Origin of the sequence: Paracoccus sp. KR1-242, from assembly GCF_049446195.1 — a bacterium.
Classification (GTDB): Bacteria; Pseudomonadota; Alphaproteobacteria; order Rhodobacterales; family Rhodobacteraceae; genus Paracoccus; species Paracoccus broussonetiae.
The window spans coordinates 1-222,384 of record NZ_JBMSED010000008.1 but is presented as its reverse complement, the minus strand read 5'-3'; the positions used below and the strand labels follow the sequence as shown (position 1 = coordinate 222,384).

Genomic DNA, 222,384 nt, shown 5'->3' with positions numbered 1-222,384 from the left:
TCCCGACCCAGATGGTCGGTTCCCAGCCAATGCGCGGCCGAGGGCGGTTGCAGCTTGGCGGCGACGTCCAGTTGCAGCACATCGCCCGGCGTCCACAGGAAGGAAAGACCCGCCATCAGGACCGCCAGCCCCGCCAGTAACGCGCCCAGGATCAGGGACAATCTCATTTGCGGCGCAACCTTGGATCCACGGCGGCATAGGCCAGGTCGACCAGGAAGGTGACAAGAATGACCGCCGCGACCAGCACCAGCACCGCGCCCTGCACGACGATCAGGTCGCGCTGGGTGATCGCCTGAAAGATCAGCCGCCCCAGGCCGGGCAGATAGAACACGTTCTCGATGATGATGGCCCCGGCCAAAAGGAACGAGAATTGCATTCCCAGGATCGTCAGCACCGGGATCAACGCGTTGCGCAGCGCGTGGCGGCGCAGCGCCTGTCCCCGGCTCAGCCCCTTGGCGCGGGCGGTGCGGATGTAATCCTGCCCCATCGTCTCGACCAGGGCCGAGCGCAGGACGCGCGCCAGGATCGCCGCCTGCGGCAGGGCCAGCGCGATCGATGGCAGGATCAGCGCCTTCAGCGCCGCCACGGGATGTCCCCAGCCCGGAAAGCCGCCCGCGGGCAGCAGCCGCAGCCGGACTGCGAACAGCAGGACCAGCAGCATCGCGAACCAGAAATTCGGCAGCGAGATGCCGATCTGCGTGATCCCCATCGTCACGCCGTCCCCGGCGCGACCCTGGCGCGACGCTGCGAACAGCCCGACGGGCAGCGCAATTACGACTGACAGCGCCAGTGCGATCAGTGCAAGCGGCAGCGAGACCTGCAACCGATCCAGAATCATCCCGGCCACCGGCGTCTTGTAGGTGAAGCTGTGGCCCAGATCGCCGGTCAGCACGCCGCCCAGCCAATGGGCATAGCGCAGTGCCCAGGGCAGGTCCAAACCCAGCTGGTCACGCAAGGCGGCCACGGTTTCGGGCTGCGCGCCGGTTCCCAGCATGAAGCTGGCGGGATCGCCCGGCACCAGTTCGACCACCCCGAAAATCGCCGCCGAGGCCACAGCAAGGCTGAGGCACAGGACGATCATGCGGCGAAGGACAAAGCGGTGCATGCCGCGAAACTAAACGGCGTCCGGGATTCGGTAAAGCCTTCCGCTGCAACGGCTTCCTTGGCTATTGAGGCAATTCCAGCTTGCCGATCAGGGGCAGGTCGTCGCTGGCGTCCACGCTGTGCCGTTCGATCATGCGGTGCACCACGGGCGGGGCATCGCCGCGATGCATCTTGTGCAGCGCCTCATAGCTTTCGAAATCGGCCTTGGTGCGGCGCAGGTTGTGGCGGACATATTCGTCCCAGGTCGCGATGTGATAGCTTTCCGACCATTGCTCGGGATGTTCCAGATCGCGCAGCAGCGCCCAATTTCGCGCCCCGTCCCGGCGCCGGATGTCGCGTCGCCGCGCCATCAGCTTCAGGAAGTCGGGCACGTCCTTCTGGTCGATTTGATAGTCGATCAGAACCATGATCGGCCCCGACCGACCGCGCAGGTCCAGCTTCAGCTTCGGCTCTCGGAAGCTGTTCACGGGGTCCAGGTCGAGCGTGCCGAATTCCGGCTGACGGAACCAGTAGCCCACGACGGCCCCGAACAGCAGGGGGATCGCCGCGCAGGCCAGCGCGACATTGATACCTTGATTGGATGCGATCTCGCCCCAGACCCAGCTGCCAAGCGCCATGCCGCCGAAGGTCGCCGTCTGGTAAAGCGCCAATGCGCGGGCCACGACCCAGCGTGGCGTGGAAAGTTGGACCGAGACGTTGAAAAGCGAAAGGGCAAGCACCCAGCTTGCCCCTGCGGGCAGCATGGCCAGCGCATGCAGCCAGACGGGCTGCGTCAATGCCAGCACCAGCGCCGCGATGGCGAAACCGACAAAGGCGAGGCGGACTATGCTTTCATTGCTGAAACGGTCGCGGATGCGCGGGTTGAGAACCGCGCCGATGATCGCACCCAGCCCGTAGCAGCCCAGAAGCAGGCCGAAAAGCAGCGATCCGCCCTCGGGGTGCTGCTTCGCCACAAGGGGTAGCAGGGCAAGGATCGCGATGGCCGCGAAGCCGAACAGCGCCCCACGCGACAGCACCCGCATGAGGTTTGGCGACAGCGCGACATAGCGCAATCCGGCGCCGACCGCCGAGAGGAAGGGTTCGCGCGAGATCAGCCGCTCGGGCGTCCGGGGGTGCCATCTGAGAAGCGCGCCCAGAAGCGGGATATAGCTTGCGGCGTTCACGGCAAAGGCGGCCGCCGCGCCAAAGGCCGCGGTGATGATGCCGCCCACGGCAGGTCCCACGCTGCGCATCATGTTGAACCCGACCGAGTTCAACGTCACCGCCGCGGGCAGATCCTCGCGCGGGACAAGATCGCCCATGCTGGCCTGCCAGGGGGGGTTGTACAGCGCCTGTCCGACACCGATCAGGAAGGTCAGCGAAAGCAGAAGAAGCGGCGTCATCAGGCCCTGCCAGGTCAGCACCGCGAGCACCAACGAGACGCTGGCCATGAACAGCTGCGCCCCCAGCAGCAGGGTCCGGCGGTCGAAATTGTCCGCAAGCGCGCCCGAGGCGAGCGCGAACAGCATGATCGGCAGTGTGTTCGAGGCCTGTACCAGCGCGATCAGCGTTGGCGAATCGGTCAGTTGGGTCATCATCCAGGCGGCGCCGACGGATTGCACCAGGCCCCCGAAGTTCGAGATCAGCGTCGCTGACCAAAGAAGGCGGAAATCGCCGTGGCGGAAGGGTGCAAATGCGCTTTTTTGGGTCTGTGCGGGCATGGGCCGGTGTTACCTGTGCTTCGCGCCACAGCTTAGGCAGGGTGCCGGGGGGCGGCAACTCCCGCCGGGCGATCATCGGCGAGTTTCCCCCATGCCATTCTGGGCATATCATCCGCCTATTTGAAGAATAGGCGCAGATTTAACCTGGAACGTGCAAAAATTTCGAAGGATTATGCGCGAATCTGGTATGGAACGGCCAAGATCGGGATTTCATTTCCGGGCGCTGCGCTAGTCTTTGGGCAATCTCTTCTCAAAGGCGCACGAAGATGAAGGTCATTGTTCTTGGAGCAGGCGTAATCGGGGTCACCTCGGCTTGGTATCTGGCCAAGGCGGGTCATGAGGTAACGGTCATCGACCGCCAGCCCGGTCCCGCGCTGGAAACCAGCTTCGCCAATGCGGGTGAGATTTCGCCCGGCTATTCCTCGCCTTGGGCGGCGCCGGGAATTCCGCTCAAGGCGCTGAAATGGATGTTTCAGCGCCACGCGCCGCTGGTCCTGCAGCCGCGGCTGGACATGCAGCGGCTGGGCTGGATGGCGAAGATGCTGGCGAACTGCACCAGCGCCGCCTATGCCGTGAACAAAAGCCGCATGGTCCGCATCGCCGAATACAGCCGCGATTGCCTGGACGACCTGCGCGCCGAAACCGGCATCCGTTTCGACGAGCGCAGTCAGGGCACGCTGCAGGTCTTTCGCAAGCAGGAGCAGATGGATGGCGCTGGCAAGGATATCGAGGTCCTGAAGGCCGACGGCGTCCCGTTCGAGGTTCTGGACCGCGCTGGCTGCGTCGCGGCGGAACCGGGGCTTGCCTCCTCGGCCGACCGGATCGTGGGCGGGCTGCGCCTGCCGGGCGACCAGACTGGCGACTGCTTCAAGTTCACCAACAACCTGACCCGCATGGCCGAGGCGCTGGGCGTGACCTTCCGTTGGGGCGTCTCGATCGACGCGCTTGAGGCCGAGGGTGGCCGGATCACGGGCGTCCGCACCGACAAGGGTCGCCTGACTGCGGACCGTTATGTGCTGGCGCTTGGGCCGCACTCGCCGCAGCTTGTCCGGCACCTGGGGCTGAAGCTGCCGATCTATCCGCTCAAGGGGTATTCGCTGACCATCCCGATCGAGGATGAGGGCCGCGCCCCGGTTTCGACCGTCATGGACGAAACCTACAAGGTTGCGATCACCCGTCTTGGCGACCGCATCCGTGTGGGCGGCCTGGCCGAGATCGCGGGCTATGACCTCAGCCTGAACGATCGGCGCCGCGCGACCCTGACGAAGTCGGTAACCGAGCTGTTCGGCGGCGCGGGAGATCCGGCCAAGGCCGAGTTCTGGACCGGTCTGCGGCCGATGACGCCGGATGGCACGCCCATCGTGGGTGCGACGCCGATCCCGAACCTTTACCTGAACACCGGTCACGGCACCTTGGGCTGGACCATGTCGGCAGGGTCGGGCCGGGTGCTGGCGGACCTGATTTCAGGCCGTGGCCCCGAGATCGAGGCGGACGACCTGGGCTATGCCCGCTACGTCAAGGGCACGAAAAGCCGGGAATCGGGCAAGCTCAGCCCCGCCAACGCCTGAAACGGGGTCACGGGACGGTCAACGATTGTCCGGCCCGGTGCGTGCCGCATGCAGGCAACATGTGCAGGCCGATCGCGATCATGAAACATGGCGATCGGCTGAAGGATGCGACGCAATCGGTCAAGCTTGGAGTGGCGCCTCGACGCCATTTGCGGTGATGTAACCCGCTGCAATGGACATTGCCCCTCCGGGCCGGGCATCGGAGGGGCGCTGTTCGTCGGCCTCCTCCCGAGGGAGGAGGCCTGGCGCCCTCAAGCGCGTCTGATCAGTCGCAGGATCACCAGCAGGATCACCGCGCCGATGGTGGCGAAGATGATCGAGCCGAGGATCGGACTGGCTATGCTCATTCCAAGGCCAAGCGCGGGGAACAGGAAGCTGGCGATGATCGCGCCGACGATGCCGACGACGATATTGGTCAGCAGGTCTTGTCCATGCCCCTTGACGATCAGCCCTGCGAGCCAGCCGGCGATTGCGCCGATCAGCAACGTGATGATTAAGGCCGTGACAGTCATCTTTGGGTCCCTTGTCGTTCCGACCGGCGATTTTGCGTCGCGCGGTTGGCGTAACAACGGGCTTACCCGCGCATGGTTCCATCGGAATTCAGGAAAGGGCCGTAACACCGTCTTTTCCAAGCCATTCGGCAACAGTTCCGGTTTGATTCCCCTGATCACAAAGGCTTGCCCTTGACGCATTACGCCCGCAGAGGATTTTTGTAGTTAGCGCGAGTCGCAGCCGCCTCTGCTCGGTGGCTTCCGCGATTTGACGACTTGAATGCTGCCTTGGCTGCGAGCCTGTACGCAGCCGCGTTACAAAGGGAAACTCAGATGCGACTAGCCTCGCTGATGCTGGCGATGGGGCTTGGCCTTGCTGCCTGTGCGCCCACGACCCCGACCGGCACTACCTCCTCCGTGGGTTCCGGCGTTTATGGTGCCCGCACCGATAGCGGCCCGGGGGGAGAACCGATCGAGATCCACGCCGTCCGCAATGCCTATCTGACCGAGCGTAACACGCGCCAGCGCGTTGCCTATAACGGACCCGAAGCGCCCGGGACCATCGTGGTCGATCCCTATGCACGCTTCCTGTATCACGTGATCGCGCCGGGCGAGGCGATGCGCTATGGCGTGGCCGTGGGCCAGGCGGGCAAGAACTTCGCCGGCAATGCCACCATCAACCGCAAGCAGGCATGGCCCAGCTGGACGCCGACGTCGAACATGGTCCGCACCATGCCCGACCTTTACGGCCCGCTGCGCAACGGCCTGCCGGGCGGTATCGACAACCCGCTGGGGTCGCGCGCCTTCTATCTCTACAAGGGTGGACGCGACACGCTGTACCGCATCCACGGCACGATGGATCCGTCGTCGATCGGAAAGGCGACTTCGGCTGGCTGCATCCGCATGTTCAACCAGGATGTCATGGACCTGTTCGGCGAAATCCCGACCGGAACCCATGTGAAAGTTCGTTCGCGGGGCGAAAGCGAACAGCTTGAAGGGCCGCTGGTCCAAATGCCGAACGGCTATCTTGAACCCGCGACGCCGACCGTGACCACCGCATCCGCGACGGCCGACACGGCCAAGCCGTAACGGTCCCGGCCGATCGGCAGCTTTGCACCCCGCCCCGAAAGGGCGGGGTATTTTTTGTGGCGAAGCCCCGAAGGTCATGGCAGTTTGCGGCAGGCAGGAACGACAGGAAGGAGCCTGGAATGGCCCGGAATCCCGAAGACAGCGTGACCCATTCCCGCGATCTGGACGAGATGGTCGAACAGACCCAGCCCGCCGCCCTGCGCGCGCTTGAGAACCGGGCGCTTGCTGCGCTGCTGCGCGACCTGCGCATGATGAAGGCGCAGGAAACCGATGTCGGGATGCAAAAGGCCCTGGCCCAGGCGATCCGTCGCGCCGCGGCGGAAAAGCGCGAAAGAAGCGTTGAGCAGGAAGACACGGCGCCCGCGGCCGAGGCGCCACCCGTCGAGGCCAAGCCCGGCAAGGCCGAGCGCGCCGAAGCCAAGCTCCGCAAGGAGGCAGAGCGGGCCGAGAAGAAGCGCGTGAAGGCCGCTGAACGGGAAGAACGCAAGACCGCGAAGGCCCTTGAACGCGCGCAGATCAAGGCCGAGAAACTGGCTTTGAAGGAACAGAGCCTGCCCCCCGGCAAAAAGGCCAAGCTGAAGAAAGAGGCTCGCAAGGACGGCAAGCCCGGCAAGGGGGCCAAGGCGGACAAGGCCGCAAAGACACAGTGACGCCATCCTTTGCAGCGTCGATGGCCCAAGACCCGTTTCCAGCGGGTCGGGGAATTGCTATTGCCCAAACGCAGCGTTCTTGCGAGTAGACCGCCTATGCGTCGTCTGGTTCTTGGGTTCCTGGCCGTTCTGGCCCTGTCCCCCGCGTCCGCCTATGAGGCGGTTGATGCGGTTCATGGTGAGCGCGCCCCGCGCAGCGTCTCGCCGAAATCGCGCTGCACCGATGACGGGCGCTATTGCATCTCGGTCGCGAATTACATTCCCGATGTCTGCACGGTGATCGAACGTGCGGCCGGGCAGAACGGGCTGGACCCGCATTTTTTCGCCCGTCTCCTGTGGAAGGAAAGCCTGTTCGAGCCAGGCGCCGTCAGTCCGGTGGGCGCGATGGGGATCGCGCAGTTCATGCCCGGCACCGCCGAGATGGTCGGGCTGGACGATCCCTTCAACCCGGCCAAGGCGATCGCGGCCTCGGCCCGTTACCTGCGGTCGCTGACGGACGGGTTTGGCAATGTCGGGCTGGCCGCGGTGGCCTATAACGGCGGCGAGAACCGCGCGGCGCGCTTTATCTCGGAAGGCGGTGGCCTGCCGTGGGAGACGCAGGATTACGTCCAGGCGATTACCGGCCTGACCGCCGTCAGCTGGCGCGACAGCCCCGCACAGAAGACGGACCTGCGGTTGGACAAGGAACGTCCCTTTCTGGCCGCCTGTGTCGATCTGGCCGCAAGCCGCAAGCTGCGTGAGTTCCGCACGCCCGAACATCCCTGGCCCTGGGGCGTGATCGTGGCCACCCATGTCAGCCAGTCGGGCGTCACGAACCAGGTTTCGCGCCTGAACAAGACGCTGCGCCCGATCCTGGGGGGCAAGCGCGTCAGCTATGTGCGGCGCAAGGTCTCGGGCGGGCCGCGCAAGGTCTATACGGCCCAGATCGGCTACTCCTCGAAGACCGAGGCATTTGCCTTCTGCACCCGCCTGCGCACCTTCGGGGGGCGCTGCATCGTCCTGAAGAACTGAAACGGCGCCGCCCGGGGGCAGCGCCGCATGGGTATTTGAAAAACGGTGAAGATGCGGTGGGCGCGACCTATTCGCCCCAGCGCACCTGGCTCAGGTCGTTCGCGGGCATGGGGGCGTTTTCCCACAGACCCTGGATTTCGGCCTTGGCGACGCCGATCTTCGGCAACTGGAAGATAAAGGCATTGGCATAATCCCGGGCGATGATCTCTTGCGCCTGCTTGAGCAGGGCAGAGCGCTGGGCCGGATCGGTCGCGGCATCAAGCTGGGTCATCACGTCGTTGAAGGCGGGGTTGCTGTAGTTGAAGTAATACCCCTTGCGCCCATAGATGCCGATATCCATCGGCTCGACATGGCTGATGATGGTCAGGTCGTAATCGGCGTTCTTGAACACCTGTTCGAGCCATTGGGCCCATTCCATGTTGGTGATCTGGGTCTGGATGCCCACTGCACGCAGCTCTGCCGCGACAATTTCTCCACCGCGGCGCGCATAGGGGGGGGGGGGGAGCGCCAGCCGCAGGGTCAGATCCTTGACGCCTGCCTCGGCAAGAAGCGCGCGAGAGCGTTCGTGATCGAACTGCGAAAGCTCGGTCAGGTCCGTGTAATCGGGGTTATGCGGCGCGAAATGGGTGCCGATCGGCGTGCCATAGCCGAACATGGCACCGTCGATGATCTCTTTCCGATTCAGGGCATGGGCGATCGCCTCGCGCACTTTGACATCGGCCAGCGCGGGGTTCTTGTGGTTCATGGCCAGGATCGTCTCGCCCTCGGTGGTGCCGACCAGGACCTTGAAGCGGGGATCGGCCTGAAGCTGGGCCAGCGTCTCAGGCGCGGGATAGATCGGGAAGGCGTCGAGATCACCGGCCATCATCGCCGCGAAGGCGGCCGAGGGATCGGGGATGAAGCGGAAGGTGGCCGAGGTCAGCGCGGGTTTTTCGCCCCAATAGGCATCGTTCGCGACCAGCGTGATGTGGTCGCCCTGTGCCCATTCGCCAAAGCGGAACGGGCCGGTGCCGACGGGGTGCGTGGCGATGTCGGCGATGCTGTCCTGATCGACCATGACCGCATCGCCCCAGGCCATCTTGTAGGGGAAGCCGCCGTCCGGGGCCTTCAGCGTCAAGCGGACGGTTTGCGGATCCACCGCCTCGACCTTGTCGATGCCTTCGAACAGGGTCTTTTGCGCATTGGTGCTGTCGGGCGCCCGCGCGCGGTCCAGCGAAAAGATCACGTCCTGCGCGTCGAACGCGGTGCCGTCATGGAAGGTGACGCCGGGCCGCAGATGGAACAGATAAGCTTTGCCGCCATCCTCGGCGTCCCAGCCCGAGGCGAGGCCCGGGATGACGCTGCCATCCGGCGCGATGCGGGTCAGACCCTCGAAGATATTGGCATAGACGACCTCGTCGATGGCAGCCGCCGCGCCCCCGGTCGGGTCGAGATTTGGCGGCTCGAGCACCATGCCCAGCGTGATCGCGTCCTGCGCGGCCAGCGCGGGCGTCGCGGTCAATGCGGCCAAAGCCGCGGCCTGCAAGAATTTCCTGGGCATGTTTCCTCCGGTCCCGGCTCGCGTCGGGGCCAGCTTTTCAGCCAAAATCGGAAAGGATCAAGCCCGCTTCTCGGTCAGTTGCTGCAGGAAGCCCGCGCCGGTCAGCCAGATCGAGGTCACAAGCAGGCCCCAGCGCGCAAAGCTTTCCGAGTGGAAGTCGACCAGCACCGCCCAGACCGCGAAGGCGACCCATGCCGCCGTCACCGGCAGCGAGATCGCGCGCCAACGCCTGGTCCGCACCGGGTGGATGAACTTGACGTTCGTGAACATCGTGAAGGTCAGCGCGACCACGACGAACAGGATCACCCAGAAATTCGGCTTCAGCGCGAACAGCACCAGCACGACCATGTTCCAGCAGGCCGGAAAGCCGGCAAAGGAATAGTCCTTGGTCTTCATCCGCGTGTCCGCGAAATAGATCACGCTGCCATAGGTGATGGCGATGATGGCGATCCAGCCGGTCCAGCCCGGCAGCAGGCCAGACATGAACAGCGCATAGGCCGGGATGAACACATAGGTCAGATAGTCGATGATGAGGTCCATCAGGACCCCGTCATAGGTCGGCCAGTTGACCTTGACGTTGTAGCGTCGCGCCAGCGGGCCATCGACGCCATCGACGATCAGGGCGATGACCAGCCAGAAGAACATCTGCGACCATTCGGCGCTGACGGCAGCCAGCAGCGCCAGCATCGACAGCACGGCGCCGGTGGCGGTCAGCAGGTGGACGGACAGGGCTTTGAAGCGGAGTTTCATGTCTTGCTTCTGTCACCGATGCGCCAAGTTCGCAAGTTCGTGAAGGCGGAAGGCATGCCGAATATGCCCGGATGACGCCGGGGAAGCGCGGCTGCCTAGGCCACGAACTCTTCGATCGCATAGCCCTGCAGATACAGCAGCGCGGTCAGGTCGGCGTGGTTGATGCGCAGGTCGACCTGGGCCGCGACGACGGGCTTGGCGTGCAGTGCGACCCCCGTTCCGGCACGTTTCAGCATGCCGAGGTCATTCGCCCCGTCTCCGACGGCAATGGCATCCGTCGGGGTCAGCCCGCGGAAGGCGGTGATTTCCTCAAGTGCCTCGACCTTGGCCTCGCGGCCAAGGACGGGCAGGGCGACGGTGCCCAGAAGCACGCCCTGATCGGCCAAAAGCTCATTCGCGCGATGTTCGTCAAAGCCGAGCGCCGCGGCAACCGGGCCGGTAAAGACCGTGAATCCGCCCGAGACCAGCGCCGTATAGGCACCCTGCGCCCGCATCGTCGCGACCAGTTCCTTGCCGCCGGGGGCAAGGGTGATGCGGCTGTCCAGCACCTCGCCAATCGCCGATTCGGAAAGTCCGGACAGCAGGCCGACGCGGGCGATCAGCGCCTCGTGAAAGTTCAGTTCGCCATTCATGGCGCGGGCGGTGATCGCGGCGACGCGTTCGCCCACCCCCGCGAAATCGGCCAGCTCGTCAATGCATTCCTGCTGGATCATGGTCGAATCCATGTCGGCCAGCAGCACCGACTTGCGCCGCCCCGCGGTGGGCTGGATGGCAAGGTCGAAGCCTTTTTCCTGAAGGTTTTCCCAAACCTGCCAAAAATCCGCGGGCGGGGTCTCGACCGGAAATTCCGCAGCGATTCCGTGGTTCAGCCAGATCGTGTGTCCGCCCTGCCAGTCGCGGCGCAGCTGGTCGAGCAGCTCGGGGCGAAGGTCGGCTCGTTTCGGGGCGGCAAGGACGGTGACGGTGAACATCGGTGGGCTCCGGGGCGCGCGCTGGGGTCGCGGGCAGCACTAGCCAAAGCCGCCCCGCGCTTCAATCGCCCCGAGCAAGGAAATTCCAGATGGGCACCCGCGAAATAATTCTTGCCTGAATCAGGGCCGGGATATATGGCCGTCCGTGGGACACGCCGCCCCAACGCGGCGCTAAATAGCTGGAAGGCTACACATATGAGCATCACTGCTCCGGCCGCGCGGCCGGCCAATCCGCGCTTTTCGTCGGGCCCTTGCGCCAAGATCCCCAATTTTTCGCTGGACATGCTTGCTGACGCGCCTCTTGGCCGCTCGCACCGTGCCGCGATTGGCAAATCCAAGCTTGCCGAAGCCATCGACCTGACCCGCGAGGTCCTTGGCGTTCCTGCAGATTATCGCATCGGCATCGTTCCCGCCTCGGATACCGGGGCCGTCGAGATGGCGCTGTGGTCGCTTCTGGGCGCACGCGGCGTCGAGATGCTGGCCTGGGAAAGCTTTGGCGAAGGCTGGGTCACCGACGTGGTGAAGCAGCTGAAGCTGGACGCCACCGTCCGCAAGGCACCCTATGGACAGATCGTCGACTTCGCCGAGGTGGATTTCGACAAGGATGTCGTCTTTACCTGGAACGGCACCACCTCGGGCGTGCGCGTCCCGAATGGCGACAAGATCCCGGCGGACCGCGCTGGCCTGACCATCTGCGACGCGACCTCGGCCGCGTTCGCGATGGATCTGCCCTTCGATAAGCTGGATGTCGTGACCTTCAGCTGGCAGAAGGTTCTGGGGGGCGAAGGCGGGCACGGCGTCCTGATCCTGTCGCCCCGCGCCGTCGAGCGTCTGGAAAGCCATGTTCCGGCATGGCCCCTGCCCAAGATCTTCCGCATGACCAAGGGCGGCAAGCTGATCGAGGGCATCTTCAAGGGCGAGACGATCAATACCCCGTCGATGCTGTGTGTCGAGGATTACCTGGTCGCGCTGAAATGGGCGCAATCGCTGGGCGGTCGCAAGGCGCTGGAAGACCGCGCGAATGCAAATGCCGCCGCGATCCGCGATTTCATCGCTGACAAGGACTGGATCTCCGACCTGGCCGAGGTTCCGGCCACGGCCTCGACCACTTCGGTCTGCCTGAAGTTCACCGATCCGCGCATCCAGGACGGCGCCGCCTTTGCCAAGGCCGTCGCCAAGCGCCTGGAGAAAGAGGGCGTGGCGCTGGATGCGGGCGCATATCGCGACGCGCCGGCCGGGCTGCGCATCTGGTGCGGCTCGACCGTCGAGACCGCCGACGTGGCCGCGCTGATGCCCTGGATCGAATACGCCTTCGAGGCGGAGATCGCGGCGCAGGCGGTCGAGGCCTGATCCCAGAACGGGGGGCGCTGCCCCCCGCACCCCTCGGGGTATTTGTGAAACGATGAAAGGCATGGGCGGGGCCGAAGAGGCACCCGCACGGCCCCTGCATATCCAGAGGATATAGAGATGCCCAAGGTTCTTGTTTCGGACAAGCTTTCGGAAACCGCCGTCCAGATCTTCCGCGATCGCGGCGTCGACGTGGACTATCTGCCGGATGTCGGCAAGGACAAGGAAAAGCTGGCCGAGATCATCGGCCAGTATGACGGCCTTGCCATCCGTTCGGCCACCAAGGTGACGGCGAAGCTGCTTGAGAGCGCGACCAACCTGAAGGTCATCGGCCGCGCCGGGATCGGCGTCGACAACGTGGAAATTCCGGCCGCCTCGAAAAAAGGCGTGATCGTCATGAACACGCCCTTCGGCAACAGCGTCACCACCGCCGAGCACGCCATCGCGCTGATGTTCGCCGTGGCGCGGCAATTGCCCGAGGCCAGCGCTTCGACCCATGCCGGGAAGTGGGAGAAGAACCGCTTCATGGGCGTCGAGGTCTTCAACAAGACGCTGGGCATCATCGGCGCGGGGAATATCGGCTCGATCGTGATCGACCGGGCGCTTGGCCTGCGCATGAAGGTGCTGGCCTATGACCCCTTCCTGTCGGAAGAGCGCGCGCTGGAACTGGGCGTGAAGAAGGTCGAGCTGGACGAGTTGCTGGCCAAGGCCGATTTCATCACTCTGCACGTTCCCCTGACCGACAAGACCCGCAATATCTTGTCGCGCGAGAATCTGGCCAAAACCAAGAAGGGTGTGCGTATCGTCAATGCCGCGCGCGGCGGGTTGATCGACGAGGAGGCGCTGGCCGAACTGCTGAAATCGGGCCACGTCGCGGGCGCCGCACTGGACGTCTTCGCGACCGAACCGGCGACCGACAGCCCGCTGTTCAACCTTCCCAATGTCGTCGTGACGCCGCATCTGGGTGCATCGACCAACGAGGCGCAGGAGAATGTCGCCCTGCAGGTCGCCGAGCAGATGGCGGATTACCTGCTGACCGGCGCGGTCCAGAACGCGCTGAACATGCCGTCGGTCACCGCCGAGGAGGCCGCGGTCATGGGGCCGTGGATCAAGCTGGCCGGGCATCTGGGTGCCTTTATCGGTCAGATGACGGATGAGCCGATCAAGGCGATCAACGTGCTGTATGATGGCGTCGCCGCCGAGATGAACCTGAAGGCGCTGAACGCGGCGGTGATCTCGGGCGTGATGAAGGCCACGAACCCGGACGTGAACATGGTCTCGGCCCCGGTCATGGCAGCCGAGCGCGGCGTGCAGGTCGCGACGACGACGCAGGGCAAGGGCGGCATCTTCGACGGCTATATCAAGGTCACCGTTGTCACCGAGTCGCGAGAGCGTTCGATCGCGGGTACCGTCTTCAGCGACGGCAAGCCGCGCTTCATCCAGATCCGTGGGATCAATGTCGATGCCGAGATCGGCCAGCACATGCTGTATACCCGCAACAAGGACGTTCCGGGCGTGATCGGCGCGCTGGGGATGACGCTGGGCGATCTGGGCGTCAACATCGCGAACTTTACCCTGGGCCGCACCAAGGCCGGCGATGACGCGATCGCGATCCTGTATCTTGACGAAGAGCTGAAGCCCGAGGCGATCGAGGCCCTGCGCGCTACCGGCAAGTTCCTGCAGGTCCGCCCGATCAACTTCGAGATCTGATCGGACTTGCACCCGACCGCCCCCGGGATAGTTTCCGGGGGCGTCATCATTTTCGGAGGCTCCATGCGCAGCTATGTCATCGGCGACATCCACGGCCAGCTTGGCCTGCTGAAGGCCGCGCATGACCGGATCGCGCATGATGATGCGGTGCATGGCGGCGGAGGGCAGGTCATCCATGTCGGTGACCTGATCGACCGGGGACCGGATTCGCGCGGCGTCGTCGACTATCTGATGCGGGGCCAGCAGGACGGGCAGCCCTGGACGATCCTCAAGGGCAATCACGACCGTTTCCTGCCGCGTTTCGTTGCCGATCCGGAATGGATCGATCCGGGGCTGGCCTCGGGGCGGCACTGGCTGGATCACGACAATCTTGGCGCGGCGGCGACGCTGGCCTCGTATGGGATCGCGCGGGACGGGCGCAGCCATGCCGAAATCTTGGCCGATGTCCTGCGCGAGGTTCCGGCAGAGCATCTGCGCTGGCTGGACGCCCTGCCACTGTGGCAGGTGTTGCCAGGCGCGCTGATCGTCCATGCCGGGATCCGGCCCGGTGTACCGCTGGAACAGCAGAGCGAGCATGACCTTGTCTGGATCCGCAACGGGTTCCTGGACGACACCACCGATCACGGCACCCTTGTCGTGCATGGCCATACCGTCGTCGAGCAGGTCACCCATTACGGGAACCGCCTGGCGATCGACACCGGCGCAGCCTATGGCGGCCCGCTGAGCGTGGTTGTGCTTGATGGCGGACAGCCTGAGCTGCTGATCGACTCGGGTCGCGTGCCGGTCCATCGCGAAACCCTGTTGGCCTGATCGCGGCCAGAGCCGCGCCGGACGCGGGGAACCAGGTTTGTGACAGTTTGGCCGCGGAGGGTTTCCACGATCGGGGCAGGTCTCTGCCGGGGCGTTGCGCGCCAAATCATTGAAACTGCTTGCGGGCCGGAAAAAGAGCAAAGCGTTTGCCATTCCCGCGCAAAGCGGGGCGGCCTTCTCTTCCACGGGCGCGGGGCGGGCTTAGGTGGACACAGGCGGTCCATCGCGCTATGAGCGCGGCGAAACGGGAATATGACGATGCGGATTCCGGCCAAGACGGCGAAATACAGCTTGGGGCAGATCGTGCGCCACCGGGAACATCCGTTCCGCGGTGTGGTGTTCGATGTCGACCCCGAATTCGCCAATACCGAGGAATGGTATGAATCCATCCCCGAGGATTCCCGCCCGTCGCGCAACCAGCCCTTCTATCATCTGTATGCCGAAACCGAGGCGACCTATTACGTCGCTTATGTCTCGGAACAGAACCTGATGCCTGACGTGTCGGGCGAACCGCTGGAGCATCCCGAGGTCGACGAGATGTTCGGGGAGTTCGAGGATGGCCGCTATCCTCTGCAATTCGGCCTGAACTGAGGCCGGTACCGCGTCACTGCACGGGCCGATCGGCTGCGGGTTCCGCATCCGGCGTCAGGGCGTCCGGCAAGGGCACGATGAAGGCCAGGAAGTTGCGCTCGCCCTCGCGGGAATAGCGCAGCGAGGCCGTCAGCTCGTGAACGAGAAACCAGCCGAAACCGCCCTCGGGCAAGGTGCTGCCGATACCGGCGGGCAGGCACCGCGGTCCAAGACAGTCCGGGGGCAGCGGCACGCCGTCGTCGCTGACCGCGCAGGCGATGCCGCCGCCGTGGCCTACGATGCAAAGCTGCACCAGCGGAGAGCGTGGGCGCGCGCCGCGCGATCCGATCTTTTGCAGCGCGCCATGCTGACAGATGTTGTTCAGGATCTCGGCCAAGGCCAGTTCCAGACGGCCGATGACCTCGTCCCCGACGCTGCCATCGAACCTTTCACGCAGGAGAAGCAGCGCCTTTCGCACCGTCGCCGGATCGGCGCGGAAGCTGCGATGCAAAACGGGGGCGTGTCCGGCGGGGCCATGGCGGGTCGGAAAAAGACAGGGCCGCGGGCAGGACATCATCATGCAGGATCGGTGCCGCAGGACGGAACCGCGGAGGAGACCGCTGGCGCGGCGGGAATGATCGTCATCACCTTGTCCATCCGGGTCAGGCGGAATACGCGTTCGACATTCGGCGACAGTCCCGACAGCACCAGACTGCGCCCCGACGGCATCGCCTTGAAGATGGCGATGACCGCCCCAAGACCTGAGCTGTCCATGAACTCGACCGGCGTCAGGTCCAGCGTGACCTGCGTGCCGCCATGTGTGGCAAGCGTGCGCACCTTGTCCTTGAACGCCGTCGCAATCGCGGCATCCAGGCGCTTTTCATCGACACGGATCGTCAACCCGTCATCCCGCGGCATCAGGCTTAGCTGCATCTTGGTCCCCTTGGCGCTTTCGTCCTGCAAGGTCATAGGGGGAAATACTTAGCGCAGGCTTAGCGGCGGGGTCGCAGCGGGACGCGCGCCCCGGCTTTCCGCGCGGCATTTTCCATAAATGCCACCGATCCGACGCGATCCGGGGTTGCGGAGGAATTGCCGCTTTTTTGGTCATCCATGCTGTCCAGCGCGCCAGCCGGGAACTCGACAGGGGCAATTCCTGTTGCCCAGATGGACACCGACCGCCCGATTGCGAAGATCGTGGGCAGTGGTGAGGGAAGCCGGGGTGGGCATGTATTACAACGAGATGATGGAAAGCGGGCAGGTGCGCGCCCCCTATGCCATGCTGTCGGACTGGGTCGACTCGATGCCCGCCGAGATCCGCCAGATGAAGCAGGCCGAGGCCGAGGCCCTGTTCCGCCGGATCGGCATCACCTTCGCCGTCTATGGCGAGGGCGGCGATCCCGACCGGCTGATCCCGTTCGACATGATGCCGCGCGTCTTCATGCAAAGCGAATGGCGCCGGTTGGAACGCGGGATCAAGCAGCGGGCGCGGGCGCTGAACGCCTTTCTGCGCGACGTCTATTCCCGTGCCGAGATCGTGCGCGCGGGCCGGATTCCGGCACAACTGGTGTTCCAGAACGCGGCCTATGAGAAATCCGTGGTCGGCTTCGTGCCGCCGCGCGGCGTCTTTTCCCATATCGTGGGTATCGACATCGTGCGCACCGGGCGCGACGAATTCTTCGTGCTCGAGGACAATTGCCGCACGCCTTCGGGGGTCAGCTACATGCTGGAAAACCGCGAGATCATGATGCGCATGTTCCCGGCGCTGTTCCGCAACAACCGGATCGAACCGGTGGACCGCTATCCCGAACTGCTGCGCCGGACGCTTGCCTCGGTCGCGCCGGCGAAATGCGAAGGGACGCCGACGGTCGTGATCCTGACACCGGGCCATTTCAACAGCGCCTATTACGAGCACAGCTTCCTTGCGAACCTGATGGGGGTCGAGCTGGTCGAAGGCAGCGACCTGTTCGTCGATGGCGGCTTTGTCTACATGCGCACGACGCAGGGGCCGAAACGGGTCGATGTCATCTATCGCCGCATCGACGATCCGTTTCTGGATCCCCTGTGCTTTCGCAAGGATTCGATGCTGGGTGTGCCGGGGCTGATGGATGTCTATCGCTCGGGCGGGGTGGCGATTGCCTCGGCACCGGGGGCGGGCGTCGCCGATGACAAGGCAGTCTATACCTTCGTCCCCGAAATGATCCGCTTCTATCTGGGCGAGGAGCCGCTTTTGCAGAACGTCCAGACCTGGACGCTGTGGAAGGATGACGATTACCGCTATGTCATGGAGAACCTCAAGGATCTGGTGGTCAAGGAGGTGCATGGTTCGGGCGGGTACGGGATGCTGATCGGCCCGAAGGCGACTGCCGCCGAGATCGAGGCCTTTGCCGCCCTGATCCGCGCCAATCCCGGCAATTACATCGCCCAGCCGACGCTGGCCTTGTCCACAAGCCCGACTTTTGTCGATCAGGGCATCGCACCCCGGCATGTCGATCTGAGGCCGTTCTGCCTGTGCGGGGACCGGGTCGAGCTGGTGCCGGGCGGGCTGACGCGCGTGGCATTGCGCGAAGGCTCGCTTGTCGTGAACTCGTCGCAGGGCGGCGGGGTCAAGGACACCTGGGTTCTGACGGAATAAGGAAAGGTCGCACATGCTCAGCCGCACCGCCGCCAACCTGTTCTGGATGGGCCGCCACCTGGAACGCGCCGAAACCGCCGCCCGCCTGCTGGACGTGGGGGCGCGCATCACCTTGTTGCCGAATACCGAGGAAGGCTATCGCAACGAATGGGAGTCGCTGCTGCGCGCCTCGGGCGCAAGGCTGACCTTTGCCGAACGCTATGGCAGCGCCATCAATCAGGAGAACGTCGAATCCTGGCTGTTCTTCGACAGCGAGAATCCCGCCTCGGTCGCCTCGTGCATCGAACGGGCGCGGGAAGGTGGCCGGATCGTGCGCACCGCGTTGACGAACCAGGTCTGGGACGCGCTGAACACCGCCTTTCAGGAGTTGCGCCAGTTGAAGGGGCGCCCGCGGGGCGAGTTGGATACCGCCATGCTGACCGATTTCACCACCCGTCACGGGGCGACGGTCAGGGGCGCGATCAATGCCAGCCAGTTGCGCAATGACGGCTGGCATTTCATCAATCTGGGCTATTCGCTGGAACGCGCCGACGCGACCTCTCGCCTGCTCGACGTGAAATATTACGTGTTGCTGCCGCGGGTCGAGTTCATCGGCTCGGGTTTGGACAATTACCAGTGGCAGGTGATCCTGCGCGCGCTGTCGGCCCATCGCGCCTTTCACTGGGCCTATGGCGGAGAGATCACGGCAAACAAGGTTGCGGATTTCCTGATCCTCAACGGCGAAAGCCCACGGTCGCTGCTGACCTCGCTTTACGAGGCGGTCTGGAACCTGGATGGCCTGACCCGCCGCTATGGCGAAGGCGTGCCGGCCACCGCCTCGGCCCGCGCGCGGGTGACGCTGGACGCGCTGATGTCCCGCGATATCGACGCCATCTTCGACGAGGGGCTGCACGAATTCCTGACATGGTTCATCGCCGAGATCGGCAGCATCTCGGATGCCGTCCATGACGATTACCTGAGCGGCCGCATGTAAGGGGGACCGCATGAAACTGAAGATCATCCACGAGACCAGCTACAGCTATGACACGCCGGTCGAGGCTTTGGTCCAAAGCCTGCGCCTGACGCCTTCGGTCCATGAAGGGCAGCGCGTCGGCGAATGGCGCATCGGCGTGACCAACGGCCAGCGGGGTGCGGGCTTCCGCGACGGCGCGGGCGACTGGATCGAGGCCTGGACCGTGCGCGGCCCGATCGAATCGGTCACGGTTTCGATCGACGGGCTGGTCGAGACGCGGGACACGGCGGGCGTTCTGCGCGGCCATCGCGAGACGGTCAGCCCCCTTGTCTATCTGCGCGAAACGCCGGGGACGCGCCCCGACGAGGCGCTGCGCGGCCTTGCCGCCTCGGTCAGCGGTGAGGACAGGCTTGACCTGGCCCACCGACTTGCCGCCGCTGTCCATGGTGCAATGGCATTTACCCCCGGTGCGACCGTCGCCTCGACCACCGCCAGTGAGGCGCTGGGCCGTGGGCAGGGGGTGTGTCAGGATTTCTCGCATATCCTGATCGCTTGCGCGCGTGTGGCGGGGCTGCCCGCGCGATATGTTTCTGGCTATCTGCACTCGACCGTCGACGGGACGCCCCATGATGCCGCCCATGCCTGGGCCGAGCTTCACGTCGGTGCGCTGGGCTGGGTCGGCTTCGACGCCGCGAATGCCTGCTGTCCGGATGACCGCTATGTGCGGCTTGGTTCGGGCTATGACGCGCAGGACGCCGCGCCGGTGCGCGGCATGGCCTTCGGGATTGCCATCGAAAGCCTGGATGTCCGCGTCCATGTCGAGGAGGTTCAGCAATAGTCCGCGGGCCTGTTGCCTTGAAGACGGCGGGATCGTAACGCATCCTTCACGAAGGTGACGAGAGAGGGCGACATGACCTATTGCGTCGGTCTGATACTGGATGCGGGGCTGGTGCTGCTGTCGGATTCGCGGACCAATGCCGGGCTGGACAACATCTCGACCTATCGCAAGATGTTCTTCTTCGAGGAACCGGGCGAGCGGGTCATCGCCATCCTGACCGCAGGCAGCCTGTCCGTCACGCAGACGACGCTGGGCCGGCTGCAGGAGGCGATCGAGGATCCGGATGCGGATGAGACGACTTCGATCATGAAGGCCGCTTCGATGCTGCAGGTCGCGACGATCATCGGCGACACCTTGAACCGCACCCGCTGCGAGATCGCCGAACAGACCCGCGAACTGTCCCAGCAGGCCAGCGCCAGCATGATCGTCGCGGGCCAGCGTCGCGGGGGCGAGATGCGCCTTTTCCTGATCTATCCGCAGGGCAACTTCATCATGGCGACCGAGGACACGCCTTTCCTGCAGATTGGCGAGCATAAGTACGGCAAGCCCATCCTTGACCGCGTGGTGACGCCTGCGACCAGCCTGGCCGATGCGCAAAAGGCGGTGCTGCTGTCGATGGATTCCACCCTGCGTTCGAACCTGTCGGTCGGCATGCCGCTGGACCTTGCGGTGATCGAAAAGGACGCGCTGCGCGTCAGCCATCGCCGCCGCATCCTTGAAGGCGATCCGGGTTTCATGGCGATGTCCGCAGCATGGTCGGCGGCACTTCGCGAAAGCTTCGGCAAGGTCGAGATCTGACGCCGCTCAGCCCGCCTGGTCCACCATCATCCCGCGCAGTTCATAGACCAGATCCAGCGCCTCGCGCGCGGTGATCGCGTCGGGGTTCACGTCCCTGAGCCGCGCCTCGACCTCGGATGCCTGTGCCTTTGCGGGCCGGGGCGGAGGCGGTGGGGCGGCGCGAAACAGCGGCAGGTCGTCCAGCAGGGCGGTGGGCTTGCCCGCGCCTTCGCGTTCGCCGCTTTCCAGCTGGTGCAGGATTTCCTTTGCCCGCTCCACGACCGAGGGTGGCAGCCCGGCCAGCCGCGCGACCTGCACACCATAGCTGCGATCGGCCGCGCCCTTGCGGACCTCGTGCAGGAAGATCACCTCGCCTTCCCATTCGCGAACCGCGACGGTGGCATTCTCGACCCCCGGCAGGCGGGCGGAAAGCGAGGTCATCTCGTGGTAATGCGTTGCGAAAAGCGCGCGGCAGCGGTTGCTGGCATGCAGATGCTCCATCACCGCCCAGGCGATGCTGAGACCGTCCCAGGTCGCGGTGCCGCGCCCGATCTCGTCCAGGATGACGAGCGCATGATCGTCCGCCTGGTTCAGGATCGCCGCCGTCTCGACCATCTCGACCATGAAGGTCGATCGCCCGCGCGCCAGGTCGTCGGCCGCGCCGACGCGGCTGAAAAGCTGGCTGACCATGCCGATATGGGCCTTGCGGGCAGGCACAAAGGCTCCTGCCTGCGCAAGGATCGCGATCAGCGCATTCTGCCGCAGGAAGGTCGATTTGCCGGCCATGTTGGGGCCGGTCAGCAGCCAGATCGCCGGAGTTTCGCCCGCGGTCAGGGCGCAGTCATTGGCGACGAAGGCTTCGCCCTTGCGCTTCAGGGCGCGTTCGACGACCGGATGGCGGCCGCCCTCGATCAGAAAGGCCCGGCTGGCATCGACATGGGGCCGCACCCAGCCTTCACCGCTGGCAAGATCGGCAAAGCCCCCGGTCAGGTCGATTTCCGCCAGGGCGCGTGCGGCCTGTCCGATCCGGCCCGCCGCCTCCAGCACGGCGCGACACAGCCGGGCAAAGATCTCGCGCTCGATCTCCAGCGCGCGGTCGCGGGCGTTCAGGATCCGGGTTTCCAGTTCGGACAGTTCGACCGTGGTGAAGCGGATCTGGTTGGCGGTGGTCTGGCGGTGGATGAAGCGCGCGTTCAGCGGCGGGGCCAGCATCCGCTCGGCATGGGTCGAGGTCGTCTCGATGAAATAGCCCAGCACGTTGTTGTGCTTGATCTTCAGGCTGGTGACGCCGGTTTCGGCAATATAGTCCGCCTGCATCCGCGCGATGACGCCGCGCCCTTCGTCGCGCAGCCGGCGCGTCTCGTCCAGATCGGCGTCGTAACCGGCGGCGACGAAGCCCCCGTCGCGTGCCAGAAGCGGCGGCTCGGCAATCAGGGCATCGTCCAGCAGGTCGACGATCTCGTCATGGCCGGTCAGGTCGCGCGCGGCCTCGGCCAGAACGGCGGGTGCGTCCTCGGCCAGCATGTTGGCGATGGCGGCGCCCTGCGTCAGCCCGCTGCGGATTGCGGCAAGATCGCGCGGACCGCCGCGCTCCAGCGCCAGTCGCGACAGGGCGCGGTCCATGTCCGGGCTGCGCGACAGGGCCTCGCGCAGGTCGGCAGTCAGGCGGGGATCGCTGCCCAGATGGGCGACAGCGGACTGGCGGGTATGGATCAGCTCCAACTCGCGCGACGGCGCGCTGATGCGACGTTCCAGAAGGCGGGCGCCGCCCGCGGTCATCGTCCGGTCGATCGCTGCCAGAAGCGAGCCTTCGCGCCCACCCGACAGGGCCTGCGTCAGTTCCAGATTGCGGCGGGTCGCCGCGTCGATCTGCATCGCCCCGCCCGACGCTTCGCGCACGGGCGGGCGCAGCAGCGGCATCCGGCCCTTCTGGGTCAGCTCAAGATAGTCGACGATCGCGCCCATCGCGGCCAGTTCGGCGCGGCCGAAATTGCCAAAGCCCTCAAGCGTTTCCACGTGGAACAGCGCGCAAAGCCTGCGGGTCGCGGCACCACTGTCGAAGCTGCCGGGCGGCAGCTCGGTCAGGGCGGAACCTGCTTCGGCCGCGATCTCGTCCAGACCCGAGCGTTCGACCGCCAGCAATTCGCGCGGGGCATGGCGGGCCAGTTCGGGCGCCAGGCGGGGGGCGGGGCAGGGCATGACCCGGAATTCGCCGGTCGAGATATCGACCCAGGCCAGCGCGCAATCGTCCCGGACATTGGCGAAGCTTGCCAGGAAATTGTGCCGCCGCGCCTCCAGCAGAGATTCCTCGGTCAGGGTGCCGGGGGTGACAAGGCGCACGACGTCGCGGGCGACGACCGACTTCGCGCCGCGTTTCCTGGCCTCGGCGGGATCCTCCATCTGCTCGGCGATGGCGACGCGGAAACCCTTGCGGATCAGGGTCAGAAGATAGCTTTCGGCGGCATGGACCGGCACGCCGCACATCGGGATCGGCTCGCCCAGATGCGTTCCGCGCTTGGTCAGCGCGATATCCAGCGCGGCCGAGGCGGCAAGCGCGTCCTGAAAGAACATCTCGTAGAAATCGCCCATGCGATAGAACAGCAGCGACCCCGGATTGGCCTCGCGGATCGCGAGATACTGGGCCATCATCGGGGTCGGTTGGTCGATCATCTGCTGCCCTGTCCTGCTGGGGTAAGTCCTTCTATGGGATGGCGGGCGGGATGCAAACCTTGTCGCCTGAAAAGATGCGGATTCTGCGGTGACACAGCGATTTCCTTGGTGCATCGTGGCGGCAAAACCGGTGGTTCGAGGGCCGCATGAAAGCAGTGATCTGGGCCGCGGCACTTGGCTGCGGCCTGTCGGCGGCAGAAGCCGCATGTCCGGACGCGTCGCTGATGCAGAATGCTGCACGCGGCTGGATCGCCGGTCAGCGCCTGCCGGACCCGCTGGTCATGAACATGGACGACGCGCGCTGCGCCTATGCCTCGTTCCGTGCCGTACTGGAATCCGAACTTGGCCCGCCTGTCGGGGTGAAAGTGGGCTTCACCTCGCCCGAGGTGCAGCGGCGCTTTGCCATCGACCAGCCGGTCGCCGGACTGTTCTTTGCGCCGATGCTGCAAGCCGACGGGTCGACCCTCAGCCTGACGGGCAGTCGCAACCCGTATTACGAGGCCGACCTGGTGGTCGTGGTCAAGGACAGCGCGATCATGCGGGCCCAGACGCGCGAGGAAGTCGCGGCCTCGCTGTCCGAGGTGCGCCCCTTCATCGAATTTCCCGACATCGCCCTGGCGCGGAACTCGGTTCCGACCGGGCCGCTGATGGCGGCCTATGGCGTGACGCCCTGGCGCGGCGTGATGGGCAAGGGCATCCCGCTTGCCGAATTTGCCGACCCGGCTGCCGCGCTGGCGGGCATGACCGTCGCGCTGAAGCTGAACGGCACCACATTGGCCGTGTCGCGGGGCGATCACCTGATGGGACATCCGCTGGATGTGGTGCTGTGGCTGATCCGCGAGGGCGGGTATGAGATGAAGCCCGGCTCGATCATTTCGCTGGGATCCTTTGCCAGTTTCAGCCCTCTCGCTCCGGGGCAAAGGGTCGAGGTCGAATACAACCTGCTCGGGCGCGGGATGAAGGTCTCGGCCACGATTGTTCCTTGAGCGCCTGGATTTTTAGGCAAGCAGATCGAATTAGCTTTGCGTTGCAGTGGCTTGTGTCGCATCACTGTCATTGGGCGTCGCTAGGTGGCACGGGGTGCCGCCGATTGCGGCTCGTTTGCGAACGGAGTTTGCGACATGAACTGTAAATCGACCGCGACCGGGCTTGTCGCGATGATCGCATTGACCTCGACCGGGGTTGCCTCGGCCCAGGATCTGGCGGCACTGGAACAGGCGGCAAAGGCCGAAGGCATGCTGACCACCATCGCGCTGCCGCATGACTGGTGCGGCTATGGCGCCGTGATCGAGGGGTTCAAGGCGAAATACCCCGGCATCCAGGTGAACGAACTGAACCCCGACGCGGGTTCGGCCGACGAGCTTGAGGCGATCCGCGCCAACAAGGACAACAAGGGCCCGCAGGCGCCCGACGTGATCGATGTGGGCCTGTCCTTCGGTCCGCAGGCCAAGACCGAAGGGCTGATCCAGCCCTACAAGGTCGCCACCTGGGACAGCATCCCGGACGATGCGAAGGATGCCGAGGGTTACTGGTACGGAGACTATTACGGCGTCATGGCCTTTGGCGTGAACTCCGACCTGGTCGATACCGTCCCGACAAGCTGGAAAGACCTGACCAAGCCCGAATACGCGAATGCCTTCGCGCTGGCCGGCGATCCGCGCGCCTCGGCGCAGGCGATCATCTCGGTCATGGCGGCGGGCATCGCCAATGGCGGCGAACCTGGCGAGGCGTCGGGCCAGAAGGGCATGGAGCTGATGGCCCAGGTCAACAAGGCCGGGAACTTCGTCCCGGTCATCGGCAAGTCGGCGACCATCGCGCAGGGCGCGACCCCGATCGTCACCGCCTGGGATTACAACCTGCTCAGCTGGCGCGACGGCCTGAACGGCAACCCCCCGGTCGAAGTCGTGATCCCCGAGGATGGGGTGGTCGCGGGCGTCTATGTGCAGGCGATCTCGGCCTTTGCGCCGCATCCGAACGCGGCGAAGCTGTGGATGGAATACCTGTATTCGGATGAGGGTCAGCTTGGTTGGCTCAAGGGCTATTGCCACCCGATCCGCTTCAACGACCTGGTGAAGAACGGCAAGGTTCCGCAGGAAATGCTGGACGCGCTGCCCCCGGCGGCGGCTTATGAAAAGGCGATTTTCCCCTCGCTGGAACAGCAAGAGGCCAACAAGAAGGTCGTGACCGAGGGCTGGGACAGCGTCGTGGGCGCCGCAGTCAAGGAATGATGCGAATGGCCCCGCCCGTCCAGGGCGGGGCCTGCCGGAAGGGACGGGGATGAGAACAGGCTGGAACTGGCTGGGCGTCGTGCCCTTCTTCGCTTTCGCGGCGCTGTTTCTGGTGCTGCCGACGATGAATATCGTCATCGGCGCATTCCAGAACCCGCAGGGCGAATTCACGCTGGCCAATCTGGCCGGCCTGTCCTCGCCCCGGATCGTCGACAGCTTCACGATCTCGATCCAGATCTCGCTGGCTTCGGCGGCGCTGGGTTGCCTGATCGGATTTGCGATGGCGGCTGCGGTGGTGATGGGCAGGCTGCCGGGCTGGATCAAGGCGCCGCTGATGACCTTTTCGGGCGTCGCCTCGAACTTTGCGGGCGTGCCGCTGGCCTTTGCCTTCATCTCGACGCTGGGCCGGGTGGGTCTGGTCACCATGCTGCTGCGGCAATGGTTCGGCATCAACATCTATGCGATGGGCTTCAACCTGCTGTCGTTCTGGGGCCTGACGCTGACCTATCTGTTCTTCCAGATTCCTCTGATGATCCTGATCATCACCCCCGCGCTTGAAGGGTTGAAGCGCGAATGGCGCGAGGCGGCCGAGGTGCTGGGCGCCTCGACGGGGCAATATTGGCGCATGGTCGCGCTGCCGATCCTGTTCCCGTCGCTTCTGGGCACCTTCGCGCTGCTGTTCGCCAACAGCTTCGGGGCGGTGGCCACGGCCTATGCGCTGACAGGATCGTCGCTGTCGATCGTGCCGATCATGCTGTTCGCGCAGATCAGGGGCGACGTGCTGCAGGATCCGCATCTGGGTTATGCGATGGCCTTTGGCATGATCGTGGTCACGGGGCTTGCGAACCTGGCCTATGTCATCATGCGCAGCCGCGCCGAAAGGTGGATGCGATGAAGCGGGTCTGGTCCTGGGGCGCGATCATCCTTGGCAGCATCTATTTCCTGCTGCCGCTGATTGGGACGCTGGAATTCTCGCTGCGGATGCGGCGGGGGGAATACACGCTGGACGCCTATCGCTCGGTCCTGGCGGATCCGAAATTCCGGGAAACCTTCGGCTATTCGGTCGGCATGGCGCTGGCAACGATCGTGCTGGGGGTGTTGCTGGTGGTGCCCACGGCCTATTGGGTGCGGCTGCGCCTGCCGCGACTGCGCCCGGTGATCGAGTTCGTGACCCTGCTGCCACTGGTGATCCCAGCCATCGTGGTCGTCTTCGGCTATGTCCGGCTTTACAACACCTCGTCGATCCTGCCGCTGACCGGCTCGGCCCAGGGCACCAACCTGCTGCTGCTGTGCGGCTATGCCACGCTGGCGCTGCCCTATATGTACCGCGCGGTCGATACCGGGCTTTCGACCCTGGACGTGCGCAGCCTGACCGAGGCGGCGCAGTCCCTGGGCGCGGGCTGGGCGCGGATCATCGGCAGCCTGATCCTGCCCAATGTGCTGGGCGCGGTGATGTCGGGGGCTTTCCTGTCATTTGCGATCGTCATCGGTGAATTCACGATGGCGGCACTGCTGAACCGCCCGGCCTTTGGACCCTATATGCAGCTTCTGGGCGCGAACCGCGCCTATGAACCCGCCGCGCTGGCCGTCATCGCCTTTGCCGCCACCTGGGGCTGCATGGGTCTCATGCAACTGATCTCCCGCCTGGCGGGCGTGCGAAAGACCGCGAAATGAGCTTTCTGACCCTCGACCACCTGCAGAAATCCTTTGGCGCGACCAGGGTCGTGCAGGATTTCAACCTGTCTGTCGAGAAGGGAGAGTTCGTGTCCTTCCTTGGCCCCTCGGGCTGCGGCAAGACCACGGTCCTGCGCATGGTCGCGGGCTTCGAGGACCCGACCGAGGGGCGGATCAGGATTGATGGGCAGGACGTGACCCGGCTGCGCCCCAACCAGCGCCAGATTGGAATGGTGTTTCAGGCCTATGCGCTGTTCCCGAACCTGACGGTCGCCGACAATGTGGGTTTCGGCCTGAAAGTCGCGGGCGTGCCGCGATCCGAACGCGCCAGCCGCGTGGCCGAGATGCTGGACCTGATCGGGCTGCCCGATCTGGGCGGGCGTTATCCCTGGCAGCTTTCAGGCGGGCAGCAGCAACGCGTGGCGCTGGCCCGCGCGCTCGCCCCGCGCCCGCGTGTCCTTTTGCTGGACGAACCGCTTTCGGCGCTGGACGCAAAGATCCGCGTCAGCCTGCGCAACCAGATCCGCGAAATCCAGCAGCGGCTGGGCATCACCACCATCTTCGTGACCCATGACCAGGAAGAGGCGCTGTCGATTTCGGACCGGATCGTGGTCATGCACAAGGGCATCGCCGACCAGACCGGCACCCCGCGCGAGATCTATGACCACCCGGCCACCGATTTCGTCGCAGGCTTTGTCGGCACGCTGAACCGCTTTGATGCCGAGGTTCTGGATCCCACCACCGGCCGTCTGCGCGTCGCAGGGACCGAGGTTGCGCTGAACCGGCCGCTGCCCGCCGCGGGCATCACCCTTGCTGCCCGCCCTGAGGGGTTGGCGCTGGGCGATGCCGGCATCGCGGCGGTGGTGACGGGGGTCGAATTCCTGGGCTCGGTCCAGCGGCTCCGGGCGCGGGTGGGTCAGCGCGATATCGTTCTGGACCGCTTCAACGCGCCCGCAACCGCGCTGCCGCAGGCGGGCGATACGGTCCATATCTCGCCTCAGGGCTCGAACTGGCTGGTTCTCAGCCCCGGCGCGTAACGGGGCCGGGGGCGCTCAGCCCTGGGGGCGTGCGCCGCGCTGCCTGATCGCGGCAAGCGCATGGCCGGGCAGAATCGCGAAGCCCTTGGCATAGCGCAGCGCCAGGCGGCGCGGGTTCGACAGCATCCGCCACAGCCATTCCATCTTGGCATGACGCACCAGCGCGGGGGCGCGGCGCTGCTGCCCCGACAGGAAATCCAGCCCCGCCCCGATCGAGGCGAAGCCCACATTTCCCAGCGCATCGCGGGCGCGGATCGCGAAAAGCTCTTGCCGGGGCGCGCCAAGCGCAAGGAAGCACAGCCGCGCGCCCGATGCGCGCAGGCTGTCGATGATGCCCAGGGCTTCGGCCCCGTCGGGGTCGAAGGGAAAACCCGGCGCATGGGTCAGCGCCACCCGCAGCCCCGGAACGCGGGCCTGCATCGCGCGGGCGGCCAGCGCCAGCGACTCGTTGTTGCTGCCTACCAGAGCGATCGGCAGGTCCAGCGCCGCCGCCTCGGCCGCAAGGGGCAGCACTAGATCCGAGCCGGGGGTCAGCCTGACCGGATGGCCGGCCAGCCGCGACAGCCAGACGATGGGGTTGCCATCGGCGCAGACAAGGTCATGGGCGGCATAGGCGCTGCGGAAGTGCCCATCCTCGGACAGGCGCTGAAGATGGTCGACATTGATCGTTGCCAGCGCGAATCCATAACCCTCGGCCAGGCGTTCGCGCACCTTGGCCAGCAGCGTCGGTGAATCTGGACAATTGATCCGAACGGCATTGCCGTCGGGGTAGCTGAACTGCATGATAAGACCCATCCGGCCCCGGTCCTGGGCAGGATGGGTCGGGGTCGGAGCGAATGCAACGACATTCGGATCCCCGACGGACGGGTCCAACCGGCAGGGGGAGAGGTTGCCGCCAGTCGCCTTGATGATGCTGCTGCTTTGGCCGGTGGTGGCCGGAGTGTTGTTTTCGCGGATGGACCGGCAAAGGGCCGTGGTCTGGACGCTGCTTGCAGGGTATCTGCTGCTGCCGACCGGAGTCGCGATCGACTTGCCGGCTGTGCCGGGCATCACCAAGCACATGATCCCGGCGATGTGCGCCGCGCTGTTCCTGTTCCTGCAGCGTGACAAGTTCAAGGACGCGCCGATGCCGCCCCATTGGGGCAAGTTCGTCACCTTCCTGCTGATCCTGAACTTCACCAGCCCGATGCTGACCACCGTGACCAATTCCGACCCTCTGCCCGGCGGGGTCCAGTATCGTCCCGCGCTGTCGATCAGCCAGGGCATTTCGGAAACCATGCTGGTCTATATCCAGCTTCTGCCGTTCTTTCTGGGCTATCGCGTGCTTTGGGACCGGCAGGGGGCCGAGATCCTGGTCCGCGCGCTGGTGCTGGGCATCCTGGCCTATAGCGTCCTGATGCTGTTCGAGGTTCGGTTCAGCCCGCAGCTGAACATCATGCTTTACGGCTATTTCCAGCACGATTTCGGGCAGACGATCCGCTATGGCGGGTTCCGCCCCATCGTCTTTCTGGAACATCCGCTTTGGGTGGCGGTGCTGACCATGTGCGCCTTTGTCTCGGCGATCGTGGTGGCGCGGAACGACCGGACGCGTCGGAACCTGCTGATTGCCTGCTATCTGGCCTTCATCCTGCTGATCTGCCGGTCGGCGGGGGCACTGCTGCAGGCGATGATGGCCGCGCCGCTGGTCGCGCTGGGACGGCCGCGCACGATGGTCGTCGCCGCAGCGGTCGTGGCCAGCCTTGCCTTTGCCTATCCGGTGCTGCGCACCTCGTCCCTGGTGCCGCTGAACGGCATCGTCGACGCCGCCATGTCGCTTTCGCCCGAGCGAGGGCGTTCGCTGGAGTTCCGCCTGTCCAACGAAGAGAAGCTGGTCGAACGCGCGTTGGAACGACCGCTGTTCGGCTGGGGGGGCTGGGGACGTTCCCTGTTCCTTGATCCGTTCAACGGCAGGTTGACGGCAATTCCCGATGGGCTTTGGGTGATCTGGATGGGGGCCAAAGGGGTCTATGGCTATCTTGCGCAGTTCCTGATGCTGATCCTGCCGATCTGGACCATGCTGCGCGCCGTGCCCCGGCGGATCGGGGCGGGAGCGCAGGCGGAATACCGGCTTCTGGGCTGTCTTGCGCTGATCCTGGCCATGAATTGCCTTGATCTGATCCCCAATGCGACGTTGACGCCGGTGACATGGCTGATGGCCGGCACACTGATGGGGAATGCCCGGCGCCTGCTGGCCGGTGTCCACGAACCGGCCGATGGACCGGTCGCAAGTCAGATTCTACCGAAAAAGGCAGGCCTCCAAACGGTTTTATAGGTTGGTGGCGGGGTCAGGATTCGCTATTCCGAATACGCGCATCAGTTGTTTAGTGTCGGTCGCAGGAAATCTGCGGACCGTAGTTTTTTGAAGGATGCATGGCCTTGGATCAAAGCCAGGTGTTGGATAACGATATTGCCATCGTCGGGATGGCCGCGCAGTTGCCAGGGGCGGCCAATGTCGCCGAATACTGGGACAACCTTTGTCGGGGCGTGGAATCGATCCAGCGCGTGTCCCAGGCCGACCTGATCTCGCGCGGAGAGGCGAGGAGCAGGCTTTCCGATCCGAACTATGTTCCTGCTGCCGCCATCCTGGACCAGTTCGACGAATTCGATGCCGAGTTCTTCGGGCTTTCGCCCAAGGAAGCGGCGATCATGGACCCCCAGCACCGCAAGTTCCTTGAGACCTGCTGGCACGCGCTTGAGGACGCGGCCCATGTCCCCGAGGAATTCCGCCGCCCGATCGGCGTCTGGGCGGGCTGCGGCATGGGCAGCTATTTCTACTGGAACGTCTGCTCGAACCGCGATCTGGTCGATGGGGTCGGGCATTTCCTGCTGCGCCATACCGGCAATGACAAGGACTTCCTGTCGACCCGCGCAAGCCATGTCCTTGACCTGACGGGACCCAGCGTCAACGTGCAGACGGCCTGCTCGACCTCGCTGGTCGCGATCCACATGGCCTGCCAGTCCCTGCAAAGCGGGGAATGCGACATGGCGCTGGCGGGCGGCGTCACGATCGAGATGCCGCATGGCCTGGGCTATCTCTACAAGGAGAACGAGATCCTGTCGCCGGACGGGCATTGCCACGCCTTTGACCACCGCGCTCAGGGCACCGTCTTTGGCAGCGGTGCGGCGGTCGTGGTTCTGCGCCGGCTGAAGGACGCGATTGCCGATGGCGATCATGTCTGGGCGGTCATCAAGGGATCGGCGATCAACAACGACGGCGCGGCCAAGGCGGGCTATCTGGCCCCCAGCGTCGAAGGGCAGGCCCAGGCCATTGCCGAGGCGCTGGTCATGTCGGGCGTCGCCTCGGACGGGATCGGCTATGTCGAGTGCCACGGCACCGGCACGGCGCTTGGCGACCCGATCGAGGTTGCGGCGCTGAATCAGGCCTATGCACGGGTCTCGGACGGGACGCGCCAGGGGCCTTGCCACATCGGCTCGGTCAAGACGAATATCGGGCATCTCGATACGGCGGCGGGCAGCGCGGGGCTGATCAAGACCGCGTTGGCCCTGCATCACGGCCGGATTCCCGCCAGCCTTGGATATGAAAGCGCGAACCCCGCTATCGATTTTGCCGGTGGGCCGTTCCGGGTCAATGACCGCCTGGGCGACTGGCCCTTGCCGGGTCTGCGCCGCGCTGGCGTCAACTCGCTGGGCGTGGGCGGGACCAATGCCCATGTGGTGCTGCAGGAACCACCCGCCCTGTCCGCGGCGGCGGAATCCGACTGGCCCTTCCACATCATCGCCGTTTCCGGGCGCAGCAAGGCGGCGCTGGATGCGAACGCGGCGGCGCTGGCGCAATGGCTGCGCGCCAATCCGGGCGTGGACATGGCCGACCTGTCCTTTACCCTGACGCAGGGCCGCCGCCAGTTCGACCGTCGCCGGGTGCTGGTCGCCCATGATGCGGCCGAGGCGGCCGGCCTGCTGGAGGGGCTGGACCCCCGTCTGGTCTTTGACCACCAGCCCGTGGCCGCGGGGGCATCGGCGGTCTTCATGCTGCCGGGCGGCGGTGCGCAATACGCGGGCATGGCGCGAGGCCTTTACGAAACCGAACCGGTCTTCCGCGAATGGATGGACCGGGGGCTGGACCACATGGCCAGCGCGCATGGAACCGACCTGCGCGCGCTGTGGCTGCCCGAGCCCGGGGCCGAGGCCGAGGCGGACCGCCGCCTGCTTCAGCCCTCGCTGCAATTGCCGCTGCTGATGATCACCGAATATGCGCTGGCGCAGCTTTGGATCGGCTGGGGCGTCCATCCCTCGGCCCTGATCGGCCATTCCATGGGCGAGAATACCGCCGCCTGCATCGCGGGCGTGATGTCCTTTGAAGATTGCATCGGGCTTGTTCGCCTGCGCGGCCTGCTGTTCGACCGTGTCCCGGCGGGCGGAATGCTGAGCGTGCCGCTGCCGCCCGAAGAATTCGCCGAGGAACTGGGCCAACTGGACCTTGCCGCGGTGAACGGGCCGGGGCTGTCCGTTGTGTCCGGACCGGATGCGGCGCTTGACGCCTTTGCCGCCCGCATGAGCGCACGAGAGATCGAATGCCAGCGCATCGCCATCTCGATCGCCGCGCATTCGCGGATGCTTGATGGCATCCTGGATGAATTCCGCGCCTATCTGGCCTCGATCCGGCTAAGCGCACCGCAGATCCCGATCATTTCGAACCGCAGCGGCCAGCCCCTGACGGATGCCGAGGCGACCAGCCCCGATTATTGGGTCGCGCACTTGCGCGGGACTGTCCGCTTTGCCGACGGGATCTCGCATCTGGCGCAGGACCCCGACCGGATCTTCCTTGAGGTCGGGCCGGGTCGCGCGATGCAGGCCATGACCAAGGCCCATCCGGCCGTCAACGCGAACCAGGTGATCTCGGCTCTGCGCCACCGCGACCACCAGACGGGCGACGACACGTTCTTCATGGCGGCGCTGGCGCGGGTCTGGGCCTGTGGCGGCGCGATCGACTGGGACCAGATCTGGGGGGACGCGCAGCGCAGGCGGCTTTCGCTGCCGGGCTATGCCTTCCAACGCAAACGCTATTTCATCGAGCGTTCGGCCCATGCCGCGACCGAGGCCGAGGCTGAACTGGCGCGTCTGGACGAGCCTGCGGAATGGGGCTGGCGCCCGGCGTGGAAGCTGGCCTCGCCAGCGCTGGAGATCGGCCCCGACGGACCGGTGGTCAGCGGCACCCGCAACTGGCTGCTTCTGTCGGACGAACTGGGTATCGGTGACCGGCTGGCCGCGCTGCTGCGGGGCAGGGGCCAGCGCGTCGCGACGGTCCAGATCGCGGATACCTTTGCCGACAAGGGCGATGCTCGCTTCACCCTGCCGCTGGAATCGGACCGCGAAGATTACGAGATGCTGCTGTCGGCGCTGGCGGCGCAGGACATGCGGCCCGACCGCATCCTGCACCTGTGGTCGCTGACGCAAGGCGCACAGTTCCGCGCCGGTTCGAACCTGCTGAACAGCCGGCTTGAACGTGGTTACTTCAGCCTGCTTCATCTGGCGCAGGCGATCGGCGCGGAAATGCCCGATGCGCGGCTGGACCTGATCGCGATCTGCAACGACGCCCTGCGCGTGGCGGCCGAGGCTGCGCCCGCACCCGAAAAGGCGACCGCCGCCGGTCCCGTCCGCGTGCTGCCGCATGAGATGCCGGGGGTGTCGGCACGGCTGGTCGATATCCGCCTGCCCGAGCGTCCCAACCCCGACGCAGTCGCCGCCACGCTGCTGGAGGAGGCCCTGGCCCCGGCCGGTGCGCCAATCGCCGCATGGCGCGATGGCAGACGCTTCGTCCAGTCGCTGGAGCCGGTGCTGCTGCCTGATGACGGTTTGCAGGGTATCCCCTCGGGTTCGGTCTGCCTGATCACCGGCGGCTTCGGCGGGATCGGCCAGGCCATCGCGCGCGAACTTGCGGGCCGTGGCGGGGCAAGGCTGGCGCTGACGACCCGCGGCAGCCTTGAGGCAGGGCCGGTCATCGCCGCGATCCGCAAGCTTGAGGCGATGGGGGCCGAGGTGATCGCGCTTCGCGCCGATGTCACCAGCCCCGAGGACATGGCCCGCGCCATTGCGGGCACCCGCGATCGTTTCGGTGCGCTGGACGTGGTCCTTCATGCGGCGGGCGTTGTCCGTGACAGCCTGATCGCGGCGAAGACCGACGATGAAAGCTGGGATGTGCTGGCGCCGAAACTGCTGGGCACGCGCGCGCTGGTCGAGGCATTGGCTGCCGATCCGGTTCGGCTGACGGTGCTGTTCGCATCGACATCTTCCGTCATCGCCCCGGCGGGTCAGGCCGATTATGTCGCGGCGAACGAATATCTGAACGCGGTCGCGCGCGCCGCCCCTGCGGGGTTGGGTCGCGTGGTTGCCGTGAACTGGGGCGTCTGGGCCGATACCGGCATGGCCGCCCGCGCGCTCGGGATCGAGGATGCGGTCGCCGCCGGACCCCCGGTCGACCGGCCGCTTGTCGATCAGACCATGCCCATGCCCGGCGGGCGCGAGTTCCGCACGGCCCTGTCGATGGACCACTGGATCATTGGCGGCCACAAGACCGCCGCGGGCCAGGCCCTGATGCCCGGCACCGGCTGGATCGAACTGATCGCCGAAGCCGCGCTGGAATCCGGCATGAGCCTGCCGCTGGAAATCCGCGATCTGGAGTTCCAGCGCCCGGTGCTGGTCGCCGATACCGCGTTGGTGACGACGCGACTGGACCCGCGCGGCGATGCCTTCGGGGTCGAGATCCTTGACGATCCGCAGGGCAGCGCGAATGTCCGCGCCCAGGTCGCCCCGCTGGACGACCCAGCAGAGCCGGCGCGGCTGGTGGTCTCGGGCCCCTGGGACGTGGACGGGCAGGGGCAGGCGCTGCCTTCGGCACAAGAGGGGCAGATGGATTTCGGCCCGCGCTGGAAGGTGCTGCGCCGCTATCGCATCGCCGCGGACGAAGGCGTGGCCGAGCTGTCGCTTTCCCCCGAATTCGCGGCCGAGGCCGGGCAGGGCTGGTTGGTCCATCCCGCGCTTCTGGACATCGCGACCGGTTGGGCGATGGCGCTGATCCGGGGCTGGTCGCCCGATCACCTGTGGGTGCCGATGGGTTATGGCGCGATCCGCATACATCGCCCGCTTCCGGCTCAGGTCGTCAGCCGCATCCGCAACGCCGCCGAAAACAGCGATGCGCTGGGAATGGCGCAGTTCGACATCACCCTGGCCGCGCCCGACGGCACGGTCGCGGTCGAGATCCGGGGCTTTGCCCTGCGCAAGCTGACCGCCGCGCTTTCGGCGACGCCACGCACGCGCGTCCAGCCCACGCGCAGCATGTCCCCGGCCGAGCGTCGCTTGCACCACAATATCAGCCAGGGCATTCCCGGCGCGATCGGCCCGGCGATGCTGTCCCGCGCGATCTCGACGGGACTGGCACAGGTCTATGTCTCGTCGCTGGATCTTCCGGCGCTGATCGCCGAGGCGGGGGTGACGCAGGATGCAGCCCCTTCCGAAGGCGGCTTCGAGCGGCCGGATCTGGACAGCGATTTCGTGGAACCGACGCCGGGCGTGCAGGCCGAGCTTGCCGCGATCTGGTCCGAGCTTCTGGGCATCGCGCAGGTCGGGGCGGCGGACAGCTTCTTCGATCTGGGCGGGCATTCCCTGATCGCGGTCCGCATGTTCGGTCAGGTTCGCAAGGGCTTCGGGGTGGACCTGCCGATTTCGACCTTGTTCAAGGCGCCGACCATTGCCGAACTGGCCGCGCTGATCGAGCAACGCACCGGCCCGCGCGAGATCGCGGCCGCCGACAATGTCCGTGCGCTGCCCACGGCCGAGCGGCCGTCCCGCCGCTTTCTGGTCGACATGGGCGGACGCGGCGAAGGCGCGCCCTTCTTCATGGTCGCGGGCATGTTCGGCAACGTCATGAACCTGCGGCAGCTTGCGCAGCGGCTGGGTGCGGACCGGCGCTTCTATGGCCTGCAGGCTCGCGGGCTTTTGGGCGAGGATGAACCCCATCCCGGCTTTGCCGAGGCCGCCCGCGACTACATCGCCGAGATTCGTGAAGTGCAGCCACAAGGACCCTATCTGCTTGGCGGATTCTCGGGCGGCGGGCTGACGGCCTATGAAATGGCCCGCCAATTGCGCGCCGAGGGCGAGGAGGTCGCGATGCTCGTGATGCTCGACACGCCCTTGCCCCTGCGCGAGCCGCTGTCGCGCAAGGACCGGCTGATGATCCGCCTGGGCGAGATGCGCGAAGGCGGTGCGGGCTTTGTGCGCCAATGGATCGGCGACCGCATCCGCTATGAGATCGGCAAGCGGCGCCGATCGCAGGCGCTGGATGCCGGGGCGGTGGCCGATCAGGGCAGCTTCCACGATCTTGCGATCGAGGCGGCCTTCCTGTCCTGGCTGCCGGGGATGACGGTCACGTCCTATGACGGGCCTGTTGCCATGTTCCGCCCGCCGCTGGATCCGCGCTGGAAGGTCTCGGCCGGACGGTTCGTGACTGCTGCCCGGACCTATATGCTGGACGACAACGGCTGGAGCCCCTGGATGCCGCGCCTGCGCGTCGTCGAGGTGCCGGGAGATCACGACTCGATGGTGCTTGAGCCCAATGTGCGCCGCATGGCCAGCGTCCTGCGCGACATCCTGCTTGAAGCCGATGCGGACGCACCGGCGCGGGCGCGGGCGGCGGAATAGGGGGGACTGGTAATGGCGATCAATCCCTCGGTGCAGGTCGTCGTGCTGAACTGGCGCACCCCGGACATGTCGCTGGTCGCAGCCGAAGCCGCCCTGCGCGAGATCGAAGGGCTGGATGGCGGCGTCACCATCGTCGACAATGGTTCGGACGACGGCTCGTTCGAAAAGATGCAGACCGAGGCCGAGGCGCGGGGCTGGCTTGCCGATGGCCGTGTCGCGGTGCTGCAATCGGGCTGGAACGGTGGCTTCGGGGCCGGGAACAACCACGGCATCCGCCAGGGATTGCCGGACGGGCGCCGCCCCGACCTGGTCTATCTGCTGAATTCGGACGCGATCCCGCAGCCCGGCGCGATCCGCGTGCTGCGCGATTATCTGGTCGCTCATCCCGCAGTCGGGCTTGCCTGTTCGCGATTGCGCGGCACCGATGGCGCGCCGCACCTGACCGCCTTCCGCTTTCCCTCGGCTGCGGGAGAGTTCGAGGCGGCCAGCCGCTCGGGTCCGGTGACGCGGCTTTTGCGGGACAAGGTCGTGGCCATGCCGCAGCCCCCGATCTCGGGGCGGGTGGACTGGTCGGCGGGGGCCTCGATGATGATCCGCAGCGAGGTGCTGGATCGCATCGGCCTGTTCGACGAGGGGTTCTTTCTTTACTTCGAGGAAACGGACTTGTGCCGTCGCGCCGCGATGGCGGGCTGGGAAACCCATTACGTCGTGGAAAGCGAGGTCGAGCACATCGGCTCGGCCAGCACGGGGATGAAGACCTGGAAGCGCGCACCGGATTATTGGTACGATTCCCGTCGGCGCTATTTCGAAAAGCATCATGGCCGCGGCGGCGCGCTTTGGGCCACCGCGGCGGTTTTGGGCGGCTCGGCATTGTGGGGTCTGCGCTGCCTGCTGCAGCGGCGGCGGACCGAGCTGCCGCCCGGACATTTGTCGCATTTGACGCGGCACGCGCTGCGCCGCCAACCATTGCCTGTTCATGTCGATAAGGGTCAACCATGACGCAGTTTTCCGCGATTCTGGTCGGTAACGAACTTCTCATGCGCCACGCGGCCGAGACGCTGTTGGGGCGCGGTCACCGCGTCGTCGCGGTGGTGACGCGCAATCCCGAATTGCAGGCCTGGGCGCAGGGTGCGGGCCTGCCGGTCGAGGATCAGGACGCGCCCCTTGCCGAAGGGGCGCCGGTGGCGGACTGGCTTTTCAGCGTCGCGAACCTTTCGATTCTCAGCCGCGCGATGCTGGCGCGGGGCCAGCGCGGCGCGATCAACTTTCACGACGGTCCGCTGCCGCGGCTGGCCGGGCTGAACGCGCCGGTCTGGGCGATCCACGCGGGCGCTTCGCAACATGGCGTGACCTGGCACATGATCGAAGGTGGCGTCGACGAAGGCGATATCCTTGCGCAGCGCCTGTTCGACCTGCGCGAGGATGACACTGCCCTGACGCTGAACGCCCGCTGCTTTGCCCGCGGGGCGGAAAGCTTTGCGGATGTGGTCGACCAGCTTGAGGGCGCGGGCCCGCAGCGCCAGCGACAGGATCTGTCCCAACGCAGCTACATGGCGCGCGACAAGCGCCCCGATGCGGCGGGGGTCATCGATTTCGCGCGTCCGGCGGCGCAGATTGGTGCGCTGGTCCGGGCGCTTGACCACGGCGGATACTGGAACCCGCTGACCGAAGCGAAAATCCGGCTGGCGGATGGATCCTTGCGTCCGGTGGTGGGCTTCGCAGGCATTGGTGCCGCATCCGCCGCACCGGGAACGGTGCTGGCCCTTGACGGCGACACCGTGACCATTGCCGCCGCGGATGGTGCGGTCAGCCTGCATGTGCGGGGCGAATTGCCGCCTTTGGGCACGGTGCTGCCCGCCTTGACGGCTGAAGATGGCGCAAACCTTGCTGCGCTGGCCGATGCCGCGGCCCCGCATGACGGCTGGTGGCGCAGGCGGCTTGCCGCGATGAACCCGGCCGTCCTGCCGGGCGAAGGGTCGGGTCAGGTGGCGCGCATCGACTTGATCCCTGGTGCCGGTCCTGATCGCGTGGCGTTGGCGGCCGCCTTGCTGGCGCGGCTTGTCGCCCAGTCGCAATTCGACCTGGCGCTGCGTCCGGTCGGCTTGCCGCAGGATGCGATCGTCGCGGGCTGGCAGCCGCTGGCGATCGACGCGCAGGCGGGAATGACGCTGGCAGAGCTTGCCGCCGGGATCGAGGCTCAGCTGGCCGAAGCTGCGGCGCATCGCCACTTCATGTCGGATCTTGTCCATCGCGCACCCGAATTGCGCGATGCCGCCCGGCCCGATCTGGCGATCAACCTGTCCGAAATCGCCCCGGTTGGGGAAGCGGGCCTGACGGTGGCGCTGACCCCTTCGGGCGCGGCGCTGCTGCATGATCCGGCGCGGGTCAGTGCCGCGCAGGCGCAGCGGGTCGCGCGCGCGCTGGATGCGGGTCTTGCCATGTCGGGCAGCACAAGCCTGTCCGAACTGTCGCTGCTGGACCCGGCGGAGCGCGATGACCTGCTGATCGCCCGCAATGACACCGCCGTCCCGCTTGATCCGGCCTGCATCCATGAGCTGATCGCGCAATTGGCCACGCAGGATCCCGATGCCATCGCGCTGGCCTTCGAGGATCGGACGCTGACGCGCGCCGAACTTGACCGTGCCGCGACCGCTTTGGCAGGGCAGCTGGCCGGCATGGGCGTGGGCCCGGACCAGCCGGTCGGTCTGTTCGCCCGCCGCTCGCCCGAGCTGGTGATCGGGGCGCTGGCGATCTGGAAGGCGGGCGGGGCCTATGTGCCGCTTGACCCCGACTATCCGGCGGACCGGATCGCGCTTTACCTGCAGGACAGCGGCGCGCAGGTCGTTCTGGTGCAGGAGGGGCTGGGCGACCGTTTGCCCCCGCATGGGGCGCGCGCGGTTCCCATCGCCTCGGAGGTGCCGGCTGTCGCGGCGCAGCCGCCCACATCACCAGTGACGCCCGCGAACCTTGCCTATCTGATCTATACCTCCGGTTCGACCGGGCGGCCCAAGGGGGTCATGGTCGAGCATCGCAACGTCGCCAATTTCTTCGTGGGCATGGATGCGGTCATTCCCCATCGTCCCGGCGACACCTGGCTGGCGGTGACCAGCCTGTCCTTTGACATCTCGGTGCTGGAAATCTTCTGGTCGCTCGCCCGCGGGCTGCGGCTGGTCATCGCGGGCGAAGAGTCGCGGCTGGCCGTGTCGGGCAATGCGCCTGCCATGACGCGGCGCGATGTGACCGGGGGGATGGAATTCAGCCTGTTCTATTGGGGCAATGACGACGGGCCGGGGCCGCAAAAATACCAGCTTCTGCTGGACGGTGCACGCTTTGCCGACCAGAACGGCTTTGTCGCGCTGTGGACTCCCGAACGCCATTTCCACGCCTTTGGCGGCCCCTATCCGAACCCCGCAGTGTCCGGCGCGGCGGTCGCGGCGGTGACAAAGAACATCGCCGTACGCGCCGGAAGCTGCGTTCTGCCGTTGCACCACCCGGCCCGCGTGGCCGAGGAATGGGCGGTCATCGACAACCTGACCGGCGGTCGCGCGGGACTGGCCATCGCCTCGGGCTGGCAGCCGGACGATTTCGTGCTGCGCCCGGAAAACGCGCCTCCGAACAACAAGACGGCGATGATTGCGGGCATCGACCAGTTGCGCCGCCTGTGGCGGGGCGAGACGGTCGAGTTTCCGCGCGCGGGAGGCGGCAGCTTCGGCGTCGTGACGCAGCCGCGCCCGGTGCAGCGCGAATTGCCGCTGTGGATGACCGTCGCCGGCAACCCCGACACCTGGATCGAGGCGGGTCGGCTTGGCATGAACGTCCTGACCCATCTGCTGGGCCAAAGCATCGACACGGTTGCCGCGCGGATCGCCGATTATCACGCCGCCCTGCGAGAGGCGGGGCATGACCCGGCGGATTTCACCGTCACGCTGATGCTGCATACCTGTCTGGCCGCCGACCGCGAAACCGCGCGGGAAATCGCGCGCGAGCCGATGAAGAACTATCTGCGCAGCGCGGCGGCGCTGGTCAAGCAATACGCCTGGGACTTCCCGGCCTTCCGCCGCCCCGCCGGCATGACCAACCCGATGGCGATCGATCTTGGCAGCCTGTCCGAGGAAGAGCTGGACGGCATCCTTGAATTCGCCTTCCTGCGCTATTTCGAGGATTCCGGCCTGTTCGGCTCGGTCCAGGACGGGGTTGAACGGATCGAGCATTTGAAGGCGATCGGCGTGGGCGAAGTGGCCTGCCTGATCGATTTCGGCATCGCGCCCGACCAGGTCACCGCCTTCTTCCCGCTGCTGGCAGAGTTGCGTGCTGCCGTGAACCCTCAGGTCGCCGAACCGGATGCGGGCGATTTCTCGATCGCCGCGCAGATCCGGCGCTGGCGGGTGACGCATCTGCAATGCACCCCAAGCATGGGACGGATTTTGGTTTCGGATCCCGAGGTCGCCTCGGCGCTGGCGGGGCTGACCTGCGTGATGCTGGGGGGCGAGGCGCTGCCGCCCGCCTTGCTGGCGGATCTGCGCAGGGCAACACGCGCCCGGATTCTGAACATGTATGGCCCGACCGAAACCACGATCTGGTCGACGGTCGCCGACGTGACCGACGCGGCCGAGATCACGCTGGGCCGTCCCATCGCGAATACCCAACTTTACGTCCTGGACGCCGAAGGGGCGCCGGTTCCACCGGGCGCGCAGGGCGAGTTGTGGATCGGCGGTCACGGCGTCGCCCGCGGCTATTGGCAGCGCGAGGATCTGACCGGCGCGGCTTTCCGCCCGGACCCCTTCGTTCCGACCGGGCGCGCCGCGCCCTGGGGCGGGCGGATGTATCGCACCGGCGACCTTGTGCGCTGGCGTGACGATGGCGGGCTGGATTACATCGGTCGCGCCGACCATCAGGTCAAGCTGCGCGGCTTCCGCATCGAACTGGGCGAGATCGAGGCCGCATTGGGCCAGCAGCCCGGCGTGCGCGAGGTCGTGGCGCTGGTGCGCGAGGATGCGCCCGGCGACAAGCGGCTGGTCGCCTATGTCACCGGTCCGGTCGAGTTTTCGGAAGCAGGGCTGCGCGAGGCGCTGGTCACCCATCTGCCTGCGCATATGGTTCCGGGGCGGATCCTGCGGCTTGACCGGATGCCCCTGACCCCGAACCGCAAGATCGACCGCAAGCAATTGCCCCCGCCTGGGGCGGTGGCCGCGCCCGTGCCCCATGCGACGCCCGCGCCCGCGCCGGTGACGCCCGCTGCCGCGGGGGTCGATCGCTCGCCCGAGGTTCAGGCGATCTGGGCCGAGGTTCTGGGCGTGGCCCAGATCGCGCCGCGCGACAACTTCTTCGCACTTGGTGGCCATTCGCTGCTGGCGATCCAGTTGCACCGCACGCTGCGCGACCGGCTGGCCCTGCCACGGCTGGGGGTGACGGATATCTTCCGCTTCCCGGTGCTGGCGGATTTCCTGCGGCACGTGGCAGGCCTTGCGCCATCTGCCGCGGTTCCGGGTCCTGCGACAGTCCCGAATCCGCCCGAGGCCGCGTCGGCAGCCGCCGCCCCGGTCGATCCGGCCGCGGCACCCGCCAGCGATGCGATGGCCCGGCGGCGGGCGCTGCGGGCCGAATTGCGCGGCGGTCGATGATCCAGCCGCAGGCGCTGGAGGATCTGGCGCGCAGCCTGATGCCACCCGGCTATGGCTGCGCGGTTCTGCCCTTGACCGCGGTTCCCCAGCCTTTGGCCCCCGCCGAGGAGCAGGCGGTCCTGCGTGCCGTCCCGAAGCGCCGGCGCGAATTTGCGCTGGGGCGCATGGTCCTGCGACAGGCAATCGCCCAGGCGGGGCATGTCCTGTCCCACCAGCAGCCGATTGCCATGCGCCCGGATCGACGTCCGGACCTGCCGCCCGGCATCCGCGCCAGCTTGTCCCATGGCGGGGAATATTGCGTGGCCATCGCCGCTCCACCCGGTGGTCCTTGGGTCGGTGTCGACGTCGAGACGATGCACCGCACGCCGCCCCCCGGACTGGCCGAGGTCGTTGCGCCCTTTCGCAGCGATTGCGGTGATCCACTGCTGGCCTTTTGCGTGAAAGAGGCGATGTTCAAGGCCCAGTTCCCATTGACGGGGCGTCTGCTTGATTTCAGCGAGGTTCCTGCCGTGATCCGGCGGGGCAGGGTGCGCGCCTGCCTGGGCGACCGGCTGATCGGAGCGCGCTGGGGGCGCACCGCCGGTCATTATCTGGCCGTCAGCTTGTGGCCTGGGTGAACAATTCGATCAACTGCCGCGCCGAATCGCGGATGTCATGTCGCGCCGCGACGCGCGCGCGTGCGGATTGCCCCATCCGTTCCAGCGTTTCGGGAGAGGCCGCTGCAGCATCCAGCATCGCATCAGCCAGCGCCGAAGCATCGCCCGCAGGAACAAGCCACCCCTCCTGTCCGGACCGGACCAGTTCGGGGATGCCCGCGATATAGGTCGAGATGATGGGACGTGCGCGGGCCATCGCCTCCATGATGACCACGGGCAGTCCTTCGGCAAAGCTGGGGGTGACCAGCGCATGGGCGGAATCGACCGCTGCCCGGACACCCGCCTGATCCTGCCAGCCGAGCAGGCGGACGGAATTGCCCATCCCGTGCTGGGCGATGGCGCTTTCGATCATGCCGCGCAACTCTCCGTCGCCGACAAGTGACAGGCGAATCTGGGGATTGGCGTCCAATGCCTGAGCAAAGGCGCGGATCAGCAGGCCGAACCCCTTCTGCTCGGCAAAGCGGCCCACCGCGACCAGGTGCAGGGGGCCCTCAGGCAAGGGGGGCGGATCATCGGAACGATCCAGATCCAGACCACAATGGACGACGTGAAGCTTGTCGAGGTCCTGGGGCGCCGCCCAACGCAGCATCTGCGCCCGGCCAAAGCTGCTGACGGTGGCGCAAAATCGCGACATGGCCAGCTTGCCGCCAAGATCCAGCGCGGCGGCGTTGTCGAATTCCTCGGGCCCGTGGATGGTAAGGCTGAATCCCGGCCCGCCCAGAAGATGGGCATAGGTCGCCACCCGCGCCGAGTTTGTGGCGAAATGGACATGGATGTGGTCAAGTTCCAGCTCTCGCGCACGGCGGGCGATCCGTGCCCCTTCGGCCAGATAGATGAGTTGCCGGGCAAGGCTGGATTCCCCGGCCGCCACACGGCTGCGGACCAAGGCAAGCACGCGCCCGGCCTTGCGCCAATCCGCCGCCATTCCCGCGATCATGCCGGTCAGCAGCCGCGATCCGCCGATTTCCAGGACACGCTCGGTCCGCTCATGTTCGGCACGGTCCTTTGCGTCTGCAAGGGCATCCGGGTCGCCCCGCATGGCGAAACGGTGGATATGAAGACCCTCGGCCTCCAGCGCCGCAATCTCGCGCCGGATGAAGCTGTGCGAGGGGCGGGGATAGGTGTTGACGAGATAACCGATTCGCAGCGTCTTGGCCTTTTTCAAACTCAGTTCCGCAAGCTGGATGGTGCCATGTTACCTTTTGGGCCGGATTGCGCCTATCATTACGCTTAGTTGAGCGAAATTGATCCTTTCATCCGCTGCGGTGGAATAAAAGCTTGGCGATTCTCCGATCAATTGGGAGTATTGGTATTGTAGAGCCCAGAGCAAGTGGAGGTTGAGCTGAGCGGAGTGCTAGCCATTGGAGTTGCAATTGCCGCGATCTGCACGATCGGCGGGACTGTTGTCCTTGGCCTGTCGTTCTGGTCGGCGCTGCTGCTTTATTCCCTCAGCGGCACCGCGGCGACCCTGTTCGTGGCATGGCGCAGATTTCGCTGCGCAGAATTGAACGAAAAGCGCGTGAGCCACGGCTGACGCGCTTTTCTGTTGGTGCCGGTCAGTAGCCGGTGCAGCGCAGAACCACCCCGACCGTTTTCGTGATGATCGACAGATCGCCCCGCAGGCTCAACCCGGCGGCGTAATGCGCATCGAAAGTCGCCCGGGCGGCAAAGGTGCTGTCGTTGCGATCCGAGATTTGCCAGAGCCCGGTGACCCCCGGACGCAGGTAGTAGTAATCCGCGCCGGGATACAGCGGGGCCTGGTCCAGCATCATCGGACGCGGGCCGACGACGCTCATGTCGCCAAGCAGGACGTTCCACAGCTGCGGCAGTTCGTCCAGCGAGCTTTTGCGAAGGAAACGGCCAAAGCTGGTGATGCGCGGATCCTTCTTCAGCTTCTGGGTCGAGTCCCATTCCGCCTTGGCCTCCGCATCGGTGGCCAGATATTCGGCCAGACGCGCATCGGCATTCGGGACCATCGTGCGCAGTTTCCACAAGCGGAAGCTGCGGCCGGACTGGCCGACGCGCATCTGGGTATAGAAGGGCTTCCCGCCCTGGATCAGGATGACAAGGGCAAGGATGGTGACCACGGGAATGACGATCGGGGATGAAACCAGGATCGCCAGAAGGTCGAGCGGACGTTTTACGAAACGGGCGTAAAACGAGCGGGTTCCGATAGGTTCAACCGAGGTGCCTTGCAGATTCTGCAGCACCGATGAACAGGAATTCAAATCAGATGAAGAAAAGTCGACGGTGCGCTGCATTCGTTAACCTACTGTAATCGGTACAAGGGCACATTAAACGGGACACTGGCAGTATAGCCTTGCCTTTTAATAAAACTAGATCGAAACGCCGTCCTGCCCAAAAGGATAGGTTTATTGGAATCCAATGACTTGCGGCGCAATTTCGGACGCGGAAGCCGCTATCGGCTGCACAATGGCCCTTGGTTCGTGATTGCAGCCGGAAGTTGATGTGAACGCCGCGTGACGCCGCCGTAATTCCCAAGCCAAGTGATTCTTTGCGCTAACGTCCGCGCGCCCATTCCTGGTTGTTACGCCCCAGCCGCACCGCAAGGGCAACTGCCGCATAGGTTGCAAAACCGAATGGATCAGAAATGGCAAGGCGGGCGATTTCGGATCGGCCGGGGCGGGTATGACCCGCATGGGCCAGAAGTTCGGGATAGCGCTCAGCGATCTCGGCCACGCCCTTGTCCTGGCGGCGGCGGACGCGGACCAGCGGGCCGAAACCTTCGACGATGGGCCAATCGTAAGAGGCATCGACAAGGATACGTTCGGCTTCGTCGAATTGCAGCCGCACGAAAGTGTCGTCCGAAATGACCTGCGGAAACTCGCTCCAGCGGGCCCGGCCGGCGGGATTGACGGCAAACAGGCCCGCACCCGTGACGCCCTGCGCGACGAAGGGCAGCTTTTGCCAGAAGCGGGCATAGCGGCGCGAGACTGCGCTGCGCGCCGGGGCGACGACCAGCCGTCCGCCGGCATAGCGCGGCTGGGGAACGTCCAGCGCCCGGACCAGCCCCGATACCAGCCCGGGGGACAGGCGGATGTCGGCGTCAAGATAGATGCGGATTCCGGGCGCGGCGCAGGCGTCTCCGTGGTTCAGCGCGCCGATCTTGCCACCTTGGGCCAGTTCCTCGACTTGCAGGACCCAGCCCCGGGCGGCGAAATCGGGGATGCGGGTGCGCGCGCGGTCGGCGGTGTCGTCGCGGCATCCGTTCGCGATGACGATCACCTGCAGCGGGCCGGCATGGTCCTGCGACAGAAGGCCGGCAAGGCAGGCATCGATATAACCCGCCTCGTCATGCGCCGGGATCAGGACAGAGCACGCGTTCATTTGTATTCGATCAGCCCGGAACGCCGACCGACCAGTCGGCGGAGGTGGAATTCAATCACGCCCCGCGCCTCGGGGAACTTGGCGAGCAGGGTATATGCGGCGCGTGCCCAGCGGTCCCGTGGCAGCGGGTCGCGCAGCGCCATCCGCGCGATCTGCAACGGATAGGCCAGCAGCAAAAGCCAGGCCCAGGGTGTGAGCAAGGCGCAGGCCAGGATGATCAGCGGCAGGGCGACGCCCCAGAACAGCGGGCGCCGGGTCTCGCGCTTCCAGAAGCCCTCGGGCCCGGCGCGATGGCGCCACGAGACCTCGGCGAAAGCATGCCCCGACCGGCGCGCTCGCCGCGCCCATTGTGCGTGCCGCGTCATCGCGGCGTCATGGATGGTCATCGGCGCATCCAGCCGGCGGATGCCCCATCCGGCGCGCGCCAGGCGCAGGCACATCTCGGGCTCTTCCCCGGCGATCAGGCCGGGATCGAAGCCGCCGACTTCGCGGATCGCCGCGCCGCGCGCCAGCATGTCCCCACCGACCGCGCGTGCCGGACCGATGGGCGTGTTCCATTCCACGTCGCAGATGCGGTTATAGATCGACGCCTCGGGGTGCAGTTCGCGCCGCCGACCGGCAACGACGCCCAGTCGCGGTTCGGCCAGAAGCGCGGCAAGGCCATGCGCAATCCAGCCCGTCTCGACCTCGCAATCGCCATCGACGAATTGCAGGAAGGCGGCGTCCGGCGCGCGCGCCGCCCCGGCATTGCGGGCGCGGGCGGCGGTGAAGGGCATCGCCATGTCCAGTTGCACGACTTCGGCCCCCAGTTCGGCGGCGTGCAGGGCGCTGCCATCGGTCGACCCCGAATCGACATAGATGACGCGGTCAACCTGAGGCAGAAGCGAGCGCAGGCAGCGCATCAGCCGCTCGCCCTCGTTCCGGCCAATGGCGATGGCGACGACTTGCTGTGGCAGAACAGCCGCGCCGTTCTGGTTGTAATAGCCACCGGGGGGCGTGATTTCAGTTGTCGGGTTCATGAGCGGGACGTTAGCATGGCGCTGACGCCTTAGTCATCGGCCTCAGGGCAGGGTCTGGCGGGGATGATTTACCAGCGGCAGAGGGGCCACAGTTTGCAGGCCGAGACAGGAAAGACGCAGGACAGCCCGCAGACGCGGGCCATAGTCGCCCGCCCGCCCGGCCAGCACGTGTCCAGCAAGTTCATACGGCGCGAGGCTGCCCGCACCGCCGACGACGAAAAGCACGCCAAGGCCGAAGCCGCGCGCTTTAACCTGCTGCGCACCCGCGTCCTGCGCGAGATGCGCAAGCACCAGTGGCGGCGTCTGGCGGTGGTGCCGCTGACGCCCGGCGCAGGCGGCACCTTCGTCGCGGTGAACCTGGCAGTCGCCATGGCGCGCCAGAAGCATACCCAGGTGATGCTGATCGACCTTGACCTGGCCGATCCGCAGGTCTCGCGCCGGCTGGGGATCCCGGGCGCCGACAGCATGTCCGAGATGCTGCGCCAGAAGCGGTCCTTCGGGGACCTGCTCTCGATCGTGGATGAGGCGCCGAACCTGTCCGTCGTCGCGCCGGAATCCCCCGAGGCGGATGCGGCCGAGATTTTGCAGGATGCCGATTTCGCGGTGGCATTGAAAAGCTTCGCCGCCCATGCGCCGCAGGCGATCGAGATCATGGATGTCGCCGCGCTTCTGGGCGGGGACAGCGCGCTTGCGGCGCTGCCGCTGGCAGATGCGGTCCTGCTGATCGCGGATGGCCGCAAGGGAACCGCCGCGGACATGGCCGAGGCGACCCGACTCTTGCAGGACATGCCCCCGATCATGGGTGTCGTCCTGAACAAATCCGACGACTAGACGAGACAGGGATACCAGCTTTGGGACCAATTCAATCCTTGCCGGACCTCGTCTCGATGATATGGCGGCGCCTGCCGCTGGTGCTGACCATCATCGTGCTGGGCAATCTTGTCTCGTTCTACAAGATCGTGACCTCGCCGCGGGTCTATCAATCCTCGGCCGTGATCCAGATCGAGACCCCGGCGGCCATCGACGGGGGCGGCGACGCCTCGCTTCCGGCCTCGCGCCGGGTGCAGTTGATCGAGCAGCGGCTGATGGCGCGCACCAACATCCTTGACGTCATCCACCGTCTGCACCTGTTCGAGGACACACCCGGCCTGAGTGAAAGCGACAAGATCGCGGCGGTGCGCGTCTCGACCCGGATCGAAAGCATCACCACGCCGGGCGTTTCATCGGAATCGCGCATGTCTCTGGCCGCGATCGTCATCACTTCGCAGGCCGGGACGCCCGAGATGGCGGCGGCGATCGCCAACGATTTCGCCGACAGCGTGGTCAACCGCGACCGCGAGAACCGTCAGGCCCGGATCACCGAGGCCCGCCAATACCTGACGACCGAGGAAACCCGGCTTGGCGCCGAGCTTGCCGATACCGACCGCCAGCTGGCCGAGTTCAGTTCCAAGAACGAAGACGCGCTGCCCAGTTCGCAGGAATACATCCAGTCCGAATCGACCCAGCTGAACGAGGCCGAGAACAGCCTCGACCGCGAGATCATGGCCCTGCAGCGCGACCAGCTGACGCTGGAGACGGGCAGCGCGGACAACAACGGACGATCCTCGGCCTCGCTGGTCCAGCAGATCCGCAGCGCCGAGGTTGAACTGGCACAGGCGCGCCGGACCCTTGCCCCCGAGCACCCCGAGATCAAGCGGCTTGAGGAAAGCCTGAAGCGGCTGAATTCGGGCGGGCAGGCGGTGTCGGACATGGTGCGCCAGCACATGCAGTTGCTGGACGAGCAGCTTCGGCAGCTTAACGTGCAGAAACAGGCGATCCAGCACCGTCGCGAAGAGATCGAGAAGGCGCGCGCCGAGATGCCGCAGATCGCCCACGATCTTGAGAACATGACCCGCCAGCAGCGCCGCCTGCAGGATCGCTATGCTGAAATCTCGCGCCAGCTTGCCCAGGTCGAAACCCAGCAGATGCTGATGGACAACGACCAGGCCGAGCGCTTCGTGCTGCTGGAACGCGCCCTGCCGCCGGAATACGCGGCCATGTCGAACCGCAAGAAAAGCGCGGTTCTGGGGCTATTCGCGACCTTCGCCGCCTCGTTCGGCCTTGCCTTTGCGCTGGAGCTTCTCAACCCCGTTCTGCGCCGCAGCAGCCAGTTTGCACGCGCAACCGGCACCCAACCCGTGGTATCACTTACCTATCGTCCCAGTCGCCGCGAAATCCGCATCGCGCGTCTGAAGATCGTGTATATGGCGGTGTTGCTTGTGGTGGGGTTGTTCGTGGCGCTGTGGCTGATCGGCAAGATACCGGGCCTGCCGTCGCCCGGCATGGTCTCGACCGGGACGGAGAGGCTGGGCTCATGACCGACGAGGGCGGAGCGGCCGGGGCCGCTGCCCCCGCCGCCGGGGTCGAACCCAAGACCAAAAGCTTCGCCGCGCGCGCGATGGGCACAGGGGCGTGGTCGGTCGCGAATTTCGGCGTCAGCCAGATCCTGCGCCTGGCGTCGAATCTGGTGCTGACCCGGATCCTCAGCCCGGATGATTTCGGGCTGATGGCGCTGGTCTCCAGCTTCCTGATCGGGCTCAGCATGTTCAGCGACATGGGGCTTGGCCCCTCGATCATGCAAAGCAAGCGAGGGGATGACCCCGCCTTTCTGGATACGGCCTGGACGATCAAGGTGGTCCGCGGCTTCATCATCTTCGGGGCCGCGGTGATCTTTGCCTGGCCGCTCGCGCTGTTCTATGACGCGCCGGCCTTTGCCTGGGTGTTTCCGACTGCCGCCATCTCGATGGTGGTGGGGGGCTTTTTCCCGACCCGCATCGACACCGCCGCGCGCCATCTGCGTGTCGGTCGCCTGACGATGCTGGAGCTGTCGAACCAGCTGATTGGCATCCTGATCACCATCGTGGCGGCGCTGATCCTGCGCAACGTCTGGGCGCTGGTCTGGGGCAACGTGCTGGGTGCCTTCGTCCAGCTTGCCATGTTCCACTACATGCTGCCGGGCCATATCGACCGCTTCCGCATGGAAAAGGCTGCCCGCGACGAGATCGTGAAATTCGGCAAGTGGATCTTCTTCAGCACGATCTGCGGCTACCTGCTGTTCCAGGGCGACCGGCTGGTGCTGGGCCGCGTGCTGACGCTGGACCATCTGGGGATCTACAATATCGGGCAGTTCCTGGCGACCGTGCCGGCCGTCCTGGGCACGGCGATGTCGGGTCGGCTGTTCATCTCGGTCTATCGCGAGCACCCGCCGGGCGAAAGCGCCGAGAACCGGCGCACCCTGATGCGCGTGCGCGCGGTTTTCACCCTGGTGCTTGTGCTGCTTGCGATCACGCTGGCGCTGATCGGCCCCTGGCTCGTCAACCACCTGTATGATGCGCGCTATGAAAGGGCGGGGGGCATCCTGGTTGCCATCGCCTGCATCCAGATGCTGCTGGTGATCCCGCTGAACTATGAATGCGCGGCGCTTGCGGCGGGGGATTCCCGCGGCTTCTTCGTGCTGCAATCCAGCCGCGCCCTGGTGTATTTCGCGCTCGTGCTGGTCGGGGCCTGGCTCTATGGGCTGACCGGGATGCTGGCCGGGCAAGCGCTGGCGCAGTTGGCGTGCTATCCCGTTTCGGTCTGGCTGGCGCGGCGGCATCAGGCCTGGGATCCGCGCCACGATCTGGTCATGGCCGCGCTGGCGGTCGCGGGGGGCTGCACCGCGTTGATGATGCATCGCGACGTCATTTCCGCTGCGCTGCTGCATTGATTATGGCTGCATTGCAGCAATTTTATGCTCTTCTGCCCGGCCTGACGCTCCGTTAAGGAGGCGAAAAATCAGGAGGACATCGCATGAGCGACGACAACACCCCCCGCCGGTCCAGGATCACGCCCGAGGAGGCGCTGGCCTATCACCTTGAACCGCGGCCGGGCAAATACGATATCGTCGCCTCGACCCCGATGGCCACCCAGCGCGACCTGTCGCTGGCCTATTCGCCGGGGGTTGCCGTTCCGGTCGAAGCGATCGCCGCGCGCCCCGAAACCGCCTATGACTATACCGTCAAGGGCAACATGGTCGCCGTCATCTCGAACGGGACCGCGATCCTGGGTCTTGGAAATCTTGGCGCGCTGGCCTCGAAACCGGTGATGGAAGGCAAGGCGGTGCTGTTCAAGCGCTTCGCCGACGTGAACGCCATCGACATCGAGCTGGATACCGAGGACCCGGACGAGATCATCAATGCGGTCAGGCTGATGGGGCCGACCTTCGGCGGAATCAACCTTGAAGACATCAAGGCGCCGGAATGCTTCATCATCGAGCAGCGCCTGAAAGAGCTGATGGACATTCCCGTCTTCCACGACGACCAGCACGGCACCGCGGTCATCTGCGCAGCGGGCCTGCTCAACGCGCTGGAACTGTCGGGCAAGAAGATCGAGGATGTCCGCATCGTCCTGAACGGCGCGGGCGCGGCCGGGATCGCCTGTCTGGAACTGCTCAAGTCCATGGGTGCGCGGCATGAAAACTGCATCATGTGCGACACCAAGGGCGTGATCTATCAAGGCCGCACCGAGGGCATGAACCAGTGGAAATCGGCCCATGCGGTGAAGACCGACCTGCGCACGCTGGATGAGGCGATGAAGGGCTGCGACGTGTTCCTGGGTGTCTCGGCCAAGGGCGCCGTGACGCAGGCGATGGTCATGTCGATGGCCGAGAACCCGGTGATCTTCGCGATGGCGAACCCCGATCCCGAGATCACCCCGGAAGAGGCGCATGAAGTCCGCCCCGACGCGATCGTGGCGACGGGGCGCTCGGACTATCCGAACCAGGTGAACAACGTCCTGGGCTTTCCCTATCTGTTCCGCGGCGCGCTGGACATCCACGCCCGCGCCATCAATGACGAGATGAAGATCGCCTGCGCGCAGGCACTGGCCGCGCTGGCGCGCGAGGACGTGCCGGACGAGGTGGCGGTGGCCTATGGTCGCAAGCTGCAATTCGGCCGCGACTACATCATTCCGACGCCCTTCGATCCGCGGCTGATCCATGTCGTGCCGCCCGCCGTCGCGCAGGCTGGCATGGAAACCGGCGTCGCCCGCCGCCCGATCATCGACATGGAGGGATATGTCCAGTCGTTGAAGGCCCGGATGGATCCGACGGCCGCCGTCCTGCAGGGTATCCACGCCCGCGCCCGTCAGGCGCAGGCGCGCATGATCTTTGCCGAGGGTGACGATCCCCGCGTGCTGCGCGCCGCCGTCGCCTGGCAGCGTGGCGGCATGGGCCAATCGCTGGTCGTGGGCCGCGAAGCCGACGTCAAGGAAAAGCTGGAAGCCGCCGGCATGGGCGATGCGGTGCGCGAGATCACGGTCGTCAACGCGTCGAACTCGCGCCATCTCGACCAGTATCACGAGACGCTGTACGCGCGCCTTCAGCGTAAGGGGCTGGACCGCGAGGATATCAACAAGCTGGCCAACCGTGACCGCCACGTCTTTGCGGCGCTGATGCTGGCGCATGGGCATGGCGACGGATTGGTGACGGGGGCCACGCGCAAGAACGCGCATGTGCTGGCGCAGATCGGCAGGGTTTTCGACGTGACCCCGGCGGATGGCGCGGTCGGCATCACGGCGGTCCTGCACAAGGGCCGAGTCATCCTGATGGGCGACACGCTGGTCCATGAATGGCCCGAGGCCGAGGATCTGGCCGACATCGCCACCCGTGGCGCCCATGTGGCGCGCGGGCTGGGTCTGGACCCGCGGGTCGCCTTCCTGTCCTTCTCGAACTTCGGCTATCCGGTCAGCGAGCGCGCTGTGAAGATGGCCCATGCGACCGAGGTGCTGGATGCCCGCAAGGTCGATTTCGAGTATGAGGGCGAGATGACCGTCGATGTGGCGCTGAACCCGTCGCAGGCGGCGAAATACCCGTTCTCGCGCCTGACCGGCCCGGCGAACGTACTGGTCGTGCCGGCGCGCCATTCGGCCTCGATCTCGGTCAAGCTGCTGCAAGAGGTCGCGGGCGCGACGGTGATCGGCCCGATCCTGACCGGCGTGCCGCAGCCGATCCAGATCTGCTCGACCGGGTCATCGGTCAACGACATCCTGAACATGGCCGCAATCGCCGCGGGCCGTCTGGGTCAGGTGAAATAAGGCTTGCGGGCCGGTCGTTCCGACCGGCCCCAACCCCTTTGGACGCGCCGCAGGCGGATCACCCCTCGCCGAAGCACTCGCCCCGATCCGCCTGCCTCTGCCGTTCGCGGAAGCGGGCGCGGTCCGCCTCGTCATATTCCGATGCGCAGCGGTGGCAGGACACGCCTTCCTCATAGTCCGGGTGGTCGCGATCCTTGGGGGAAAGCGGGCGGCGGCAGGCGTGGCACAGTTCGTGCTGCCCGGGTTTCAGCCCGTGACCCAGACTGACGCGCTTGTCGAAGACAAAGCATTCGCCCTGCCACAGGCTTTCGGCCTCGGGGACATCCTCAAGGTATTTCAGGATGCCGCCCTTCAGGTGAAAGACCTCGGGGACGCCTTCGCCCAGCAGGAAGTTGGTCGATTTCTCGCAGCGAATACCGCCGGTGCAGAACATCGCGATGCGCTTGTTGTGAAAGCGGTGCGCATTCTCGCGCCACCAGTCCGGGAAGTCGCGGAAGGTCTTCGTTCCCGGATCGACGGCGCCGGAAAAACTGCCGATCTCGACCTCGTAATCGTTGCGGGTGTCGATCACGGCGACATCGGGGTCGCTGATCAGCGCATTCCAGTCCTTTGCCTCGACATAATGCCCGACCGAGGCGAGCGGATCGACATCGGGCTGGCCCATGGTCACGATCTCGCGCTTCAGACGGACCTTCATCCGGCCAAAGGGCATGGTCTGCGCGGGGCTTTCCTTCCAGTCCAGCGCCGCGCATCCGGGCAACGCGCGGATATGCGCCAGGACCGCGTCGATACCTTCGCGGGTGCCCGCGATGGTGCCGTTGATCCCCTCGGGGGCAAGCAGCAGGGTGCCACGGACCCCCAGCGAACAGCAAAGTTTCGCCAGCGGCCCCTGCAGGCTTGCGGGGTCGGAAAAGCGGGTGAAATGGTAAAGTGCTGCGACGATCATCATGCGCAGGGATTAAGTCCGCTTTGCGCGCCATTCAACCCGTCGGCATTGACGCCCCCCCGGCAGGACCCTACGACAACGTGAAAAGAGGAGGGGGCCCCAATGACAAAAACCCTGATCGTGGTCGATCTGCAGGTCGATTTCTGTCCCGGCGGAAAGCTGGCTGTCGCAGGGGGGGACGAGATCGTCGCCCCGATCAACGAGATGATGGCGGATTTCGACAGCGTGATCCTGACGCAGGACTGGCACCCTGCCAGCCATACCAGCTTTGCCGACAACCACCCCGGCGCGATGCCGTTTTCCCTGACCCAGATGCCCTATGGCCCGCAAGTGCTGTGGCCCGCGCATTGCGTCATCGGGACGCCCGGCGCGGAATTCCATCCGGGGCTGGACCGCTCGCGCGCGGAAACCGTGATCCGCAAGGGCTTTCGCCCGACGATCGACAGCTATTCCGCCTTTTTCGAGAATGACGGCCGGACGCCGACCGGGCTGACCGGATACCTGCGGGAACGCAAGCTTGAGAAGCTGTACTTCGTTGGCCTGGCGCATGACTTCTGCGTGGCATGGTCGGCGCTGGACGCGATCCATCAGGGCTTTGAAGTCACCGTGATCGAGGATGCGACGCGGGCCATCGACCTGAACGGCTCGCGCGAGACGGCCCGGATCAAGATGCGCGAAGCGGGGATCAGCCTGATATGATGACGCCAACGGTCGATATCGCGACGCGGGTCTATAACCACAAATGGAAGATCGACCCGATCGTCAGATCCCTGATCGACACCGACTTCTACAAGCTGCTGATGTGCCAGTCGGTGTTTCGCAACAGCCCCGACACGAACGTCACCTTCAGCCTGATCAACCGCACGACCCGAGTCCGGCTGGCCGAGCTGATCGACGAGGGAGAGCTGCGCGAGCAGCTTGACTATGTGCGCGGGCTGTCCCTGGCGCGGGGCGAAAGCACCTGGCTGCGCGGCAATACCTTTTACGGCAAGCGCCAGATGTTCCGCCCAGACTTCATGGAGTTTCTCGAGAATCTGCGCCTGCCGGCCTATCACCTGGAAAAAAGGGATGGGCAATACGAGCTGACCTTCGAAGGCAAGTGGCCCGAGGTGATGCTGTGGGAAATTCCCGCGCTGGCCATCATCATGGAACTGCGCTCGCGCGCGATCCTGAAGGAAATGGGCCGGTTCGAACTGCAGGTGCTTTACGCCCGTGCCATGACGCGGCTGTGGGAAAAGATCGAAAGGCTGCGCGAGCTTGGTCCAGAGCTGCGCATCGCCGATTTCGGCACGCGGCGGCGGCACAGCTTCCTGTGGCAGGACTGGTGCGTGCAGGCCATGATCGAGGGGCTGGGGGATGAACGCTTCATCGGCACCTCGAACTGCCTGATCGCCATGCGCCGCGACATCGAGGCCATCGGCACCAACGCGCATGAACTGCCGATGGTCTATGCCGCGCTTGCCGATACCGAAGATGAGCTGCGCCAGGCCCCTTATCGCGTGCTGGCGGATTGGCACGAAGAGCACGAGGGCAACCTGCGCATCATCCTGCCCGACACCTATGGGACCGAGTCGTTCCTGGCCAAGGCACCCGACTGGCTGGCCAAGTGGACCGGTATCCGCATCGATTCCGGCGATCCCGCCGTCGGGGCCGAAACCGCCATCGCCTGGTGGAAAAGCCGGGGCGAGGATCCGCGCGAAAAGCTGATCATCTTCTCGGACGGGCTGGATGTCGAAAAGATCGAGGAGCTGTTCCACCGTTTCCGGGGCAGGGCCAAGGTCAGCTTCGGCTGGGGCACGCTGTTGACGAACGATCTGCGCGGGCTGGTGCCGGGCGACGGGCTTGCGCCCTTTTCGCTGGTCTGCAAGGCGGTCGCGGCCGAAGGGTGCCCGACGGTCAAGCTGTCGGACAACCCGGAAAAGGCGACCGGCCCCCGCGACGAGGTCGAGCGTTATCGCCGCGTCTTCGGCACGGGCGAGCAGGAGCCGATGGAGGTCGTCGTCTGATGCGGCCCGCCCCTAGAGGCGGTCGCGCCAGCGATTGACCAGCGGATAGCGGCGGTCAAGCCAAAAGGCCTTGGTCGAGATGCGCGGGCCGGGCGCGGACTGGAAGCGTTTCCATTCGCTGCCATAAAGCAGCGTCTCGACCCGCTTCACCGTCTCGGGGTCGAAGCCCTGCGCGACTAGGTCCTTCAGTGACAGATCCTTTTCGACCAGTCCCTCAAGGATCGCGTCCAGCACTTCATAGGGGGGCAGGCTGTCTTCGTCCTTCTGGTCGGGACGCAGTTCGGCCGAAGGCGGCTTCGAGATGATGCGCGGCGGCACGACTTCGCCCTCCGGGCCCATCATCCAGTCGCGGTGGTTTGCGTTCCGCCAGCGGCAGGTCTGGAACACGCGGGTCTTGTAAAGATCCTTGATCGGATTGTAGCCGCCCGCCATGTCGCCATAGATCGTGGCATAGCCGACCGCGACCTCGGACTTGTTGCCGGTCGTCAGCAGCAATTCCCCGAATTTGTTGGAAATCGCCATCAGCATGACGCCGCGCAGGCGCGACTGGATGTTCTCTTCGGTGATGTCGGGCGTCGTGCCTGCCATCAGGTGGTCAAGCGCGTCCCCGACCGCATCGCGCGCGCCGTCGATCTGGACGGTATCCAGCCGTGCGCCGAGCCGACGGGCACAATCGGCGGCATCGTCCAGGCTTTCCTTTGAGGTATATTCGCTGGGCAGCATCACGCAGCGTACATTCTGGGCGCCGACGGCATCGCTGGCGATCGTGGCGACCAGCGCCGAATCGATGCCGCCCGACATGCCCAGCACCACCTTGCGGAAGCCGGATTTGCGCATGTAGTCGCGCAGCCCCTCGGTCATGGCGCGGTAATCCTGTTCCCATTCGTCGGGCTGGTGATCAAGCCGCCCCGGAACGGCGCGCCAGCCATCGGGCGTGCGCTGGAAATCGACATGCTCGACCATCTCGTCGAAGGGCGACAATTGCAGCACCTTGACCGCCCCGCCATCTGGGCCGGGATTCAGGATGAAGCTGGCCCCGTCATAGACCTGATCGTCCTGGCCGCCGACCGAGTTCAGATAGATCAGCGGCAGGTCGCTTTCGACGACACGGGCGACCATGTGGCCCATGCGCAAGTCCAGCTTGCCCCGGTGATAGGGGCTGCCATTCGGCACCAGCAGGATTTCGGCCCCGGTCTCGGCCAGCGTTTCGGTGACTTCGGGCCACCAGGCATCCTCGCAGATCGGGCTGCCGATGCGCAGCGGCCCGATGCGATAGGGGCCGCTGACCGGGCCCGAGTTGAACAGCCGCCATTCGTCGAAAAGCTGCTTGTGGGGCAGAACATGCTTCAACACGCGGGCCACGACCTTGCCCCCGGCCAGGATCCAATAGGCGTTGTAAAGCCGGTCACCTTCGGCCAGCGGGCCGCCGATGCCGATGGCCGGCCCCTCGGCGCAGTCCCGCGCCAGGGTCTCGATCTCGGCCATGGCGTCGCGGGTGAAGCCGGGCTTCAGCACCAGATCCTGCGTCTGATAGCCGGTGATGAACATCTCGGGCAAAGCCAGCATGTCCGCCCCAGCGTCGCGCGCCGCCTGCCAGGCCGTCCGGGCCTTGGCCGCGTTGCCCGGCAGGTCCCCCACCGTCGGGTTGAGCTGTCCAAGGGTAAGGCGGAACGTTTCGGCCATGCCAGGGTCCTTTCCGAATATGCGGCCCCGTAGATAGGCCAGCCCGCGACAAAGGAAAAGTCGGGCTTTGCGCCGAGCACGGCCTTGCGGTAGACGGGGGCAAAAGAAGCATAATGGCGGAGGCAGGACCGATGAAGGCAGCCCTTCTCGCTTGCGCGATCATCCTGACGGGCACCGGCATGGCCGGGGCACAATCCGTCATCAAGAAGCAGTATGACGATGGCGGCGTCTATGAAGGGACGTTCCGCAACGGCAAGCAGCATGGGCGCGGGACGTATCGCCTGCCGTCCGGCTATGAATACACCGGCGACTGGCTGGATGGCGAAATCCTGGGCCAGGGTCGCGCCAAGTTCCCGAACGGCTCGGTCTATGATGGCAGTTTTGCCAAGGGCAAGCCGAATGGCAAGGGCAAGATCACCTATGCCGATGGCGGCACCTATGACGGCGACTGGCTGGACGGGCAGATTACCGGGCAGGGCGTCGCGACCTATGCCAATGGCTCGGTCTATCAGGGCGGGTTCATCAATGCCCTGCATGACGGCAAGGGCGTGCTGACCCAGCCCAACGGCTATCGCTTCGACGGCGACTGGAAGCAGGGCGTCAAGGAAGGCCGCGGCAAGATCACTTATCCCGACGGCGCCACCTATGAGGGCGAGATGAAGGCCAACCTGCGTGCCGGGCAGGGGCGGCTGCAGATGCCCGACGGGCTGGTCTATGAAGGCGGCTGGGTCGCGGGTCAGATGGCCGGGCAGGGCAAGCTGGTCCAGCCCTCGGGCGACACCTTTGAGGGGCGTTTTGCCAATGGCAAGCGCGAGGGGCGCGGCGTCGCACTGTACGCCAATGGTGACCGCTATGACGGCGAGTTTCGCGGTGACAAGCGCGCGGGAAATGGCACGTTCACGGGCGCGGACGGCTATGTCTATGCCGGGGACTGGGTCGAAGGCCGGATGGAGGGGCTGGGCCGGATCACCTATCCCGACGGCTCGGTCTATGAAGGCGCACTGAAGGCCGACATGCCAGATGGCCGTGGGCTGATCACCTATCCCGACGGTTCCAGCTATGACGGTGACTGGGTCGCCGGCGTGATCGAGGGGCAGGGGCTGGCGAAATACGCGAACGGCCTGGTCTATGAGGGCGGCTTCAAGCGCGGCCGGAACGAGGGCCAAGGCCGCATGACCTATCCCGACGGCTATGTCTATAACGGCGCGTGGCGCGACGGGCAGCGGCATGGCGAGGGGCAGGCGACCTATCAGGACGGCACCACCTATGACGGCTCGTTCGTCGCCGGGCTGCGCCAAGGCAAGGGCCGCCTGATCACGCCAGACGGGTTCCGCTTTGAAGGCGGCTGGAAGGAAGGCGAGATCGACGGAGAGGGCGTCGCCACCTATGCCAATGGCGATGTCTATACCGGCCATTTCGTGGACGGAAAGCGCCAGGGGCAGGGTGTGATGCGCTATTCGACCGGGCAGGTCGCGGCGGGCGACTGGAACGACAACAGCTTGGCCCAGCCCCAGCCCGTCGATGGCGTTGCCCCGCAAGGGGGCGCCGCGCCGGGTGCGACACCCGATGCGGCCGTGCCCGCCGAGCCGAAGGCCGAGCCGCCCCCGGCCTGAGCCGGGGCGATCAGATGATCGCGCTGGCCTGGCTCTCGGGCCAATGGGCAAAGGGCAGGACGCGCCCGTCCTCGCGGCTTTGGCGGACCTTGTCCAGGTCGATGCGGGCCTTGACCCAGCCGGCGCGGTCCATCTCGCCCTCGGCCAGAATGCCGGTTTCGGGCCATACCCCGTCAGAGGGCGCATAGATCGCGGCCTTGCCCCGATTCTCGTCGATGGCGGGATTCCAGTCGCACAGGCCGACGGTCGGCGAATGGACGACGACGCACTGGCTTTCCAGCGCGCGTGCCATGGCGCCGATCCGCACCCGGTTGAAGCCCGCGACCGTGTCGGTGCAGGAAGGCGTCAGGATGACCTCGACCCCGGCTTCGGCCAGTTGGCGCGCAAGCAGGGGGAATTCGCTGTCATAGCAGATCAGGATGCCCAGCTTGCCGACCGGCGTGTCGAAGACGCGCAGGCCGGGCGCGCCCTGAACCTTCCATTCGTCGCGTTCGAAGCGCGTCATGATCTGCTTGTCCTGATGGCCGATCCGGCCTTCCGGACCGAACAGGACGGCCCGGTTCAGCGGACGCCCTTCCGAGAAGTAGGGGCCCGAGGCGGCAAGGATATGGATGCCATGCGCAGCCGCCAACTCGACATGCAGCGCGTCGCGCGCGGCTTCGTGGCGGGCAACCTCGTGCAGCGAGGCTTCAAGGTTGGACGCGACGTCCTTGCCCCCAAGCGAGGCAAGCTCCATCGCGCCATATTCGGGAAAGACCAGCAGGTCGCAATCTGCGGCAGCTTCGACCCAGCGGGTCAGCTTTGCACGATAGGCGTCAAAGTCGTCGAACCAGTCGAAATGATAGGCGGCGGCGGCGATCTTGATTTCGCGTGTCACAGGCTTTTCATCCAGAATTGCAGCGGTTTCTTGGTCGAAACCGGCGCGTCGATGTCCTTCCAGTCGAACTCCGCGACGACGCCGGAAAGGGGCTCATATCCCCTTTTGCGCCAGAAGTCATCAAGCGGTCGATAATCGGCCGGCCGCAAGGGATGATCCGGAGGGCGCTGCACGCTGCAAAACGCGCTGAAGCGGCGGCCAAGCGCGCGCGCCTGCGCCTCGCGCCCGTCGAAAAAGACGTGGCCCAAGCCGTGTCCGCGCCAGTCCGGCAGCAGGACGGATTCCGCGCAATAGAAGATCTCGTCCAGCCGCTCGGGGCGTCCGGCAAAGGCCGCGGCAAAGTCTTCGGCGTGGTGTTCCATCGGCGCGCCGGTCGAGGCTCCGACCATCCGCGCCCCGTCATAGGCCGCGACGACGACCGCGCCCGGCGCCTGATAGACTTTCAGATAGTCGCGTTCATAGTCCAGGTCGCCGTCATACAGATAGGGCCAGGTGCGAAAGACCTCGATCCGCAGCCGCGCCAGGTCGTCCAGCACCGCCGCGACCGCATCGTCCGTCAGGATCTCGGTCCGGATCACGCGGAAACCTGCCGCATCCAGTCGGCCAGGTTGTAGTAGGTGGTGACGCGCGCGATCTTGCCGTCGCGGATGGTGAAGAAGGCCCCGGCGGGCAGGACGTATTTCTGGCCCTTCGCCTCGGGCAGCCCTTCATCCGTGGCCAGATAGGTGCCGTTCACGACGAACTCCGCCGCAGCGCGGTCTCCGGCCTCGTTGGCGAAGACGACGATGTCGGTCAGTTCCTCGCGATAGCTGGACGTCATGTGGGCATTGAACTCGCGGAACTTCTCGCGGCCGCGCCGGATGCCGCCTTCGTTGACGTGATGTTCGACCTCGTCATGCAGATAGGTCAGCATCTCGTCGGTACGGCCCGCGTTGAAGGCGGCGTAATAGGCGGTGATCAGGGCTTTGCTGTCCATGTCTGTCCTCGTTTCGGGTTTGGGACTTGTTAACCCGGACCGCATCTTTCGTCACCTGCATCCTTGGGATGACATTCCAAAGCCATCCGCGCTGGTGTAGCCATGATCGCAGATCAAAGGAGCCTCGTGATGCCCGCTGCGACCCAGACCCTGCCGCCCCGGCGGATCGACTGCTTCAAGGCCTATGACGTCCGCGGCAGGCTGGGCAGCGAACTGGACGAGGATGTCGCCTATCGCATTGGGCGCGCCTTTGCCCAGATGCGGCGCGCGCGCAAGGTGATCGTGGGCCGAGACGGCCGCGAAAGCTCGCCTGTGCTGGCCGCGGCGCTGATCCGCGGGCTGAACGACGGCGGCGCCGATGTCCGCGACCTGGGCCTTGCGGGAACCGAGGAGATGTATTTCGCCACCGCCCATTTCGGCGCGGATGGCGGGATCGAGGTCACCGCCTCGCACAATCCCATCGACTATAACGGGATGAAACTGGTCGGCCCGGGGGCGGCCCCGCTGGACCCCGATACCGAGTTCGCGGATCTGGCGGCGCTGGCTCGATCGGGTGAGTTTGCGCCGATCGGGGTCAGGGGCAGCACCAGCGACTTTCCAGAGGCGCGGGCCATCTATGCCGCGGCTGTGGTGGATTTCGTCGATGCGACGGCGCTGCGCCCGATGACGGTGCTGGTCAATGCCGGGAATGGCGCGGCCGGTCCCGCATTCGACGCGATCGCGGACGAACTTGCACGTCGGGGTGCGCCGCTGCGCTTTGTCAGGATCAACCATGAACCGGACGCGGGCTTCCCGAATGGCATTCCGAACCCCCTGCTGCCGGAAAACCAGCCGATGACCGCGGATGCGGTCCGGGCGCATGGCGCAGATCTGGGTGTTGCATGGGACGGGGATTTCGACCGCTGCTTCTTTTTCGACGGCACGGGACAGTTCATTCCGGGGGAGTATATCGTCGGGCTGCTGGCGACCGCCTTTCTGGAAAAGCATCCCGGCGAGCGGATCGTCCATGACCCGCGCGTCGTCCTGAACACCCGCGACATGATCGCGCGCGCTGGCGGGATTGCCGTGCAGGCCCGGACCGGCCATGCCTTCGTCAAGCGCGCCATGCGCCAGAATGACGCGATCTATGGCGGCGAGATGTCGGCGCATCACTATTTTCGCGACTTCCACTTTGCCGATAGCGGCATGGTGCCCTGGCTTCTGGTGGCCGGGCTTCTGTCCGCTCAGAACGTCTCGCTGGCCGACCTGCTTGCAGCGCGGATCGCGGCCTTCCCCTCATCCGGGGAGATCAACTTCCGGCTGGAAGATCCCGCAACTGCCATCGCCCGCGTGGTCGCGAAGTTCGAGCCGCTGGCGATTCGCAAGGATGAGACAGACGGCATCAGCCTGGAATTTGCCGATTGGCGGTTCAACCTGCGCTCGTCGAATACCGAGCCTGTCGTGCGGCTGAACGTCGAATCCGTGGGCGATGCCGTCTTGGTTGCGTCGCGCGCCCAGGAAATCGGCGCGCTGCTGCTTGGCAGCTGATCAGTCGCCGACGACGTCGGGAGGCACGCGCAGGATCGATTCATGCAGGGCGATGGCTTCGTCCAGATCGCGAAAGACCCGCAACCGCCCGCGATCCAGCACTGCGCCCATGGTGCACATCTCGCGGATCATGGGCATCGAGTGGCTGACGACGATGGCGCCGGACTTCTTCATCCGCTCGTTGAAGACACGCTGCGACTTCGACCGGAAATCGGCATCGCCGACGCTGGTCACCTCGTCCACCAGATAGGTGTCGAAATAGATCCCCATGCTGGTGCCCATTGCCAAGCGCGAGCGCATCCCCGAGGAATAGCTTGCGAAAGGCTGGTGGTAATGCTGCCCCAGTTCCGCGAATTCCGCGACGTAATCGACCAGCTCGTCGGTATCGACACCATAGATCCGGGCGACGAAGCGCACGTTCTGCGCGCCTGTCAGCTCGTTGTGAAAGCTGCCGGCGAAGCCCACGGGCCAGGAAATCGTGCCATCGGAATAGACCCGGCCCGAGGTGGGCGAGACCGTGCCCGCGATCATTCGCAGCAGCGTCGATTTCCCCGCACCGTTCCGGCCAAGCAGCGCGACCGAGGCCCCAGTCGGGAACAAGGCGTTGATATTGTTCGCAACCAAGGTCTTGCGGCCTTTCAGCCGGTAAAGCTTGGTCAGATTTTCCAGCCGGATCATGCTCAGGCGCGGTCGCGGATGCTGTAATAGATCAGGGCAAGGATCGACCAGCCTGCCAGAAGCAGCCCCAGGCCGACGCAGAACAGCCAGGTGCGGTTCGGCACGATCGAACTTTGCGCGATCTTGGGCTGGATATGCGCTGCAAGATAGCGGGACTGACGGCGCGCCTCGACCAGTGCGGTCTCATAGGCGACGCGAGCCGCGTGGAAGGCTCCTTCCGCATATTCGCGATCGACCGACAGCTTTTCATATTGGGCGACCAGCTGCGAATAGCTTTCGCCATCCGACCCGGCTGCCGCGTTGCCGAACTTGCTTCTTTCGGCATCTATCAGACGGCGCAGCGCGTCTACCTTTTGCTTGCCCTGTGTCACACGATGATCGGTCGGACGTGCGTTTTCAGTCGCCAGGTCAAGTGCGACCAAAGCCTCGGCCAACTGCTCCTGCAGCCCCTGCAGCACGCCCATCTGGCTGGTCAGATCGGCCTCTGGATCAACGATCTGCGAGCGCATGCGGAAATCGGTCATTGCCTGCCGCGTCGTGGTCAGTTCGGCCCGCGCCTTGTCGAGTTCACTTTTCGCAAGCTTGGTCGCGTCTGCCCGCGCGATCGAGGACAGGTCATTGATCTTGTCCGAGCTTTCCTGGAACACCGCCGCTGCGATCACTTGTGCGTCTTCGGCGGTGAAGGCGTTGACCTTCAGCGTGATCAGGTCGCTCGACGTATCGTAGAGCACCTTGACCTGACGCTCCCAGTAATCCGTCAGATCCTCGACATGGCCCTTGGGGTCAAAGGCAAAGACGAAGTCGCTGGGCCAGTCGCGCGAAAAGCGCGAACGCAGGTCCAGTTTTGCGTCGATCTTTTCGACCATGTCCTGACTGCGGATATATTCGTAGAGGACATCCGTGTCCGAGGCCCCGCCGCCGCCGCCCAGCGGAGAGAAACCGCCGAAAAGCTCGATTGACGGAGTGCCTTCCTCCTTGCGGACGGAGAAGCCGACGGTCGAGACATACTGGTCGACTGCACGGGTCCACAGGTACCAGCCCCAGAAAGCGGCCGGAAGCACGACCAGAAGCAGGAATGACAGCAGGATCAGCCAGTGCCGACGCCGGGGACGGGCATGGCCTGCAGGGGCGCGAACGGTGGATTGCGAGGGACCGGAAGGTCGGGCCAGTGGTGCGCTGTTGGGGCGAAGACTGACCGCTCCGCCTGCCGGCTGCGCCTGGACCTGGGTCCGGGCCTGCGGGGCTGGCATGGGACGAACGGGAATCGGTTGCACCTGTCCGGCCGAGGTCGGCCCGGGTGCAACTTCACTGACCGCCTGGATGCGCGGAGCTGACTGGAAGGGCCGATTGACGGCACCGCCGGGTGCGGCACCTGTCTGCGTGCGGCTGTCCGCTGCCGATGCCAGGTTGCCCGCACTTGCGATTTGGCCACCGGGATCGGACGGGTTGTTGGGCTTGCTCACGGCAGAGGATGCTTTCGCTGGTTTACCTTTTTCTGGCAGTTGATACATATTGCCATACGTCTAGACCAGTCTTTGCAATTAAAATGTCCGAGATAAGCCCAGATCAACGCAGCCCGCTGCGGCCCGTGCGTCGCGGACCGCGTTTCCGCATGCCCCGAATCCTGACCGCGCTGATCCTGCGCGAGATGACGACGACCTATGGCCGGTCCGCGGGCGGTTATGCCTGGGCGATTCTGGACCCCGTGCTGGGGATCGTGTTGCTGTCGGTGATCTTCAGCATGTTCCTTGCGAAGCCCGGATTGGGGTCAAACTTTCCCCTGTTCTATGCAACGGGCTTCCTGCCCTTTGCGATGTTCTCGGACCTGACCAACAAGGTCGCCTCGTCCATCCGCTATTCGCGTCCCTTCCTTGCCTATCCCAGCGTCACCTTCATTGATGCGATCCTGGCGCGGATCATCCTGAACACGCTGACCCACATGACGGTCATCACCATCGTGATCGGGGGGATCTTTGTCCTGTATCGGATGCCCATCGTAGTGAACCTGGCCGAGTTCTTCGAAGGCATGTTGATGATCGTCGCGATCTCGGTCGGAGTCGGGACGCTGAACTGCTATCTGCTGACCACCTTCCCGGTCTGGGAACGGGTCTGGCAAATCATCACGCGCCCGCTTTTCCTCGCATCCGGGGTGTTTTTCCTTTACGACAAGATGCCTTACGAGGCGCAGCATATCCTGTGGTTCAACCCCATCCTGCATTGCATCGCGCAGTTGCGAAGGGGCGTATACCCGGTTTACGACGCCGAATTTGTCTCTCCTTTCTATGTCTTCGGCATCTCGATCGTCCTGTTGCTGTTCGGGCTGCTGCTGCTTGAACGCAATCACCGCGACATGCTGGAGCGCTAAAGCAGGAAGTCGCCCCGCGTCAGCGCGGCAAGGCCGTTCAGCTGCAGCGTCAGGTCGGCATGTCCGTCGCCGTTCAGATCGGCCTCGACGATCATGGCGGAGCCGCTGTGATAGGCGCGGACCTGCCGCGCCGCGCTGAACTCGGCCTCTCCGATGAAGCGCAGGCCCAGCCCGGCCATGTCGAGATGATCCGGACCGTGGGTGAAATCGGTGATCACGTCCCGGCTGCGGTCATAGTCATGGGGATCGCGGAACACGAACAGATCGGCACCCGCGCCTCCGGTCAGATGGTCGCTGCCCGGACCGCCTTGCAGACGGTCGTTTCCGGGTCCGGCGCGCAATACATCGTTTCCGGTGCCCCCGGACAGGAAATTGTGGCCGAAAAGATCCACAAGCTGGTCTTTTCCGGCATCGCCGAAAAGTGAATCGTTTCCCGCGCCGCCATCCAGTCGGTCGGAATCGCCGTCGCCGTGAATCAGGTCGTTGCCTTCGCCGCCGATCAGGAGGTCGTTTCCGGCCTCGCCGTAAAGTATGTCGTTTCCGGTCAGCCCCTGGATCAGGTCATTGCCCGCGCCGCCACGGATCAGATCGTTCCCGTCCTGACCGTTTAGGGTGTCCTGCCCGCCGCCGCCAAGGATCGTGTCGTTTCCTGCCCCACCGATGATGGTGTCGTTTCCGGTTCCGCCCAGCAGCCGGTCATTCCCATTCTGTCCGTTGATATTGTTGTTTCCCGGCCCACCGTCGATGATGTCATTTCCGTCGGCGCCCAGCAGTGTGTCGTTTCCGGTGCCACCGAAGATCGTATCGTTGCCCGCCCCTCCGGTAATCCAGTCATGACCGTCTCCGCCCCAGATCTGGTCGTTTCCCGCACCCGAGTTGATGCTGTCATTGCCGTTCTCGCCCCAGATGCGATCGCGGCCCGTTCCGGTGGTGATGGTGTCGTTGCCTTCGCCGCCCCGTACCGCGTTGTCGCCCAGAGGGTCCGTGATCAGGTCATTGCCCAATTCGCCGTAAAGCATGTCATTCCCGACCTCGCCCATGATCGTGTCGTTGCCCGCGCCGCCGAAGATGGTGTCCTGATCCAGCCCGCCCGAGATGCGGTCGTTTCCCGCGCCGCCCATAAGCAGGTCGTTGCCGTAATCGCCCAGCAACGTGTCGTCGCCCCCGGCGCCGTTAATGGTGTCGTCGCCGGCGCCCCCGCTTAGAAGGTCGGGGCCGGCATTGCCGTTCAGCAGGTCGCGCCCGGCCAGCCCGTGGCCGGTGGATCCAAAGGCTCCGGCGTTCAGCGTGTCGTTGCCCGATGTTCCCAGCATGCTGGTTCGCATCCCGGCCAGATCGTAATGGGCGACCGGAAACAGGGCGTTGTTGAAGTAATTGGCTGCCAGCGGGGTCTTGTCGGCGGTGCGGATCTGGATCTGTGTCTGGCCGAAGGTGATCATGATGCCATCGGTCAGCACCCTGAAGCTCAGTTGCAAGGTGCTGCGGATCATGCCCAGCCCCGACAGGTCCAGCCGGTCGGTGCCGGGCGTGAAGTCCGAGATGAGGATCTTTCCCGCAACCGGCGCGGCGACGAAGATGTCCGCGCCCGGTCCCCCGGTCAACGTGACGGGCGAAGGACCCGCAATCAGGATGTCGTCGCCCGCACCGCCCACGATCTGCGTCGTCCCGGCCGAGGCGCGCAGCAGGTCGCCGCGCCCGGTGCCGTTCTGGCGGCCAGCGCCCACCGTGGTTGTCTGGCCGATCTGACCCGGTTCGAACAGGAGCTGGGTAATCCCCGTCTCGGTCCGGGACGAGACGAACAGCGCGATGCTTCCCCCGATCTCCATCGCCGCGATGGCCGAGACATCGGCCAGGCTGCGATCATTGGTATCGGCCAGCGTCGCCAGATGCAGCAGCTGTCCGTCCGGCATCACCGTGAAGACCGAGATCCCGTCGTCTTCTCCGCCGGCAAAGACGTAGGCGCGGCCGTCCACCATCAGGGTTTCAAGCGCGCTGACCCGGCTGAACCGTGTCGAAAGTTCGTCGATGATATGGTCGGCCGGGATCAGCGCGCCGTCCTGGGTCAGGCGGAACAGGCTGAGCGACGAACTTTGGCTGGCCCCCACGACGACATAGGTCACGCCAGCCACTGTCACGCTGTCCAGGTGCTGCGGCGCATTCATGCCGGTCCCCTGGTTCGACCAGACGATGTTTGCGCGTCCCAGGGTGCCATTCGTTTCGATCAACCGGGTCGAAACGAAATTGCCCGCGCCCGAGGCAGTCAGCAGGATCTGCCGGTCTCCGACGCCGACCACTTTCAGATCACTCAACTCGGCGCGGTCGACGCCGGGGATCGCAAGCGCATCCGCGCTGTCCAGATGCAGGATGCTTCCGTTCGGCTGCACCTTCCAGACATCCACCGCCGTCGTGGAATTGCGTCCCGAGACCAGGAACTGTCCAGCCGAGGTCGAAAAGGCACCAAGCTGCGTGAGGTCTGCGGCAAGCCCGCCAGCCCCGGCAAGCGAGATCCCACCGCGCAATGCGCCGTCCGCGCCCAGCCCGATGCCGTTCGCCGCCGCGTTGGCAAGGCCGGGGGCAAAGATTGCCGGACCGCTTGCAAGCTGCACCAGGCTGGCCCCCGGGCGGTCAAGATATCCCTGCGCAATCCCGAAGGCGCGCGTGTCGATCAGCGTGATCGGGCGGTCCGCCGCCGTGATCCGATAGGCCGAGATCCCGCCGCCCATATGCGTCACCCCCACCAGCACATCGGCCGAGGGCAGGTCGATGGCCTGAAGGTCCGACAGGTTCCTGACAAAGCCGGGGGCCGGGCCAAGGATGAGCGCGATTTGACGAAAGCTCGGCATGTGGGGGCGCCTCGGCAGCAATCTGTTGGCGCAGACGCTAGGTCGGGCGGCTTAACGAAGGCTTTCGCGCGCCGCCTTCGCCAGCAGGTTGTTATCGCGCATTTTATCTTGTCGGCGGGGATCGTCGCGCCGGGGGGAGGGTGCTTGTGCGAAGGGAAAACATGGGCGATACGGTTCAGGCACCAAGTTTCGCAGGCAAGACCATATGCAGATCGAACAGACCGCGCTTCCCGGCGTCCTGATCCTCGTGCCGCGGCGGCATGGAGATGCGCGGGGCTTTTTCTCGGAAAGCTGGAACCGCAAGACGCTGGCCGGGGCTGGGCTCGACCTGCCGGAATTCGTGCAGGACAACCACTCGCTGTCTGCTGCCACCGGCACGCTGCGCGGGCTGCATTTCCAGGCGCCGCCCCATGCGCAGGGCAAGCTGGTGCGTTGCGGGCGCGGCAGCCTGTTCGACGTCGCGGTCGACATGCGCAAGGGCAGCCCCACCTATGGGCAGTGGCTGGGAGAGGAACTGTCCTTTGAAAACGGCCGCCAGCTTTGGATTCCTGCGGGCTTCCTGCACGGCTTCGTCACGCGCGAGCCGGATACCGAGATCTGCTATAAATGCACCGACCATTATGCCCCCGAATGCGACGGGGCCGTCGCATGGGACAGTGTCGGCATCGATTGGGCACTGACGGGCGCGCCGCTGCTGTCGGCCAAGGATGCCGCCGCGACCCGCTTTGCCGATTTCGACAGCCCCTTCACCTATGAAGGCCCCTTTGAATACGAGGCGAGACTATGAAAATTCTGGTAACGGGGGGCGCAGGCTTCATCGGCTCTGCGGTGGTGCGGCTGGCCGTGCGGCGCGGGCACGAGGTCGTTAACCTGGACGCGATGACCTATGCGGCGAACCTGGAAAACGTCGCGCCGGTCTCGAACAGCCCGCTTTACGCCTTCGAACAGGCCGACCTGCGCGACCGTGCGGCGCTGGACCGGGTGCTTGCGGCGCACAAGCCCGACGCGATCATGCATCTGGCGGCGGAAAGCCATGTCGACCGGTCGATCGACGGCCCGGGCGACTTCATCGAGACGAACATTTCCGGCACCTACAACCTGCTTGAGGCCGCGCGCGCCTTCTGGGTGGGGCAGGGCAAGCCCGAAGGGTTCCGCTTTCACCATATCTCGACGGATGAGGTCTTCGGCAGCCTGGGTGAAACCGGCCAGTTCACGGAAGACACGCCCTATGACCCGCGCAGCCCCTATTCCGCCAGCAAGGCCGCGTCCGACCATCTGGTCCGCGCCTGGCACGAGACCTATGGCCTGCCGGTCGTCCTGACCAATTGCTCGAACAATTACGGTCCCTTCCACTTCCCGGAAAAGCTGGTCCCGGTGGTCATCCTGAACGCGCTGCATGGCCGGCCGATCCCGGTCTATGGCGATGGCGGCAATGTCCGCGACTGGCTTTATGTCGAGGATCATGCCGACGCCCTGCTTCTGGTCGTCGAAAAGGGCGAGCTTGGCCGCAGCTACAATATCGGCGGCGAGAACGAGGCGAAGAACATCGACCTGGTCCGCACCATCTGCGCCCATATGGATCGCCTGCGCCCGCAGAACGCGCCGCATGACCGGCTGATCACCTTTGTCACCGACCGGCCCGGCCATGACCGGCGCTATGCCATCGACCCGACCCGCATCCGCACCGAACTGGGCTGGCGCCCGTCGGTCACGGTCGAAGAGGGGCTGGCGAAAACCGTTGAATGGTATCTTGAAAACGAAAGCTGGTGGCGCCCGCTGCTGGACCGCGATGGCGTGGGCGAAAGGCTTGGCAAGGCATGACCGGGCTTCTGGTCCTTGGCCGCACCGGGCAGGTCGCGACCGAGCTGGCGCGTCTTGCCCCCGACGCGCGCTTTCTGGGCCGGGACGAGGCCGATCTGGCTGACGCGGAAGCCTGCGCGGCGGCGATCCGCGCCGCGCGTCCCGGCGCGATCATCAACGCGGCTGCCTATACCGCGGTCGACCGTGCCGAATCCGAACCCGCGCTGGCCGAGGCCGTGAACGCCATTGCCCCCGCGGCGATGGCGCGGGCGGCGGCGGAACTGGGCGTGCCCTTCCTGCATATCTCGACTGATTATGTCTTTGACGGCAGCGGCGACCGTCCCTGGCGCGAGGATGACGCCACCGGCCCCCTTGGCGTCTATGGCGCGACCAAGCTGGCCGGAGAGCGCGGCATCGCCGCCGCTGGCGGTCAATGGGCGGTGCTGCGCACCTCCTGGGTGTTTTCGGCGCATGGCGGCAATTTCGTGAAGACCATGATGCGCCTCGGGGCCGAGCGGCCCGAGCTGCGGGTTGTCGCCGACCAGCATGGCGGGCCGACGCCCGCGGGCGACATTGCCGCCGCCTGCCTTCGGATGGTGTCCGCCATGCAGGCCGGGCAGGGCAAGGGCGGTCTTTATCATTTCGCGGGCGCGCCCGACACGACCTGGGCGGATTTCGCGCGTGCGATCATGGCGCAGGCGGGGCTTGGCTGCCGCATCATCGACATTCCGGGCAGCGACTATCCCACGCCCGCGCGGCGTCCCGGCAATTCGCGGCTGGATTGCGGCGCGATTACCCGCGACTTCGCGATCCCGCGCCCGGATTGGCGCGCCGGACTGGCAAATGTAGTGACGGAGCTTCAGCAATGACCGAGACGGCCAAAACTCCCAGCGGGCGCAAGGGGATCATTCTTGCCGGCGGCTCGGGCACGCGGCTTTACCCGATCACCATGGGCGTGTCGAAGCAGCTTTTGCCGATCTATGACAAGCCGATGATCTATTACCCGATCTCGGTCCTGATGTTCTCGGGCATCCGCGAGATCGCGATCATCACCACGCCCGAGGATCAGACGCAGTTCCAGCGCCTGCTGGGCGACGGCAGCCAGTGGGGGCTGCAATTCACCTATATCGTCCAGCCTTCGCCCGACGGGCTGGCGCAGGCCTATATCCTGGCCGAGGATTTCCTGGCGGGGGCACCTTCGGCCATGGTTCTGGGCGACAACATCTTTTTCGGCCACGGCCTGCCGATCCTGCTGGATGCCGCCGACCGGCGGGGCGAGGGCGGGACGGTCTTCGGCTATCGGGTGGCCGATCCCGAACGCTATGGCGTGGTCGCGTTCGACGATACAGGTGCGGTCAGCCAGATCATCGAAAAGCCGCAGGTGCCGCCCTCGGACTACGCGGTGACCGGGCTTTATTTCCTTGACGGCAGCGCGCCCGACCGGGCCCGCAGCGTCAAGCCGTCCGATCGCGGCGAGCTTGAAATCACCACCCTGCTTGAAACCTATCTGCATGATGGCAGCCTGACGGTCGAGCGGATGGGGCGCGGTTTCGCCTGGCTTGACACAGGCACCCATGCCAGCCTTCTGGATGCCGGGAACTTCGTGCGCACGCTTGAACAGCGGCAAGGCCTGCAGACCGGCTGCCCCGAGGAAATCGCCTTCAACCAGGGCTGGATCGATGCCGACCAGTTACGCGAACGGGCGCGGCTTTTCGCCAAGAACGATTACGGTAGGTATCTGGCCCGGCTGTTGGCCTGACCGATCTCAGGACCGCTGATCTGGCCGGGCGCGCAGCCGCCCCGCCAGAGCAGCCGCCATGACCGCCGCCGTTCCGGCGCGGGTCTGGCGGTACAGCCCCATGCTGCGCATCTGCGCCAGCGCGCGATATCCCGGCGCGTCCAGAAACGCGCCGAAACGATCCAGAAGCTGACGGTTTTCCAGCGTGAGCAGGTCTTTCGCCGGCAGAAGCGCGGCGTGGTTGCGACGCAGCCAGTTTGCGAAACTGCCATCGAACAGCATCGAGGCCCGTGCCGCGCGGGCTCGCGCGGTGTCGTTGCGGCCCATCACATTGCGCGGATGCTGGCGATACAACAGCACCTGCGCCGCGTCGCGATGGATCCGCGCTCCCGCGCCCGACAACAGCAGGTAATTCCACCAGTCATGTGAAATGATCCCGGCCGCGTCGGCGGCAGCCGCACCGCGCTGCAGGATGGTCAGCGCGGCGGCATTGGCCACGGTGGTGTTTCCGGGCAGGCAGGCCTGGATCAGCGCGTTTGGAAACCCGAAAGGGCCGGGAAAATGCGGTGCAGGCGCCAATTCCTGCAACTGCTCGTCACAGACGGTCGTGCGGGCGGCATAGACGGCAGGACCGTCCTGACCGGTCAGGAACTCGGCCGCGCGCGCCAGTTTGTCCCGTTTCCAGACATCGTCCTGGTCGCAAAAGGCGATCCAGCCGGCTGGATCGGCCTTGCGGATGAGGTGCAGGAAATTCGCCGTCGCGCCACGGCCCGGCCCCTCGATCAACGTGATCCGGCCATCTGCTCGGCCCGCGTAGTCGGCGATGACAGCCTGCGTCCCGTCCTGTGAGCCATCGTCCGAGACGATCAGCCGCCAGTTCGTCAGCGTCTGGGCAAGGATGCTGTCAAGCTGCGCTGGCAGGAAGCGCGCGCCGTTGAAGCTGGCCAGGACGATGGTGATCTGCGGCTGCACCCGGCGGCTCCTTCTTGGGGTCGCCCCGAACTAACCCGAGGGGACGGGGCTTGGCCAGTGTCCCTACTGTTCCTGCCGCGCGATATCCTCGATCAGGACGCTGGCGATCTCGGGTCCGCCGGCTTTTCGCGCCGCCGCCAGCAGCGATTTGCGCAACCGTCCAAGACTGGCTTCCGAGGTGAAGTTGCCGTCGAAGCCGCCCGTATTCGCCTCGATCATCAGGGCGTTCAGCAGCGCGTCGCGCAACCGGTGCTCCCTTTCGGCGATCTTCTGCGCCGAGACCGAGGACATTTCCAGCGTCAGCGACAGGACCATGACCGCACTGGTCGTGCCGTTGCGCATGATCGGGATGAAAAACTGGTTCGGAAACCGGAACCAGTCCTCTCCCGGCGGAGGATCGCTGGTCGAGGTGGCTTCGCCCGGCGCGGGAAGGTTGCCCTCTTCTTCGCCCGTGGCAGGCGCGGTGCCCTCGTCGTGATCGACCGATGCCCCGGCCCGGCCCTTGCCCAGCATTTCGCCCCCGACCGCACCGCCCAAGAAGGCGACCACGGCCAGCAATGCGATGATCGCCTTCTTCATCGTCCCCTCCTCAATAGGGCAGCAGGATATCGGCCACCTGCTGGCCATAGCGGGGCTGCTGGACGTCGCTGATCTGCCCACGGCCGCCATAGGAGATGCGCGCGCCCGCGATCCGGTCATAGGCGATCTCGTTGCGCCGTCCGATATCCGTGGGCCGCACGAACCCGCTGACGCTAAGGACGCGGACCTCGTAATTGACGCGGACCTCTTGCGAGCCCTCGATTCGCAGCACTCCGTTCGGCAGGCGTTCTACGATGGTCGCGGCGATGCGCAGGGTCATCTTGTCCCGGCGCGAGATATTGCCGCTGCCCTTGAACGTGGAGGAGCTTTTCGCCTCGACCAGTTCGTCCATGCTGGCCCCTTCGGGCAGGCGTTTGTCGACGCGCTGGGGCAGTCCGGCCAGCGAGGGTATGCTGACCTTGTCCGCGGCATTGCGCGACCGGCCAGAACTGTTCTGAATCTCGGCGCGGTCGTCGATCTCGATCACCACGGTCAGGATGTCGCCGCGACCCTGCGCGCGCCGGTCCGCGACCAGCGAATGCTGCGCCCCCGCCCAAAGCGAGGCGGTGCTGTCCGGCCGGACCTGCAGGTCATAGCCCGACGGATCGGGCTGGGCCATGGCCAGGTATTCGGCGCTGGCGTCCGGCGCGGTCATCGGTGGCACGCGACCCACCTGCGAGGCGCGGCCGCAGGCCGACAGCGCGAGTGCGATGGCAAGGCCACCTATCACCAGCCGGGTCGGGTTATGCACGGGATAAGGCATCCGATCTCCTTCAGTTCTGCTCGACGATCACGCTGCCATCGGGCGCAATGCGTCCCGCCACCGTGGCGCGCGAGGAATTGTTCATGACCCGGACGATCTGCCCGGCTCCGCCTGCGGTCAGGGCGCGGCCCTCGGTCTCGATCCTCAGCGCAGATTTCCGATAGACCAGCGTGACGATCTGGTTTCTCGCGACCAGGGTGGGGGCGGCCAGCGCTTCCGGCGGGATGGCACGGCCCTTGCTGACCAGCACGCGGGCTTCCTGCCCGATCACGTCCTCGGGGTTCGTGATGGCCGAATCCTGTGCGGGGTCGACCGCGACCATCTGGGCTGTAATCCGGGTGCCGGGGCGCAGGGTCTGGGTCGCGACCACGGCATCGGCCAGCGCCGGAGCCGGCAGCGCCAGAACCACCAGGGCAAGGACAAGCCGGACCATCACCGCACCTGCACCGTCGCGCCCAGCATCTGGTCGGCGGCGCTTATGACTTTCGAGTTCAGCTCGTATCCGCGCTGCGCCTTGATCAGCTCGGTGATCTCGCGCACGGGGTCGACGGCGCTTTCCTCAAGATAGCCGGCGCGCAGGGTGCCCAGTCCCTCTTCGCCCGGCGCGGCAACGGTCGGTGCGCCCGAGGCGGTGGTTTCCAGGAACAGGTTCGATCCCGTCGCCTCCAGCCCCTTTTCGTTCAGGAATCCCGCCAGCGTGATCTGGCCCAGGCTTTCGGGTTCGACGCGGTCGGCGAAATAGGCCATCACCTCGCCCGACGGGCTGATCGAGACGCTGCGCGCTTCCTGCGGGATGGTGATGTCGGGGACCACCGGAAAGCCTTGCGAGGTCACGATCTGTCCCTCGGCCGAGCGTTTCAGGCTGCCGTCGCGGGTATAGGCCGATATGCCCGAAGGCATCGTGACCTCAAGATAGCCACTGCCCTCGATCGCGACATCAAGGTCGCCATTGGTCTGGATCGGGGTTCCCTGGCCCAGCATCACCGTGACGGCCGAGGCCCGCACCCCCAGCCCAAGCTGAACCCCCGCCGGCACCATCGCCCCCGTGGTTGCGGTCAGCGTGCCCGGACGCGTCACCTGCTGATATTGCAGGTCGGCGAATTCCGCGCGGCGCGGGTTGTAGCCAGTGGTCGACATGTTCGCGAGGTTGTTCGAGATGACCTCGACCCGCATCTGCTGGGCGCTCATGCCCGTGGCGGCGATCTGAAGGGCTTTCATGGACTGTCCTTTCAACGCGTAAGCGACGAGATGGCCTGGCGGATGCGCTTGTCTTCCTGATCCAGGAAGGACTGGCCAAGTTCATAGGCGCGCTGCACCTCGATCATGCGGGCGACTTCGGTGACCGGCTCGACATTCGATTCCTCCAGGAAACCCTGCCGGACGATCGGGTTCTCCACCGGCTCGGGATTGGCTCCGGCCTCAAACAGCGTGCCCGCGACGTGACGCAGGTCGGCGGGATCGGGATTGGCGAAGACACCGACGCGCCCGACCGGTTGGCCATCCGCCGAAACCGTTCCGTCGGGGGCGATGCCCAGGTTGCGGGTTCCCGGCGGAACCGCGATCGGCGCCTGCCCATCGTCAAGCAGCGGATAGCCGTCCGCGTTCACGATCTCGCCCTCGGCATTGCTGAGAAATGCACCGGCGCGGGTCAGCCGGTTCCCCTGCGGGGTCTGGACCATGAAGAACCCGTCCCCGTCGATGGCCAGGTCATAGGTGCCCCCGGTCTGGGTCATTCCCCCCGGCTGCAGGTCGACCATACGGCCGCGGACATGGGCCATGGCCAGCGTCTCGCCACCATTCCCAAGCGGCACCATGTACTCCGAAAAGACCACTCCCTCGCGCCGGAAGCCGGTCGTGCTGGCATTGGCGATGTTGTTCGCGATGGCGCGCATTTCCTGCATCAATCCCGACTGGCGGGTCAGCGAGGCATAGACGGCGTTGTCCATGGTTCAGGATCCGATGATCTGGGGCAGGATCTGGTCGGTGAAAAACCCGGCCAGCGTGGTGGTCATGAAGCTCATCGTGACCCAGAAGACCGCCAGCATCAGCGCGACCTTGGGCACGAAGGTCAGGGTCATTTCCTGCACCGAGGTCAGTGCCTGGAAAGGCCGATGACGACGCCCACGACCAGGGCGACGATCAGCAGGGGGGCGGACATGCGCACGGCGATCCACAGCGCCTGCCGGGTCAGGTCGAAGACCAGGTTCTCGTCCATCGCGGCGCCTCAGACTGGCATCCGCAGGATTTCCTGATAGGCCTCGACGACCTTGTCGCGGATTGCGACCGCGGTCTCGAGCGCGATCTCGGCCTGGGCGATGCTTTGCACCAGCCGCTGCGAGTCGCTGCCCCCGGTCATGGCACCCGTGGCCTGCTGGTCGACATCCTCCATGACGCGGGCGAAATCGGTCGCGGCGGCGCTGACCCCTTGGGGCAACCCCTCGGCGGGGGCCACAGCAGGGCGGGCGCGGTCATAGGCATTGGCGGCAAAAGTCGATGCGATCATCTGGTATTCCCCTAGCGACGGATCAGGTCCAGCAGCGCGCTGTTCATCTGGCGGGCCTGCTCGAAGACGCGAAGATTGGCTTCATAGCTGCGGCCCGCCTCTTTGGCGTCCGCAACCTCGACGACCAGGTCGACATTCGAGCCGGCGTAATAGCCCTCGGCATCGGCCATGGGATGCGAGGGGTCGTGGATTCGCGGCAGTTCGCGTTGGTCCAGCCGGGTCGGACTGGTCGCAACGGCGCCGGTCCTGCGGCCGAACTCGACCTGTTCCTGGAACGAGACCAGCTTGCGGCGATAGCCGGGCGTGTCGGTATTGGCGATGTTTTCCGAGACATGGCGCAAGCGCGTGGACTGGGCGCGCATCCCCGAGGCTGCCAGTTCGACGGCGGAAAGCAGTTCGGTCATTCTGCCTGTCCTCAGGCCCGGCGGCCAAGGCTGGTGCGGATCATCGACAGGGACGATCGCGTGACCGCCAGCGCCAGATCGAATTCGCGCCGGGCGTCGGCGATGCGGACCATCTCATCTTCCAGCGCGACGGTATTTCCGTTCGGCGCGGGCTCTCCGCCGGCATCAAGGGGACGGTCGCGTCCGCCCCACGTGATGCCGCTGGCATGTCCCGGACGGGTTGCGCGCAGTTCGGTCGCGGGAGCCGAGCGATAGGTTTCGGCGAAACGGCCAAGGTCGCGGGCGCGGAAGCCGGGCGTGTCGGCATTGGCGACGTTCTGCGCGATCAGGCGTTGGCGTTCGCTGGCATGGGCGGCCAGCGATCCGGCCATCCGCAAGGTGTCGATCCGGTCAAACATCGAGGCTTCTCCTCAGTTCCGATAACCGGGTCTTAACCCCAACAAGTTTAGAAACCCTTTCGCGGCGGGATTTTTGAACGAGGCTGGAAACAGGTCATGGATAAAATTGGATCGATCGTTGCGCGGATGCAGAAACTGCGCATGGCGCGGCATTTCGGGCAGGTCGCGGGCGTGCATGGCGGCGTCATCCATGTCGAGGGGCTGAACGCCCATGCCTCGCTGGGGGATCGCGTGTCGGTGGCGCTGGGGCCGCTTGGGGCATTGGGGGGCGAAATCGTCGCACTCCATCCGGGGACCGCCGCCGTCTTGCCCGAGGGCCCGACCGAGGGGCTGGCGATGGGGGCCGAGGCGGCGCTGCTATTCGCCCCGGTCCTGTCGCCCGCCGATGGTTGGATCGGCCGGATCATCGACCCGCTGGGCCAGCCGCTGGATGGCAGGCCGCTGATTCCCGGTGCGGCCGAGCGGGGCTATCGTCCCCCACCCCCGCCCGCGGCGTCGCGCAACCGGCTGGGGCGGCGGCTGCGGACGGGGCTTGCGGTCTTCGACACGCTGCTTCCGCTGGTCAGGGGGCAGCGGATGGGGCTTTTCGCCGGATCAGGCGTCGGCAAGTCGACACTGCTGTCAGGGCTGGCCAAGGGCGTAGCCGCCGATGTCGTGGTCATCGCGCTGATCGGCGAACGGGGCCGCGAACTGCGCGAATTCGTCGAGGAGGTGCTGGGCCCCGAGGGGCTGGCGCGCGCGGTCGTCGTGGCCGCGACCTCGGACCAATCCCCCCTGATGCGGCGACGCTGCGCCTGGGCCGCAATGACGGTGGCCGAGCACTTCCGCGACCAGGGGCGGCATGTCCTGTTTCTGGCCGATTCCATCACCCGTTTTGCCGAGGCGCATCGAGAAATCGCGTTGGCTGCAGGCGAAAGCCCCAGCTATCGCGGGTTTCCGCCATCAGTCTCGCAACTCATCATGTCGCTGGCGGAACGCTCGGGGCCTGGACCTCAGGGCGCGGGCGACATCACCGCGATCTTCAGCGTGCTGGTCGCAGGTTCTGACATGGAGGAGCCGGTGGCCGACATCCTGCGCGGGGTGCTGGACGGGCATGTCGTGCTGGACCGCGCGATCGCCGAACGCGGTCGCTTTCCGGCAATCGATGTCCTGCGCTCGGTCTCGCGCTCATTGCCGCAGGCGGCCAGCGCGCCGGAAAACGCGATGATCACGCGGGCCCGCGCGGCGCTGGGGGCCTATGCGGAATCCGAGTTGATGATCCGCGCGGGGCTTTATGCCCCGGGTTCGGATGCCAAGCTGGACGAGGCGGTGCGCGTCTATCCGGCGCTTGACCGGTTCTTCACCCGCGACAGCCCGTCCCCCGAGCAAAGCTTTACCCTGCTGGCGCAGGCGATGGCCTGAGCTTGTCGCCTATTGGCAAAGCCGAAAGCCGCCCTTGCGGGCCTTGATGTCCAGGTGAAGATGGTTGTCATGGGCGGCGTTCGCGCCCGGACCCAGCACGGTCGAAAAATGCAGGCAGGCCGTGCCCCGGACGGCATGCTGGAACGCCTCGGTCAGGTCGCCGTCATCCTGCCGGGGTGCGATTTCGACCGTGCTGCCATCTGCAAAGCGAAATGCGGCGATGTCGAAGGCATTGCCAAGCGCATGTTCCGACAGCTTCTCGGAGGCGTTTCCGACCGTGGCGCGGCATTGATAGGTCGATCCGGGAACCAGCCCGACCAGCCGGGGCTGGCCCGGCAGCAGCGCGGCCGAGGGCCGGACGAAATCGCGCAACCAGCGGGCCAGATGACGGGCGGTGTCGCAGCGCATCAATGCGCCGCCGTCGATCTCGACCCCCGGCAAGGGCGAGGTCAGCTGGATCGGCCGGTCGATCCCGCAATCGAGATCGGCATTGTCCGTGACCGCCGGGCGTTCCTCATAGGTGGCGCCCATCAGGGTCAGGTCCAGCAGGCATGCGGAATAGGTAAAGTCGTCCTCGCGCAGTGACGCATGCAGGGGTGGCCCGGCGGGTTTGGCCGGGGCCGCTTCGGCAGGGGCAGGCGTATCCGCGGCATCCTTTGAAGCGGGATCGGATGGCGTGGACTGGGCCGGGTCCGCCTTGGGCGCATCCTGCGATGGTGTCGCTTCGGATGCGACAGGCGGCGGGGGGCTTTCTTTCGCCCCGGGGGGCGGGGCAGGCGGCGGGTCGGCCTGTTCCTTGGCCTTCTCATCCCGGTCGGCGGGCGGTGCCGGGGGAGGGGCGGGTTTCGGCGCAGGTTCGGGCCTTGCCTCCTCGGGGCGGGGCAGGGGCCTGTCGTCCTGTGCAAAAACGGGCGCGGGCAACAACGCTGCGATCAGCAATGCCACCAGCGCCCGCATGCGTCAGAGATTCGGCGTCGCAGCGGTCCCCGGCGGCGGCAGGACCTGACTTTCGACCGTGGCGGCCTCGGGTATCCGTTCAAGGGCCGAGTCGCGCGCCCGCTGGGCCAGCATCTCGTCCGCCAGTGCCTCGGCACGGGCCAGCGCATCGCTTAAGGCCTCGCCCCCATCGGCGGGGGTGGTCTGTTCGGGCATTGCCGTGTCGCCCGATGCGGGCAGAACATCGGGCAGGACCGAGGTCGCGGCCCGGATGCTCAGGCTGGTCGAGCGCACCGGAGGCCGGATCGCGCTGATCGTGCTGGCGAGGTTCGCAACCGCTATCACCGGGGCGGTCGCCACGCCGGTCACGTCGGCGATGCTGACGCCGGCGTCCAGGAATTCGACCGTCGTGACATTGGCCTTGACCATATGCGCAAGCTCCCACGCGTCCCAGTTCGTCAGCCGCACGCAGCCATGCGACTGGTTGACGAACAGGCGAGAGGGCGTGGCGGTTCCATGAATGCCATAGGTCGGCTCGCTGAGATCGATCCAGACATTGCCGACAGGTCCGTTCGGGCCCGGCGGAACGATCAGGATGCGGTCGTTCTTGCCCTGCTTGAAGTTGCGCTGGGGGTTATAGGTATAGGTCGGGTTCAGCGCGACGGCCTGCACGATATGATTGCCATGCGGCGAGGGCGTGTCCGAGGATCCGACCGTCGCAGGGTAATCCGCGACCATCCGTCCCTTGGCGTCATAGGCGGCGACGCGGCGGGTTTCCTTGTCGACGATGATGCGGGTGACGGTCGCCTTGATCGGCTTCGCGGGCTTGGTGATGCTGATGGTCGAGCCCGGGACGAAGGCGACGCCCGGATTCATCTTCGCCAGGAACTTCTCGTCCATGTGGAAGCGTTCGCCCAGCTTCTCGATGATGCTGGTATAGCCCTGCGAGGACATCGCGGCCTTTTCGGCATAGTCCGAGGGGATCCGGTCGACCAGTCCCTGGGCATCCGCCTCGGTGATCGTATAGGTGCCGGTCACCGCCTCGGCGGAATAGGCCTGAAGATGGTCCCAGGTGACATAGTCCATGCGCCCGGTCATCGGCTGGCCGGTGCGGCGCTGGAATGCCTTGATGGCGCTTTCGCTCATCCCGCCGCGCCAGCCGTCGACGACGCCGGGGGACACGCCCGAGCGGTCCAGCAGGATCTGGACCTTGGCGGTCAGCGCCGATTGGCCGGCCGGCAGATCGCCCCCGTCATAGGTCGCCGATTCGATCGCGGCGGCTGAAAGCGGGTGCTGTCCCTTGTCCATGACGCCATGCGCATGGCCCTTGCCGGCGACGGTCGCGGCGACCTGGCTGGCGCTGGCCGCAGCCACGCTGCGCGCCGACAAGGCGGCGACCGCGCTGGCCGAACGCGCGGGGGGGCGCGCAGAGGGGCCCGGCTGCGCCATCGCAGCCAGGGACGGCAGCAGCGCGATGGCTGCGGCCAAAGACAGGCGCAAAACGGCGCCGTGAAGGGGGCTGCAAGAAGGCATGCTCGAATCCGTTGGTCTTGCTTGTCGTTTATTGTTGGTTTTGTCGACGTTTAGGCGCCTTGGGCACTTCGAAGCAAGCAAAGGATTAAGAATTCGTTCTCATTGAACCTAGAGTTGTCCCTGAAACCTGTGATCCCGCGGGAAATAGCGGCGCGAAAGCGACACCGGCATATTGTTCAGCCATTCGACCCGTTCCAGGTGCAGCACCGGGTCATTCTCGGTCAGGTTGAGGGATGGGCTAATGAATTCGCCATCTGCGGTATCAACCCCGATCGACAGGCTAGCCCGATTCAGGGGCACGTTGCCCACAAGCCATTCGCATGCGCTCATCTCGGCCAGAACATCGGGTGTCAGTCCGGGTGCGGCGAAGGTATTGGTCCAGCGCTCTTCGCAGCAATAGGGGATGCCGTCCGCGAAAAAGATGGCCCGGCCCAGCAGCAGCTCTTCGCCACTGCGCAGCAGCATGGCTTGCGCCACGTCGGCGGGGGGTGTCGCTTCTGACGCGAAGACCAGGCGATAGCCGTATTCCTGTCCAGCGGCCTCAAGTTCGCGACGCAAAAGGGAACGGACAAGCTGCACGCGGGGATGGCGGGCGACGCGTGTGCCGACCTTGCGGCGGCGTTCGACGACACCGCTTTCCGCCAATGCCTGCATGGCACGGTTCACGGTGGCGCGCGCACAGCCCAGCTCGGCGGCCAGGTCGCATTCGGTGGGGATCAGCTCTCCCTCGGGCCAGATGCCGTCCTGGATACGCTCCAGGACGATGTCCTGAACCGCCTGCCAGGTCATGCCCTTGCGCTTGGAGTTGATCGAAAGCACGGCGGAGGCGGACGCGAAGCCCTGCGAGTGGTGAGACATGTTAAATACGGGATCCGGGAAAAGAGCCTTGGGAAAACAGGGGTCCAACCGCAGGAAGACCGGCGGGCCTGCCCCCGGCAGAGGGGGCCACGGTGCGGACTGTCGGTACAATCATCTGACACATGTTTCAGGTTTTTGAAGGATTAAACCCATGAAGGTCAAGGAGGTTTCGAAGAATGCCGCGCGCGCGCGGAGCAAGAGTTGACAATCCCGGCAACCGGGCAGAATGTCGCGCGCGTTCAGAAAAAGGGGCGCGCGCGTGGCGGAAGCAGCGGCATACCGGGGTCAGAACCCCGCAACTACGGCATGGGCGGTGCTGGTCGCGATCAGCCTGTGTCACATGATCAACGACGTCATGCAGTCGATGCTTTCGGCGATCTATCCGCTGCTTCAGCAGGAATTCAGCCTGTCATATGGCCAGATCGGCCTGATGACCTTTGCATTCCAGGTCACGGCGTCGCTGCTGCAGCCCATCGTGGGCGCGGTCACCGACAAGAACCCGATGCCGCGGTCGCTGGCCTTCGGCATGGGATCGACTTTCTTCGGCGTCCTGCTGCTGGCGCTGGCCCATGAATACTGGGTGCTGCTGATCGGTGCGATGTTGATCGGCGTCGGGTCGTCGGTCTTCCACCCGGAAAGTTCGCGCGTGGCGCGCATCGCCTCGGGCGGGCGTTTCGGGATGGCGCAGTCGCTGTTCCAGCTGGGGGGCAATTTCGGGCAGGCGCTGGGGCCGCTTCTGGCCGCCTTCATCGTGGTGCCGCTGGGCCGTCCGTCCATCGCGATCTTCTCGGCCGCGGCCATGCTTGGTTCGGCGATCCTGTGGCGGATCGGCACCTGGGTCGAGGGGCGGCGCAAGGCTTCGACCGCGCGCGCCCGGCCCGAACTGTCGCTGTCGCGCGGGCGGGTGGTGATGGCCATCGTCGTGCTGGCGCTGCTGACCTTCACCAAGAACATCTATACCGCCAGCCTTTCCAGCTATTACACCTTCTTCCTGATCGAGAAGTTCGGGCTGACCACGCAACACGCCCAGATCATGCTGTTCCTGTTCCTGGCGGGCATGGCCGGGGGCGTGATGCTGGGCGGGGTTATTGGCGACCGCATCGGGCCGCTGAAGGTGATCTGGTTCTCGATCCTGGGCATCCTGCCCTTCACGCTGGCGCTGCCCCATGTCGGGCTGGCCGCGACGGGGGTGCTGACCGTCCTGATCGGGCTGATCCTGGCCTCGGCCTTCCCGGCGATCGTCGTCTTTGCGCAGGAACTGGTGCCGGGCCGGACGGGGCTGATTGCGGGTATCTTCTTTGGCTTCTCTTTCGGCATGGGCGGCATCGCGGCCGCAGTTCTTGGCGTCCTGGCCGATGCCAGGGGGATCGAGTTCGTCTATAAGATCTGCTCATTCCTGCCGCTGATGGGGCTTCTGACGGTATTCCTGCCCCGGGTGAATCGCGGCTGAACCCTTCAAGCAACAAGAAACGAAAGACCGACCATGGACAGGATCAAGCTAACCCCGATCTCGGCCGAAGCCTTCGCCCCCTATGGCGAGCTTCTGACACCGCGCGCCGCGCCCAGCCGGATGATCAATGCCGGTCGCTGCGAACGCCATCACGCGCTGGCCCAAGTGCAGCGCGGCGGGGGCGAGGCGATCATCTCGATCTTCCGGTCCGAAGCGGTCAGCCTGCCCTATGCCTGCACGCTGCTTGAGCGTCACCCCTTGGGCTCGCAGGCCTTCATGCCGCTGGGGGCCGAGCCGTGGATGTCGATCGTCGCCCCGGACGAGGGCGGCAGGCCCGGCGCGCCCTTGGCCTTCCTGGTCCCCGCCGGCATGGGCGTGAACCTGCGCGCCGGCGTCTGGCACGGCGTCCTGACGCCCTTGGACCACGCCGCCGACTTCCTGGTCGTGGACCGCGAGGGCGAGGGCGTGAACCTGGAAGAGGTGACCATCGCCCCCGTCACGGTCGAGGCATGAGCGGCCCCGACTATTCGCATGAGCGCGCCGCCATTCTTGGCGGCGCGCGTTTCGTTGCCGGCGTCGATGAAGTCGGCCGGGGGCCGCTGGCCGGTCCGGTGACTGCGGCCGCCGTGATCCTGGATGTCACGCGCATCCCCGAGGGGCTGAACGACTCGAAGGTCCTGAACGCCCGCAAGCGCGCGCTGCTGACCGAGGCGTTGATGGAATGCTGCGACTGGTCCGTCGCCCATGCCACGGTCGAGGAAATCGACAGCATGAACATCCTGCGGGCCTCGCATCTGGCGATGTGCCGGGCGCTGGCCGGGCTGCGCCAGCGGCCCTGCATCGCGCTGATCGACGGCAACATGCTGCCGCGCGATCTGGACATGCCGGGGCAGGCCATCGTCAAGGGCGACGCGCTGAGCCTGTCCATCGCCGCCGCCTCGATCCTGGCGAAAACATGGCGCGATCGGATCATGGTGGATTTGGCGCAACAGCACCCCGGATACGGCTGGGAGGACAATGCAGGTTACCCAACGGCAGCCCATCGCCAGGCGCTTCTAGATCTGGGCGTAACCCCATATCATAGGCGCAGCTTCGCCCCCGTCCACAACATGTTGTGTAAACCCCAGATAGCAAGTTCTTGATTCAAAAAAGAATTTGACGCCGAATCGCCTGTGAATCATCATCGGCCCAATCAAATCGGCAGACATAAGGCCGAAATCCGAGGCAGTGATGACGAAGCAAGTACTGAAATCCCGCGCTTCTGCGCGACCGCTCCCGCTGAACCAGATCCTGGCCGGGGACTGCATCGAGGTCATGAATTCACTGCCGGCGAACAGTGTGGATCTGATCTTTGCCGACCCTCCATACAACCTGCAGCTCAAGGGCGAATTGCACCGTCCGGACAATTCGCGCGTCGATGCCGTCGACGATGCCTGGGACCAGTTCGCGGGGTTTGCCGCCTATGACGAATTCACCCGCGCCTGGATGGCGGCCGCCCGCCGCGTTCTGAAGCATGACGGCGCGATCTGGGTCATCGGCAGCTATCACAACATCTATCGCGTCGGGGCCGAGTTGCAGAACCAGGGCTTCTGGATCCTGAACGATGTCGTCTGGCGCAAGTCGAACCCGATGCCGAACTTCCGCGGCAAGCGGCTGACCAATGCGCATGAAACGATGATCTGGGCCTCCAAGGCCGAAAGCTCGAAATACACGTTCAACTACGAGGCGCTGAAATCCCTGAACGAGGGTGTCCAGATGCGCTCGGACTGGGTGTTGCCGATCTGCACCGGGGGGGAGCGGCTGAAGGACAAGGACGGCGCCAAGGCCCATCCGACCCAGAAGCCCGAGGCCCTGCTGCATCGCCTGCTCGTCGGCTCGACCAATCCCGGAGACGTGGTGCTGGACCCGTTCTTCGGTACCGGCACCACCGGGGCCGTGGCCAAGATGCTGGGCCGGGACTTCATCGGGATCGAGCGCGAGGCCGCCTATCGCGCGGTGGCCGAAAAGCGCATTGCCCGCGTCCGCAAGTTGGACAGTGAGGCGATCGCGACCATCCGGCCCAAGCGGGCCGAGCCGCGCGTCCCCTTTGGCCAGGTGGTCGAACGGGGGATGCTGCGCCCCGGCGAAGAGCTGTTCTCGATGGACAACCGCCACAAGGCCAAGGTGCGTGCCGATGGCAGCCTGGTCGGCAATGATGTCAAGGGTTCCATCCACCAGGTCGGGGCCGCGCTGGAAGGCGCGCCCTCCTGCAACGGCTGGACCTATTGGCATTTCCGGCGCGAGGGGCGGATGGTGCCCATCGACACCCTGCGCCAGCAGATCCGGGCCGAAATGGCGGCCGAGGATGGTCGTCCGAACTGATCCCCAGTTTTCACGAGGTTCGCCGCGTCCCGTTGTTCGCGATCTCTGGCGCGACCGGGACTTCCTTGCCCCGCCCGGACGGCCTGGCCCGTCGGGCGGGGTCTTTCTTTCGGTGATGAGCAATTCTGCCAAGCCTTCCGCTTATCGCTGAGGCTTGACCAGTTCGCCCGCGCTACAGCGCGTTGCGGGGCATTGGCAGGTCGCCACGGTTATAGGCGGACCAGTCCTGAACATCGGGATAGAATTGCCGCCGCCAGGCCCGCACGCGCGGGTTCATCCGCCGCCGCCACAGGGGCGGGACCATCGCCAGGAAGGTCATCGCCGGATAGCCCATCGGAAGCTGCGGCGCCTCGTCGTCGCCATAGGTCTGCAGCAGGGGAAAGCGGCGGTCGGGCTTGTAGTGGTGATCCGAATGGCGCTGCAGGTTGATCAGCAGCCAGTTCGTCGCGGTATGCGAGGAATTCCAGCTGTGGCGCGGCAGCACATGTTCATAGCGGCCATTGCCCAGATGCTTCCGCGTCAGCCCGTAATGCTCGACATAGTTCGTCAGTTCCAGTTGCCAGACCGCGACCAGCGCCTGCCACAGGAACAGCCAAAGCCCCTGCCAGCCGCCCAGAAGCAGGGCCAGCAGCAGCATTCCCAGTTGCAGTGCACCATAGCGCCAGAACGGGTTGCGGCGGTCGAACCGGGATCGTCCGCTGCGTTCAAGGCGGCGGGACTCGGCCTGCCAGGCGCTGGCGGGGCAGTCGCGCAGGACGCGCAGGAAAAAGCGGAAGAACCCCTCGTTATAGCGGGCCGAAACGGCGTCGCGCGGGGTCGCGACCCAGCTGTGGTGCACCAGCAGATGTTCGGTGCGGAAATGCGAATACAGCGTCGAGGCCAGAAGCAGGTCGCCCATCCAGCGCTCGACCGGGTTCTTCTGGTGCAGCAATTCATGGGCATAGACGATGCCGATCGTGCCCGAGACGACACCGATGCCGAAAAACAGCCCCACCTTCTCCCAGTTGCCAAGCGGGCCATGCGCCGCATACCAGATCGCGCCGAAGATCATCGCCGCCTGCACCGGAAACCAAAGGATGGTGATCGCGCGGTACCAGAACAGCTGCGTTTCGGGGGTTTCGGTGTCGGCGTTTTCCTCGTTCAGGCCAAGGAGGGCGTCCAGCACGGTCGTCAGGTACCAGGCATAGACCGGCATCAGCGCAAACCACCACCCGCCCAGCCGTGCGGCCAGGATCGCCAGTGGCACCATGCCCAACGAAAGCCAGAAGGGCAGGGCATCGATCAGTCGGGCGCGAAAGGGGGTCTGCATCGGAAGGTCAGCCTTGTGGAGTTCGGGAACGGCTGGCCATCGCGACACCGGATCGCGGGCGGGCTGTTTCAGGGCGGGCAAGCGACCACGCCTTGCGCATGAGTCCGGGCAGCGCCAAGGGGCTAAAGTCGCGAAGCGGCACAACCCTGCCGCGTTCCGGCACCATGGTCAACCGGGCCGTCATCACGGTCAGGTCAAGTGCGAAATGGGTAAAGACATGTCGGACCAGCCCCAGTTCCTGCCAATCCGCCTCGGCCGGAGGCGCAAGGTCCGTCCCGTCCCAACCGGTCGAGGGGAAGGCCAGCGTTCCGCCCAGCAGCCCCTTGGCGGGCCGCGTCTCGACCAGCACGCCGCTATCGGTCAGGCCGATCCAGACGGTACCGCGGCGCAGCGGCTTTTCGGGCTTCGGGGCCTTGCGGGGCAGGTCCGCGGCGATGCCCAGGCGGCGCGCCTGGCACGGATCGCTGACCGGGCAGATGCCGCAGGCGGGGTTGCGGGGCGTGCAGATCGTTGCGCCCAGATCCATCATCGCCTGCGCGTGGTCGCCCGGCCGTTCGTTCGGGGTCAGATCCGTGGCCAGTGCATGGATCCGCGGCTTGGACGCGGGCAGCGGCGTTTCGATCGCGAACAGGCGCGAGACGACACGCTCGACATTGCCGTCGACGACGGTTTCCGGATGGTCGAACGCGATGGCGCTGATCGCGGCCGAGGTATAGGGGCCGATGCCCGGCAGCTCGGCCAGCCCGGTGCGGTTGCGGGGAAAACCGCCGCGCGCGGCGACAGCGCGGGCGCAGGCCAGCAGGTTGCGGGCGCGCGCGTAATACCCAAGCCCGGCCCATTCAGCCATGACCCGGGCGTCCTCGGCCTCTGCCAGGTCCTCGACTCGGGGCCAAAGGCTGGTGAAGCGTTCGAAATAGGACTTCACCGCGGCCACGGTCGTCTGCTGCAGCATGACCTCGGACAGCCAGACGCGATAGGGGTCGGCAGGGCCTTGCCCCGGCGGAATGCGCCAGGGCAGGACGCGGGCATGGCGATCGTACCAGCCCAGCAGCTCCGCCGATATTCCCATTGAATCACGCAATTTTCAGTCGCTCCGCTCTGGCGTCCGGGCGCGGCTCGGTCCAGACTGCTTGCAGGTAAAGCATATGGTCACGGCATGGCCCAGAAGAAACCGGACTTTCTGCCGCGCCGTCGGATGCGCGGGTTCGAGGCAGCGTCCCAGCTGGTCGCGCAAAAGGTGCGGGCCGTGGGCGAGACGCGCGGCTTTGCCGTTGCCCGGCTGCTGACCAACTGGTCCGAGGTGGTCGGACCCGAGATTGCCGCCCATGCCCGCCCCGTCAAGATCAGCCACGGCAAGGGCTTCGGCGCGACGCTGACGCTGCTGGTTTCGGGCGCAAGGGCGCCGATGGTCAACATGCAGCTCGACACGATCCGGGAAAGGGTGAATGCCTGCTACGGCTTCAACGCGGTTTCGCGCGTCACGTTGACCCAGACTGCGCCCACCGGCTTTGCCGAAGCGGGCGGCTTTGCCGAAGAACAGACGGGCTTTGCCTATCGGCGTCCTGCCGCCGCTCCCGACCCGGCCAGAACCGCCCGCGCCGATGAAATCGCGCAGGGCTTCGACGATCCCCAGCTTTCGGCCGCGATGCGGCAGATGGCATTGAACATCTTGTCCCGCAGGGACGCCAACGACCGAGAGGCCAATCCATGAATCCCATTCGTCGCTCTCTGATCGCTGCCGCGACGGCCGCGCTGACCCTTGCCGCGGTCCCCCCGGTCCTGGCGCAAGAGGCGCAGCCCGCCCCGGCCGAGCAGATGCCCGAAGGCAAGATCCTTGAGGACATCACCCTCGGCCAGGCGGACGCCCCGGTCACCGTGATCGAATATGCCAGCTTCACGTGCAGCCATTGCCGCGCCTTCCACGAGGAAAACTGGCCGAAGCTGAAGGCCGAGTATATCGAGACGGGCAAGGTCAAGTTCATCCAGCGCGACGTCTATTTCGACGCGGTGGGCCTTTGGGCCGGGATTTTGGCCCGTTGCGGGGGGGACGCAAAGTATTACGCCGTTTCGGACCTGATCTTCGACGACCAGCAGACCTGGCTGAATGCGAAAACGGGTGACGAGATCGCGGCGAACCTGCGCAAGGTCGGCGCCAAGGCGGGCATGACCGAGCCGCAGATGGATGCCTGCTGGGCCGACAAGCAGAAGGTCGCCGACCTGGTCGCGACCTTCCAGAAGAACGCGACCGCCGACAAGATCGAAGGCACGCCCACCTTCATCATCGGTGGCGAAACGGTTCAGAACCAGCCCTGGGATGACCTGAAGAAGATCATCGACGCGAAAATCGCCGAAGCCGAAAAGAAAGGCTGAGGCGCGAGCCGATCCGAAACCGCGACGACCGGCCCCTGGGGCCGGTCGTTTTCGTTTCGCCCAGGCTACAGGCCCAAAGCCAGCAGCCTGTCGTCAAGGGGCGCGGGATCGTCCAGCACCAGCCGCACCGGCAGGGACAGCACCTTGGGCCGGAAGTCGCGGGGCAGGCGCGCCGCGTCCTTCTCGGTGGTGACAAGCTGGGCGCCGATCAGCCGTGCCTCGGTCTCCAGCCGGGTCAGCAGGGCCGGGGTGAAGGGCTGGTGATCCTCAAGCGGTTCGGCCCGCAACAGACGTGCGCCAAGGCCGCGCAGCGTCGCGAAGAACTTGTCGGGATGGCCGATCCCGGCAAAGGCAAGCACCGGCAGATCCGCCCAGTCCATTCCGGTCTGCAAAGGCGCAAGGCGTCCCTTCAAATGGGGCAGGGACAGGGTCGTTGCCCAGGTCGCGGCAAAGGTTGCCTGCTCTGCGGACTCTCCGATCGACAACAGCAGGTCGGCGCGGGCAAGGCCACGATCGAGAGGCTCGCGCAGAGGGCCGGCGGGCAGGCAAAGCCCGTTCCCGAAGCCCCGCGCCGCATCGACCACCACCAGCGACAGGTCATGCGCCAGCGAGGGGTCCTGAAAGCCGTCGTCCAGAAGGATCGCCCCCGCACCATCCGCGACGGCGGCGCGCGCCCCCGCAGCCCGATCGTCCGAGACCCAGACCGGCGCAAAGGCGGACATCAGCAGCGGCTCGTCCCCGACCTGCGATGCGCGGTGTCGCGCCTCATCCACGCGGATCGGGCCCTTTTCGGTCCCGCCATAGCCGCGCGAGACGATCTGCACGGCGACCCCCCGCGCCAGAAGGCGCTGGGCCAGCATGATGGTCGAAGGGGTCTTGCCGGTCCCCCCCGCATTGATGTTGCCGACGCAGATCACCGGCACGCCAACCCGTTCCCTTGGGCCACGCGCCAGGCGCCGCGCGGTCCCGGCCGCGTAGATCGCACCCAACGGCGACAACAGTCGCGCGGTCGCGCCGGGGGGGCGGAACCAGTAATCGGGCGCGTGGCGGTGTCCCTTGGCGATCATGCGCGCTTCTCCATCGCATCGATGACGGCATCGGCGATGCGGTGCAGGACCGCAGCTCCACCCGTGCTGACCGACCAGGCGTTTCCGGCAAGGACGGCCGCCTGATCCGGGGCGGTCAGATCGGCCACCGCGCGGGTCAGCGTCTCGGCATCCGTGACCAGCCGCGCCGCGTCCGCGCCGTCCAGCTGGATCCACTCGGCCGCATGCGTGCCGGGGATCGGGCCGTGGATGATGGCCGAGCCAAGCGCCGCCGGTTCAAAGGGATGGCGCGGATCAAGGCCCGGACCGGCGATCAGGGTGCCGCCCATGAAGCAGACGGGCGCCAGCCGATACCACAATCCCATCTCATAGGGGTCGTCGGCGATCAGGACGTGATCGTCGGCGCTGGGGTCTTCGTCCTCGGAACGCAGGACGGCGGCCAGGCCAAGCGCCTCAACCTCGGCGCGGATCTCGGGGATGATGAATTCGGGCAACCCGGCAAGGATCAGCAGGGCGCGGTGGTTGTGATGCAGGGTCGCCTGATGCGCCGCCAGCGCGGCGCGGATCTCGGGCAGGGTCGGTGCGGCGGCCAGCCAGACATGCCGGCCGCGCAGGATCTGGGCCAGCGCCGCGCGCTCGGCCTCGTTCGCGGAAAGGGGAGCGCGGGTTTCCGTCACCGGTCCCACCAACTCGACCCGCGCGGGATCGCCGCCCAGCTGGCGCGCGGCGGCGGCGGCGGTCAGATCGGGTGCCAGAACGCGCGTGATGCGGCCCATCAACCCGCGATTGACGGCGCTGCGCCAGCTTCCGCTGCGGGCATAGGTGACCAGCCGCCCCTCGGCCATCAGGACGGGGACGCGCGCCTCGGCCATGCCGGTGATCAGGGCGGCGGGCAGTTGATCGCCCAGCAGCAGCAGGGCGCGGGGCTTCAACCCGGCGATCACCTCTGCGACCGTTTCCGAGTCGCGGGGCAGGCCCAGATGGATGCTGCGCAGATTGCGCGGCAGCGCCGAGGGATCGGGCGCGGGGCCGGTAAAGGCCACGCGCAGCCCCGGTCGACGGGTCATCAGCGTCTGAAGCAGGGGGGAAAGCGGGGGCGGTTCGGCCCCCCCTTCGGTGACATGGACCAGGATCAGCGGCCCGTCACCGGCGGGAGGTTCGATCGTGCCGCCCTCGACCCGCAGCGCCGCGCGGCGCCGCAGGTGCAACCACAGCGCCAGGGACGCCGTCGTCTGTCCTGCCAGTGACATGCCGGGCCGGACCGGTTCAGCCGGGTTCAGTCGCCAAGCTCGGCGGTCGCGCTGACCTCGCGCTCTTCGTCGCGCAGGCGGTGCAGATGCGCGATGAAATAGCGGGTGTGGGCGCTATCGACGGTGCGCTGCGCCTCGGCCTTCCAGGCCGAAAATGCGCTCGCGTAATTGGGGAAGATCCCAACGATATGGATCTTGTCGGTGTCACGGAACTCGGTGCGGACGGGATCCACAAGCTCGCCGCCGAAGACAAGGTGAAGACGCTGCGCCATCATACTCTCCTGCTGTCGCAATTCGCGGCGAACCTATCCGAGAGCCGGGCCGGAACCAAGGGCAATACAGCCATGCAAGGACGCGATGGGACGCAGCGCAGTTTGCGTTTTCGAACGCCCGGGCCAAACTGGGCTCGTCGAATCGTAAGGGCTGGTGGATGTGTGGCCGTTTCGTGGATCCGAACCTGCGCGGGACCGAGGACGAGTTCTCGGACCTGCGGGTCAATCCGTTCCCGCGCCGCTTCAATGTGAAGCCGACGCAAGAGATACTGCTGTTCGCCAAGTCGCCCTTGCAGGGGATGATGGCGCGCTGGTGGCTGATCCCGTCCTGGCACAAGGGTGAGATCAAGGACTGGAAGGCCACCACCTTCAACGCCCGGATCGAGGACGCGGCCCAGAAGCCCAGTTTCCGCGCCGTCTGGAAACATGGCCGCTGCCTGATACCGGCGGGGGGATATTTCGAATGGACCGGTGAAAAGGCCGCGAAACGCCCCCATTTCATCGCCTCGGCCGGGAATGAGGAAACGCTCTGGTTCGCGGGCCTGGCCTCGCGCTGGCGGGAGATGCTGACCTGCACGATCCTGACGCGGCCCGCGAATGCCGCTGTTGTCAGCCTGCATCCCCGGATGCCCGTGGTCCTGAACGCGGATGAACGCGACGCCTGGCTTGGTGGCAGCGACGATCCCGCGCTTGGCGCTGAAAGCCTGTTGCGACATCACCCGGTCGCCCGCTTCGGGATCGAAGATGACGGTCCCGAACTGATCGAACCGGAGGACCGGCCCGCCAATTGAGAAAGCAGGCCCGGCGCAACCGATCGGGATGCGAAGCCCTATCTGATCCGGACCGCGCCGCTGCCGCCAATCGCCGCCCCGGCGACCGCACCGATTGGCCCGGCGACAACTGCCCCCGCTGCTGCGCCCGTGGTGGCGCGGGTCGCGGTATTCGGGCCGCAGGCGGCAACCGAGAGCGCCAGGGCGCAGATGAGGATGACGGGCAGCTTTGGCATCAATATTCTTCCTTTTGCTTCGGAAGCCCCTGTTTCAAGCATTCCGGGCCCCCTAGAAGCGGCATCGCGCCGCCAAGGCAATCCCCGGCCGCTGCAGATCAGACAAACTTGATGACCTGTCATGTCCAGGCAGAGACAGCGGTCCTCGATCCCTCAGGGCGCCATGATTGCCGTTCGGCGGCCAGGGGGCGGATGCGGCACCGCAAATCCGGTGGTTCAGGGCCTTGCAGGCGCAACCGCGCGCTTCGCCCAACTGGCTGACCCTAGCGGAGGTCTGGTGCGGGCGGCGGGACTCGAACCCGCACAGGCTTGCGCCCCAGGGTGTTTAAGACCCATGCGTCTACCATTCCGCCACGCCCGCGCCGATCCGTGGCTAGCGGGCGCGGGGCAGGTTGGCAAGCTTAGAAGCTGCGGGTCGGGCGGTCAAAGACCTTGCGGCCCATCAGCGAGCCGACCAGGTCGACCATCAGCTTCGCCGTACGGCCGCGTTCGTCCAGGAAGGGGTTCAACTCGACCAGGTCGAGCGACGTCACCAATCTGGATTCGTGCAGGAGTTCGCAGACCAGATGCGCTTCGCGGAAGGTGGCGCCCCCGGGGACGGTGGTGCCCACTGCAGGTGCGATAGATGGGTCCAGGAAATCCACGTCCAGGCTGACATGCAGCAGTCCGTTTTGCGCCCGCACCCGGTCCAGGAAGGCCCGCAGGGGGGCGGCGATGCCCAGTTCGTCCAGAACGCGCATGTCGTTCACAGTGATCTCGGTTTCTTCAAGAGAGGCGTGCTCGGCCGGATCGACAGAACGGATGCCGAACATGCAGATGTTTTCGCCGGGAACCGGAGCAGGGAAGGGCGGGAAGGGCTCGAACCCGGCGCGACCGGCGGCATAGGCCATCGGCGTTCCGTGCAGGTTCCCCGAGGTGGTGGTCCGCACGCTGTGGAAATCGCTATGCGCGTCCAGCCAGATGACGAACAGGGGCCGGCCCGCGGCCTTTGCATGGGCGGCAACGCCCGAGACCGTGCCCAAGGACAGCGAGTGGTCGCCGCCCAGAAAGATCGGCAGCCCGTCCGGCATCGCCGCGCTTGCGGCGGCTGACAGGGCCTCGGTCCAGGCGATGACCTCGGGCAGGTGATGGACAGCGGGATTGGCGCAGGTCTGGTCACGCGTATGGGTCGGGGCGACATCGCCCCGATCCTCGACCGTATGGCCCAACTCGGCCAGGGTGCGGGCAAGGCCGGCGACACGATAGGCGGCCGGGCCCATCAGGCAACCGGCGCGACGCTGGCCTTCGTCGACGGGTGCGCCGACCAGGATGCAATGGGTCATCTTCCCTCCTGCAAATGCTGGGGATCCGGGCGGATCAGCTGCGGATTCCCTTGAAACGTTCCTGCCATTCGTCGCGGTTCTCGTCGCTGATCTTGGCGAACAGCACCTCGGGGACGGTAAAGGCATGACCGGCGGGCAAAGCGGCAAGCGCCGCATCCACATCGCCCGGCCAATCGCGGTTCTCGGTCTGCATCGCGTCCAGCATCGCATCCGCGGCAAAGGGAATGAAGGGCGCCGACAGGACCGCGTAAAGCCGGATGAGGTTCAGGCCCAACCTGACCTGCATGGCGGCCTTTTCCGGATCGGTCTTGAAGGTCGACCAGGGTGCGGCGGATTGCAGGTATTCGTTGCCCAAGACCCAGATCGCGCGCAGCTCGGCCGCGGATTTGCGAATCTCCATCCCGTCCATGAAGCCCTCATAGGCGCGGATGCGGGTGGTCAGGGCTTCGATCAGGGCGGTTTCCTCGGGGCCATAGCTGCCGCCCTCGGGGATGACCTCGCCGAATTTCGACCGGCAGAACTTGGTGATGCGGCTGACGAAGTTGCCCAGCACGTCGGCCAGGTCCTTGTTCACCGATTGCTGGAAATTGTCCCAGGTGAATTCGCTGTCGCCGCTTTCGGGGGCGTGGGACAGAAGCCACCAGCGCCAGTAATCGGCGGGCAGGATCGACAGCGCCTGATCCATGAAGACGCCGCGGCCTTGCGAGGTGCTGAACTGGCCACCGTCATAGGTCAGGTAGTTGAAGGACTTGATGTAATCGACCAGCTTCCACGGCTCGCCCGAGCCGATGATCGTGGCGGGGAAGCTCAGCGTGTGGAAAGGCACGTTATCCTTGCCCATGAACTGGGTGTAGGTGACGTCGCCCGCACCCTCGTCCAGACGCCACCAGCGGCGCCATTCGCTGTCGGGCAGGCCCTTGGCGTCGGTGCCCTCGGCCGTGCCGGCGATATATTCGATGGGCGCGTCGAACCAGACGTAGAAGACCTTGCCCTCCATCCCCGGCCAGGGCTGGTCGCCCTTCTTGACCGGGATGCCCCAGTCAAGGTCGCGGGTGATGCCGCGGTCCTGCAGCCCGTCACCGTCGTTCAGCCATTTCCGGGCGATCGAGGTGGTCAGGATCGGCCAATCCTTCTTGCTGTCGATCCAGTCCGAGATCTGGTCCTTCAGCGCGCGCTGGCGCAGATACAGGTGCTTGGTCGCGCGGACTTCCAGATTGGTCGAACCCGAGATCGCCGAGCGCGGGTTGATGAGATCGGTGGGATCAAGCTGCTTGGTGCAGTTCTCGCACTGGTCGCCGCGCGCCTTGTCATAGCCGCAGTTCGGGCAGGTGCCCTCGATATAGCGGTCGGGCAGATAGCGGGCGTCGTCGATCGAATAGACCTGCTTTTCCTCGACCTCGGTGATCCAGCCATTCTCGTCCAGCTTGCCTGCGAAATGCTGGGTCAGCACATGGTTGCGTTCGCTGGACGAGCGGCCGAAATGGTCGAAGCTCAGGCCGAAGTTCCGCGCGATTTCCGCCTGCACCTCGTGCATTTCGGCGCAATAGACGGCGACCGGCTTGCCGGCCTTCTTCGCCGCCAGTTCTGCCGGAGTGCCGTGTTCGTCGGTGGCGCAGATGAACATCACCTCGTGGCTGCGCTGGCGCAGGTAGCGGGCGTAAAGGTCCGCCGGCAACTGCGAGCCGACGAGATTTCCGAGATGCTTGATCCCGTTGATATAGGGGATCGCCGAGGTGATGAGGTGCCGGGCCATGTCTGCGTCCTTGTCTGTCCGGCGTTTTCTAGCGGCGATGCAAGGCGAATGAAAGCGCCGCGCGCGCAGCTTTCGCGGTGACGCGCGACGTCGCGGGCGAAATCCGCGTGATGGCAGGGACGAAGACGGCTTTCGGCCGCAGCCCTCGCCCGCTAGCGTTCAGCCGGACGAAGCAGGGGGACAGGATGGACCAGAAAGCCCGCAACAGCGCAGATTCCGACGGCGGGCTTCCCGAGGGGGGATTTGCCCCTCTTGTGCCCGAGCTTTCCGTCACCGACCTTGAGCGAAGCCTGGGCTTCTGGTGCGATCTTCTTGGCTTTCGGATCGCCTATGGACGGCCGGCGGCGGGGTTCGCCTATCTTCAGCGCGGCCCGATCCAGATCATGCTGTGCCGCGTGAATGGCGAATGGGAGACGGGGGCCCTGCAGGCGCCCTTCGGCCGCGGGATCAATTTCCAGATGCAGGTCGACAGTCTTGATCCGCTGCTTGAAAATCTGGCCAGTGCCGGATGGGCGCTGTACCGGCCGGTCGCGGAAAAACGCTATCGCGTCGGGGATGGCTGGTCGGTTTGTCGGGAATTCCTGGTCCAGGATCCCGACGGCTATCTGCTGAGATTTGCGGTGGATGCCTAATGCCGGGAAATGCCTTCGGGTCTGGCCCGCATTGGCCCGCAGCGGTCAGGCCTGAATCAGCGCCCGGTACCGCGCGCCCGAGACATTACCGCCCGTGACCACCGCGGCTGTCCTGCGCCCGGCAAGCCTGTCCGCATAGCGGATTGCCCCGGCCACCGCCGCTGCGCCCGAGGGTTCGACTACCTGTTGGTGATGGTCCAGCATCCAAAGCATCGCCCCCCGGATCTCTGCCTCGGTCACGGGCAGAACGCGGTCCACCCGGTCGCGCACCATCGGCCAGGTCATCGTACCCGGCTCGATGAGGCCGCTGATCCCTTCGGCGATCGAGGGCGCAAGGTCGACCTGCACCTGCGTGCCAGCTTGCGTCCAGCGGATGAAGGTCGGGCTGACCTCGCTTTGGATGGCCCAGATCTCGACATCGGGGTTAATCGCCTTTGCGATTGTCGCGATGCCCGAGGCAAGGCCGCCTCCACCGATGCAGACCAGGATGACCTGCACATCGACCCAGTCGGTCAGGATCTCCAGCCCGACAGTCCCGCCCCCAGCGATCATCTGCGGATTGTCATAGGCGGACACGAACCGCGCGCCACCCTGATGGGCCTGGGCAAGCGCGGCCTGCCTTGCTTCCTCGATCCCGTCGAAGAATTCGATCTGCGCCGCGTTCGCAGTCATCGCCGCAATCTTCATCGGATCGGCGGTGCGGGGCAGGCAGATCGTCACCGGCACCCCCGCCGCCCGACCAGCCTGGGCCAAAGCCAGCCCGTGATTGCCGGCGGTCGGGGCGATGACCCCGGTGGCGCGTTCCCGGTCATCCAGATGCGCGATGACATTCGCCGCACCGCGCAGCTTGAAACTGCCTGTGGCCTGCTGGTTTTCCAGCTTCAGCCGGACCTCGGCGCCGACAAGGCCGCTCAACTCCATCGACCGGTCCAGCGGCGTCGCGCGGATCACCGGCCTGATGTTCTGCGCGGCCCGCAAGATGTCGGGCGCCGAAACCCGGCGATCCGGTCTTTCGTTTTCGTTCGGCATCACTTACCACCACCAAGATAGCTGAATAACTATATAGGATATTGACTATATGGATGCCGACGTCTCGTCAACCGCCGAACTGCTGCGTGCCTTGGGGAACGAGCATCGCCTGACGATCCTGGACTGGCTTTCGGATCCAAGGGCCCATTTCCCTGCGCAGCGGGACGGCGATCTGGTGACGGACGGGGTCTGCGTGGGCTTCATCACCGACAAGATCGGCCTGAGCCAGCCGACCGTGACAAACCACCTTCAATACTTGTCGAAATCCGGCTTGGTCACATCGAAGCGGATCAAGAACTGGGCCTTTTACAGGCTCGTCCCCGAACGGGTCGAGGAAGCACGCGCGGCACTGGCCCGGCTGGCGCTGCCGGTTCAAAGGCCCTGACCGCGACAGGCATTCAAAGGCGAAAGAGCCGACGAAGCGCCGGCCCCCGGTCAGCGAAATACTTCAAGATCGTGATGAGCGATGCGTGAAGAGCGGGGGCCATGAGTATCATCGCCAAAGGGTCGTGGCCCACGTAGATGATGCTCGCCCGCGCCATTCTCTCGGGAAAAAGCAGCGGAAAAAGACCCAGCTTGGGCAGGAACAGGACTGCCAGAACAGCAAGCGCCATCAGGGCGAAAGAGACGCGTGCCCCTTTGCCGCGGAAGACGATCGCCAGCACCATCGCCACGCCCCCAGACAACAACCAGATGTAGGACGCGAGGCCCGGAACGATTGCGGACCCGCCATCTTCGATCACTGAACGCCCCCTTGGTGCCAGCGGATATTCGGGCACTTTTGCAAGCCTATCACCCGCCTTGTCTCCTGTCGCATGAGGATTGATTTTCGCGCCGCCGAATGGTCGACAAGACGTCAGCCAGAAGCTCGCAAAAGGACTGCCATGATAACGCCCGGCTACGACATCCTGCCCCGCATCCCGACGGTCGAGGAATATCTGCGCCTTCGCGCCGCTGCCGGTCTGAGCGCCTTTTCCGTCGAGGCGGCGACACTGGGACTTGCGGGGACGGTATTTGCCGTGATCGTCCAGCACGCGGGCCACGCGGTCGGCATGGGGCGTCTGATCGGTGACGGCGGCTGCTTCTTCCAGGTCGTGGATATCGCCGTCGATCCTGCGCATCAGGGGCGGGGGCTGGGAAAGGCGATCATGGCTGCGCTGACCGAGCATATCGACAGCCAGCTTCCCGCCTCGGCCTATGTCAGCCTGATTGCGGATGTTCCGGCGAACCGGCTTTACGAGCAGTTCGGATTTGCCGAGACGGCGCCGCGATCCCTGGGCATGGCGCGGCGGGTCGGATAGGCGAAATTCGCCTTGCGCAGCCTGCCGGCCCCGCGCCTCATGGACAGGAAGTTCATCCGGGGCGCGCGCCGACAGGATCGCACATTCCGACCGGGATTGACGCTGCGTCGATGGCTTCGCTATTCGGGGAAATCAACCATTGGAGATTGCCATGAAACTCAGCGCGCGCAACGTTCTTGACGGCACCGTGACCGAGATCGTCAAGGGTGCCGTGACCAGCCATGTCCGGCTGGATATCGGTGGCACGATCGTCACTGCCTCGATCACCAATGATGCGGTGGCAGAGCTTGGGCTGACGGTCGGCGCAAAGGCCGCGGCCGTCATCAAGGCCTCGGACGTGATGATCGGCGTTCCCGACTGACGCTTTTCCCAAGATGGGGCCGTGCCGGAAGTTCCGGCCCGGTCCCGGCGTCAGGCGTCCCGCATCGCCACGGCGCGGCGCAGCGTGGCGCAGACGCCCGCACTAAGGGGCAGGGCCCCGGTCAGCGCATCCTTTACCGGAACCCAGCGCGCATCCAGCGCGTCATCGGCCGCGACGGGATCGCCCGAAACAAAGTCGCACAGCACCGCCGCCAACAGGAAGTGAAAGCGCAGCGTGCCGTCGGGCGCGTGCTCGATCACGTCGATATTGTCGATATAGCGGCGGGGGCGGGCGATCACGCCGGTTTCTTCGGCCAGTTCACGCGCAGCCGCGTCAAGCCCGGTTTCGGCCGGTTCGACATGGCCCCCGGGAAAACCCCAGAGGCCCGCATCGGGCGGATTTCGGCGCTGGACCAGCAGGACGCGCGGGTCGTCCGCAGCGCCGTCCAGCGTCACGGCGAGCGCCGCCAGCCGGGGAAAGTCCGGCAAGGTTCAGCGCCGACGGTCGCGGCGCGAGCTCATCGGCTGGAAGGCGACGCCGACATGAGCCTCGCAATAGGGCTTGCCGGGTGCCGAGGGCAGGCCGCAGAACCAGAACTTGTCGGTCGCGGGGTCGCCGATCGGCCATTTGCAGGTGCGCTCGGTCAGCTCCATCAGGGTCAGCTTGCGGGCGCGCTTTTCAACCTCGCGGACCGAGGCCAGGGCCTCGGGGCTGATCTCGTTGGCCGAGGGTTGGGGTGGCAACGGCTGGCCAGCGGGGACGATCGGTCGGCGGTTGAAATTGACCGGCTGCGGGGTCGGCATCGTCTCGGCCGCGGGGGCGGCGGCTGCCGGGGCAGGTTGCGGCTCCGGCTCAGGGCGCGCGGCTGCGGGCGCAGCGGCGGGGGCCGGGGTCGGCTGCGGCGCGGGCCGGGCTTCCGCCACGGGGGCGGCGGGGGCCGCGATCTCGGCCCCGTCTTCGGCGCGGTTCGACAGGCCCAGCCGGTGCACCTTGCCGATCACGGCGTTCCGGGTCACGCCACCCAGTTCTTTGGCGATCTGGCTGGCCGACTGGCCTTCGGCCCACATGCGTTTCAGCGTCTCGACGCGCTCATCGGTCCAGGACATGGCTTGCCTTTCCTGCGCCGGGCGTCCGCTCCGGCGCGTTGTCTCATGCTAGTGGCTTCAATTCCGCGGGGCCCGGTCTTAAACCGGGGATAGTCAGATTTACCCGTCCGAGCCCGCAAATTCAAGGAGCGCAGATGCAGCCAATTCCATCAGGCCCCGGTTTCCGTCAGATGGGGGTCCGCCGTTTCGGCCGCGTGAACTGGCTGGGGCTTTATACCCTGGCCCGGCGCGAGATCATGCGATTCATGAATGTCTGGCAGCAAACGGTGTTCGCGCCTCTGATGACGGCAGGGCTGTTCGTCATTGTCTTTGCCCTGGCGCTGGGCCGCGACCGGGGCGAGGTGATGGGCCTTCCTTACCTTGCGTTCCTTGGCCCCGGCATCCTGATGATGACGGTGATCCAGAACGCCTTCGCCAATACCTCGTCCAGCGTCATCTCGGCGAAGATGCAGGGAAATATCGTCGACACCCTGATGCCGCCCTTGTCCGCGGGCGAGATTCTGGCCGGATATCTGGCCGGGGCCTTGGTGCGCGCCCTGATCGTCGCGCTGGCCATCGGGATCGGCATGGCGCTGCTTCTGGGACAGGGCATCGCGCATCCGCTTTGGGCGCTGGCCTTCATCCTGCTGGGCGCGGCGCTGATGGGTGGGCTGGGCCTTCTGGGCGGCATCGTCGCGCAGAAATTCGACCAGATGGCAGCGATCACGAATTTCATCGTGACGCCGCTGTCTTTCCTGTCGGGCACCTTCTATTCGGTCCAGTCGCTGCCGCAGCCTTTCCGGGCGCTAGCGCATTGGAATCCCATCTTCTACCTGATCGACGGGGCACGCTATGGCATGGCGGGGGTTTCGGACGCACCGCCGCTGCGCGGCCTGCTCGTCTGCCTTTTGACGGTCGCGCTGGTTCTGTTCACTGCCTGGCGATGGCTGCGTTCGGGTTATCGGATGAAGCCGTGAATTCCGTTGCGCAAGAGCGGTTTCCGCGCTATGCGACGGCCCATGATCGCCCGGACCGCATATATCGCCCGTCCCCGACGTTGATTCGCTCAACGTCCGATCCTGCCTGCCTTTCCGTCATTTTCCGGTTGCCGCGTCTTGCGGCCCCTGTCTGCAAAGGGACCATTCCATGATTTCGCATGTCCTGCCGACCTATAACCGTGCCGATCTTGCCTTTGAACGTGGCGAGGGAAGCTGGGCCATCGCGACGGACGGGACGCGATACCTGGATCTTGGCGCCGGGATCGCGGTGAACGCGCTGGGCCATGCCAACCCCGAGCTGGTCGCGGCCCTGACCGAGCAGGCGGGGCGGATCTGGCATGTCTCGAACCTGTACCACATCCCCGAGCAGGAGCGGCTGGCCGACCTGCTGGTCGAGAATACCTTCGCCGACACCGTCTTCATCACCAATTCGGGCACCGAGGCCGCAGAGCTGGCGATCAAGATGGCCCGCAAGTACTGGGCCGAACAGGGCGAGGATCGTTTCGAGATCCTGACCTTCGAAGGCGCTTTCCACGGTCGTTCGACCGGTGCGATCGCAGCTTCGGGGTCCGAGAAGATGGTCAAGGGCTTCGGCCCGCTGATGCCGGGATTCCGGCAGCTGCCCTGGGGCGACATGTCCGCGCTGGAGGCCGCGATCTCGGACCGGACCGCCGCGGTGCTGATCGAACCGATCCAGGGCGAAGGCGGCATCCGCCCGCTGTCGGACGAAGACCTGCGCCTGATCCGCGCGCTTTGCGACCGCGCCGGCGCGCTTCTGGTGCTGGACGAGGTTCAATGCGGCATGGGCCGGACGGGCAAGCTGTTCGCGCATGAGTATGCCGGGGTCATCCCCGATATCATGATGGTCGCCAAGGGTATCGGCGGCGGCTTCCCGCTGGGCGCGGTGCTGGCCACCGAAAAGGCGGCCGCGGGCATGGTCGCGGGCACGCATGGTTCGACCTATGGCGGCAACCCGCTGGCCTGCGCGGTCGGCGCCAAGGTGATGGAGATCGTCGCCGCGCCCGAATTTCTGGCCGAGGTGAACCGCAAGGCGGGCCTGTTCCGCCAGAAGCTCGAGGCGCTGGTCGCCGCCCATCCCGACGTCTTCGAAGGGGTGCGCGGTCAGGGCCTGATGCTGGGCCTGAAATGCAAGGCCGCGCCCTCGGACCTGGTCAAGGCGGGCTATGCCGAACATATCCTGACCGTTCCGGCCGCGGATGGCACGCTGCGCCTGCTGCCGCCGCTGAACATCAGCGACGAAGACATCGCCGAGGCGGCGGCACGGCTGGACCGGGCCGCCGGAAGGCTTGATGGATAGGTTCGGTTTCCGGCCCGTCGCGCGCGCCGATCTGCCCTTGCTGGCGGATTGGCTTGCCGCGCCGCAGGTTGCGCGCTGGTGGCGCGGGGCCGGAACCCAGTTGGCCGGGATCGCCGAGGATCTGGACGAACCCGCCATGCGGCAATGGCTGGTGACGGATGGGGATGTTCCCATCGCCTATGCGCAGGTCTATCCGGCGCATCATTGGGCCGCGCCGCATTTCCACGACCTGCCGGCTGATACGCTGGCGATCGACTGCTTTTCCGGGCCGGGGGGATTCGGGCTGGGCGGCCTGTGGCTGGACCAGCTTGCGCGGCGACTGCTGGCCGAGACGGGGGCGCTGGTCATCGATCCCGAACCCGACAACCACCGCGCGATCCGTGCCTATGAAAAAGCCGGTTTTTCGGGCGGCGACCTGCGGCTGACCGAGGATGGCGGCAAGGCGCGCATCATGACCCGTCTCCGATGAGGGATTGTCCGTCCCAGAATGCGAGAAACGGGCCTCGGGCCTTGACCTAAAGCCGGCAAAGCGGCTTCCTTGCCGGATCAATCCGAAAGACAGAAACAATGAACAGTTTCCTTGACATCCACACCACGGACAAGGCCGACCTGCGGGGCATGATCGACTCTGCCCGCCGGATGAAGGATGCCCGCGCCGGCCAGCCGAAGGGAACGCCGGATGCCGACCTGCCGCTGAAGAACCGCATGGTCGCGCTGATCTTCGAAAAGCCCTCGACCCGGACCCGCGTCAGCTTCGACCTGGGCGTAAGGCAGATGGGCGGACAGACCATGGTCCTGTCGGGCAAGGAGATGCAGCTTGGGCATGGCGAGACGATCGCCGATACCGCCCGCGTGCTGTCGCGCTATGTCGACCTGATCATGATCCGCACCTTCGAAGAGGCGACTCTGCTGGAAATGGCGGAATATGCCAGCGTCCCGGTCATCAATGGCCTGACGAACCGCACCCATCCCTGCCAGATCATGGCCGATGTCATGACATTCGAGGAACATCGCGGCCCGATCGCAGGCAAGAAGGTGGTCTGGTCCGGCGACGGCAACAATGTCTGCGCCTCGATGATCCATGCGGCCGGGCAATTCGGCTATGACTTCACCTTTACCGGCCCGCCGACGCTGGACCCCGAGGCCGAGGCGCTGGAATTCGCCCGCGCGCAGGGCGTCCGCGCGGTGATCGAGCGTGATCCGGTCAAAGCGGTCGAGGGTGCCGATCTTGTGGTCACCGATACCTGGGTGTCGATGCACGATCCGCAATCCGCGCGCGAGCGGCGGCATAACCAGCTGCGCGGCTATCAGGTGAACGGCGAGCTGATGGGCCATGCCCGGCCCGATGCGCTGTTCATGCACTGCCTGCCCGCCCATCGCGATGATGAGGTGACGAGCGCGGTGATGGATGGCCCCAACTCGGTCATCTTCGACGAGGCCGAGAACCGGCTGCACGCACAGAAAGCGGTCATGCGCTGGTGCCTGGGCGTCTGATACCGGCGGCAGTGCAAGGGTATTCCGGGCGCGGCGATCCAGCCGCGCCCGTTTCAGTTTTCCCGGAAGGCGCGGGTGAAATAATCGCTGAGCGGCTTTACCAGATAGGCAAAGGGGCTGCGGTCGCCGGTCCGGACATAGACCTCGACCGGCATCCCCGGCACCAGATCCATGCCCTTCAGCTTGGCGATCTGTTCCGGCGGGATCGTCACCTCGGCCCGGTAATAGGGCACATGCGTCGCCTGATCGACCAGCGTGTCGGGCGAGACATGGCTTAGCACGCCGTCGATTTCGGGGGTGGTGCGCGATGAAAAGGCCGAAAAGCGCAGCACGACCTGCTGGCCCGCATGGACTTCGTCGACATTGATCGTCGCGACCCGCGCGGCGACGACCAGCGGGCGGTCCTGCGGGATGATGTACAGGATCGGGTCGGCCGGCCGGATGACCGAGCGCGGCGTCGTCACCTGCAATTCCTGCACCACGCCCGAAACCGGGGCGCGAATCTCCAGTCGGGTGATCTGTTCGACCAGCGACCGCCGCCGTTCGGCCAGTTCCAGCTCGCGATAGCCCAGTTCGCGCAATTCGGTTTCCGCCTGCTCGCGATAGGTCGCGGATTTCTCCAGCCGGGACAGGTCGATCTCGGCCAACTGGGTCTCCGCCTGCGCGCGGGTGGCCGTCATCTCGCCCAGAAGCCCGTCCAGCCGGGCCGCCTCGCGCTCCAGCGCAAGCACGCGTGGCGCTTGCGCCAGCCCCTTGTCCAGCAGGGCGCGCTGGTCGCGCAATTCCTGCGAGATGAAGTCGCGCTGCAAATTCAGGGCGTCGGTCTGCGCGTCGATCCCCCCGATCTGCGAGCCGACCTGTTCGGATTGCTTGGCAAGCTGGCCCAGCGACTGGCTGAGCGTGTCGAGCCTTGCCCGGAACAGGCTTTCCTGTCCCTGCATCAAGCCGGTCAGGTCGGGACGGGTCACGGCGGCCTTCAGCAGTTCATCGGGAAAATCGATCCGGGTCTTGTCCGAGCGTTCTGCCTCAAGCCTGCCCTTGCGGGACAGGATCTCGAAATACTGGCTTTCGACAATGGTCAGTTCGGTCCCCAGCAAGGCGCCATCCAGCCGGAGCAGGGGTTGGCCAGCCTCCACGCGTTCGCCATCGTGGATCAGGATCTCGTCCACCACGCCGCCATCGGGGTGCTGGACGATCTGGCGGCGCTGCTCGACCTCGACCTGGCCCGAGGCGACGACCGCGCCGGCGATGCGGGCGGTCAGCGACCAGGTGCCAAAGCCGCCGACCAGCAGGGCCAGCGCGGCAAGTCCCAGGATGATCGGGCCCCGCGCCGACCATGTCGGGCGAGCGGGGGGCACCGCCACCGGCGCCGGGGCCTTGGGCGAGGGACGCTCGACCGGATAGCGGGAGTCGTTCATGTCATCCCTCCGCCCATGCCCTGCGTGCGGTTGATCTGTTCGGCATTCTTCACCATCGAGCGCAGGACTTCGTCCCTTGGGCCGAAGGCGCGGGGCAAGCCCTGGTCCATCATCAGCAGCAGGTCGCATTCGGTGATCGCGGCGGGTCGGTGGGCCATGATGATGACGGCCCCCCCGCGGGCCTTGATGTTGCGGATCGCGGCGTTCAGCGCGGCCGAACCGTCGTTGTCCAGGTTCGAGTTCGGCTCGTCCAGGACGAAGACCACGGGATCGGCGTAAAGCGCGCGGGCCAGTCCGATGCGCTGCATCTGCCCCCCCGACAGCCGGCCGCCGCTATGCGTGACCGGGGTGTCATAGCCCAGCGGCAGGTCCAGGATCATGCGATGCGCGGCGGCGGCGGTGGCTGCCGCAACGATCGCCGCGGGATCGGGGGTCGAGGACAGCCGTGCGATATTTTCGGCAATCGTGCCGTCGAACAGCGTGACCTGCTGGGGAAGATAGCCGACAAGGCTGCCCAGCACATCGGGATCGTACTGGTCCAGCGTCGCCCCCTCGAGCCGGATCGAGCCTGCCGCCACCGGCCATGCGCCGATCAGGGCGCGCCCCAGTGTCGATTTTCCCGCGCCCGAGGGGCCGATGACCCCAAGCGCCTGTCCCGGCGCCAGATCGAAGCTGACGCCGCGCAGCGTGGGCGCGGTCTGGCCGGGCGGAACCACGGTCAGGTTGCGCACCTCCAGCCGCCCTTGCGGGCGGGGCAGGGGCGTCCTGGGCAGCGTCGGGGGGCGACGCGACAGCAGGTCGCCCAGACGCTGCCAGCCGTCCAGCGCGCGCTGGACCATCGACCAGCCACCCACGACCTGCTCGATCGGCGCAAGCGCGCGCCCCATCAGGATCGATGAGGCGATCATCGCGCCGGGCGTCACCGCCTGACGCAGGACAAGCCAGGCCCCGGCGGCCAGAAGCGCGCTTTGCAGGAACAGCCGGAAGGTGCGGGAAAAGACGGCGAAACCGGTGGCACGGTCCTGCCCCTCGATCATCGCGGCGGTGGCCTGATCGCGCGAGACCTGCCAGCGCCGGAAGGTCGCCCCGCGCATCCCAAGCGCGCCGATCAGCTCGCCCTCGTCCCGGAACAGGTCGGACATGCGTTCCGCCTGCTGCGAGGCGAGCGTGGATTTCTGCAACGAATCGCGGCTGAGCCACTGGTTCAGCAGGGTCGAGATGACCAGCACCACCAGCCCCACCGTGGCAACCGCACCCAGCACCGGGTGGAACAGGTAGACCGCGGCCAGAAACAACGGTGCCCAGGGCAGGTCGAACAGCGCCATCAGCACCGGGGACGCGATCAGGCGCTGCAGCGCCTCAAGATCGCGCATCCCGCCCTTGGTCACCGCGTCCTGCCCCGATGCGGCGCCATCCTGCAGCGCTGCGATGAAGACCCGCCCCTCGATCAGGTCCTGGAAGCGGGCCGAGATGCGGGACATCACCCGGCTGCGCGCAAGGTCCAGAAGCCCCATCAGCACGAACAGGAACATGACGAGCAGGAACAGCGCCGTCAGTGTCTCGACCGAGCGGCTGGCCAGCACGCGGTCATAGACCTGCAGCATGAACAGCGGGCCCGTCAGCATCAGCAGGTTCACAGCGAACGAGAAGATGCCGACGAAGATATATAGGCGCCAGCAGGCGGCTCGTGCCTGCCGCAGCTCGCGGCGGCCGATCTCTGCTCTTGGCGGCAAGGCCATGCCGGTTCCCTTCTTATCGGTTGCGCCGGACTTGCCCGGACTGGTCCGACCGCATATCCCGAAATCCGGGGATACGGATCCGGCTTGCGGCCGGGCGCAAGATTGCCCGGTTGAAGGGCCATATCAAGGGAAGGTTAACATAGTTTTGAAGCGCACGATCATCCTGGCAGCCGCGGCTTCGGCCGGACTTGCCGCCTGCAGCGCGCCGACCGGGCCCGATGGCATCAACGATCCCTATGAACCGATGAACCGAAAGGTCCATGAATTCAACCGCGGTCTGGATTCCAACGTGGTGAAGCCTTTGTCGTCTGGCCTGTCCTCGGACGACAAGACGCGCGGTGCCGGCAGCTATGCGGTCGAGGCGGTGGGGAATTTTGGCTCGAACCTGGCCGAGCCGGGCAAGGCGCTGAACCACCTGTTGCAGGGCAAACCAGAGCCTGCGGTGAAGACGACCTTCCGCTTTCTGGTGAACTCGACGCTGGGCTTTGCCGGCTTCCTTGATCCCGCCACTGCCGATTTCGCGCTGCCCGAGCAGGATACCGATTTCGGTGCGACGCTGGCGGCTTGGGGCGTCCCCGAAGGGGCCTATCTGGAACTGCCCCTGGTCGGCCCCTCGACCGAGCGGGATGCGACCGGACGCGTCGTCGATCTGGTCATCGATCCGATGCACCTGGTCCTGAACCTGGATGAATGGCTGATCGGCCTGGGTGCGCGGGTGGTGTCAAAAGCAGGTGAGCGCGCGCGCTTTGGGGATTCGGTCGATTCCATCCTGCACGAAAGTGCCGATAGTTATGCGCAGACGCGGCTGATCTGGTTGCAGCATCGCCGCCACGAACTGGGCGAGGAAGGAGAGGAGATTGATCCCTATGCCGAATGAAACCCGCCGCGGAGTCCTGGGCCTTTTGGGGGCCGGGCTGGTGATGGCCGCGACCCCCGCGCGGGCGCTGGACACGGCCGAGGCCAGCGCGCTGGTCCAGAAGTCGCTGGACGAGGTCTATGCCGTCATCAATTCCGGCAAGCCTCCGGCGCAGATGTACAAGGACTTCGAGGCGATCTTTGCCCGCTATGCCGATGTCGACATCATTGCGCGCTCGGCCCTGGGGCCGGCAGCGCGTCAGGCGAAGGGCCCGGAATATGCCGCCTATCGACAGGCGTTCCAGGGCTATATCGGGCGCAAGTATGGCAAGCGCTTCCACGAATTCATCGGCTCGAAGATCGAGGTGACAGGCGCGCGTCCGGTCAAGTCCTTCTATGCCGTGACGTCGATCGCGCGCCTGAAGGGGCGCAGCCCGATGGAGGTCGAATGGCATGTCTCGGACAAGTCGGGACAAAGCCGGTATTTCAACATCATCATCGAGGGGGTGAACATGCTCGCCTCGGAACGGGCCGAGATCTCGGCGATGCTGGCGCGGCGCAAGGGCGATATCCCGGCGCTGGCGCAGGATCTGCAGAAGGCGGGCTGATCCCCGCTGCAGCATCGCCGCGGGCAAAGGAAAAGGCCGGTCCCCTTGGGGCCGGCCTTTTTCGTTTCTATTGCTGGAAGACGCCCTGGATGCCCCGCAGCGCCTGTGTCAGCGGGTCGTCCGGTGTCAGCTCGCTATCCCCGCCCATGTCGTCGGTCGAGGTGGTCTCGGCCGGGAAGCTGGGCGGCGCGCCATCGGTCTGCACGCCGGGGTCGGGCAGCACCCGCCCGCCCGAAGGTGCGGGCTGGGCGGTCCCATCGGGGGTAGGCGCCCCGCCGCCCGGCGCAGGCTGCGACTGGCCAAGCGCCTGAGACAGCGCTGCGGCCAGCGGGTCGGTCGAGCCGTCCTCGCCATCCGAGCTGACGACATGGGGTACGGCGCCGCTGGCGTCGAAGACGAAATTGCCCAGCGATTCGACCGGAAGGCCGTCATGGATTTCGGACATGACCGCCTGCCAGATCTCGGCCGGAAGACCACCGCCGGTCACGCCTTTCAGCGGTTTGTTGTCGTCATTGCCCAGCCAGACGCCGGTCACATACTGGCCGGTGAAGCCGATGAACCACGCGTCGCGATAGCTGGAGGTGGTGCCGGTCTTGCCCGCGACAGGACGGTTGCCCAGCTTGGCCCGGCCGCCCGAACCGTGCTTGATCACCTGTTCCATCATGCCGATCAGCTCGCCCGCAGCCTTTTGCGAGATGACGCGCTGGCCCATGCCGCCGGACTGGCCGACCAGCGGCTGGTCGTCGCCCTTGATGCGCAACTCGACCAGGCCATAGGGCCGGACCGCGGTGCCGCCATTGCGGATGCCCGCATAGGCGCCGGTCATGTTCAGCAGCGTCGATTCCGAAACGCCAAGACCCAGTGACGGCCCCGAGGCGAGATCATGGGCAAAACCGAAATCCTGCGCCACGCGCCGCACCGCATCGCGGCCCACGATCTCCTGCAGTCGGATCGTCGCGGTGTTCAGCGACTGCGCCAGCGCGTTGGTCAGCGTGACCTCACCATGATACCGGCGAGTATAGTTCTGCGGCGACCACGGGCCCGAACCGCGCACGTTGATCGTCAGCGGCGCGTCCAGGATCAGGTCACTGGGGCCGTAGCCCTGGTCCAGCGCCGCCGCATAGACAAAGGGCTTGAAGCTGGAGCCGGTCTGCCGCATCGCCTGCGTCGCCCGGTTGAACGTCCCCGACACGGTGTTGTCGCGCCCGCCGATCATGGCGCGCACGGCGCCGTCAGGCGACATCACGACCACAGCCGCCTGCGCGGTCGAGCCTTTGGCGACCTTTTCGTCGAAGACCCGTTGCAGCGCCCGTTCGGCCGCGCGCTGGATGCGCTGGTCGAAGGTCGTCTTGATGGTCACGTCCTCGGTCGTCTCGCTGGTCAGGAAGCCGGGGCCGGATTCCATGACCCAGTCCGCGAAGTAACCGCCGGCGCGGGCCGCGGCCGCCTTGGACAGCACGGCCGGATGGGCCTTGGCATCGGCATATTGCTTGTCGTCCAGATAGCCCTGGTCATGCATCAGCCCAAGGATGACGGTCGCCCGGTCCTGCGCCCGTCCCAGGTTCGAGGTCGGGGCGAAATAGCTGGGCGCCTTCAGCAGGCCCGCCAGCATCGCGGCTTCCGAAGGGGTGACTTCCGAGGCCGACTTGTCGAAATAGCGCTTGGCGGCGGCTTCGAAACCGCGCGCGCCCGCACCCAGATAGGAGCGGTTCATGTAGATGTTCAGGATGTCCTGCTTGGAGTATTTCGCCTCCATCGCGAGGGCATAGGGAACTTCCTTGACCTTCCGCCAGATCGAGGTCTGGCGGCACTCGGCCTCGTATTCGGATTCCGATTTCCAGCGGGTCGGGTCGAAGCTCTCGCCCAGGCACAGAAGCTTCGCGACCTGCTGGGTGATGGTCGAGCCACCGTTCCCCTGCAGCGCGCCGCGGCCTTCGGACAGGTTGATCTTGACCGCGCTGGCGATGCCCTGGGGGTCGACGCCAAGGTGGCGATAGAATCGCTTGTCCTCGGTCGCGACCACGGCGTTCTTCAGGACCGGGGCAATCTTGTCGGCGCTGACCATGCCGAAAGTTTCGCCACGCCAGGCAAAGACGCGGCCTTCGGTGTCCAGCATCGTGACCGAACCGCGGGCACGTCCGTCGAACAATGCAGAAGGTTCGGGCAGGGTCGTATAGAAATAGAAGGTCGCGGCGGCCAGGATTGCGACCATGGTGGCGGTCAGCCGCCACACCGAACCCCAAAGGACCCGCCAGACCAGCAGGATCAGCCCGGTGATTCCGCGCGTCATCACATTCCCCCCGCGCGACCGCGACGAACGCCCCCGACGCGATGGCTTGCGCGGAGTTTTCTTAGGGTTCTTGGGGGGTTGATCGAAATTGCGCTTGTCCGCGACAATCCGGTCCTTGCCGGTCGGTCTTTTCATGCCTGTCTTCCTGCCCGGCCGGTCTGCGGCCATTTTGGCGCGGAACATACAGGAAGCGGAACAGTTTGAGAACCGAGATGACCTATCAGTGAACTGCCGCGAGAGCTTGCAGTCCGATCCCTGCCTGATGAATTTTTACGCTTGTCGAAACAGCGACCGGTGATTGCCTGCACATCTCTTGTGCCAAGCGGAAAGGCGCGCGTTTTCTGGGCCCGACACGGAACTGCTCATAGGCAGAGAGAAGGTGCAGGAAACATGAAAAGACTAACCGCGATCACGGCAATGATCCCGGCGCTTGCCCTCCCGCTTATCGGGTCGGCACTGCCGGCGATCGCGCAGGAGGCCACCGATACCGCCGCCGCCGCCGTCGAGACCGTCGCCCCCATCGTCGACAAGGGAGACGCGACCTGGATGATGGTTTCGGCCATCCTCGTCATGATGATGTCCATCCCCGGTCTTGCGCTGTTCTATGGCGGTCTGGTCCGGTCCAAGAACATGCTGTCGGTGCTGATGCAGGTCTTCACCGTCTTCTGCGTGATGGCCCTGCTGTGGGTCTGCTTCGGCTATTCGCTGGCCTTCACCGGTGCCGGCTCGGCCGAGGACGTGACCGCGCTGACGCCCTTCATCGGCGGCTTCTCGAAAGCCTTCCTTGCCGGCGTCAATCCCGGCTCGCTGGCCGAGACCTTCACCCAGAACGTCTTCGTGCCGGAATATGTCTTCGTTACCTTCCAGCTTGCCTTCGCCTGCATCGCCTCGGCGCTGATCGTGGGTGCCACGGTCGAGCGCATGAAATTCTCGGCCATCCTGATCTTCGTGGTGATCTGGTTCTTCCTGTCCTATCTGCCGATGGCCCACATGGTCTGGTGGTGGGGTGGTCCCAGCGCCTTCGACGCGCCGGCCGGCTTCCTGTTCGGGCATGGCGACCTGGACTTCGCGGGCGGCACCGTCATCCATATCAACGCAGGCATCGCGGGCCTTGTCGCCGCGATCATGGTCGGGCCGCGCCTTGGCTATGGCAAGGAGCTGATGGCCCCGCACAACCTGCCCTTCACCTTCATCGGCGGCTGCCTGCTGTGGATCGGCTGGTTCGGCTTCAACGCGGGCTCGAACATGGAGGCGACGGGCACTGCCGCCCTCGCGCTGCTGAACACGGTGGTCGCCACCGCTGCGGCGGCGCTGGCCTGGGCCTTCGGCGAATGGCTGTTCCGCGGCCACCCCTCGCTTCTGGGCGGTGTGTCCGGTGCGATCGCGGGTCTTGTCGGCATCACCCCGGCCGCAGGCTTCGTCGGGCCGATGGGCGCCATCGTGATCGGCCTGGTCGCGGGCTTCCTGTGCATGTGGTTCGTCGTCAGCCTGAAATCCAAGCTGGGCATTGATGAAAGCCTGGACGTCTTTGGCATCCACGGCATCGGTGGCATCATCGGGGCGATCCTGACCGGCGTCTTTGCCGCGCCGTCGCTGGGCGGCACCGGGGTCTTCGACTATGCGACCGGCGCGGTGGCCGAAGGTTACAGCATCGCGGGCCAGGTCACGACGCAGGCGCTGGGTGTCATCGTCGCGGTGGTCTGGTCGGGGGTCGTGTCCTTCGTCGCGCTGCTGATCGTCAAGGCGGTCGTCGGCCTGAGGGTCGAGGCGAATGACGAACGCCAGGGCCTGGACGTCACCACGCATGGCGAGAACGCGTATAACAGCTGATCGCTGAAGGTTCGACAAATGGAAAAGCCCGGCGTCAGCCGGGCTTTTTTTGCATGTCTGGCCTTTTGCGCTGGCCGGGATCAGGACAACCGAGAGACGACAAAATCCGCAAGGTTCGACAGGATCGTGCGCAGTTCGCTTTCCGGGGTCTGACGCAGCGCCGTCTTTGCGCGTTCGGCCCAGGCGACGGCATCGGCACGCGCCGCCTCCATCGCGCCGCGCCGCTTCAGGATCTCCAGCGCGGTCTGCAGGTCGGAATCGTCCTGCTGCCCCTTTCCGATGGTGCGCTCCCAGAAGGCGCGCTCATCGGCATCGGCGGCGGCGATTGCCTTGATGACCGGCAGCGTCAGCTTGCGTTCGCGGAAATCGTCGCCGACATTCTTGCCGATGGTCGAGGTCGCGCCGCCGTAATCCAAAAGGTCATCAACGATCTGGAAGGCGATCCCCAGCGCGTCGCCGTAATCGAACAGCGCGCGCTGGACCACCGCTTCGGCCCCGGCAACCACCGCGCCCGCCTCGGTCGCGGCCGAGAACAGCGCCGCCGTCTTGCCGCGGACGATCTGGATATAGATGTCCTCGGTCGTCGCCACGTCCTGCGCGGCGGTCAGCTGCAGCACCTCGCCTTCGGCAATGGTGGCGCTTGCATTGGCCAGGATCCGCATGACCTGCATGCTGCCGGTATCGGCCATCAGCTGGAAGCTGCGGGCAAACAGATAGTCGCCGACCAACACGCTGGATTTGTTGTCCCACAGCAGGTTTGCGGTCGGACGTCCGCGGCGCTGCTGGCTTTCATCGACCACATCGTCATGCAGCAGGGTCGCGGTGTGGATGAACTCGACCGCGGCGGCCAGCAGGACGTGGGATTGCCCCTCGGCATAGCCGCACAGCCGCGCGGCGGCCAGCACCAGCATCGGGCGCAGGCGTTTGCCGCCTGCCTCGACCAGATGGGCCGTCACCTCGGGGATGCGCGGGGCGTGCTCACTCGCCATCCGCTCGCGGATCAGCGCATTGACGGCCGCCATGTCCCCGGCCAGTTCGGAAGAAAGCCGGTCTAGCGGCTTGGAGACGTTTTCGTTCATGCCCATCTGCCATTCCCTTTCGCTTGCCAGCCATTGCCACGCCATGGACACATGCGCAACCGCCGCATAGGTTCTGCGGTCATGAAGGAAGTCTTGCGCACCACGAATCCGCTGCTGATCGCGCGGGCCACCGACCTGCTCGAATCCGAGGGGATCGCGGCCTTTCCGCTGGATCAGCACATGAGCGTGCTGGAAGGCTCGCTTGGCATCCTGCCGCGCCGCCTGATGGTCACGGACCGCGACCTGTTCATGGCGCGCGCGATCCTGCGCGATAACCGGATCGGCGATGACGTCTGACACGCTGCGGACCGATGGTTTCCTGGGTGGGCGGCTTCGCATCACCCAGCCGGTCGGGGGCTATCGCGCGGGCGCGGACGCGGTGATGCTGGGGGCGGCCTGTGCCGCCCGGCCGGGGGACAGCGTGCTTGAGCTGGGCTGCGGGGCAGGGGTCGCGCTGCTGTGCCTGGGCTTTCGTGTGCCCGGCGTGCGGCTGACGGGGCTGGAGCTTCAGCCCGCCTATGCCGATCTTGCGCGCGCGAATGCCGCTGCAAACGGCATCGCGGCCGAGATCCTGCAAGGTGACCTTGTCCGGATGCCCGAGGCCCTGCGCGCCGAAAGCTTCGACCACGTCATCGCGAACCCGCCCTATTTCGCCGCGGGAACGGTTGCCCCCGATGCGGGCCGCGGCACTGCGCGCCACGAAGAGACGCAGCTGCCCGACTGGATCGACGCCGCGCTAAAGCGGATTCGGCCCGGCGGGACGGTGACGGTGATTCACCGGGCCGAGCGTCTGGGCGACATCCTGCAGGCGATCGGCAGCCGCGCGGGCGCGATCACGATTCTGCCAGTCAGCGCCCGTTCGGGGCGCGAGGCGGGACGCGTCATCCTGTCCGCAAGGAAGGGGGCGCGTGCGCCCCTGAAGCTGCTTTTCCCCTTTGTCATGCACGCAAAACCGTCACATACGGCTGATGCCGAGGACCTGACCGGGGCCGCACGCGCGGTCCTGGCCGAGGGGTGTGCCCTGGACCTGCGCGGTCCATGATTTTTTCATGACATTGCGACGATTCTGTGATGCAATCGGGCCTGTTCGATCACCCAGAAGGAGGACGATATGTCGGTTGAATCCCATGTTCAGGAGCTTCGCCGTAAACATCAGTCACTTTCCGATCAGATCGAGGCGGCACGGCGCTGCCCCGGCATGGATGAGCTTTCGATTTCGCAGATGAAAAGAGAAAAGCTGCGTCTCAAGGAGGAGATCACCCGCCTGTCGCACTGACGGCCCCTCACGGATATCGACATGATATAGGCAAAACGGCCCGCGATCATCGCGGGCCGTTCTCGTTTCCTGGCTGGGGGGCGTCAGACGACGAATTGCCCGCCGTTCGCGCTCAGCGTCGAGCCGGTGATGAAGCCCGCATCCTCGGACGCAAGGAAGACCACGCAGCGCGCGATTTCCTCGGGCTCGCCCAGGCGGCCGACGGGGATCAGCGGGATGATGCGCTCGTTCAGCACCTTTTCGTCGATGGCGCGGACCATCTCAGTCCCGATATAGCCGGGGCAGATCGCGTTGACGGTGATGCCCGCCCGCGCGCCTTCCTGGGCCAGGGCCTTGGTAAATCCAAGATCGCCCGCTTTCGCCGCGGAATAGTTCGCCTGGCCGGCCTGGCCCTTCTGGCCGTTGATCGAGCTGATGTTGACGATGCGGCCGAACTTGCGGTCGCGCATTCCCGACCACAGCGGATGGGTCATGTTGAAGACACCGGTCAGGTTCGTGTCGATGACCTCTTTCCATTGCTGGGGTGTCATCTTGTGGAACATCGCGTCCCGGGTGATGCCGGCGTTGTTGACCAGCACCGAAACCGGGCCAAGCTCTGCCTCGACCGCGCGGATGCCTGCCTCGCAGGCGTCGTAATCAGCCACCGACCACTTGTAGACCTTGATGCCGGTCTCGTCCGAGAAGGCCCGCGCGGCATCGTCATTGCCGGCATAGTTCGCGGCCACAACATAACCCGCGTCTTTCAGCGCCTTCGAGATGGCCGCGCCGATACCGCGAGTTCCCCCCGTCACCAAAGCGACTTTCGCCATGATTCCTCCAATCATCTTAATTGCCGTGAAATTAAGTTACCGACGGATATTTTGGCGCGCAAGATAATTGCGCACCGCAATTTATCAGGGGCGCTCAAGGCACATGGCGACGCCCATGCCGCCGCCGATGCACAGCGTGGCAAGGCCCTTTTTCGCGTCACGGCGCTTCATCTCGAACAGAAGCGTGTTCAGAATGCGCGCGCCCGAGGCACCGATCGGGTGGCCGATGGCGATGGCGCCGCCGTTCACGTTCACGATCGACGGATCCCAGCCCATGTCCTTGTTCACCGCGCAGGCCTGGGCGGCAAAAGCCTCGTTGGCTTCGACAAGGCCAAGATCACCGACCGACCAGCCCGCCTTTTCCAGCGCCTTGCGGCTGGCCGGGATCGGACCCGAGCCCATGATCGCCGGATCGACGCCCGCCGTCGCGTAGGAGGCGATGCGGGCAAGCGGGGTCAGGCCCCTGCGTGCCGCCTCTTCCTCGGACATGACCAGCACCGCAGCGGCGCCGTCATTCAGCCCCGAGGCGTTGCCCGCCGTCACCGACCCGTCCTTCGTAAAGGCGGGGCGCAGCTTTTCCATCGCGTCCAGCGTCGCGCCATGGCGGATGTATTCGTCGGCATCGACCGAGACATCGCCCTTGCGGGTCTTCAGTGTCACCGGCACGATCTCGTCGGCGAAGCGACCGGCCTTTTGCGCGGCTTCGGCCTTGTTCTGCGAGGCGACGGCGAATTCGTCCTGAACGTTGCGCGAGATCTCCCACTTGGCGGCGACGTTCTCGGCCGTCTGACCCATGTGATAGTCGTGGAAGGCGTCCCACAGGCCGTCACGGATCATCGTGTCCAGCATCTTCATGTCGCCCATCTTCTGGCCGGCGCGGATATAGGCGGCATGGGGCGACAGCGACATCGATTCCTGTCCGCCCGCGATGACGATCTTCGCGTCGCCCAGCACGACCTGCTGCGCGGCAAGGGCAACCGCCCGCAGGCCCGAACCGCAGACCTGGTTCAGAAGCCACGCCGCCGATTCCTGCGGCAATCCGGCCTTGATATGGGCCTGGCGCGCGGGGTTCTGGCCCTGTCCGGCGGTCAGGACCTGGCCCAGGATCGTCTCCGACACCTCGGCCGCATCGACGCCCGCGCGTTCCAGCACGGCGCGCAGGACGACTGCGCCCAGTTCGTGCGCCGGGGTACTGGCGAAGGATCCCAGAAAACTTCCCACCGGGGTGCGGGCCGCGGATACGATCACTGCATTAGTCATGTCAGGCTCCTTCCTGAGTGACGGGTCTGGCGTCAGCCGAAGCTTGCCGTTTCATGCCGTAACGTCAAGCGGGCGCCGCAGGCCCTGCGACCGATGGGCCGTATCGCTTTCCCGGCGGGCGATCAGCCGCGTTTTGCCGAAGAATTCGGCGACCGCCACGGCGGGACGATCGTGGGCGCACCGAAGTAGTAACCTTGCAGGCAGTCGACACCCATGCCGATCAGGAAGGCCGCATCCTCGGCCGTCTCGACCGATTCCGCGACGGTGAACATGTCGAAGTGATGCGCGATGGATTGCAGCGCGCGGGCCAGCACCTGATTGTCGCGCTGACTTGCGATTTCACGGATGAACTGGCCGTCGATCTTGATCATGTCGAAGCAGAAATCGCGCAGATAGCGGAACGAGGTATAGCCCGCCCCGAAATCGTCCAGTGCAAAGCTGACGCCTTGGGCCTGCAATTCCTGCATGAAGGGGCCCACGATCTCGGGCATCCCCATGGCCGAGCTTTCCGTGATCTCAAGGATCAGGCGCTCGGCGATGCTGACATCGCCTGCGATGCCGGTGCGCAGCGTCCGCAGCCATTGCGGATAGCCGATCGAGCGCGCGGACATGTTGATCGACAGCCGCAACGAGGGATCCTGTCCCAGCGCCTCCAAGCCCAGGCCGAGCGAGATGCAGTCGATCTGGCGACCCAGTTCCGTCGTCTCCGCCAGGCCCATGAAGTCACGCAGGGGCACGATGCGTCCGGTTTCATCGATGATGCGCACCAGCCCTTCGTGAAACGCGGTCTGTTGCGGCTGCTCCGAACGGACGATCGGCTGATAGGCCAGCACCGCGTCACCGCGCGCGACCGCCCGACGCACCGTCGCCATGGTCATGCGCGACTGGTGATCGATGGCGAATTCCAGCGGAGAGCCGAATTCCTGTCCCGATTCCATATGTTCTGTCATCCCACCACTCCTGCCTTCGGCCCGAAGTCTGGCGATCATCTCCTAAGATCGGGTAAAGCTGGGGGGCTAACTGGAGTCGAGGTTAACAAAGCATGTCCGAACTTGTCCGCTGCGGTTGGTGCGGGACCGATCCGCTTTACGTCGCCTATCACGACACGGAATGGGGCGTCCCCGAATACGACTCGCGCGCCTTGTGGGAAAAGCTGGTGCTGGACGGGTTCCAGGCGGGCCTCAGCTGGATCACCATCCTGCGCAAGCGCGACTCGTTTCGTGACTGCTTCGAGGGGTTCGACCCGGAGCGCGTTGCCCGTTGGGGCGAACCCGAGATTGCCCGCGCGCTGCAAAATCCCGGCATCATCCGCCATCGCGGCAAGATCGAGGCCGCCGTGACCGGGGCACGCGCTTATCTGGAAATCGAGGCGGCCGAAGGTTTCTCACCCTTCATCTGGTCATTCGTCGGCGGCAGCCCTATCCAGAATGCCCCGGCCAGCCTGTCCGATGTCCCGACGAAAAGCCCCGAGTCAGAGGCGATGGCCAAGGCATTGAAAAAGCGCGGCTTCAAATTCTGCGGCCCGGTCATCACCTATGCCTTCATGCAGGCCTGCGGGCTGATCAACGACCACGTCGCCGACTGCCACTGCCACGGCCCCGTCAGGGCGCTGTCGCCTGCCGGATAAGCGCCTTGGCCGCGTCAGAGGACCAGTCCGCCCCGCCGATCAGGCGCGCGATCTCGTTGCCGTCGCGGTCGATCACGATGGTGACGGGCATCCCCATCACGCCCATTTCCCGCGCCAGGCCCTGGCGCGGGTCCAGCAGGACGGGCAGGTTCCGGACCCCGGCTTCCTCCAGGAACTTCTTGATCGCGGGCGGGGGATTGTGGCCTGCGGCGATCGGCACGACCTGGAAATCGTCGCCGCCCATTTCGGCCTGCAGCTTGTCCAGCGAGGGCATCTCTTCGCGGCAGGGCGCGCACCAGGTCGCCCAGAAGTTCAGCAGAACGACCTTGCCGCGATAGTCCTTCAACGAGTGGGTGCCGCCGTCGGGGTCGGTGAAGGTGGTTTCGGGCACCAGGGCGGGATCGGTCTGCTGCAGTTTCGCAAGCCCGCCGTCATGCGCGGCCTGCCAGTCGATTTCTCCGGCGAAGGCCGGGTTTGCACCGATCATCAGTGCCGTATAAAGAACCAGCGAACGCAGCATTCCACCCCCCGAAGGACCAGCCATGACCGAGCAGCCCGCCAGCACCGCCAACCAGATGTGGGGTGGACGTTTCGCCGCCGGGCCGGACGCGATCATGGAGGCGATCAATGCCTCGATCGGATTCGACCAGCGGCTCTATGCCCAGGACATCCGGGGCAGCCGCGCCCATGCGGCGATGCTGGCCGCACAAGGCATCATCAGCAGTAGCGATGCCGACGCCATCGGGGAAGGCCTTCTCACGGTCTTGTCAGAGATCGAGAAGGGCGGTTTCCCGTTTTCGACCGCGCTGGAAGACATTCACATGAATGTGGAATCCCGCCTGAAAGAGATCATCGGCGAACCCGCGGGGCGGCTGCACACCGCGCGGTCGCGCAATGACCAGGTGGCGACCGATTTCCGGCTGTGGGTGCGCGACCAGTGCGATGCGGTGATCGCGGGGCTGGACGCGCTGATCCGGGCCGCGCTGGCGCAGGCTGAAAAGGGCGCGGACTGGGTCATGCCCGGCTTTACCCATTTGCAAACCGCGCAGCCTGTGACCTGGGGCCATCACATGATGGCCTATGTCGAGATGTTCGGCCGCGACCTGTCGCGCTTCCGCGATGCCCGCAAGCGCATGAACGAATCCCCCTTGGGCGCGGCGGCGCTTGCCGGGACGGGTTTCCCGATCGACCGGCATGCGACGGCAAAGGCGCTGGGTTTCGACCGGCCGATGGCGAACAGCCTTGACGCGGTCAGCGACCGCGACTTCGCGCTGGAATTCCTGTCCAGTGCCGCGATCTGTGCCGTCCACCTGTCGCGTCTGGCGGAGGAACTGGTGATCTGGTCCTCGGCCCAGTTCCGCTTCGTCACCATGTCGGACCGTTTCTCGACCGGCTCGTCCATCATGCCGCAGAAGAAGAACCCCGACGCGGCCGAACTGATCCGCGCCAAGATCGGGCGGATTCTGGGTGCTGCCGTCGCGCTGTTCGTGGTGATGAAGGGCCTGCCCTTGGCCTATTCCAAGGACATGCAGGAGGACAAGGAACAGGTCTTCGACGCCGCCGACAACCTGATGCTGGCGCTGGCGGCGATGACCGGGATGCTGTCGGACCTGACCGCAAACCGCGACCGGCTTGAGGCCGCGGCCGGCTCGGGCTTCTCGACCGCGACCGATCTGGCCGACTGGCTGGTTCGCGAAGCCGGGCTGCCTTTCCGCGATGCCCACCACGTCACCGGAGCGCTGGTTGCGCTGGCCGAGAAATCGGGCGTCGACCTGCCCGAACTGACCCTGGAACAGATGCAGTCGGTCAACCCGGCGATCACGGCGGACGTGTTCAAGGTGCTGGGCGTCCACAACTCGGTCGCCTCGCGCATGAGCTATGGCGGCACCGCGCCCGCGCAGGTCCGTGCCCAGATCGGCCGCTGGACGGAAGCGATGGAGAGTGATGCATGAACCATACCCTTCTGATCGCGCTTTTCGCGCTGATCCTGGCCACGCTTGCGGCCTGTGGCGTGGACGGCCCGCCGACGCGGCCCGAACCCACCCCCGAGCCGGGCGTCCATGTCAGTGGCGAGGCGCGGTTCGGTGTCGTCTCCAAGATCTGACCTGACGCCGCTCAGGCTGCTGTGGCTGGCGCTGGCGCTGGCCGGGGCCGCTTTGGCGCTGGGACAGCACGAGACCATGTGGCAAGGCATCCGCACGGCCGAAATCGTGGCGCAGGTCACGCTGGGGCTGTGGTGCATGATCGAAACCATGGTCCGCCGCAACTGGTTGGCCTTTCTGACCTTTCCGGCACTGGCGCTGGGGATCGGCTGCGCCCTGCCGCTTTATCTTTTCATCCGCTCTCGCAGGATCACCTGATGGATCACTTCAACTACGTCGACGGCCTGCTTCACGCCGAAGACGTTCCCCTGACCCGCATCGCGGCCGAGGTCGGTACCCCGGTCTATGTCTATTCGACGGCCACGCTGACGCGCCATTTCAAGCTGTTCCAGGAAGCACTGGCCTGGACCGACCATCTGGTCTGCTTCGCGGTCAAGTCGAATTCGAACCTTGCCGTGCTGAAGCTGCTGGGCAGTCTGGGCGCAGGCATGGATATCGTTTCGGCCGGGGAATATGCCCGCGCCAAAGCGGCGGGCGTTCCGGGTGAACGGATCGTCTTTTCCGGCGTCGGCAAGACCGCGGCCGAAATGCGCATGGTGCTGGAAGGCGGTATCCGCCAGTTCAACGTGGAATCCGAGCCCGAACTGGAATTGCTGTCGCAGGTGGCCTCGTCGCTGGGCGTGGTGGCGCCGATCGCGGTCCGCGTGAACCCGGATGTCGATGCAAAGACGCATGAGAAGATCGCAACCGGCAAGTCCGAGAACAAGTTCGGCATTCCTATCGCGAAAGCGCGTGACGTCTACGCCCGCGCGGCCAGCCTGCCGGGGATCGAAGTCGTCGGCATCGACATGCATATCGGCAGCCAGCTGACCGATCTGGAACCTTACCGTCAGGCCTATGCCAAGATGGCCGACCTGACCCGCGCGCTGCGCGCGGACGGGCATGACATCCGGCGTCTCGACATGGGCGGTGGCCTCGGCATTCCTTATCGCCGCGACAACAACGCACCGCCCTTGCCGATCGAATACGGGCAGGTCATCCGCGATGCCGTGGGCGATCTGGGCTGCGAGATCGAGATCGAGCCGGGGCGCAACATCTCGGGCAATGCCGGGATCCTGCTCTCCTCGGTGATCTACCTGAAAGAGGGCGAGGGCCGGGATTTCCTGATCGTCGACGCGGCCATGAACGACCTGATACGGCCCGCCATGTATGCCGCCCATCACGACATCATCCCGGTGGTCGAATCGGTTCCCGGCGCATCGGTTGCGCCCTTCGACGTCGTGGGTCCGGTCTGCGAGACGGGCGATACGTTCGAAAAGGCGGTCCAGCTTCCGGCGCTTGCGGCGGGGGATCTGGTCGCCATGCGGTCGGCGGGGGCCTATGGCGCGGTCATGGCTTCGGAATACAATTCCCGGCCGCTGGTCCCCGAGGTGCTGGTCAGCGGGGATCAATTCGCCGTCATCCGCCCGCGACCGACGCTTGAGGAAATGCTGGGACGCGATACCATCCCGGAATGGCTTTGACCGTTTCGTCCCGCTGCGCGCCTGCTTTGCCTTGTCCTGACGCCCGCCACTGGATGGCGGGGCAGGGGGGTGGCGGCGCATGAGGCGGGCCGATTCCCCCCTTGTGCGGCGCGCGGTCGAACTGACCCGCGCGGGCATGTGGTGGGAATCGCTGGCCTCGTCCTTCTGGCCCCTTGGCGTCGTGCTGGCGCTTGTGCTGGCCGCGCTGGCCTTTGGCGCGGCCGAGCTGGTCTCGTCCCGCGCATTGTTCTGGATCATGCTCGCCGCGCTTCTGGCGCTGGTCCTGTCCGCGCTTTGGGGCGCCCGGCGACTGTGGCGGCCAAGTGCGGCGCAGGCGCGTGCCAGGGTCGATGCGACCCTGCCAAGCCGCCCGCTGGCGGCGCTGCACGATCAGGTTGCCATCGGACGAGAGGATGGCGGCGCCGAGGCGCTGTGGCAGGCCCATCTTGCCCGCATGGCGCGCGAGGCCGAGGAGGCGCGGCCGGTCATTCCCGATGCGCGGCTGCGCTGGCGTGATCCGGTCGGGTTGCGGCTGGTCGGGCTGGTCGCGCTGGTCATGGCGCTGCTTTTCGCGCCAGCGGGGCAGTTGGGACTGGGAATCGCCGCGCTGGGCGCGACATTCCGCCCTGCGCCGGGTGCCACCCCAGGCATGGATGCGACGCCCGGCTGGGAAGGCTGGGCCGAGCCGCCCGCCTATACCCGCCGCCCGACGATCTATCTGAACGCGCTGCCCGAAGGGCAGGTGCTGGACCTGCCGCAAGGATCGAAGCTGAGCTTCCGCCTGTATGGCGAGGGGGCCGAACTGGCCCAGACCATTGGCCGCGCGGTGCCCGGAACTGATCCCGCCGCGCCCGAAATCATGGCCGAGCGTGATGGACTGGTCGAGATCGCGGGACGCCAGTTTCCCGTGACGGTCATTCCGGATGCACCGCCGACGGTCGAGCCGGTCGTGGCACCGGAACGGCGCGCGGACGGGCATTTCGTCCAGCCCTTCGCCGCCTCGGATGACAATGGCGTGGTATCGGGCAAGGCGCGGATCGCGCTGGACATGAATGCGCTGGACCGCCGCTTTGGACTGGCCATCGACCCCGAACCGCGCGAGGAATTGCAGATCGACCTGCCTTTGCCCGCGACCGGCAGCCGCAAGCAGTTGCGCGGCCAGCTTTCGACCGATCTGGCCCGCCACCCCTGGGCCAACCTGCCGGTCACGGTCTCGCTGGAGGTCAGCGACGGGATCGACCAGACCGGCGCCTCGGCCCCTGTCCACATGCTGCTTCCGGGGCGGCGCTTCTTCGATCCGCTTGCCGCCGCCCTGATCGAGATCCGGCGCGACCTGCTGTGGTCGCGCGAGAATGCTCGGCGCAGCGCCCAGATCCTGCGCACGATCAGCTGGCAACCCGAAGGCTTCATGGAGCAGGACCTGGCCCTGGGTCTTAAGGGCGCGATCGCCACGCTGGAGGCCGGTCCGCTGGATGACGAGGATCGCAACCGCCTGGCGCAGGTGCTGTGGGACGCGGCCGTCGCACTTGAGGATGGCGGCCTTGCCGATGCTCTGCAGCGAATGCAGCAGGCGCAGGAGCGGCTGTCCGAGGCCATCCGCAACGGCGCCAGCCCGGACGAGATCCAGCGCCTGATGGATGAACTGCGCAAGGCGACCGATGCCTATACCGACATGCTGGCGCAGAAAGGTCAGGACCCGTCCGAACGCTTCGACCGCTCGCCCCAGCAGGGCCGCGAGATCACCGGCGACCAGATCCAGCAGATGATGGACGAGATCCAGCGCCTGATGAACGAGGGCCGCATGGCCGAGGCGCAGCAGTTGCTGGATCAGTTCAACCGCATGATGCAGAATATGCAGGTCACGCAGGCCCCCGGACAAGGAGGGGGGCGCCAGCGCCCGATGGACCGGTTGGCCCAGACCCTGCGCGACCAGCAGGATCTGGCCGACGAAGCCATGCGCGACATGCAGGACCAATACGGCCAGTGGCAGCAGGATAGTCAGCAGCAAGGCGGCCAGCAGCAAGAAGGACAGCAGCAGGACGGCCAGGGACAGGACGGGCAGGGTCAGCAAAGCCTGGCCGAACGCCAGCGCGCGCTGCGCGAGGAACTGGGGCGCCAGCGCGGGCTTTTGCCCGGCCGTGGCACGCCGCAGGGGGAACAGGCCCGCCGCAGTCTGGATGATGCTGGGCGCGCGATGGAGGAGGCCGAACAGGCATTGCGCGACCGCGATCCTGCAATGGCAATGGACCGTCAGGCACAGGCCATCCAGAACATGCGCGAAGGCATGCGCGCGCTTGGCCACATGATGGCGCAGAACCAGCCTCCGGGGCAGGAAGGTCAACCCCAGCCCGGCCAGCAGCAAGGCGGCCCCGAAGGCCCCGAGGGCGAAAGGAATGGCCAGCGCGGTCTGGCCGAGGCCTATCGCCAGCAGCCCTCGCTGGACCCGCTGGGCCGCTCGACCGCCGGCAACGGCAGCTCGATCACCACGGGTGAACCGCTGGCCGAAGGGCCGGACCCGGCGCGGCGCGCCCGGGACTTGCAGGATGAGATCCGCCGTCGCAGCGGCGAACGCGAACGTCCGCGGGATGAGCGCGACTATCTGGGTCGGTTGCTCGACAATTTCTAGGGCTTACTCGCCGGTTCCCCCCGACAGCAGCGCACCGACCCGGTCGGCCAGCCAAAGCCGCCCCTGGTCCATTGCGGCCCGCGTTTCGGCAAGGAACGAGCCATCCCCCGGCGTCGAGAAGGTTCCGGCCAGCGCATAAAAGGCCAGCAGGGCCATCGCGAGCACCAGCGCCAGCCCGAAACCCTTGGCATAGCCTGAACGGGGCTTCCCCTCGTTCAGCTCTGCCAGCGCCGATTGCGGCGAGACGAGTGCCACCTCTCGTGGCTCGATCACCGCGGGGACGGGGGCAGGCTTTGCTTCGGCGGGCGCAGGGCGCGACAGCATGGGGGCGGTGACGATGGGTGCACCGCCGTCAGCTTCGGCCGGTGCGGCATCCTTGTCGTCCTCGTCCTGCTTATGGCGCAGAAGCGTCGCCGCAAGGCGCGCGGCGTCGGGCAGGGCGGGTGCGACCCGCTCGGGCTCTGGATCAGATGCGGGGGGCGGGGTGGGCGCTTCGGGTTCGGGCTGCGGTTCCGGCTCGGGCACAGGCTCATCCACGACGGTGGGCGCCGCGTCGGCATCGGGAATGGGCTGCTCGGTCGCTGCGGGCTCGGGTCGGGGCAGCGGCTCGCCCGGCAGGATGACCGTTGCGACCGGCCATTCGATGTCGCGCGGATCGGGCAGTTGCGACGGACCGCCCCGACGAAACCCGCCCGCAAGGTCCGGATCGGTCCCAGTCGCGGCAATGTGATCGTCACCGCCGGGTGCGCCGGTTTCCGCATCGGTGCGAGGACCGGACCGGCGGGCCGAGAGTTCACGGGCGGTTTCCTCACGCAGGATCGACAGGATCGATTCGTGCAGGGGCTGGTTCAGCGCCGGGCGCGCATCGGGATCGTAATCGGCGCGCGATGCGCCTTCGCCCGCGGATTGCGGGGAATCGGGGCCGGGCTGGAACCAGACCTGGCTGCAGGCCGAACACTCGACCTCGCGCCCTGCGGCCGGAATCGCGGATTCCGGGATTTCATACTGGGCTTCGCAACGGGGACAGGTCAGGCGCATTCCGTGTCTTTCTTGGCCGTTCGTGATTGCGATGAGCGATCATGGCTGCGTCTCGCATTCGCCGCCGGACTGTTCTATCAAGCCCCGAAGGGCGAGCCAAGAAGCCCGCAGGAAGGGGACCCCAGTGATCGAGATGCAGAACCTGACCTTTGGCTACAGCGGAGGGGATCCGCTGCTGGTGGACATGTCGCTCAGCCTGCAGCCGGGATCGTTCCATTTCCTGACCGGTCCTTCGGGTTCGGGCAAGACCACCTTCCTGCGGCTTTGCTATGCGGATCTGCTGCCCTCAAGCGGACGGATGACGGCTTTTGGAGAGGACGTGACCGCGTTGTCCCGCGACGGCATCGCCGCTTTGCGTCGCAGGGTCGGCGTCGTTCACCAGGATACCCAGTTCCTGGACCACATGCCCGTGGCCGAGAATGTCGCCCTGCCGCTGATCGTCGCGGGCGAGCCGGTCGAGATGCCGGCGCTTGGCGACCTGCTGAACTGGGTGCAGCTTGCCCCGCTGAGCCGGTCGCTGCCGCCGTCGCTGTCTGGGGGCGAACGCCAGCGCGCGGCGCTGGCCCGCGCCGTCGTCATGTCGCCCGACCTGATCATCGCGGACGAGCCGACCGGCAATCTTGACTGGGACATGTCGATGCGCCTTCTGCAACTGCTGGTCGAGCTGAACCATTCCGGCAAGTCCGTACTGTTCGCGACCCATGACATGCACCTGATCCGCGCGGCCAAGCAGCATGTACAGGCGCGGGTGCTGAGGATCGCGGGCAAGCGCCTGCAACTGGCGGGGGCGGACCTATGAGCCGGCGTGACCTGAAAAGCCTTGATCTCGCGGCGCTGTGGCGCGGGCTGGCACGTCCCGACGCGACCGGGACCGACCGTGTCGTTCCCCCGACCGGGTTCACCGCGCAGCTGACCGTGTTCTCGGCGGCGGCGATGGCGTTTCTTGCGGTCTTCGCGCTGGCGCTGGCCTTGGCGACGGGGCGGCTGGCGGAGCGCTGGTCCTCGGAACTGGCGCAGACCGTGACGGTCCGCATCTCGGCGCCGCAGGACCAGATCGACGACCAGACCGTGACGGTGATGGAAGTTCTGAAAACCACGCCCGGCATCGCCGAAAGCCGTCTTCTGCCCGATACCGAGGTCGAAAAGCTGCTGGAGCCGTGGTTCGGTCCCGACATGCCCGTCGACGCCCTGCCGATCCCGCGCCTGGTCGAGATCCGCGAGGCACCCGAGGGGTTCGATGCCGATGCCCTGCGCCTGCGCCTGCAGGGAGAAGTGCCCGCCGCCGTTCTGGACGACCATACCCGTTGGCGCGAGCCGTTGGTCACCGCCGCGTCGCGCCTGCGCTATCTGGGCTTTTTCTCGCTGTTGCTGATCGCGGCGGCCTCGGGTGCGATGATCACGCTGGCGGCCAAGGCCGCGCTGGCGGCGAACGGTCAGGTGATCCGCGTCCTGCGCCTGATCGGGGCGCGCGACATCACCATCGCCACCGCCTTCGTGCGCCGTTTCACCCGTCGCGCCGCGACCGGGGCAGCGGGCGGAACGCTGCTGGGCATGGCGGCTGTCTGGGCCTTGCCCGCTGCGGACGAGGCCGGCGGCTTCCTGACCGGGCTGGGTTTTCAGGGCTGGGGCTGGCTTTGGCCGCTTCTGATCCCAGTCGCTGCGGGTGCAATCGGCTTTGCCGCCACGCGTTCGGCGGCGCTTCGGATGTTGCGGGAGGTGCGCTGATGCAACCGGCCTATCGTCCACGCCCGGCCTCGGCCATCGACTGGCTGCGGACGGGGGCATTTTATCTTTACGCTGCGGTCATGACCCTGCTGGTCGGTCTGGTCGGCTTGCCCGGCACCCTGATCGACGGGGCCAATGCGCAGCGCACCGCGACCCGCTGGTTGCGCCTGATGATGGGCGGGGCACGCGTGATCGCCGGGATCCGGGTCGAATACCGGGGCACGCCCCCGGCAGGCGACCTGCTGGTCGCGGCCAAGCATCAAAGCTTTCTCGACATCCTCGCCATCGCGCAGGCATGCCCGCGCCGCGCCTTCGTGATGAAGCGCGAGGTGCTGAACGTGCCCGTCATGGGGTGGTTCGCGCGCAAGGTCGGCAGCATCCCGATCGACCGTGCCCGTGGAAGCGAGGCGATGCGCCAGATCACCACGGGCGTCGCGGCCGCACGGGCCAAGCCGCAAGGGCTGGGCCAGCTGATCTTCTATCCCGAAGGGACGCGGACGCGGCCGGGCAGTTCGGCCCCCTACAAACCCGGCGTGGCGCTGGTCCAGCACAGCACGGGCCTGCCCATCATTCCCGTCGCGGTCAATTGCGGCCTGTTCTGGCCCAAGCGCGGCTTCCCCATCCGTCCGGGCGTCGCGGTGGTCGAATTCCTGCCCGCAATCACCGCCGATACCTCGGTCGAGGCGGCGATGGCTCAGCTGACAGACCGGATCGAGACCGCCAGCTTGCGTCTTTTCAACGAGGCGGGTGGCGCTGCGGCGCTTGCCGGGCAGAAACACGCAAACTGACGGGGGGCATTGTCCCCAGCGGGGGCAATCCCTATCTCGGACCGGCCCGGCGTTTTCGCCGGGACTTGCCTTTTGGGCCGGACGAGGGCCACGCGCCGGTCATGACCGCGAACGCGCCGCCCGTCCCGGCACCTTTCACGAATAGGATCCGCAATGAGTTCCATTATCGAGATTGACCATCTCTCCAAGCGCTACGACAGCGGAACGGCGGCGCTGAATGACGTGACCCTGAACATCGACGAGGGCGAAATTCTTGCGCTCCTCGGCCCGAACGGCGCGGGCAAGACCACGCTGATCTCGATCATCTGCGGCCTTGTCTCGCCAACCGGGGGCACGGTGCGCGTCGGCGGCCACGATATCCGCAAGAACTGGCGTGCGGCGCGCAAGCTGATCGGCCTGGTGCCGCAGGAAATCGCGCTGGAGCCGTTCGAGAAGGTCATCGACTGCGTCCGCTTTACCCGCGGCCTTTATGGCGAAGGCCCGGACGAGGCGTATATCGAACGACTGCTGCGCAGCCTTGCCCTTTGGGAAAAGCGCGACGCCAAGACGCGCGAGCTGTCCGGCGGCATGAAGCGACGTGTCCTGATCGCCAAGGCCCTGTCGCATCGCCCCAAGGTCCTGTTCCTTGACGAACCGACGGCGGGCGTCGACGTCACCTTGCGCCGCGAGATGTGGCAGGTGGTCCGCGAATTGCGGGCCGAGGGCGTGACCATCATCCTGACCACGCATTACCTTGAGGAAGCCGAGGACATGGCCGACCGCGTCGGCGTCATCAACCGGGGCGAGTTGCTGCTGGTCAAGCCCAAGGCCGAACTGATGGGCGAATTCGGCAGGAAGCACCTGACGATCGAGCTATACGACCCGCTCCCCGCCCTGCCTGCGGATCTGGCTGCACGCGGCCTGACGCTTTCGTCGGACGGATTGCAGCTTGGCTATGAATACGACACCCATGCCGACCGCACCGGCATCGCGCGCCTGCTGGGCGACCTGACGCAGCACGGCATCGCCGTACGTGACGTGGCCACCAAGCAGAGCAATCTGGAAGAAATCTTCATGTCCCTTGTCGAGGACAAGCCGAAGGAGGCCGTCGCATGATGAACTGGCATTCCGTCCGTGCCATGTACACACATGAGATGGCCCGTTTCTTCCGCACCGTCTGGCAATCCCTGGCCTCACCGGTCCTGTCGACGGTGCTGTACTTTGTGGTTTTCGGCGCAGCCATCGGTGGACGAATCCAGTCGGTCGAGGGGGTGCGCTATGGTGCCTTCATCGTGCCGGGGCTGATGATGCTGACCGTACTGCAGCAGTCGGTCAGCAATGCCAGCTTCGGGATCTATTTCCCCAAATTCTCGGGGACGATCTATGAATACCTGGTCGCACCCACCGGCTGGATCGAGGTGACGCTGGGCTTTGTCGGCGCCGCCGCGACCAAGGCGGTGATGATCGCGCTGGTGATCCTGCTGACCAGCTTCTGGTTCAACGGGGTCCATATCGCGCACCCGTTCTGGATGCTCGCCTTCCTGATCCTGACGGCGACTGCCTTTTCGCTGCTGGGATTCATCATCGGGCTTTGGGCAAAAAGCTTCGAACAGCTTCAGATCGTGCCGATGATGGTCATCACGCCCCTGGTATTCCTGGGCGGGGCCTTCTACTCGGCCTCGATGCTACCGCCCTTCTGGGAAGGTGTCGCCAAGCTGAACCCGGTTCTTTACCTGATCTCGGGGTTCCGCTGGGCCTTCTTCGATCTGGCGGACGTGCCGGTGGGCGTATCGCTGGTTGCGGTCGCGCTGATGATCTTCGCCTGCATGGCGGCGATTCGCTGGATCTTCCTGACGGGATGGCGGCTGCGCGAATAACGCGCCGCTTCCGGATCCGGCTTCGGGTTCAGGCCAGCGCTTGGGCCCGCATCGCCGGTTCGACCTCTCCGCGCAGCGGCGGGGTGGCTTCGGTTTGATGGTCCCGCTTTTCGCGGTACATGATCGCAAGGCGACGTTGCGCCTGCTGCTTGCGGGTGGCGTTTCTTCTGATGCTTTTCTTGCTCGACATTCCGGCCTTTCGTTGTTCGGAGTGGGTTTGATGGTGCAAAAGATCGCGGCTCCGCGCGGTCATCCGCCGCGGATCAGCAACCATTTCTGAATGGGGTATGAGCGCCCGGACTCGCCGCAGCCGTAATTTCCCAAGGAAAATGCGAATCAGGTGGCGGGTAGGTGCCTTGACCTAGGTTTCGGGGGCCTTGGTTGCGGGTGCGTGCGCATTGGCGCCTGCATCCCGTGCCATTCGCTCGGCGCGCAGCTTGGCCGTCAGCTCCTGGCGGCGTGCAGTCTGTTCGTCGATGATGTGCCGCGCCTCGGACGTGGTGCGATCCATTGCCGTCAGCGGGGCAGGGGAACGAAACAGTCCGTCGGTGCCTTTCCTCGAAGCCATGTGGTCCTCCTCCACAGGGTTGGCCCGGCCGGGATCGGCCGGAGCCTTTGTCATCGGCGTCGTGGCGCGGCCTTAGGCCAGCGCGAGATCGCGTGCCGACTGACGACCGTCACGGCCGGCTTCGACTTCGAAGGTCACAGCCTGACCGTCTTCGAGGTGACGGATGTTGGCGCGCTCAAGCGCCGAGATGTGGACGAACACGTCCTTGCCGCCGCTCTCGGGGGCGATGAAGCCGAAACCCTTGGTGGCGTTGAACCATTTCACGGTGCCCTTGGCCATCGTGTAGTCTCCTTATGTGTTTGTCGCCCGCAACATGCGGCGACCCGGCTCAGTCAGATCAAAACACAGACTGAAGCCACAAAGGAGACAGGGTGCAATGGAAATAACGTGGCTCGCGATAAATGGGGGGCGCAGCGTGGTTTTGCAACCCAAGACCGCGTGATTAATTCCAAGAATCTGGGGTCAGCTGCGGCAAAGTCGCGTTTGCGGGTCCAGCCGGACATATTCGCGGGCGCTGATCTTGTGCATTTTCAGCGAATGCTTCCACTCGGCGTTCCACTTTCGCAGGATGCCGTTGCGGTAATAGCGCGCCATCAGCTGGTCGACGACCGGGGGAATGATCTTGGTTCCGGGGATGCGCGGCGCGTGAAAGCCGACCGTCGCCTTGGGGCCAAGGCAGGCGTTCGGCATGGTGATGTACATCGTGCAGGCCGAGCGGCAGTAGCCGCGGATCTCGACCGGGCGGCCGCTGGCCGCCAGCTTCTCGCGGTGGTTCATGGTCTTGACCACGTTCCCGCCCTTGTCGTTCAGGATGACGATGGGTTTTCCGCGGCCGCTGCTTTGCGCCTCGGCGGTCAGCGGGGACAGCAGGGTCAGCAGAAGGGTCAGGCAGGCGAGGATCCGGGTCATGAACAGCAACATGTTGAACTTCTTCCTTACGCGATATGCCTCAGCCAACGCGCAAGGCGAAATGACGTTCCGGTGTGTGCGCGAACTGGCGCTTGCCGCTTAACAAGCAGCCCGCGCCGCACTATATGCCGCCATCATGAGCCAGAACCCGCCCCTGTTGCGCCCCGATCTAGCCCCCCGCCCGATCTTCGACACCACTCGAAGGGACGGGCAGCCCACGATTGGCATGGTCAGCCTTGGCTGTCCCAAGGCGCTGGTCGACAGCGAACGCATCCTGACGCGCCTGCGCGCCGAAGGCTACGCGATCAGCCCTGACTACAAGGGTGCAGGCGCGGTCATCGTCAACACCTGCGGTTTCCTCGATTCGGCCAAGGCGGAAAGCCTGCAGGCCATTGGCGAGGCGCTGGCCGAAAACGGCAAGGTCATCGTGACCGGTTGCCTTGGGGCAGAGCCCGAATACATCACCGGCGCGCATCCCTCGGTGCTGGCTGTGACGGGTCCGCAGCAATACGAACAGGTGCTGGATGCCGTCCATGGCGCGGTCCCGCCCAGCCCCGATCCGTTCATCGACCTGCTACCGGCCTCCGGCGTCAGCCTGACCCCGCGCCACTACAGCTATCTCAAGATTTCCGAGGGCTGCAACCACGCCTGCAAGTTTTGCATCATCCCCGACATGCGCGGCAAGCTGGTGTCGCGCCCGGCGCACGCGGTGATGCGCGAGGCCGAGAAGCTGGTCGAGGCCGGCGTGCGCGAATTGCTGGTGATCTCGCAGGATACCTCGGCCTATGGTCTCGACCGCAAATACGCGACCGAGCGCGGCCACCGCGCCCATATCACCGACCTCGCCCGCGATCTGGGCAGCCTTGGCGCATGGGTGCGCCTGCATTACGTCTATCCCTATCCGCATGTGCGCGACCTGATCCCGCTGATGGCCGAAGGGCTGGTGCTGCCTTATCTGGACATTCCCTTCCAGCACGCCCACCCGGACACGCTGAAGCGCATGGCGCGCCCCGCGGCGGCGGCGCGAACGCTGGACGAGATCGTGGCATGGCGCGCGGCCTGCCCGGACATCACCCTGCGTTCGACCTTCATCGTCGGCTATCCCGGCGAGACCGAGGCCGAGTTCCAGACGCTGCTCGATTGGCTGGACGAGGCGCAACTGGATCGCGTCGGCTGCTTCCAATACGAAAACGTCAAGGGTGCGCGGGCCAACGACCTGCCCGACCATGTGCCCGCCGAAGTCAAGCAGGACCGCTGGGACCGCTTCATGGAAAAGGCGCAGGCCGTTTCCGAGGCCAAGCTGGCCGCCAAGGTTGGCCACCGCATCGACGTGATCGTCGACAGCGTCGATGCCGAAGGCGCGACCTGCCGCACCAAGGCCGATGCCCCCGAAATCGACGGCAACCTGTTCATCGACGAGGGATTCGAGGATCTGACCCCCGGCGACATCGTCAGTGTGACCGTGGACGAGGCGGGCGAATACGATCTGTGGGGCCGGCTGGGCTGAGGGGTTCAGCGTCGCAGGGGAAATGCGGAGATTGCCGCTGATTGCTTCACCTGCACAAGGGTCCGTAACCACGGATCGCGGATCTGCGGCAGATGCCAAGACGGGCTGATTGCGGCGCGGCGCTGCATTCTGGCGGCCTATGGCTGATGATAATGTCCGCTCGTCGCCGCGGCCCGCAGTCTCATGGCTTGCGTTCCGCGCGTCAGACCCCGTCCATGACACTTCCCCCAATCAGCGCGCAAAGCGTTTCTTTCAGCTTTGCCAGGTGCGAATGGCGCTGCTACCCTGCCATACGAGTCGATTGATCAGGGAGGATCCTTTGGCCGTATTCGACGAGACGATGTCGCCTGACGACCACATGCTCACGGCCGATCTCGCCAGCTACATTCAGACCGCTCGACAGGGCTTGACCTGTGTCCTCGACGGCCTTGCTGCAGCAGGCCGTTCGCCTGAGAGTATTTCGACTGTCCTCGACTTCGGCTCAGGCTACGGTCGAATCTACAGGGCCCTTGCCGCCGGTTTCCCGCAGGCGCAACTCACTGCCTGCGATCTCATGGAGCCAGCAGCGCGCTTCTGTGCTGAAACATTCGGTGGCGACTGGGCCAGATCGAGCGAGGTCCTGGACGAGATCAGATTGCCGAGAACTTACGACCTGATCTGGCTTGGCTCCGTATTCACGCATTTGCCTGCGCATCGGTGGGTTAGCCTGTTGGATTTTCTTGCGCGCGCCACCAATGCCGGCGGTATCGTGATCTTCACCACCCACGGAGCCACAGCGATCGAACACATTGAGAACAGGATATTGGCGCGCAATCCTCATATGATCGCCGCTGAACGGTTCGCCGCAATGAAACGGACCCTCCAGCTGACAGGCTTCGATTTCATTCCCAACAAGCCTGCAGCAATCAGGCATCAGAATGATCGAGGCATCAAGGTAAGCGAAGGCGAGTACGGATTCTCGTTTGCTTCGGAGGAGTGGGTGGCGCGATTGGTTGACAGATTGCCGCCGTGGCGCCTTGTGAAATATGCCGCCCCGGGCTGGGGACGGAATCACGACGCTGCCACGATAGTTCGGGCTTGATATATGCGGCCTTAATCTTGCACGAGCAGACAAAAATTCGCTCCGCCCGCACAGACTTGGCGGTGTGATCGCTCAGCAATTCAGGCAAGATGGTCGAACGCCCGGTCCACTCCTTCAGCGTCGAACGGTGCAGATCGGCCTTCACGCGGGGAAATCTCGGACTGTCTGCAGTGAGGGCTCAAGCCTTCATCCCTCGCGCCCCCGCTGCCCGCCCGGCTCGTGACAGACCGGCTCGTGACAGAATAGCGGACAGTCCGACCTTTCCCCCTGCGTCCAGCTGTCCTAACACTGTCCCGCGAGAAGCAGGACAAAGGCCAAACGCATGAACTGGAACCCGAACGGCAAACCCCGCAAACCGGATTTCCTGGGCATCGGCGCGCAGAAGGCCGGCACGACCTGGCTGTCCCAGATGCTGGGGCAGCGTCCCGATGTCTGGACTCCGCCCTTCAAGGAGGTGCAGTTCTTCAATCATCGCTATGTCGAAGAACATCGCAAATGGCTGCCCTGGCATTACAAGCGCGCCAAGATGAGCATTCAGAAGCGTTGGACCGCCAAGGGAGAGGATGTGCCGCCCGAAGTCCAGCGATACCTGAACCGTGTCACGCGTGAGCCGATGTTCACCAACCACTGGTACAAGACCGTATTCTCGCCTGCGCCCGATGATGCGCGGATCATGGACGTGACGCCGGAATATTCGACCCTGCCCGCCGAAGGGGTCGAGTTTGTTGCGAAATTCCTGCCGGAGGCGAAGTTCATCTATATCATCCGCCATCCGGTGGATCGCGCGATCTCGCAGCTGAAGATGAACCTGACCCGCGGCAAGCGCACCCCCGCCTCGGTCGAGGAATGGCTGGCCGAGGTTGAAAACCCGGTGCTGATGGATCGCGGCGATTACCTGAACTATGTCCCGCGTTGGAATGCGCATTTTGGACCCGACCGGCTGCTTTACATGCCTTTTGGCCTGATCGCGCGCGATCCGCTGACCTTCCTGCGCCGGGTCGAGTCGTTCCTGGGGCTGCCACCCCACGACTATAACGACATGGGGCGCAAGGTCTTTGCCTCGGCGCAGGGGCTATCGGTTCCGGATCAGGCGCGCGCCCGCCTGCGCGAGAAGCTGGAGCCGCAATTCACCTTCCTTGACGAGGCCTTCGGCAAGGACTTCACGGCACAGTTCCGCTAGCGCGCCCAGCACTTTCCCTTTCGCGGCGTCTGCACTAAAAAGCGGGCCAAACCCAAGCGGATTCATTTGAACGAGGAAAGAGCATGGCCTCCTACCAGTATGTCTATCACATGGACGGGGTGTCCAAGACCTATCCCGGCGGCAAGAAGGTATTCGAGAACATCCACCTGAACTTCCTGCCCGGCGTCAAGATCGGCGTCGTGGGCGTAAACGGTGCGGGTAAGTCCACCCTGCTGAAGGTCATGGCAGGCATGGACAAGGATTTTCAGGGTGAGGCCTGGGCTGCCAAAGGCGCCAAGGTCGGCTACCTGTCGCAGGAACCCTATCTGGACCCTGCGCTGAACGTGCGCGCCAACGTGATGGAAGGCGTCGCCGCCAAGCAGGCGAAGCTCGACCGCTATAACGAACTGGCGATGAACTATTCGGACGAGACCGCCGATGAAATGGCGCGTCTGCAGGACGAGATCGACGCCGAGAATCTGTGGGATCTGGACAACCAGGTCGATATCGCCATGGAGGCCCTGCGCTGCCCGCCGGACGATGCCGATGTCGAGACCCTGTCGGGTGGTGAACGTCGCCGCGTCGCGCTGTGCAAGCTGCTGCTGGAAGCGCCGGACATGCTGCTGCTCGACGAACCGACCAACCACCTGGACGCCGAGACCATCGCCTGGCTGCAAAAGCACCTGATCGAATACAAGGGCACGATCCTGACCGTGACCCACGACCGCTACTTCCTCGACGACATCACGACCTGGATCCTCGAGCTGGAACGCGGCCGCGGCATCCCGCATGAAGGCAACTATTCCAGCTGGCTGGACGCAAAAGCCAAGCGCATCGCCCAAGAGGCACGCGAGGACAAGTCCAAGCAAAAGGCCATGGAGAAAGAACTGGAATGGATCCGTGCCGGTGCGAAAGCCCGTCAGGCGAAATCCAAGGCCCGTATCGCCGCCTATAACAAGATGGCCGATGAATCGGTCAAGGAATTGGTCGGCACCGCCCAGATCGTCATTCCGCACGGCCCGCGCCTTGGCAACAAGGTCATCGAGGTCGAGGGCCTGAAAAAGCACATGGGCGACAAGCAACTGATCGAGAACCTCTCGTTCAGCCTGCCGCCGGGTGGCATCATCGGCGTGATCGGCCCGAACGGCGCCGGTAAATCGACGCTGTTCAAGATGCTGGTCGGGCAGGAGCAGCCCGATGAAGGCACCGTCACCATCGGCGATACCGTCAAGCTGTCCTTCGTCGATCAGTCGCGCGACAGCCTCGACCCGAACAAGACCGTCTGGGAGGAAATCTCGGGCGGTGCCGAGATGATCGAACTGGGCGATGCACAGGTCTCCAGCCGCAACTATGTCGGCTCGTTCAACTTCAAGGGCGGCGACCAGCAGAAGAAAGTCGGCCTGCTTTCGGGTGGTGAACGCAACCGCGTCCACATGGCCAAGTTGCTGAAATCGGGCGGCAACGTGCTGCTGCTCGACGAACCGACCAACGATCTGGACGTGGAAACGCTGCAGGCGCTGGAAGCGGCGATCGAGAACTTTGCCGGCTGCGCGATCATCATCTCGCACGACCGCTTCTTCCTCGACCGTCTGTGCACGCATATCCTTGCCTTCGAGGGCGACGCCCATGTCGAATATTTCGAAGGCAACTTCGAGGATTACGAGAAAGACAAGATCCGCCGCCTCGGCCCGGATTCGGTCGAACCCAAGCGCGTGAAATACAAGAAATTCACCCGCTGATCCCCAGCCTTTGCAGGCGATGACATCGGGGGCAGGGCCGCAGGGCCTTGCCCCTTATTTCATACCCGCGACCACTCTCCCCACGGTTATTCGGCTTTCCATGTGAAACAACCATAGGTAGCATTCACCGATGGCATATCCACGGGGAGGCGACATGGATACGGACAGATATTCGGACCTGAAACACGACACCAAGCTCGTGATCTGGGATCTAGACGAGACCTTCTGGCAGGGCACGCTGTCCGAGGGCGGGATCACGCCGGTTGCCGCCCATCTGGCCATGATCCGCAAACTGGTCGAACGCGGCATCATGTGTTCCATCTGTTCGAAGAACGACTTCGCCACGGCACGCGACAAGCTGCAGGAACTGGGCGTCTGGGATCTGTTCGTCTTTCCTCATATCGACTGGACGCCCAAGGGCGCGGCGATCAAGTCCATGCTGGAGCGCATGGGACTCCGGGCAGAGAACACGGTCTTTCTGGACGACAACCACCTGAACCTTGAAGAGGTGCGGTACTTTTGCCCCGGCATTGCCTGCGTCGATGCCAAGGGGACGACCGACGGATCGGCCCCGGACCTGACGGGTTTGCTGGACCTGCCGCAATGCCAGGGCAAGGACGATCACAAGCTGACCCGGCTGGACCAGTACCGGATGATGGAAACGCGCGAGGCTGACCAGCAGACCGGCGGCCTTTCCAACGAGGAATTCCTGCGCCAGTCCGGGATCGAACTGAAGATCATCACCGACCTTGACGGGCACATGGACCGGGTCGTCGAACTGATCAACCGCACTAACCAGCTGAACTTCACCAAGCAGCGCGTCCATGACGCCGCCCAGCGGGCCGAGCTGGAGGAACTGCTGCGCGTCCCCGGCGTCCATGCCGGTCTGGTCCATGTCCGCGACCGCTATGGCGATTACGGCATCGTCGGTTTCTTCTGTGTGCGGGTCCGCTTCAGCGGCACCACGGTCCATCATTTCGCCTTTTCCTGCCGCACCCTGAACATGGGAGTCGAGCAATGGGTGTGGCGCCATCTGGGCCAGCCGGAATTCACGGTCGTGCCGCCGGTCGCGAACGGCCTGGACACCCCGGCCCAGGTCGACTGGATTCGCTCCGTGACCGAATTCGGCCAGTCACCCAAGGCGGGTTCGGATCGCAGCCTGATCCTTGTGGGGGGCTGCGACCTGCAGCAGGTCTCGTTCTATTGCGGCGCTCGCCGGATCGAGTTCGTGAACAAGCAGGACGACCAGGGCGTGATCGTGCGCTATGACGATGCGGGCTTCCTGCTGAACCCCCGCGACAGGACGCTGGACCGCAACTGGGTCATGCAGAACGTCGCTGGCCACAGCCTGCGTGATCTGCTTGACGCGGATGCGGGTTTCGCCGCGTCGGATGTCATCATCCTGTCGATGTTCTTTTCCTTCTGCACGCAGAACCTGTTCACCCATGAGGGCGAGAACCAGCCCGACCGCTATCTGGTGACCGTGCCGCCAAAGCGCCTTGCCGCGCTGACGCGCGATCCGCAGAATTCGATCCGGATGCTGCGCGCGATGCGGCATCTGCGGCTGACGCTGGAGCAGAGGGTGGACCTGATGCGCGCGGCCTTTGCGCGGGTTCATGCGCTGAAGCGGCCGGATGCGCGGATGTTCCTGATCGGTGTCTCGACGACGGGGGAACAGGCGCAGCGCACGGCCGAGGACCGGCAGGCGTTCAACCGGCTTTGCCGCGAATTCTGCATCATCCATGCCGGGGCCGAGTTCGTCGATATCGACGCGGTGGTTCCGGCGGGCGAATTCGTCGACAGCGATCACTATACCCGCACAGGATACTTCAAGATCGCCGAGCGGATCAATGCGGTCAGCGACCAGGCCCAGGACGTGCGGCAGGCCGGCTGACCCGCCGCCGAACTTGTTACAGCCCGCCGCGCGCGGCGGGCTGCCAAGGCAAATCGGCAGGAATGCCCAGGGTTTCTTGCAGGCGGAAAGCTGTCCAGATCGGCGGTTCTCCCGGCTCGTTCGGGACAGCGGGGGCGGGTGCCGCCTCCGCAGCAGCCGGGGGCAGGCGGATCTGATCCTTTGGCTTCGGCAAAGCGTTGACACCCTGACGCGGGTTCTGGCCCTTGCCTTGACCCTGACCCCGCTTGCGGGGTTGCAGGGGCAGCAAGCCGTCATGTGCTGCACGCTGGCGGATGCTGCGCGCCAGCATGTCGCTGCCCGGCCCCTCCAGCACCGCCAGAAGCTGCGGGATCAGCGAAGTGCGCTTCTTCTCGATGATGCGGTTCGCCAACCCGTTGATGAACCAGGGCAGCGCGCCCCTGACGCAAAGTGTGAAAGAAGCGCGCCGGAGTCAGTTCGTCCGTGACAGCCTGCCGCATCACCGTCGACAGGATGCCCGCCTTGCGCAGGAACATCGCGGATTTATGCCCGGCATAGCGCGCAGGCAGGGGAACGACATTTTCGCCCCGGAAGCGATCGACATGGCGGCGGTCGGCCTCGAACAGCGGGTCATAGACCAGCCAGACCCGACGCGCGGCGCGGCATTCCTCTACTGCATCCACGAAATCACCGCTCCAATCCGCCTTGCGTCCGCTGGAAAAGCGCGGTTCCCAGGGCACAAGTGACTTGCTGAGCGTCGATTGCGGCGAAAAGGCGATCACGTCGCAGCCCGGCACCAGTGAGGCGAAGGCGCAGGCCGCGTATCCGCCCATCGAGGTGCCGGTCAGGACGACGCGCTTGAAGCGGCGGAACAGACCGGCTTCGGCCAGCCGGCGCATCTCGGCAAACAGGGCCTCATCCCGGAACCAGCTGGGACGAAAGGCCAGCACGCCAAGCTGCGACCAGCCGTTGCGGGCGACGAAACCATAGCCCCAGGGGTCGCGGTCCATCGCCTGATCGCGGGCCGAGGAAAGATTGTCGAAGCTGACGACGAGATGATCGCTGCCGCGCTCGGCCAGGACAATCGCATGGTCGCCCAGCGACTGATAGAACCCCCTGCCAGAGCTTTGGCGGAAGTCGACCAGCCATTGCGGAGCGCGATTTTGGGTCGGGGCTTCGGCCAGTTCCTCTTCCAGAACCGCGTCGCCCCTGTCGTCCTGCGCCTCGAACCTGATCCGCACCGATATCCTCCCGAAACTCTGTTCCGGAAGGCTAGCATCGGGCAGGTCGGCATTGCAACCTGTGGTTGTGCAATATCAGGCCAGATCCCAAGGCAGGGTGAACTGGCCCAAGCATTCGGCGACGACCGCGTCCTCGACCTGTGACTTGCGGACCAGCTTGGCAACCAGACCGCGCTTCTTGTCCTCGACGACCTCGGCAACCTCGACGGGAATGCCCGCCTTGGCCAGTGCGGCGGTCAGCACGCGCTGGATCGCCAGTTTGCGCAGGTCCGGCTTGAAGATCTTGCCGACGGCGGTCTTGGGAAGCTCGGTCATGATCTCGATATGCTTCGGGATCGCCGCACGCTCGTGGATATGGTCGCGCGCGTGCCGGGTCAGCTCGTCGATGCTGACCACCGCGCCCGGCACCAGCTCGACATAGGCGCAGGGCAGTTCCCCGGCAAAGCTGTCGGGTTGTCCGATGGCGCCGACAAAGGCGACCTTGGGATGGGACAGCAGCGCATCCTCGATCATCGCGGGATCGATGTTGTGGCCGCCACGGATGATCAGATCCTTGGCCCGCCCGGTGATCCACAGGTAACCGTCGCTGTCCAGCCGCCCCAGATCGCCCGTGCGCAGGAAACGGTTTTCGGCGAACAGTTCGTGGTTCTTGTCCGGCTCGGTATATGTCGAACCTTCAAAGACGCCGGGGCTGGCGATGCAGATTTCGCCGATCTCGTCCGTGGCGCATTCGTGATAGCCGTCGGGCGTGCGCCGCAGGATGCGGACATGGGTATAGGGCAAGGGCAGTCCGACCGACCCCACCTTCTTCATCCCGTTGATCGGGTTGCAGGACACCAGGCAGGTCGCCTCGGTCAGGCCGTAGCCTTCCGAAATCTCGACTCCGGTTGCGGCTTTGAAGCGGTTGTAAAGCTCGATCGGCAGGGGGGCCGAGCCCGAAATCGCGGTCTTCAGAGACGAGACATCCGCGTCGACCGGCCGGTTCATCAGTGCCGAGATCGCGGTCGGGACGGTGATCAGGAACGTCGCCTCCCACCGCTCGATCAGCTTCCAGAAATTCGCGAAGACACCTTCGCCGCGATAACCGGCCGGGGTTGGCATCACCAGTTGCGCGCCCGATGCGACGCAGGACATCAGCACCGGATAGGCGGCAAAGACGTGGAACATCGGCAGGGGGCACATCAGCACATCCTGTTCGTTGAACAGAAGCGTCGAGCCGAGCCAGCCGTTATAGATCATCCCTGACTGCTTGTGCTGCGCGACCTTGGGCGTGCCGGTGGTGCCGCCGGTATGGAAATAGGCCGAGACGCGGTCGCCCTCGGGTTCCTCGAAATTCAGGCGGTTATGGCGTTGCGCGCTGGTCGCGGCCTCGAAGTCCAGGTATTTCGCGCTGTTCGTGATGTTCAGCTTGGGCCGCAGGAACGGGATCGCCAGGCGCTTCACGCCACCCAGATAGCTGCGAAGATCGACCTGCAGCACGGTCTTGACGTTCGGGGCCAGCGCAACGGCATCGGCGGCCTTCTGGGCCACATCCGATTTCGGAAAGGGCTTCAGCGTCACCAGCACCTTGGCCCCGGTCTCGCGCAGGATGCCGGCGATCTGTTCGGCATCCAGCAGCGGATTGATCGGGTTCACGATACCCGCCGTTGCCGCGGCAAGCAGGATCACCGGGGTCTCGACCGCGTTCGGCAGCAGATAGGCCACGACATCGTTCGGCCCGATTCCCAACGAGCGGAACAAATTCGCGGTCTCGGTCACGCGGCCGTGCAGGTCGTTCCAGGTCAGGGTGCGGGACTTGGACTTGGGGTCGGACAGAAGCTGGAAGCTGATCGCGGGTCGGTCGGGATAAAGCTCACGGGTCCGGCTGAGCATCTGATAGACCGAGTTCGGCAGATCCTTTTGCTCATACGGCATTTCGGCCTCGACCGCATTGCGGTCTGCGGCAGTTGCGAAATTGGCCATGTCTGTTCCTCCAGCCTTCCGTCGGGGCCTCCCGTAGAAGCAAGACAATGGGCCATAAAGCATAATCCGGGCAAGGGTCGAGCCCCGCCCGGATGAACCGCAACGCAGCGTCAGTGACGGGTTAACCCTGCGGAATCCGAAGCGTCTGTCCGGGATAGATCTTGTCCGGATCGGTCAGCATGGGCTTGTTCGCCTCGAAGATCTCGGGATAGCGGCCGGCCTTGCCAAGGTAATGGGCCGCGATCTGGGACAGGGTCTCGCCCTTCTTGACGGTGTGAAAGACCGGGGGCTTGGCTGCCGTCCCGCCCGCGGCGACGGGCGCCTCGGCCAGTTCGACATGGGCGATGCCCTTGATGTTGCCAAGTGCGACGATCAGCTTCTCCAGCGTTTCCTGGTCGCGGGCCTGGCCCTTGATGATGACCGTATCGCCGCCGCGCAGGGTCAAATGGACATCCTTGGCCGTCAGCCCCAGATCGGCCAGTTCCTTCTTCAGCGCAGCGACCTTGCGGTCGGTATCGCTGTCCTGCGCCGCAGCAGCCGGGGCCGCCGCGGGGGCAGTCTTGGGCGCTTCGGCCGCCTGCGCCTCGGAGCCGAAGATCGACTTGCCAGCGTCCTTCACGAAATCCCAGATAGCCATAGTCCACCCTTTCCGCGTTGATGCAGCACGAAAACGCCAATCTCCCCCGACGGTTCCTTGGACCTGCCGTCTCGGCGGGGAACCGGGGTCCGGGACGGACGGTTTCCCTGCCGACGGGGCTGCAAGGGGTGGGTGAATGCGAATGCCGGGCTATCAAGGGCGGGTGGCGCTGACGATGGTGCTGCTCCTGCCGCTTGCCTGCACCCAGACCGCCGGGACGATCAGCTATCACGCGCCGGGCTATCCCGACGTGCAGGCCAGTGCGCCGGGCAGGGCCGAGTGTCGGGCGACCTCATCGGAGCAGAATGCTGCCGCTGCCGCCCGCACCAATGCCACGCGCCGCGCGCATGGCTTGCCCGCGCTGCGCTCTGACCCAAGGCTGGCGCGCGCCGCCGCCGCGCAGGCCTGCGACATGGCCCGCCGCGGGACGATGACCCACAGCGGCAGCCACAGTTCCGGTCCGATGCAGCGGGCCAAGGCGCAGGGCTATGCGCCCCGCATCGCGGCCGAGAACATCGCCGCCGGTCCCTATGACCTGACGGGGGTGCTGTCGGTCTGGGCTGGGTCGCGCGGGCATGTCGACAATATCCTGATCCCGCAATTGCAGGATTTCGGCATCGGCAGCGCGGTCGGTGCGGACGGGCGGACCGTGTTCTGGTCCGCCGTCTATGCCGCGCCGCGCTAGACGGGGCGGTCGTCGGTTTCCGCCAAGGCCTGCCCGTCGGTGAATTGCAGTCGTGCGAGCCGGGCGTAAAGTCCGCCCTGTGCCACCAGCTCGTCATGGCGGCCCTGCGCGACGATCCGGCCGTGATCCAGTACGACGATCCGGTCGGCCTTCTTCACGGTCGCCAGCCGGTGGGCGACGATGATCGTGGTCCGGCTGCGCGCCAGTTCGTCCACCGCCTGCTGCACCACACGTTCCGATTCCGCGTCAAGCGCGCTCGTCGCCTCGTCCAGAAGCAGGATCGGCGCGTCGCGCAGGATGGCGCGGGCGATGGCGATGCGTTGCCTTTGCCCGCCAGACAGCATCACCCCGCGCTCTCCGACATAGCTCTCATAGCCTTCGGGCAGGGCCGACAGGAAATCATGGGCATGGGCTGCGCGGGCTGCGGCCTCGACCTCGGCATCCGTGGCCGAGGGGCGACCGAAACGGATGTTTTCGCGGGCCGTGGTGGCAAAGATGACCGGATCCTGCGGGACCAGCGCGATATCGCGGCGGAAATCGGCGCGCGTCATGGTGGCAAGGTCGATTCCGTCGATGCTGACCGTGCCCGAAGCCGGATCCCAGAACCGCAGAAGAAGCTGGACGATAGTCGTCTTGCCCGCCCCAGAGGGACCGACCAGCGCCACCGTCTCGCCCGGATGGATGTCCAGCGTCACGCCCTCCAGCGCCGAGACGCCGGGGCGCGAGGGGTAATGGAAGCTGACATCGCTGAAGCGGATCGCGCCTTGCGCCGGGCGGGGCAGGGGGACCGGATCGGTGGGATCGGTCAGCGGGTCTTCGGCGGTCAGCAGCTCGGTCAGGCGTTCGGCCGCGCCGGCGGCGCGTTGCAATTCGCCCCAGATTTCAGACAGCGCGCCAGTGGCCCCGGCGACCAGCACCGCATAGATCACGAACTGCACCAGTTCGCCCGCCGTCATCACGTCGTTGCGCACGTCGCGCGCGCCGATCCACAAGACGCCCAGCACGCCCGAAAAGATCAGGAAGATCACGATCACCGTCATCAACGTGCGCGTGCGGATCCGGCGCAGCGCTGAATCAAGCGAACTTTCCGTGACTTCGCGGAAGCGCAGCCGGGTGGGCCCTTCCTGGGTGAAGGCCTGGACGGTTTGTGCGGCCAGAAGGCTTTCAGAGGCCGCGCCCGAGCTTTTGGCGATCAGGTCCTGGTTTTCGCGCGACATGACCCGCAGGCGGCGACCCAGCACGACGATCGGGACCACGACCAGCGGCACCAGCAGCAGGACCAGCCCCGACAGCTTGACCGAGGTCCAGGCCAGCATGACCATCCCGCCCGCAAGGATCAGCAGGTTGCGCAGCGCGATCGACACGGACGAGCCGATCACCGACTGGATCAGCGTCGTATCGGTGGTGATGCGGCTGATGATCTCGCCGGTCAGCACGCGTTCATAGAATGCGGGGCTAAGACCGATGACGCGGTCGAACACGGCCTCGCGGATATCGGCCACGACCCGTTCGCCCAGACGCGTCACCAGATAATAGCGCAGCCCCGTCCCCAGCGCGAGCAGCGCCACGATCGCCAGCGCCGCCCCGAAATACTGGTCCAGCAGGCGCGCGCCTGCATCGAAGCCGTCCACGACCCGGCGCACTGCCAGCGGCAGCACCAGGCTGATCCCGGCGGTTACGGCCAGCGCGACCAGCGCCGCCGCCATGAGCCAGCGATAGGGGCGCACGAAGGGCCACAGCGCGCGAAGCGCGCCCATGCGCTTCGTGGTCGGGCGGTCGGCGATGATTTGGGGGCCGCGTGCCATTCTTCCTCCTCGGCCGGGTTGCAATGCCCCGGCCGGCGTCTGTCAGGTCAAACCGGGTCGGTTCCGCCCGCAAGTTCCAGGATCACCTTCCATTCGGCATCCGAGACCGGCTGCACGGAAAGGCGCGAATTGTTGACCAGGACCATCTCGGCCAGCCGCGGCTCGGCCTTGGCTTCGTCAAGCGAGATGGGACGCTTCACGCGGGCGACGGCCTTGATGTCCACGCATTCCCACTTGGGATCCTCGGCGGTCGAGTCTGGATGGGCCAGCGCCACCACCTCGCAGATGCCGACGACCTCCTTGCCGATGTTCGAGTGATAGAAGAAGCCGCGTTCGCCGATCTTCATGGCGCGCATGTTGTTGCGCGCCTGATAGTTGCGCACGCCGTCCCACTGTTCGCCCTTGTCGCCCTTGGCGATCAGGTCGTCCAGGCTGAAGACATCCGGTTCAGACTTGAACAGCCAATACGCCATCAGCCCAGCACCCGTTTCCATTCCGTCACCTCGACCGAGGCGAAAAGCCCGGCAAGATTATAGGGATCCTGCGCCGCCCAGGCCTTGGCCGCGTCCAGATCGTCGGCTTCGACAATCAGAAGCGAGCCTACGGGCGAGCCGTTCTCGACAAAGGGGCCTGCCAGCAGCCAGCCATTGTGCTCGCGCGCATAGGCCAGGTGGCTTTCGCGCGTGTCCATGCGCGTTTGCAGGTGGCCGGGCTTGTCACGGCAGATCACGGCGAAAAGGGGCATCATTCCTCCTTCAGGGGACGGTTCAGCAAGATGTCGAGCGCATGTTCCATGGCGACGCGGCCCTCGGCAAGACCCGCGACCAGCCCGGAGACGGGAAGCTCTACCCCCAGCCGGGGGGCCAATGCGGCGACGGCGCGGGCGGTCGCCGCGCCCTCGACCGTGGTGCCGGGGGCAAAGTCGCGGCCCGCGCCCAAGGCGAGGCCATAGCGGAAATTGCGCGATTGTTCCGAGGTGCAGGTCAGCACCAGATCGCCCAGCCCCGACAGGCCGGACAGGGTTTCCGGGCGCGCGCCAAGCGCGGTCGCAAGGCGGACCATCTCGGCGAAGCCGCGGGTGATGATGCTGGCGCGTGCGCTGTCGCCATATCCCGCGCCGATGGCTGCGCCCGCCGCGATGGCGATGACGTTCTTCAGCGCACCGCCCAGTTCGGCACCGGTCACGTCGCTGGTCCGGTAAAGCCGCAGGCTGGGAGTCGACAACTGGCGCTGCAGGCTTTCGGCGGCCGAGGCGTCGTCGCAGGCCAGCGTCAGCGCGGTGGGCAGGCCGCGCGCGATGTCGGCCGCGAAGCTCGGGCCGGTCAGGACGGCGCGGGTGGCGGCGGGACAGGTGGCCGCGATCAGCGCCGAAGGTCCGGTCAGCGTGCCAAGATCGATGCCCTTGGCGCAGCTGACCAGATTGCGGCCATCCAGCCGCGCGGCATGTTCGGCCAGGAACCCGCCCAATACCTGCGCGGGCAGGGCCAGCAGGACAGTTTCCGCAAGCGCGACGTCCAGATCGCCGGTCAGGGTGATGTCATCCGGCAGGCGGACGCCCGGCAGGCGTGGATTCTCGCGCGTTGGGGCCCAGTCCATTCCGCGCGCCCAAAGCGAGACCGGAACCTTGGCCGACAAGGTGACGGCCAGCGCCGTGCCAAAGGCGCCCGCGCCGATGATGCTGACGGTCATGCCTTGGCCCCGCGCTTGCCCGCACCCAGCATCGGCGCGGCCTTCTGGTCCAGAGGCCAACGCGGGCGCGCGGCCAGGTCCATGCCGTCGCGATGACCGTTCCTGAAGGCCTCGATCCCGGCCCATGCGATCATCGCGGCATTGTCCGTGCAAAGCCGCAGCGGCGGCGCGACGAAGGTGACGCCCGCGCGCGCCGCGACGTCCTGCAGCGCGGCGCGCAGGACGCTGTTCGCGGCCACGCCACCGGCGACGGCAAGAACCGGGGCGGGTGATGCTTCAAGTGCGCGGCGGGTCTTTTCGGCCAGCACGTCCGCGACTGCCGCCTGAAAGCCTGCGCAGATATCGGCGCGGTCCTGTTCATGCAGCCCCCCCTGCGCCGCGACCAGCGTGTCGCGTTGGCGCAGCACGGCGGTCTTCAGCCCCGAAAAGCTGAGATCGCAGCCCGGCCGGTCCAGCAGCGGGCGGGGAAAGGCAAAGCGGCGGGGATCGCCGGTCAGCGCGGCACGCTCGACCTCGGGGCCGCCGGGCTGGGGCAGGCCCAGAAGCTTCGCGACCTTGTCGAATGCCTCGCCCGGCGCATCGTCGATGGTGCCGCCAAGCCGGGTGAATTCCTCGGGGCCGCTGACCGACAGGAACAGGCAATGCCCGCCCGAGACCAGCAGCATAAGATAGGGATAGGAGATCTTGTCCGTCAGGCGCGGGGTCAGCGCGTGGCCCGCAAGGTGGTTGACCCCGACCAGCGGCAACCCGGTTCCCGCCGACAGGCCCTTGGCCAGCATGACCCCCGACAGGACGCCGCCGATCAGCCCCGGCCCAGCGGTCACGGCGATCCCGTCAAGGTCGCCAAGCCCCAATCCCGACCGGGCCAGCGCTTCCTCGACACAGCCATCCAGTTTCTCGGCATGGGCGCGGGCCGCGATTTCGGGAACGACGCCCCCGAAATCGGCATGCAACGCCGTCTGGCCAGCGACGACCGAGGCAAGGATGGTCCCATCCTCGCGCACCACGGCGGCGGCCGTGTCATCGCAACTGCTCTCGATGCCCAGAAAGGTCAGTGACATGCTTATCCTTGTTCCCGCTCGCCCAAGCGCCTAGGCATGATCAACTAGCACCTGACCGGCGCGATTGCCATGCCACCGACCGTTTTGCTGACCCGCCCGCAAGAGTCGTCGCGACGTTTCGCGGCGGAGATGGCCGCCCTTGGGCTGCCTGTCCTTGTCTCTCCGATCATCGAGATCGTGCCGCTTGCCCATGACGACGACGCGATCCGGGCCGCGCGCGGGCTTGTCCTGACCTCGGCCCATGCGGTTCCCGCCGCGGGCGAAGGGCAGGGACGGCCCGCGATCTGCGTCGGCCCGGCCACGGCTGAGGCCGCCCGCCGCGCGGGCTTCGATGTGACCGAGGGACCCGGAGACGCCGCGCGCATGATGCCCTTGCTGCGCGATCTGGGCGCGGGCTGGCTGCACCTGCATGGCCGCCACGTCGCCCGCGTCCTGCCGGTGCCGGGGATCGAGGTCTATGACCAGCAGGCCCGGCCGCTTTCCGCCGAAGCGCGCGAACTGTTGTCTGGCGCAGGGCCGGTGATCCTGCCACTCTTCTCGCCGCGCTCTGCCGCCCTACTGGGGGCGGCGGTCGCCGGGGCAGGGGCGCCATTGTGGCTGGCTGCGATCAGTCCCGCCGCCCGTGCCGCCTGGACCGGGCCCATCGCCCGCGAGGCGGTCGCGGCGGACCCGGACGCCCCCGGCGTGCGGCGTGCCGTCGCAGCCTTGCTGGCGGCGGAATATTCCGACCAACGGCGGGTTGAGGCGCCGTCGGGCCGGGACTAGACTGCCCGGAATGGCCCGATGGGCCGTGCCGGGGAACGGAAAAATGGCGGTGCCTTTGACCTGCATCGGGCCAAGCGCCGAAGTAAACGGGGAATGACAGTGAACGAGCCAGAACAAAAGCCCAGCGACACGCCCGCGACCCCCGGAAAGGGCAAGAAGAAACCCGTCTCGGGTGCGGTTCTGGAAAGCCGTCCGGTCGTGACGGATACCACGGCAGAAACCGCGAAGACCGACCCGAAACCTCAGGTCGAATCGTCCCTGGTCGGCAAGCCCGGCGCGGTTGAGCCCGCCACGAAGCGCCCCGAGCCCGTGAAGGCCGCCACGGTGACCGATCCCGTCAAGGCGGTGCCTGCGGCCAAGATCGACGAGGCTGGCAAAAAGCCGGATGCCGCCACGCCCGCGACCCCGACGCCCTTCGGCACCACCAGCGATACGCTTCCGCGCAGCCAGCCCCTCTCCGAGACGAAGCCCGAGACGAAACCCGAGCCGCGGGTCGAAACCCGTGTCGAGATCCGCCGTGCCGGGTTCTTCCCGCTGTTCCTGGGCGGCATCGTCGCGGCCGGGCTTGGTGCCGCCGCGACTTATTGGGCGATCCCGAACCTTCCGCCGTCGCTGCGCCCGGGGGGCGAGGTCGTCGATCCCGCCGCCCAGATCGAGGCCGCGCGTCAGGCCGGTGCAGATGCCGCTCGCGGCGAGATCCAGGCCCAGGTCGAAACGCTGGCCGACCGCTCGGCCCAGGCCGGGGCAGATGCCGCCCGGCAGGCCCTTGCCGATGCCGCGCCTCCGCAACCGGCCGAACTGCCTGCGCAGGTGACCGACAGGATCGCCTCGCTGGAAACTGCGCTGGCCGAACTGGCGAACCGTCCGGCTGCGCCTGCACCTGCTGCCTCCGGTGGCGAAACCGCCCCCGCGGCCCCGGTTGCCGTCACTCCCGTCGCGCCGCCCGGCGTCTCGCAAGAGGCGCTGGATGCGCTGGCCGCCCGCGTCAGCGAACAGCAGGCTCGGATCGACGAACTGGCCGCCCGGCCCGTGGTCGACCCCGCCACCGCCGAGCAGGTCCAGACCCTGGCCCGCCAGACCGAGGAATTGCAGAAAAGCACCGCCGACGCGAACCGCCGCGCGCAGGCCGCAACCGCCGCGACCGCGCTTCAGACCGCGATCGAGACCAAGGGCCCGCGCGAACAGGCGCTTGCCGATCTGTCCGCCGCCGGCATCCAGGTGCCCGCCGTGCTGACCGGGGACGTGCCCAGCCTTGACGAGCTGCGCTCGGGCTTTGCCGTCAGTGCCCGCGACGGGCTGCGCGCCTCGCTTGAGGCGGGGGCAGGGGCGACCGGGCCGATGCAGGCCATCGGGAACTTCCTGCGCGTCCAAACCGGTGCGCGCTCGATCGAGCCGCGCGACGGCAACGATCCCGACGCGATCCTGTCGCGTGCCAATGCCGCCGTCGAGGCGGGCGACATAAACAAGGCGCTCGCCCAGATCGGCGCCCTGCCGCAAGAGGGACAGCAGGCGATGTCGGTCTGGACCGGTCGCGCCCGCGTCTGGGTCGAAGCCAATGCCGCGCTGGCCGAACTGGCCGCGGGTAGCAGGTAAGGGACCCGCCATGTTGCTTTCTGCTCTGAAAATCCTGATTTTCTTCGCGGTCGTTCTGGCCGTGACCCTGGGTGCCGTCCAGCTGGCCGAAACCGGCCACGGGCTGCGCATGGTCTATGGCGGGACGGAATACGTGCTCGGCCCGGTCCAGGCGCTGATCGGCCTGATCCTGCTGTTCCTGTTGGGCTGGCTTGTGGTCAAGCTGGTCGGGTTCGCGCTGGCCTTTGTCCGCTTCCTGATGGGCGACGAAACCGCGATCAACCGCTATTTCGCCCGCTCGCGCGAGCGCAAGGGTTATGAGGCCCTGTCCGAAGGGATGCTCGCCGTCGCCTCGGGCGAGGGGCGGTTGGCGCAGGACAAGGCCCACAAGGCGGCCAAGTTCCTGAAAAAGCCGCATCTGACCGATCTTCTGGCTGCCCAGGCCGCCGAAGTCGCGGGCGATTCGCGCAAGGCGGGCGAGATCTATCGCCGGCTGCTGTCCGATGACCGGACCCGCTTCGTCGGCATCCGCGGGCTGATGCGCCAGAAGCTGGACGAGGGCGATACCGCCACCGCGCTGAAACTGGCCGAAAAGGCCTATGCGCTGAAACCCAGGCATACCGAGGTGCAGGACACGCTGCTGCAGCTTCAGACCCGGCAGGGCGACTGGAAGGGCGCGCGCGGCGTTCTGAAGGACAAGCGCAAGCAGGGTCAGCTGCCGCAGGACGTCCATATCCGCCGCGATGCGGTGCTTGCCCTGAAAGAGGCGTCCGAGGTTCTGGCCGAGGGCAATTCCATCAGCGCGCGCGAGGCCGCGATTTCCGCCAACCGCGCCAGCCCGGACCTGATCCCGGCGGCGGTGCTCGCGGCGCGCAGCTATATCGCGCAGAACGATTTCCGCAACGCGACGCGCGTCCTGCAAAAGACCTGGAGCGTGCGGCCCCATCCCTCGATTGCGGCGACCTATGCCGAGATCGTCCCGGACGAGACTCCGGCCGCGCGCCTGCGCCGGTTCGAGGATCTGATCTCGAAGAACCCCGACAACGAGGAATCCCGCCTTCTCCGCGCCGAGCTGCTGCTTGCCGCCGAGGATTTCCCGGGTGCCCGTCGGGCGCTTGGCGACCTTGCCCAGAAGCACCCGACCGTGCGGTCGTTGTCGATCCTGGCGGCGGTCGAACGGGGCGAGGGCGCGGACGATTCCGTCGTGCGCGGCATTCTAGCCAAGGCGATGGTGTCCAGCCGCGGCCCGCAATGGGTCTGTGACAAGTGCCACAACGTCATGTCCGACTGGGCCCCGGTCTGTGACAGCTGCGGCGGCTTCGACACGCTGACCTGGCGCGAGCCGGACAGCGCGACCGCCTCGGCCGGGCTGGTGCGCAACAGCGTCGAGCTGCTGCCGCTGCTGGTGGGTTCGCCCTCGACGCCGCGCGAGAACGGCAAGGACGCGGCCGACGCGCCCGCCAAGCCGATGGAAAGCGCGCCGCGTGACAGCTCTGCCGTCCCGGTCCCGCCCGAACCGGTGGCCAAGACCGAGGTGGCCGATGTCGCGCCGGGCATGGTGCCGCGCGAATCGGATTACCGCCGTGTCACGCCCGTCAGCAGTCAGTCCGAACCCGCGATGACCGTGACGGACCCCGAACCGGAGGTTCCGCCCGCTGCGATCATTCCCCCCGCGTCCCGGCCCGCCACGGGCACCGCGCGCGCCGTCGCGGGCGATCTGGACGTGCTGCCGGTGCGCCCCGATGTCGAGCCGCCGGAAGATGATCCGCGGGTCATGGGGAAAAAGTACTGATCCCCCCTTTTCGCCCGCGCCGGAACCTGCTATCCGGCGCGGCACAAAGGAAGTGCCGGTGTAGCTCAGCTGGTAGAGCACGTCATTCGTAATGATGGGGTCGGGGGTTCGAGTCCCTTCACCGGCACCACTATCCAGCGAAAACCCACGCAACTTCAAGCGGTTGCGTGGGTTTCTCTTTGCTTAATCCACCTTTTCGTCCACCTTTTGGCGTCAGCTTGGCTGTACGTGGGTAGTGGATATTGGCTGTGACGCTGCAGATTCGGTGCGTTATTGTTACTTGCGCCGAACGTCATTCCACGTGGCACGTTCGGCGGTGGTCGTGTAAGTGAATTGCAACTGGTTGCACGCGAAGACTAACAGTGAAGTGGGGCGTTAGCTTAAGCGCCGAAGGGAGGCGAGCATGATGACGACCCGGCAGATTCTCGCCCTTCTTAATTCGCACATTGAGGGCGACGAAGATCAGTTTCTTTCGGTGGCATTGCAGATCGCGGCACAGCAGGCTCGTGAGGGGAAACCCGATGACGCGGAGAAGCTGAAGCGCCTCGTGCAGAAGGCCCGCGACCAGCGCCGCCTTGGGGCTCCGGCGGGCGGGCAGACCCCGATTCCGATGGCCCGACCGCGCGGCGAGCTTCAGGGGCTTGTCGAAAGCACCTATCCCAAAACCACCTTGGCGAGCATGGTGCTGGCGGATGATGTGCGAAACCGTCTGGCTCGTGTCGTGCGACAGCAGCAGGAGCGTGCCACGCTTCGGGACTTCGGACAAAAGCCCGCGACCCATCTCCTTCTTGTCGGGCCACCGGGCACAGGCAAGACCATGACGGCCTCGGCGTTGGCCGGGGAACTCCGACTCCCCTTGTTCACTGTCCGGCTGGAATCCCTGTTCAGCCGTTACTTTGGCGAGACGGCCGCAAAAATGCGTGTTCTGTTCGATCAGATCGCGCAGACCCGGGGCGTTTATCTTCTGGACGAATTCGACGCCATCGGTGCGCGCCGAGGCGACCCGAATGATGTGGGCGAAATCCGCCGGGTGCTGAACTCGGTGCTGGCCTTCATGGAGGAGCCTAACTCCACGGATAGCCTTGTGCTGGCTGCGACAAACCACGTCGAAATTCTGGACGGGGCGCTGGCGAGACGTTTCGATGAGGTTGTCGAATATCTGCTGCCTGATCCGGTGGCCGCGCGCAAAATCATCGAAAAGCGGCTCGGCAAGTTCAAGTTGAACACTCGGTCATGGTCCGCTTTGGCTCCGGCGCTTGCGGGATTGAGTCCGGGTGAGCTGGTCCGGGCGGCGGATTCCGTGGTAAAAGACGCAATTATTGACGGTGCGACAAAGATTTCGGCTGACGTGCTGCGCGCCGCTCTGCATGATCGCCAGACGTTCAAAGGCAAGTTTCGGAAGGGCTCCGATCTGTAGCTTGCCCGTAGAGCGTGAGTGATTGGGCTATTGAATAGCAGAGCAGGGTCTGATGGCGGAGCAAGGTGATTTCGGTGCGCGCAAGCATGTTCATATCTCATTCGATGTGTTTCGGGATGGGATCGCCTATTCCTACCCACGGCGGAAAATAGATCCCAAGCCGCTCCGGGATGATTATGCGGCGCATTCAAAAGCTCTTCTCGATCAACTGACCATAGCCCTCGGGGATATTCCCATTGCCGGGCAAGATGTCCGCTTGCCTGTGGAGGGGCTGAAAGCTGGTGTCATCGTCGAAGTGGGCACCATGCCGCCGGTGGAGGGCGGTCGTGTCCAAGCCGTGAAGTTGCCGAAAGGGTTGGAGTTCCCTACGCAGGACGTGTTTGTGCTGCGGTCGGAGCGGCGTGACGACCGCACGGAAAGCGCGCTCCTCTTTGTGCCGGATGACGCCCGCGCCTTTTTGCAAGAGCGCATTCGCTCGTATGGGCAACCACGGGGCAATCAACCTCCGGCAGACGTGGAAAAGTTCGAGCGGGTGGAAACCATCCGTGCCGCCGAGGTCCATGCCCTGTTTGTCGGCAGTGTCGATTTCGCGTCCCCTGAACCCCTGTGGTGGGAGCTTTGGGTCCGGCATGACGGCAGAATCGCGGCAGGGGTCGCGGCGGCGGCGCGGCTGGCGGCGCTCGACGTTCACGAAGACCGGCTCCTCTTTCCCGACACCACGGTGCTTTTCGTTCACGCCTCGGCCGAAGGAATTACCGGGTTCGTCGGGCGTATCCCGGGGGCCGTGACAGAGATCAGGAAGGCAACGGGGACGATTGAACCATTCATCGACCGGGGCGCGACGGGTTTGGGACCGCAGGATTGGACCTCAGATCTTGCTAAGCGCATCGTTCCGCCGCCGCCGGACGCCAACGCGGTCTGCGCTTTGGACACGGGTGTTGCAGCGCAACACCCGCTCATCGCACCTGCCTTGCGTGGGGCTTGGGCCTATGATGCGGCATGGGGTGCAGACGATCACCACCCCCATGGCGGGCACGGCACGCCACTTGCCGGGTTGGCGCTTTACGGCGATCTTGAGCCCCTGATGAACGACACGCGGCAGGTGCAGCTTACCCATACCGTCGAGTCCATGAAGCTGCTGCCGCCAAGGGGCTTTCCGAAGACAAAGCCGCCGAGCTATGGCGTCGTGACCGAAGGTGCGATTGCGCTGGTGGAGGCAGAGAGGCCGAACGTGCGCCGCGCGTTTTGCCTTGCCAACTCGGCCTGTGATTTTCCGCCGGGAAGGCCGTCCAGTTGGAGCGGCGCATTGGATCAGATCGCGTCGGGCTCAATGCCCGGCGATCAGGCAGAAGGTGTTCCGGCGGCCGAGCGGCCTAAACGGCTGATGGTCGTGGCGACCGGCAACATGCCGGGAGGGAAGCTCGACCATGTCCGGCTTTCGCATCCTCTCGAAGACCCGTCACAAAGCTGGAACGCGCTCACCATCGGCGGTTTCACCCGCAAGGAGACGCCGCCCGCGAATCCGCCGGGGTTGAAGCCGGTCGTACCCGCAAACCACCGCAGCCCGTTCAGCTTGGGTTCACAGACGCTTTCGTCCGACCTCACTCCGATCAAGCCCGAGGTGCTGTTCGAGGCAGGCAATATGATTGCCAACGCTGCCGGGGATTGCGGATGGGAGCCGTCGGTTTCCCTTCTCGCTCCGGGTTCCAATGTCCTGCATGAGCCGCTTGTGCCGTTCTGTGCCACCAGCGCGGCGGCGGGGATGGCGGGGCACTTCGTGGGCGCGCTGCAGGCCGCATTGCCTGACCTTTGGCCTGAGACGCACAGGGCACTTGCTGTTGACTCTGCGCATTGGCCCGAACCGATACGCAAGCGGCTGATCGGCACCGGACAGCATTGGAAGACCGGGACCAAAGCCGCGAAGCAAGCGATCCTGCGAGAAGTCGGATACGGTGTTCCCGATCTTCAACGCGCCATAAACTCGGCAAGCAATGACGTGACGCTGATCGCACAGGCCCCAATTCAGCCCTTCGTGACCGGCGAAAGCGGCGGGCCGGTCTTCAACGAGATGCACTTCTATGACCTGCCGTGGCCCAAGGCGGCGCTCGAAAAGATAGAAAACGGAATTGTCACCATGAAAGTGACGCTTTCCTACTTCGTCGAGCCGAACCTGTCGGGCCGCGCGGCGACCCGTCCCGAGACCTATCGCTCCTTCGGTCTCCGGTTCGCAATGAAAAAGCGATCCGACACAAAGGAGCAGTTCAAACGCCGGGTTTCAGGCCAGCAGGAGAAAGATACTTCCGGGCCGCAGCAGGAAGGCGACTACTGGCTCCTCGGTTCGAATGCTGCTCAGGCGGGGTCCCTACACTGTGACTTATGGCGCGGGCGGGCAATTGACCTCGCGCTACATGATGCCGTCGGGGTTTATCCTGTTACTGGCTGGTGGAAGACCCATCCCGGTCAGAAGAGATTCAATGACAAGGGGCGATATGCGCTTGTCATTTCAATTTCTGCGCCTGATCAAGATGTTGATCTCTACGCCGAGATTAAGAGTGCCGTAGAGGTGCGGGAAATCATGGCGACATTATAAAAAAGAGCAGGGACTGCGGGTGTCAAAAGTTGGCGTGCTCACCCCGGTGCAACGGGTTGCAAATATCGCTCTCCCCAGTGGCAATACCAGTCAGCGTGGGAGGCGGTGGAACTGGGCGTGTCGAAAGTTTTCAGCACGCCCTTTGGGTCGATGTAGCTGCGAGTGATGCGTTTGGGCAGTTCATGCCACGCGATGTTGAAGGCGCAGAGGCGCGGATAGAAGCACATCTCGGAATAGGGCAGGTGGTCATGTATCCACCCCGCCAGCGCCCGCCAGTCGTCGCCCGCCGCGTAGCGATCAGCGAACCATGGGATGACGATGCAGGCCGTGGCCCCGAACGCGCCGTTCTCGTCCCGGACGTCCCAGATGTGCCGTGCGAAGTTCCGCCAATTGCTGGCGCAGCCGTAGCCTTTCCGGTGCCCGATGTCGTTGATGGTCGCGGACCGGTAGGCGGAGCGAATGGCGATGCGCCCGAACGTGTCCTGGAGCGGTTCCAGTAGGTCTTCGCAGAGACGTTTACCGGCACGGATGGCGAGTTCGGGATCAGATGGCAGGTTGGGGATGCCCTCGAATTGACTGATCTCGCTGTGCAGGAAGTCGCGCATGTAGAAAGTATTCGAGAGACGAACCCTGCCAAAATTCTCAATGGCGCGGATGGACCGGAAGGCATGTGAAGACATGTGGAGGTCGTTACAATCTGAATATAAACGATTTTATTACGTCCTCCGCTTCTAGTCTCGATTTTTCGCCGTTGTGTGCGGAACCTCTGACCAGATTTGCAGGAAGAAACCGCGACGTGATCCTAAAACCTGCCGTTACAACGCTCGAAGAGACTTCATATTCGCCATTGCTATGCTATGGCTTTTCCCTACAGCACGGGAAAAATCACCTGAAGGAAGCAGGATTCGCGATGACCGACTTTGAGCAGGAACCATTTTTCGACGCGCAGCTTGCAGAGAACCCCGAGCCCAGATGCCCCGTCCTGTTGCTGCTGGACACGTCTGGCTCTATGAGCGGCGCGCCCATTTCCGAGCTGAACGAAGGGCTTGCTACCCTTCGTCAAGAACTGATCGGGGATTCGCTCGCTGCGAAGCGAGTCGAACTGGCGATGGTGACTTTCGGCCCCGTGGAGGTACGGCACGAGTTTGCCACCGTGGATCAATTCTACCCCGAAGCGCTGCAACCGACTGGTGCAACCCCTTTGGGCGAGGCGATTGTGACGGGTTTGGATATGCTACGTACCCGCAAGGACCATATCCGGGCGAACGGCCTCAAGATTTTCCGGCCTTGGGTATTCCTGATTACCGACGGTGCACCGACTGATAGTTGGAACGAGGCGAAGCGTCGCGTCCATGATGGGGAAGAACGTAAGGAGTTCATGTTCTATGCCGTAGGTGTGGAGGGTGCCGATATGAGCGTCCTCTCGCAGATTGCCACACGGCAGCCGCTCAAGCTCAAGGGGCTCGCGTTCAAGGAACTGTTCAAATGGCTTTCCAGTTCTCTTAGCGCCGTGTCGCAATCGAACCCCGGTGATCAGGTTGCGCTTGCGAACCCGACCGCACCGGACGGCTGGGCGGTCGCAGGTTGAACGGAATGGCGTGGCGTTGGGCGGCCGCGTCCGAGATAGGCACTTCGCACATTCGATCAGGTGACAGGCTGCAAGATGCGTATTCCGTCTCGGTCGTCGGCAACGGATACGTGCTCTCCATCGTGTCGGATGGGGCGGGAAGCGCGAAGTTCGGATTTTCCGGCGCATGGCTTACGTGCCGCGTGCTCAAGGTTCGATTCCGAGAATGGTTTTCAGAGAATGCGGCTCTGCCGGATGACGATACGCTGAAAGACTGGATCGACGAGGTTCGAGACCGGATTATGATCGCGGCGGATCGGCGGGAGACATCGCCCCGGCAATTCGCAGCGACATTGGCGGCCCTTCTGATTGCGCCGACGGAAATTCTTGCTCTGCACATTGGGGATAGTGCGATTGTCGGGCGTTGTGGATCGGATTGGGATGCGGTCTGCTGGCCTGAAAATGGCGAGTATGCCTCGACCACGTTTTTCGTCACGGACGATCCCGAGCCCCGCTTGAACATCATCCGCCAAGAGCGGCAGCACGACGCCTTCGCTCTTTTCTCTGATGGTGTTGGCGATCTGGCGCTTTCCGTCGTGGACAGGCGGGCACATCCCGGATTCTTCAATCCGATGATGCGCCCTGTCGATGGTGCATCCGCATCGGGGAAGCTCTCGGAACTGTCCACGAAACTGCGAAGCTATCTCGCCGGACCTTCGGTCTGTGAACGAACCGACGATGACAAAACGTTGGTTCTGCTGTCGGGCGTGTGACCATGCGGGAGATTGTGGTCGGAGCATCGCGGTTTCAGCTTGGCGAAAGAATAGGCGGGGGCGGCGAGGGCGAGGTTTTCGCGGTCACTGGCCGGGTCGGGCAAGCGGTAAAGATTTACGGTGCAGATCTTCGGGTATCACGCGAAAGCAAGGTGCGCGCGATGGTCCTCGGTGGCCTTGCCGCCAAGACCGATCTTGTCGCCTATCCACGGGAGATAGCGACCGATTCTAGCGGCAGGTTTCTGGGGTTTCTAATGCGCCTCGTGTCGGGATACCGCCCCCTACATGAGCTTTACAGTCCGAAATCCCGGCAACGCCATTTTCCGAAAGCTGATTTTCGGTTTGTCGTGCGGGCCGCGCTTAACGTCGCGCGCGCTGTTGGCAAGGTGCATCAGACCGGATGTGTCATCGGCGATCTGAACCACTCGGGAGTGCTGGTATCGCCGGAGGCAACCGCCGCACTGATCGACGCGGACAGCTTTCAGTTCAGCATGAACGGCAAGACTTACCCTTGCCTTGTTGGCGTAGAAGATTTCACACCTCCCGAACTTCATGGCATCAACCTCGGCACCGTGACGCGCACTCTTCAGCACGACAACTTCGGTCTGGCGGTTGCGATCTTTCACCTTCTCTTCATGGGGCGGCACCCTTACGCCGGAATTTACAAGGGGCCTGAATTGTCGATGGGGGAATCCATCGCCACGAACAGGTTCGCGTTCTCCGTGCATCGCCGATCCGAAACACAGACCAGTCCGCCGCCCGGGGCGCTGACCCTTGACCTGTTTCCGGCCCCTATCAGTTCCGCCTTTGAGCGCGCCTTTGGGTTGGATGCTTCGTCCCGCCCGAATGCGGCGGAATGGGTGGATGTGCTGACGAAACTGGAAGGCTCCTTAAGCCGGTGCGGCAAGGTCAAGTCCCACTATTACCCAAGCAACGCCAAGGGGTGCATCTGGTGTAGTCTGGCCGCAAGAAGCGGCTTCGACATGTTCCCGGACCTGTCTTCCGTCACTCAACACATTTCGACCGATGTGCGCGGTACGGAGGAGGCGATACGCGAGATCCTGGCGTTTCAGTTCCCGACCGCATCGGAAGTTCTTTCGCTTTCCATTACCGTACCGCCCGGCGCTAGTCCGGCACTGCAAGAAGCGAAGAATGCGAAGCGCGGTCACGTCCTCACGGCCCTCCTGATGATCGCAGGTGCCGCTGCCGGACTTACTTTTGCAACTCCGGTCTGGTTTCTTTGGGTCGGGCTTGCTGGTTGGGGTGTCGCGATATTCGGCGCCCGGAACGTATCAGATCGCCCGTTTGTGGATCGGTTCGAGAAGGCCGATAGCACTGTGCAAACCGAACTTGATGCCTTCATGCGCCGCAACAACCTGACAGAGGTTGTGCAGGTTCGCGCCGATCTGGATGCGGAAATCGCGGCATACAAGCGTGTTGACGATGACCTCTCCCGAGATCTACGCAGCTTCAAATCCACCCGTGAGGCCCGCCAGCGCGCGGCGTATCTGGATCAGTTTCAGGTGCGGCGGGCGAATATCTCGGGCATAGGACCGGCCAAGACCGTGACACTTATTTCCTTTGGCATCGAAACTGCATCCGATGTGGAGTGGTCCGCTGTTCGCGCGGTGCCGGGCTTCGGCGATGTCATGACCCAAAAGCTGGTAGACTGGCGTAAAGCGCACGAGGCGCGGTTCCGCTACAATCCAGCGTCGAACGCTCAGGACGTAACCGACGAGCGCGCACTTAGATCGAAATATGCGACCCATAAGGCGAAGCTCGAGACCTCTATTCGGGACGGCCTAAACGCGCTTCGCACCGCCAAACCACGATTGGATGCGTTACCCTCGAGAGTTCGGGGAGATACTGCACTGATGCGTGCCCTTGAAGAGCGGGCCCGGGCTGAGCAGGATTTGCGACTGCTCGGGGTAAGTGTTCCGTCATCGAAGGTAGCGATCAAGTCTACGGCTACGCCGCGTCCCGTGCCGCCGCCTATCGCACCGAATCTACCTGCTTCGCCAGCGCCCCGATCTCATGCGAGCACCGGGGCTCCATCTTGCCCGACGTGTGGAGCGCGGATGCTCCGCAGATTAGGGCGCCGTGGCGCATTTTGGGGTTGTTCTCGCTATCCGGGCTGTCGCGGAACGAGAAATATCTAGCGAAATTTCAACTGCTCAATTGCACGCATGGTTTGGTGACGACGAACCCGATTTATTCTGTAATCTGGCGATTTCTGTCATTCGATCATCTCAACGCGGGCATTGCAGGTCGAGTTGTCGAACGACCCGATGGCGCGTTCAACATTTGTGCCGCCAAAGCCATTCTGTCCGCGATAGGTCATAACGATCCTGTTCCGTCCAGCGCTGACCGGGAAAGTCGCGGTTTCGACATGCTCGAAGCTATCAGGGGCACGAAGCGCAGACTTTACAGCTTTTTTGAAGGCTGCGTGCGAGCCGTCCCATGTAGACAGACAGTGGAAGCCGTACTCCCGTTCCCTGGCCTCCTCACGAGACTTCAGAGCATCTGCAACCTGTTTCTGAGTAGCTCGACGCTCCGCCTCGACGGCGGCCATTCGCGCCGTGTACTCGGCCTGCTCAGCTTTCTCTGACTCGATCCGGGCTGTTTCCGCTGCAAACTGTTCGGGCGCCAGCGTAGCAAGCTCGTTCAGCCAGCGATTCTGATCGCCGTCCTGCTCAATCTCGGACAGATAGGCAGCTGGGTCAGACAGCTTTAGGGCCGCGAGGTGTTCTTCCTTTTCGCGCCTCGCGGCCTTGCCCACTATGCTCAACCCCAAGAGTGAAACGGTTATCAGTGCGACCAGTCCAAACCGTCGTGTGGGCAAGCCAAAGGAGGGGATTGGACGAATGATGGAAACTGCGGCAAGAACTATTGCTGCAAGGAGAAGCAACACTGCAAGCGAGCCGTGGATGAAGGCCGCCGCGTACAGCACTGCAAGTAATACCGTAATCTTCAGCGCGCTAATGAGTGCATTGACCATCTTTAGTCTCCAATGCTTTCGTGTAGCCACGTGGCTTGCCCACCCGCGAGGCGTAACCATCTGACAAATTATCCTAAAATGGGATAATTCTATTTTGGGATTAACCACTGCCACACGCCGGGTCAAGGAGCGTGTGGTTGTCGAAGACCATCTACGACAGGGAGTACCGACAACTCATTGACGCTCTCCGTTCTGAACGTAGAGCGGTGGGTCTCACGCAGCAGGAGTTGGCAGATCGGCTGGGCCGCCCACAATCCTTCGTTGCCAAGGTGGAAGGTTATGAGCGGCGGCTCGATATCGTGGAATTTGTTCAAGTGTGCCGCGCACTGCGCCTAGATCCTGCGACGGTCTTCGCCTATCTGAACGAGACCGGCTAGCCTCTCATGACGCACCGGCGTTGACGCCGTTCCGATGTGGTGTCCGCTTGCAATGAGCCATCTGGCGGCAGACTGGTGTGACGGGTAAACTCAATTCATTCCGTAAACTGGGCGTGACGGAAGGAACGGCGATATAGAGTTCGCTTCCAGTGCAACCCGTTGCAATTAGCGAAGTCGCGCTGACAGCCAGCCCAAGAAAAGTGCCAAGGGCCAAAACAGGACAAAAATACCCTTGACCACAAGCAGGGCGATATCGCCGCGGAGGTCTGCATTTATGAGGTCAGTTTGCCATTTTTCGGGCTGGGCGTTTGAAGGAATCGCGATTGCAATGCGCTTCCACCAATAGCAGCCAAGGGCAAGGTAGGCGATGATAATTAGCGCGGTCATAGTTTTTCATTCGTTTTCTTGCAGGGGCGCGGGTGGGAAAGGAGGATGGCATGAATAATATCCCCCTCGGGCGTTCCCTTCGGAGCGAAGATGTTCTCATGTAGGTATTCCACCAATGGCCCTGAATCTGGCCGCAATACCTCCGCCGTACTTTCGGCGAGCCGGATAAGGTGGGGGTCATTTTGAGCGGCTGCGGGAAACCCGCTGCGGGCGTCTCGAAGCAGATGCCAAATTGCACTCGGCAAGACGGGGCGCTGAGTCTGATATTCTTCCTCGGCCACGCACAAAGATCGTTCCAGATTGCCCAATGAAAGCGGCGAAACAACTGGATCTTCTTTTGCCGGATCGAAGCTGTAACCTAGGAAATCCAGCGGATCACCTATGCCGCTGAAGTATTCGCAGTCTCGCAGTTCAAGCGGACCTGCCGGGCACCGACGAAAAAAGTCGGCAAGGGTGTCCATCATCGCCCGGGTATCCTCTGCGGTTCGGCCTGCTACGGCGATGTTGTCGAAGCAGAGAAGAACAGCTACATCATCTTCCCGTGGAATACCGCCAAGTAGCCATGCGAGAATGATGTTGGACGCCGGGGACCCCTGCATAAGGCCCTGCGGCCCGCTTGGATTGCAACTCACATAAGACCCACGAGAGTACCCGAAGGATGCACCAGATCTCCTCGCATTCGCATCGGATGTTCTCGTAAAAGTCAGCGATCGGTGGTCTAGTGTTCGGCGTATCACCTCCGTTGGTAGTGGCAGTTGATAGAGTGAATCTGGGTCTATGCTCTGGAAGCAGTCCTTGATGTCTGCTTTCGCGAGATGGCTGAACCCGGAGTTCTGAAGTGTCTTGAGGGCGCGTGCTGCGCCGTCACGGCTTGTCCCGGGAATGCCGTAAAGCGAGCCGTCACGCGGCATATGCGCGTCGATGACGGCGGCTATCATGTAATGCACAGCCTTGAGATTCGGCGGCAGGATGCAGATCGGGCGCGAGCCGCCAACGCGCTTCGGCTTGGAGAACCATAGGACCGGACAAGATGCCTCGGGCCATGCGTTGACCGTGTCACGCAGATCGTCCGCTTGCTGACGGCTGCGTTTCCCCCCAAGGGCGCGCAAGGCCGCGCTAAGACGCACCTGCCGATCATTCAGAAAGGCGCGAACATCAGAGTTCGTTCGCTGACCAGCAGCGAAGCGATCAGCGATGCGAGCTTTGCGCCGGGCAAAGATGTCGTGCGCTTTGCCTTGGTCGCGGGGCCACCCGGCATCATGCTGCGTTGCAACTGATTGCACGGGTGCGGCGGGTCTCGTTCTCACCGTTGCAACAGGTTGCACGGGATAGTGTGTCCTCGGGACGTTCATGGCGGCGGCTTTTCTATTGGCGGGTTTTTCGGGGGCTTTAGATGCGGGCCGGAAGAGCAGCGATCTCCCGTTTGATAGCGCCGGTTTTATTACGCCACAGGCGCATGAGGGCGCTTTTGGTGATCGGATATGCCAGCGCGATCCATCGGCCTGTGGCCTGCTTGTCAGTGCCTCTCCGGCTATGCTGGATCGCGCTCGATGGTCCGGAACGATTTTCCGAGGACCATTACGTGGCAAATCTCGGCGGGGTAGTGGTCGGAGGAGTCAGAGGAGATCATTCCTGCATCTCCGCGTCATGGCTTTGGCCGTTGACTTCCCAGTGACGATAGAATTTCATCGCAAAGTCCTCATCAATATGGAGCCAGATCGCGGTTCCGGTCGGAAGGCGCTTCCGAGAAATCACTCCTTTTTCCTCAAGCCCTCGAAGAGCGCGGAAATAGCTCGCACGACTGATCGGGACCGGCGGTAACCAATCGTCTCCATCTATTGCGTTTCTGACCGGCACAATACAAGAAACCCGCCCGTATATGGTGGGGAGAAACAGCCAGTTTGCGACCAGCCATTCTTTCATTTCAAGGCTGCTCATGCCGAGTACGTCAATCACGCATCTCATGGCAAGCCGTCGCTCGATTTCTCTCTTCGTCATGCACGAAATGTCGTACGGGCGATGATAGGCCATTTTGAAAGGATTGATTGCGGCGGTTTTCGTGTTAAGGCACGTCGAACCGGGCCCGTGAGGGCTTTTCATATTAGACATTGATGCGATTCCTATTGGAATGCGCAGCCGGTCAAGATATAATCTGAATTGAACCTGTCAGAGATTACCCCGTCCGTGCCTGCGCGTGGGCGGGTTTTCAATTCGAGGTGCGCTGGGCGCGAAGCTCGGCGGTATGCTGTTGCAGAGCCTCCGGCTCCCAGAAGGTGCGTCCGCCGATGCGGATTGGTTCCGGGATGATGCCTTGTTGGACCCAGCGCCAAAGTGTGGACGGGCTGACACCATAGTATGCAGCGGCTTCGCGGGCCGAAGCCAGCCGGTGTGGGATAACGTTCAGATGTTGGTTCATCTCATGAGGCCATGATTAGTTGCATGTGGCATCATGTTGAACCGTGGCGTCTTACATGTAAAACGAGTGTAGCTTTTGTTTGCCCCAAACAGTAGAGGCTAGCGGTCTCGTTTGAGGGGGAGATTTGCTGTTTTGGTGTCTCCGAGATAATCGGAAATGGAGCCGTTTCTAACTGCTCGTCTCACTCGGTTTGTCAGATTGTTGATCTCATTAACGCCGCGCTTATCTTTTTCACTTATAATAATATCTTGCACGATCATGGTTAGGTTAACGTGCGGCAGTGTTTCGAGTAAGGTCATGTGACCCCCTAATTTTCTTTCATTCTCCATTTTTTTTGCGATCTTATCAAAGATGCGGTCCTCTATGGCGCTCAACCGTCTCCGTCTTCGAGCGTTTGCATACCGTCCCCTTTCCCCGCCATTGGATGACCGCTGTCCGCTTCGGGCATTTTTTAAGCCTTTGTCGCGAAGAATCGCTTCGGCATTATGGTTACCGGCTTGCCATGCCGCGGTGAGGATTCTTCGACCGAATTCCCGATATTCCTCCGGAAGCCGTGCGATGCATTTTTCGGCGGCAGCTAGGTAATTAAGGGCCACGCGGGCGAACCCTCCTGCAGAGGGTGGGGCCGTCTCACACTCTCCAAGAATCGCTTCCAGCGTTTGGCGCATGCTCGTAAATTGATCTGTACCTTGGACGTCTCGGGGTAACCTTTTCTTTATATATCGAGGCCGTCCGTTGATAGTAATTTCATACCCGGTTGCGAAGCCCATCGCATCCATATGGAACTCCTCATGCACCTCATCGTTCGAGATGCCCGAGGCCTCAAGCGGGGCCTTCGTTGCAACGGGTTGCACCGATCTAAAGGAACTCTTGCTCATTGTGCGCTCGCTAGCTGAAGGACTTTCCCGGTTTTTCCGGTGACATGATCCGCCCAGCGCAGCAGAAGAATGCGGCGCTGTTCAAGGAAGTCGGTGCGTTTGTAGGTCCGTTCGACGGCGCTGCCGACGGTATGGGCCAGCATTGTTTCGGCGACCTCATATCGCGCGTCGGTAGTCTCAGCGAGCCAGACGCGCAAACTGGTGCGGAAACCATGCGGACGAGCTTCCATCTTCCGCCGCTCCATCAGGCGGGCCATGGTCGCGTCCGAGATGACACCTTTCCGGACGCTGGGAAAGAGGAACCCCGAGCGGGAAACCCGCCGGGCTTGCTCGATGATGTCCAACGCCTCCGGCACCAGAGGGACGCGGTAATCAGGTGTGGCATCACGGCGACCTTTCATCTTTTCGCCGGGAATGGTCCAGATGTCGCCGTCCATCTGATCTTCGTGCATGTGCCGCAGCGGAGAGGACCGGACACCGGTTAGAATCAGGAGTCGCAGGGCCAGATGGGCCGTGCTGCCCTCGTTCAAGCTGGCATAGAACGAGGGAACGTCCTGCCACCGCATGGCGGGGATATGTTCGGCCTTATGGCGGGACTTGCCAAGAAGGGCATCGGCTTTTTCGACCGCCTGAAGGTCTACCGGCAGTCCGAGAGCAGCGGCGTGCTTTATGCAGATGCCGATTCGCCGCAGAGCTTTCCGGGCGGTCTCGGATTTGGTGTGCCAGATGGGGAGCAACGTGTCGCGGATGTCTATTTGGTCGATTTCGGAAACGGGAATCTTGCCCAGCTTCGGCAAAACGTGAAGCGCCAACGGGCTGAACCAGCGCCCCGCCTGCCCATCCCCCTTCAGCGCGGCCTTGCGGCTTTCAAAAGCATCCTGTGCAATGTCTTGAAACAGGTGCAGCTTGCGCGCGGCCTCCCTGCGCTGCCGCTCCCGATCTTTGATAGGGTCGACGCTGTCTCGAACTTTAGCGCGTGCTTCATCAGCTTTCCGACGGGCTTCGCCAAGGCCCACCGCCGGAAAGGCACCCAGACCCATTTCCCGGCGTCGGCCATGGATGGTGACTCGCAGAACCCATTGCGCGCCGCCGTCATCACGCTTCACGAACCACAGTCCGCCTCCATCAGCATATTTTCCGGGTGCGGCTGCGGATATGCCTTTGGCTGACAAGCGATTGGTTGCGCGCATCTTTCAATCCACCTTTTTATCCCCCTTTAGGTGTAAGAGAGCATGAGAGTGAATGCTAGGAAATAGGACAGTATGAGTCAGTTAACTTATTGGGAAAAGTAGATGATTGATAGCAAATGCAACCTGATGAGAGTTCCCGAGATCACGATTCGTTGCCCTTCACCGGCACCATAATTCCCGCCCGGAAACGGCCGGGAGCTATGGTTCCAGACACTTCCCGGAAAATCCGGAAATCGCATAACGGGTCGTCGCGTCAGATCGCGGGCGGCCCTTTTTCATATCCGTTTCAGTGACTTTTCTGCCGTCGCCTGCGCGTCCGGGGGCAAGACCAAGGCCCTCGGCATTAGACAGGGGCGCGTCGCGCGCTATCCTTTGCCCACTCCCTTGAATGATTCGTTGCCCAGTCTTTGCCTACGGAGACTACCAATGCGTAAATTCGGACTATTCCTTGGACTATCCATGACGCTGGCGACCCCGCTTTATGCCCAGGATGCGGCGGCCAAGCCGAACATCCTTGTCATTTTCGGGGATGATATCGGCCAGACCAATATCTCGGCCTATGCCGACGGGATCGTGGGATACCGCACCCCGAACATCGACCGCATCGCCGACGAAGGCATGCGCTTCATCGACTATTATGCGGAAAACAGCTGCACCGCGGGCCGGTCGTCCTTCATCACCGGGCAAACGCCCAAGCGGACCGGCCTGAGCAAGGTCGGCGTGCCCGGTGCCACGGTGGGCCTGCAGGATCGCGACGTCACCATTGCCCAGGTGTTGAAGCCGATGGGCTATGCGACCGGGCAGTTCGGCAAGAACCACCTGGGCGACCGCGACGAATACCTGCCGACCAATCACGGCTTCGACGAATTCTTCGGCAACCTTTATCACCTGAATGCCGAGGAGGAGCCCGAGCGCGCCCTGTGGCCCGCCGATGACAAGGAATTCGTCGCGGCGAACTCGCCCCGCGGGGTGCTGAGGGCCACTGCCGACGGACAGATCGAAGATACCGGTCCGCTGACCAAGAAGCGGATGGAGACGATCGACGACGAGACGACGGCCGCCGCCATCGACTTCATGAAGCGCCAGCATGACGCAGGAAAGCCGTTCTTCACCTGGATGAACACGACGCGGATGCACCTGTTCACCCATATTCGCCCCGAGATGCAGGGCCAAAGCGGGATGCCCGGCAACGACTATGCCGACGGCATGATCGAACATGACGGCGATGTCGGAAAGCTGCTGAAGGCGCTGGACGACATGGGCATCACCGACAACACCATCGTCATCTACACCACCGACAACGGGCCGAACCAGTTCACCTGGCCCGATGCCGCGACGACGCCTTTCCGTTCGGAAAAGGACAGCAACTGGGAAGGGGCCTTCCGGGTGCCCGCGATGGTGCGCTGGCCGGGCAAGATCAAACCGGGCGAGGTCACGACCGCGATGTTCTCGGGTCTCGACTGGTTCCCGACGCTGGTCGCGGCGGCGGGCGACGACAAGATCAAGGATGAGCTGCTGGCCGGCAAGCAGATCGAGGACAAGACCTTCAAGGTCCACCTCGACGGCTATAACCAGCTGCCGCTGCTGACCGGGCAGACCGACAAGAGTGCGCGGAACGAGTTCGCCTATTTCAACGACGACAGCAAGCTGGTCGCCTATCGCTATGGCGACTGGAAGGCTGTGTTCTGCGAAATGCCGGCGCCCGGAGGGTTCAAGGTCTGGTATGAGAATTTCGACTGCTACCGCATTCCGAAACTTTTCAACCTTCGCATGGACCCCTATGAGCGCGCCGATATCGTGTCGGACCAATATGATGACTGGCGGACCAAGAACGACTTCCTGATGGCGCAGCTGACCATGCATGCGGGCAAGTTCCTGGAGACGTTCGTCGACTTTCCGCCCAGCCAGACCCCGGCATCCTTCACCATCGACCAGATCGAGGCCAGTGTGGACGCCCGCGCCAAGGCCAAGATGGAGGCCGAAAAGCCCGCCGCAGGGCAATGATCCGGTTCAGGGGCGCGCACTTGGCTGCGCGTCCCTGACATCACCAGATGGCAACCAGATTCAGGGATGGGCCGCCCAGCAGCGATGTTGGGGCGGCCCTGTCCCGTTCTGTTTCACGCCTGGCGGGCGCGGGTCACAGCAGCCATTGCCCCGCCAGCACCAGCGCGACGAAGCCGCCAATCATCAGCGACCAATGCAGCGCCACCGACCCGGCCGAGCGTGGCGGCGTGCTGCGTCGGGGCGGGGCCTCGGGCGGGGTGGTTTCGAAGGGGCTGGCGGGTTTAGCCGCTGCCGTGGGGGTCATCACATGGGGCGCGGCCTCGCCCAGCGGGCGGCGCGTGTTGTCCGTGTCCAGAGTCTGAAGGCTCATGTCCGTTTCCTTGAAATACGCAATCGGGGTCGCCGCCTTCTTCCGGCTGGAAGAGGCGGTCGAATTTCAGGCGATCTGGAAACAGCTCGGAGGCGCGCGGGCACGGGGAGTGACGGTGCAGGCATCTGCCAGCCGCGTCGTGACGATTTGCGGGTTTGCGGTCGCGGCGATGCGTCGTAGCGGAGCGGGTGGGGCCGTTGGGATCAGCCCCGTCAGTGGCAGCGGTCGCGGGACGACGTGATCCGGCCTTGCGGCCAGAACCTGCCCGTTCAGTGCGACAACGGTTTCATCGCCGTAGGGATGGCCGGGTCCGCCGGGGTGGTCCGGCGCGCGCGGGCCGGGCAGCAAAGCCAGCAGCAAAAGCGCCAGCACAAGCAGGCACAGCCGCAGGGGCTGCGTCCTCCGCTCCTGGATCTGGGCCTGGCTTCGCGCGTTCATGTGCCTGAAAATCGCGTCTTTGCGGGCCGGGGGCAAGCCTTGGGTCGCGCGGGCCTGCATCCGCGCACGGAATGGTGAGCTTCCGGCTGGATTTATCGAAGCCTCTATGTGCAAATGGCGCCCAATTTCGACCGACGGAAAGACCCGGACATGCAGATGACCATCGACGAGGCTTTGGCGCAGGGCGGGGCTGGCCGCTTTCAAAAGCGATTGCTGGGGATTTTCGGGCTGGTCTGGGCGGCCGATGCGATGCAGGTCATCGCCATCGGCTTCACTGCGGCCTCGATCGCGGCAAGTTTTGGCCTGACGGTGCCGCAGGCCCTGCAGACCGGGACGCTGTTCTTCCTGGGGATGTTCGCGGGCGCGACGCTGTTCGGGCGCATCGCGGACCGGATCGGGCGGCGCAAGGTCCTGCTTCTGACGGTGACCTGCGACGCGATCTTTGGCCTTGCCTCGGTCTTTGCGCCGGATTTCATGACGCTTCTCGTCCTGCGATTCCTGACCGGGATGGCTGTCGGGGGCACGCTGCCCGTCGATTACGCCATGATGGCCGAATTCCTTCCGCCCCGGAACCGCGGGCGCTGGCTGGTCTGGCTGGAGGGGTTCTGGGCCATCGGCACGATCATTGTCGCCCTGACGGCCTGGATTGCCAGTCTGGCGGGGGCGGTCGAGACCTGGCGCTGGATCTTTGCAGTCGCGGCGCTGCCTGCCCTGATCGGCATCGGGCTGCGGCTTTGGGTGCCAGAATCGCCGATGTTCCTGCTGCGGCAGGGGGATGAGGCAGCGGCCCGCAAGGTCGTCGACCGCGTTCTGACCGCGAATGGCGCGCGCGCCTTGCCCGAGCAGGTCCGGCTGGTCGCGCCCGAAGTTCCGGCCGCAAGACAGGGCCTGTTCGGGCCAGAGCTGCGCAACCAAAGCATCGCGGTCTTCGCCACCTGGTTCCTGGTGTCGCTGTCCTATTACGGGGTCTTCGTCTGGCTGCCGGCCGAACTGGTCAAGGGCGGCTTCGGCTTCGTGCGCGGCTATGGCTTCCTTGTCCTGCTGGCGCTGGCACAGGTTCCCGGCTATGCGCTGGCCGCCCACGGGGTCGAGGCCTGGGGGCGCAAGCTGACGTTGCAGATCTTCCTGCTGCTCAGCGCCGCGGGTTGTCTGATGTTCACGCTGGCCTCGGGGCCGGGGCTGGTCGCCATCTCGCTTCTGCTGATGAGCTTTGCGCTGCTGGGGACCTGGGGCGCGCTTTACGCCTTTACGCCCGAACTGTACCCGACCGGTCTGCGCGGCACCGGCATGGGTGCAGCCAGCGCCGTGGCGCGGGTGGGCGGCCTTCTGGCGCCGTCCCTGCTGGGTGTCGTGGTGGCGCGCGGCTTCGGCACTGCCATCGCGGTCTTCGCGGCCCTGCTGGTGGTGGCGGCCTTTGCCACGCTTCTGATCCGGACCGAGACGCGCAACCGGGCCATTGCCTAGGCAGCAACATCCTTGAAATCGCGAACTCGGTCGGGGCGCGCGGGCACTTGCGCGCGGCCCCGATCTTTGGCAGGGGGCGGCCATGGCGACTGTATCCGAACTCTACGAGGCCCGCGTCACCGCCGGCCAGCTTGAACCCGATCCGGCGCAACGCGGCGTCCTGCCCGCGCTGGACCGGTTGGTGCGCGACCTTGGCGCGGCGACCCCGGCACCGGCCCAGCCCAAGGGCGGCTGGTTGTCGCGACTGATCGGCGGCGGGTCCGGCGCAGCCGCGACCCCCGCGGTCAAGGGGATCTACCTGTGGGGCGGTGTCGGGCGCGGCAAGTCCATGCTGATGGACCTGGTGATGGAGGCGGCGCCCCTGTCGCAGAAGCGTCGCGTCCACTTCCACGAATTCATGCAAGAGGTTCAGGCCGCGCTGGAAGGCGTGCGCAAGACCGGCCAGCAGGATGCCGTCCGCCCCGTCGCCAAGCAGATCGCTGACAAGGTCCGCCTGCTTTGCTTCGACGAGATGCAGATCACCGACATTGCCGATGCGATGATCGTGGGTCGGCTGTTCCAGATCCTGATGGAAGAAGGGGTGACGGTCGTCACCACCTCGAACCGGGTGCCCGAGGATCTGTACAAGAACGGGTTGAACCGCCAGCTTTTCCTGCCCTTCATCGCACTGCTGAAGGAACGGATGCAGATCATCGAACTGTCCAGTGTGACCGATTACCGCCAGAACCGGGACGAGGGTGGGCAGGTCTGGTTCGCGCCCGCCGATTCGATCGCCCGGGCGCAGATGGACCGGATCTGGCGCGAGGAGACCGGAGGCGTCACGCCCGAACCGCTGGTCCTTGAGATCAAGGGCCGCAAGGTCGAGCTGCCCCAGCATGTCGGGCGCATCGCGCGGGCCAGTTTCTGGGATCTGTGCGCAAAGCCGCTTGGCCCGGCGGATTATCTGGCCGTTGCCGAGGCGGTTGATCTTTTGCTGCTGGATTCCATCCCGCGCCTCAGCCAGTCGAACTATAACGAGGCCAAGCGCTTCGTCACGCTGATCGACGCGCTTTACGAAGCCAAGGTCCGTCTGATCGCCAGCGGCGCCGACGATCCCGAACGGCTTTACGCCGAGGGTGAGGGGGCCTTTGAGTTCGAGCGCACTGCAAGCCGCCTGCGCGAGATGCGGGACGCCGATTGGGGTCGGGCCTAGCCTAGCCGTTCTCGCGCAGCACGTCGCCCGCAAGGTAAAGCGAGCCGCAGATCAGGATGCGCGCGCCGGGTTCCTCGCGCGCGATGCGAGCCACGGCATCCAGCACGTCCGGCGCGGTGGTTGCGGCTATGCCGGAATTCGCGGCGGCCTGCTCGGTCGCCTCGGCCGGAAGCGTCGCATCGGCGCCGGGGATCGGGACCGCGATCAGGCTGCGCACCTGCGGGGCCAGCGGGCGCATATAGCCTTCGACATCCTTGGTGTTCAGCATTCCGCAGACCAGATGCGTCGGGCGGCCCGGCATCGCGGCCAGCGTCGCGGACAGCGCTTCGCCACCGGCAGGGTTATGGCCACCGTCCAGCCACAATTCGCAATCCTGGGCGGCTTCGACCAGCGGTCCGCGCGTCAGGCGCTGCATCCGGGCCGGCCATTCCACGCGGGTGACGGCGGCGGTTGCCTCGGGCTCGCCGAAGCCCAGCTCGCGCAGGGCGGCAATGGCGGCCCCGGCATTCACGATCTGATGCGGGCCGGGCAGGTTCGGAAGCGGCAGATCCAAAAGCCCGGAATGATCGAAATAGACCAGCCGGCCATGTTCGGAATAGCTGTCCCAATCCTGCCGCGCGATGCGCAGCGGGGCAGAAAGCGCCTCGGCCCGCGCCTCGATGACCTCGCGTGCGGGGCCGTCCTGCGGGCCGACGATGCAGGGCACGCCGCGCTTGATGATCCCGGCCTTTTCGCCCGCGATTTCGGGCAGGGTCTCGCCCAGGAACTGGGTGTGGTCGATGCTGACCGGGGTGATGACGCAAAGAAGCGGATCGTCGACGACATTCGTCGCGTCCAGCCGCCCGCCAAGCCCGACTTCAAGCAGCGTGTAATCGGCCGGAACGCGCGAGAAAGCCAGGAAGGCCGCAGCGGTCGTGATCTCGAAGAAGGTGATCGGCTGCCCAGCATTCGCTGCCTCGCATTCCTCAAGCGTGGCGGCGAGCAGGTCTTCCGAGATCAGGGATCCGGCCAGCCGGATGCGTTCATGGAACTGGGCCAGATGCGGCGAGGTATAGGCGTGGACGCGCTTGCCCGCCGCCTCAAGCCCGGCGCGGATCATCGCCTGGGTCGAACCCTTGCCGTTGGTGCCGGCGACGTGGATCACCGGGGGAATGCGGCGCTCGGGGTTTCCCAGCGCGGCCAGGATCCGCTCCATCCGGTCAAGTGACAGGTCGATGACCTTGGGGTGAAGCTGCATCAGCCTGGCAAGGATGGCGTCGGAGGTGGTCATCTGATCTGCCCCGGATCAAGCGGGTTTGACGTCGTGTTCGGAATGCAGGGCGGCGATGCTGCCCGGTGCGGGCAGGTCGCCCGCAACCGGCGCGGGCTGGCGCATCACCATGCGCAGGATCGAGATCAGCTCGTCGCGCATCTTCTTGCGGTGGGTCACGCGGTCCAGCATCCCGTGCTCCAGCAGGTATTCGGCGCGCTGGAACCCTTCGGGCAGCTTTTCACGGATGGTCTGCTCGATCACGCGGGGACCGGCGAAGCAGATCAGGGCATTTGGCTCGGCGATCTGGATGTCGCCCAGCATGGCATAGGACGCGGTGACGCCGCCGGTCGTCGGATGGGTCAGAACGACGATATAGGGAAGTTTCGCCTCTTTCAGCATCTGGACCGCGACGGTGGTGCGCGGCATCTGCATCAAGGACAGGATACCTTCCTGCATCCTTGCCCCGCCCGCGGCCGAGAACAGCACCAGCGGGCGTTTCAGCTTCACGGCACGTTCGGCGGCGGCGATGATCGCGTTGCCGACATGCATGCCCATCGAGCCGGCCATGAACGAGAAATCCTGCGCGGCCATGACCACGGGAGTGCGGCCCATCTCGCCCTCGGCGACCAGCATGGCCTCTTTTTCGCCGGTGGACTTCTGCGCGGCCTTCATCCGGTCGGGATATTTCTTCTGGTCGCGGAATTGCAGCGGGTCGGCCACGGGTTCGGGCACCTTCACCTCGACGAAGACACCGCCGTCGAACAGCGCGGCAAAGCGGTCGCGCGGGGTGATCACCAGGTGGTGGTCGCAATGGGTGCAGACGTTCAGATTGTCCGCCAGTTCCCGGTGAAACAGCATGTTTCCGCATTCCGGGCATTTCGTCCACAGATTCTCGGGCACTTCCCGGCGCGAGAACAGCGAATTGATGCGCGGACGCACATAGTTGGTGATCCAGTTCATCCGAGAAGGCCCCTTGCGCTGCGTTCAGCCGTCCACTTAGGCAAATGGCGCCGGAATTGCAATTCTAACCGCGGCGGGCTTTCATGGCGACCATGTGGGCCGAGATGTTTGTGTTCATTCACTATGCGATTGCGCTGGCGGTATCCGTCCGCGTGCTGCTGCGTCCGCGGTTGGAACCCACGGTCAGACTGTCCTGGATCCTGGTGATCGAGCTGGTGCCGCTGGTCGGCATCCTGGCCTATGTCCTGTTCGGCGAGATCCGGATGCATGGCGCCGATGTCGAGCATGTGGGGAACATCCGCAGTCGCCTGTCCGGCCTGTGGAGCCCGAGTCGCGAGTTGGTCCGCGAGCCCCCGGATTTTGCCGCGCCGCTGATCGCCGCGAATCGGGCGACGACCGGGTTCGGCGCGATGGCGGGCAACCGCGCCACCCTGCTGGCCGAAGACGACTCCGCCATCCAGGATCTGGTCGCTGCGATCGACGCGGCGCAGGATCATGTCCACCTGCTGTTCTATATCTGGCTGGACGACCCGTCGGGGCGGCTGGTGGCCCAGGCGGCGATGCGTGCGGCGCGGCGCGGGGTCAAGGTGCGCGCAATCATCGACGCCTTCGGCTCGCGCGCGTTCAGCGCTTCGGACAGCTGGCGCGGTATGGCCGCGGCGGGGGCGGAATGCGCGGTCGCCCTGCCGCTGGGCCTGCCGATCATCGGCAGCCTCGTCCGCCGCATGGACCTGCGCAATCACCGCAAGATCGTGGTGATCGACCAGGTGGTCGGCTTCACCGGAAGCCGAAACTGCGCCGATCGCGCCTTTGCGATCAAGCCCCGCTTCGCGCCCTGGACGGATATCCTGCTGCAAATCGAGGGGCCGGTCGTGCGCCAGATGCAGGCGGTCTTCCTGCAGGACTGGATGAGCTATTCCGGCGAGGATCTGGGCGAGATGCTGAAGACCGCGCCCCCGGCGATCGCGGGCGGAGACATCGCGCAGGTGGTGGCGACCGGCCCCGACGACCGGCAGGGGTCGCTTTCGGACTGCATGGCGACGATGATCCATGCCGCGCGTCACCGGCTGGTCATCACGACGCCCTATTACGTTCCCGACAGTTCGCTGGATTCCGCGATCCGGACGGCCGCGCGGCGTGGGGTGGACGTGACCATGATCCTGCCGTTGCGCAACGATTCCCTTGTCGTGCAGGCGACCTCAGAAGGATTTTACTATGGGCTCGTCTCGGCCGGGGTGAAACTGATGCTGTATCGGCCGGGCCTGCTGCATTCCAAGATCATCCTTGCCGATGGGCGCATGGCGATGATCGGCAGCGCGAACATGGACCGCCGCAGTTTCGAACTGAATTATGAGATGAACATGCTGTTTCTGGACCGCGATCTGATCGACCAGCTGGAAGAACGTCAGGACAGCTACATCGCCCGGTCCGAGTCGATCACCATCGGCGAAATCCGCAGCTGGTCGCTGTGGCGGCGGTTGCGCAACAACCTGCTGGCGCTTGCCGCGCCGATCCTGTGAGGAGGAAGCGATGACCGGTCTTGCCCAAGAAAAAATCGTGGACGGCGCCCCCGCATTGCCCGAGGACGAGATTCGGCGCCACCTGGCCAGCTTGCCTGGCTGGGAACTGGCGCCGGACGGCAAGTCCATCCGGCGCGAATGGCGCTTCAAGTCCTTCAAGGGCCCGGCCCAGATCGCCATGCTGGCGGCGTGGCAGGCGGAATGCGCCAACCACCATCCCGACATCGCCTTTGGCTGGGGCCATGCCAGCGTCACCCTGACCACCCATTCCGCAGGGGGCGTCACGCTGAACGATCTGATCATGGCCGCGCGCCTCAACCTTGCGGGCGGCTGAATGCCGATGACGCGCGTGACCCTGCCGAGCGGGCAGCTGCGGGGGCGACAGCCCTTGCCCAGCGGGGATGCTGCGCCTATCCCTTGCGACAGGCAGAGGAAAGAGCCGTGAAAAACTCTCGCTTCGACAAATCGCGACTTCCCAGCCGGCATGTGACCGAAGGTCCCTCGCGGGCGCCGCACCGGTCGTATTTCTATGCGATGGGCATTTCCGAGGAAGAGATCCATTCGCCTTGGGTCGGCGTCGCCACCTGCTGGAACGAGGCTGCGCCCTGCAACATCGCGCTGGCGCGACAGGCGCAATCGGTCAAGCAGGGGGTCAAGAAGGCGGGTGGCTGTCCGCGCGAATTCACGACCATCACCGTGACCGACGGCATCGCCATGGGGCACGAAGGGATGCGTTCATCCCTTGCCTCGCGCGATGCCATTGCCGACACGGTAGAACTGACCATGCGTGGGCATTGCTATGACGCACTGGTCGGGCTGGCGGGCTGCGACAAGTCGCTGCCCGGTATGATGATGGCCATGGTGCGGCTGAACGTGCCTTCAGTCTTCATCTATGGCGGTTCCATCCTGCCGGGTCGCCTGAACGGTCGCGACGTCGTCGTTCAGGACGTGTTCGAGGCCGTCGGCCAGCACGCCGCCGGGCGGATGTCCGATGCCGAGCTGGACATCCTGGAACGCGTGGCCTGTCCCTCGGCCGGGGCCTGTGGCGGGCAGTATACCGCGAATACCATGGCCTGCGTGTCCGAGGCGATCGGGCTTGCGCTGATGAACAGCTCTGGCGCGCCCGCACCCTATGAATCCCGCGACCAGTTCGGTCTTGCCTCGGGCGAGGCGGTGATGGAGCTGATCGCAAGCAATATCCGCGCCCGCGACGTGGTGACGCGCAAGTCGCTGGAGAATGCGGCCCGCGTCGTCGCGTGCACCGGCGGGTCGACCAATGCCGGGCTGCACCTTCCCGCCATCGCGCATGAGGCGGGGATAGCTTTCGATCTGTTCGACGTTTGCGACATCTTCCGCGAGACGCCCTATTTCGTGAACCTGCGACCGGGCGGGGATTACGTCGCCAAGGATCTGTACGACGCGGGCGGCGTCCCCGTCGTCATGCGCGAATTGCGCCGCGCCGGTCTGATCCACGAGGATTGCATCACCGCTTCGGGCCGGACCATTGGCGAGGAACTGGACCTGGTCGACCGAGAGATCGACGGCAAGGTCATCCACGCCGTCACCTCTCCCCTGTCTGCAACGGGCGGCGTGGTTGGGCTCAAGGGCAACCTGGCCCCTGACGGCGCCATCGTGAAGGTCGCCGGAATGCCGCCCGAGACGCAGGTCTTTACCGGCCCCGCCCGCGTCTTCGAATGCGAGGAGGACGCCTTTGCCGCCGTCACCCGCCGCGAATACCGCGAAGGCGAGGTCATCGTCATCCGCAACGAGGGACCGGCAGGCGGCCCCGGCATGCGCGAGATGCTGGCGACCACGGCGGCGCTGTCGGGGCAGGGGATGGGCAAGAAGGTGGCCCTGATTACCGATGGCCGCTTCTCGGGCGCGACGCGGGGGTTCTGCGTCGGCCATGTCGGCCCCGAGGCGGCGCATGGTGGCCCGATCGCGCTTTTGCGCGATGGCGACATCGTCACCATCGACGCCCCAAGGGGCGAGATTTCCGTGGCCCTTTCCGACGAGGAACTGGCGGCGCGCCGGAAGAACTGGCCCGGCCCGCGCGCGACCGATTACGCTTCGGGGGCACTTTGGAAATATTCGAAGCTTGTCGGCAAGGCACGCTACGGTGCGGTCACGCATCCGGGCGCCGAGGCCGAGACGCATATTTATATGGATCAGTAATTACGAGGCGGAAGCATGGCGTTGCGCGCGCGCAAGTGGCTGGAACGGAAAACGCGTGAGCGGGCATTCGGTCAATGGGCCGAGATGGCCGAAAGCGTCGAATTCATGGGACCCGGCCGGATCAAGCGGCTGACGGACGAGGCACTGGCCCTGCGCGCCAGCCTGAACCGCTTCCTGATGCGGGGGGACCGCAAGTCGGCCGTGTCGCGGGTGGCGCTGGCCGCGCTGCATTTGCCGGGCGGTACCGACTGGCGCTGGCGTCCGGGTTTTCTGGCAGGCCAGATCACCCCGCGTGGGATCGCGGCCGCACCCTCGGGGACGCGGCTGGGCGACCGCGCGGGCGTCTGGCACGATTGCGAGGCGCAGGCCCTGATCCTTGAACAGATCCGCAATCCACGCGCGACGGACCTGTCGCCCTATGGTCTGCGGCTTGAGGTCTTCGGCTTTACCGGCAGCTTCCTGTCGATCTCGATCGATCTGCCGACCGAGGCGCTGGACGGGCTGACGCGCAACCATATCGTGCGGCTTGAAGCGTCGCTGGTGCTGGAACGCCCGTTGAATGTCTATGCCCGCCTGAACATCGGCCACGGCCCGAATACCGACGAGCTGCTGCATTCGCTGCACGAGATGCAGGCCGGGCTGCAAAGCCAGCAGGTCATCGAGTTTGACCTTGCCTATACCGAGATGAACGAGAAGCGGCTTGAAAAGATCTGGCTGGACCTGATCTTCGAAAGCCCCGGCATGAGCGCGGTCGAAATCCGCGAACTGATCCTGTCCCGCCATCCGCGGGCCGATTTCTGATGAGGGACATGATGGACGATTTCGAAACGCTGGGCCTGAAAAGCGGCATCTGGCAGGGCATCCTGACCCGGTCCGCGCCCCCCGGCCGGCTGGTGCTGGTTCATCTGGGCAGCCGCGTCGCCGAAGCCCGCGTGACCGCACAAGAGGATGGCACCTGGCGCGTCGCCGCCGCGATCCCGGCGCAGCGCCTGTCCGACGGCGTCCAGACCTTCCTGCTGATGGAGGATGGGGGCGAGCCGGGCGAGGCCCTGCAACCCGCCGCGCGGCACCTTGCCAGCTTCAGCATCGTTGCGGGCGAGCCGATCGACGAAGATCTGAGTGCCGAGATCAACCTGATGCGCAGCGAGCTGGACCTGCTGAAGCGCGAGATGCGCCGGCTTGCCGCCGGCGTCTGATCTCTAGTCCCGCGCCCAATAGCTGTAGCCAGCGATCTCGCTGAACCCCATGCGGTCGTAAAGCGCGCGGGCGCCGGCATTGCTGCGGCTGACCGCCAGCCCCAGGCGCGGGGCGCCCTGTCGCGCGGCCCATTCCGCCGCCGCGCGGACCAGGAATGCGCCCACGCCCCGGCGACGGAACTGCGGCGCGACCTCGATTGCGTGGACCATCGCCACCGGCCCCTCGACCGCGACGAAGGCAGAGCCAGCCGCGCGGTCGTCCAGCCGTCCAAGAATGGATATTTTTGGCTCGGCCACGCGCTCCATGACGGCCTGGCGGGCAGGGCCGATATTCCCGGCGGCCCAAAGCTCGCGCTGGATCGCCAGTGGCGGCCAGATCGGGAAAATGGTCAGCGCCGGGATCTCGGCCACCAGCGCGGCGCAATTGGCGGTCATGATCGCCGTCGGCGACTCGGCGCGATAGCCGCGCGCGGCCAGGGCCTCGCCCAGCCGCCGGTCGCTGTCGGGCAGGCGGAACATCGGGCGCTGCTGCCAGTCGCGATGCAGGGCCTCGGCCGCGCTCAGATCGGCCTCGGTCCAGTCAGGCGACAGCGCGATGCTGGAACTGACGCGCCCGCCCGCACCCAGGCCGCGGCCACTGCGGATCGCCCCGGTATCGACGATCTCGGCGGCCGGCCAGGTCGTCTCGAAGGCCAGCGACAGCTGCGGATCCGGTGTCACAGGTCCAGCCTTTGGCGCAGGGTGGCCATGGCCTCGGCGACGCGGGCCACGTCAAGGCCGCGCACGACCAGGTTGGTGCCCCATCCGGTCGCATCCTGGAAAGGATAGGAGCCAAGCGAAAGGTCGGGGAATTCTTCGGCCACGGCCTTCAACTCTTCGGCCACGTCGCTTTCGCCGCGCCGCACCTCGACCGTGTCCGACTGCACCGGCCGGCCGCCGGACAGGCGCGGCACCAGCCATGCGACCATGCCGCGAAACACCTCGGGGACGCCGGCCATGACATGGGTATTGCCGATCGAAAAGCCCGGCGCACCCGAAACCGCGTTGTCGATCAGCACCGCGCCCACCGGCACCCGCGCCATGCGCAGCCGGTTCGGGGTCAGTTCGGTTCCCATCCGGTCGCAGCGCGCCTGCAGGATCGCGCGGGCCTGTGGGTTGACCTCGACCGTGGTGCCATGAGCTTCGGCGACGGAATCCGCGGTGATGTCGTCATGGGTCGGACCGATGCCGCCCGAGGTGAAAACAAGGTCATAGGCCCCACCCAGGCTTTTGTCGAAGGCCCGGATCGCGGCGACGATCTGGTCATTGTCATCGGCAACGACCCGGATCTCGCGCAGGTCGAAGCCGGTCGCGGACAACACACCGGCAAGGTGGTGGGCGTTGCCTTCGCGCGTGCGCCCCGAAAGGATCTCGTCCCCGATCACGAGGATGGCGGCGGTGGGATTGTCGGATTGCATGGGACGCTCCTCGCGGCGTTCATTTTCTAGAAAGACTGTATAGGTCTGGCCGCGGGGCTGGAACAAGTGGGCGCAGGGGACTATCTGTGGATCAACATGCATGAGGATCCGATGAACGACGCACGCCAGACCCGTGAGGGTATCCGTATCCATGAGCCTCAGGATTTCGAGGGCATGCGCGCGGCCGGTCGGCTTGCTGCGTTGATCCTGGACGAGGTCGGCCCGCTGGTGGAACCCGGCAGGACCACGGCCGCGCTGGACGATTTCATCCGCAACCGGGTCGAGGAGACGGGCGCGGTCAGCGCCACGATCGGCTATCGCGGATACCAGCATGCAAGCTGCATCAGCGTGAACCATGTCGTCTGCCACGGCATCCCCGGCGACAAGATCCTGGCGGATGGCGATATCCTGAACATCGACGTCACCGTCATCCTTGACGGCTGGTACGGCGACAGCTCGCGCATGTATGTGGCGGGCAAGCCCAGCGTCAAGGCGCGCCGCCTGATCCAGGTGACGCATGACAGCCTGATGAAGGGGATCGAAGCCGTGCGCCCCGGCGCGACCTTCGGCGACATCGGCTGGGCGATCCAGTCCTATGTCGAGGGGAACCGCATGTCGGTCGTGCGCGATTTCTGCGGTCACGGCCTTGGCCGCGTCTTCCATGCGCCGCCGAACGTCCTGCATTTCGGCCGTCCGGGCAAAGGCCCCGTCCTGGAAGAGGGGATGTTCTTCACCATCGAGCCGATGGTGAACCTTGGTCGTCCCGAAACCAAGGTCCTTGCCGATGACTGGACCGCCGTGACCCGTGACAAGTCGCTGTCGGCGCAATTCGAACATTCGATCGGCGTGACGGCAGACGGGTGCGAGATCTTCACCCTGTCGCCCGGCGGCATCTTCTATCCCGATTTCAACTGAGCGGCAGCGCCCCTGCCGTGCCGGACCATGACGGGCGTGCCATCGGCGCGCCCGTTTTCATTGCGGTTCAGGCGTTGCGGATCGTATCGCCGGGCTTGAAGGTCGGGGTCAGCGCCACGACGCCGTTTTCGGGCGCAGTCTCTTTCCCGGCGACGATGCGCGCGGCGCGACGCCCGATATCGATGCGGCGCGCGTCGGTTGTGGCCAGCCGCAACGGAAGCCCGTCCAGCAGGTCGACCCCGTTGAAGCCCGCAAGGCCCAGTTTGCCGGGGATGTCATATCCCTTTTCAAGGCACCACAGCAGCCCGCCCGCGCCGATCATGTCATTCGAGTAATACAGGAAATCCAGCTCGGGTTCTCGTGCGAGGATGCGTTCCGTCAGCTCGCGCCCCTTCTGCAACGACGAGCCGCCCTGGTAAAACTCACGCGCGGAAAGCGAGACATTGTCCTGGGCCAGCCGTTCCTCGAACCCGGCCAGTCTTTTGCGCGCGCGGTGATCCTCGGGCATATGCGTGCCGATGAAGCCGATGCGGCGATAGCCCGCGCGCAGAATCTCTGCGGCCATCTCGGCCCCGGCGCGGCGATGCGAGATGCCGACCGCGGTATCGATGGCGTCGCCGTCGATATCCATGATCTCGACCACGGGCAGGCCGGCATTGTCCAGCATGGCGCGGGCCACGGCGCTGTGTTCCAGCCCGGCCAGGATCACGCCCGAGGGCCGCCAGGACAGCATGTCATAGAGCACCGCGTCTTCACGCGGGGGGCTGTAATTGGTGACGCCGACCACCGGTTGCAGCCCCGTATCCTCCAGCTCTGCCGAGATGCCGCCCAGAACGTCGGGGAAGACCATGTTCGACAGCGAGGGAATGATCACCGCGACCAGGTTGACGCGCTGGCTGGCCAGGCCGCCCGCGATCTTGTTGGGGACATATCCCAGAGTTCGCGCGGCGGTCAGAACCTTCTCCCGCGTCGCGGCCGAGACATCGCCCCGGTTGCGCAAGACGCGGCTAACAGTCATTTCCGAGACGCCCGACGCTTCGGACACGTCGCGCAGGGTCAGGGGGCGGCGGGGTCGTTTCGTGTTCATGACTGTTCCGGGACGCAATGATGTTACCGTTATCGCTTTTGCAACCGCGCGGCAACCTTGCCAATTCCGGGCGCACAGGGCAAAAGGACAGCGGCGGCCCCGTGGCTCAACTGGATAGAGCAGCCCCCTCCTAAGGGGCAGGTTACAGGTTCAAGTCCTGTCGGGGTCACCAGTAAAATCAGGTAGTTAGAGCGATATGCCTGCAAAGCGTGTCTCTTGGGTGTCTCGAATGGCTTTCGTGACGCCCGGCGTGTCTCGGGCGTGTCTCGCAATCCGAATCGCGTGTGAGATAAGTAAAGCAGCGCAGAGCGTCTAGGATCACGCTACAAGCCCGTTGACCTTCCCGGCACCCTACCTAGCCGGGCACCTCGACAAGCCCTGCCAGCGCCCAGCTTAGCGCCGATCTCAGATCAGTGCAGAGGTCCGACCCGGCGAAACTGCGGTTCGCTCTCCATCACCTGTCTAGCCAGCGACGGGATCGCGGCGTCATTCAACATCGGCACCATCCGCTCGGTATTCAGCAGCGTGGATTCGAGCGCGACGGCGCAGGCCATCATGTGCAGCCAAACGGGTGCGTCGTCCTGATCCTGCGGCGGGGCGATAGCGCGCCCCGCGCGCAGGTCCATCAGGGCGTGCGCGAAGTCGTCAGGATCGAAGTTCAGGAACGGGGCCACGGCCCGCGCGATGGCCTCGCGATCTGACAGCAAGAACGTCATGACAGCACCCGCAGAGGATCAGGCCAGCCCGCAATCGACGCGCGGGCATAGCGGACTTCCTCGGCCAGCAGGTCGCGCAGGTCGTCTAGGTCGAAGTCAACTTCCCCGTCTGCCTCGACCCGATCCAGCAGCGGCCTGATCATCCCTGCCAGCGTCAGCCAGACCGCCACCTCGTTCGCCCCCTGCTGGGTCATCATCCGGCGCGGCATGGTGTCAATCAGCCTATGCACCTCGACCGGGCGCACGTCATGCACGGCAAGGAAGGACATCTCGGCCAGATCGGGATTGCCGCCGAACAGCTTGGCGGTCAGGCGGGCCAAGGTGGCAACGGCCTCACTCATGCCAGCGCCACCTGCTTCGCTCGGGCCAGTGCCTTCCGGGCACGGGCGGGCGGCGCTAGCTCGTCCAGCGTCAGGTTCCGGTCGATCCGGGCCGCGCCCAGCTTCCTGATCACCCCGCAGAGCTTGGCCTTGCCCCCGATGCCTAGATCGTCCTCCATCGCGCGCACGGCGGCGACGACCAGCGCGACCGTCGTGAACGGCCCCTGCCATCGTTCGATCAACAGGAAGTCCGCATCCGACAATCCGGCGCGGGCGTAGACCGAGTCCAGCATCGGATGGGCCAAGGATTGCGCCGACAAGATGGCCCGTTCGGCGTTAGGGTGCCCGATCAGCGGCCCGCACGCGGCCAGCGCCATGATCTGTTCGAAGTCATGTCTGGACAGGTCGAGCGGGATGACGGCGAATTCCCCGCTGCCATCCGCCCCGGCTTCGATGTGGACTTCCAGCCCGGCAGTCCTGACGCCCAACAACTGGCACGCGACCGAAGCTGCCAGCGCGTGCCGCAACTCATGCAGGGCCGCGCTGCTCATGGCTGGGCCGTGATCTTGCGAAACACGATGTCAGGGGTCGCGCCCTTCACCGTGGCCTGATCACCGTCCAGCACGGCTTGCAGGAAGGCGCTGGGGGTGCCGCTGACCAGTTTCGCGCGGCGTAGCTCAACATCACTGGCAACGGCCTCCAAGGCCCGCAGGTTGGCGCTGGTGACTGCTGCCCCAGCGCTTTTCAACAAGTGCGCGCCGTCGATCTTATCAATTCGGGCGTTCGTGGAAGCGAGGCCGTCTTTGATCGCCCCGCCAGCCGCGCTGATCAGATCATCCACCAGCCCGGCGCGATCCTCGTCCATGGCGGCAAGGAAGGCTTCGAAGACATCAGCCAAGGCCCGCCCGGTGATGGCCTTGTCGTTGACCTGATGCCGCAGCCAGCCGATCAACTCGACCGCCCGGACCCGTTTCTCGGTGCCGTTCATTTCGTGGTCCTCCATGCGTCGGCGACGATGACTTGCAGGTCGCGTCGGGTCTTGGATTGCCGGGCAAGGCGCTTGTCGCGGCCTTCCTTCCGTTTCGCGCCGACGGTGGCGCGGGCGATTGCCCGGATCGTCTCGGGCAGGACGGCCCGCTTGAGGTCCAGTTCCTGCTTCATGCGGGGCGTCGGCCTGAATTCGGCGAGCACGTCGTCCGGGTTCACATGGTCGAGGGTCAGGGCGAGGTCGGTGGCCTCGGCCAGCAAGTCGCGCACCAGCCCCATGCGGTCGCGTGCCTTGCCGACATCCTCGGCCACCAGCCCCGCGACCTCGCGCAGGTGGGCTGCCGCGTCGTCGGCTTCGGGCAGGGCAAGCGACGGGTCGATTTCACGCAACATCATCTTGGATGCGAAGATTTCCAGCGCAATCGTCACCATCGGCTCGGACCCGGTGCCAGTGCCCTCGGCCAGCGCGCCTGCCGTGGCGGTCAGGTGCTTGCCGACTTCCGAGACACGCTTGATCAGGGCGTCGGCTTCGCGGGCGAGATGGTGCAAATCCCGCAATGCTGGAATGATGAAAGCGGGTTCGAGGTCGGGCAGACCTTTGACAGCTTTCGAGATGGTATCCAGCGCGACCTTGGCTGCACGGCTTGCCAGATGGCGGGACAGGCTGACTTCCGCGCCCCCTGCCTGAACCAACGGGGTTGAGACTCGGCGATGCAACATCTGGACGCGCTCCTAGCTTGCCGCCCCGGCACTCGCGGGGGTCGAGGCTAAATCTAGCGCATCCCGGACGGTGAGTCACGAAATTTGGACTCAGTATCAATGGGTTGTATTACGACTCACTTGAGACAGAAGCTGTTGAAGCGGTGTCTGATCCATTCCGCCACGTCCTCGGGCGCGGCATCGCCCAGCAGGTCGAGCACCCCGAGTAGCTGGTCCTGATCGCGACGGCTCGGGCACCCCCCTTGCAGCAGTTCGGAGCGCATCTTGCGGGCCTGTGCCAGTGCCGCCGCAGCCCAGAGGGCGCGGCAGTCGTCCAGCCGGGTCAGGTCATCGTCATGCAGCCGGGCGGTCACGATTGCCGAGATGGTCTGCAAGGTCTGGTTCGACCAGTATCGCAGCACCTCGGGCGTCAGGACTGCTTCCCTGATCAGGATGTCCGCAGGGGGCTGAAACTTCGGCTCGTTCATCATCCCTCCGGGCGATTTCGGCTGCCAGTGCCGCTGCGGCTTGTTCGAGGATCGCGCGCGAGACTGACATCACGCCCCCCGCCGTCTCAGGCCGAAACTGGTTCTAAGCTGGTTATCCAGCGCGCCGCTCGTCACCATGCCGCGAACTTCGTCCCGCAGGGTGATGCGCAAATCCTGCCCTCCCTGTCCGTCGGGTTCGGTGCGGGCTTCGATCTTGGACGAGGTGTGGTTCTCGATGAAGACATTGCCGAAAGACCCGGCGCGATCCGTCATTCCATTGGCCGGGGCGATGGGTGCGGCGGGCATGACCAGCGCACCTGCCTGCACGCGGGGCATGGCAGGGGCCGCATAGGTCGGCGCGCTCGACAGGTTCGCCGGGGCCATGGCTGCCACGCTCGGGGCCGCGACGGTCGGGGCACCCGCAAAGCTGCTGACCAGCGCGGCGGCGAATTCCTGAAACTGCTTCTGGGCCAAGAATTTCGTCAGGTCGCGCAGCATCTGCAAAAGCATGTCGGCCCACGCGTCCGAAGCCGACTTGGTGCCGTCAACGATGTCGCTGAAAACCTGCCCGAGGCCGTCGGCCAACTGGTCCTCGATTTCCTCGGAAAGCGTCTTCGTCTCGTCCAGCGTGCCGTTCAGTTCCTGCACCGCGCGGCGGTAAAGTTCGGCCTGCATCGGGTCGAGCTTCGTCTGCCCGCCGACATCGGCGATCAGCTTGTCCAGTTCGGCAAGCTGGGCCTTGGCTTCCTCTGCCGGGGTCATGAATTCCTTGAGCGCAGAGTTCAGCGCCTTGGTCGCGTCCTCGATGTCCTTCGTCGCGTCCTTCGTCGCCTTGCCTGCGGCGGATACCGCCTTGCTGGTCGAGGTCGCGGCCTTGGCGGAGTCGGCCATGGCCTTGGCATTGTTGCGCTGCGCGACGACGTTGCGATCTACCGCTTCGTTGTATTCGCGGATCGACGTTATCGTTTCCTTGCGGATCATCATGTCCGGCGAGTTCAGGCCCTCGGCAGAGGCCGCAAGCTTCGCGGCCTTGAGGCTGTCGGCGCGGGCTTGCAGGGCATCGTTCCCGGCCTTGAGGCTGGCCGTCTGCGCGTTCAGCGCGTCGGTGTCGAGGTTCAGGTTGCTGGTGGCTGCCCCGAGGGCAGACAGGGCAGCCGCGCCTCGGGCCAGCGTGTCGGCGAGTTGCTGGGCCTGTGCCGTGGTGCCCGCCATGGCCTGCGTGGTGCCGTTCGCGGCGTCGGTGATCTGGCGTTGCAGGTCGGCGGAACGGGTCTGCTGTGCCGACAGCTTCAACGACTCGGTGAGGATGTTGCGCTGTTCCTCCGTCAGCACCTTGGCCTGCTTGTCCCATTCGATCATGCCGTTGACGATCTTCGCGACTTCCTCGGCGGGGCGACCCTCGGTCAGGGCCTTGCCGAGGTTGGCGAAGGCTTCGCCGACATATTGGGTCTGGGCCAGCGTGCCCTTCACCCCTTCGGTCAGTTCGGCGATCTGGGCATTGACGGCTTCAAGGTTGGTGCCCCCGGACGGGTCGAAGTTCTGCAAGTCCTCGCGTAGCTGTTCGAGCCGGGTCCACGCGAGCGCCTGTTCGTCAACGGCGGCGGTCTGGGCGTTGATGGCTTCCAGCGTGCTGGACATCTGCACGGCAGCATTGGCCTGCGACAGGGCCAGCATGGCGCTGGACAGACTGCGCAGCCCTTCGGCAGCCGAGACGGAATAGGTGCCCCATTCCGCAAGGGGCTGCTGGCTCTGCATGAAGGCCGTGCGCACCGCATCCACCGAAGCTGCCAGCGCGTCGGTGCTCTCGCTCAGGTCGGCGGCGGCTTCCTCGGCTTCGAACAGGTTCGCGGCGAAGGGCAGCGCCACGGCGGCGACGGTGCCGATCACCGCCCCGAGGGGGCCGAAGGAATCGAGTAGCTGGGGCAGTTGCTGCCCGAGGGCGCGGAAGGCGGAAGTGCCCATGCCGACCTGAACGGCCACGTCCTGCGCCTGCCGTCCGAAGTTCTGGATGGCCGCGCCGTTCTTGCTGAAAGCGGCCCCGAGGCTGTTCAGGCGGCTGTTCTGGTTCGCGGCAGCTTGGGTCGAGCGGGCCAGTTCGTCGGTGGTCTTGGCGAGCCGCTGGCGTTGCGCCTCGGCCAGCCGTTCCTGCTTCTGCGTCTCGGCCAGCGCCTTCGTCATCATCGCTTCGGCGCGGGTCGCATCGCTCAGGCTCTTGATCAGGGCCGTCAGGCTCTGACTGCCGACGGCATCGACCTGAACTTCGTAACGCGTGGAGCCAGTCATCGCCATGGGGCTTACCTCCGTTTCCGACCGCGCAGGCGGCGGCGTGTGGCGACCCTAGAGCCGCCTTCCATGCTCAAGGTGATCAGGGGCAGCGCATAGATCGCAGAGCCGCTGGACGGCCCGCCTGTGCCCGCTCCGTAGCGAAGCCCGATCTGATCCGAGTTGATCCATGAAAACGTGATGCTGAGAGTGGGGAAGCGCGCGATGGCATCGCGGGCGACCAGCGTCATGACATCGTGCCTGATCTCGACCGACGACGCGTAGGGTGCCACGTCGATAAACTGAAAGGCATCCTCGGGCGTGATCTGTTCGACGGGCGGGATGGCCGGGATTTCGCGACCGCCGCGATAGATGCGGAAGGCAGCGGCATAGCGCCAAGGGTGGTTTTTCTTGGCGGTGCCACGGGGGGCGCGTCGGTTGAAGTCGGCGACGATGTAGCGTGCGGCCTCGACCATCAGGGCGCGGTTATCTTGCTGGTCGGTCGTGATGGTCCGGTAGGGGACGAGGGGCCATTGATTGATGCCGTTCCAGCCGCCGGGGATGGTGCGCGTGGTCGATCCGACGATCAGCACCCGGCGAAGATCGTCGCCGGACATCAGGCCCAGCCCGACGGCCTCGGCGGTGAGGCGGTTCTGCTGCGCGGTGACTTCCTCACCCACGCCCGCGCGCAGCAGGTCTGGCACCGCAACGCGGGGGTCGGGGCCTTCGCGTCGGATGCTCAGGGCCATGGCGTCAGGCCCCGGCGATCAGACGCAGGCGGCGTTCAATCGTCTCGGCAGGACGGGGCAGCAGGGCGCGTTCCTGCGGCGCTGGGGCCGGGGGCGGCACGTCGGCGACGGGGGCCTCGGTCGTGGTGCCAGTGGCGACAGACAAAGGCACCTGTTGTTGCAAGGTGCGGGGTTCGCCACCTGCCGCAGTATCGGGCAGGCCCTCGGAACGGCGGGCCTCGTTCGGTGACATGACGCCCGCGCCGACCAGCTTGACGAGGATGTCGGCCCTTGCCGCAGGATCAGCCCGCAGAAGCGCGCCCTCGTCCAGATCAAGGCGCTGCCCGGCTGGCAGACCGAAGAACGCCCCGAAGGCAGCTTCGATCAGTTGCAGCACGGACCCAAGGCCCTGCGCGGCCCAGAGGGCAGCCAGCGTGGCAACCGTGCCATATTGGCTGGCACCCTCAAGGCTGCCGATCAGAGGTTGCGGGATGCGGAAGGCGCGGGCGATTTCCTCGACCCCGAGCCGATAAGCCTCGGCAAGCTGTGCGTCTTGGCTGGTGATTGACATGCTCTGCCATTTCAGCCCGCTCGCAAGAACAGGGACGTTACCGGCGTTCAGGTGCTGACTCTGAGTTTCCCATGCCGAACGAAGCTGCATCATCTGTTCTTTGGTCAGCCGTTCGTCGGTGGTCAGCACGCCCGAGGGGCGGGCCATGTTGTTGAAGAAAGCTGCCTGATGCGCGGCGATGGCGTTGGTCGAGGCGATCTGGGCTGCCAGCGCCTCGATAGGCGATCTGCCACGCAATGGGGCGCGCGGGTCGCTGTTGAGCTTGAGATGCATCACGTCGCGCGACGTGACGATCTGCCCGGCCAGCGATGCGGGCAATAGGGGCAGGTTCGGGATCGCATAGAAGACCTGCGGCTCACCGTCGTCATGGTGCCCGACATGAATCGTGGTGCCCCGCGCGGGAACGGGATGCAATGCCGTGATCTGATAGCGATCATCGCGCAGAGCGACAGCGAAGGCGTTCCCCGTGGTGAACAGGTCGCGGGTCAGCATGTCGAAGAAGTCCACCGGGCTTTGATAAGGGTTAGGGGCGCGCAGGACGCGCGAAAGGGGCGAGGTGGTGATGACCTTGACCCCTTCCCCCGGAACTTCGGATACGTGCCGTGCGGGCAGGCTGGCGACCGTCTGGGCATAGGTGCTGATGCAGGCTTGCACGATAGGCGAAGGCCCGGCCCCGAGGGGATCGCGGCCCTGCTGCCAGAAGTTCCACGGCCAGCTAGATGGAATGAAGCCCCCGCTGATCGGCAAGGCGAAGCCGACGGCAGAAGGGGCCTTCGTCAGGCCGAGGGCGGCGAAGGCGCGGGTCAGGAAATTCGGGGCCATCGTGGTTCGTCCGATCTGATGGGTTCGGACGCGATGATAGCCCGGAAACGGGCCTTTCGGCCAGCACTTTCTCAGAATTGTCTAATGAATAGAGTGTATTACGGTCCTGAATCGGGTTTGCTCGAAGATCAGTGACAGGTCGGAAACGATGCCGACGGGAATGCGCCAGATGACGAGCCGATGGCGTCAGGATCAGCGCCGATCAGAACGGGGATGAAATTGCCGATTTCGACCGGAATTTTTTCGCGAGCGGCGGAATCGTTTTAGGCGGGATTAAATTTGCGGAAAGCCCCCCGGCACGGTCAGCCGCCCCCGAGGGTCAATAAAAAATCGGGGCATACCCCGTAATACGATTCGGTCCCGGCGCAGAGGGCGTTCGCGTGCGTGTCAAGGTCAATGTCGTTCCGTATTACGATATGCCGAGGGGCAGCCGCACCCGGCAGGCCCGAGGCCCAAGGCCCCGTGACCTAGTGACGCTGGACATCCTGCACGATGACCGAGGACCAGACCGCGTGACACGCTGATCACAAGACAACCGCGACCGACAAGCCCAGCCGCCCCAGCCCCGGCAGCCCGTCGTCACCTAGTCACTGATGGTCCTGCTGTCGCATGGTGATGATAGGATCGCAGCCGATCACCGCGTCACCGTAGACACGGGCAGGGTTTCAACGCCGTCCACCAACGGTGGTTGGCGTTCCACATCATCCACCGTTGGTGGTTGATGCGAAAGTGCGCCACGCTCCACCATGCTGGCGATGGAGCGCTTCACACTGTCGTGGCGGCGGGGGTTCTTGCCGACATCGGGGGCGCATAGTTCATAGGCAGATGGAAGCAGGGCAGTTCCTTCCCGTTCTCGCCGATGTAGCAGCCCTGAAATTTCAGGGCTGGTTCATCAATGCTCGCCAAATGCGCGCGCACGTCACGCAGGGTGTTGCGATGATCCTTCCCGTAGTAGCGGGCGATCAGGCGGCGGGTTGACTTTTACTCCAACGGAGGAAAAGTCCTCTGGCCGGGTCAGTCCATCGGCCCCGAGATAGACGCATCCAAATCTGGATGCGTCTACGCCGATCTGGCGGCAGTAGTCACGAACGGCACGATTGACGTGAAAGGGCTCCTTTCCGCACATCTTGGCGATCACGCGGCTGTCGAGCGCGCCGGAACCAGTGCCGAGGCCGATGGAGGCCCCGTCAAAACTGACTTGGCTGTAATTTCAATCACTTATGGCGTGTGCCGAGAAAATCGGGAATTAGGGGCGAACGACGAGAAAATTTTCTCCTCGTTCGGCCCGGAAGGCCGGATTTCCTTGCACAAGCCGGGAAGACCCTAAGACCCCGATTTTAGGGCCGCTGGGCGGCCTCAAGGCTTCGCGGCCACCACCCTAGCGGGCGGGATCGGTTTGACGCTCACGGAGCGTCTGGCGGCGCGTGGCATGTCGGCTAGGTGCAGGATGCCGAGTTGAGCCAGCGCGATGGCGGCGAGGTCAGCCGGGCCGAGTCCAAAGCGGTGCAGGATCGGCGACGAATAGGTGACGCGGGCGAAGCCGAGGGTCGGCGGGGAAGTGGGTTTCCGCCAGACCAGCCCGGCGACGGTGGTTTCGTGGTCGAGGTATTGGAGCGCGTGGTGAACCGGAAGGGTGCCTGTGAAGCGGACAGGATGGCCCGTGATACGTTCCACCTCGCGGGCGAAGTCGTTGGGCTGGATCGGCAGGGCGATGGTCATCTCTTGCGCCCTTTCTTCGGGACGGGGGCCGGGTCGCGGGCCGGGTCCGGGGTCGGCAGGGCGCGGCGCAGCACGTCGAGCCGGATGCCGTGGCGCTGGGACAGGTGCGCGAGCGCAAAATGCCTTTCGAGTTCGTCGGCGATGTCGGCCACCGTGACAAGCTCGGCCCGCAGGTCTTCTATGCTGCGCGGGTCAGTCATGGCCTTTGATGATCGGCTCCCTGATCTCGTCCGGCACGGTGACGCGGTGCAGGGCGCAGGCAATCAGGAAGGCGGTGCGGAATTCCTCATGGTCATACTTCTCCGGGGCCTTGCCCGAAATGTGTTTGATCCAGTCGTAGCGCGGGTGGTCTTTCAGCAGGTCGGCGCTGGGGATGGTGTAGAGTCCATCCCGGCGCTCGATGCCGTAAGCGGTGACGGCCCACGTGCGGCCCTGCCACCAGATCGCGTCCAACGGATCACTGCGAAGCAGGACTTCATTGTCGGCGTGAATGATCGGCCCCGTCAGATAGCGGCGCGGGGGAATGTCCTTCATCGGGATCGGCTTGTAGATGGGGGCTTCCATCAGTTCTGCTCCATGTAGGGGTTGGGGAATCTTCTCAGGTGGGGAGTCTGCGCGTCAAGCACGAGGGCCGGAAAATCGGCTTGCCCTGTCGGGGTGGGGGCCATTCCAACTCCAAGGTTGGAAGGGAAGCGAAATACCCCAGTCCGGGGGGCGGGACACGGGACAAAGCCTATAGGCTTTTGTCCCGCTTGTCCCGGCACCCATCCGGCTTCTGGGCGGGACAAACCGGGACAATGTCCCGATTTGTCCCGGTTTGTCCCGGTAAAATGGGCTTTTTCTACCCGCGCAGGTTGTATTTTCCAGACCGTGACAGCGGGACATTTAACAATGTCCCGGTTCCGCTCTGGACTTTTCAATGAGTTACAGCACTCAACCTGCATGAACATCGCCACGGGCCTTGTTCCGGGACAGGTTCAGACGGGTGTGAATATGGTAGGAAACTGCGACGTAAACGTCGTTCTCGACCCTCAGATCATCCCGTTCCACGAGTTCTCCCCGCACCCGCTGGAACGCCTTTTTCTTGGCCTCGGGGGTGTCGCCCGTATGGGCGGCATAGAAGAACCCGCGCCAGTCCTCGATATGGAGGCCAGCGAAGGTTTCCTTGCCGTCCTCGCCTTCATTCCAGATACCATGCTCACGGGCGGCAGCCTCGAAAGTCTCAAGGGCCATTCGCTGTGTCGGGGTGTGGGCCTTCGGCTTTACGGGCGGGGCCTCCGCAGACCGCAGGATCGCGCCCGTGGCCTTTCCTTCAAGCTGCACCGTCTCCAAGGTGAAGTGCAGGTCGGCAGGCGTTGGGCCGTCCTTCATCCTCGTATTGATCACCCGGACCTGCGGCTTGTCCATCTCGACCCGGAATTCGAAGTCCAGCGCCGCCTTCAAGGCTATCGCACCGCGCGCCCTGTTCTTCTCAGCATGGCCCGTATGGTGGACCAGCATCACCGTCGCACCGGGATAGCGGACTCTCAGGTCGTCCATGGCTGTGATAAACTGGCCCATCTCCATCGTGCTGTTCTCGTCGCCCGGCCCGAAGTTCCGCGCCACGGTGTCCACGATGATCAGACGAGGCGTGCCATGCAGCTTCGCCAGCTTGTCCACCGTCTTGCAGACCGCCTTGGCCGAAGCCGCGTCCAGAAACTGCGCCGCACGGCGCGACTTGAACATGGGCACGCCTGTCAGGGACCGCCCCTTGTTCTTGGCCCAAGCTGCGAAGCGCCGGGCCAGACCGTTATGCCCTTCACCCGCGATCAGAAAGACCGACCCCTTCATGACCTCCTTGCCATGGAACGGCGTCCCGGTCGCCACGCAAAGGCCAATATCAACGGCGAGGAATGACTTGCCGCCACCCGGATCGCCGAAGATCATGCCCAGCGATTCCGTCTCGATCAGGTCGCCGACGACATATTCGGGTTCACGATATTCCAGATCGCCGACAGCATCGAATGCGAATTCCGATTCCGTCTGCTCATCACCCTGGGATTCCGGCATCGGGTCGTCCTCGGCCTCGCTCGGCTGTTCAGGACCGCCCCGCATCGCGTGGAGCGCGCCCTTCCAGTCCCAGCCCCGTGCCTTGGCCGTGGCGAGGATGGTGCCGACCGTCACGGGCCTGTCGGACCCGTTCCCGCTCCACTGGAACGTCTCCCATTTGGAGCCGTTCACCTTCTCGTCGTAGCCGGGCACGGTCCTGCACCATGCGTCCCAGATGTCGAAGGCATTGGGGGCACCGCTGGCATGGGCTGCCATCGACAGGGCAAGCCACTCGTCATAGTTCGCGAAGCTGTCGATGAAGGATAGCGCGTCGGCGAGCATCCAGTCCTTTTCGTCGGGCGGCAGGCCATCGAAGCCGCCGCGCCCCGTGGCAATGATGGCCTTGGGTTTCGGCTTCGGTGCGTTCACCCTCTTGGCCTGCAAGCCCCGGATCATGCCCTGCACCCGCCGCTTGAAAGGCCCTGTGTCGAAGTCCGGGTCGCCCTCGCGCCAGATCGTCCCCGGCACCGTGAAGAACCTCGTCTCGTCACCTTGGAAGCCGAGGCCGCCGACAGTCTTCTCGCCCGGCACGAGGTCCAGTTCGACCGACCAGCCGTCGCCGTCCTCGCGGGGCACCATGGCCCGCAGGCCCAGCCCCGAGGGCGTCACCCGCAATTCGATAGGATCATCCCCGATCAGGTTCCGACCCCATTCCTTGAGGCTGCCATCGGCGTTCAGCACATAGTCGAGGTCAATGCCGACATCCTTGGACCCGTCGCGGGCCAGATAGCCGACCTCGAAGCTGATCAGATCGTCGGCCTTCGTCTCGTTCAGCTTCGCGACGGCTTCCTGCGCATCTGCTTCGGTCAGCGTGGCAGCGATGACGCGATCCAGCGCACCGAGTCCTGTCTTGCTGTAGGGTATCTTCTTGGGCTTCTTCTTGCCCTCTGGATCGCGTTCGATCCTCGATACCAGCCAATTCGTTTCCGCGTTCGCGGCGTGTTGATCCTTCATGGACGTAACCCGTCGGGCTTGCCCGAAAGGCCCTTGCCGCGCTATCCTGTAATCCTTGGTCAGGAACAGGGTTGCGGGCGGGGTCTTTCGGGATTTCGCCCCTTCTCTTGTGAAGCTGTCTCTGCCTCGGGGTGGTGCAACCTGCCGATGGTCAGCATCTCGGCCCGCTCCACGTTCGTTCGTTCGGGTTGTTCGCCATCGTTGGTGTCGCGGGGCCTCCGCGTCCGGGGCGCGACCCCGGATTGCGCTGGTCAGATCACCGTCCAGCCGAAGAATTTGCCGTTATGGGTGGCAGACCACCTGTCGCGCTTCCGATGGTAGACGGTATCGGGCACGCCCCCGCCGAAAGTCTCGATCAGCTTCACCTCGGGGTCGATGGCCCGGAACAGGTTGATGCACGCCTTCATGTCGGTGCAGTCGCCTTCCTCGGGCATGTGCAGCACCCCGCGCCGGGTATTCCAGTCGTAGCGCAGTTCGCTGACGTAGCATTGCAGGCGCGGTTCGAAGATCATGCCGTCACCTCCCTCGGTTCGGTCGTGAGCGGTTGTTGAGGGCGGCGGGCCTTCACCCAATCGGGGGTGGCTTCCTCCTGCACCCGCGCGCGCTCGCGGTGCTCGTCGCTGACAGGCTCGACGGGCAGGCCGTTCAGGTCGTGGCGCATGGCACCCTCGGCGAGCAGCGCGTCCAGATAGGGCAGGCTGCCCGTGTAGCGCCGCAGGCAGCCCCTCAGATAGCTGTGCTGGCTGTCCTCGACCCGTTCGAGCAGTGCCTGCCCCAGCCCGAGGGCCAACGGCCTGACGGGGCCGCACAGCACCGCAGGCCGTTCCCCGATCCATTGGACCTGCGCGAAGAAGTCGATGCCCCAAGGCGGGCGCGGTCCCTCGACGGGCTTTGCCTTCCTCGGGGCCTTCGTGGCTTTAGGTGCCGGGGCCTTGGGTTCCGGCTCGGTCGGTGCCGGGATAGTCACATGCGCCATATTCAGACGCAGGATTGGTCGTGCCATGTGTCCTCCACAGCCGGAAAATCATTTCCGGGCTTGATTTATGTTTTGGACGACTGGATAATCATTCCATCCAGAACGATTATCTTTGAAGCCGCCCCGTGGACCTGCCATGGTGCGGCTTCAATCTTAGCGCGATTTGAATGCCCCGCAAGGGATTCTATCCGCAAAACGATTCTTTGACCAAATGGTCAAAAATCTGAAAAGCACGCAAATACAACGGATTCGTAATACGCTTAGACCGTCAGATTACAGGTTTTCCAGCCGCTGGTAATCCCCGCTGCATTGCCAGATGAAAAGCGGCTTACCTGTTATCAAATGGAATTCGTATTACGGAAAGTCGGGGTTTGGATAATCGTAATACACTCTGCCAGATAATCCGCGTGCCGTGAATGTCTAGGCTGGCCATAGGCAGCCATTACGCGAACGACAAACTGTTCAGTGCCGCTTGGGACGAGAGGTTTGGCCACGCGGCCAAACCTCTGAATGCTCACGACCGTGCAGCGCTGATCCAGATCGGTGCCAGCGAGGACGTAGGTTTCCGCACCGTGCGGAAACCTCCCTGCGCACCCGCTTGGGATGATCGTTTTGGTCATGTGACCAAGACGCCGGGGGCGACAGGTTTCGTAACGCTACGAAACCTCCCGACACGCGCTTGGGGTGAGAGTGTTACGCACTTGCGTAACACGCCGGGATGATCGTTTTGGCCATGTGGCCAAGACGCTGAATGATCATGATCGTGCGGGGCTGATCCAGCCGCATTTCTGTGCGGCTTATTGCCCTGAATGATTTGCAACCTACCGTAGAACGGTTTCGCCATGTGGCGAAACCGGAAATCTTCAACCCGACCCCCGTCACGCCGGAAAAACCCTGCCCCGCCCGAGGTTTCGCCGGGTCGAGGACTCCGGCCAAACTGCCGGACTCTCGCTCGGCCTGTGATTGATCGTTTTCCTAGCGCTAGGAAGACGGAAATCTTCAACCCTACCCCCGTCACACCGGAAAAACCCAAGGAAAACACGGTGGTTCCGCTGATTTCAACTCCGGCAAAAACGCCGGACTCGACAGGTTTACGAGCGCTCGTAAACCTCCCCACAAGCATGACCGCGCGGCGCTGATCCAGATCGGCGCAGGAAGGGCGGCAGGGGGGCGGGACAGGCTCACCCACGGGGACGAGGCTGGGGGCGCTGTAGCGGGCGCTCAGGGCCTCGTTCATCTCTTGGGCCTGCGCCATGGCCTGCGCTGCATGGCGTGCTTGGCGTCAAGCGGATCATCCCCTTGCTTCCTTAGCGAAGCAGCCGCGAAGTGAGCAGCACGGGCCTGCTCCAAGTCCATGAAGGGGAAAACGCCCAGCGACATGTCGCGCCGCTTGCCGTCAAGCTGGAACCGATAGTTCCACGTCCGGCTTCGCCCCCGCACGAGCAGGTAAAGCCCGCCGCCGTCATTATGCCGCCCGTCCGGCAAGGTGGCGATCTGATCATCCCGTAGCAGGTGGCGTTTCGGGTCATTCTTGCTGGCCGTAGTCGCCAGCGGATCAATACCCTGCGCGACCAGATTCCGCAGTTCCGCCGCTTTCGCCCGAGCCGCGATTAACGGCAGGGTGGCCCGCCCCAGACCCATTTCGCGGCGCTTCATGGTGATGGGCGAGGTGTAGCGAAAGCACCAAGATTTCGACCTTGGCTTAATGCAGAGATACAGGCCCCCACCATCGGGGTGGAATCCGCAGGCCAGCACTTCGACCGCATCGTCAGGCAGCCTGTGCAGGATACCCCTGAACCCGCTGGGAGGAAGTAGTTCGTAAGGCATCCGAGCCGGGTTCGCCTCGTTATGCAGGACGTTGTAGAGCGGGGCTTCCGACCTGATCGCCTCGGCCTCGGACTGTCGCGCCAGCCAGAAGTTCGGGAACCGCTCGAAGGTCGCGCGGGCCACGTCATTCATCCAAGGCTTATCCTTGTGATTTGTAACCCGGTGGAAGGGCCTCGCGCTGCACCCGACATAGAGCAGGCGGTCCTCGGCATCGTAATACCGATAGACTGTCGTCTGCTGCTCGCGCTGGGCCATGAGCGCCTGATAGTGATGCACGCGGGCCGTCATGCCTTGCCCTCGGCGCGGGCTTCCAGCCAAGCCTGCCAGTCGGTCAGCAGAACGTAATTCCGCCGTCCGATCTGGAACACGCGCGGGCCTCGGCCCTCGGCCTTCTCTCGGGCATAGGTCGAGTAGGGCAGGCCGAGTTCGGCGACCAGTTCGGTTTCGGGGGCGGCGACCCTCGGGCGCAGCCCCATGGTCAGCGCGTTCGAGATACGCTCGAACCTGTTATCCAGTTCATCCGTCAGTTCCATGATCGGGACTCCTTCTTGACCCGATCAGGCTGGCGCATGGCATTGGCACCATGCTCAGCAGGATACCAACTGATTTCAGGGTTTCTCCCAGACCCTGACGACCCCGACCTGCTGGGGCACCTTGCGCCGGATAGTGTCGAGCTTGACGGGCAAGGCGTCGCGATCTTCCAGCAACTCGTTGACCCGATCCATGATCGCCCCCGCGACCTGACGAGCCGAAGCATAAGGCCGCGTTCGGGCTTCCCGCGCGAGTAAGGCTTCCTGCCGGACCAGCGCCGCCAGATCGGGGCGCTGGGCGGCTCTGGCCTTGCCCCCGGCCTGCCGTTGCGTCCTCTCCTTGACGCGCTGGGCGGCCAGCGTATCGGCCAACGCCTGCGGGTTGGGGTAGACCGCGCGGGCCGTCCAGCTACCGTCCGGGCTGATCTCTATGCGGGCCTCGCCCCCTTGCGCCTCGGCCTCGGGAAAGAGCGTGTCGAGGAAGCTGGACAGGTTCTCCGGCTCGACCTCGTATTCGCGCAGGCCGTCGCCATGCTGGACCCGCAGCTTCATCCCGCCACCTCGGACCCGAACCAGATTTCCAGATCGGTGGCGATGAAGTTCGCATAGGTCCGTTCGATCATTTCAGCGGACGTGCCGCATTGCTTCGCTACGGCAACCACGGGCACGCCCTTGGCAAGGTGGTCGGTGATGTAGGTATGACGCGCGGCATAGGCCGTCACATCGTCCAGCTTCGCCTTCACCGTGGCGCGGGCGATGCTGTCGATCAGCAGGTCTTCTTTCCACCGTTCACCAAGCGGTGACGGCAGCAGGGGCGCGTCCTGATCGTTCCGACCGTCGGCAAGCCCGGCGAAGAAGGTGCCAGTGTTCGGCGACAGGATCATGGTGCGGGTGCCCGTCTTGCCCGATACCGTCAGCCTGCGCCCGGACAGGTCACGCACGCGGGCATTGACCAGTTCGCCAGAACGACAACCCGTCGCCAGCAGAGCGCGGATCATGTTGCGGGTGGCGCCATCTGGCGCCGCTGCGATCCACGCCTTGCGCTCGGCCTGATCCAGCACCCGGACCCGCTTGCCGAAAGCCTCGGCCCGTCCGAACTTCGACACGTCATCCCAAGGCTTCGGGATGTCGAGTCGATGCACCCGGCAGGCCAGATTGCAGATTGCCTTGAGCGCGGCCAGTTCCCGGTTCGCCGTGGCGCGGCGGGCGCGGTTGGTGTCCTCGTCGCCATCCTTGTGCAGGAAGCCGTCACGCCATTCCCTGACCTGCCTAACCGTCAACTTGTTCAGCGTCTGGCCGTTGGGGAATTGTTTCGCGATGCGCGCTGCCGTGTTGCGCAACTTGGTCCGGGCCGTCAGGCTGTCCGTCTCGGCCTGCTTGCCGTCGGCCCATTCCGTCGCGGCGGTCAGCAGGGTGACTTCCTCGGGGGCGGGGGCCAGCGCGCCCCGCGCCATCTGGCAAGCCTGATCGTAAGTCAGAATGTCGATGCCGTTGGTGGCGACGACATCATCGGGCACCACGCCTTCGAGCTTCTTTTCGGTATAGGTGCCATCCTCGGCGCGGGTCTTCGTCACCCACGTTCCGGGCATGGTGTTCAGACGGCGGTAGCCGATCTGAATCGTGTCGGTCAGGCGACGGTAATAGGGCTTGCGCCGGGGGGCGAGCTTGGCCCGATGGGTCGGCGTGGTGATCTTCTGGTCTTCGGTCTGGCGGGGCATCGTGGCGGCTCGTGTCTCGAATGTGTCTCGAATAGCTTCTAGAACTAGCTAGAGTCACTGAGAGCCGTCTGCAAGTATTTAGAATGATTTCAACAGGATGAATCGGGTAAGTCTTTGACCTGAAATGCCATTTCGCCCCCTCCTAAGGGGCAGGTTACAGGTTCAAGTCCTGTCGGGGTCACCATGGACCTTCCGCCTCGCTCCGGCCCCGTTTTTCCCGCGCAGGGGATCAGGCAACCGCGCCTTCGTCGGGCTGGTGGTCCGGGCTGGATTGGGCACGGTCCTGGCGCCACAGGTCGGGGGTCGTGCCCTCGGTTTCCCGGAACACGCGAATCAGGTGCGAGGCGTCGCAGAAGCCGGTTTCCTCGGCGATGCGGGTCACTGTCCGGTCGCTTCGGGCCAACAGCATCCGCGCCTGCGCCAGCCGTATCCTGACCGAGGCATCGGCGGGCGGGATGCCCAGGTCGGCATTGAAATGCCGCTCAAGCTTGCGGCGACCGACGCCCAGATCACGGGCGATGCGGGCGATGGGAAGCGGCGCCTGCAGGTTCTGCTGCATCGCCAGCAGGGCGCGGCGCACCAGCGGATCGCGGGCATTCAGCTCCAACGGCAGACCGGGCTGGGGGCGGTCTCCGGCCATCGGCTCGTCGATCATCATGATCGACAGGCTTTTGCGCGCGGCGGCGCGGCCCAGGTGGCGATCGACCAGAAAGGCCGCAAGATGCGCAGCACTGACCCCGCCCGAACAGCTGAGGCGGTCGCGGTCCACGACGAAGATCTGGTCCGAAACCGGGCGCATCCGTTCGAATTCGGCAAGGAAATCCTGGTGATGGAACCAGCTGACGCAGCAACGATAGCCATCCATCAGGCCAAGGCGCGCCAGAGCGAAGACCCCGGTGCAAAGCCCGGCGATGCCGATCCGCTGCGCGGCGGCGCGCTGCAGGAAAGGGGCAAGGCCGGGGGGCAGGCCGCCCCCACCCTCGATCAATCCGCCGACCACCACGATATAGTCGAAGCGGGCCGGATCGCCTAACCGCTCGTCCGGTTCGATCCTGACCCCGCATGAGGACTGGATCGGGGCCATGTCGGGCGACAGCACCGCCCAGCGGCAATGGATCGGGCGTGAGCCGTCGCCGTCATCCGCGGCCAGGCGCAGCACATCCATGAAATTCGCGAAAGCCGACAGCGTGAAGCGCGGCAACAGCACGAAGCCGATCTGCAGCCGTGGCCGTGGCGGGGCCGGTCGTGCGCCGGCGGCGGGGGGGTCAGCAAAGTCTGGCATGTGACGCGAATCGACGATGGTTCATGTCGCCATCATGCCATCGCTGCATCGCCCGTCCAACGGTCCCGTGACATCAGGGTGACAGGTGGCGCGTTGCCCTGGCGGCTTCGGTCATGTCTTCGGTATCGCCGCCGGTTTCGACCAGTTCGCGGGCCTCCTCCTCATCTTCATCCTCAAGCGCGGGGGGATCCTCGCCGGCCAGGAAATTCCCGAACTTCTCCAGCCCCGGAACATGGTCGGCCAGCACCCGCATCACCACCAGAAGGGGCACCGCGACGATCATGCCAAGCACCGACCACAGCCACGCCCACAGCGCCACGGTCAGGAACACGACGACCGTGTTCAGCTGCAATTTGCGCGAGACGAAATAGGGAGTGATGAGCTGACCCTCGAACGAGGTCAGCGCCAGATAGGTCAACGCCACCATCAGGGGCGTGAACAGGTCGTCGAAGACAAAGACCCCGACCAGCGCGGCGATGATGATGCCGAAGACCGGACCAAGATAGGGGATGAAGTTCAGCAGGAACCCGACCAGCCCGAACAGCACCGGCGAAGGCATCCCCCAGGCCCACATGGCAAGCCCGATCGCGATGCCCAGGCAGGCGTTGATCAGCGTGATCGCGCCAAGATAGGCGCCCAGCCTGTCCTCGATCTCGCGCAGCGCCAGATAGGCCGCGCGCTTGTCCCGCATCCGGTCGAAGCTTTGCACGATCTTCAGATACAGCAGATCGCCGGACGCGAGCATGAAGAACAGCAGAAACAGCGTCAGGATGATCTGTCCGATCACTGCCGGTCCCAGGTCCATCACGCTGCCAAGGGCGGTGGACTCGGTCGGGGCGTTCACCTGCACCTCGATATGCTGGTCGGGCGGCTGCGGGGTGCCGGGGGTGGGCACGCTGGTCACGCGTCCGGTGACAGTGCCCATCACGTCCGGGCCGACGATTTCGGCGGGGGGTGGTGCAGAGCCGGGGGGCGTGTCCTGTTCGTCGGTCGCCTTCTTGCCGCCGGTCAGTTCGTCCAGCTTGCGCGCCGCGCGCTCAAGCCCGGCGAAGTTGCGGCGGATCTCGGTGAACCTCTGTTCTAGCCGCGTGCCGATCTGGGGGGCGTTGTCGATCAGCCGGCTGACCGGGCCCGAGATCATCATTCCGATCCCCAGGATCGACACCACCAATCCCAGAGAGACAATCGCGGCGGTAACGGTCGGTCCGATGCGCCAGCGCTCCATCACCCGGCGGAAGGGGACGAAGACGAAGAACAGCAACAAGGCCAGCGTGACGGGCATCAGGAAGTCGCGGGCCTGCGCCACGAACCAGAACATGAGGATCAGGAAGATCCCGATGATGGCCCAGTTCGCGACCTTGGGAAGCGCCGTACCCTTGCCAGCGTCGCGGGGCAGGCTGGGGAACATATGGGTCGATGGGTCGGGCGGTGTCACGGTTGCTCCCCTTTTTGGCGGTCCGCTGCGCCGGGAAGAAACGCGAACCCCGCGGGCAGGTTCCTGTCCGCGGGGCAAAGGCATAAGTGGGGAATCGGCGCCTGTTACAGCGGGTGATCGCCAGTCGCGTCGATGACGCGGGTGGGCAGGCCCAGGTCGCCCAGAAGCTCCAGGAAGGGGCGGGCGGGCAGATCCTCGACATTGACCATCTTCTTGACGTTCCAGGTGCCGCGCGCGACCAGGATCGCTGCCGCGACCGGGGGGACGCCCGCGGTATAGCTGATGCCCTGGCTGCCGACTTCCTCATAGGCCTGTTTGTGATCGGCCACGTTGTAGATGAAGACCTCGCCCGGCTTGCCGTCCTGCGAACCCTTGACCAGATCGCCGATGCAGGTCTTGCCCTGATAATCGGGGGCAAGGCTGGCGGGGTCGGGCAGCACCGCCTTGACCACCTTCAGCGGCACGACCTCCAACCCCTCGGCGGTCTTGACCGGCTTTTCGCTGAGAAGTCCCAGGTTCTGAAGGACGGTGAAGACGTTGATGTAATGCGCGCCAAAGCCCATCCAGAAGCGGACATCCGCGTCCTTGTAGCGCGCGGACAGGCTGTGCACCTCGTCATGGCCGGACAGATATGCGGTCTGCTTGCCGACGACGGGAAGATCCCATTCGCGCCCGACCTCGAACATCTTGTTCTCGGTCCATTTGCCGCCCTGCCAGGCATAGACGGTGCCGGTGAATTCGCGGAAATTGATCTCGGGGTCGAAGTTCGTGGCGAACCAGCGGCCGTGGCTGCCCGCGTTGATGTCGACGATGTCGATCGAGTCGACCTTGTCGAAATATTCGTCCTCGGCCAGTCGGGCATAGGCGTTGACGACGCCCGGATCGAAGCCGACGCCCAGGATCGCGGTGACGCCGGCCTTTTCGCAGGCTTCGCGGCGTTTCCATTCATAGTTGCCGTACCAGGGCGGTGTCTCGCAGATCTTGGCCGGGTCTTCGTGGATGGCAGTGTCCAGATAGGCGGCGCCCGTGTCGATGCAGCCCTGCAGGACAGTCATGTTCACGAAGGAAGAACCGACGTTGATGACGATATTCGCGTCGATCTTGCGGATCAGCGCGGCCACGGCGTTGCTGTCCATCGCGTCGAGCGTATGGGTGGAAAATTCGACCGTATGGCCCTTTTCACGAATGCTCGTGATGATCTGCTCTGCCTTTGCGACAGTGCGGCTTGCGATGTGCAGACTTCCAAATTCCTTGGCATTCTGCGCCATCTTGTGCGCGACCACCTGGGCGACGCCGCCGGCGCCGATGATGAGCACGTTTTTGGCCAATTCGATCTCCTTTTCTTGGCAGGGAATATATCGTCGGGGGCTCTCTGGCTTGTTTTCAGGACAGGCTGGATTTGTAGTCGTCGTAGGTGAACCGGCGGACTTCGCGGATCGTTCCGTCTTCGTCGCGGATCGCGATCGAGGGCATGGTCACGCCGTTGAACCAGTTCTTCTTGACCATGGTGTAACCCGCGGCATCCGCGATGCTGATGCGGTCGCCGACCTTCAGCGGCGCGGCAAAGCGGCCCTCGCCGAAAATGTCGCCGGCAAGGCAGGTCTTGCCCGCCACCTGATAGGGATGCTCGCCTTCCTGCGGCAGCTTCGCGGTTTCGCGATAGATCAGCAGGTCCAGCATATGGGCTTCGATCGAGCTGTCGACGATGGCGACATCCTTGCCGTTATGGATCAGGTCCAGCACCGTGACCTCAAGCGAGGAGGAGCGGGTGATGCTGGCCTCGCCCGGTTCCAGGAACAGCTGGACGCCGAATTTCGCCTGGAACGCTTTCAGCCGCGCGGCCAGCCGGTCCAGCGGATAGCCGTCGCCGGTGAAGTGGATGCCGCCGCCAAGGCTGACCCAGTCGAGCTTCTCTAGGAAGCCGCCGAACTCGGCCTCGATCCGGGAAAGCTGCGCGTCGAACAGGTCGAAATCGCCATTCTCGCAATTATAGTGAATCATCACACCGGAAATGCGGTCCAGCGCGCTTTCCAGCCGCGGCAGATCCCATTCGCCAAGACGCGAGAAGGGACGTGCCGGATCGGCAAGGTCGAAGCCGCTGGTCGAAAAGCGCGGGTTCAGGCGCAGGCCCATCTTGATCCCGCGGTCCTTGGCCTTGCCCCCGAAACGGTCAAGCTGGCCGAGGCTGTTGAAGATGATCTTGTCGGCGTAGCCCAACGCCTCGTCGATCTCGCCATCGGCCCAGGCCACGGAATAGGCGTGGGTTTCCTTGCCGAATTCCTCGTGCCCCAGCCGCAGTTCGAACAGGCTGGAGGAGGTGGTCCCGTCCATGAACGGTCGCATGAAATCAAAGGCCGACCAGGTGGCGAAGCATTTCAGCGCCAGCAGGCATTTCGCGCCCGAATGCTCACGCAGATACTGGACACGCTCCATGTTGACCCGCAGCTTGGCAAGGTCGATCAGGTAATAGGGGGTCTGAAGACCGGACATGATGCGTATCCCTTCGCAAGCGTGGATCGAAGAAGCGCTCATTTAGGCTTCCCCCGCGGATTTCGCAAGGAACGGTGACGTGGCGATGACGCTGATGTCGCGCGACTTCCACGGAAATCAGGCCGCCGGAACTGCCGTTATTTGTGGCAGCCCGCGTATTCCCGGCGGCGGGGCGCCAGTGCGCTGCACGATGCTTGATCGGAAAGGCCGCCGGCGTTAGCGATTTGGGTATGACAGATCGCAGACATAATGTGCTTATCATGCTTGCCGTCGCGGCTGTGATCGCGGGCGTGCCCCTGCAGGCAGTCAATGCGCAGGAGGGGATCGTCCTCGGCAGCAAGGTGGTCGAGGATTCCGACGACAACCGCTTCTTCCTGCGCACCGGAGGGATCGCGCGGGATGACGTGACCTACAAGGGGCTCACGCCGGGTCAGCGTTACACGCTGGCCGCCCAGCTTTTCGACGTCGCGAAGGGCGAGACGGTGGGAGAGCCCACTTTCGCCGGGCTGACGCCCGAGGCGGCCGAGGGCAGCACCAGCTTTCAGTTCCCGGTCCCGCCGAACCGCACCCGGTTCAATGTCGACTATGCCGTCTACCTGACGCTGTACGAAGGCGAGGTTGATGCCACGTCGATGGCCGGTGCCAGATCGCTTGCCGAGATCCGCGATACCAAGGGCGAGGCGACCGTCATCCAGGTCCATGCGGTCCAGCGCGTGACCGTGGCCGCTGCGGACGCCGCCGACGGCGACCAGTCCCTTCCCGGATCGGGCGGCATCATCCGTGCGACCGTCGACTATGAAAATCTCGTCGAAGGGTATCACTACACGCTTTGGGGTGAATTGCTGAAACCGTCGGGGCAGGCGACAGGGATCTATGCCAGCATCCCCGATTATGCGCCCGAAGGCAAAAAGGGCAGCGTCACCATGGAGTTCACGGTGCCCAAGGGGTTCGAGGGTGTGGCGCTGGTACCCTCGATCGGGCTTTATCACAAGTCGCGCGTCGGCATCGACGAGAAGGGCGTGCTTTACGTCCTGCCCGATGCGAAGGTCCCGGTGATGATCGCCTCGGACCCGAACCTGAACGTGCCCGCAAAGACGGTGGCCATCGGCACGCTGTTCGAGGATCTACCCGCCGAGTGACGCCGCCCGCACAGGTTGCGCCGCGTCAGTCGTCGACGATGGACAGGATCTTCGGCAGGGCCGGGCAGGGCAGAAGCTGGTTTTTCGCCACGTCCGCAAGCGTGTGGTTGTGCAGGAAGACATAGACATGGGCCGACAGGCTTTCCCACAGCCGGTTCGAGAGCGTCTGTGCGCGCGATCCAGAAATCCCGCCCGATGCGCCCGCGCCGACATGCATGGCGCTGACGGTTTCGTCCACGGCTTCAAGGATGTCGGCGACGCGGATCGTCTCGGGTGTCTTGGCCAGACGATAGCCGCCACCGGGACCGCGCACGGATTCGACAAGCCCGGCGCGCCGCAGCCGGACGAACAGCTGCTCGAGATAGGGCAGCGAGATGTCCTGGCGTTTCGAGATCTCCGCCAGCGACGTCAGGTCATCTCCCTTGGCTATCGCCAGATCGGTCAGGGCGACCATGGCATAGCGCCCTTTGGTGGACAGCTTCATCTTGACCTCCATAGCCATTGCATTGACGCAATGGGATCTCTTGGGCTAATCCGCTTTGCCGACTTTTGATTGCGTCTTGCCTATGCCGGGCGCGCTTCCCAGATTGACGATCTAGAGCCGCGCCGCCACAGGGTCAAGAAACCCGAGTTTCAAAGGAAGCCCATGCCCGAACTGATTTTCCCCGGTCCCGAAGGTCGTCTTGAGGGGCGCTATCACGCGCAAGCCGCCCCCGACGCCCCCATCGCCATCATCCTGCATCCGCATCCGCAATATGGCGGGACGATGAACAACCGGGTCGTCTACAACCTGCATTACGCGTTCCATCGCATGGGCTTTACCGTCATGCGGTTCAACTTCCGCGGCGTCGGTCGCAGCCAGGGCGAGTTCGACCAAGGCATCGGCGAGCTTTCCGATGCCGCCTCGGCGCTGGATTACCTGCAGGCGATGAACCCCAACAGCAAGCATTGCTGGGTGGCAGGCTTCAGCTTCGGCGCCTGGATCGGAATGCAGCTGCTGATGCGGCGCCCCGAGATCACCGGCTTCATCTCGGTAGCACCCCCGGCGAACATGTATGACTTCAGCTTCCTTGCGCCGTGCCCGTCTTCGGGGCTGATCATCAACGGGACCGCCGACCGCGTGGCCCCGCCCAAGGACACCAATACGCTGGTGGGCAAGCTGCGCGAGCAGAAGGGCATCACCATCACTCATGAAGAGATCGAGGGCGCGGATCACTTCTTCCGCGATGACGAGGTCCACATGAAGCCGATGATCGACAAGGTGCAGACCTATGTCCGCCGTCGCCTGACGGAAACCACGCGCTGACGGATACGCGCGCCCCGGCGGGTCCGGGGTGCGCGGCTGTCCGACTTTCCGGTCCATTGCTTCTGGCATCTGCCCGCGCTTCGCGATAGGAGCGGGGCGAAACGCAAAGGAGCCGCGCATGAGCGATCTGACCGCCCGTTTCAGTTTCCTGAACGAAGCCGACCGGTTGAAATCCGTCGATCGCGCGAATGTGCTGATGGACCTGTCCCGTCCCGAGAACAGCGCCGAGCACAGCTGGCATGTCGCCCTTTACGCGCTGCTTTTCGGCGGCAGCGACCGCGCCATCGCGATGATCCTGTTGCATGACCTGGTCGAGATCGACTGCGGCGACCACCCGATCCACCTGCAGCACGACACGCTGGCGGTCGAGGCCGCCGAGCTGGCCGCCGCCGAACGGCTGTTCGGCCTTCTGCCCGACGGCGCGGCGTTGCTGGAGCTTTGGCGCGAGTTCGAGGCGGGCGAGACCGCCGATGCGCGTCTTGCCAAGCGCATGGACCACGTCCAGCCGTTGTTCCAGGTCCTTTCCGCGCCCAAGCCTTTGTCGGATCATCTGGAGATCGTCGAAGGTAACATGACTGCGGGGCGCGCGGCACGCCTGTGGCAGGAATGGCCCGAGGTAATGGAGGCTGCGCGCGCCATCCGCGAACGTCGACCCGTGTCTGGCGAACTGGCCGGGACGCTGGTTTTCCTGGCCGAGGCCGACCGTCTGAAATCCGTCTATCGGGCCAGCACGCTTTGCGACGCCTCGCGCCGTGAAAACAGCGCCGAACACAGCTGGCACCTGGCGCTTTATGCGCTGGTCATGGCGCCTCTGGCCGGGGCGGATGTGGATATCGGCCGCGTCATCCGCATGCTGATCCTGCATGATCTGGTCGAGATCGATACCGGCGACGTGCCGCTGCATTCGCAGAACGGCGCCGCCCATCACGGCGCTGCGCAGATGGCGGCGGAAGAGGCCGCGGCCGACCGCCTGTTCGGGATGTTGCCCGTGGAACAGGGACGCGAATTGCGCGCGCTGTGGAGCGAGTTCGAGGCAAACGAGACCCCGGACGCGGTCTTTGCCAAGTCGCTCGACCGTGCGCAGCCGGTGATGCAGAATATCCGCTCGGGCGGGGGAAGCTGGATCGAATACGATGTCACCTATGACCAGCTGGTCGAGCGCGTGGGCCTGCGCATCCAGCGCGGCGCGCCCGCCATCTGGGACTGGCTCAGCGAAAGCTCTCGCGTCTATTTCACCCGCTAGCAGCGGGCAGTCCGCGGTCCCCGCCCAAGGTGCCGCGGCACTTCGCCGGGCTTTGGTATGCAAACGTATACCGGCCTTTCCTTTGCCCCGGTTTGCCGCTATAGGGCGGTCAGCCGAATCCAACCAAAGGGACCACCCATGTCGAAGATCAAGGTAGAGAATCCTGTCGTCGAACTCGACGGCGACGAGATGACCCGGATCATCTGGGATTTCATCAAGCAGAAGCTGATCCTTCCCTATCTGGACATCGACCTGAAATATTACGATCTGGGCATCGAGGAGCGTGACCGCACCGAGGACCAGATCACCATCGACGCCGCCAACGCGATCAAGCAATACGGCGCCGGCGTGAAATGCGCGACCATCACCCCCGACGAGCAGCGCGTCGAGGAATTCGGCCTGAAGAAGATGTGGAAGTCGCCGAACGGCACCATCCGCAACATCCTTGGCGGCGTGATCTTCCGCGAGCCGATCATCTGCAAGAACGTGCCGCGTCTGGTCCCGCACTGGACGAAGCCGGTCATCGTCGGCCGCCACGCGTTCGGCGACCAGTACAAGGCGACCGATTTCCGCTTCCCCGGCAAGGGCAAGCTGACGATCAAGTTCGTCGGCGAAGATGGCGAGACCATCGAGCACGAAGTCTTCCAGGCGCCGTCCTCGGGCGTTGCCATGGCGATGTACAACCTCGACGAGTCGATCATCGACTTCGCCCGCGCGTCCCTGAACTATGGCCTGCTGCGCGGCTTCCCGGTTTACCTCTCGACCAAGAACACCATCCTGAAAGCCTATGACGGCCGCTTCAAGGACCTGTTCCAGAAGGTTTATGAGGAAGAGTTCGAAGAGCAGTTCAAGAAGGCCGGCATTCATTACGAGCACCGCCTGATCGACGACATGGTGGCCTCGAACCTGAAATGGTCGGGCGGCTATGTCTGGGCCTGCAAGAACTATGACGGCGATGTGCAGTCGGACACCGTCGCGCAGGGCTTCGGCTCGCTGGGGCTGATGACTTCGGTCCTGATGACGCCCGACGGTAAGACCGTCGAGGCCGAGGCCGCCCACGGCACCGTGACGCGCCACTATCGCGAGCACCAGAAGGGCAACCAGACCTCGACCAACTCGATCGCGTCGATCTTTGCCTGGACCGGCGGCCTGAAGCACCGCGCGAAACTGGACAGCAACGAAGCACTGATGAAGTTCGCGACGACGCTGGAAAAAGTCACCGTGCAGGCGGTCGAAGACGGCCACATGACCAAGGACCTGGCGCTGCTGGTCGGTCCCGACCAGAAATGGCTGACCACGATGGGCTACCTGGAAAAGGTCGACGAGTACCTGAACAAGGCGCTCGCGGGCTGATCCGCCGCCACTGCGATGCTAAGGCCGGGGTTTTCCCCGGCCTTTTTCTTTTCCCGCCCCGATCCGCGGGTTGCGGCGTCGGGTTTGGGTATTTGGAAAACGGTGAATGGACACGCGCGCGCGAGATTGCGCAAAGGCGGCTTAACAGTTCGGCCGCATTGCAGTAAGGGAAGCGCAGCAAAACCCGGAGTGCCCGCCATGAAAGCTGCCGTCATCACTTTCCCCGGTTCGAATTGCGACCGCGACCTTTCGGTTGCGCTGGCGCAGGCGGGGGCCGATGTGACGCGGGTCTGGCACAAGGACGAGGCGCTGCCGGCCGGCACCGATCTGGTCGCCGTGCCGGGTGGTTTCTCATTCGGTGACTATCTGCGCTGCGGCGCGATCGCGGCCCATTCGCCCATCGCCAATGCCCTCCGTGCGCATGGCGCCAAGGGCGGCTATGTGCTGGGGATTTGCAACGGTTTTCAGGTTCTGACAGAACTGGGCCTGTTGCCCGGCGCGCTTATGCGCAATTCCGGCCTGAAATTCGTCTGCCGCGAGGTTGCGCTGAAGGTCGCCACCGCCGCGAGCCCGTTTACCTCGGGCTTTGCCGCGGGCGAGGTGATCCGGGTTCCGGTCGCCCATCATGATGGCAATTACCAGATCGACGCCGAGGGGCTGGCAGCCTTGAAGGCCGAGGATCGCATCGCCTTTACCTATGCGCCCGGCATCAATGGCGCGGTTGAGGATATCGCCGGGGTGCTGTCCTCGAATCGCCGGGTTCTGGGCATGATGCCCCATCCCGAGCGCGCCGCCGAACCGGCGCATGGCGGCACCGATGGCGCCAAGCTCTTTGCCGCACTGGTTCAAGAGCTGGCCAAGGTGTGACTTGAGCGCCTGAGTTTCGCGCATTAGATTGGCTTGTCCCCCAAGCGGGGTTGGCCGGAGGTTCATGCAGGACGACGATCTTTCCCCCGGGGATTCAACCGGAATGGCTGAGGCCGGCAGGACAGGCGCGTCCGGCCGGTGGGGTCTGCGTGGCATCATCGCCGCGCTGATGGTTCTTGCCGTTGGGACGATCTGGTTCACCAACAGCTGGCTGACGGCGCGGTTCTCGGAAACGACGCGGGTGCGGACCGAGTTGCGTTCGGCGCTGTATATCGGGAACCTGCTATCGGAATTGCAGCGCACCTCGGTGGTGCCGCTGCTTCTGGCGCGCGATCCGGCGTTGATCTCGGCGCTGACCGGGAACGATTTCTCGACCACGTCGTCGCGGCTGATTTCGGCGCAGAAAGAGATCGGCGCGGCCTCGATCCGGCTGCTTGACGCCTCGGGGCGGACGGTCGGGTCGACCGATCGGAATCTGCTTGGCACGAATTACGTACAAGAGCCGTTTTATGTCGAATCCCTGCGTTCGAAGGACACGGTCTTTACCGTTTCCCCGTCGCCGCAGGGGGCCTATGAATTCGCCTATTCCCGGGCCGTGGTCTCCGAGGGGCGGACCTTGGGGGTGGTGGTGGTCGGGGCCGACCTGACCCGGCTGGTGCGGTCCTGGGCCGGAATTTCGGATGCGATCGCGGTGACGGACAGTTCGGGGCAGATCATCCTGTCGACCGAACCGCGCTGGCGCGGGCTGACCTTGCCCGAGGCGCTGTCGGTGCGTTCGGCGCCCTCGGCAATCTCGCGCGCGTTCCAGGTGACGGCCGACTGGACCTCTCCGCCCGTCGATGCCTATGTGCAGGGCAAGGCCGTGATGCAGGCCGAGACGCGGATCCCCTTCCGCGGCTGGAAGATGATCGCCTTTACCACCTACGATTCGGTGCGCGAACGGGTGAATGCGGTCCTGGCCATGGTCATCATGGCATTCGCCATTCTGCTGGCCGCCGTCTTCTATCTGCTGTCGCGGCGCGCGCGGGTGGAATCCGCGGCCTATATGCGTGAATCTGCGGATCTGCGTGCGCTGAACCTGCGCCTGACACGCGAGATTGCCGAGCGCGAACGGGTGCAGAAGGAATTGCGCGTGGCCGAGCAGACAGTGCAGCAATCCTCGAAGCTGGCCGCGCTTGGCGAGATGTCGGCCGGCGTCAGCCACGAGCTGAACCAGCCGCTTGCAGCGATGAAGACCTATCTGGCGGGGGCTCGTGTGCTGCTGCAACGGGGCCGCGCCGAAGAGGCGCTGTCCAGCTTCCAGCGCATCGATGACCTGGTCGAGCGGATGGGCGCGATCACCCGGCAACTGAAATCCTATGCCCGTAAGGGCGGCGAGGCGTTCGAGCCGGTCGATCTGCGTGCGGCGCTGTCCAGCGCACTGGTCATGATGGAGCCGCAACTGCGCAACCGCACCATTCGACTGCAGCGCCATATCCCGCGCTATCCGGTCATGGTGATGTGCGACCGCATCCGGCTTGAACAGGTGATCATCAACCTTTTGCGCAACGCGATCGACGCCATCAAGGCTGTCCGCGACCCCACGATTGCGATCAGCGTCAGTTCGGGGTCTCACGCATTCTTGTCCGTCCGCGACAACGGTCCGGGCGTTTCCGATCTGGAAAAACTCTTCGAACCCTTCTTTACCACCAAAAAGCCCGGCGAAGGGACGGGCCTTGGGCTGGCGATCTCTTCTGGGATCGCGGCTGACTTCGGTGGTCGCCTGACGGCGCATAACGCCGAAGGTGGAGGGGCCGTATTCGAACTGGAGCTGCCATTGCACGAACCTGGCCACAAGGGCCGGTCGCAAATGGCCGCCGAATGAATAGAAAGGTGATGCGCCCATGAGCCGCACGATGAAGATTGCAGTTGTCGACGATGAACCGGATATGCGCGAGTCGATCCGGCAATGGCTGGCACTTTCCGGCTTCGAAGCTGAAACCTTTCCCAGCGCCGACGACGCGCTGAAGGTGATTGCGGCCGACTGGCCGGGGATCATCATCTCGGACATCCGGATGCCGGGCATCGACGGGATGGCTTTCCTCAAGCGGCTGATGGGTATCGATTCCGGGCTGCCGGTCATCATGATCACCGGGCATGGCGACGTGCCCATGGCGGTCGAGGCGATGCGCATCGGCGCGATGGACTTCATGGAGAAGCCCTTCAACCCCGAACGCCTGACCGAGCTGGTCAAGAAGGCCGCGCAGGCGCGCCGCATGACGCTGGACAACCGCGCGCTGCGCCGCGACCTGAGCGAGGGTCAGCAGGTCATGTCCAAGCTTATCGGCGCAAGCCCGGTCATGGATCGCCTGCGCGAGGATATCCTTGATCTGGGGCAGGCTGACGGCCACGTTCTGATCGACGGCGAGACCGGCACCGGCAAGACGCTGGTCGCGCATGCGCTGCATGCCGTCGGGCCGCGCGCCTCGAAGAAGTTCGTCCCGATCTCTTGCGCCGCCTATAATGACGAGGTGCTGGCGGCAAAGCTGTTCGGTCCGGTCGAGAACGGTCTTCCCGCGGTCGAGGAAGCCCGGGGCGGGACGCTGTGCCTTGAGGATATCGAGGCGCTGTCCGATCCGCTGCAGGCGCGGCTGCTGGCCTTTATCGCCGAGCAGGGCGTGCCCGCGGAAACCCGCATCATCGCCATTTCCAACGCACGGGGCGAAGGTCGCCGGGCCGAGGATTCGCTGCGGCCCGATCTTTTCTATCGCCTGACCGCGCTGAAGATTACCCTGCCGCCGCTGCGTTCGCGCGGTGAGGACATCCTGTCGCTGTTCACCCGCATGACCGAACAGTTCAGCGAGGAGTATGGTTGCGAGCCGCCGCAGGTCACCGCGCAGGAGGCCGCGCAGTTGCTGCAGGCGCCCTGGCCGGGCAATGTTCGCCAACTGATCAACGTGGCCGAGCGCGCGGTCCTGCAGAACCGCCGCGGATCGGGGTCGATCGCCTCGCTGCTGATGGCCGATGGCGAAGATACGCAGGAAGCAACCACGACCGAAGGCAAGCCGCTGAAGGAATACGTCGAAAGCTTCGAGAAGATGCTGATCGACAACACCATGCGTCGCCACAAGGGCAGCATCGCCGCGGTCATGGACGAACTGTGCCTGCCGCGCCGGACGCTCAACGAAAAGATGGCGAAATACGGGCTGAGCCGCAGCGATTATCTGTAAGCAGGGCGGATGCGCGCCGTTTCAGGTGAAAAACCCATTGTAACGGCGCGTCCTTCCCCGCTATCTTCGCGGTAAGGGGCGCTTTCGCAACCTTCGGTTGTTCGTCCCCAACAGTTTCGCAGCGCGACTGCCTCCTGCGGCCTCATTTTGCGCCGTCGGCTAATCGCGCGGGAAAATCGCGCCCATGCCCCAAGGGGCCTCTGGGCATCCGTGATCGCCGCCCCGACCGCCTTGACGGCGCAAGGGGCGAAGAAAGGTAAACAGACGCGATGGATCGCGCAGCGCAGCTTGATCGTGAACGGTGCCGGGGATTTGTCCCGGGCGCCGCGATTGCTGCTGCTCGCACGGTGTATCGCGATCTCTCATTGTGCGGCCGTCCGCCAGGACCGCGCTTGCGCGGCACAAGCCGGCCGCCCGAAAGTCGGAAACATGTCAAAGAAAATGCTGATCGACGCCACGCATGCCGAGGAAACTCGGGTTGTCGTGGTCGATGGAACCAAGGTCGAGGAGTTTGACTTCGAGACCGTCAACAAGCGGCAGCTTGCTGGCAACATCTATCTGGCAAAGGTAACGCGGGTCGAACCCTCGCTTCAGGCCGCGTTCGTGGATTACGGTGGAAACCGCCACGGCTTCCTGGCCTTTGCCGAAATCCACCCGGATTATTACCAGATCCCCGCCGCCGACCGTAAGGCGCTGATCGAGGAAGAGCGGCAGGCTGCCGCTGCCGAGAACGAAGAGGCCGAAAAGCCCAAGCGTAACTCGCGCCGTCGCAAGGGTGCCAAGCCCGCCGCCGCCGACGCGGGCGATGCCGTCGTGTCCGAGGACATCGCAGGCATGGCCATCGTTGACCCCGCAGAAGGGGGCGATGACAGCGCAGGCCCGATCGAGACGACCGAATCCGGTGCGTCCGAAAGCGCTGCCGAACATGTCGCGGACGACCACGAGCAGCACGACGAGCACGAGGAAGACGGTATCGAGTCGGTCGCCGAAGAGGACGTGGCCGAAGAGATCCAGGTCCCGAAGAAGCCGCGCGCGCGCCGTTACAAGATTCAGGAAGTCATCAAGGTCCGGCAGATCATGCTGGTCCAGGTCGTCAAGGAAGAGCGCGGCAACAAGGGTGCGGCGCTGACCACCTATCTGTCGCTGGCCGGTCGCTATTGCGTGCTGATGCCGAACACGGCGCGCGGCGGCGGCATCAGCCGCAAGATCACCAATGCCGCGGACCGCAAGAAGCTGAAGGAAATCGCCAGCGAGCTGGAAGTTCCGGAGGGCGCGGGCCTGATCATCCGCACCGCGGGCAGCCAGCGCACCCGGACCGAGATCCGGCGCGATTACGAATACCTGATGCGCCTGTGGGAGCAGATCCGCGAACTGACCTTCAAGTCGATCGCCCCGGCGCCCGTCTATGAGGAAGGCGACCTCATCAAGCGGACCATCCGCGACATCTATTCGAAAGAGATCGACGAAGTTCTGGTCGAAGGCGACCGCGGTTATCGCACCGCCAAGGACTTCATGAAGATGATCATGCCGTCGCATGGCAAGAACGTGAAGCACTATACCGACCAGATGCCGCTGTTCGCGCGCTTCCAGGTCGAAAGCTATCTGGGTGGCATGTTCAACCCGGTCGTCCAGCTGAAATCGGGCGGCTATATCGTCATCGGCGTGACCGAGGCGCTGGTCGCGATCGACGTGAACTCGGGCCGGGCCACCAAGGAAGGCTCGATCGAGGATACCGCGCTGAAGACGAACCTGGAAGCGGCCGAGGAAATCGCCCGCCAGCTTCGCCTGCGCGACCTTGCCGGCCTGATCGTGATCGACTTCATCGACATGGAGGAGCGCAAGAACAACGCCGCCGTCGAGAAGCGCTTCAAGGACAAGCTGAAGACCGACCGTGCGCGGATCCAGGTCGGCCGCATCTCGGGCTTCGGCCTGCTGGAGATGTCGCGCCAGCGCCTGCGTCCGGGGATGCTGGAATCGACCACGCAGCCCTGCGCGCATTGCCACGGTACCGGCCTGATCCGTTCGGATGACAGCCTTGCGCTGACCATCCTGCGCGCGATCGAGGAGGAGGGCACCCGCAAGCGCTCGCGCGAGGTTCTGGTCAAGGCGCCGGTCGCGGTCGCCAACTTCCTGATGAATGCGAAACGCGAACATATCGCCGGGATCGAGACGCGCTATGGCATGTCGGTGCGGGTCGAGGCCGATCCGGTCCTGATCTCGCCTGATTACGCGATCGAGAAGTTCAAGACCGCCATCCGCAACGTGCCGGAAGTGGTGTCGCCGGTTGTTTCGGTCGATGCCAGCCTGATGGCGCAGATCGATGACGAGGACTTCGCCGAAGACGAGATCGAGGAAGACGACGTCGCGGTCGAGGCGCCCGAAACCGAGGCTGTCGCCGACGTTGCCGTTTCCGACAGCGACAATGGCGATGCCGGCAGCAAGTCGCGCCGTCGCCGCCGTCGTCGCCGTCGCGGGGGCAAGTCTGGCGAAGGTGAAGGTGCGAATGCCGAGGCTGGTGATCTGGCCGAGGCGGACGATGCCGACCTGGCCGAAGGGGACGAGGGTGCAGGCGACACCGCCCCTGACGCCGAAGAGGTGCCCGCACCCGTCGAGGCGGTCGAAGCGGTCGAGCCCGTTGCCGAGGCCGCGCCCGAAAAGCCGAAATCCTCGCGCCGCCGTTCGCGTCGCAAGGACGTCGAAGTTGCGGTTGAGGCAGAGCAGGTCGAAGCCGTGACTGTCGCTGAACTTCCCGCGGCCCAGCCGGTCGAATCCCCGGAAGCTGCCGCGGATGTCGCGCCACAGCCCGCCGAACCGGCCTCGGCCGAGTCGGCCCCCGCAGAAGCGCAGCTTCCGGAACCGACCGTGCAGCCGGCCCCTGAGGCCGAGCCTGCCCCGAATGCAGAACCGGTCGCGGAAACCGCGGTCGAACCCGCCCCGCAGCCGAAAATCGAGCCCGCGCCCGAACCGGTGCCCGCCAACGGGAACGGGGACGAGAACCGGCCCAAACGTCGCGGCTGGTGGTCTTTGGGCTGAGTCTTTGACGACATGACATAAGTTTGAGGGGCGCGGGACTTTCCCGCGCCTTTTTCATCGCGCAATCTGCCCGCCATGATGGGAATCGAACTTGCAGATGCCGCCTTCCTGCCTGCCGCGATGGTCGCGCTGCTGGCCGGGATCCTGTCCTTTCTGTCGCCTTGCGTGCTGCCGATCGTGCCGCCCTATCTGGCCTACATGACCGGGGTGGGGGTCGGCGGGCTGAAGTCGGGCGAACGCAGCGCGGTTGTCCCGGCGCTGTTCTTCGTCCTGGGCCTGTCGACCGTCTTCCTTCTGATGGGGATGGCGGCATCCGCCTTTGGCCGCATGTTCCTGCAATGGCAGGATCTGCTGTCGCGCGGGGCGGGGCTGGTGGTCATCGTTCTGGGCCTGCACTTCCTGCATGTCATCCGCATCCCCATCCTGGACAGCGAAGCACGGCTGGAGACCGGAGATCGCGGCGGCAGCGTCTTCGGGGCCTATATCCTTGGCCTCGCGTTCGCCTTTGGCTGGACGCCCTGCATCGGGCCGCAGCTTGGCATGATCCTGTCCCTTGCCGCGACGGGCGGCGAGGCGGGCAGGGGGGCCTCGCTTCTAGCCATCTATGCGCTGGGTCTGGGCATTCCCTTTCTGCTGTCGGCAATCTTCATCAACCGGGCCATCGGGGTGATGAACCGCGTGAAGCCCTATCTGCGCCTGATCGAGCGTATCATGGGCGTGCTTCTGGTCGTGGTTGGGCTTGCCCTGCTGACTGGCGCCTTTCCCGTCTTTGCCTATTGGTTGCTGGAAACCTTCCCCTGGCTCGCGATGCTCGGGTGATCGCGTCTTGGCCCTTGCCCTTCCGGGCGGGGGCGGCAAATCTGCGCGGGCAGGCGGGGGATGCGATGACATTGGCGATGACCACGGAAGAGTTGAACGCTTTCCTTGAGCGTGCCTTCCCGCAGGTGGCGGGGCAGATCAGGGTCGAAGCCTCGGATGTGGACAGGATGATCTCGCGCCTGGTCGTGGATGACGCCCATCTCCGCCCCGGCGGCACCGTCAGCGGCCCCTCGATCTTCGCGCTTGCGGATGTGACCATCTATCTCGCCATCCTTGCCCGGATCGGAGAGGTGGCGCTGGCCGTGACCACCAACGCCTCGATCGACTTCATGCGCAAGCCTGCATCCGGGCGCGACCTGCTGGCGGAATGCCGCATCCTGAAACTGGGCCGAACCCTTGCCGTGGGTGAGGTCCTGGTGCGGTCGGAAGGTGGCGCGGATCCGGTGGCACGATGTTCAATGACCTACTCGATTCCGCCAAAAGGCCGGTGAAAGCGGGGCTTGTGTTGCGGTATATAAATACCTATTTCGCAACGCATTGATTTAAAGCGAATAAATTGCGCTCATCGCCCTTGATTCAGATCGCGGTTTCGCCGATACACCCGCATCTCGAATTACACCCCTAAAGGGACGACCATGAAAACCTATACCGCGAAACCGGCGGAGATCGAGAAGAAGTGGATCCTGATCGACGCCGAGGGCGTCGTTCTGGGCCGTCTTGCAACGATCGTTGCCATGCGCCTGCGTGGCAAGCACAAGCCGACCTTCACCCCCCACATGGACATGGGCGACAACGTCATCATCATCAACGCCGACAAGGTGCAGATGACCGGCGACAAGCGCGATGCCAAGAAATACTACTGGCACACCGGCCACCCGGGCGGCATCAAGCACCGCACCGCGCGTCAGGTCCTGGAAGGCGCCCACCCCGAGCGCGTCGTGATCAAGGCTGTTGAGCGCATGATCTCGCGCAACAAGCTGGGCAAGCAGCAGATGACCAACCTGCGCGTCTATGCCGGCGCCGAGCACCCGCATGAGGCTCAGCAGCCCGAAGTTCTGGACGTCAAGTCCATGAACGCCAAGAATACCCGGAGCGCATGATCATGGCCGAAGACATCAAGACCCTCGACGACCTGAAATCGGTCGCCACCGTGGCGGTTGCCGAAGCCCCCGTCCGTGAAGCTCAGCGCGATGCGCTGGGTCGTGCCTATGCCACCGGCAAGCGTAAAGACGCTGTCGCCCGCGTGTGGGTGAAGCCGGGTTCGGGCAAGGTTGTCGTCAACGGCAAGGACATCGCGGCTTACTTCGCGCGTCCGGTGCTGCAGATGATCCTGCGCCAGCCCTTCGAGGTCGCGGGCGTTGTCGGCCAGTACGACGTCTATGCCACCGTTGCCGGTGGTGGTCTGTCGGGTCAGGCCGGTGCGGTCAAGCACGGCATCTCGAAAGCCCTTCAGCTGCACGAGCCGTCGCTGCGCGCCGCGCTGAAAGCTGCCGGCTTCCTGACCCGCGACTCGCGCGTTGTCGAACGGAAGAAATACGGCAAGGCGAAAGCCCGTCGCTCGTTCCAGTTCTCGAAGCGCTGATCGGCACTTTGCGAATTACGGAAAACGCGGTCCCTCGGGGCCGCGTTTTTCATTTCCGGATCGCGAAGGAGGCGTCGCGATTCTCTGCAACCGGTGCGGTCAGGGTCATGGCGGCGATTCCTCGCGATTTCTGACCGGACCGGCTGCGGCATGGGCCGGAGCGCCACCTTGATTCCATGAGGGGGTGGGGTAGGGCGCGCGCAGGGCCAAGATCTGTCTCCGTATCCCGTGACAGCAAAATGACGGAAAATCAGACGTTTGATGATTTTCTTCTCCATTGTGGTGATTTTCTTCTTGCAAGGGTGATTGGGAGTCCCTAGATACGCCTTCACCGAGACGGCGACGCTGGATCGGGACGGGATTGAGCGGCTCGGAAGTGTTGCTTGATCTGGGACAATTCGGGAATGAGATGGCTTGACGGCGCCACGAAGGAAATGGCGCGGTTCGGGTTGTTTTTTATCCCCTGCTTTTTGACATTGCGAGATATCTGAAGAGATATGCGGGCGGTCTGGTCGTTTTCGATCGAGAAGTTTGCATATCGGCTCTCTAGGGCAACCGATGATGAGAGTGTCAGCTTCACTGTTTGGCGGCTTACGCAAGTGAGACGACAAGCAGAGATGATCTTCCGTTTCGACGGAAGACAGATGTGCAAGGTTCGACGTCAAGGATAGCAGTTTATACTGCTTTCAACTTGAGAGTTTGATCCTGGCTCAGAACGAACGCTGGCGGCAGGCCTAACACATGCAAGTCGAGCGAGGA

The 222,384-nt window shown here is 64.9% G+C and carries 212 protein-coding genes, 3 tRNA genes, 1 rRNA gene and 1 pseudogene (1 of these 217 only partly in view); 107 read left to right on the top strand and 110 right to left on the bottom strand.

Annotation, left to right across the window (positions count from 1 at the left end; translation table 11 throughout):
- From ACO2Q4_RS13675 to ACO2Q4_RS13665, 3 genes are all read right to left on the bottom strand, one after another.
- On the bottom strand, window positions 1–167 hold the 5' portion of the coding sequence (locus ACO2Q4_RS13675; protein WP_311757527.1) for an ABC transporter permease. Its footprint begins 646 nt before the window's first position; 167 of the gene's 813 nt are visible here — the first part of the coding sequence; it begins with the start codon at window positions 165–167; the stop codon falls past the left edge of the window.
- Window positions 164–1,105: an ABC transporter permease gene (locus ACO2Q4_RS13670; protein ID WP_311757526.1), complete on the bottom strand. Its 942-nt coding sequence runs from the start codon at window positions 1,103–1,105 to the stop codon at window positions 164–166. Before ACO2Q4_RS13670 ends, ACO2Q4_RS13675 begins: the two co-directional genes overlap by 4 nt.
- A 61-nt stretch (window positions 1,106–1,166) precedes the next feature.
- Window positions 1,167–2,804, bottom strand: a complete 1,638-nt coding sequence (locus ACO2Q4_RS13665; RefSeq protein ID WP_395131173.1) for an MFS transporter — start codon at window positions 2,802–2,804, stop codon at window positions 1,167–1,169.
- 266 nt (window positions 2,805–3,070) lie between these two features.
- Between ACO2Q4_RS13665 and ACO2Q4_RS13660 the strand changes: the two genes are divergently transcribed.
- A complete protein-coding gene (locus ACO2Q4_RS13660) occupies window positions 3,071–4,372 on the top strand; it encodes a D-amino acid dehydrogenase (protein ID WP_423319889.1) in 1,302 nt (433 codons plus the stop codon).
- A gap of 251 nt (window positions 4,373–4,623) precedes the next feature.
- Here the strand turns inward: ACO2Q4_RS13660 and ACO2Q4_RS13655 are convergent, their stop codons facing one another.
- Window positions 4,624–4,884, bottom strand: coding sequence for a GlsB/YeaQ/YmgE family stress response membrane protein (locus tag ACO2Q4_RS13655; RefSeq protein ID WP_311757523.1), 261 nt, complete (start codon window positions 4,882–4,884; stop codon window positions 4,624–4,626).
- A gap of 312 nt (window positions 4,885–5,196) precedes the next feature.
- Between ACO2Q4_RS13655 and ACO2Q4_RS13650 the strand changes: the two genes are divergently transcribed.
- The 3 genes from ACO2Q4_RS13650 (at window position 5,197) to ACO2Q4_RS13640 (ending at window position 7,613) form a co-directional block, all read left to right on the top strand.
- Window positions 5,197–5,952: a L,D-transpeptidase gene (locus ACO2Q4_RS13650; RefSeq protein WP_395131171.1), complete on the top strand. Its 756-nt coding sequence runs from the start codon at window positions 5,197–5,199 to the stop codon at window positions 5,950–5,952.
- Window positions 5,953–6,071: 119 nt separating this feature from the next.
- Window positions 6,072–6,602 (top strand): hypothetical protein, encoded by a 531-nt coding sequence (locus tag ACO2Q4_RS13645; protein ID WP_311757521.1) that lies wholly within the window; start codon window positions 6,072–6,074, stop codon window positions 6,600–6,602.
- 96 nt (window positions 6,603–6,698) lie between these two features.
- Window positions 6,699–7,613: a lytic transglycosylase domain-containing protein gene (locus ACO2Q4_RS13640; protein WP_311757520.1), complete on the top strand. Its 915-nt coding sequence runs from the start codon at window positions 6,699–6,701 to the stop codon at window positions 7,611–7,613.
- 67 nt (window positions 7,614–7,680) lie between these two features.
- On the opposite strand, the gene ACO2Q4_RS13635 is transcribed toward ACO2Q4_RS13640, so the two are convergent.
- The 3 genes from ACO2Q4_RS13635 to serB all read right to left on the bottom strand — a co-directional run bounded on the left by ACO2Q4_RS13635 (window position 7,681) and on the right by serB (window position 10,874).
- Complete coding sequence (locus ACO2Q4_RS13635) at window positions 7,681–9,153, bottom strand: ABC transporter substrate-binding protein (RefSeq protein WP_423319886.1); 1,473 nt, start codon at window positions 9,151–9,153, stop codon at window positions 7,681–7,683.
- Between the two features lie 57 nt (window positions 9,154–9,210).
- The gene (locus tag ACO2Q4_RS13630) at window positions 9,211–9,903 is read right to left on the bottom strand and encodes a CDP-alcohol phosphatidyltransferase family protein (protein WP_423319884.1); all 693 of its coding nucleotides are present in this window, start codon (window positions 9,901–9,903) and stop codon (window positions 9,211–9,213) included.
- Window positions 9,904–9,998: 95 nt separating this feature from the next.
- Window positions 9,999–10,874: a phosphoserine phosphatase SerB gene (serB, locus tag ACO2Q4_RS13625; RefSeq protein ID WP_423319882.1), complete on the bottom strand. Its 876-nt coding sequence runs from the start codon at window positions 10,872–10,874 to the stop codon at window positions 9,999–10,001.
- 195 nt (window positions 10,875–11,069) lie between these two features.
- Here serB and ACO2Q4_RS13620 point away from each other — a divergent pair, with 195 nt between their 5' ends.
- From ACO2Q4_RS13620 to hspQ, 4 genes are all read left to right on the top strand, one after another.
- Window positions 11,070–12,224: a phosphoserine transaminase gene (locus ACO2Q4_RS13620; RefSeq protein WP_423319880.1), complete on the top strand. Its 1,155-nt coding sequence runs from the start codon at window positions 11,070–11,072 to the stop codon at window positions 12,222–12,224.
- 117 nt (window positions 12,225–12,341) lie between these two features.
- The gene (serA, locus tag ACO2Q4_RS13615; protein WP_395131160.1) at window positions 12,342–13,931 is read left to right on the top strand and encodes a phosphoglycerate dehydrogenase; all 1,590 of its coding nucleotides are present in this window, start codon (window positions 12,342–12,344) and stop codon (window positions 13,929–13,931) included.
- A 63-nt stretch (window positions 13,932–13,994) separates the two neighbouring features.
- Window positions 13,995–14,741, top strand: coding sequence for a metallophosphoesterase (locus ACO2Q4_RS13610; RefSeq protein WP_395131158.1), 747 nt, complete (start codon window positions 13,995–13,997; stop codon window positions 14,739–14,741).
- 258 nt (window positions 14,742–14,999) lie between these two features.
- Entirely contained in the window at window positions 15,000–15,332 is a 333-nt protein-coding gene (gene hspQ, locus ACO2Q4_RS13605) for a heat shock protein HspQ (RefSeq protein WP_311757513.1), read from the top strand.
- A gap of 13 nt (window positions 15,333–15,345) precedes the next feature.
- On the opposite strand, the gene ACO2Q4_RS13600 is transcribed toward hspQ, so the two are convergent.
- Together ACO2Q4_RS13600 and ACO2Q4_RS13595 are read right to left on the bottom strand one after the other, a co-directional pair.
- Window positions 15,346–15,891 (bottom strand): ATP-binding protein, encoded by a 546-nt coding sequence (locus ACO2Q4_RS13600; protein WP_423319877.1) that lies wholly within the window; start codon window positions 15,889–15,891, stop codon window positions 15,346–15,348.
- Window positions 15,888–16,280, bottom strand: a complete 393-nt coding sequence (locus ACO2Q4_RS13595) for an STAS domain-containing protein (RefSeq protein ID WP_423319876.1) — start codon at window positions 16,278–16,280, stop codon at window positions 15,888–15,890. Before ACO2Q4_RS13595 ends, ACO2Q4_RS13600 begins: the two co-directional genes overlap by 4 nt.
- A 256-nt stretch (window positions 16,281–16,536) precedes the next feature.
- Between ACO2Q4_RS13595 and ACO2Q4_RS13590 the strand changes: the two genes are divergently transcribed.
- The 4 genes from ACO2Q4_RS13590 (at window position 16,537) to ACO2Q4_RS13575 (ending at window position 20,531) form a co-directional block, all read left to right on the top strand.
- Window positions 16,537–17,943, top strand: coding sequence for a circularly permuted type 2 ATP-grasp protein (locus ACO2Q4_RS13590; protein ID WP_311757808.1), 1,407 nt, complete (start codon window positions 16,537–16,539; stop codon window positions 17,941–17,943).
- A gap of 13 nt (window positions 17,944–17,956) precedes the next feature.
- On the top strand, window positions 17,957–18,916 hold the full coding sequence (locus ACO2Q4_RS13585; protein ID WP_311757511.1) for an alpha-E domain-containing protein: 960 nt from the start codon (window positions 17,957–17,959) through the stop codon (window positions 18,914–18,916).
- 10 nt (window positions 18,917–18,926) lie between these two features.
- Complete coding sequence (locus tag ACO2Q4_RS13580) at window positions 18,927–19,733, top strand: transglutaminase family protein (RefSeq protein WP_423319874.1); 807 nt, start codon at window positions 18,927–18,929, stop codon at window positions 19,731–19,733.
- 72 nt (window positions 19,734–19,805) lie between these two features.
- Entirely contained in the window at window positions 19,806–20,531 is a 726-nt protein-coding gene (locus ACO2Q4_RS13575) for a peptidase (RefSeq protein ID WP_311757807.1), read from the top strand.
- A 6-nt stretch (window positions 20,532–20,537) separates the two neighbouring features.
- Here the strand turns inward: ACO2Q4_RS13575 and mutS are convergent, their stop codons facing one another.
- A complete protein-coding gene (mutS, locus tag ACO2Q4_RS13570) occupies window positions 20,538–23,180 on the bottom strand; it encodes a DNA mismatch repair protein MutS (protein ID WP_423319872.1) in 2,643 nt (880 codons plus the stop codon).
- 146 nt (window positions 23,181–23,326) lie between these two features.
- Between mutS and ACO2Q4_RS13565 the strand changes: the two genes are divergently transcribed.
- From ACO2Q4_RS13565 to ACO2Q4_RS13545, 5 genes are all read left to right on the top strand, one after another.
- Complete coding sequence (locus ACO2Q4_RS13565; RefSeq protein ID WP_311757508.1) at window positions 23,327–24,166, top strand: 2-keto-4-pentenoate hydratase; 840 nt, start codon at window positions 23,327–23,329, stop codon at window positions 24,164–24,166.
- A gap of 171 nt (window positions 24,167–24,337) precedes the next feature.
- Window positions 24,338–25,408 carry an ABC transporter substrate-binding protein gene (locus tag ACO2Q4_RS13560; RefSeq protein ID WP_390907799.1) on the top strand — a complete coding sequence of 357 codons (1,071 nt, stop codon included), beginning with the start codon at window positions 24,338–24,340 and terminating at the stop codon, window positions 25,406–25,408.
- 49 nt (window positions 25,409–25,457) lie between these two features.
- Window positions 25,458–26,303 carry an ABC transporter permease gene (locus tag ACO2Q4_RS13555; RefSeq protein WP_423319870.1) on the top strand — a complete coding sequence of 282 codons (846 nt, stop codon included), beginning with the start codon at window positions 25,458–25,460 and terminating at the stop codon, window positions 26,301–26,303.
- Complete coding sequence (locus ACO2Q4_RS13550) at window positions 26,300–27,082, top strand: ABC transporter permease (RefSeq protein ID WP_311757505.1); 783 nt, start codon at window positions 26,300–26,302, stop codon at window positions 27,080–27,082. Before ACO2Q4_RS13555 ends, ACO2Q4_RS13550 begins: the two co-directional genes overlap by 4 nt.
- Window positions 27,079–28,119: an ABC transporter ATP-binding protein gene (locus ACO2Q4_RS13545; RefSeq protein ID WP_311757504.1), complete on the top strand. Its 1,041-nt coding sequence runs from the start codon at window positions 27,079–27,081 to the stop codon at window positions 28,117–28,119. Before ACO2Q4_RS13550 ends, ACO2Q4_RS13545 begins: the two co-directional genes overlap by 4 nt.
- 15 nt (window positions 28,120–28,134) lie before the next feature.
- On the opposite strand, the gene ACO2Q4_RS13540 is transcribed toward ACO2Q4_RS13545, so the two are convergent.
- Window positions 28,135–28,902, bottom strand: coding sequence for a WecB/TagA/CpsF family glycosyltransferase (locus tag ACO2Q4_RS13540; protein ID WP_423319867.1), 768 nt, complete (start codon window positions 28,900–28,902; stop codon window positions 28,135–28,137).
- 106 nt (window positions 28,903–29,008) lie between these two features.
- Between ACO2Q4_RS13540 and ACO2Q4_RS13535 the strand changes: the two genes are divergently transcribed.
- The 5 genes from ACO2Q4_RS13535 to ACO2Q4_RS13515 all read left to right on the top strand — a co-directional run bounded on the left by ACO2Q4_RS13535 (window position 29,009) and on the right by ACO2Q4_RS13515 (window position 43,051).
- Window positions 29,009–30,430 carry a hypothetical protein gene (locus ACO2Q4_RS13535; protein ID WP_395131144.1) on the top strand — a complete coding sequence of 474 codons (1,422 nt, stop codon included), beginning with the start codon at window positions 29,009–29,011 and terminating at the stop codon, window positions 30,428–30,430.
- Between the two features lie 98 nt (window positions 30,431–30,528).
- Window positions 30,529–36,813 (top strand): type I polyketide synthase, encoded by a 6,285-nt coding sequence (locus ACO2Q4_RS13530; protein WP_423319865.1) that lies wholly within the window; start codon window positions 30,529–30,531, stop codon window positions 36,811–36,813.
- Window positions 36,814–36,825: 12 nt separating this feature from the next.
- Complete coding sequence (locus ACO2Q4_RS13525) at window positions 36,826–37,812, top strand: glycosyltransferase family 2 protein (protein WP_423319863.1); 987 nt, start codon at window positions 36,826–36,828, stop codon at window positions 37,810–37,812.
- Window positions 37,809–42,434: a MupA/Atu3671 family FMN-dependent luciferase-like monooxygenase gene (locus tag ACO2Q4_RS13520; protein WP_423319861.1), complete on the top strand. Its 4,626-nt coding sequence runs from the start codon at window positions 37,809–37,811 to the stop codon at window positions 42,432–42,434. The genes ACO2Q4_RS13525 and ACO2Q4_RS13520 overlap by 4 nt, the downstream gene beginning before the upstream one ends.
- Window positions 42,431–43,051: a 4'-phosphopantetheinyl transferase family protein gene (locus ACO2Q4_RS13515; protein ID WP_423319859.1), complete on the top strand. Its 621-nt coding sequence runs from the start codon at window positions 42,431–42,433 to the stop codon at window positions 43,049–43,051. The genes ACO2Q4_RS13520 and ACO2Q4_RS13515 overlap by 4 nt, the downstream gene beginning before the upstream one ends.
- Here the strand turns inward: ACO2Q4_RS13515 and ACO2Q4_RS13510 are convergent.
- The 4 genes from ACO2Q4_RS13510 to ACO2Q4_RS13495 all read right to left on the bottom strand — a co-directional run bounded on the left by ACO2Q4_RS13510 (window position 43,032) and on the right by ACO2Q4_RS13495 (window position 47,457).
- On the bottom strand, window positions 43,032–44,237 hold the full coding sequence (locus ACO2Q4_RS13510; RefSeq protein WP_423319917.1) for a glycosyltransferase: 1,206 nt from the start codon (window positions 44,235–44,237) through the stop codon (window positions 43,032–43,034). The genes ACO2Q4_RS13515 and ACO2Q4_RS13510 overlap by 20 nt on opposite strands.
- Before the next feature lie 409 nt (window positions 44,238–44,646).
- Window positions 44,647–45,300 (bottom strand): sugar transferase, encoded by a 654-nt coding sequence (locus tag ACO2Q4_RS13505; protein WP_311757495.1) that lies wholly within the window; start codon window positions 45,298–45,300, stop codon window positions 44,647–44,649.
- 310 nt (window positions 45,301–45,610) lie between these two features.
- Complete coding sequence (locus ACO2Q4_RS13500) at window positions 45,611–46,438, bottom strand: glycosyltransferase (RefSeq protein WP_423319857.1); 828 nt, start codon at window positions 46,436–46,438, stop codon at window positions 45,611–45,613.
- Entirely contained in the window at window positions 46,435–47,457 is a 1,023-nt protein-coding gene (locus ACO2Q4_RS13495) for a glycosyltransferase (RefSeq protein ID WP_423319855.1), read from the bottom strand. Before ACO2Q4_RS13495 ends, ACO2Q4_RS13500 begins: the two co-directional genes overlap by 4 nt.
- Before the next feature lie 93 nt (window positions 47,458–47,550).
- Between ACO2Q4_RS13495 and ACO2Q4_RS13490 the strand changes: the two genes are divergently transcribed.
- The 4 genes from ACO2Q4_RS13490 (at window position 47,551) to ACO2Q4_RS13475 (ending at window position 53,568) form a co-directional block, all read left to right on the top strand.
- The gene (locus ACO2Q4_RS13490; RefSeq protein ID WP_311757492.1) at window positions 47,551–48,288 is read left to right on the top strand and encodes a chromosome partitioning protein; all 738 of its coding nucleotides are present in this window, start codon (window positions 47,551–47,553) and stop codon (window positions 48,286–48,288) included.
- A 20-nt stretch (window positions 48,289–48,308) separates the two neighbouring features.
- Entirely contained in the window at window positions 48,309–49,814 is a 1,506-nt protein-coding gene (locus tag ACO2Q4_RS13485) for a GumC family protein (protein WP_423319853.1), read from the top strand.
- Window positions 49,811–51,202: an oligosaccharide flippase family protein gene (locus tag ACO2Q4_RS13480; protein WP_311757490.1), complete on the top strand. Its 1,392-nt coding sequence runs from the start codon at window positions 49,811–49,813 to the stop codon at window positions 51,200–51,202. The genes ACO2Q4_RS13485 and ACO2Q4_RS13480 overlap by 4 nt, the downstream gene beginning before the upstream one ends.
- A gap of 83 nt (window positions 51,203–51,285) precedes the next feature.
- Complete coding sequence (locus tag ACO2Q4_RS13475) at window positions 51,286–53,568, top strand: NADP-dependent malic enzyme (protein ID WP_423319851.1); 2,283 nt, start codon at window positions 51,286–51,288, stop codon at window positions 53,566–53,568.
- A gap of 58 nt (window positions 53,569–53,626) precedes the next feature.
- Here the strand turns inward: ACO2Q4_RS13475 and ACO2Q4_RS13470 are convergent, their stop codons facing one another.
- Window positions 53,627–54,517 carry a rhodanese-related sulfurtransferase gene (locus tag ACO2Q4_RS13470; RefSeq protein ID WP_311757488.1) on the bottom strand — a complete coding sequence of 297 codons (891 nt, stop codon included), beginning with the start codon at window positions 54,515–54,517 and terminating at the stop codon, window positions 53,627–53,629.
- A 99-nt stretch (window positions 54,518–54,616) separates the two neighbouring features.
- Here ACO2Q4_RS13470 and pncA point away from each other — a divergent pair, with 99 nt between their 5' ends.
- Window positions 54,617–55,213 carry a bifunctional nicotinamidase/pyrazinamidase gene (gene pncA, locus ACO2Q4_RS13465; protein ID WP_395131124.1) on the top strand — a complete coding sequence of 199 codons (597 nt, stop codon included), beginning with the start codon at window positions 54,617–54,619 and terminating at the stop codon, window positions 55,211–55,213.
- Entirely contained in the window at window positions 55,210–56,520 is a 1,311-nt protein-coding gene (pncB, locus tag ACO2Q4_RS13460) for a nicotinate phosphoribosyltransferase (RefSeq protein WP_423319848.1), read from the top strand. Before pncA ends, pncB begins: the two co-directional genes overlap by 4 nt.
- A 12-nt stretch (window positions 56,521–56,532) precedes the next feature.
- Here the strand turns inward: pncB and ACO2Q4_RS13455 are convergent, their stop codons facing one another.
- On the bottom strand, window positions 56,533–58,203 hold the full coding sequence (locus tag ACO2Q4_RS13455) for an NAD+ synthase (protein ID WP_423319847.1): 1,671 nt from the start codon (window positions 58,201–58,203) through the stop codon (window positions 56,533–56,535).
- A 131-nt stretch (window positions 58,204–58,334) separates the two neighbouring features.
- Here ACO2Q4_RS13455 and ACO2Q4_RS13450 point away from each other — a divergent pair, with 131 nt between their 5' ends.
- Window positions 58,335–59,816: a 2-isopropylmalate synthase gene (locus ACO2Q4_RS13450; protein WP_423319845.1), complete on the top strand. Its 1,482-nt coding sequence runs from the start codon at window positions 58,335–58,337 to the stop codon at window positions 59,814–59,816.
- A gap of 10 nt (window positions 59,817–59,826) precedes the next feature.
- On the opposite strand, the gene ACO2Q4_RS13445 is transcribed toward ACO2Q4_RS13450, so the two are convergent.
- Genes ACO2Q4_RS13445 through ACO2Q4_RS13435 form a run of 3 tightly spaced genes read right to left on the bottom strand, consistent with a single transcriptional unit; the run spans window position 59,827 to window position 61,669 of the window.
- Window positions 59,827–60,681 carry a carbon-nitrogen hydrolase family protein gene (locus ACO2Q4_RS13445; protein ID WP_311757806.1) on the bottom strand — a complete coding sequence of 285 codons (855 nt, stop codon included), beginning with the start codon at window positions 60,679–60,681 and terminating at the stop codon, window positions 59,827–59,829.
- Between the two features lie 8 nt (window positions 60,682–60,689).
- On the bottom strand, window positions 60,690–61,271 hold the full coding sequence (locus tag ACO2Q4_RS13440; RefSeq protein WP_423319843.1) for a GNAT family N-acetyltransferase: 582 nt from the start codon (window positions 61,269–61,271) through the stop codon (window positions 60,690–60,692).
- Window positions 61,268–61,669, bottom strand: a complete 402-nt coding sequence (locus ACO2Q4_RS13435; RefSeq protein WP_395131118.1) for a ketosteroid isomerase-related protein — start codon at window positions 61,667–61,669, stop codon at window positions 61,268–61,270. The genes ACO2Q4_RS13440 and ACO2Q4_RS13435 overlap by 4 nt, the downstream gene beginning before the upstream one ends.
- Before the next feature lie 129 nt (window positions 61,670–61,798).
- On the opposite strand from ACO2Q4_RS13435, the gene ACO2Q4_RS13430 reads away from it, so the two are divergent.
- Window positions 61,799–63,196 carry a phosphomannomutase gene (locus ACO2Q4_RS13430; protein WP_423319841.1) on the top strand — a complete coding sequence of 466 codons (1,398 nt, stop codon included), beginning with the start codon at window positions 61,799–61,801 and terminating at the stop codon, window positions 63,194–63,196.
- Here ACO2Q4_RS13430 and ACO2Q4_RS13425 read toward each other — a convergent pair whose 3' ends face one another.
- Window positions 63,197–63,874: an ABC transporter ATP-binding protein gene (locus ACO2Q4_RS13425; protein ID WP_311757480.1), complete on the bottom strand. Its 678-nt coding sequence runs from the start codon at window positions 63,872–63,874 to the stop codon at window positions 63,197–63,199. It abuts the gene before it with no gap.
- A 2-nt stretch (window positions 63,875–63,876) separates the two neighbouring features.
- Window positions 63,877–65,337 (bottom strand): capsule biosynthesis protein, encoded by a 1,461-nt coding sequence (locus ACO2Q4_RS13420; RefSeq protein ID WP_311757479.1) that lies wholly within the window; start codon window positions 65,335–65,337, stop codon window positions 63,877–63,879.
- A 149-nt stretch (window positions 65,338–65,486) separates the two neighbouring features.
- On the opposite strand from ACO2Q4_RS13420, the gene ACO2Q4_RS13415 reads away from it, so the two are divergent.
- A complete protein-coding gene (locus tag ACO2Q4_RS13415; RefSeq protein WP_311757478.1) occupies window positions 65,487–66,239 on the top strand; it encodes an ABC transporter permease in 753 nt (250 codons plus the stop codon).
- On the opposite strand, the gene ACO2Q4_RS13410 is transcribed toward ACO2Q4_RS13415, so the two are convergent.
- Window positions 66,236–69,082, bottom strand: coding sequence for a calcium-binding protein (locus ACO2Q4_RS13410; protein WP_423319838.1), 2,847 nt, complete (start codon window positions 69,080–69,082; stop codon window positions 66,236–66,238). The genes ACO2Q4_RS13415 and ACO2Q4_RS13410 overlap by 4 nt on opposite strands.
- Window positions 69,083–69,287: 205 nt before the next feature.
- Between ACO2Q4_RS13410 and rfbC the strand changes: the two genes are divergently transcribed.
- From rfbC to rfbA, 4 genes are read left to right on the top strand one after another with little or no spacing between them, the layout of a single operon-like run.
- Complete coding sequence (gene rfbC / locus ACO2Q4_RS13405) at window positions 69,288–69,869, top strand: dTDP-4-dehydrorhamnose 3,5-epimerase (RefSeq protein ID WP_311757476.1); 582 nt, start codon at window positions 69,288–69,290, stop codon at window positions 69,867–69,869.
- Window positions 69,866–70,903 carry a dTDP-glucose 4,6-dehydratase gene (rfbB, locus tag ACO2Q4_RS13400; RefSeq protein WP_311757475.1) on the top strand — a complete coding sequence of 346 codons (1,038 nt, stop codon included), beginning with the start codon at window positions 69,866–69,868 and terminating at the stop codon, window positions 70,901–70,903. The genes rfbC and rfbB overlap by 4 nt, the downstream gene beginning before the upstream one ends.
- A complete protein-coding gene (gene rfbD, locus ACO2Q4_RS13395) occupies window positions 70,900–71,751 on the top strand; it encodes a dTDP-4-dehydrorhamnose reductase (RefSeq protein WP_423319835.1) in 852 nt (283 codons plus the stop codon). The genes rfbB and rfbD overlap by 4 nt, the downstream gene beginning before the upstream one ends.
- A complete protein-coding gene (gene rfbA, locus ACO2Q4_RS13390) occupies window positions 71,748–72,641 on the top strand; it encodes a glucose-1-phosphate thymidylyltransferase RfbA (RefSeq protein WP_423319833.1) in 894 nt (297 codons plus the stop codon). Before rfbD ends, rfbA begins: the two co-directional genes overlap by 4 nt.
- Window positions 72,642–72,647: 6 nt before the next feature.
- Here the strand turns inward: rfbA and ACO2Q4_RS13385 are convergent, their stop codons facing one another.
- From ACO2Q4_RS13385 to ACO2Q4_RS13340, 10 genes and pseudogenes are all read right to left on the bottom strand, one after another.
- Entirely contained in the window at window positions 72,648–73,592 is a 945-nt protein-coding gene (locus tag ACO2Q4_RS13385) for a glycosyltransferase (protein WP_423319832.1), read from the bottom strand.
- Between the two features lie 63 nt (window positions 73,593–73,655).
- Window positions 73,656–74,171, bottom strand: a complete 516-nt coding sequence (locus ACO2Q4_RS13380) for a hypothetical protein (protein WP_423319830.1) — start codon at window positions 74,169–74,171, stop codon at window positions 73,656–73,658.
- A 10-nt stretch (window positions 74,172–74,181) separates the two neighbouring features.
- A complete protein-coding gene (flgH, locus tag ACO2Q4_RS13375; RefSeq protein WP_311757470.1) occupies window positions 74,182–74,934 on the bottom strand; it encodes a flagellar basal body L-ring protein FlgH in 753 nt (250 codons plus the stop codon).
- Between the two features lie 10 nt (window positions 74,935–74,944).
- On the bottom strand, window positions 74,945–75,367 hold the full coding sequence (gene flgA / locus ACO2Q4_RS13370; protein WP_423319828.1) for a flagellar basal body P-ring formation chaperone FlgA: 423 nt from the start codon (window positions 75,365–75,367) through the stop codon (window positions 74,945–74,947).
- Window positions 75,367–76,152, bottom strand: coding sequence for a flagellar basal-body rod protein FlgG (gene flgG / locus ACO2Q4_RS13365; RefSeq protein WP_311757468.1), 786 nt, complete (start codon window positions 76,150–76,152; stop codon window positions 75,367–75,369). The genes flgA and flgG overlap by 1 nt, the downstream gene beginning before the upstream one ends.
- An 11-nt stretch (window positions 76,153–76,163) precedes the next feature.
- Window positions 76,164–76,880 carry a flagellar hook-basal body complex protein gene (locus ACO2Q4_RS13360; protein ID WP_311757467.1) on the bottom strand — a complete coding sequence of 239 codons (717 nt, stop codon included), beginning with the start codon at window positions 76,878–76,880 and terminating at the stop codon, window positions 76,164–76,166.
- Between the two features lie 3 nt (window positions 76,881–76,883).
- A pseudogene (locus ACO2Q4_RS13355) lies at window positions 76,884–77,149 on the bottom strand (flagellar biosynthetic protein FliQ).
- A gap of 9 nt (window positions 77,150–77,158) precedes the next feature.
- Window positions 77,159–77,437, bottom strand: a complete 279-nt coding sequence (gene fliE, locus ACO2Q4_RS13350) for a flagellar hook-basal body complex protein FliE (protein WP_311757465.1) — start codon at window positions 77,435–77,437, stop codon at window positions 77,159–77,161.
- 11 nt (window positions 77,438–77,448) lie between these two features.
- A complete protein-coding gene (gene flgC / locus ACO2Q4_RS13345; RefSeq protein WP_423319825.1) occupies window positions 77,449–77,841 on the bottom strand; it encodes a flagellar basal body rod protein FlgC in 393 nt (130 codons plus the stop codon).
- Between the two features lie 11 nt (window positions 77,842–77,852).
- A complete protein-coding gene (locus ACO2Q4_RS13340) occupies window positions 77,853–78,239 on the bottom strand; it encodes a FlgB family protein (protein ID WP_311757463.1) in 387 nt (128 codons plus the stop codon).
- Between the two features lie 96 nt (window positions 78,240–78,335).
- On the opposite strand from ACO2Q4_RS13340, the gene ACO2Q4_RS13335 reads away from it, so the two are divergent.
- Window positions 78,336–79,640 carry a FliI/YscN family ATPase gene (locus ACO2Q4_RS13335; protein WP_423319822.1) on the top strand — a complete coding sequence of 435 codons (1,305 nt, stop codon included), beginning with the start codon at window positions 78,336–78,338 and terminating at the stop codon, window positions 79,638–79,640.
- A 9-nt stretch (window positions 79,641–79,649) separates the two neighbouring features.
- On the opposite strand, the gene ACO2Q4_RS13330 is transcribed toward ACO2Q4_RS13335, so the two are convergent.
- The 3 genes from ACO2Q4_RS13330 to ACO2Q4_RS13320 form a co-directional block, all read right to left on the bottom strand.
- Window positions 79,650–80,585, bottom strand: coding sequence for an extensin family protein (locus ACO2Q4_RS13330; protein WP_423319820.1), 936 nt, complete (start codon window positions 80,583–80,585; stop codon window positions 79,650–79,652).
- A 15-nt stretch (window positions 80,586–80,600) separates the two neighbouring features.
- The gene (locus ACO2Q4_RS13325; RefSeq protein WP_311757460.1) at window positions 80,601–82,109 is read right to left on the bottom strand and encodes a L,D-transpeptidase family protein; all 1,509 of its coding nucleotides are present in this window, start codon (window positions 82,107–82,109) and stop codon (window positions 80,601–80,603) included.
- 108 nt (window positions 82,110–82,217) lie between these two features.
- Entirely contained in the window at window positions 82,218–82,967 is a 750-nt protein-coding gene (locus tag ACO2Q4_RS13320; RefSeq protein ID WP_423319819.1) for a GntR family transcriptional regulator, read from the bottom strand.
- Window positions 82,968–83,193: 226 nt separating this feature from the next.
- On the opposite strand from ACO2Q4_RS13320, the gene ACO2Q4_RS13315 reads away from it, so the two are divergent.
- The 4 genes from ACO2Q4_RS13315 to ACO2Q4_RS13300 all read left to right on the top strand — a co-directional run bounded on the left by ACO2Q4_RS13315 (window position 83,194) and on the right by ACO2Q4_RS13300 (window position 86,778).
- Window positions 83,194–84,417: an MFS transporter gene (locus ACO2Q4_RS13315; RefSeq protein ID WP_423319817.1), complete on the top strand. Its 1,224-nt coding sequence runs from the start codon at window positions 83,194–83,196 to the stop codon at window positions 84,415–84,417.
- A 33-nt stretch (window positions 84,418–84,450) separates the two neighbouring features.
- A complete protein-coding gene (locus ACO2Q4_RS13310; RefSeq protein WP_423319815.1) occupies window positions 84,451–84,930 on the top strand; it encodes an ureidoglycolate lyase in 480 nt (159 codons plus the stop codon).
- The gene (locus tag ACO2Q4_RS13305; RefSeq protein ID WP_311757456.1) at window positions 84,927–85,559 is read left to right on the top strand and encodes a ribonuclease HII; all 633 of its coding nucleotides are present in this window, start codon (window positions 84,927–84,929) and stop codon (window positions 85,557–85,559) included. The genes ACO2Q4_RS13310 and ACO2Q4_RS13305 overlap by 4 nt, the downstream gene beginning before the upstream one ends.
- Before the next feature lie 88 nt (window positions 85,560–85,647).
- Complete coding sequence (locus ACO2Q4_RS13300) at window positions 85,648–86,778, top strand: site-specific DNA-methyltransferase (protein WP_311757455.1); 1,131 nt, start codon at window positions 85,648–85,650, stop codon at window positions 86,776–86,778.
- Window positions 86,779–86,950: 172 nt separating this feature from the next.
- Here the strand turns inward: ACO2Q4_RS13300 and ACO2Q4_RS13295 are convergent, their stop codons facing one another.
- Both ACO2Q4_RS13295 and ACO2Q4_RS13290 read right to left on the bottom strand, forming a co-directional pair.
- Entirely contained in the window at window positions 86,951–88,087 is a 1,137-nt protein-coding gene (locus ACO2Q4_RS13295) for an alkane 1-monooxygenase (protein ID WP_423319812.1), read from the bottom strand.
- Window positions 88,088–88,094: 7 nt separating this feature from the next.
- Entirely contained in the window at window positions 88,095–89,156 is a 1,062-nt protein-coding gene (locus ACO2Q4_RS13290; protein WP_423319810.1) for an A/G-specific adenine glycosylase, read from the bottom strand.
- 87 nt (window positions 89,157–89,243) lie between these two features.
- Between ACO2Q4_RS13290 and ACO2Q4_RS13285 the strand changes: the two genes are divergently transcribed.
- On the top strand, window positions 89,244–89,798 hold the full coding sequence (locus ACO2Q4_RS13285) for a DUF721 domain-containing protein (RefSeq protein WP_423319808.1): 555 nt from the start codon (window positions 89,244–89,246) through the stop codon (window positions 89,796–89,798).
- Window positions 89,795–90,457 carry a DsbA family protein gene (locus tag ACO2Q4_RS13280; protein WP_395131083.1) on the top strand — a complete coding sequence of 221 codons (663 nt, stop codon included), beginning with the start codon at window positions 89,795–89,797 and terminating at the stop codon, window positions 90,455–90,457. The genes ACO2Q4_RS13285 and ACO2Q4_RS13280 overlap by 4 nt, the downstream gene beginning before the upstream one ends.
- Before the next feature lie 65 nt (window positions 90,458–90,522).
- Here the strand turns inward: ACO2Q4_RS13280 and lpxK are convergent, their stop codons facing one another.
- Genes lpxK through ACO2Q4_RS13265 form a run of 3 tightly spaced genes read right to left on the bottom strand, consistent with a single transcriptional unit; the run spans window position 90,523 to window position 93,025 of the window.
- Window positions 90,523–91,524, bottom strand: coding sequence for a tetraacyldisaccharide 4'-kinase (lpxK, locus tag ACO2Q4_RS13275; protein ID WP_423319806.1), 1,002 nt, complete (start codon window positions 91,522–91,524; stop codon window positions 90,523–90,525).
- A complete protein-coding gene (locus tag ACO2Q4_RS13270; protein ID WP_423319804.1) occupies window positions 91,521–92,753 on the bottom strand; it encodes a 3-deoxy-D-manno-octulosonic acid transferase in 1,233 nt (410 codons plus the stop codon). Before ACO2Q4_RS13270 ends, lpxK begins: the two co-directional genes overlap by 4 nt.
- Window positions 92,754–92,779: 26 nt before the next feature.
- Window positions 92,780–93,025 (bottom strand): DUF4170 domain-containing protein, encoded by a 246-nt coding sequence (locus tag ACO2Q4_RS13265; protein WP_311757448.1) that lies wholly within the window; start codon window positions 93,023–93,025, stop codon window positions 92,780–92,782.
- A gap of 158 nt (window positions 93,026–93,183) precedes the next feature.
- Here ACO2Q4_RS13265 and ACO2Q4_RS13260 point away from each other — a divergent pair, with 158 nt between their 5' ends.
- Window positions 93,184–93,816: an SOS response-associated peptidase gene (locus ACO2Q4_RS13260; protein ID WP_423319801.1), complete on the top strand. Its 633-nt coding sequence runs from the start codon at window positions 93,184–93,186 to the stop codon at window positions 93,814–93,816.
- 38 nt (window positions 93,817–93,854) lie between these two features.
- Here ACO2Q4_RS13260 and ACO2Q4_RS13255 read toward each other — a convergent pair whose 3' ends face one another.
- The 4 genes from ACO2Q4_RS13255 to metG form a co-directional block, all read right to left on the bottom strand.
- Window positions 93,855–94,031, bottom strand: a complete 177-nt coding sequence (locus ACO2Q4_RS13255; protein ID WP_311757446.1) for a hypothetical protein — start codon at window positions 94,029–94,031, stop codon at window positions 93,855–93,857.
- 275 nt (window positions 94,032–94,306) lie between these two features.
- A tRNA-Leu gene (locus tag ACO2Q4_RS13250) sits at window positions 94,307–94,392 on the bottom strand.
- A 40-nt stretch (window positions 94,393–94,432) separates the two neighbouring features.
- A complete protein-coding gene (rocF, locus tag ACO2Q4_RS13245) occupies window positions 94,433–95,353 on the bottom strand; it encodes an arginase (protein ID WP_423319799.1) in 921 nt (306 codons plus the stop codon).
- 34 nt (window positions 95,354–95,387) lie between these two features.
- Complete coding sequence (gene metG / locus ACO2Q4_RS13240; protein ID WP_423319797.1) at window positions 95,388–97,106, bottom strand: methionine--tRNA ligase; 1,719 nt, start codon at window positions 97,104–97,106, stop codon at window positions 95,388–95,390.
- Between the two features lie 185 nt (window positions 97,107–97,291).
- On the opposite strand from metG, the gene ACO2Q4_RS13235 reads away from it, so the two are divergent.
- Window positions 97,292–97,738, top strand: coding sequence for a bleomycin resistance protein (locus ACO2Q4_RS13235; RefSeq protein WP_423319795.1), 447 nt, complete (start codon window positions 97,292–97,294; stop codon window positions 97,736–97,738).
- 45 nt (window positions 97,739–97,783) lie between these two features.
- Here the strand turns inward: ACO2Q4_RS13235 and ACO2Q4_RS13230 are convergent, their stop codons facing one another.
- Window positions 97,784–98,767, bottom strand: coding sequence for a threonine ammonia-lyase (locus tag ACO2Q4_RS13230; RefSeq protein ID WP_423319793.1), 984 nt, complete (start codon window positions 98,765–98,767; stop codon window positions 97,784–97,786).
- 49 nt (window positions 98,768–98,816) lie between these two features.
- Between ACO2Q4_RS13230 and ACO2Q4_RS13225 the strand changes: the two genes are divergently transcribed.
- Window positions 98,817–99,152: an ArsR/SmtB family transcription factor gene (locus ACO2Q4_RS13225; RefSeq protein ID WP_423319791.1), complete on the top strand. Its 336-nt coding sequence runs from the start codon at window positions 98,817–98,819 to the stop codon at window positions 99,150–99,152.
- A 13-nt stretch (window positions 99,153–99,165) separates the two neighbouring features.
- Here the strand turns inward: ACO2Q4_RS13225 and ACO2Q4_RS13220 are convergent, their stop codons facing one another.
- Window positions 99,166–99,510 (bottom strand): hypothetical protein, encoded by a 345-nt coding sequence (locus ACO2Q4_RS13220; protein ID WP_423319789.1) that lies wholly within the window; start codon window positions 99,508–99,510, stop codon window positions 99,166–99,168.
- A gap of 141 nt (window positions 99,511–99,651) precedes the next feature.
- On the opposite strand from ACO2Q4_RS13220, the gene ACO2Q4_RS13215 reads away from it, so the two are divergent.
- Window positions 99,652–100,068, top strand: a complete 417-nt coding sequence (locus ACO2Q4_RS13215) for a GNAT family N-acetyltransferase (protein WP_423319787.1) — start codon at window positions 99,652–99,654, stop codon at window positions 100,066–100,068.
- A gap of 151 nt (window positions 100,069–100,219) precedes the next feature.
- Window positions 100,220–100,429 carry a TOBE domain-containing protein gene (locus tag ACO2Q4_RS13210; RefSeq protein ID WP_423319785.1) on the top strand — a complete coding sequence of 70 codons (210 nt, stop codon included), beginning with the start codon at window positions 100,220–100,222 and terminating at the stop codon, window positions 100,427–100,429.
- A gap of 50 nt (window positions 100,430–100,479) precedes the next feature.
- Here the strand turns inward: ACO2Q4_RS13210 and ACO2Q4_RS13205 are convergent, their stop codons facing one another.
- Window positions 100,480–100,917 (bottom strand): NUDIX hydrolase, encoded by a 438-nt coding sequence (locus tag ACO2Q4_RS13205; protein WP_311757415.1) that lies wholly within the window; start codon window positions 100,915–100,917, stop codon window positions 100,480–100,482.
- A 3-nt stretch (window positions 100,918–100,920) separates the two neighbouring features.
- Window positions 100,921–101,535, bottom strand: coding sequence for a GcrA family cell cycle regulator (locus ACO2Q4_RS13200; protein ID WP_395131016.1), 615 nt, complete (start codon window positions 101,533–101,535; stop codon window positions 100,921–100,923).
- A 134-nt stretch (window positions 101,536–101,669) separates the two neighbouring features.
- Between ACO2Q4_RS13200 and ACO2Q4_RS13195 the strand changes: the two genes are divergently transcribed.
- The 4 genes from ACO2Q4_RS13195 to argF all read left to right on the top strand — a co-directional run bounded on the left by ACO2Q4_RS13195 (window position 101,670) and on the right by argF (window position 105,324).
- Complete coding sequence (locus ACO2Q4_RS13195) at window positions 101,670–102,491, top strand: ABC transporter permease (RefSeq protein WP_395131014.1); 822 nt, start codon at window positions 101,670–101,672, stop codon at window positions 102,489–102,491.
- 169 nt (window positions 102,492–102,660) lie between these two features.
- Entirely contained in the window at window positions 102,661–103,830 is a 1,170-nt protein-coding gene (locus tag ACO2Q4_RS13190) for an aspartate aminotransferase family protein (protein WP_423319782.1), read from the top strand.
- Window positions 103,823–104,299: a GNAT family N-acetyltransferase gene (locus ACO2Q4_RS13185; protein ID WP_423319780.1), complete on the top strand. Its 477-nt coding sequence runs from the start codon at window positions 103,823–103,825 to the stop codon at window positions 104,297–104,299. Before ACO2Q4_RS13190 ends, ACO2Q4_RS13185 begins: the two co-directional genes overlap by 8 nt.
- A 98-nt stretch (window positions 104,300–104,397) precedes the next feature.
- Window positions 104,398–105,324: an ornithine carbamoyltransferase gene (gene argF / locus ACO2Q4_RS13180; RefSeq protein WP_311757410.1), complete on the top strand. Its 927-nt coding sequence runs from the start codon at window positions 104,398–104,400 to the stop codon at window positions 105,322–105,324.
- A gap of 53 nt (window positions 105,325–105,377) precedes the next feature.
- Here argF and ACO2Q4_RS13175 read toward each other — a convergent pair whose 3' ends face one another.
- The gene (locus ACO2Q4_RS13175) at window positions 105,378–106,742 is read right to left on the bottom strand and encodes an HlyD family type I secretion periplasmic adaptor subunit (protein ID WP_311757409.1); all 1,365 of its coding nucleotides are present in this window, start codon (window positions 106,740–106,742) and stop codon (window positions 105,378–105,380) included.
- On the bottom strand, window positions 106,739–108,481 hold the full coding sequence (locus tag ACO2Q4_RS13170; RefSeq protein WP_311757408.1) for a type I secretion system permease/ATPase: 1,743 nt from the start codon (window positions 108,479–108,481) through the stop codon (window positions 106,739–106,741). Before ACO2Q4_RS13170 ends, ACO2Q4_RS13175 begins: the two co-directional genes overlap by 4 nt.
- Before the next feature lie 145 nt (window positions 108,482–108,626).
- Here ACO2Q4_RS13170 and ACO2Q4_RS13165 point away from each other — a divergent pair, with 145 nt between their 5' ends.
- Together ACO2Q4_RS13165 and ACO2Q4_RS13160 are read left to right on the top strand one after the other, a co-directional pair.
- On the top strand, window positions 108,627–109,358 hold the full coding sequence (locus ACO2Q4_RS13165; RefSeq protein ID WP_311757407.1) for an MlaA family lipoprotein: 732 nt from the start codon (window positions 108,627–108,629) through the stop codon (window positions 109,356–109,358).
- Window positions 109,348–109,944: an MlaC/ttg2D family ABC transporter substrate-binding protein gene (locus ACO2Q4_RS13160; RefSeq protein WP_423319776.1), complete on the top strand. Its 597-nt coding sequence runs from the start codon at window positions 109,348–109,350 to the stop codon at window positions 109,942–109,944. Before ACO2Q4_RS13165 ends, ACO2Q4_RS13160 begins: the two co-directional genes overlap by 11 nt.
- 67 nt (window positions 109,945–110,011) lie before the next feature.
- Here the strand turns inward: ACO2Q4_RS13160 and ACO2Q4_RS13155 are convergent, their stop codons facing one another.
- Complete coding sequence (locus tag ACO2Q4_RS13155; protein WP_423319774.1) at window positions 110,012–112,369, bottom strand: transglycosylase domain-containing protein; 2,358 nt, start codon at window positions 112,367–112,369, stop codon at window positions 110,012–110,014.
- A gap of 255 nt (window positions 112,370–112,624) precedes the next feature.
- Between ACO2Q4_RS13155 and ACO2Q4_RS13150 the strand changes: the two genes are divergently transcribed.
- Window positions 112,625–114,064 (top strand): ammonium transporter, encoded by a 1,440-nt coding sequence (locus ACO2Q4_RS13150; protein WP_311757404.1) that lies wholly within the window; start codon window positions 112,625–112,627, stop codon window positions 114,062–114,064.
- An 80-nt stretch (window positions 114,065–114,144) separates the two neighbouring features.
- Here the strand turns inward: ACO2Q4_RS13150 and ACO2Q4_RS13145 are convergent, their stop codons facing one another.
- Window positions 114,145–115,149, bottom strand: coding sequence for a polyprenyl synthetase family protein (locus tag ACO2Q4_RS13145; protein WP_423319772.1), 1,005 nt, complete (start codon window positions 115,147–115,149; stop codon window positions 114,145–114,147).
- Window positions 115,150–115,224: 75 nt separating this feature from the next.
- Between ACO2Q4_RS13145 and ACO2Q4_RS13140 the strand changes: the two genes are divergently transcribed.
- The 3 genes from ACO2Q4_RS13140 (at window position 115,225) to ACO2Q4_RS13130 (ending at window position 116,419) form a co-directional block, all read left to right on the top strand.
- A complete protein-coding gene (locus ACO2Q4_RS13140; RefSeq protein ID WP_311757402.1) occupies window positions 115,225–115,440 on the top strand; it encodes a DUF2007 domain-containing protein in 216 nt (71 codons plus the stop codon).
- Entirely contained in the window at window positions 115,430–116,185 is a 756-nt protein-coding gene (locus ACO2Q4_RS13135) for a tRNA1(Val) (adenine(37)-N6)-methyltransferase (RefSeq protein ID WP_423319770.1), read from the top strand. Before ACO2Q4_RS13140 ends, ACO2Q4_RS13135 begins: the two co-directional genes overlap by 11 nt.
- A 69-nt stretch (window positions 116,186–116,254) precedes the next feature.
- Window positions 116,255–116,419, top strand: a complete 165-nt coding sequence (locus tag ACO2Q4_RS13130; RefSeq protein WP_311757400.1) for a YdcH family protein — start codon at window positions 116,255–116,257, stop codon at window positions 116,417–116,419.
- 83 nt (window positions 116,420–116,502) lie between these two features.
- Here the strand turns inward: ACO2Q4_RS13130 and ACO2Q4_RS13125 are convergent, their stop codons facing one another.
- The 3 genes from ACO2Q4_RS13125 to ACO2Q4_RS13115 all read right to left on the bottom strand — a co-directional run bounded on the left by ACO2Q4_RS13125 (window position 116,503) and on the right by ACO2Q4_RS13115 (window position 119,438).
- The gene (locus ACO2Q4_RS13125) at window positions 116,503–117,228 is read right to left on the bottom strand and encodes a beta-ketoacyl-ACP reductase (protein ID WP_311757399.1); all 726 of its coding nucleotides are present in this window, start codon (window positions 117,226–117,228) and stop codon (window positions 116,503–116,505) included.
- An 84-nt stretch (window positions 117,229–117,312) separates the two neighbouring features.
- The gene (locus ACO2Q4_RS13120; protein WP_423319767.1) at window positions 117,313–118,488 is read right to left on the bottom strand and encodes an acetyl-CoA C-acetyltransferase; all 1,176 of its coding nucleotides are present in this window, start codon (window positions 118,486–118,488) and stop codon (window positions 117,313–117,315) included.
- A 122-nt stretch (window positions 118,489–118,610) separates the two neighbouring features.
- Entirely contained in the window at window positions 118,611–119,438 is an 828-nt protein-coding gene (locus ACO2Q4_RS13115; protein ID WP_423319765.1) for an EAL domain-containing protein, read from the bottom strand.
- Window positions 119,439–119,530: 92 nt separating this feature from the next.
- On the opposite strand from ACO2Q4_RS13115, the gene ACO2Q4_RS13110 reads away from it, so the two are divergent.
- Window positions 119,531–120,115, top strand: coding sequence for a DNA-3-methyladenine glycosylase I (locus ACO2Q4_RS13110; RefSeq protein ID WP_395130990.1), 585 nt, complete (start codon window positions 119,531–119,533; stop codon window positions 120,113–120,115).
- On the opposite strand, the gene ACO2Q4_RS13105 is transcribed toward ACO2Q4_RS13110, so the two are convergent.
- A complete protein-coding gene (locus ACO2Q4_RS13105; RefSeq protein WP_311757395.1) occupies window positions 120,090–120,635 on the bottom strand; it encodes a TlpA disulfide reductase family protein in 546 nt (181 codons plus the stop codon). The genes ACO2Q4_RS13110 and ACO2Q4_RS13105 overlap by 26 nt on opposite strands.
- A 22-nt stretch (window positions 120,636–120,657) precedes the next feature.
- On the opposite strand from ACO2Q4_RS13105, the gene argH reads away from it, so the two are divergent.
- The 5 genes from argH (at window position 120,658) to ACO2Q4_RS13080 (ending at window position 126,366) form a co-directional block, all read left to right on the top strand.
- On the top strand, window positions 120,658–122,067 hold the full coding sequence (gene argH, locus ACO2Q4_RS13100; RefSeq protein ID WP_311757394.1) for an argininosuccinate lyase: 1,410 nt from the start codon (window positions 120,658–120,660) through the stop codon (window positions 122,065–122,067).
- Window positions 122,064–122,219, top strand: a complete 156-nt coding sequence (locus tag ACO2Q4_RS13095; protein WP_311757393.1) for a hypothetical protein — start codon at window positions 122,064–122,066, stop codon at window positions 122,217–122,219. Before argH ends, ACO2Q4_RS13095 begins: the two co-directional genes overlap by 4 nt.
- Window positions 122,200–122,475, top strand: coding sequence for a DUF2834 domain-containing protein (locus ACO2Q4_RS13090; RefSeq protein WP_311757392.1), 276 nt, complete (start codon window positions 122,200–122,202; stop codon window positions 122,473–122,475). Before ACO2Q4_RS13095 ends, ACO2Q4_RS13090 begins: the two co-directional genes overlap by 20 nt.
- Window positions 122,475–123,740: a diaminopimelate decarboxylase gene (gene lysA / locus ACO2Q4_RS13085; RefSeq protein WP_311757391.1), complete on the top strand. Its 1,266-nt coding sequence runs from the start codon at window positions 122,475–122,477 to the stop codon at window positions 123,738–123,740. Before ACO2Q4_RS13090 ends, lysA begins: the two co-directional genes overlap by 1 nt.
- Before the next feature lie 79 nt (window positions 123,741–123,819).
- A complete protein-coding gene (locus ACO2Q4_RS13080) occupies window positions 123,820–126,366 on the top strand; it encodes a DUF4175 domain-containing protein (RefSeq protein ID WP_423319761.1) in 2,547 nt (848 codons plus the stop codon).
- Window positions 126,367–126,369: 3 nt separating this feature from the next.
- Here ACO2Q4_RS13080 and ACO2Q4_RS13075 read toward each other — a convergent pair whose 3' ends face one another.
- Window positions 126,370–127,404 (bottom strand): zinc-ribbon domain-containing protein, encoded by a 1,035-nt coding sequence (locus ACO2Q4_RS13075; protein WP_423319759.1) that lies wholly within the window; start codon window positions 127,402–127,404, stop codon window positions 126,370–126,372.
- A 124-nt stretch (window positions 127,405–127,528) separates the two neighbouring features.
- Between ACO2Q4_RS13075 and ACO2Q4_RS13070 the strand changes: the two genes are divergently transcribed.
- From ACO2Q4_RS13070 to ACO2Q4_RS13050, 5 genes are all read left to right on the top strand, one after another.
- Window positions 127,529–128,203, top strand: a complete 675-nt coding sequence (locus tag ACO2Q4_RS13070; protein ID WP_311757388.1) for a cell division ATP-binding protein FtsE — start codon at window positions 127,529–127,531, stop codon at window positions 128,201–128,203.
- The gene (locus tag ACO2Q4_RS13065; protein WP_311757387.1) at window positions 128,200–129,129 is read left to right on the top strand and encodes a cell division protein FtsX; all 930 of its coding nucleotides are present in this window, start codon (window positions 128,200–128,202) and stop codon (window positions 129,127–129,129) included. The genes ACO2Q4_RS13070 and ACO2Q4_RS13065 overlap by 4 nt, the downstream gene beginning before the upstream one ends.
- Window positions 129,129–129,917 carry a lysophospholipid acyltransferase family protein gene (locus ACO2Q4_RS13060; RefSeq protein ID WP_311757386.1) on the top strand — a complete coding sequence of 263 codons (789 nt, stop codon included), beginning with the start codon at window positions 129,129–129,131 and terminating at the stop codon, window positions 129,915–129,917. Before ACO2Q4_RS13065 ends, ACO2Q4_RS13060 begins: the two co-directional genes overlap by 1 nt.
- 153 nt (window positions 129,918–130,070) lie before the next feature.
- Complete coding sequence (locus ACO2Q4_RS13055) at window positions 130,071–131,012, top strand: ABC transporter ATP-binding protein (protein ID WP_311757385.1); 942 nt, start codon at window positions 130,071–130,073, stop codon at window positions 131,010–131,012.
- Complete coding sequence (locus ACO2Q4_RS13050) at window positions 131,012–131,773, top strand: ABC transporter permease (protein WP_311757384.1); 762 nt, start codon at window positions 131,012–131,014, stop codon at window positions 131,771–131,773. Before ACO2Q4_RS13055 ends, ACO2Q4_RS13050 begins: the two co-directional genes overlap by 1 nt.
- A gap of 28 nt (window positions 131,774–131,801) precedes the next feature.
- Here ACO2Q4_RS13050 and ACO2Q4_RS13045 read toward each other — a convergent pair whose 3' ends face one another.
- The 4 genes from ACO2Q4_RS13045 to ACO2Q4_RS13030 all read right to left on the bottom strand — a co-directional run bounded on the left by ACO2Q4_RS13045 (window position 131,802) and on the right by ACO2Q4_RS13030 (window position 133,262).
- On the bottom strand, window positions 131,802–131,963 hold the full coding sequence (locus tag ACO2Q4_RS13045) for a hypothetical protein (RefSeq protein ID WP_311757383.1): 162 nt from the start codon (window positions 131,961–131,963) through the stop codon (window positions 131,802–131,804).
- A 171-nt stretch (window positions 131,964–132,134) separates the two neighbouring features.
- Complete coding sequence (locus ACO2Q4_RS13040; protein WP_311757382.1) at window positions 132,135–132,341, bottom strand: hypothetical protein; 207 nt, start codon at window positions 132,339–132,341, stop codon at window positions 132,135–132,137.
- A 72-nt stretch (window positions 132,342–132,413) separates the two neighbouring features.
- Complete coding sequence (locus ACO2Q4_RS13035; RefSeq protein WP_311757381.1) at window positions 132,414–132,620, bottom strand: cold-shock protein; 207 nt, start codon at window positions 132,618–132,620, stop codon at window positions 132,414–132,416.
- 183 nt (window positions 132,621–132,803) lie between these two features.
- Entirely contained in the window at window positions 132,804–133,262 is a 459-nt protein-coding gene (locus tag ACO2Q4_RS13030; RefSeq protein ID WP_311757380.1) for a hypothetical protein, read from the bottom strand.
- 124 nt (window positions 133,263–133,386) lie between these two features.
- Here ACO2Q4_RS13030 and rimO point away from each other — a divergent pair, with 124 nt between their 5' ends.
- The 5 genes from rimO (at window position 133,387) to ACO2Q4_RS13005 (ending at window position 140,651) form a co-directional block, all read left to right on the top strand.
- Window positions 133,387–134,757, top strand: a complete 1,371-nt coding sequence (gene rimO, locus ACO2Q4_RS13025; protein ID WP_423319753.1) for a 30S ribosomal protein S12 methylthiotransferase RimO — start codon at window positions 133,387–133,389, stop codon at window positions 134,755–134,757.
- Between the two features lie 319 nt (window positions 134,758–135,076).
- On the top strand, window positions 135,077–135,838 hold the full coding sequence (locus ACO2Q4_RS13020) for a class I SAM-dependent methyltransferase (protein WP_423319751.1): 762 nt from the start codon (window positions 135,077–135,079) through the stop codon (window positions 135,836–135,838).
- Between the two features lie 322 nt (window positions 135,839–136,160).
- On the top strand, window positions 136,161–137,018 hold the full coding sequence (locus tag ACO2Q4_RS13015) for a sulfotransferase family protein (protein ID WP_311757377.1): 858 nt from the start codon (window positions 136,161–136,163) through the stop codon (window positions 137,016–137,018).
- Between the two features lie 83 nt (window positions 137,019–137,101).
- On the top strand, window positions 137,102–138,757 hold the full coding sequence (gene ettA, locus ACO2Q4_RS13010) for an energy-dependent translational throttle protein EttA (RefSeq protein ID WP_311757376.1): 1,656 nt from the start codon (window positions 137,102–137,104) through the stop codon (window positions 138,755–138,757).
- A gap of 154 nt (window positions 138,758–138,911) precedes the next feature.
- Complete coding sequence (locus tag ACO2Q4_RS13005) at window positions 138,912–140,651, top strand: hypothetical protein (RefSeq protein WP_423319749.1); 1,740 nt, start codon at window positions 138,912–138,914, stop codon at window positions 140,649–140,651.
- A gap of 16 nt (window positions 140,652–140,667) precedes the next feature.
- On the opposite strand, the gene ACO2Q4_RS13000 is transcribed toward ACO2Q4_RS13005, so the two are convergent.
- From ACO2Q4_RS13000 to lysM, 4 genes are all read right to left on the bottom strand, one after another.
- Window positions 140,668–140,961: a hypothetical protein gene (locus ACO2Q4_RS13000; RefSeq protein WP_423319747.1), complete on the bottom strand. Its 294-nt coding sequence runs from the start codon at window positions 140,959–140,961 to the stop codon at window positions 140,668–140,670.
- The gene (locus tag ACO2Q4_RS12995) at window positions 140,924–141,871 is read right to left on the bottom strand and encodes a hypothetical protein (protein WP_423319745.1); all 948 of its coding nucleotides are present in this window, start codon (window positions 141,869–141,871) and stop codon (window positions 140,924–140,926) included. Before ACO2Q4_RS12995 ends, ACO2Q4_RS13000 begins: the two co-directional genes overlap by 38 nt.
- A 75-nt stretch (window positions 141,872–141,946) precedes the next feature.
- On the bottom strand, window positions 141,947–143,833 hold the full coding sequence (locus tag ACO2Q4_RS12990) for an acyl-CoA synthetase (RefSeq protein ID WP_423319743.1): 1,887 nt from the start codon (window positions 143,831–143,833) through the stop codon (window positions 141,947–141,949).
- Window positions 143,834–143,954: 121 nt separating this feature from the next.
- On the bottom strand, window positions 143,955–144,470 hold the full coding sequence (lysM, locus tag ACO2Q4_RS12985; RefSeq protein ID WP_423319741.1) for a peptidoglycan-binding protein LysM: 516 nt from the start codon (window positions 144,468–144,470) through the stop codon (window positions 143,955–143,957).
- A 142-nt stretch (window positions 144,471–144,612) separates the two neighbouring features.
- Here lysM and ACO2Q4_RS12980 point away from each other — a divergent pair, with 142 nt between their 5' ends.
- Window positions 144,613–145,155 carry a CAP domain-containing protein gene (locus ACO2Q4_RS12980; RefSeq protein ID WP_423319739.1) on the top strand — a complete coding sequence of 181 codons (543 nt, stop codon included), beginning with the start codon at window positions 144,613–144,615 and terminating at the stop codon, window positions 145,153–145,155.
- Here ACO2Q4_RS12980 and ACO2Q4_RS12975 read toward each other — a convergent pair.
- Genes ACO2Q4_RS12975 through tsaD form a run of 5 tightly spaced genes read right to left on the bottom strand, consistent with a single transcriptional unit; the run spans window position 145,152 to window position 149,716 of the window.
- A complete protein-coding gene (locus ACO2Q4_RS12975; RefSeq protein WP_395130959.1) occupies window positions 145,152–146,960 on the bottom strand; it encodes an ABC transporter transmembrane domain-containing protein in 1,809 nt (602 codons plus the stop codon). The two genes, ACO2Q4_RS12980 and ACO2Q4_RS12975, sit on opposite strands and share 4 nt — an antisense overlap.
- A gap of 47 nt (window positions 146,961–147,007) precedes the next feature.
- Window positions 147,008–147,433 (bottom strand): EVE domain-containing protein, encoded by a 426-nt coding sequence (locus ACO2Q4_RS12970; protein ID WP_311757805.1) that lies wholly within the window; start codon window positions 147,431–147,433, stop codon window positions 147,008–147,010.
- Window positions 147,433–147,708: a YciI family protein gene (locus ACO2Q4_RS12965; protein WP_311757369.1), complete on the bottom strand. Its 276-nt coding sequence runs from the start codon at window positions 147,706–147,708 to the stop codon at window positions 147,433–147,435. The genes ACO2Q4_RS12970 and ACO2Q4_RS12965 overlap by 1 nt, the downstream gene beginning before the upstream one ends.
- Entirely contained in the window at window positions 147,705–148,649 is a 945-nt protein-coding gene (locus ACO2Q4_RS12960) for an NAD(P)H-dependent glycerol-3-phosphate dehydrogenase (protein WP_423319737.1), read from the bottom strand. The genes ACO2Q4_RS12965 and ACO2Q4_RS12960 overlap by 4 nt, the downstream gene beginning before the upstream one ends.
- Window positions 148,646–149,716, bottom strand: a complete 1,071-nt coding sequence (gene tsaD, locus ACO2Q4_RS12955) for a tRNA (adenosine(37)-N6)-threonylcarbamoyltransferase complex transferase subunit TsaD (protein ID WP_423319914.1) — start codon at window positions 149,714–149,716, stop codon at window positions 148,646–148,648. The genes ACO2Q4_RS12960 and tsaD overlap by 4 nt, the downstream gene beginning before the upstream one ends.
- A 63-nt stretch (window positions 149,717–149,779) precedes the next feature.
- On the opposite strand from tsaD, the gene ACO2Q4_RS12950 reads away from it, so the two are divergent.
- The 6 genes from ACO2Q4_RS12950 to ACO2Q4_RS12925 all read left to right on the top strand — a co-directional run bounded on the left by ACO2Q4_RS12950 (window position 149,780) and on the right by ACO2Q4_RS12925 (window position 157,846).
- A complete protein-coding gene (locus tag ACO2Q4_RS12950; protein WP_423319735.1) occupies window positions 149,780–150,475 on the top strand; it encodes a uroporphyrinogen-III synthase in 696 nt (231 codons plus the stop codon).
- Window positions 150,476–150,568: 93 nt separating this feature from the next.
- Window positions 150,569–152,068: a hypothetical protein gene (locus ACO2Q4_RS12945; RefSeq protein ID WP_423319733.1), complete on the top strand. Its 1,500-nt coding sequence runs from the start codon at window positions 150,569–150,571 to the stop codon at window positions 152,066–152,068.
- Window positions 152,069–152,078: 10 nt separating this feature from the next.
- Window positions 152,079–153,839 (top strand): heme biosynthesis protein HemY, encoded by a 1,761-nt coding sequence (locus ACO2Q4_RS12940; RefSeq protein WP_395130952.1) that lies wholly within the window; start codon window positions 152,079–152,081, stop codon window positions 153,837–153,839.
- Window positions 153,840–153,893: 54 nt separating this feature from the next.
- Window positions 153,894–153,969: transfer RNA gene (locus ACO2Q4_RS12935), tRNA-Thr, on the top strand.
- A gap of 273 nt (window positions 153,970–154,242) precedes the next feature.
- On the top strand, window positions 154,243–155,256 hold the full coding sequence (locus ACO2Q4_RS12930; RefSeq protein ID WP_423319731.1) for an AAA family ATPase: 1,014 nt from the start codon (window positions 154,243–154,245) through the stop codon (window positions 155,254–155,256).
- A gap of 52 nt (window positions 155,257–155,308) precedes the next feature.
- On the top strand, window positions 155,309–157,846 hold the full coding sequence (locus ACO2Q4_RS12925; protein WP_423319729.1) for a S8 family peptidase: 2,538 nt from the start codon (window positions 155,309–155,311) through the stop codon (window positions 157,844–157,846).
- A gap of 38 nt (window positions 157,847–157,884) precedes the next feature.
- Here ACO2Q4_RS12925 and ACO2Q4_RS12920 read toward each other — a convergent pair whose 3' ends face one another.
- The gene (locus ACO2Q4_RS12920) at window positions 157,885–158,526 is read right to left on the bottom strand and encodes a hypothetical protein (protein WP_423319727.1); all 642 of its coding nucleotides are present in this window, start codon (window positions 158,524–158,526) and stop codon (window positions 157,885–157,887) included.
- A gap of 230 nt (window positions 158,527–158,756) precedes the next feature.
- On the opposite strand from ACO2Q4_RS12920, the gene ACO2Q4_RS12915 reads away from it, so the two are divergent.
- The 3 genes from ACO2Q4_RS12915 to ACO2Q4_RS12905 are packed head-to-tail and all read left to right on the top strand — an operon-like array spanning window position 158,757 to window position 162,345.
- Window positions 158,757–159,434 carry a vWA domain-containing protein gene (locus ACO2Q4_RS12915; protein WP_423319725.1) on the top strand — a complete coding sequence of 226 codons (678 nt, stop codon included), beginning with the start codon at window positions 158,757–158,759 and terminating at the stop codon, window positions 159,432–159,434.
- 5 nt (window positions 159,435–159,439) lie between these two features.
- A complete protein-coding gene (locus ACO2Q4_RS12910) occupies window positions 159,440–160,186 on the top strand; it encodes a PP2C family serine/threonine-protein phosphatase (RefSeq protein ID WP_423319723.1) in 747 nt (248 codons plus the stop codon).
- A gap of 2 nt (window positions 160,187–160,188) precedes the next feature.
- Window positions 160,189–162,345 (top strand): topoisomerase DNA-binding C4 zinc finger domain-containing protein, encoded by a 2,157-nt coding sequence (locus ACO2Q4_RS12905; RefSeq protein WP_423319721.1) that lies wholly within the window; start codon window positions 160,189–160,191, stop codon window positions 162,343–162,345.
- A 77-nt stretch (window positions 162,346–162,422) separates the two neighbouring features.
- On the opposite strand, the gene ACO2Q4_RS12900 is transcribed toward ACO2Q4_RS12905, so the two are convergent.
- Complete coding sequence (locus ACO2Q4_RS12900; protein ID WP_423319719.1) at window positions 162,423–163,184, bottom strand: hypothetical protein; 762 nt, start codon at window positions 163,182–163,184, stop codon at window positions 162,423–162,425.
- Between the two features lie 137 nt (window positions 163,185–163,321).
- Between ACO2Q4_RS12900 and ACO2Q4_RS12895 the strand changes: the two genes are divergently transcribed.
- Window positions 163,322–163,561 (top strand): helix-turn-helix domain-containing protein, encoded by a 240-nt coding sequence (locus ACO2Q4_RS12895; protein ID WP_423319717.1) that lies wholly within the window; start codon window positions 163,322–163,324, stop codon window positions 163,559–163,561.
- A gap of 165 nt (window positions 163,562–163,726) precedes the next feature.
- Here the strand turns inward: ACO2Q4_RS12895 and ACO2Q4_RS12890 are convergent, their stop codons facing one another.
- The 6 genes from ACO2Q4_RS12890 to ACO2Q4_RS12865 form a co-directional block, all read right to left on the bottom strand.
- On the bottom strand, window positions 163,727–163,948 hold the full coding sequence (locus ACO2Q4_RS12890; protein ID WP_423319715.1) for a hypothetical protein: 222 nt from the start codon (window positions 163,946–163,948) through the stop codon (window positions 163,727–163,729).
- Window positions 163,945–165,300 (bottom strand): reverse transcriptase domain-containing protein, encoded by a 1,356-nt coding sequence (locus tag ACO2Q4_RS12885; protein WP_423319712.1) that lies wholly within the window; start codon window positions 165,298–165,300, stop codon window positions 163,945–163,947. Before ACO2Q4_RS12885 ends, ACO2Q4_RS12890 begins: the two co-directional genes overlap by 4 nt.
- 274 nt (window positions 165,301–165,574) lie before the next feature.
- Window positions 165,575–166,057 (bottom strand): hypothetical protein, encoded by a 483-nt coding sequence (locus tag ACO2Q4_RS12880; RefSeq protein ID WP_423319708.1) that lies wholly within the window; start codon window positions 166,055–166,057, stop codon window positions 165,575–165,577.
- Window positions 166,058–166,154: 97 nt separating this feature from the next.
- Window positions 166,155–166,364 carry a helix-turn-helix transcriptional regulator gene (locus ACO2Q4_RS12875; RefSeq protein ID WP_423319707.1) on the bottom strand — a complete coding sequence of 70 codons (210 nt, stop codon included), beginning with the start codon at window positions 166,362–166,364 and terminating at the stop codon, window positions 166,155–166,157.
- Window positions 166,365–166,462: 98 nt separating this feature from the next.
- Window positions 166,463–167,242, bottom strand: coding sequence for a hypothetical protein (locus ACO2Q4_RS12870; RefSeq protein ID WP_423319705.1), 780 nt, complete (start codon window positions 167,240–167,242; stop codon window positions 166,463–166,465).
- On the bottom strand, window positions 167,239–168,432 hold the full coding sequence (locus tag ACO2Q4_RS12865; RefSeq protein ID WP_423319703.1) for a tyrosine-type recombinase/integrase: 1,194 nt from the start codon (window positions 168,430–168,432) through the stop codon (window positions 167,239–167,241). The genes ACO2Q4_RS12870 and ACO2Q4_RS12865 overlap by 4 nt, the downstream gene beginning before the upstream one ends.
- A 426-nt stretch (window positions 168,433–168,858) precedes the next feature.
- On the opposite strand from ACO2Q4_RS12865, the gene ACO2Q4_RS12860 reads away from it, so the two are divergent.
- Complete coding sequence (locus ACO2Q4_RS12860; RefSeq protein WP_311757364.1) at window positions 168,859–170,436, top strand: arylsulfatase; 1,578 nt, start codon at window positions 168,859–168,861, stop codon at window positions 170,434–170,436.
- 133 nt (window positions 170,437–170,569) lie between these two features.
- Here ACO2Q4_RS12860 and ACO2Q4_RS12855 read toward each other — a convergent pair whose 3' ends face one another.
- Window positions 170,570–170,806, bottom strand: coding sequence for a hypothetical protein (locus ACO2Q4_RS12855; protein ID WP_423319701.1), 237 nt, complete (start codon window positions 170,804–170,806; stop codon window positions 170,570–170,572).
- Window positions 170,807–170,872: 66 nt separating this feature from the next.
- Entirely contained in the window at window positions 170,873–171,244 is a 372-nt protein-coding gene (locus tag ACO2Q4_RS12850; protein WP_423319699.1) for a hypothetical protein, read from the bottom strand.
- 150 nt (window positions 171,245–171,394) lie between these two features.
- Here ACO2Q4_RS12850 and ACO2Q4_RS12845 point away from each other — a divergent pair, with 150 nt between their 5' ends.
- Window positions 171,395–172,708 (top strand): MFS transporter, encoded by a 1,314-nt coding sequence (locus tag ACO2Q4_RS12845; protein WP_423319697.1) that lies wholly within the window; start codon window positions 171,395–171,397, stop codon window positions 172,706–172,708.
- Window positions 172,709–172,790: 82 nt separating this feature from the next.
- Window positions 172,791–173,900, top strand: coding sequence for a cell division protein ZapE (gene zapE, locus ACO2Q4_RS12840; RefSeq protein WP_423319696.1), 1,110 nt, complete (start codon window positions 172,791–172,793; stop codon window positions 173,898–173,900).
- A 1-nt stretch (window position 173,901) separates the two neighbouring features.
- Here zapE and ACO2Q4_RS12835 read toward each other — a convergent pair whose 3' ends face one another.
- The gene (locus ACO2Q4_RS12835) at window positions 173,902–175,170 is read right to left on the bottom strand and encodes a bifunctional folylpolyglutamate synthase/dihydrofolate synthase (RefSeq protein WP_423319694.1); all 1,269 of its coding nucleotides are present in this window, start codon (window positions 175,168–175,170) and stop codon (window positions 173,902–173,904) included.
- 15 nt (window positions 175,171–175,185) lie between these two features.
- Window positions 175,186–176,112: an acetyl-CoA carboxylase, carboxyltransferase subunit beta gene (gene accD / locus ACO2Q4_RS12830; RefSeq protein ID WP_423319692.1), complete on the bottom strand. Its 927-nt coding sequence runs from the start codon at window positions 176,110–176,112 to the stop codon at window positions 175,186–175,188.
- An 83-nt stretch (window positions 176,113–176,195) separates the two neighbouring features.
- Between accD and cls the strand changes: the two genes are divergently transcribed.
- From cls to ACO2Q4_RS12805, 5 genes are all read left to right on the top strand, one after another.
- Window positions 176,196–177,632 carry a cardiolipin synthase gene (gene cls / locus ACO2Q4_RS12825; protein WP_311757357.1) on the top strand — a complete coding sequence of 479 codons (1,437 nt, stop codon included), beginning with the start codon at window positions 176,196–176,198 and terminating at the stop codon, window positions 177,630–177,632.
- A gap of 10 nt (window positions 177,633–177,642) precedes the next feature.
- The gene (locus ACO2Q4_RS12820; RefSeq protein ID WP_311757356.1) at window positions 177,643–177,966 is read left to right on the top strand and encodes a 4a-hydroxytetrahydrobiopterin dehydratase; all 324 of its coding nucleotides are present in this window, start codon (window positions 177,643–177,645) and stop codon (window positions 177,964–177,966) included.
- A 107-nt stretch (window positions 177,967–178,073) separates the two neighbouring features.
- A complete protein-coding gene (gene ilvD / locus ACO2Q4_RS12815) occupies window positions 178,074–179,807 on the top strand; it encodes a dihydroxy-acid dehydratase (RefSeq protein ID WP_423319690.1) in 1,734 nt (577 codons plus the stop codon).
- A gap of 15 nt (window positions 179,808–179,822) precedes the next feature.
- Window positions 179,823–180,608, top strand: coding sequence for a DUF6478 family protein (locus ACO2Q4_RS12810; RefSeq protein WP_311757354.1), 786 nt, complete (start codon window positions 179,823–179,825; stop codon window positions 180,606–180,608).
- An 11-nt stretch (window positions 180,609–180,619) separates the two neighbouring features.
- Window positions 180,620–181,003, top strand: coding sequence for a hypothetical protein (locus ACO2Q4_RS12805; RefSeq protein WP_311757353.1), 384 nt, complete (start codon window positions 180,620–180,622; stop codon window positions 181,001–181,003).
- Window positions 181,004–181,006: 3 nt separating this feature from the next.
- Here the strand turns inward: ACO2Q4_RS12805 and ACO2Q4_RS12800 are convergent, their stop codons facing one another.
- Together ACO2Q4_RS12800 and ACO2Q4_RS12795 are read right to left on the bottom strand one after the other, a co-directional pair.
- Window positions 181,007–181,723, bottom strand: a complete 717-nt coding sequence (locus ACO2Q4_RS12800; protein ID WP_423319688.1) for a GNAT family N-acetyltransferase — start codon at window positions 181,721–181,723, stop codon at window positions 181,007–181,009.
- The gene (locus tag ACO2Q4_RS12795; RefSeq protein ID WP_395130934.1) at window positions 181,720–182,460 is read right to left on the bottom strand and encodes a competence/damage-inducible protein A; all 741 of its coding nucleotides are present in this window, start codon (window positions 182,458–182,460) and stop codon (window positions 181,720–181,722) included. The genes ACO2Q4_RS12800 and ACO2Q4_RS12795 overlap by 4 nt, the downstream gene beginning before the upstream one ends.
- Before the next feature lie 111 nt (window positions 182,461–182,571).
- Here ACO2Q4_RS12795 and map point away from each other — a divergent pair, with 111 nt between their 5' ends.
- A complete protein-coding gene (gene map, locus ACO2Q4_RS12790) occupies window positions 182,572–183,375 on the top strand; it encodes a type I methionyl aminopeptidase (RefSeq protein WP_311757350.1) in 804 nt (267 codons plus the stop codon).
- A 67-nt stretch (window positions 183,376–183,442) separates the two neighbouring features.
- Here map and ACO2Q4_RS12785 read toward each other — a convergent pair whose 3' ends face one another.
- Window positions 183,443–184,462, bottom strand: coding sequence for a LacI family DNA-binding transcriptional regulator (locus tag ACO2Q4_RS12785; protein WP_311757349.1), 1,020 nt, complete (start codon window positions 184,460–184,462; stop codon window positions 183,443–183,445).
- Between the two features lie 95 nt (window positions 184,463–184,557).
- Between ACO2Q4_RS12785 and ACO2Q4_RS12780 the strand changes: the two genes are divergently transcribed.
- Window positions 184,558–184,634 (top strand) — tRNA-Arg (locus tag ACO2Q4_RS12780).
- Window positions 184,635–184,872: 238 nt separating this feature from the next.
- On the opposite strand, the gene ACO2Q4_RS12775 is transcribed toward ACO2Q4_RS12780, so the two are convergent.
- From ACO2Q4_RS12775 to nspC, 23 genes are all read right to left on the bottom strand, one after another.
- Window positions 184,873–185,178: a hypothetical protein gene (locus ACO2Q4_RS12775; protein ID WP_423319686.1), complete on the bottom strand. Its 306-nt coding sequence runs from the start codon at window positions 185,176–185,178 to the stop codon at window positions 184,873–184,875.
- The gene (locus tag ACO2Q4_RS12770; RefSeq protein ID WP_423319684.1) at window positions 185,175–185,519 is read right to left on the bottom strand and encodes a hypothetical protein; all 345 of its coding nucleotides are present in this window, start codon (window positions 185,517–185,519) and stop codon (window positions 185,175–185,177) included. Before ACO2Q4_RS12770 ends, ACO2Q4_RS12775 begins: the two co-directional genes overlap by 4 nt.
- The gene (locus tag ACO2Q4_RS12765) at window positions 185,516–186,049 is read right to left on the bottom strand and encodes a hypothetical protein (protein WP_423319682.1); all 534 of its coding nucleotides are present in this window, start codon (window positions 186,047–186,049) and stop codon (window positions 185,516–185,518) included. Before ACO2Q4_RS12765 ends, ACO2Q4_RS12770 begins: the two co-directional genes overlap by 4 nt.
- The gene (locus ACO2Q4_RS12760; protein WP_423319680.1) at window positions 186,046–186,486 is read right to left on the bottom strand and encodes a hypothetical protein; all 441 of its coding nucleotides are present in this window, start codon (window positions 186,484–186,486) and stop codon (window positions 186,046–186,048) included. Before ACO2Q4_RS12760 ends, ACO2Q4_RS12765 begins: the two co-directional genes overlap by 4 nt.
- Window positions 186,483–187,205 (bottom strand): hypothetical protein, encoded by a 723-nt coding sequence (locus ACO2Q4_RS12755; protein WP_423319678.1) that lies wholly within the window; start codon window positions 187,203–187,205, stop codon window positions 186,483–186,485. Before ACO2Q4_RS12755 ends, ACO2Q4_RS12760 begins: the two co-directional genes overlap by 4 nt.
- Window positions 187,206–187,321: 116 nt before the next feature.
- On the bottom strand, window positions 187,322–187,672 hold the full coding sequence (locus ACO2Q4_RS12750) for a hypothetical protein (RefSeq protein WP_423319676.1): 351 nt from the start codon (window positions 187,670–187,672) through the stop codon (window positions 187,322–187,324).
- A 69-nt stretch (window positions 187,673–187,741) separates the two neighbouring features.
- Window positions 187,742–189,961 carry a hypothetical protein gene (locus ACO2Q4_RS12745; protein WP_423319674.1) on the bottom strand — a complete coding sequence of 740 codons (2,220 nt, stop codon included), beginning with the start codon at window positions 189,959–189,961 and terminating at the stop codon, window positions 187,742–187,744.
- Window positions 189,962–189,966: 5 nt separating this feature from the next.
- A complete protein-coding gene (locus ACO2Q4_RS12740; protein ID WP_423319673.1) occupies window positions 189,967–190,683 on the bottom strand; it encodes a hypothetical protein in 717 nt (238 codons plus the stop codon).
- Between the two features lie 4 nt (window positions 190,684–190,687).
- Window positions 190,688–192,055 (bottom strand): phage portal protein, encoded by a 1,368-nt coding sequence (locus tag ACO2Q4_RS12735; RefSeq protein ID WP_423319671.1) that lies wholly within the window; start codon window positions 192,053–192,055, stop codon window positions 190,688–190,690.
- Window positions 192,056–193,411: 1,356 nt separating this feature from the next.
- Window positions 193,412–193,774, bottom strand: coding sequence for a hypothetical protein (locus ACO2Q4_RS12730; RefSeq protein WP_423319669.1), 363 nt, complete (start codon window positions 193,772–193,774; stop codon window positions 193,412–193,414).
- Complete coding sequence (locus ACO2Q4_RS12725) at window positions 193,771–193,974, bottom strand: hypothetical protein (RefSeq protein ID WP_423319667.1); 204 nt, start codon at window positions 193,972–193,974, stop codon at window positions 193,771–193,773. The genes ACO2Q4_RS12730 and ACO2Q4_RS12725 overlap by 4 nt, the downstream gene beginning before the upstream one ends.
- The gene (locus tag ACO2Q4_RS12720; protein ID WP_423319665.1) at window positions 193,967–194,338 is read right to left on the bottom strand and encodes a hypothetical protein; all 372 of its coding nucleotides are present in this window, start codon (window positions 194,336–194,338) and stop codon (window positions 193,967–193,969) included. Before ACO2Q4_RS12720 ends, ACO2Q4_RS12725 begins: the two co-directional genes overlap by 8 nt.
- Before the next feature lie 369 nt (window positions 194,339–194,707).
- On the bottom strand, window positions 194,708–196,816 hold the full coding sequence (locus ACO2Q4_RS12715) for an AAA family ATPase (protein ID WP_423319663.1): 2,109 nt from the start codon (window positions 196,814–196,816) through the stop codon (window positions 194,708–194,710).
- Window positions 196,817–197,067: 251 nt separating this feature from the next.
- Entirely contained in the window at window positions 197,068–197,328 is a 261-nt protein-coding gene (locus ACO2Q4_RS12710; RefSeq protein WP_423319661.1) for a hypothetical protein, read from the bottom strand.
- Window positions 197,325–197,819 carry a ProQ/FINO family protein gene (locus ACO2Q4_RS12705; protein WP_423319659.1) on the bottom strand — a complete coding sequence of 165 codons (495 nt, stop codon included), beginning with the start codon at window positions 197,817–197,819 and terminating at the stop codon, window positions 197,325–197,327. The genes ACO2Q4_RS12710 and ACO2Q4_RS12705 overlap by 4 nt, the downstream gene beginning before the upstream one ends.
- Before the next feature lie 1,206 nt (window positions 197,820–199,025).
- Window positions 199,026–199,907 carry an integrase arm-type DNA-binding domain-containing protein gene (locus tag ACO2Q4_RS12700; protein WP_423319657.1) on the bottom strand — a complete coding sequence of 294 codons (882 nt, stop codon included), beginning with the start codon at window positions 199,905–199,907 and terminating at the stop codon, window positions 199,026–199,028.
- A complete protein-coding gene (locus ACO2Q4_RS12695) occupies window positions 199,904–200,152 on the bottom strand; it encodes a hypothetical protein (protein ID WP_423319655.1) in 249 nt (82 codons plus the stop codon). The genes ACO2Q4_RS12700 and ACO2Q4_RS12695 overlap by 4 nt, the downstream gene beginning before the upstream one ends.
- Window positions 200,153–200,227: 75 nt before the next feature.
- Window positions 200,228–200,701, bottom strand: a complete 474-nt coding sequence (locus tag ACO2Q4_RS12690) for a hypothetical protein (protein ID WP_423319653.1) — start codon at window positions 200,699–200,701, stop codon at window positions 200,228–200,230.
- Window positions 200,698–201,867: a tyrosine-type recombinase/integrase gene (locus ACO2Q4_RS12685; protein ID WP_423319651.1), complete on the bottom strand. Its 1,170-nt coding sequence runs from the start codon at window positions 201,865–201,867 to the stop codon at window positions 200,698–200,700. The genes ACO2Q4_RS12690 and ACO2Q4_RS12685 overlap by 4 nt, the downstream gene beginning before the upstream one ends.
- A gap of 229 nt (window positions 201,868–202,096) precedes the next feature.
- Window positions 202,097–203,149, bottom strand: a complete 1,053-nt coding sequence (locus ACO2Q4_RS12680; protein ID WP_423319649.1) for a GlxA family transcriptional regulator — start codon at window positions 203,147–203,149, stop codon at window positions 202,097–202,099.
- Window positions 203,150–203,222: 73 nt separating this feature from the next.
- Window positions 203,223–204,584, bottom strand: coding sequence for an AI-2E family transporter (locus ACO2Q4_RS12675; protein ID WP_423319647.1), 1,362 nt, complete (start codon window positions 204,582–204,584; stop codon window positions 203,223–203,225).
- Window positions 204,585–204,688: 104 nt separating this feature from the next.
- A complete protein-coding gene (locus ACO2Q4_RS12670) occupies window positions 204,689–205,912 on the bottom strand; it encodes a saccharopine dehydrogenase NADP-binding domain-containing protein (RefSeq protein ID WP_423319645.1) in 1,224 nt (407 codons plus the stop codon).
- A gap of 55 nt (window positions 205,913–205,967) precedes the next feature.
- Complete coding sequence (gene nspC, locus ACO2Q4_RS12665) at window positions 205,968–207,074, bottom strand: carboxynorspermidine decarboxylase (RefSeq protein WP_423319643.1); 1,107 nt, start codon at window positions 207,072–207,074, stop codon at window positions 205,968–205,970.
- A gap of 260 nt (window positions 207,075–207,334) precedes the next feature.
- Between nspC and ACO2Q4_RS12660 the strand changes: the two genes are divergently transcribed.
- Window positions 207,335–208,213, top strand: coding sequence for a VaFE repeat-containing surface-anchored protein (locus tag ACO2Q4_RS12660; RefSeq protein ID WP_423319641.1), 879 nt, complete (start codon window positions 207,335–207,337; stop codon window positions 208,211–208,213).
- 25 nt (window positions 208,214–208,238) lie between these two features.
- Here ACO2Q4_RS12660 and ACO2Q4_RS12655 read toward each other — a convergent pair whose 3' ends face one another.
- Window positions 208,239–208,697, bottom strand: a complete 459-nt coding sequence (locus ACO2Q4_RS12655) for an Rrf2 family transcriptional regulator (protein ID WP_311757343.1) — start codon at window positions 208,695–208,697, stop codon at window positions 208,239–208,241.
- Window positions 208,698–208,859: 162 nt separating this feature from the next.
- Here ACO2Q4_RS12655 and ACO2Q4_RS12650 point away from each other — a divergent pair, with 162 nt between their 5' ends.
- The 12 genes from ACO2Q4_RS12650 to ACO2Q4_RS12595 all read left to right on the top strand — a co-directional run.
- Entirely contained in the window at window positions 208,860–209,519 is a 660-nt protein-coding gene (locus ACO2Q4_RS12650; protein WP_311757342.1) for an alpha/beta hydrolase, read from the top strand.
- Between the two features lie 118 nt (window positions 209,520–209,637).
- Window positions 209,638–210,762 (top strand): HD domain-containing protein, encoded by a 1,125-nt coding sequence (locus ACO2Q4_RS12645; RefSeq protein WP_423319639.1) that lies wholly within the window; start codon window positions 209,638–209,640, stop codon window positions 210,760–210,762.
- A 138-nt stretch (window positions 210,763–210,900) separates the two neighbouring features.
- On the top strand, window positions 210,901–212,115 hold the full coding sequence (locus ACO2Q4_RS12640) for an NADP-dependent isocitrate dehydrogenase (protein WP_423319637.1): 1,215 nt from the start codon (window positions 210,901–210,903) through the stop codon (window positions 212,113–212,115).
- Window positions 212,116–212,313: 198 nt separating this feature from the next.
- Window positions 212,314–212,982, top strand: coding sequence for a phosphoribosylformylglycinamidine synthase subunit PurQ (gene purQ / locus ACO2Q4_RS12635; RefSeq protein ID WP_423319635.1), 669 nt, complete (start codon window positions 212,314–212,316; stop codon window positions 212,980–212,982).
- Between the two features lie 103 nt (window positions 212,983–213,085).
- Complete coding sequence (locus ACO2Q4_RS12630; protein WP_311757338.1) at window positions 213,086–214,846, top strand: sensor histidine kinase; 1,761 nt, start codon at window positions 213,086–213,088, stop codon at window positions 214,844–214,846.
- A gap of 19 nt (window positions 214,847–214,865) precedes the next feature.
- On the top strand, window positions 214,866–216,191 hold the full coding sequence (locus tag ACO2Q4_RS12625) for a sigma-54-dependent transcriptional regulator (protein WP_311757337.1): 1,326 nt from the start codon (window positions 214,866–214,868) through the stop codon (window positions 216,189–216,191).
- 429 nt (window positions 216,192–216,620) lie between these two features.
- Window positions 216,621–219,224 (top strand): Rne/Rng family ribonuclease, encoded by a 2,604-nt coding sequence (locus tag ACO2Q4_RS12620; protein ID WP_423319632.1) that lies wholly within the window; start codon window positions 216,621–216,623, stop codon window positions 219,222–219,224.
- A 75-nt stretch (window positions 219,225–219,299) separates the two neighbouring features.
- Window positions 219,300–220,043, top strand: coding sequence for a cytochrome c biogenesis CcdA family protein (locus ACO2Q4_RS12615; RefSeq protein ID WP_311757335.1), 744 nt, complete (start codon window positions 219,300–219,302; stop codon window positions 220,041–220,043).
- Between the two features lie 65 nt (window positions 220,044–220,108).
- The gene (locus tag ACO2Q4_RS12610) at window positions 220,109–220,534 is read left to right on the top strand and encodes a PaaI family thioesterase (RefSeq protein WP_395131542.1); all 426 of its coding nucleotides are present in this window, start codon (window positions 220,109–220,111) and stop codon (window positions 220,532–220,534) included.
- Between the two features lie 144 nt (window positions 220,535–220,678).
- Complete coding sequence (rplM, locus tag ACO2Q4_RS12605; protein ID WP_142663526.1) at window positions 220,679–221,143, top strand: 50S ribosomal protein L13; 465 nt, start codon at window positions 220,679–220,681, stop codon at window positions 221,141–221,143.
- Window positions 221,144–221,145: 2 nt separating this feature from the next.
- Window positions 221,146–221,625: a 30S ribosomal protein S9 gene (rpsI, locus tag ACO2Q4_RS12600; protein WP_311757334.1), complete on the top strand. Its 480-nt coding sequence runs from the start codon at window positions 221,146–221,148 to the stop codon at window positions 221,623–221,625.
- A gap of 687 nt (window positions 221,626–222,312) precedes the next feature.
- Window positions 222,313–222,384 (top strand): 16S ribosomal RNA (locus ACO2Q4_RS12595); the annotation flags it as partial.

Excerpts from the sequence above, each read along its gene's own strand:
- ACO2Q4_RS12650 (WP_311757342.1), top strand. The coding sequence starts at position 208,860 with ATGCCCGAACTGATTTTCCCCGGTCCCGAAGGTCGTCTTGAGGGGCGC.
- metG (WP_423319797.1), bottom strand. The coding sequence starts at position 97,106 with ATGGCCCGGCACCTCATCACCTCGGCGATCCCCTATATCAACGGGATC.
- ACO2Q4_RS13415 (WP_311757478.1), top strand. The coding sequence starts at position 65,487 with ATGCCCCGAATCCTGACCGCGCTGATCCTGCGCGAGATGACGACGACC.
- ACO2Q4_RS13235 (WP_423319795.1), top strand. The coding sequence starts at position 97,292 with ATGGACCAGAAAGCCCGCAACAGCGCAGATTCCGACGGCGGGCTTCCC.
- ACO2Q4_RS13550 (WP_311757505.1), top strand. The coding sequence starts at position 26,300 with ATGAAGCGGGTCTGGTCCTGGGGCGCGATCATCCTTGGCAGCATCTAT.
- ACO2Q4_RS13095 (WP_311757393.1), top strand. The coding sequence starts at position 122,064 with ATGAACCATACCCTTCTGATCGCGCTTTTCGCGCTGATCCTGGCCACG.
- ACO2Q4_RS12870 (WP_423319705.1), bottom strand. The coding sequence starts at position 167,242 with ATGAGCAAGAGTTCCTTTAGATCGGTGCAACCCGTTGCAACGAAGGCC.
- ACO2Q4_RS12775 (WP_423319686.1), bottom strand. The coding sequence starts at position 185,178 with ATGACGTTCTTGCTGTCAGATCGCGAGGCCATCGCGCGGGCCGTGGCC.
- lysM (WP_423319741.1), bottom strand. The coding sequence starts at position 144,470 with ATGGCTATCTGGGATTTCGTGAAGGACGCTGGCAAGTCGATCTTCGGC.
- ACO2Q4_RS13640 (WP_311757520.1), top strand. The coding sequence starts at position 6,699 with ATGCGTCGTCTGGTTCTTGGGTTCCTGGCCGTTCTGGCCCTGTCCCCC.
- ACO2Q4_RS13635 (WP_423319886.1), bottom strand. The coding sequence starts at position 9,153 with ATGCCCAGGAAATTCTTGCAGGCCGCGGCTTTGGCCGCATTGACCGCG.
- map (WP_311757350.1), top strand. The coding sequence starts at position 182,572 with ATGAACGACGCACGCCAGACCCGTGAGGGTATCCGTATCCATGAGCCT.
- ACO2Q4_RS12805 (WP_311757353.1), top strand. The coding sequence starts at position 180,620 with ATGGACGATTTCGAAACGCTGGGCCTGAAAAGCGGCATCTGGCAGGGC.
- ACO2Q4_RS13380 (WP_423319830.1), bottom strand. The coding sequence starts at position 74,171 with ATGAAGAAGGCGATCATCGCATTGCTGGCCGTGGTCGCCTTCTTGGGC.
- ACO2Q4_RS13560 (WP_390907799.1), top strand. The coding sequence starts at position 24,338 with ATGATCGCATTGACCTCGACCGGGGTTGCCTCGGCCCAGGATCTGGCG.
- ACO2Q4_RS12750 (WP_423319676.1), bottom strand. The coding sequence starts at position 187,672 with ATGAACGAGCCGAAGTTTCAGCCCCCTGCGGACATCCTGATCAGGGAA.
- ACO2Q4_RS13190 (WP_423319782.1), top strand. The coding sequence starts at position 102,661 with ATGATTTCGCATGTCCTGCCGACCTATAACCGTGCCGATCTTGCCTTT.
- ACO2Q4_RS12765 (WP_423319682.1), bottom strand. The coding sequence starts at position 186,049 with ATGAGCAGCGCGGCCCTGCATGAGTTGCGGCACGCGCTGGCAGCTTCG.
- ACO2Q4_RS13630 (WP_423319884.1), bottom strand. The coding sequence starts at position 9,903 with ATGAAACTCCGCTTCAAAGCCCTGTCCGTCCACCTGCTGACCGCCACC.
- fliE (WP_311757465.1), bottom strand. The coding sequence starts at position 77,437 with ATGATCGCATCGACTTTTGCCGCCAATGCCTATGACCGCGCCCGCCCT.
- ACO2Q4_RS12885 (WP_423319712.1), bottom strand. The coding sequence starts at position 165,300 with ATGAACGTCCCGAGGACACACTATCCCGTGCAACCTGTTGCAACGGTG.
- ACO2Q4_RS12685 (WP_423319651.1), bottom strand. The coding sequence starts at position 201,867 with ATGCCCCGCCAGACCGAAGACCAGAAGATCACCACGCCGACCCATCGG.
- ACO2Q4_RS13320 (WP_423319819.1), bottom strand. The coding sequence starts at position 82,967 with ATGTCTCACCACTCGCAGGGCTTCGCGTCCGCCTCCGCCGTGCTTTCG.
- ACO2Q4_RS13110 (WP_395130990.1), top strand. The coding sequence starts at position 119,531 with ATGTCCGAACTTGTCCGCTGCGGTTGGTGCGGGACCGATCCGCTTTAC.
- ACO2Q4_RS13115 (WP_423319765.1), bottom strand. The coding sequence starts at position 119,438 with ATGACAGAACATATGGAATCGGGACAGGAATTCGGCTCTCCGCTGGAA.
- ACO2Q4_RS13160 (WP_423319776.1), top strand. The coding sequence starts at position 109,348 with ATGCCGAATGAAACCCGCCGCGGAGTCCTGGGCCTTTTGGGGGCCGGG.
- ACO2Q4_RS13265 (WP_311757448.1), bottom strand. The coding sequence starts at position 93,025 with ATGGCGCAGCGTCTTCACCTTGTCTTCGGCGGCGAGCTTGTGGATCCC.
- ACO2Q4_RS13200 (WP_395131016.1), bottom strand. The coding sequence starts at position 101,535 with ATGTCCTGGACCGATGAGCGCGTCGAGACGCTGAAACGCATGTGGGCC.
- ACO2Q4_RS13495 (WP_423319855.1), bottom strand. The coding sequence starts at position 47,457 with ATGAACCCGACAACTGAAATCACGCCCCCCGGTGGCTATTACAACCAG.
- ACO2Q4_RS12880 (WP_423319708.1), bottom strand. The coding sequence starts at position 166,057 with ATGTCTAATATGAAAAGCCCTCACGGGCCCGGTTCGACGTGCCTTAAC.
- ACO2Q4_RS12715 (WP_423319663.1), bottom strand. The coding sequence starts at position 196,816 with ATGAAGGATCAACACGCCGCGAACGCGGAAACGAATTGGCTGGTATCG.
- ACO2Q4_RS12760 (WP_423319680.1), bottom strand. The coding sequence starts at position 186,486 with ATGAACGGCACCGAGAAACGGGTCCGGGCGGTCGAGTTGATCGGCTGG.
- ACO2Q4_RS12660 (WP_423319641.1), top strand. The coding sequence starts at position 207,335 with ATGCTTGCCGTCGCGGCTGTGATCGCGGGCGTGCCCCTGCAGGCAGTC.
- ACO2Q4_RS13425 (WP_311757480.1), bottom strand. The coding sequence starts at position 63,874 with ATGATCCGGCTGGAAAATCTGACCAAGCTTTACCGGCTGAAAGGCCGC.
- ACO2Q4_RS13435 (WP_395131118.1), bottom strand. The coding sequence starts at position 61,669 with ATGGACAGCAAAGCCCTGATCACCGCCTATTACGCCGCCTTCAACGCG.
- ACO2Q4_RS12980 (WP_423319739.1), top strand. The coding sequence starts at position 144,613 with ATGCCGGGCTATCAAGGGCGGGTGGCGCTGACGATGGTGCTGCTCCTG.
- ACO2Q4_RS12705 (WP_423319659.1), bottom strand. The coding sequence starts at position 197,819 with ATGGCACGACCAATCCTGCGTCTGAATATGGCGCATGTGACTATCCCG.
- ACO2Q4_RS12630 (WP_311757338.1), top strand. The coding sequence starts at position 213,086 with ATGGCTGAGGCCGGCAGGACAGGCGCGTCCGGCCGGTGGGGTCTGCGT.
- ACO2Q4_RS13060 (WP_311757386.1), top strand. The coding sequence starts at position 129,129 with ATGCAACCGGCCTATCGTCCACGCCCGGCCTCGGCCATCGACTGGCTG.
- ACO2Q4_RS13260 (WP_423319801.1), top strand. The coding sequence starts at position 93,184 with ATGTGTGGCCGTTTCGTGGATCCGAACCTGCGCGGGACCGAGGACGAG.
- ACO2Q4_RS12770 (WP_423319684.1), bottom strand. The coding sequence starts at position 185,519 with ATGAGTGAGGCCGTTGCCACCTTGGCCCGCCTGACCGCCAAGCTGTTC.
- ACO2Q4_RS13140 (WP_311757402.1), top strand. The coding sequence starts at position 115,225 with ATGAAGGAAGTCTTGCGCACCACGAATCCGCTGCTGATCGCGCGGGCC.
- ACO2Q4_RS13270 (WP_423319804.1), bottom strand. The coding sequence starts at position 92,753 with ATGTCACTGGCAGGACAGACGACGGCGTCCCTGGCGCTGTGGTTGCAC.
- ACO2Q4_RS13540 (WP_423319867.1), bottom strand. The coding sequence starts at position 28,902 with ATGCAGTTCAGCTACCCCGACGGCAATGCCGTTCGGATCAATTGTCCA.
- ACO2Q4_RS12930 (WP_423319731.1), top strand. The coding sequence starts at position 154,243 with ATGATGACGACCCGGCAGATTCTCGCCCTTCTTAATTCGCACATTGAG.
- ACO2Q4_RS13185 (WP_423319780.1), top strand. The coding sequence starts at position 103,823 with ATGGATAGGTTCGGTTTCCGGCCCGTCGCGCGCGCCGATCTGCCCTTG.
- ACO2Q4_RS13655 (WP_311757523.1), bottom strand. The coding sequence starts at position 4,884 with ATGACTGTCACGGCCTTAATCATCACGTTGCTGATCGGCGCAATCGCC.
- ACO2Q4_RS12690 (WP_423319653.1), bottom strand. The coding sequence starts at position 200,701 with ATGAAGCTGCGGGTCCAGCATGGCGACGGCCTGCGCGAATACGAGGTC.
- ACO2Q4_RS12990 (WP_423319743.1), bottom strand. The coding sequence starts at position 143,833 with ATGGCCAATTTCGCAACTGCCGCAGACCGCAATGCGGTCGAGGCCGAA.
- ACO2Q4_RS12720 (WP_423319665.1), bottom strand. The coding sequence starts at position 194,338 with ATGGAAGCCCCCATCTACAAGCCGATCCCGATGAAGGACATTCCCCCG.
- ACO2Q4_RS13230 (WP_423319793.1), bottom strand. The coding sequence starts at position 98,767 with ATGCCGAACGAAAACGAAAGACCGGATCGCCGGGTTTCGGCGCCCGAC.
- ACO2Q4_RS13650 (WP_395131171.1), top strand. The coding sequence starts at position 5,197 with ATGCGACTAGCCTCGCTGATGCTGGCGATGGGGCTTGGCCTTGCTGCC.
- flgH (WP_311757470.1), bottom strand. The coding sequence starts at position 74,934 with ATGCCTTATCCCGTGCATAACCCGACCCGGCTGGTGATAGGTGGCCTT.
- ACO2Q4_RS13660 (WP_423319889.1), top strand. The coding sequence starts at position 3,071 with ATGAAGGTCATTGTTCTTGGAGCAGGCGTAATCGGGGTCACCTCGGCT.
- ACO2Q4_RS12740 (WP_423319673.1), bottom strand. The coding sequence starts at position 190,683 with ATGGCCCTGAGCATCCGACGCGAAGGCCCCGACCCCCGCGTTGCGGTG.
- ACO2Q4_RS12820 (WP_311757356.1), top strand. The coding sequence starts at position 177,643 with ATGACCGGTCTTGCCCAAGAAAAAATCGTGGACGGCGCCCCCGCATTG.
- ACO2Q4_RS12735 (WP_423319671.1), bottom strand. The coding sequence starts at position 192,055 with ATGGCCCCGAATTTCCTGACCCGCGCCTTCGCCGCCCTCGGCCTGACG.
- flgC (WP_423319825.1), bottom strand. The coding sequence starts at position 77,841 with ATGACCGAACTGCTTTCCGCCGTCGAACTGGCAGCCTCGGGGATGCGC.
- argF (WP_311757410.1), top strand. The coding sequence starts at position 104,398 with ATGAACAGTTTCCTTGACATCCACACCACGGACAAGGCCGACCTGCGG.
- ACO2Q4_RS12965 (WP_311757369.1), bottom strand. The coding sequence starts at position 147,708 with ATGATGCCCCTTTTCGCCGTGATCTGCCGTGACAAGCCCGGCCACCTG.
- ACO2Q4_RS12960 (WP_423319737.1), bottom strand. The coding sequence starts at position 148,649 with ATGACCGTCAGCATCATCGGCGCGGGCGCCTTTGGCACGGCGCTGGCC.
- ACO2Q4_RS13225 (WP_423319791.1), top strand. The coding sequence starts at position 98,817 with ATGGATGCCGACGTCTCGTCAACCGCCGAACTGCTGCGTGCCTTGGGG.
- ACO2Q4_RS12795 (WP_395130934.1), bottom strand. The coding sequence starts at position 182,460 with ATGCAATCCGACAATCCCACCGCCGCCATCCTCGTGATCGGGGACGAG.
- ACO2Q4_RS13645 (WP_311757521.1), top strand. The coding sequence starts at position 6,072 with ATGGCCCGGAATCCCGAAGACAGCGTGACCCATTCCCGCGATCTGGAC.
- ACO2Q4_RS12725 (WP_423319667.1), bottom strand. The coding sequence starts at position 193,974 with ATGACTGACCCGCGCAGCATAGAAGACCTGCGGGCCGAGCTTGTCACG.
- pncB (WP_423319848.1), top strand. The coding sequence starts at position 55,210 with ATGATGACGCCAACGGTCGATATCGCGACGCGGGTCTATAACCACAAA.
- argH (WP_311757394.1), top strand. The coding sequence starts at position 120,658 with ATGACCGAGCAGCCCGCCAGCACCGCCAACCAGATGTGGGGTGGACGT.
- ACO2Q4_RS13000 (WP_423319747.1), bottom strand. The coding sequence starts at position 140,961 with ATGCTGGCGCGCAGCATCCGCCAGCGTGCAGCACATGACGGCTTGCTG.
- ACO2Q4_RS13310 (WP_423319815.1), top strand. The coding sequence starts at position 84,451 with ATGGACAGGATCAAGCTAACCCCGATCTCGGCCGAAGCCTTCGCCCCC.
- ACO2Q4_RS13480 (WP_311757490.1), top strand. The coding sequence starts at position 49,811 with ATGACCGACGAGGGCGGAGCGGCCGGGGCCGCTGCCCCCGCCGCCGGG.
- ACO2Q4_RS13430 (WP_423319841.1), top strand. The coding sequence starts at position 61,799 with ATGCCCGCTGCGACCCAGACCCTGCCGCCCCGGCGGATCGACTGCTTC.
- ACO2Q4_RS12785 (WP_311757349.1), bottom strand. The coding sequence starts at position 184,462 with ATGAACACGAAACGACCCCGCCGCCCCCTGACCCTGCGCGACGTGTCC.
- ACO2Q4_RS12755 (WP_423319678.1), bottom strand. The coding sequence starts at position 187,205 with ATGTTGCATCGCCGAGTCTCAACCCCGTTGGTTCAGGCAGGGGGCGCG.
- ACO2Q4_RS12710 (WP_423319661.1), bottom strand. The coding sequence starts at position 197,328 with ATGATCTTCGAACCGCGCCTGCAATGCTACGTCAGCGAACTGCGCTAC.
- ACO2Q4_RS13555 (WP_423319870.1), top strand. The coding sequence starts at position 25,458 with ATGAGAACAGGCTGGAACTGGCTGGGCGTCGTGCCCTTCTTCGCTTTC.
- ACO2Q4_RS13015 (WP_311757377.1), top strand. The coding sequence starts at position 136,161 with ATGAACTGGAACCCGAACGGCAAACCCCGCAAACCGGATTTCCTGGGC.
- ACO2Q4_RS13120 (WP_423319767.1), bottom strand. The coding sequence starts at position 118,488 with ATGACTAATGCAGTGATCGTATCCGCGGCCCGCACCCCGGTGGGAAGT.
- ACO2Q4_RS13530 (WP_423319865.1), top strand. The coding sequence starts at position 30,529 with ATGGCCTTGGATCAAAGCCAGGTGTTGGATAACGATATTGCCATCGTC.
- flgA (WP_423319828.1), bottom strand. The coding sequence starts at position 75,367 with ATGGTCCGGCTTGTCCTTGCCCTGGTGGTTCTGGCGCTGCCGGCTCCG.
- ACO2Q4_RS12730 (WP_423319669.1), bottom strand. The coding sequence starts at position 193,774 with ATGACCATCGCCCTGCCGATCCAGCCCAACGACTTCGCCCGCGAGGTG.
- hspQ (WP_311757513.1), top strand. The coding sequence starts at position 15,000 with ATGCGGATTCCGGCCAAGACGGCGAAATACAGCTTGGGGCAGATCGTG.
- ACO2Q4_RS12915 (WP_423319725.1), top strand. The coding sequence starts at position 158,757 with ATGACCGACTTTGAGCAGGAACCATTTTTCGACGCGCAGCTTGCAGAG.
- ACO2Q4_RS13285 (WP_423319808.1), top strand. The coding sequence starts at position 89,244 with ATGGCCCAGAAGAAACCGGACTTTCTGCCGCGCCGTCGGATGCGCGGG.
- ACO2Q4_RS12640 (WP_423319637.1), top strand. The coding sequence starts at position 210,901 with ATGTCGAAGATCAAGGTAGAGAATCCTGTCGTCGAACTCGACGGCGAC.
- purQ (WP_423319635.1), top strand. The coding sequence starts at position 212,314 with ATGAAAGCTGCCGTCATCACTTTCCCCGGTTCGAATTGCGACCGCGAC.
- ACO2Q4_RS13145 (WP_423319772.1), bottom strand. The coding sequence starts at position 115,149 with ATGGGCATGAACGAAAACGTCTCCAAGCCGCTAGACCGGCTTTCTTCC.
- ACO2Q4_RS13035 (WP_311757381.1), bottom strand. The coding sequence starts at position 132,620 with ATGGCCAAGGGCACCGTGAAATGGTTCAACGCCACCAAGGGTTTCGGC.
- ACO2Q4_RS13670 (WP_311757526.1), bottom strand. The coding sequence starts at position 1,105 with ATGCACCGCTTTGTCCTTCGCCGCATGATCGTCCTGTGCCTCAGCCTT.
- accD (WP_423319692.1), bottom strand. The coding sequence starts at position 176,112 with ATGAACTGGATCACCAACTATGTGCGTCCGCGCATCAATTCGCTGTTC.
- zapE (WP_423319696.1), top strand. The coding sequence starts at position 172,791 with ATGGCGACTGTATCCGAACTCTACGAGGCCCGCGTCACCGCCGGCCAG.
- ACO2Q4_RS12940 (WP_395130952.1), top strand. The coding sequence starts at position 152,079 with ATGTTGCTTTCTGCTCTGAAAATCCTGATTTTCTTCGCGGTCGTTCTG.
- ACO2Q4_RS12945 (WP_423319733.1), top strand. The coding sequence starts at position 150,569 with ATGACAGTGAACGAGCCAGAACAAAAGCCCAGCGACACGCCCGCGACC.
- ACO2Q4_RS12835 (WP_423319694.1), bottom strand. The coding sequence starts at position 175,170 with ATGACCACCTCCGACGCCATCCTTGCCAGGCTGATGCAGCTTCACCCC.
- ACO2Q4_RS13215 (WP_423319787.1), top strand. The coding sequence starts at position 99,652 with ATGATAACGCCCGGCTACGACATCCTGCCCCGCATCCCGACGGTCGAG.
- ACO2Q4_RS13475 (WP_423319851.1), top strand. The coding sequence starts at position 51,286 with ATGAGCGACGACAACACCCCCCGCCGGTCCAGGATCACGCCCGAGGAG.
- ACO2Q4_RS12645 (WP_423319639.1), top strand. The coding sequence starts at position 209,638 with ATGAGCGATCTGACCGCCCGTTTCAGTTTCCTGAACGAAGCCGACCGG.
- ACO2Q4_RS13340 (WP_311757463.1), bottom strand. The coding sequence starts at position 78,239 with ATGTTTGACCGGATCGACACCTTGCGGATGGCCGGATCGCTGGCCGCC.
- ACO2Q4_RS12910 (WP_423319723.1), top strand. The coding sequence starts at position 159,440 with ATGGCGTGGCGTTGGGCGGCCGCGTCCGAGATAGGCACTTCGCACATT.
- rfbD (WP_423319835.1), top strand. The coding sequence starts at position 70,900 with ATGACCGGGCTTCTGGTCCTTGGCCGCACCGGGCAGGTCGCGACCGAG.
- ACO2Q4_RS12860 (WP_311757364.1), top strand. The coding sequence starts at position 168,859 with ATGCGTAAATTCGGACTATTCCTTGGACTATCCATGACGCTGGCGACC.
- ACO2Q4_RS13315 (WP_423319817.1), top strand. The coding sequence starts at position 83,194 with ATGTCGCGCGCGTTCAGAAAAAGGGGCGCGCGCGTGGCGGAAGCAGCG.
- ACO2Q4_RS13595 (WP_423319876.1), bottom strand. The coding sequence starts at position 16,280 with ATGACCTTGCAGGACGAAAGCGCCAAGGGGACCAAGATGCAGCTAAGC.
- ACO2Q4_RS12610 (WP_395131542.1), top strand. The coding sequence starts at position 220,109 with ATGACATTGGCGATGACCACGGAAGAGTTGAACGCTTTCCTTGAGCGT.
- ACO2Q4_RS13450 (WP_423319845.1), top strand. The coding sequence starts at position 58,335 with ATGAAGGCAGCCCTTCTCGCTTGCGCGATCATCCTGACGGGCACCGGC.
- ACO2Q4_RS13065 (WP_311757387.1), top strand. The coding sequence starts at position 128,200 with ATGAGCCGGCGTGACCTGAAAAGCCTTGATCTCGCGGCGCTGTGGCGC.
- rfbB (WP_311757475.1), top strand. The coding sequence starts at position 69,866 with ATGAAAATTCTGGTAACGGGGGGCGCAGGCTTCATCGGCTCTGCGGTG.
- ACO2Q4_RS13105 (WP_311757395.1), bottom strand. The coding sequence starts at position 120,635 with ATGCTGCGTTCGCTGGTTCTTTATACGGCACTGATGATCGGTGCAAAC.
- lysA (WP_311757391.1), top strand. The coding sequence starts at position 122,475 with ATGGATCACTTCAACTACGTCGACGGCCTGCTTCACGCCGAAGACGTT.
- ACO2Q4_RS12625 (WP_311757337.1), top strand. The coding sequence starts at position 214,866 with ATGAGCCGCACGATGAAGATTGCAGTTGTCGACGATGAACCGGATATG.
- ACO2Q4_RS13255 (WP_311757446.1), bottom strand. The coding sequence starts at position 94,031 with ATGCCAAAGCTGCCCGTCATCCTCATCTGCGCCCTGGCGCTCTCGGTT.
- rocF (WP_423319799.1), bottom strand. The coding sequence starts at position 95,353 with ATGACCCATTGCATCCTGGTCGGCGCACCCGTCGACGAAGGCCAGCGT.
- ACO2Q4_RS12900 (WP_423319719.1), bottom strand. The coding sequence starts at position 163,184 with ATGGTCAATGCACTCATTAGCGCGCTGAAGATTACGGTATTACTTGCA.
- ACO2Q4_RS13080 (WP_423319761.1), top strand. The coding sequence starts at position 123,820 with ATGAGGCGGGCCGATTCCCCCCTTGTGCGGCGCGCGGTCGAACTGACC.
- rfbC (WP_311757476.1), top strand. The coding sequence starts at position 69,288 with ATGCAGATCGAACAGACCGCGCTTCCCGGCGTCCTGATCCTCGTGCCG.
- ACO2Q4_RS12620 (WP_423319632.1), top strand. The coding sequence starts at position 216,621 with ATGTCAAAGAAAATGCTGATCGACGCCACGCATGCCGAGGAAACTCGG.
- ACO2Q4_RS13585 (WP_311757511.1), top strand. The coding sequence starts at position 17,957 with ATGCTCAGCCGCACCGCCGCCAACCTGTTCTGGATGGGCCGCCACCTG.
- ACO2Q4_RS12700 (WP_423319657.1), bottom strand. The coding sequence starts at position 199,907 with ATGACGGCCCGCGTGCATCACTATCAGGCGCTCATGGCCCAGCGCGAG.
- ACO2Q4_RS13620 (WP_423319880.1), top strand. The coding sequence starts at position 11,070 with ATGAGCATCACTGCTCCGGCCGCGCGGCCGGCCAATCCGCGCTTTTCG.
- ACO2Q4_RS12970 (WP_311757805.1), bottom strand. The coding sequence starts at position 147,433 with ATGGCGTATTGGCTGTTCAAGTCTGAACCGGATGTCTTCAGCCTGGAC.
- ACO2Q4_RS13545 (WP_311757504.1), top strand. The coding sequence starts at position 27,079 with ATGAGCTTTCTGACCCTCGACCACCTGCAGAAATCCTTTGGCGCGACC.
- ACO2Q4_RS12615 (WP_311757335.1), top strand. The coding sequence starts at position 219,300 with ATGATGGGAATCGAACTTGCAGATGCCGCCTTCCTGCCTGCCGCGATG.
- ACO2Q4_RS13130 (WP_311757400.1), top strand. The coding sequence starts at position 116,255 with ATGTCGGTTGAATCCCATGTTCAGGAGCTTCGCCGTAAACATCAGTCA.
- ACO2Q4_RS13135 (WP_423319770.1), top strand. The coding sequence starts at position 115,430 with ATGACGTCTGACACGCTGCGGACCGATGGTTTCCTGGGTGGGCGGCTT.
- ACO2Q4_RS13455 (WP_423319847.1), bottom strand. The coding sequence starts at position 58,203 with ATGGCCGAAACGTTCCGCCTTACCCTTGGACAGCTCAACCCGACGGTG.
- flgG (WP_311757468.1), bottom strand. The coding sequence starts at position 76,152 with ATGAAAGCCCTTCAGATCGCCGCCACGGGCATGAGCGCCCAGCAGATG.
- rimO (WP_423319753.1), top strand. The coding sequence starts at position 133,387 with ATGAGCCAGAACCCGCCCCTGTTGCGCCCCGATCTAGCCCCCCGCCCG.
- ACO2Q4_RS13565 (WP_311757508.1), top strand. The coding sequence starts at position 23,327 with ATGAAAGCAGTGATCTGGGCCGCGGCACTTGGCTGCGGCCTGTCGGCG.
- ACO2Q4_RS12865 (WP_423319703.1), bottom strand. The coding sequence starts at position 168,432 with ATGCGCGCAACCAATCGCTTGTCAGCCAAAGGCATATCCGCAGCCGCA.
- ACO2Q4_RS13175 (WP_311757409.1), bottom strand. The coding sequence starts at position 106,742 with ATGAACGACTCCCGCTATCCGGTCGAGCGTCCCTCGCCCAAGGCCCCG.
- ACO2Q4_RS13360 (WP_311757467.1), bottom strand. The coding sequence starts at position 76,880 with ATGGACAACGCCGTCTATGCCTCGCTGACCCGCCAGTCGGGATTGATG.
- ACO2Q4_RS13195 (WP_395131014.1), top strand. The coding sequence starts at position 101,670 with ATGCAGCCAATTCCATCAGGCCCCGGTTTCCGTCAGATGGGGGTCCGC.
- ACO2Q4_RS12745 (WP_423319674.1), bottom strand. The coding sequence starts at position 189,961 with ATGGCGATGACTGGCTCCACGCGTTACGAAGTTCAGGTCGATGCCGTC.
- ACO2Q4_RS13290 (WP_423319810.1), bottom strand. The coding sequence starts at position 89,156 with ATGGGAATATCGGCGGAGCTGCTGGGCTGGTACGATCGCCATGCCCGC.
- ACO2Q4_RS13125 (WP_311757399.1), bottom strand. The coding sequence starts at position 117,228 with ATGGCGAAAGTCGCTTTGGTGACGGGGGGAACTCGCGGTATCGGCGCG.
- mutS (WP_423319872.1), bottom strand. The coding sequence starts at position 23,180 with ATGATCGACCAACCGACCCCGATGATGGCCCAGTATCTCGCGATCCGC.
- ACO2Q4_RS12905 (WP_423319721.1), top strand. The coding sequence starts at position 160,189 with ATGCGGGAGATTGTGGTCGGAGCATCGCGGTTTCAGCTTGGCGAAAGA.
- nspC (WP_423319643.1), bottom strand. The coding sequence starts at position 207,074 with ATGTCCGGTCTTCAGACCCCCTATTACCTGATCGACCTTGCCAAGCTG.
- ACO2Q4_RS13040 (WP_311757382.1), bottom strand. The coding sequence starts at position 132,341 with ATGGCTTCGAGGAAAGGCACCGACGGACTGTTTCGTTCCCCTGCCCCG.
- ACO2Q4_RS13210 (WP_423319785.1), top strand. The coding sequence starts at position 100,220 with ATGAAACTCAGCGCGCGCAACGTTCTTGACGGCACCGTGACCGAGATC.
- ACO2Q4_RS13600 (WP_423319877.1), bottom strand. The coding sequence starts at position 15,891 with ATGATGATGTCCTGCCCGCGGCCCTGTCTTTTTCCGACCCGCCATGGC.
- ACO2Q4_RS13045 (WP_311757383.1), bottom strand. The coding sequence starts at position 131,963 with ATGTCGAGCAAGAAAAGCATCAGAAGAAACGCCACCCGCAAGCAGCAG.
- ACO2Q4_RS12850 (WP_423319699.1), bottom strand. The coding sequence starts at position 171,244 with ATGAACGCGCGAAGCCAGGCCCAGATCCAGGAGCGGAGGACGCAGCCC.
- ACO2Q4_RS13280 (WP_395131083.1), top strand. The coding sequence starts at position 89,795 with ATGAATCCCATTCGTCGCTCTCTGATCGCTGCCGCGACGGCCGCGCTG.
- ACO2Q4_RS12695 (WP_423319655.1), bottom strand. The coding sequence starts at position 200,152 with ATGGAACTGACGGATGAACTGGATAACAGGTTCGAGCGTATCTCGAAC.
- ACO2Q4_RS12950 (WP_423319735.1), top strand. The coding sequence starts at position 149,780 with ATGCCACCGACCGTTTTGCTGACCCGCCCGCAAGAGTCGTCGCGACGT.
- ACO2Q4_RS13335 (WP_423319822.1), top strand. The coding sequence starts at position 78,336 with ATGGATAAAATTGGATCGATCGTTGCGCGGATGCAGAAACTGCGCATG.
- ACO2Q4_RS13515 (WP_423319859.1), top strand. The coding sequence starts at position 42,431 with ATGATCCAGCCGCAGGCGCTGGAGGATCTGGCGCGCAGCCTGATGCCA.
- ACO2Q4_RS13590 (WP_311757808.1), top strand. The coding sequence starts at position 16,537 with ATGTATTACAACGAGATGATGGAAAGCGGGCAGGTGCGCGCCCCCTAT.
- pncA (WP_395131124.1), top strand. The coding sequence starts at position 54,617 with ATGACAAAAACCCTGATCGTGGTCGATCTGCAGGTCGATTTCTGTCCC.
- ACO2Q4_RS12680 (WP_423319649.1), bottom strand. The coding sequence starts at position 203,149 with ATGCCAGACTTTGCTGACCCCCCCGCCGCCGGCGCACGACCGGCCCCG.
- ACO2Q4_RS13470 (WP_311757488.1), bottom strand. The coding sequence starts at position 54,517 with ATGATGATCGTCGCAGCACTTTACCATTTCACCCGCTTTTCCGACCCC.
- ACO2Q4_RS13580 (WP_423319874.1), top strand. The coding sequence starts at position 18,927 with ATGAAACTGAAGATCATCCACGAGACCAGCTACAGCTATGACACGCCG.
- rfbA (WP_423319833.1), top strand. The coding sequence starts at position 71,748 with ATGACCGAGACGGCCAAAACTCCCAGCGGGCGCAAGGGGATCATTCTT.
- ACO2Q4_RS13295 (WP_423319812.1), bottom strand. The coding sequence starts at position 88,087 with ATGCAGACCCCCTTTCGCGCCCGACTGATCGATGCCCTGCCCTTCTGG.
- ACO2Q4_RS13150 (WP_311757404.1), top strand. The coding sequence starts at position 112,625 with ATGAAAAGACTAACCGCGATCACGGCAATGATCCCGGCGCTTGCCCTC.
- ACO2Q4_RS13325 (WP_311757460.1), bottom strand. The coding sequence starts at position 82,109 with ATGCCTTCTTGCAGCCCCCTTCACGGCGCCGTTTTGCGCCTGTCTTTG.
- ACO2Q4_RS12875 (WP_423319707.1), bottom strand. The coding sequence starts at position 166,364 with ATGAACCAACATCTGAACGTTATCCCACACCGGCTGGCTTCGGCCCGC.
- rpsI (WP_311757334.1), top strand. The coding sequence starts at position 221,146 with ATGGCCGAAGACATCAAGACCCTCGACGACCTGAAATCGGTCGCCACC.
- ACO2Q4_RS13030 (WP_311757380.1), bottom strand. The coding sequence starts at position 133,262 with ATGTTGCTGTTCATGACCCGGATCCTCGCCTGCCTGACCCTTCTGCTG.
- ACO2Q4_RS12845 (WP_423319697.1), top strand. The coding sequence starts at position 171,395 with ATGCAGATGACCATCGACGAGGCTTTGGCGCAGGGCGGGGCTGGCCGC.
- ACO2Q4_RS12855 (WP_423319701.1), bottom strand. The coding sequence starts at position 170,806 with ATGAGCCTTCAGACTCTGGACACGGACAACACGCGCCGCCCGCTGGGC.
- serB (WP_423319882.1), bottom strand. The coding sequence starts at position 10,874 with ATGTTCACCGTCACCGTCCTTGCCGCCCCGAAACGAGCCGACCTTCGC.
- ettA (WP_311757376.1), top strand. The coding sequence starts at position 137,102 with ATGGCCTCCTACCAGTATGTCTATCACATGGACGGGGTGTCCAAGACC.
- rplM (WP_142663526.1), top strand. The coding sequence starts at position 220,679 with ATGAAAACCTATACCGCGAAACCGGCGGAGATCGAGAAGAAGTGGATC.
- ACO2Q4_RS12925 (WP_423319729.1), top strand. The coding sequence starts at position 155,309 with ATGGCGGAGCAAGGTGATTTCGGTGCGCGCAAGCATGTTCATATCTCA.
- ACO2Q4_RS12975 (WP_395130959.1), bottom strand. The coding sequence starts at position 146,960 with ATGGCACGCGGCCCCCAAATCATCGCCGACCGCCCGACCACGAAGCGC.
- ACO2Q4_RS13170 (WP_311757408.1), bottom strand. The coding sequence starts at position 108,481 with ATGGCCTTGCCGCCAAGAGCAGAGATCGGCCGCCGCGAGCTGCGGCAG.
- ACO2Q4_RS12655 (WP_311757343.1), bottom strand. The coding sequence starts at position 208,697 with ATGAAGCTGTCCACCAAAGGGCGCTATGCCATGGTCGCCCTGACCGAT.
- ACO2Q4_RS13155 (WP_423319774.1), bottom strand. The coding sequence starts at position 112,369 with ATGAAAAGACCGACCGGCAAGGACCGGATTGTCGCGGACAAGCGCAAT.
- ACO2Q4_RS13610 (WP_395131158.1), top strand. The coding sequence starts at position 13,995 with ATGCGCAGCTATGTCATCGGCGACATCCACGGCCAGCTTGGCCTGCTG.
- ACO2Q4_RS13300 (WP_311757455.1), top strand. The coding sequence starts at position 85,648 with ATGACGAAGCAAGTACTGAAATCCCGCGCTTCTGCGCGACCGCTCCCG.
- ACO2Q4_RS13075 (WP_423319759.1), bottom strand. The coding sequence starts at position 127,404 with ATGCGCCTGACCTGTCCCCGTTGCGAAGCCCAGTATGAAATCCCGGAA.
- ACO2Q4_RS13305 (WP_311757456.1), top strand. The coding sequence starts at position 84,927 with ATGAGCGGCCCCGACTATTCGCATGAGCGCGCCGCCATTCTTGGCGGC.
- ACO2Q4_RS12920 (WP_423319727.1), bottom strand. The coding sequence starts at position 158,526 with ATGTCTTCACATGCCTTCCGGTCCATCCGCGCCATTGAGAATTTTGGC.
- cls (WP_311757357.1), top strand. The coding sequence starts at position 176,196 with ATGGCGACCATGTGGGCCGAGATGTTTGTGTTCATTCACTATGCGATT.
- ACO2Q4_RS13050 (WP_311757384.1), top strand. The coding sequence starts at position 131,012 with ATGAACTGGCATTCCGTCCGTGCCATGTACACACATGAGATGGCCCGT.
- serA (WP_395131160.1), top strand. The coding sequence starts at position 12,342 with ATGCCCAAGGTTCTTGTTTCGGACAAGCTTTCGGAAACCGCCGTCCAG.
- ACO2Q4_RS13500 (WP_423319857.1), bottom strand. The coding sequence starts at position 46,438 with ATGAACGCGTGCTCTGTCCTGATCCCGGCGCATGACGAGGCGGGTTAT.
- ACO2Q4_RS13410 (WP_423319838.1), bottom strand. The coding sequence starts at position 69,082 with ATGCCGAGCTTTCGTCAAATCGCGCTCATCCTTGGCCCGGCCCCCGGC.
- lpxK (WP_423319806.1), bottom strand. The coding sequence starts at position 91,524 with ATGATCGCCAAGGGACACCGCCACGCGCCCGATTACTGGTTCCGCCCC.
- ACO2Q4_RS13525 (WP_423319863.1), top strand. The coding sequence starts at position 36,826 with ATGGCGATCAATCCCTCGGTGCAGGTCGTCGTGCTGAACTGGCGCACC.
- ACO2Q4_RS13665 (WP_395131173.1), bottom strand. The coding sequence starts at position 2,804 with ATGCCCGCACAGACCCAAAAAAGCGCATTTGCACCCTTCCGCCACGGC.
- ACO2Q4_RS12890 (WP_423319715.1), bottom strand. The coding sequence starts at position 163,948 with ATGACCGCGCTAATTATCATCGCCTACCTTGCCCTTGGCTGCTATTGG.
- ACO2Q4_RS13055 (WP_311757385.1), top strand. The coding sequence starts at position 130,071 with ATGAGTTCCATTATCGAGATTGACCATCTCTCCAAGCGCTACGACAGC.
- ACO2Q4_RS12810 (WP_311757354.1), top strand. The coding sequence starts at position 179,823 with ATGGCGTTGCGCGCGCGCAAGTGGCTGGAACGGAAAACGCGTGAGCGG.
- ACO2Q4_RS13575 (WP_311757807.1), top strand. The coding sequence starts at position 19,806 with ATGACCTATTGCGTCGGTCTGATACTGGATGCGGGGCTGGTGCTGCTG.
- ACO2Q4_RS13005 (WP_423319749.1), top strand. The coding sequence starts at position 138,912 with ATGGATACGGACAGATATTCGGACCTGAAACACGACACCAAGCTCGTG.
- ACO2Q4_RS13520 (WP_423319861.1), top strand. The coding sequence starts at position 37,809 with ATGACGCAGTTTTCCGCGATTCTGGTCGGTAACGAACTTCTCATGCGC.